Source organism: Mesorhizobium sp. M2E.F.Ca.ET.209.01.1.1, from assembly GCF_004010375.2.
GTDB lineage: Bacteria > Pseudomonadota > Alphaproteobacteria > Rhizobiales > Rhizobiaceae > Mesorhizobium.
Genome location: NZ_SADP02000012.1, coordinates 55439 through 222131 on the forward strand (window position 1 = coordinate 55439; position 166693 = coordinate 222131).

160 protein-coding genes, 2 tRNA genes, 2 pseudogenes and 1 riboswitch (1 of these 165 only partly in view) are annotated in these 166693 nt (G+C 64.2%); of the genes and pseudogenes, 85 read left to right on the forward strand and 79 right to left on the reverse strand.

Features of this window, described 5'->3' with window-relative positions; all coding sequences use genetic code 11:
• Together EN852_RS21575 and EN852_RS21580 are read right to left on the reverse strand one after the other, a co-directional pair.
• Nucleotides 1–1276, reverse strand: partial view of an NAD(P)/FAD-dependent oxidoreductase gene (locus EN852_RS21575; protein ID WP_127876871.1) — the 5' portion only. Its footprint begins 299 nt before the window's first position; 1276 of the gene's 1575 nt are visible here — the first part of the coding sequence; the start codon lies at nucleotides 1274–1276; its stop codon lies beyond the left edge, outside the window.
• Nucleotides 1263–2882, reverse strand: a complete 1620-nt coding sequence (locus EN852_RS21580; protein ID WP_127876873.1) for an NAD(P)/FAD-dependent oxidoreductase — start codon at nucleotides 2880–2882, stop codon at nucleotides 1263–1265. The genes EN852_RS21575 and EN852_RS21580 overlap by 14 nt, the downstream gene beginning before the upstream one ends.
• A 256-nt stretch (nucleotides 2883–3138) precedes the next feature.
• On the opposite strand from EN852_RS21580, the pseudogene EN852_RS21585 reads away from it, so the two are divergent.
• The 5 genes and pseudogenes from EN852_RS21585 (at nucleotide 3139) to EN852_RS21605 (ending at nucleotide 8270) form a co-directional block, all read left to right on the forward strand.
• Nucleotides 3139–3929: pseudogene (locus EN852_RS21585) on the forward strand (methyltransferase domain-containing protein).
• A gap of 6 nt (nucleotides 3930–3935) precedes the next feature.
• Nucleotides 3936–4619: a transcriptional regulator BetI gene (betI, locus tag EN852_RS21590; protein ID WP_127876875.1), complete on the forward strand. Its 684-nt coding sequence runs from the start codon at nucleotides 3936–3938 to the stop codon at nucleotides 4617–4619.
• A gap of 80 nt (nucleotides 4620–4699) precedes the next feature.
• Nucleotides 4700–5782 (forward strand): ABC transporter substrate-binding protein, encoded by a 1083-nt coding sequence (locus EN852_RS21595; protein WP_127876877.1) that lies wholly within the window; start codon nucleotides 4700–4702, stop codon nucleotides 5780–5782.
• Nucleotides 5783–5898: 116 nt separating this feature from the next.
• A complete protein-coding gene (locus tag EN852_RS21600) occupies nucleotides 5899–6975 on the forward strand; it encodes an extracellular solute-binding protein (RefSeq protein ID WP_127876879.1) in 1077 nt (358 codons plus the stop codon).
• Nucleotides 6972–8270: a flavin monoamine oxidase family protein gene (locus EN852_RS21605; protein WP_127876881.1), complete on the forward strand. Its 1299-nt coding sequence runs from the start codon at nucleotides 6972–6974 to the stop codon at nucleotides 8268–8270. Before EN852_RS21600 ends, EN852_RS21605 begins: the two co-directional genes overlap by 4 nt.
• Here EN852_RS21605 and EN852_RS21610 read toward each other — a convergent pair.
• Genes EN852_RS21610 through EN852_RS21620 form a run of 3 tightly spaced genes read right to left on the reverse strand, consistent with a single transcriptional unit; the run spans nucleotide 8234 to nucleotide 11080 of the window.
• Nucleotides 8234–9307, reverse strand: coding sequence for an ABC transporter ATP-binding protein (locus tag EN852_RS21610; protein WP_127877099.1), 1074 nt, complete (start codon nucleotides 9305–9307; stop codon nucleotides 8234–8236). The genes EN852_RS21605 and EN852_RS21610 overlap by 37 nt on opposite strands.
• A gap of 37 nt (nucleotides 9308–9344) precedes the next feature.
• The gene (locus EN852_RS21615; RefSeq protein ID WP_127876883.1) at nucleotides 9345–10166 is read right to left on the reverse strand and encodes an ABC transporter permease; all 822 of its coding nucleotides are present in this window, start codon (nucleotides 10164–10166) and stop codon (nucleotides 9345–9347) included.
• Nucleotides 10163–11080 (reverse strand): ABC transporter permease, encoded by a 918-nt coding sequence (locus tag EN852_RS21620; protein WP_127876885.1) that lies wholly within the window; start codon nucleotides 11078–11080, stop codon nucleotides 10163–10165. Before EN852_RS21620 ends, EN852_RS21615 begins: the two co-directional genes overlap by 4 nt.
• A gap of 291 nt (nucleotides 11081–11371) precedes the next feature.
• Between EN852_RS21620 and EN852_RS21625 the strand changes: the two genes are divergently transcribed.
• Nucleotides 11372–12790, forward strand: coding sequence for an aminotransferase (locus EN852_RS21625; protein WP_127876887.1), 1419 nt, complete (start codon nucleotides 11372–11374; stop codon nucleotides 12788–12790).
• 47 nt (nucleotides 12791–12837) lie between these two features.
• Here EN852_RS21625 and EN852_RS21630 read toward each other — a convergent pair whose 3' ends face one another.
• The gene (locus tag EN852_RS21630) at nucleotides 12838–14040 is read right to left on the reverse strand and encodes an aromatic ring-hydroxylating dioxygenase subunit alpha (RefSeq protein WP_127876889.1); all 1203 of its coding nucleotides are present in this window, start codon (nucleotides 14038–14040) and stop codon (nucleotides 12838–12840) included.
• A 468-nt stretch (nucleotides 14041–14508) separates the two neighbouring features.
• Between EN852_RS21630 and EN852_RS21635 the strand changes: the two genes are divergently transcribed.
• Nucleotides 14509–14919 (forward strand): hypothetical protein, encoded by a 411-nt coding sequence (locus EN852_RS21635; protein ID WP_127876891.1) that lies wholly within the window; start codon nucleotides 14509–14511, stop codon nucleotides 14917–14919.
• Nucleotides 14920–15197: 278 nt separating this feature from the next.
• Here EN852_RS21635 and EN852_RS21640 read toward each other — a convergent pair whose 3' ends face one another.
• Together EN852_RS21640 and EN852_RS21645 are read right to left on the reverse strand one after the other, a co-directional pair.
• Nucleotides 15198–17300, reverse strand: a complete 2103-nt coding sequence (locus EN852_RS21640) for an ATP-binding protein (protein WP_189546095.1) — start codon at nucleotides 17298–17300, stop codon at nucleotides 15198–15200.
• Nucleotides 17301–17451: 151 nt separating this feature from the next.
• Nucleotides 17452–18180 carry a response regulator transcription factor gene (locus EN852_RS21645; RefSeq protein WP_245519637.1) on the reverse strand — a complete coding sequence of 243 codons (729 nt, stop codon included), beginning with the start codon at nucleotides 18178–18180 and terminating at the stop codon, nucleotides 17452–17454.
• A 93-nt stretch (nucleotides 18181–18273) separates the two neighbouring features.
• Between EN852_RS21645 and EN852_RS21650 the strand changes: the two genes are divergently transcribed.
• Nucleotides 18274–18975: a response regulator transcription factor gene (locus EN852_RS21650; protein ID WP_127865707.1), complete on the forward strand. Its 702-nt coding sequence runs from the start codon at nucleotides 18274–18276 to the stop codon at nucleotides 18973–18975.
• A 72-nt stretch (nucleotides 18976–19047) separates the two neighbouring features.
• Here the strand turns inward: EN852_RS21650 and EN852_RS21655 are convergent, their stop codons facing one another.
• The gene (locus EN852_RS21655) at nucleotides 19048–19212 is read right to left on the reverse strand and encodes a hypothetical protein (protein ID WP_127865708.1); all 165 of its coding nucleotides are present in this window, start codon (nucleotides 19210–19212) and stop codon (nucleotides 19048–19050) included.
• 34 nt (nucleotides 19213–19246) lie between these two features.
• A complete protein-coding gene (locus EN852_RS21660) occupies nucleotides 19247–19579 on the reverse strand; it encodes a hypothetical protein (RefSeq protein ID WP_127876893.1) in 333 nt (110 codons plus the stop codon).
• A 352-nt stretch (nucleotides 19580–19931) separates the two neighbouring features.
• Between EN852_RS21660 and EN852_RS21665 the strand changes: the two genes are divergently transcribed.
• Nucleotides 19932–20387, forward strand: coding sequence for a L,D-transpeptidase (locus tag EN852_RS21665; RefSeq protein ID WP_127876895.1), 456 nt, complete (start codon nucleotides 19932–19934; stop codon nucleotides 20385–20387).
• A gap of 109 nt (nucleotides 20388–20496) precedes the next feature.
• On the opposite strand, the gene EN852_RS21670 is transcribed toward EN852_RS21665, so the two are convergent.
• Nucleotides 20497–23580, reverse strand: coding sequence for an efflux RND transporter permease subunit (locus tag EN852_RS21670; protein ID WP_127876897.1), 3084 nt, complete (start codon nucleotides 23578–23580; stop codon nucleotides 20497–20499).
• Nucleotides 23577–24902, reverse strand: coding sequence for an efflux RND transporter periplasmic adaptor subunit (locus EN852_RS21675; protein ID WP_127877101.1), 1326 nt, complete (start codon nucleotides 24900–24902; stop codon nucleotides 23577–23579). The genes EN852_RS21670 and EN852_RS21675 overlap by 4 nt, the downstream gene beginning before the upstream one ends.
• A 96-nt stretch (nucleotides 24903–24998) precedes the next feature.
• Between EN852_RS21675 and EN852_RS21680 the strand changes: the two genes are divergently transcribed.
• Nucleotides 24999–25532: a TetR/AcrR family transcriptional regulator gene (locus EN852_RS21680; RefSeq protein WP_127865712.1), complete on the forward strand. Its 534-nt coding sequence runs from the start codon at nucleotides 24999–25001 to the stop codon at nucleotides 25530–25532.
• Nucleotides 25533–25663: 131 nt separating this feature from the next.
• The gene (locus EN852_RS21685; protein ID WP_127876899.1) at nucleotides 25664–27274 is read left to right on the forward strand and encodes an inorganic phosphate transporter; all 1611 of its coding nucleotides are present in this window, start codon (nucleotides 25664–25666) and stop codon (nucleotides 27272–27274) included.
• 58 nt (nucleotides 27275–27332) lie between these two features.
• Here the strand turns inward: EN852_RS21685 and EN852_RS21690 are convergent, their stop codons facing one another.
• The 3 genes from EN852_RS21690 to EN852_RS21700 form a co-directional block, all read right to left on the reverse strand.
• A complete protein-coding gene (locus EN852_RS21690) occupies nucleotides 27333–28163 on the reverse strand; it encodes an MFS transporter (protein WP_127876901.1) in 831 nt (276 codons plus the stop codon).
• 189 nt (nucleotides 28164–28352) lie between these two features.
• Nucleotides 28353–29513 carry a patatin-like phospholipase family protein gene (locus EN852_RS21695; protein WP_127865715.1) on the reverse strand — a complete coding sequence of 387 codons (1161 nt, stop codon included), beginning with the start codon at nucleotides 29511–29513 and terminating at the stop codon, nucleotides 28353–28355.
• Nucleotides 29506–30294 (reverse strand): acetoacetate decarboxylase, encoded by a 789-nt coding sequence (locus tag EN852_RS21700; protein WP_127876903.1) that lies wholly within the window; start codon nucleotides 30292–30294, stop codon nucleotides 29506–29508. The genes EN852_RS21695 and EN852_RS21700 overlap by 8 nt, the downstream gene beginning before the upstream one ends.
• Nucleotides 30295–30519: 225 nt before the next feature.
• Here EN852_RS21700 and EN852_RS21705 point away from each other — a divergent pair, with 225 nt between their 5' ends.
• The 6 genes from EN852_RS21705 (at nucleotide 30520) to EN852_RS21730 (ending at nucleotide 36752) form a co-directional block, all read left to right on the forward strand.
• The gene (locus EN852_RS21705) at nucleotides 30520–31308 is read left to right on the forward strand and encodes a 3-hydroxybutyrate dehydrogenase (protein ID WP_127876905.1); all 789 of its coding nucleotides are present in this window, start codon (nucleotides 30520–30522) and stop codon (nucleotides 31306–31308) included.
• 178 nt (nucleotides 31309–31486) lie between these two features.
• Entirely contained in the window at nucleotides 31487–32305 is an 819-nt protein-coding gene (locus tag EN852_RS21710; RefSeq protein WP_127876907.1) for a sulfurtransferase/chromate resistance protein, read from the forward strand.
• Nucleotides 32302–33690 (forward strand): chromate efflux transporter, encoded by a 1389-nt coding sequence (gene chrA, locus EN852_RS21715; protein ID WP_127876909.1) that lies wholly within the window; start codon nucleotides 32302–32304, stop codon nucleotides 33688–33690. Before EN852_RS21710 ends, chrA begins: the two co-directional genes overlap by 4 nt.
• Before the next feature lie 504 nt (nucleotides 33691–34194).
• Nucleotides 34195–34737: a sigma-70 family RNA polymerase sigma factor gene (locus EN852_RS21720; RefSeq protein WP_246694345.1), complete on the forward strand. Its 543-nt coding sequence runs from the start codon at nucleotides 34195–34197 to the stop codon at nucleotides 34735–34737.
• A 67-nt stretch (nucleotides 34738–34804) separates the two neighbouring features.
• Nucleotides 34805–35659, forward strand: a complete 855-nt coding sequence (locus EN852_RS21725; RefSeq protein WP_246694346.1) for an anti-sigma factor — start codon at nucleotides 34805–34807, stop codon at nucleotides 35657–35659.
• Between the two features lie 199 nt (nucleotides 35660–35858).
• Nucleotides 35859–36752: an adenylate/guanylate cyclase domain-containing protein gene (locus EN852_RS21730; RefSeq protein WP_127876915.1), complete on the forward strand. Its 894-nt coding sequence runs from the start codon at nucleotides 35859–35861 to the stop codon at nucleotides 36750–36752.
• A 65-nt stretch (nucleotides 36753–36817) separates the two neighbouring features.
• Here EN852_RS21730 and EN852_RS21735 read toward each other — a convergent pair.
• Both EN852_RS21735 and EN852_RS21740 read right to left on the reverse strand, forming a co-directional pair.
• Nucleotides 36818–36894 (reverse strand) — tRNA-Arg (locus tag EN852_RS21735).
• Nucleotides 36895–37005: 111 nt separating this feature from the next.
• Nucleotides 37006–38169, reverse strand: coding sequence for a M20 aminoacylase family protein (locus EN852_RS21740; protein WP_127876917.1), 1164 nt, complete (start codon nucleotides 38167–38169; stop codon nucleotides 37006–37008).
• A gap of 217 nt (nucleotides 38170–38386) precedes the next feature.
• On the opposite strand from EN852_RS21740, the gene EN852_RS21745 reads away from it, so the two are divergent.
• Both EN852_RS21745 and EN852_RS21750 read left to right on the forward strand, forming a co-directional pair.
• Nucleotides 38387–39553 carry a D-alanyl-D-alanine carboxypeptidase family protein gene (locus tag EN852_RS21745; RefSeq protein WP_127876919.1) on the forward strand — a complete coding sequence of 389 codons (1167 nt, stop codon included), beginning with the start codon at nucleotides 38387–38389 and terminating at the stop codon, nucleotides 39551–39553.
• Between the two features lie 8 nt (nucleotides 39554–39561).
• Nucleotides 39562–40698: a GTP-binding protein gene (locus EN852_RS21750; protein WP_189546101.1), complete on the forward strand. Its 1137-nt coding sequence runs from the start codon at nucleotides 39562–39564 to the stop codon at nucleotides 40696–40698.
• 18 nt (nucleotides 40699–40716) lie between these two features.
• Here EN852_RS21750 and EN852_RS21755 read toward each other — a convergent pair whose 3' ends face one another.
• The 5 genes from EN852_RS21755 to EN852_RS21775 all read right to left on the reverse strand — a co-directional run bounded on the left by EN852_RS21755 (nucleotide 40717) and on the right by EN852_RS21775 (nucleotide 44621).
• The gene (locus tag EN852_RS21755) at nucleotides 40717–40956 is read right to left on the reverse strand and encodes a sulfurtransferase TusA family protein (protein ID WP_127876923.1); all 240 of its coding nucleotides are present in this window, start codon (nucleotides 40954–40956) and stop codon (nucleotides 40717–40719) included.
• Nucleotides 40957–40967: 11 nt separating this feature from the next.
• Nucleotides 40968–42257 (reverse strand): murein L,D-transpeptidase family protein, encoded by a 1290-nt coding sequence (locus EN852_RS21760; RefSeq protein ID WP_127876925.1) that lies wholly within the window; start codon nucleotides 42255–42257, stop codon nucleotides 40968–40970.
• Between the two features lie 232 nt (nucleotides 42258–42489).
• Nucleotides 42490–43440 (reverse strand): acetyl-CoA carboxylase carboxyltransferase subunit alpha, encoded by a 951-nt coding sequence (locus tag EN852_RS21765; protein ID WP_127865730.1) that lies wholly within the window; start codon nucleotides 43438–43440, stop codon nucleotides 42490–42492.
• 100 nt (nucleotides 43441–43540) lie between these two features.
• The gene (locus EN852_RS21770) at nucleotides 43541–44455 is read right to left on the reverse strand and encodes a site-specific tyrosine recombinase XerD (protein WP_127876927.1); all 915 of its coding nucleotides are present in this window, start codon (nucleotides 44453–44455) and stop codon (nucleotides 43541–43543) included.
• A gap of 13 nt (nucleotides 44456–44468) precedes the next feature.
• Entirely contained in the window at nucleotides 44469–44621 is a 153-nt protein-coding gene (locus EN852_RS21775) for a hypothetical protein (protein ID WP_042643428.1), read from the reverse strand.
• A gap of 289 nt (nucleotides 44622–44910) precedes the next feature.
• Here EN852_RS21775 and EN852_RS21780 point away from each other — a divergent pair, with 289 nt between their 5' ends.
• From EN852_RS21780 to EN852_RS21790, 3 genes are read left to right on the forward strand one after another with little or no spacing between them, the layout of a single operon-like run.
• On the forward strand, nucleotides 44911–45540 hold the full coding sequence (locus EN852_RS21780; RefSeq protein WP_127876929.1) for a shikimate kinase: 630 nt from the start codon (nucleotides 44911–44913) through the stop codon (nucleotides 45538–45540).
• Nucleotides 45537–46706, forward strand: a complete 1170-nt coding sequence (gene aroB, locus EN852_RS21785; RefSeq protein WP_127876931.1) for a 3-dehydroquinate synthase — start codon at nucleotides 45537–45539, stop codon at nucleotides 46704–46706. The genes EN852_RS21780 and aroB overlap by 4 nt, the downstream gene beginning before the upstream one ends.
• The gene (locus EN852_RS21790; RefSeq protein WP_127865734.1) at nucleotides 46703–47599 is read left to right on the forward strand and encodes a transporter associated domain-containing protein; all 897 of its coding nucleotides are present in this window, start codon (nucleotides 46703–46705) and stop codon (nucleotides 47597–47599) included. The genes aroB and EN852_RS21790 overlap by 4 nt, the downstream gene beginning before the upstream one ends.
• A gap of 262 nt (nucleotides 47600–47861) precedes the next feature.
• Here the strand turns inward: EN852_RS21790 and EN852_RS21795 are convergent, their stop codons facing one another.
• The 3 genes from EN852_RS21795 to EN852_RS21805 are packed head-to-tail and all read right to left on the reverse strand — an operon-like array spanning nucleotide 47862 to nucleotide 52698.
• Nucleotides 47862–49406, reverse strand: a complete 1545-nt coding sequence (locus EN852_RS21795) for a SpoVR family protein (protein WP_127876933.1) — start codon at nucleotides 49404–49406, stop codon at nucleotides 47862–47864.
• Nucleotides 49407–49418: 12 nt separating this feature from the next.
• Nucleotides 49419–50729, reverse strand: coding sequence for a YeaH/YhbH family protein (locus EN852_RS21800; protein WP_127876934.1), 1311 nt, complete (start codon nucleotides 50727–50729; stop codon nucleotides 49419–49421).
• Nucleotides 50730–50748: 19 nt separating this feature from the next.
• On the reverse strand, nucleotides 50749–52698 hold the full coding sequence (locus EN852_RS21805) for a PrkA family serine protein kinase (protein ID WP_127865737.1): 1950 nt from the start codon (nucleotides 52696–52698) through the stop codon (nucleotides 50749–50751).
• 293 nt (nucleotides 52699–52991) lie between these two features.
• On the opposite strand from EN852_RS21805, the gene EN852_RS21810 reads away from it, so the two are divergent.
• Nucleotides 52992–53798, forward strand: a complete 807-nt coding sequence (locus EN852_RS21810) for an alpha/beta hydrolase (RefSeq protein ID WP_127876936.1) — start codon at nucleotides 52992–52994, stop codon at nucleotides 53796–53798.
• On the opposite strand, the gene EN852_RS21815 is transcribed toward EN852_RS21810, so the two are convergent.
• Nucleotides 53799–54101, reverse strand: coding sequence for a BolA family protein (locus EN852_RS21815; RefSeq protein WP_127876938.1), 303 nt, complete (start codon nucleotides 54099–54101; stop codon nucleotides 53799–53801). It lies immediately after the preceding gene.
• Between the two features lie 136 nt (nucleotides 54102–54237).
• Between EN852_RS21815 and EN852_RS21820 the strand changes: the two genes are divergently transcribed.
• The 4 genes from EN852_RS21820 (at nucleotide 54238) to EN852_RS21835 (ending at nucleotide 58940) form a co-directional block, all read left to right on the forward strand.
• Nucleotides 54238–54861 carry a J domain-containing protein gene (locus EN852_RS21820; RefSeq protein ID WP_042643766.1) on the forward strand — a complete coding sequence of 208 codons (624 nt, stop codon included), beginning with the start codon at nucleotides 54238–54240 and terminating at the stop codon, nucleotides 54859–54861.
• Nucleotides 54862–54985: 124 nt separating this feature from the next.
• Nucleotides 54986–55972, forward strand: a complete 987-nt coding sequence (gene cobS, locus EN852_RS21825; RefSeq protein ID WP_095816850.1) for a cobaltochelatase subunit CobS — start codon at nucleotides 54986–54988, stop codon at nucleotides 55970–55972.
• A 56-nt stretch (nucleotides 55973–56028) separates the two neighbouring features.
• On the forward strand, nucleotides 56029–57927 hold the full coding sequence (gene cobT / locus EN852_RS21830) for a cobaltochelatase subunit CobT (RefSeq protein ID WP_127876940.1): 1899 nt from the start codon (nucleotides 56029–56031) through the stop codon (nucleotides 57925–57927).
• Nucleotides 57924–58940 (forward strand): esterase-like activity of phytase family protein, encoded by a 1017-nt coding sequence (locus EN852_RS21835; protein ID WP_127876942.1) that lies wholly within the window; start codon nucleotides 57924–57926, stop codon nucleotides 58938–58940. Before cobT ends, EN852_RS21835 begins: the two co-directional genes overlap by 4 nt.
• Before the next feature lie 36 nt (nucleotides 58941–58976).
• Here EN852_RS21835 and EN852_RS21840 read toward each other — a convergent pair whose 3' ends face one another.
• From EN852_RS21840 to rpmB, 5 genes are all read right to left on the reverse strand, one after another.
• On the reverse strand, nucleotides 58977–59789 hold the full coding sequence (locus EN852_RS21840; protein ID WP_127876944.1) for a hypothetical protein: 813 nt from the start codon (nucleotides 59787–59789) through the stop codon (nucleotides 58977–58979).
• Between the two features lie 220 nt (nucleotides 59790–60009).
• Complete coding sequence (locus tag EN852_RS21845) at nucleotides 60010–61785, reverse strand: GtrA family protein (protein ID WP_127876946.1); 1776 nt, start codon at nucleotides 61783–61785, stop codon at nucleotides 60010–60012.
• An 85-nt stretch (nucleotides 61786–61870) separates the two neighbouring features.
• The gene (locus tag EN852_RS21850; protein WP_127876948.1) at nucleotides 61871–62545 is read right to left on the reverse strand and encodes a hypothetical protein; all 675 of its coding nucleotides are present in this window, start codon (nucleotides 62543–62545) and stop codon (nucleotides 61871–61873) included.
• Nucleotides 62546–62666: 121 nt separating this feature from the next.
• Nucleotides 62667–63353 (reverse strand): queuosine precursor transporter, encoded by a 687-nt coding sequence (locus EN852_RS21855; protein ID WP_127876950.1) that lies wholly within the window; start codon nucleotides 63351–63353, stop codon nucleotides 62667–62669.
• A gap of 111 nt (nucleotides 63354–63464) precedes the next feature.
• The gene (rpmB, locus tag EN852_RS21860; protein ID WP_040989302.1) at nucleotides 63465–63761 is read right to left on the reverse strand and encodes a 50S ribosomal protein L28; all 297 of its coding nucleotides are present in this window, start codon (nucleotides 63759–63761) and stop codon (nucleotides 63465–63467) included.
• Nucleotides 63762–64019: 258 nt separating this feature from the next.
• On the opposite strand from rpmB, the gene EN852_RS21865 reads away from it, so the two are divergent.
• From EN852_RS21865 to EN852_RS21875, 3 genes are read left to right on the forward strand one after another with little or no spacing between them, the layout of a single operon-like run.
• Nucleotides 64020–64811, forward strand: a complete 792-nt coding sequence (locus EN852_RS21865; RefSeq protein ID WP_127876952.1) for a DUF3108 domain-containing protein — start codon at nucleotides 64020–64022, stop codon at nucleotides 64809–64811.
• A gap of 32 nt (nucleotides 64812–64843) precedes the next feature.
• Nucleotides 64844–65731: an EamA family transporter gene (locus EN852_RS21870; protein WP_127876954.1), complete on the forward strand. Its 888-nt coding sequence runs from the start codon at nucleotides 64844–64846 to the stop codon at nucleotides 65729–65731.
• Nucleotides 65728–66399, forward strand: a complete 672-nt coding sequence (locus tag EN852_RS21875) for a lysoplasmalogenase family protein (protein WP_127876956.1) — start codon at nucleotides 65728–65730, stop codon at nucleotides 66397–66399. Before EN852_RS21870 ends, EN852_RS21875 begins: the two co-directional genes overlap by 4 nt.
• 97 nt (nucleotides 66400–66496) lie before the next feature.
• Here EN852_RS21875 and EN852_RS21880 read toward each other — a convergent pair whose 3' ends face one another.
• Together EN852_RS21880 and gloB are read right to left on the reverse strand one after the other, a co-directional pair.
• Nucleotides 66497–66928: a cupin domain-containing protein gene (locus tag EN852_RS21880; RefSeq protein WP_127876958.1), complete on the reverse strand. Its 432-nt coding sequence runs from the start codon at nucleotides 66926–66928 to the stop codon at nucleotides 66497–66499.
• A gap of 6 nt (nucleotides 66929–66934) precedes the next feature.
• Nucleotides 66935–67702, reverse strand: coding sequence for a hydroxyacylglutathione hydrolase (gene gloB, locus EN852_RS21885; protein WP_127876960.1), 768 nt, complete (start codon nucleotides 67700–67702; stop codon nucleotides 66935–66937).
• A 136-nt stretch (nucleotides 67703–67838) separates the two neighbouring features.
• On the opposite strand from gloB, the gene EN852_RS21890 reads away from it, so the two are divergent.
• From EN852_RS21890 to EN852_RS21900, 3 genes are all read left to right on the forward strand, one after another.
• The gene (locus EN852_RS21890) at nucleotides 67839–68615 is read left to right on the forward strand and encodes a methyltransferase domain-containing protein (RefSeq protein ID WP_127877102.1); all 777 of its coding nucleotides are present in this window, start codon (nucleotides 67839–67841) and stop codon (nucleotides 68613–68615) included.
• Nucleotides 68616–68731: 116 nt separating this feature from the next.
• A complete protein-coding gene (locus EN852_RS21895; protein ID WP_127876962.1) occupies nucleotides 68732–70561 on the forward strand; it encodes an ABC transporter ATP-binding protein/permease in 1830 nt (609 codons plus the stop codon).
• A 53-nt stretch (nucleotides 70562–70614) separates the two neighbouring features.
• Nucleotides 70615–71415, forward strand: coding sequence for a DUF1194 domain-containing protein (locus tag EN852_RS21900; RefSeq protein ID WP_127876964.1), 801 nt, complete (start codon nucleotides 70615–70617; stop codon nucleotides 71413–71415).
• A 133-nt stretch (nucleotides 71416–71548) separates the two neighbouring features.
• Here the strand turns inward: EN852_RS21900 and EN852_RS21905 are convergent, their stop codons facing one another.
• The 3 genes from EN852_RS21905 to EN852_RS21915 all read right to left on the reverse strand — a co-directional run bounded on the left by EN852_RS21905 (nucleotide 71549) and on the right by EN852_RS21915 (nucleotide 74527).
• Nucleotides 71549–72478 carry a glycosyltransferase family A protein gene (locus tag EN852_RS21905; RefSeq protein ID WP_127876966.1) on the reverse strand — a complete coding sequence of 310 codons (930 nt, stop codon included), beginning with the start codon at nucleotides 72476–72478 and terminating at the stop codon, nucleotides 71549–71551.
• A 265-nt stretch (nucleotides 72479–72743) separates the two neighbouring features.
• A complete protein-coding gene (gene metW, locus EN852_RS21910; RefSeq protein ID WP_127876968.1) occupies nucleotides 72744–73361 on the reverse strand; it encodes a methionine biosynthesis protein MetW in 618 nt (205 codons plus the stop codon).
• Nucleotides 73358–74527 (reverse strand): homoserine O-acetyltransferase, encoded by a 1170-nt coding sequence (locus EN852_RS21915; RefSeq protein ID WP_127876970.1) that lies wholly within the window; start codon nucleotides 74525–74527, stop codon nucleotides 73358–73360. The genes metW and EN852_RS21915 overlap by 4 nt, the downstream gene beginning before the upstream one ends.
• Before the next feature lie 95 nt (nucleotides 74528–74622).
• Nucleotides 74623–74700, reverse strand: a riboswitch (SAM riboswitch).
• 153 nt (nucleotides 74701–74853) lie between these two features.
• On the opposite strand from EN852_RS21915, the gene EN852_RS21920 reads away from it, so the two are divergent.
• The 4 genes from EN852_RS21920 (at nucleotide 74854) to EN852_RS21935 (ending at nucleotide 77774) form a co-directional block, all read left to right on the forward strand.
• On the forward strand, nucleotides 74854–75108 hold the full coding sequence (locus tag EN852_RS21920) for a hypothetical protein (protein ID WP_127876972.1): 255 nt from the start codon (nucleotides 74854–74856) through the stop codon (nucleotides 75106–75108).
• Nucleotides 75105–75536, forward strand: a complete 432-nt coding sequence (locus EN852_RS21925; protein ID WP_127876974.1) for a hypothetical protein — start codon at nucleotides 75105–75107, stop codon at nucleotides 75534–75536. The genes EN852_RS21920 and EN852_RS21925 overlap by 4 nt, the downstream gene beginning before the upstream one ends.
• 192 nt (nucleotides 75537–75728) lie before the next feature.
• Nucleotides 75729–76832 (forward strand): histidinol-phosphate transaminase, encoded by a 1104-nt coding sequence (gene hisC / locus EN852_RS21930; RefSeq protein WP_127865755.1) that lies wholly within the window; start codon nucleotides 75729–75731, stop codon nucleotides 76830–76832.
• Nucleotides 76833–76838: 6 nt separating this feature from the next.
• Nucleotides 76839–77774, forward strand: coding sequence for a prephenate/arogenate dehydrogenase family protein (locus EN852_RS21935; RefSeq protein WP_189546097.1), 936 nt, complete (start codon nucleotides 76839–76841; stop codon nucleotides 77772–77774).
• Nucleotides 77775–77922: 148 nt separating this feature from the next.
• On the opposite strand, the gene EN852_RS21940 is transcribed toward EN852_RS21935, so the two are convergent.
• Together EN852_RS21940 and EN852_RS21945 are read right to left on the reverse strand one after the other, a co-directional pair.
• Complete coding sequence (locus EN852_RS21940; protein ID WP_127876978.1) at nucleotides 77923–78867, reverse strand: sugar kinase; 945 nt, start codon at nucleotides 78865–78867, stop codon at nucleotides 77923–77925.
• 7 nt (nucleotides 78868–78874) lie between these two features.
• A complete protein-coding gene (locus EN852_RS21945; RefSeq protein ID WP_127876980.1) occupies nucleotides 78875–79873 on the reverse strand; it encodes a DUF2125 domain-containing protein in 999 nt (332 codons plus the stop codon).
• A 118-nt stretch (nucleotides 79874–79991) separates the two neighbouring features.
• On the opposite strand from EN852_RS21945, the gene EN852_RS21950 reads away from it, so the two are divergent.
• The 3 genes from EN852_RS21950 (at nucleotide 79992) to EN852_RS21960 (ending at nucleotide 82360) form a co-directional block, all read left to right on the forward strand.
• On the forward strand, nucleotides 79992–80513 hold the full coding sequence (locus EN852_RS21950) for a gamma-glutamylcyclotransferase (RefSeq protein WP_127876982.1): 522 nt from the start codon (nucleotides 79992–79994) through the stop codon (nucleotides 80511–80513).
• Between the two features lie 194 nt (nucleotides 80514–80707).
• A complete protein-coding gene (locus tag EN852_RS21955; RefSeq protein ID WP_127876984.1) occupies nucleotides 80708–81655 on the forward strand; it encodes an aldo/keto reductase in 948 nt (315 codons plus the stop codon).
• Nucleotides 81656–81739: 84 nt separating this feature from the next.
• On the forward strand, nucleotides 81740–82360 hold the full coding sequence (locus tag EN852_RS21960) for a LysE family transporter (protein ID WP_127876986.1): 621 nt from the start codon (nucleotides 81740–81742) through the stop codon (nucleotides 82358–82360).
• A 4-nt stretch (nucleotides 82361–82364) separates the two neighbouring features.
• Here the strand turns inward: EN852_RS21960 and EN852_RS21965 are convergent, their stop codons facing one another.
• Nucleotides 82365–83159 carry a 1-acyl-sn-glycerol-3-phosphate acyltransferase gene (locus tag EN852_RS21965; protein WP_127876988.1) on the reverse strand — a complete coding sequence of 265 codons (795 nt, stop codon included), beginning with the start codon at nucleotides 83157–83159 and terminating at the stop codon, nucleotides 82365–82367.
• 80 nt (nucleotides 83160–83239) lie between these two features.
• A complete protein-coding gene (locus EN852_RS21970) occupies nucleotides 83240–84142 on the reverse strand; it encodes a LysR family transcriptional regulator (protein WP_127876990.1) in 903 nt (300 codons plus the stop codon).
• 96 nt (nucleotides 84143–84238) lie between these two features.
• Between EN852_RS21970 and EN852_RS21975 the strand changes: the two genes are divergently transcribed.
• Entirely contained in the window at nucleotides 84239–84859 is a 621-nt protein-coding gene (locus tag EN852_RS21975; RefSeq protein ID WP_127876992.1) for a pyridoxamine 5'-phosphate oxidase family protein, read from the forward strand.
• On the opposite strand, the gene EN852_RS21980 is transcribed toward EN852_RS21975, so the two are convergent.
• From EN852_RS21980 to ftsE, 3 genes are all read right to left on the reverse strand, one after another.
• Nucleotides 84856–85584 (reverse strand): YdcF family protein, encoded by a 729-nt coding sequence (locus EN852_RS21980; RefSeq protein WP_127876994.1) that lies wholly within the window; start codon nucleotides 85582–85584, stop codon nucleotides 84856–84858. The genes EN852_RS21975 and EN852_RS21980 overlap by 4 nt on opposite strands.
• Nucleotides 85585–85741: 157 nt before the next feature.
• A complete protein-coding gene (locus tag EN852_RS21985) occupies nucleotides 85742–86728 on the reverse strand; it encodes an ABC transporter permease (RefSeq protein ID WP_127876996.1) in 987 nt (328 codons plus the stop codon).
• Complete coding sequence (gene ftsE / locus EN852_RS21990) at nucleotides 86721–87380, reverse strand: cell division ATP-binding protein FtsE (RefSeq protein ID WP_040998894.1); 660 nt, start codon at nucleotides 87378–87380, stop codon at nucleotides 86721–86723. Before ftsE ends, EN852_RS21985 begins: the two co-directional genes overlap by 8 nt.
• A 180-nt stretch (nucleotides 87381–87560) precedes the next feature.
• On the opposite strand from ftsE, the gene EN852_RS21995 reads away from it, so the two are divergent.
• The 3 genes from EN852_RS21995 to EN852_RS22005 all read left to right on the forward strand — a co-directional run bounded on the left by EN852_RS21995 (nucleotide 87561) and on the right by EN852_RS22005 (nucleotide 89372).
• Nucleotides 87561–88196, forward strand: coding sequence for a hypothetical protein (locus EN852_RS21995; protein ID WP_127876998.1), 636 nt, complete (start codon nucleotides 87561–87563; stop codon nucleotides 88194–88196).
• A gap of 178 nt (nucleotides 88197–88374) precedes the next feature.
• Nucleotides 88375–88917, forward strand: a complete 543-nt coding sequence (gene hpt, locus EN852_RS22000) for a hypoxanthine phosphoribosyltransferase (protein ID WP_095816886.1) — start codon at nucleotides 88375–88377, stop codon at nucleotides 88915–88917.
• A gap of 83 nt (nucleotides 88918–89000) precedes the next feature.
• On the forward strand, nucleotides 89001–89372 hold the full coding sequence (locus EN852_RS22005; RefSeq protein WP_127865768.1) for a response regulator: 372 nt from the start codon (nucleotides 89001–89003) through the stop codon (nucleotides 89370–89372).
• Here EN852_RS22005 and EN852_RS22010 read toward each other — a convergent pair.
• A complete protein-coding gene (locus EN852_RS22010) occupies nucleotides 89355–90308 on the reverse strand; it encodes a DMT family transporter (protein WP_127877000.1) in 954 nt (317 codons plus the stop codon). The genes EN852_RS22005 and EN852_RS22010 overlap by 18 nt on opposite strands.
• A gap of 210 nt (nucleotides 90309–90518) precedes the next feature.
• On the opposite strand from EN852_RS22010, the gene EN852_RS22015 reads away from it, so the two are divergent.
• Complete coding sequence (locus EN852_RS22015; protein WP_127865770.1) at nucleotides 90519–91397, forward strand: LysR substrate-binding domain-containing protein; 879 nt, start codon at nucleotides 90519–90521, stop codon at nucleotides 91395–91397.
• Between the two features lie 86 nt (nucleotides 91398–91483).
• On the opposite strand, the gene EN852_RS22020 is transcribed toward EN852_RS22015, so the two are convergent.
• The 5 genes from EN852_RS22020 to argH all read right to left on the reverse strand — a co-directional run bounded on the left by EN852_RS22020 (nucleotide 91484) and on the right by argH (nucleotide 98181).
• Nucleotides 91484–94069, reverse strand: coding sequence for a TIGR02302 family protein (locus EN852_RS22020; RefSeq protein ID WP_127865771.1), 2586 nt, complete (start codon nucleotides 94067–94069; stop codon nucleotides 91484–91486).
• Nucleotides 94070–94183: 114 nt separating this feature from the next.
• Nucleotides 94184–95125, reverse strand: a complete 942-nt coding sequence (locus EN852_RS22025; protein WP_127877002.1) for a threonine/serine dehydratase — start codon at nucleotides 95123–95125, stop codon at nucleotides 94184–94186.
• Nucleotides 95126–95155: 30 nt separating this feature from the next.
• The gene (lysA, locus tag EN852_RS22030) at nucleotides 95156–96424 is read right to left on the reverse strand and encodes a diaminopimelate decarboxylase (protein ID WP_127865773.1); all 1269 of its coding nucleotides are present in this window, start codon (nucleotides 96422–96424) and stop codon (nucleotides 95156–95158) included.
• A 21-nt stretch (nucleotides 96425–96445) separates the two neighbouring features.
• A complete protein-coding gene (locus EN852_RS22035) occupies nucleotides 96446–96652 on the reverse strand; it encodes a lipoprotein (RefSeq protein WP_095767477.1) in 207 nt (68 codons plus the stop codon).
• 128 nt (nucleotides 96653–96780) lie between these two features.
• A complete protein-coding gene (gene argH / locus EN852_RS22040; protein WP_127865774.1) occupies nucleotides 96781–98181 on the reverse strand; it encodes an argininosuccinate lyase in 1401 nt (466 codons plus the stop codon).
• Nucleotides 98182–98214: 33 nt separating this feature from the next.
• Between argH and EN852_RS22045 the strand changes: the two genes are divergently transcribed.
• Entirely contained in the window at nucleotides 98215–98895 is a 681-nt protein-coding gene (locus EN852_RS22045; RefSeq protein ID WP_127865775.1) for a TlpA disulfide reductase family protein, read from the forward strand.
• A gap of 67 nt (nucleotides 98896–98962) precedes the next feature.
• Here EN852_RS22045 and EN852_RS22050 read toward each other — a convergent pair whose 3' ends face one another.
• Both EN852_RS22050 and EN852_RS22055 read right to left on the reverse strand, forming a co-directional pair.
• Entirely contained in the window at nucleotides 98963–101440 is a 2478-nt protein-coding gene (locus EN852_RS22050; RefSeq protein WP_127877004.1) for an EAL domain-containing protein, read from the reverse strand.
• Nucleotides 101441–101620: 180 nt separating this feature from the next.
• On the reverse strand, nucleotides 101621–102661 hold the full coding sequence (locus EN852_RS22055) for an endonuclease/exonuclease/phosphatase family protein (protein WP_127877006.1): 1041 nt from the start codon (nucleotides 102659–102661) through the stop codon (nucleotides 101621–101623).
• Between the two features lie 351 nt (nucleotides 102662–103012).
• Here EN852_RS22055 and EN852_RS22060 point away from each other — a divergent pair, with 351 nt between their 5' ends.
• The 9 genes and pseudogenes from EN852_RS22060 (at nucleotide 103013) to EN852_RS22095 (ending at nucleotide 109811) form a co-directional block, all read left to right on the forward strand.
• Nucleotides 103013–104365 (forward strand): extracellular solute-binding protein, encoded by a 1353-nt coding sequence (locus EN852_RS22060; protein WP_127877008.1) that lies wholly within the window; start codon nucleotides 103013–103015, stop codon nucleotides 104363–104365.
• 104 nt (nucleotides 104366–104469) lie between these two features.
• Complete coding sequence (locus EN852_RS22065; protein ID WP_127877010.1) at nucleotides 104470–105354, forward strand: sugar ABC transporter permease; 885 nt, start codon at nucleotides 104470–104472, stop codon at nucleotides 105352–105354.
• Nucleotides 105355–105362: 8 nt separating this feature from the next.
• Nucleotides 105363–106277 (forward strand): ABC transporter permease subunit, encoded by a 915-nt coding sequence (locus tag EN852_RS22070; protein WP_127877012.1) that lies wholly within the window; start codon nucleotides 105363–105365, stop codon nucleotides 106275–106277.
• 11 nt (nucleotides 106278–106288) lie between these two features.
• Nucleotides 106289–107395: a sn-glycerol-3-phosphate ABC transporter ATP-binding protein UgpC gene (ugpC, locus tag EN852_RS22075; RefSeq protein ID WP_127877014.1), complete on the forward strand. Its 1107-nt coding sequence runs from the start codon at nucleotides 106289–106291 to the stop codon at nucleotides 107393–107395.
• 43 nt (nucleotides 107396–107438) lie between these two features.
• Nucleotides 107439–107666, forward strand: a pseudogene (locus EN852_RS42445) (metallophosphoesterase); the annotation flags it as partial.
• 10 nt (nucleotides 107667–107676) lie between these two features.
• Nucleotides 107677–108237 carry a hypothetical protein gene (locus EN852_RS22080; RefSeq protein ID WP_246694351.1) on the forward strand — a complete coding sequence of 187 codons (561 nt, stop codon included), beginning with the start codon at nucleotides 107677–107679 and terminating at the stop codon, nucleotides 108235–108237.
• Nucleotides 108238–108607: 370 nt separating this feature from the next.
• Nucleotides 108608–109096, forward strand: coding sequence for a hypothetical protein (locus tag EN852_RS22085; RefSeq protein WP_127877016.1), 489 nt, complete (start codon nucleotides 108608–108610; stop codon nucleotides 109094–109096).
• Between the two features lie 12 nt (nucleotides 109097–109108).
• A complete protein-coding gene (locus EN852_RS22090; protein ID WP_127877018.1) occupies nucleotides 109109–109543 on the forward strand; it encodes a hypothetical protein in 435 nt (144 codons plus the stop codon).
• 52 nt (nucleotides 109544–109595) lie between these two features.
• Nucleotides 109596–109811, forward strand: a complete 216-nt coding sequence (locus EN852_RS22095) for a hypothetical protein (RefSeq protein WP_189546099.1) — start codon at nucleotides 109596–109598, stop codon at nucleotides 109809–109811.
• 20 nt (nucleotides 109812–109831) lie between these two features.
• On the opposite strand, the gene EN852_RS22100 is transcribed toward EN852_RS22095, so the two are convergent.
• The 5 genes from EN852_RS22100 to EN852_RS22120 all read right to left on the reverse strand — a co-directional run bounded on the left by EN852_RS22100 (nucleotide 109832) and on the right by EN852_RS22120 (nucleotide 115675).
• The gene (locus EN852_RS22100; protein ID WP_127877020.1) at nucleotides 109832–110914 is read right to left on the reverse strand and encodes an ABC transporter ATP-binding protein; all 1083 of its coding nucleotides are present in this window, start codon (nucleotides 110912–110914) and stop codon (nucleotides 109832–109834) included.
• Nucleotides 110911–112485: an iron ABC transporter permease gene (locus EN852_RS22105; protein WP_127877022.1), complete on the reverse strand. Its 1575-nt coding sequence runs from the start codon at nucleotides 112483–112485 to the stop codon at nucleotides 110911–110913. The genes EN852_RS22100 and EN852_RS22105 overlap by 4 nt, the downstream gene beginning before the upstream one ends.
• A gap of 160 nt (nucleotides 112486–112645) precedes the next feature.
• Nucleotides 112646–113650 (reverse strand): iron ABC transporter substrate-binding protein, encoded by a 1005-nt coding sequence (locus EN852_RS22110; protein WP_127877024.1) that lies wholly within the window; start codon nucleotides 113648–113650, stop codon nucleotides 112646–112648.
• 157 nt (nucleotides 113651–113807) lie between these two features.
• Complete coding sequence (locus EN852_RS22115) at nucleotides 113808–115025, reverse strand: cytochrome P450 (protein WP_127877026.1); 1218 nt, start codon at nucleotides 115023–115025, stop codon at nucleotides 113808–113810.
• Complete coding sequence (locus tag EN852_RS22120; RefSeq protein WP_127877028.1) at nucleotides 115022–115675, reverse strand: GNAT family N-acetyltransferase; 654 nt, start codon at nucleotides 115673–115675, stop codon at nucleotides 115022–115024. The genes EN852_RS22115 and EN852_RS22120 overlap by 4 nt, the downstream gene beginning before the upstream one ends.
• 93 nt (nucleotides 115676–115768) lie before the next feature.
• Between EN852_RS22120 and EN852_RS22125 the strand changes: the two genes are divergently transcribed.
• The 4 genes from EN852_RS22125 (at nucleotide 115769) to EN852_RS22140 (ending at nucleotide 120199) form a co-directional block, all read left to right on the forward strand.
• Complete coding sequence (locus EN852_RS22125) at nucleotides 115769–116788, forward strand: hypothetical protein (protein ID WP_127877030.1); 1020 nt, start codon at nucleotides 115769–115771, stop codon at nucleotides 116786–116788.
• A gap of 123 nt (nucleotides 116789–116911) precedes the next feature.
• On the forward strand, nucleotides 116912–117448 hold the full coding sequence (locus EN852_RS22130) for a sigma-70 family RNA polymerase sigma factor (RefSeq protein WP_127877032.1): 537 nt from the start codon (nucleotides 116912–116914) through the stop codon (nucleotides 117446–117448).
• 1 nt (nucleotide 117449) lies between these two features.
• Nucleotides 117450–118088 (forward strand): NrsF family protein, encoded by a 639-nt coding sequence (locus EN852_RS22135; protein WP_127877034.1) that lies wholly within the window; start codon nucleotides 117450–117452, stop codon nucleotides 118086–118088.
• Nucleotides 118089–118240: 152 nt separating this feature from the next.
• Nucleotides 118241–120199 carry a PAS domain S-box protein gene (locus tag EN852_RS22140; RefSeq protein ID WP_246694347.1) on the forward strand — a complete coding sequence of 653 codons (1959 nt, stop codon included), beginning with the start codon at nucleotides 118241–118243 and terminating at the stop codon, nucleotides 120197–120199.
• Between the two features lie 30 nt (nucleotides 120200–120229).
• Here EN852_RS22140 and EN852_RS22145 read toward each other — a convergent pair whose 3' ends face one another.
• From EN852_RS22145 to EN852_RS22175, 7 genes are all read right to left on the reverse strand, one after another.
• The gene (locus EN852_RS22145; RefSeq protein ID WP_127877038.1) at nucleotides 120230–121108 is read right to left on the reverse strand and encodes a 3-hydroxybutyryl-CoA dehydrogenase; all 879 of its coding nucleotides are present in this window, start codon (nucleotides 121106–121108) and stop codon (nucleotides 120230–120232) included.
• Nucleotides 121109–121307: 199 nt separating this feature from the next.
• Nucleotides 121308–122237, reverse strand: a complete 930-nt coding sequence (locus tag EN852_RS22150; RefSeq protein ID WP_127877040.1) for an electron transfer flavoprotein subunit alpha/FixB family protein — start codon at nucleotides 122235–122237, stop codon at nucleotides 121308–121310.
• A 24-nt stretch (nucleotides 122238–122261) separates the two neighbouring features.
• On the reverse strand, nucleotides 122262–123011 hold the full coding sequence (locus tag EN852_RS22155) for an electron transfer flavoprotein subunit beta/FixA family protein (RefSeq protein WP_127877042.1): 750 nt from the start codon (nucleotides 123009–123011) through the stop codon (nucleotides 122262–122264).
• A gap of 162 nt (nucleotides 123012–123173) precedes the next feature.
• Nucleotides 123174–123974, reverse strand: a complete 801-nt coding sequence (locus EN852_RS22160; protein WP_246694348.1) for a rhomboid family intramembrane serine protease — start codon at nucleotides 123972–123974, stop codon at nucleotides 123174–123176.
• Between the two features lie 33 nt (nucleotides 123975–124007).
• Nucleotides 124008–124589: a cob(I)yrinic acid a,c-diamide adenosyltransferase gene (locus EN852_RS22165; RefSeq protein ID WP_127865795.1), complete on the reverse strand. Its 582-nt coding sequence runs from the start codon at nucleotides 124587–124589 to the stop codon at nucleotides 124008–124010.
• 18 nt (nucleotides 124590–124607) lie between these two features.
• Nucleotides 124608–124799: a twin transmembrane helix small protein gene (locus tag EN852_RS22170; RefSeq protein WP_042641360.1), complete on the reverse strand. Its 192-nt coding sequence runs from the start codon at nucleotides 124797–124799 to the stop codon at nucleotides 124608–124610.
• Between the two features lie 25 nt (nucleotides 124800–124824).
• Nucleotides 124825–125691 carry an SDR family oxidoreductase gene (locus EN852_RS22175; protein WP_127877044.1) on the reverse strand — a complete coding sequence of 289 codons (867 nt, stop codon included), beginning with the start codon at nucleotides 125689–125691 and terminating at the stop codon, nucleotides 124825–124827.
• A 58-nt stretch (nucleotides 125692–125749) separates the two neighbouring features.
• Between EN852_RS22175 and EN852_RS22180 the strand changes: the two genes are divergently transcribed.
• Nucleotides 125750–126601, forward strand: a complete 852-nt coding sequence (locus EN852_RS22180) for a YihY/virulence factor BrkB family protein (protein WP_095816917.1) — start codon at nucleotides 125750–125752, stop codon at nucleotides 126599–126601.
• Nucleotides 126602–126709: 108 nt separating this feature from the next.
• Here the strand turns inward: EN852_RS22180 and EN852_RS22185 are convergent, their stop codons facing one another.
• A complete protein-coding gene (locus EN852_RS22185; protein WP_127877046.1) occupies nucleotides 126710–127600 on the reverse strand; it encodes a DMT family transporter in 891 nt (296 codons plus the stop codon).
• Between the two features lie 155 nt (nucleotides 127601–127755).
• Here EN852_RS22185 and EN852_RS22190 point away from each other — a divergent pair, with 155 nt between their 5' ends.
• Nucleotides 127756–128043 carry a hypothetical protein gene (locus EN852_RS22190; protein WP_127877048.1) on the forward strand — a complete coding sequence of 96 codons (288 nt, stop codon included), beginning with the start codon at nucleotides 127756–127758 and terminating at the stop codon, nucleotides 128041–128043.
• Here EN852_RS22190 and gluQRS read toward each other — a convergent pair.
• A complete protein-coding gene (gluQRS, locus tag EN852_RS22195) occupies nucleotides 128040–128912 on the reverse strand; it encodes a tRNA glutamyl-Q(34) synthetase GluQRS (RefSeq protein WP_127877103.1) in 873 nt (290 codons plus the stop codon). The two genes, EN852_RS22190 and gluQRS, sit on opposite strands and share 4 nt — an antisense overlap.
• A gap of 89 nt (nucleotides 128913–129001) precedes the next feature.
• Here gluQRS and EN852_RS22200 point away from each other — a divergent pair, with 89 nt between their 5' ends.
• Both EN852_RS22200 and EN852_RS22205 read left to right on the forward strand, forming a co-directional pair.
• Nucleotides 129002–129661, forward strand: coding sequence for a DNA-3-methyladenine glycosylase (locus EN852_RS22200; RefSeq protein ID WP_127877050.1), 660 nt, complete (start codon nucleotides 129002–129004; stop codon nucleotides 129659–129661).
• A 110-nt stretch (nucleotides 129662–129771) separates the two neighbouring features.
• Entirely contained in the window at nucleotides 129772–130329 is a 558-nt protein-coding gene (locus EN852_RS22205; protein ID WP_027167440.1) for an HNH endonuclease, read from the forward strand.
• Between the two features lie 161 nt (nucleotides 130330–130490).
• Here EN852_RS22205 and EN852_RS22210 read toward each other — a convergent pair whose 3' ends face one another.
• Both EN852_RS22210 and EN852_RS22215 read right to left on the reverse strand, forming a co-directional pair.
• A complete protein-coding gene (locus EN852_RS22210) occupies nucleotides 130491–131009 on the reverse strand; it encodes a disulfide bond formation protein B (protein WP_127877052.1) in 519 nt (172 codons plus the stop codon).
• 25 nt (nucleotides 131010–131034) lie between these two features.
• Nucleotides 131035–131622, reverse strand: a complete 588-nt coding sequence (locus EN852_RS22215) for a YqaA family protein (RefSeq protein ID WP_127877054.1) — start codon at nucleotides 131620–131622, stop codon at nucleotides 131035–131037.
• Between the two features lie 336 nt (nucleotides 131623–131958).
• On the opposite strand from EN852_RS22215, the gene EN852_RS22220 reads away from it, so the two are divergent.
• The 3 genes from EN852_RS22220 to EN852_RS22230 all read left to right on the forward strand — a co-directional run bounded on the left by EN852_RS22220 (nucleotide 131959) and on the right by EN852_RS22230 (nucleotide 133409).
• A tRNA-Leu gene (locus EN852_RS22220) sits at nucleotides 131959–132043 on the forward strand.
• A gap of 202 nt (nucleotides 132044–132245) precedes the next feature.
• Nucleotides 132246–132527 (forward strand): hypothetical protein, encoded by a 282-nt coding sequence (locus EN852_RS22225; RefSeq protein ID WP_127865802.1) that lies wholly within the window; start codon nucleotides 132246–132248, stop codon nucleotides 132525–132527.
• A gap of 186 nt (nucleotides 132528–132713) precedes the next feature.
• Nucleotides 132714–133409: a Crp/Fnr family transcriptional regulator gene (locus tag EN852_RS22230; RefSeq protein WP_246693127.1), complete on the forward strand. Its 696-nt coding sequence runs from the start codon at nucleotides 132714–132716 to the stop codon at nucleotides 133407–133409.
• A 49-nt stretch (nucleotides 133410–133458) separates the two neighbouring features.
• On the opposite strand, the gene EN852_RS22235 is transcribed toward EN852_RS22230, so the two are convergent.
• The 5 genes from EN852_RS22235 to EN852_RS22255 form a co-directional block, all read right to left on the reverse strand.
• Complete coding sequence (locus EN852_RS22235) at nucleotides 133459–134619, reverse strand: YncE family protein (RefSeq protein WP_127877056.1); 1161 nt, start codon at nucleotides 134617–134619, stop codon at nucleotides 133459–133461.
• 69 nt (nucleotides 134620–134688) lie between these two features.
• The gene (locus EN852_RS22240; protein WP_127877058.1) at nucleotides 134689–135969 is read right to left on the reverse strand and encodes a GNAT family N-acetyltransferase; all 1281 of its coding nucleotides are present in this window, start codon (nucleotides 135967–135969) and stop codon (nucleotides 134689–134691) included.
• Nucleotides 135969–137372 carry a lipopolysaccharide biosynthesis protein gene (locus EN852_RS22245; RefSeq protein ID WP_127877060.1) on the reverse strand — a complete coding sequence of 468 codons (1404 nt, stop codon included), beginning with the start codon at nucleotides 137370–137372 and terminating at the stop codon, nucleotides 135969–135971. The genes EN852_RS22240 and EN852_RS22245 overlap by 1 nt, the downstream gene beginning before the upstream one ends.
• A 318-nt stretch (nucleotides 137373–137690) precedes the next feature.
• A complete protein-coding gene (locus EN852_RS22250) occupies nucleotides 137691–138137 on the reverse strand; it encodes a hypothetical protein (protein WP_246694350.1) in 447 nt (148 codons plus the stop codon).
• Nucleotides 138138–138573: 436 nt separating this feature from the next.
• Entirely contained in the window at nucleotides 138574–138846 is a 273-nt protein-coding gene (locus EN852_RS22255) for a DUF4242 domain-containing protein (RefSeq protein WP_095817014.1), read from the reverse strand.
• Nucleotides 138847–139086: 240 nt separating this feature from the next.
• Here EN852_RS22255 and EN852_RS22260 point away from each other — a divergent pair, with 240 nt between their 5' ends.
• The gene (locus EN852_RS22260) at nucleotides 139087–141672 is read left to right on the forward strand and encodes a LuxR family transcriptional regulator (protein WP_127877064.1); all 2586 of its coding nucleotides are present in this window, start codon (nucleotides 139087–139089) and stop codon (nucleotides 141670–141672) included.
• Between the two features lie 199 nt (nucleotides 141673–141871).
• Here the strand turns inward: EN852_RS22260 and secA are convergent, their stop codons facing one another.
• Nucleotides 141872–144604 carry a preprotein translocase subunit SecA gene (gene secA / locus EN852_RS22265; protein ID WP_127877066.1) on the reverse strand — a complete coding sequence of 911 codons (2733 nt, stop codon included), beginning with the start codon at nucleotides 144602–144604 and terminating at the stop codon, nucleotides 141872–141874.
• A 262-nt stretch (nucleotides 144605–144866) separates the two neighbouring features.
• Here secA and EN852_RS22270 point away from each other — a divergent pair, with 262 nt between their 5' ends.
• Entirely contained in the window at nucleotides 144867–145787 is a 921-nt protein-coding gene (locus EN852_RS22270; RefSeq protein WP_127877068.1) for a peptidylprolyl isomerase, read from the forward strand.
• A 49-nt stretch (nucleotides 145788–145836) separates the two neighbouring features.
• Here the strand turns inward: EN852_RS22270 and EN852_RS22275 are convergent, their stop codons facing one another.
• A complete protein-coding gene (locus tag EN852_RS22275; RefSeq protein WP_127877070.1) occupies nucleotides 145837–146433 on the reverse strand; it encodes a TetR/AcrR family transcriptional regulator in 597 nt (198 codons plus the stop codon).
• 188 nt (nucleotides 146434–146621) lie between these two features.
• Between EN852_RS22275 and argJ the strand changes: the two genes are divergently transcribed.
• From argJ to EN852_RS22300, 5 genes are all read left to right on the forward strand, one after another.
• Nucleotides 146622–147863 (forward strand): bifunctional glutamate N-acetyltransferase/amino-acid acetyltransferase ArgJ, encoded by a 1242-nt coding sequence (gene argJ, locus EN852_RS22280; RefSeq protein WP_127877072.1) that lies wholly within the window; start codon nucleotides 146622–146624, stop codon nucleotides 147861–147863.
• On the forward strand, nucleotides 147863–148642 hold the full coding sequence (locus tag EN852_RS22285; RefSeq protein WP_176480057.1) for a GNAT family N-acetyltransferase: 780 nt from the start codon (nucleotides 147863–147865) through the stop codon (nucleotides 148640–148642). Before argJ ends, EN852_RS22285 begins: the two co-directional genes overlap by 1 nt.
• The gene (locus tag EN852_RS22290) at nucleotides 148639–149061 is read left to right on the forward strand and encodes a (deoxy)nucleoside triphosphate pyrophosphohydrolase (protein WP_127877074.1); all 423 of its coding nucleotides are present in this window, start codon (nucleotides 148639–148641) and stop codon (nucleotides 149059–149061) included. Before EN852_RS22285 ends, EN852_RS22290 begins: the two co-directional genes overlap by 4 nt.
• A gap of 156 nt (nucleotides 149062–149217) precedes the next feature.
• Nucleotides 149218–149538: a hypothetical protein gene (locus EN852_RS22295; protein WP_127865814.1), complete on the forward strand. Its 321-nt coding sequence runs from the start codon at nucleotides 149218–149220 to the stop codon at nucleotides 149536–149538.
• Nucleotides 149539–149643: 105 nt separating this feature from the next.
• Nucleotides 149644–149829: a Flp family type IVb pilin gene (locus EN852_RS22300; protein ID WP_095816931.1), complete on the forward strand. Its 186-nt coding sequence runs from the start codon at nucleotides 149644–149646 to the stop codon at nucleotides 149827–149829.
• A 29-nt stretch (nucleotides 149830–149858) separates the two neighbouring features.
• Here the strand turns inward: EN852_RS22300 and EN852_RS22305 are convergent, their stop codons facing one another.
• Nucleotides 149859–150731 carry a methyltransferase domain-containing protein gene (locus EN852_RS22305; RefSeq protein WP_127877076.1) on the reverse strand — a complete coding sequence of 291 codons (873 nt, stop codon included), beginning with the start codon at nucleotides 150729–150731 and terminating at the stop codon, nucleotides 149859–149861.
• 67 nt (nucleotides 150732–150798) lie between these two features.
• Here EN852_RS22305 and EN852_RS22310 point away from each other — a divergent pair, with 67 nt between their 5' ends.
• From EN852_RS22310 to EN852_RS22325, 4 genes are all read left to right on the forward strand, one after another.
• Nucleotides 150799–151599 carry a ComF family protein gene (locus EN852_RS22310; RefSeq protein ID WP_127877105.1) on the forward strand — a complete coding sequence of 267 codons (801 nt, stop codon included), beginning with the start codon at nucleotides 150799–150801 and terminating at the stop codon, nucleotides 151597–151599.
• A gap of 76 nt (nucleotides 151600–151675) precedes the next feature.
• On the forward strand, nucleotides 151676–151939 hold the full coding sequence (gene grxC, locus EN852_RS22315; RefSeq protein WP_127865817.1) for a glutaredoxin 3: 264 nt from the start codon (nucleotides 151676–151678) through the stop codon (nucleotides 151937–151939).
• A gap of 2 nt (nucleotides 151940–151941) precedes the next feature.
• Nucleotides 151942–152808, forward strand: a complete 867-nt coding sequence (locus EN852_RS22320) for a carbon-nitrogen hydrolase family protein (RefSeq protein WP_127877078.1) — start codon at nucleotides 151942–151944, stop codon at nucleotides 152806–152808.
• Nucleotides 152805–153230, forward strand: coding sequence for a DUF1178 family protein (locus EN852_RS22325; RefSeq protein ID WP_127877080.1), 426 nt, complete (start codon nucleotides 152805–152807; stop codon nucleotides 153228–153230). The genes EN852_RS22320 and EN852_RS22325 overlap by 4 nt, the downstream gene beginning before the upstream one ends.
• On the opposite strand, the gene EN852_RS22330 is transcribed toward EN852_RS22325, so the two are convergent.
• A complete protein-coding gene (locus EN852_RS22330; protein WP_127877107.1) occupies nucleotides 153227–153721 on the reverse strand; it encodes a MarR family transcriptional regulator in 495 nt (164 codons plus the stop codon). The two genes, EN852_RS22325 and EN852_RS22330, sit on opposite strands and share 4 nt — an antisense overlap.
• A gap of 99 nt (nucleotides 153722–153820) precedes the next feature.
• On the opposite strand from EN852_RS22330, the gene EN852_RS22335 reads away from it, so the two are divergent.
• Nucleotides 153821–154753 (forward strand): DMT family transporter, encoded by a 933-nt coding sequence (locus EN852_RS22335; protein WP_127877081.1) that lies wholly within the window; start codon nucleotides 153821–153823, stop codon nucleotides 154751–154753.
• Between the two features lie 164 nt (nucleotides 154754–154917).
• A complete protein-coding gene (locus EN852_RS22340; protein ID WP_127877083.1) occupies nucleotides 154918–155421 on the forward strand; it encodes a flavin reductase family protein in 504 nt (167 codons plus the stop codon).
• Nucleotides 155422–155433: 12 nt separating this feature from the next.
• On the opposite strand, the gene ubiG is transcribed toward EN852_RS22340, so the two are convergent.
• Complete coding sequence (gene ubiG, locus EN852_RS22345; RefSeq protein WP_127877085.1) at nucleotides 155434–156183, reverse strand: bifunctional 2-polyprenyl-6-hydroxyphenol methylase/3-demethylubiquinol 3-O-methyltransferase UbiG; 750 nt, start codon at nucleotides 156181–156183, stop codon at nucleotides 155434–155436.
• 479 nt (nucleotides 156184–156662) lie between these two features.
• On the opposite strand from ubiG, the gene EN852_RS22350 reads away from it, so the two are divergent.
• Complete coding sequence (locus EN852_RS22350) at nucleotides 156663–158900, forward strand: diguanylate cyclase (RefSeq protein ID WP_127877087.1); 2238 nt, start codon at nucleotides 156663–156665, stop codon at nucleotides 158898–158900.
• Between the two features lie 31 nt (nucleotides 158901–158931).
• Here EN852_RS22350 and EN852_RS22355 read toward each other — a convergent pair whose 3' ends face one another.
• Entirely contained in the window at nucleotides 158932–159228 is a 297-nt protein-coding gene (locus EN852_RS22355) for a hypothetical protein (protein ID WP_127877089.1), read from the reverse strand.
• A 215-nt stretch (nucleotides 159229–159443) separates the two neighbouring features.
• On the opposite strand from EN852_RS22355, the gene EN852_RS22360 reads away from it, so the two are divergent.
• From EN852_RS22360 to EN852_RS22380, 5 genes are all read left to right on the forward strand, one after another.
• A complete protein-coding gene (locus tag EN852_RS22360; protein WP_127865825.1) occupies nucleotides 159444–160697 on the forward strand; it encodes an aspartate kinase in 1254 nt (417 codons plus the stop codon).
• 83 nt (nucleotides 160698–160780) lie between these two features.
• The gene (gene ptsP, locus EN852_RS22365; RefSeq protein ID WP_127877091.1) at nucleotides 160781–163051 is read left to right on the forward strand and encodes a phosphoenolpyruvate--protein phosphotransferase; all 2271 of its coding nucleotides are present in this window, start codon (nucleotides 160781–160783) and stop codon (nucleotides 163049–163051) included.
• 10 nt (nucleotides 163052–163061) lie between these two features.
• Nucleotides 163062–164141, forward strand: a complete 1080-nt coding sequence (gene prfA / locus EN852_RS22370) for a peptide chain release factor 1 (protein WP_127877093.1) — start codon at nucleotides 163062–163064, stop codon at nucleotides 164139–164141.
• Nucleotides 164134–165003: a peptide chain release factor N(5)-glutamine methyltransferase gene (gene prmC / locus EN852_RS22375; protein ID WP_127877095.1), complete on the forward strand. Its 870-nt coding sequence runs from the start codon at nucleotides 164134–164136 to the stop codon at nucleotides 165001–165003. Before prfA ends, prmC begins: the two co-directional genes overlap by 8 nt.
• 340 nt (nucleotides 165004–165343) lie before the next feature.
• A complete protein-coding gene (locus EN852_RS22380) occupies nucleotides 165344–166354 on the forward strand; it encodes a DUF4167 domain-containing protein (RefSeq protein ID WP_246694349.1) in 1011 nt (336 codons plus the stop codon).
• Nucleotides 166355–166459: 105 nt separating this feature from the next.
• Here EN852_RS22380 and EN852_RS41710 read toward each other — a convergent pair.
• Nucleotides 166460–166693: hypothetical protein (locus tag EN852_RS41710; RefSeq protein WP_210238252.1), on the reverse strand; the 234-nt coding region annotated here is incomplete at its 5' end.

Below are 166693 nucleotides of genomic sequence, written 5' to 3' on the forward strand. Positions count from 1 at the left end.
TGAGGAATTTCGGCTTGCCGGCGGTCCAGCCCTCTTTCAACGCATAGGGCGCGTATTGCACCACCGCTGAGAGCACGCAGGCGCCGGGCGGAGCGAGCGATGGATCGACGAGGCTGGGCAGCGTGATCTCCATCACCGGCTCCGGAGAAAACTCGCCATATTTCGATGGGTTGAAGGCGCGCTCGACATGGTCGGGCGAAGGCGCGATGACGAGGCGGCCCTTGTGACCGGCGGCATCGACACCGACGAATTGCGGCGGGCGATCGAGCGCCAGGTGGAGCTTCGCCGCATCGCCCTTCATGCGGATGTTCTTCACCTTGCGCACGAAGCCGGTGTCGACCTCGCGCGGGCCGACCAGATCGAGGATCGTCGTCACCGGATTGACGGCGGAAACGACGGTCTTGGCGCGCAGCGTCTCGCCGGTCTGCGTGACGACACCGACGGCGCGGCCCTTTTTAACGATCACCCTGGCGACCGGCGAAGCGTGGCGGATGGAAACGCCGGCCATTTCCGCCGCGGCGCGGATGGCGGCGACGACGGCGCCCATGCCGCCTTTCGGCTGGACTTGCGCGCCGGCAAGGCCGCCTATCTCGCCGGCAAGCCTGTAGTAGAGGCTGAGCAGTGAGGTCGGCGAGCGCGGCCCGAGATGCGAGCCGAGCGTCGCGTCGAAAGCAAGCAGGCCCTTCAGCCGGTCGTCCGAAAGCTGCTCATCGAGAAGGTCGTAGACATTCATCAGAAGCACGCGCAGGAAGTCGCGCATATCTTCCTTGCCGAGCCGCTTCAGCGCCAGCGCCGTCTGGCCAAGCCCGGCCATTTCCGCAAGCGACATGTTGCCGAGGTCCGGCGGCCGGCGCGATAGGAACGGCTTCAGCACGCCGGCATAGCACAGCAGCTGCGCGCGCAGTTCCTTCCAGGCGGATTCTTCCGCAGGGCTCGCGCCGGTCAGCACCTCGCCATAGGCGCCGTGCAGCGTAAGCGGGCCGTCCTTCGACAGTGCCACCGACGGCACGAAGTTTGAGCGCTCAACCTTCAGCCCATGGCGCTCCAGCTCCAGGGTCTTCACCACATCGGGATGCAGCCGATTGAGCAGATGGGCGACGGCGGAGACGCGAAAGCCCGGCGCGAATTCCTCGGTGCGCGCGGCGCCGCCGATTTCGCTGCCGGCCTCCAGCAGCAGCACCGTGCGGCCGGATTTGGCGAGCGTGGCGGCGGCGACGAGGCCGTTATGGCCGCCGCCGATGACGATGGCATCCCAGTTCGAATCAGATGACGTCATGAGCCGGGCTCATATGCAGGGTTGGCTTGGCGAGGTCGCGTAGGATCTCGGCGGCGGCGTTGCGTCCTGGCGCGCCCATGACGCCGCCGCCCGGATGGGTGGAGGAGCCGCACATATAGAGGCCGCCGACCGGCGAGCGGTATTGCGCGTAGCCCGGCACCGGGCGGTTGAAGAGCAACTGGTCGAAGGTGAGCTCGCCCTGGAAGATGTTGCCCTCGGTCAGGCCTACCTCGGCCTCGATCTCGCGCGGCGTGCGCACCTCCATATGGACGATGCGGTCGCGGAAGCCGGGCGAATATTGAGCGATCTGGGAAATCACGCTTTCGGCGAAGCCGTCGCGGTCGGCATCTGTCCAGTCACGCCCGTTTATCTTCGGCGGCGCGTATTGCACGAAGCAGCTCATGAAGTGCTTGCCCGGCGACGCCATGGTCGGGTCGAGCGTGGTCGGGATCATCATGTCGAGGAAGGGATCGGCAGACCAGCGCCCGGCCTTCCAGTCGTCATAGGCGCGCTCCATGCGCTCGATGGAATCGGTGAAGTGCATGTCGGCGAGATAGACCGGCGAGTCCTTCGGCAGAGCCGGGAATTCGGGCAGCGAATCCAGCGCGATGTTGACCTTGCCGGAGGAGCCGCGGATCTTGAAGTTCCTGACACGGCGCAGGAAGACGTCTGGCAGTTCCTTCTCCTCGACCAGCTTCAGGAAGGTGCGTTTGACGTCGGCGTTGGAGATGACGAGCTTACCGTAGATCTCCTCGCCGCCGGCGAGCACCACGCCCTTCGCCTTGCCATTCTTGATCAGCACATGGTCGACCTCGGCGCCGGTGCGGATGGTGCCGCCGGTGGCCTTGAAGGAGGCGGCCAGCGCCTTGGTGACGGCGCCCATGCCGCCGCGCGCATAGCCCCAGGCGCCGACCGAGCCGTCGACCTCGCCCATATAGTGGTGCAGCAGCACATAGGCGGTGCCGGGCGACATCGGCCCGAGCGCCGTGCCGATGATGCCGGAGAGCGCGAAGTTCGCCTTGATGACGTCGGTCTCGAAATACTCATCGAGGAAGTCGGAGATCGACATCGTCCAGAAGCGCAGGGTCAGCGCCATCTCCTCGGCCGAGAGACCTGCGAACTTTTTCCCCAGATAGAGCAGTTCACCCAGGTCGCGCGGCCTAAAACTGGTCGGGTCGGGGGCGGTGCGCATCAAAAGCGGCTGGATGAAGCGGCACTGCCTGGTGACGTCGCACGAATAGCGGTCATAGGCCTCGGCGTCTCGCTTCGAGAAACGGGCGAACTCGCGGCGATGCGCATCGTGGTCGCGGTAGTTGGCAAGATAGTCGCCGTCGCGCGTGAACACGGCGCCGCCTTCATAGGAGATCACCTGCAGGCCGAAGCGCGGCAGCTCCAGGTCGCGCATGATCTCGGGTCGGAACAGCGAACAGACATAGGAGCAGTTGGAATAGAGGAAGCCCGGCGTCAGCTCGCGGCTGGTCGCCGCGCCGCCGACCCAGTCGTTCTTCTCGACCACCAGCACATCCAGTCCGGCGCGCTGCAGATAGCAGGCGTTGACCAGTCCGTTGTGGCCGCCGCCGATGACGATCGCGTCCCAGCCCTTCATGTGCGCAGAACCTCCATCCGGTCGCCCTATCTTCTTGTTTTTGCGCAATCCCAGACGGAAACCGCTTCACGCTTTTTCCTGGGATTGCTCGGTGCGTTTGTTCCCTGATTGCGAGAATTTGGCACGGATCACGGTTTTTTGTCCAGCCATTTTGAATGAATGTTCAACAAATTATGTTGCGTTTTCGCGTTGATGCGCTAGGCTTTGGCAACATTCTGGGGACTGATCCACATCGGCATTTTGGGTTGAGGATCCGATGATCGAGACGGCTGACGCCGAGCCGGAATATGACGAGACCGCCATCCGCTTCTTGGAGGCGTTGTGGGGCGAGGGCTACCTGTCGCCGGGCGGTCCTGAAGAGGTCGACCGCGTGGTCGAACGCCTATCGCTCAGGGGCAAGACGATCCTGGATATCGGCTGCGGCGCCGGCGGCATCACGCTGCATCTGGTGGCAACGCATGGTGCGGCCCGAGCCACCGGCTTCGACGTCGAAAAGCCGGTGATCGAGGCGGCGAGGCGAGGGGCGATCAGGCAGGGCCTCGCCGCGTCGGCTTCGTCCAAGCGCCGCCGGGGCCGCTGCCCTTCGCCGATGCTTCCTTCGACGTCGTCTTCTCCAAGGATGCGCTTTTGCATGTGCCGGACAAGGACGCGCTGTTCGCCGAGATTTTTCGGGTGATGAAGCCGGGCGGAGTCTTTGCCGCGTCGAACTGGATGATCTCGCATGACGGAGAACCGTCGCCTGAGATGAAGGCCTATGTCGCGGCCGAGGGGCTCTCCTTCGCCATGGCCTCGCCGGCGCGCTACGCCGAGGCGATGCGGCGCGCCGGCTTCACCGACATCACGGTGCGCGACCGCAATCCATGGTACCGCGAGGTCGCCCGCGAAGAGCTTTTGCGGCTCAAAGGGCCGCTCTACGCGCAGGCCGCGGCAGCGGTCGGCGCGGCCTATGTCGACAAGAACATCAGGACCTGGGAGGCGATGCAGAAGGTGCTTGACAGTGGCGAGCACCGCCCCACTCATCTGCGCGGTTGGAAGCCGGTTGGATAGCCGGCCATGCTGGAGACCGTCACACCCATGAACACCGAGGCGAGCGATGCTCTCTCCGAAACGTCGCAAAAAGGCGATGCCGAAAAGCGCGGCCGCAAGGCCTCGAAAGAGGTCCGGCGGTTGCAACTGATCGAGGCCACGATCGATTCACTGGCCAAGCGTGGCTATGCCGAAACGACGATGGCTGACGTGGCCGACGGCGCGGGCCTGTCGCGCGGCATCGTCAACTTCCATTTCGAGAGCAAGGAAAAGCTGCTCATCGCCACGCTGCAGCACATGTATGACGAGTATTCGGCGCATTGGCGCATGGCCTTGCAGAAAGCGGGCGACGATCCGGCGCGACAATTGCAGCATCTGGTGTGGGCCGATTTCGATCGATCGATCTGCAACAAGCGAAAGCTCGCGGCCTGGCTTGCCTTCTGGGGCGAAGCCAAGTCGCGGCCGACTTACCAGGCGCTGAGCAGCTCGCGCGACGCCTATTACCAGCAGGTCTTCATCGATCTCTGCACGACGCTCAAAGAAAGCGGCGGTTACGCCTATGACCCCCAGGCCATCGCGCTCGCGCTCAGCGCCATGCTCGAGGGCCTGTGGCTGCGGCTGATGATGGGGACGGAGGACACCACGCGAGAGACCGCGCTGCAGGCGGCGAACGCGTTCTTGGCCGCCGCCTTCCCGAAGCACTATGGCTAGCGAGAACTGGGGCTAGCAAAATCGGGGTTAGCAACAGCCGGCCAAACAAGACCGGCAAACCAAAAAGAGGATGGAACAGCATGAAGAAACTCAGCCGTCGCCTGACACTGACATTGGCGATTGGGAGCGCGATCGCGGCTTCGGCGGCAGCCTTCGCCGTTGCCGCCGACAAGGACCTGATCGTGTTCGACTGGTCCGGTTACGAGGATCCGAGCTTCCACGGCAAATATGTCGAAAAGAACGGCGACTCGCCGACCTTCGCTTTCTTCGGCGACGAGGACGAGGCCTTCGAAAAGATCCGCTCCGGCTTCAAATCCGATCTCGGCCATCCCTGCTCGCAAAGCGTGGTGAAATGGCGTGAGGCAGGACTCCTGCAGCCGCTCGACACCTCGAAGATCACCGGCTGGAAGGATCTCAATCCCGGCATCATGGCGATGAAGGATCTCGCCACCACGCCCGACGGCAAGGCCTGGTTCATGCCCTGGGACTGGGGCGATACCCAGCTCACCTACAATTCCGATAAGATCGCCGAAAAGGACGTGCAGTCGCTGAAGGTGTTCGCCGATCCGAAATACAAGGGCCGTGTCTCGATCGGCGACAATGTCGACGACGCCTATGCGCTGGCCAGCCTCGCCATCGGGCTCAAGGACTGGACCAAGATGACGGACGATCAGTTCAAGCAGGCATCCGACTTCCTGCGCCAAGTGCACAAGAATGTGCGCTCCTACTGGACCGACACCACCGACATCGTGCAGCTGCTTTCCGGCGGCGAGGTCGATCTCGCCTGGGCCTGGAACGACGCGACTGTGCAGTCGGCCGCAGCGGGCGTGCCGATCAAGTCCAAGAAGGACACCGACGAAGGCATCTCGACCTGGGTATGCGGCTACGTGCTGTTCAAGGACGCGCCCGGCAACATCGACAAAGCCTATGACTATCTCAATGCCGTCAACGATCCGGAAGTCGCCAAGACGCTGGTCAAGGACTGGGGCTACGGCCAGGCCAATGCCAAGGGCATGGCCGGCGTCGACCCGACGATCCTGAAGGAAAAGGGCTACGACAATGTGGAAAAGTGGGTCGACAAGACCTTGTTCCAGCAGCCGCTGCCGTCGGAACTCAAGCTCAAGATGATCGCCGAGTTCGAGAAGATCAAAGCCGGCTATTGAGCTGGATTTTAGTGGCCCGCTTGCTTGCCAAGCAGAGCAAAGTGAGCGGGCTCGCCAAAGCTTCTGAATTCTCCTAACTTCCTTCCGTCATCCGCGATGGGGGAGTTTCTCGCGCCATGAAAACCATGCTTCGCCGCCTTGCCCTGGCTGCCCTCGTCACCGTCGGCGCGGGCACAGCCTATGCGCTTGCGGAAGGCGGCGGCGACCTCGTCGTCTTCGACTGGTCCGGTTACGAGGATCCGCTGCTGCATCCGGCCTACACCGCCAAACACGGCGCCGAGCCGACCTTCTCCTTCTTCGGCGACGAGGACGAGGCCTTCGAGAAGATGCGTGCCGGCTTCAAGGCCGATATCGCGCATCCCTGCTCGCAAAGCGTGGTGAAGTGGCGCGAGGCCGGGTTGCTGCAGCCGCTCGACACTTCGAAGATCGCCGGCTGGAAGGACCTTAATCCCGGCATCATGGCGATGAAGGACCTCGCCACCACCGCCGACGGCAAGGCTTGGTTCATGCCTTTCGACTGGGGCAATACCTCGCTGCTCTACCGCACCGACAAGGTGACGGCGGATGAGGCGCAGTCGCTGAAGATCTTCGCCGACCCGAAGTTCAAGGGCCGCGTCACCATCGGCGACAATGTCGACGACGCCTATGCGCTGGCGAGCCTGGTCATCGGCCTGAAGGACTGGACCAAGATGACCGACGAGCAGTTCAGCCAAGCCTCCGCCTTCCTGCGCGATGTGCACAAGAATGTACGCTTCTACTGGACCGACGACACCGATCTCAACCAGGCCTTCACCGGCAATGAAGTCGATCTGGTCTGGGGCTGGAACGAGACCTATGTGACGCTGAAGGGGCAGGGCTTGCCGATCGCCATGAACCGCGACACCAAGGAAGGCATCTCGACCTGGGTGTGCGGCTATGTGCTGCTCAAGGATGCGCCGGGCAAGCTCGACCAGGCCTATGATTTCCTGAGCGCCGTCAACGCGCCGGGTGTTTCGGAGTATATGGTGAAGACCTTTGGCTACGGTCACGGCAACAGCGCGGGCATGGCGGCGATGGACCAGAAACTGCTCTCCGAGCGCGGCTTCGACAATCTCGACAAGTTCCTCGACAAGACGCTGTTCCAGCAGCCGGTTGCGCCGGACCTCAAGCAGCGCATGGTCGCCGAGTTCGAGAAGATCAAGGCCGGCTATTGAGCAGCATCATTGAAAGAACCGACGTCGTCATCGTCGGCGCCGGCTTCACCGGCCTCTCCGCCGCGCTCGAATTGAAGCGCGCCGGTATCGATTTCCTAGTGCTCGAAGCGCGTGACCGCGTCGGCGGCAGGGTGGAGGCCGTCCGCAACGGGCTCGGCGAGCTGATCGACAGCGGCGGGCAGTTCCTATGCCAGGACATGCCCGAGCTGATGGCGCTGGCCAAGGCGCGGGGCAAGAGCTTCGTCGAGACCTATATCGAAGGCGAGTTCATCACTCATCCGTCGATGACAGCGGCGCGGGCGGAGCGGACCTATCATGTCTCGATGGCGATCCGCGAGCGCATGAACCGGATCGATCCCGACGATCCGACGATTGCCGGGCTGACCGTCGCCGATTGGCTGGAACGCCAGCATGATGAAACCGATGCCAAAGCTGCTTTCCGCTCGCTGGTCGAGGGCCTGTGGTGCCTGGCGGCGGATAAGGTGCCGCTCTGGTACCTGATCGACAATGATCGCCGCATCACCAACGAGGTGTTCGAGCTGCAGTATTTTCTGGGCGACACGATGCAATCGCTGGCCGAGGATCTGGCCGCCGAGCTCGGCGACCGGCTGCGCCTGAACCAGGCGGCGACGCGTGTCGAGCGCGCCCCGCAAGGCATTCGCATCAGCACCGGCGCGGCCACGATCGAAGCGCGCGAGGTTCTGATCGCGCTGCCGCCGGCGACGGCCGCGAAGCTCGACTTCGCGCCTGCCCTGCCTGCCGAGCTTACAAGCGCGCTCGGCGTCTGGGAAAGCGGCGCGGTGATCAAGATCCTGGTGCGCTACGCAAAGCCCTTCTGGCGCGAGCGGGGCCTGTGCGGCATGGTGATGTGGCGTGACCAGCCCGGGCTTTTTGCCTGCGACGCCAGCAGGGATGCCGATCACGCCGCGCTTATCGTCTTTGTCGGCGGGCCGCTCGCGCTGGGCTGGCATCCGCTCGGCGAGGCGGCGCTGCAGGCGGAAATCAGCGCGAGGCTTGTCCAGGCGCTCGGCCCGCAGGCCGCCGACATCGTCGATTTCAGCGCGCGTGACTGGACGCATGACCGCTGGAGCGGCGGCGCCTATAGCGACCTCATCATCGATGTGACGGCGCGCGATGCCGAACGCGTCATCCTCGCCGGCGCGCCGCCGACCCATTTCGCCGCTTCTGAGGTCTCGCCGTCTTTCCCGGGTTATGTCGAGGGCGCGATCGTCGCCGGGCGCATCGCTGCCGCAAAGATTCAGTCGGCCATCGCCACCAAGGCCTCGGGGTCGTAGGCGAGGCGGATCGGGGCTCCGACCGGAATATCGTCGGCGCCGAAATCGTTGGTCTCGGTGACCGAGAGCGGTTTTTCGAGCCCCGGTATCTCGACGATCAGATGGGTGATCTCGCCGAAATAGTGGCGCTCCACCACCTTGCCGGCCACCTCGAATTTCGCCGTCGCATTGTCCCACAGAACGCGCAGCCGCTCCGGCCGGATGCCAAGCGTCGCCGCGCCGCCATTGCGCACGAAGGCCTTCGGCTTGTCGGTCCTGACGCGGCCGAAGCCCAGCGTGTCGAGCACCAGCGAAGCACCGTTCTCCTCGACGATCTCGGCCTTGACGAAGTTCATGCCGCCGAGGAAGTCGGCCACCTGGCGATTGACCGGGCGCTGGTAGATCTCCTTCGGCGAGGCGACCTGCGCGATGCGGCCGCCGAACATCACGGCGATGCGGTCGGACATCGCCAAGGCCTCGTATTGGTCGTGCGTGACCAGCACGAAGGTGATGCCGACCGCCTGCTGCAGGCGGCGCAGTTCGACCTGCATCTGCTCGCGCAGCTTCTTGTCGAGCGCCGAGAGCGGCTCGTCCAGGAGCAGAACCTTGGGACGCATGACCAGGGCGCGGGCCAAAGCCACGCGCTGGCGCTGGCCGCCGGAAAGCTCGGTGGCCCGGCGCTTGCCGAGGCCGGTGAGCGAGACCTGCGCCAGCGCCTCCTCGACGCGGCGCTTCTCCTCGCCGGCATCGAGCTTAAGCCGCTTCAGCCCATAAGCGACATTCTGCTCGACATCGAGATGCGGGAAGATCGCATAGCTCTGGAAAACCATGTTTGTCGGCCGCCGGTTAGCGGGGATGCCGTCCATCGGCTGGCCGTCGACGGCGATGGAACCGCTGGTCGGCGTGTCGAAGCCGGCGATCATGCGCAACAGCGTAGTCTTGCCGCAGCCTGAGGGTCCGAGCAGCGAGAAGAATTCGCCTTCGCGGATCGCCAGCGAGGCATTGTCTAGCGCCTTGAACGATCCGTAGCTGCGGGTCACGTCGCGGATCTCGATCATGGTTCGGTCGGATTGGGTACGCTCCGTTTGAACCCGCTCAAGCATAGAGGCCTCCCTCGCTTTGGGTGCGTCTCGCCGCGCGGCGGCGCAGGATTTCGGCAATCGTCATCAGCACGAAGGACGCGACGAGCAGCAAGGTGCCGAGCGCCAGCACGCCGGGAAGCTTGGCCGCGAAGCGCAGCTGGCCCCAGATGTAGATCGGCAGTGTCGCCTCGGTGCCGGTGAGGAAGAAGGCGATGATGAATTCGTCCAGCGAGATGGTGAAGCACACCAGTAGGCTGGAGATGATCGCCGGCGCGACCATCGGCAGCGTCACGCGCCGGAAGGTGCCGAAGGCGCTTTCGCCGAGATCGGCGGAAGCCTCCTCCAGGCTGCGATCGAAGCCCTCGAAGCCGGAGGTCAGCACGGTCATCGAATAGGGGATGCAGACCAGCACATGGCCCAGCACAACGGTGAACAGCGACAGGCTGAGGCCCAGCTGCAGCATGACCAGCAGCATCGAGATGGCGACGATCACTTCGGGCAGCACCAGCGGCGCCATGATCAGGCCGTTGATGGCGCGGCGGCCGGGATACCGGTAACGCGTGATCGAGCGTGCCGCGAGGATGCCGAGCACCGTCGACAGGATCGAAGCCGATATGCCGACCAAAAGGCTGTTCCAGGTGGCGTCGATCAGCGCCGGCGTTTTCGGCAGGTCCTCGTACCAGTGCAGCGTGATGCCGGAGAGTGGGAATTTCGGCGTCGCTGCCGTGTTGATCGAGAAGATCGGCAGGAAGATCACCGGCAGATAAAGGAACAGGATGTAGAGCGTGGCGTAGCTCGACAGCCATCCAGGCAGGAAACGTCTCATCGCCGTCATCGTGCCAGCCTCTGCAGGGCGCGGATGACCAGCACGGTGGCGCCGGCCATCAGCGAGACGATGATCATGGTGGTGACCGAGAGCGCCGCACCCAGCGGCCAGTTCGACGCCTTGCCGAACTGCGCCTGAATGGCGTTGGCGATCATGACGCCGTCCTTGCCGCCGACGAGCTTCGGCGTGACATAGTCGCCGACGGTCGGGATCATGACGATCAGCGCGGCCGAGATGACGCCGGGCGCCGACAGCGGCAGGGTCACGCGCAGGAAGGAGCGCAGCGGCCCGTCGCCGAGATCGGTCGCCGCCTCGACCAGGGTGCGGTCGACCTTCTCCAGCGAAACGAAGATCGGCAGGATGGCGAAGGTCGCCCAGGCATGGGTGAGCGTGATGATGACGGCGGTGGAATTGTAGAGCAGCGCGTCCGACGGCTCGCTGATGATGCCAAGGCCCATCAGACCGGAATTCAAGACGCCATTATAGCCGAGGATCACCTTCCACGACATCACGCGCAGCAGGTAGCTCGTCCAGAACGGGATGGTGATGAGGAACAGCCACAGGCTCTTGTGGCGACCGCCATGGAAGGAAATGAAATAGGCGATCGGGTAGGCGAGCAGCACGGTGAGCAGGCTGACCGTTAGCGAGATGTAAAGCGAGCGCCAGAGCAGGTCGCGGTAGATCGGCTCGGTCAGCGCGATCCGGTAGTTCTCCAGCGTGAAGGTGTGGTCGATGGTGAGGTAGTTCTGCGTCCAGAAGGAATGGGCGATGACGACCAGGATCGGCAGGACGAGAAGAATAAGGGCGTAGACGAAGGTGGGACTGATCAGGGCAAAGCCCTGGACGGCTTCCGATTGCAGAAGGGGATTTCGTCTGGCCCCCGCCATGCGCAACGGGGGCGACCCTTCCGCGGCAACCGTCATTGCAGCGCTCCAGGCGTGATTTCGGTAGCTGGCTCGGACTGTCCCGCCATGCGGCCTTCCCATTCGTAGCGCCGGCCGCCTGTTCCCGATTTATGCCTGGAGCGCGATGGCTCCCTGGCTTGCCGACATTCTTTCATCATGAGCGCATCCGCCGATTGAAATCAAGCGCTATTTCTGCAATATTGATTGAACGAACATTCAATATGAAGTGCTGAAAAGCCTAATTTCCTTGGTTTTCCGCGCTGTTTGATGTGCGACAGAATTTCTGCAACCCGATGGTGTGAGGCGAAGATGGCGGCTCAAAGCAAGATCAAGGCAAGCGAACTTATCGGGCCTGAAGACGACGATGCGGTCGAGCTCGCCAAGCGCCATCTCGTCCAGCCCTGGCCCTATGCCGGCTCGGTCGGCGCCGAGGCGCGCACGCTGATCGGCGAGGGCGACGGCATCTATATCACCGATGCCTCGGGCAAGCGGCTGATCGACGGCCCGGCCGGCATGTGGTGCATCAATGTCGGCCATCGCCGCGAGGAGCTGGCCAAGGTCATGTACGACCAGGCGATGGCGCTCTCCTACAACACGCCCTGGTACACGATGAACGCGCCATCGGCCGAGCTTGCACGCCGCATCGCAGACGCGGCGCCGGGCGACCTCAGCCACACCTTCTTCACCACCGGCGGATCATCGGCGGTGGAGACGGCGCTGCGCTTCATGCAGTTCTACAACAATGTGCGCGGACGGCCGGAGAAGAAGCTGATCCTCAGCCGCGGCGGCGCCTATCACGGCTCGACCTATCTATCGGCCTCGCTCAACGGCCGTCCGCGCGATCACGACTGGATGGACGGCGCCAGCGATCTGGTGATCAAGCTTTCCTCGCCCGATCCGTTCCGGCGGCCGAAGGGCATGGATGTCGCAGCCTTCACCGATTTCCTGGTCGACCAGTTCCGCGACACGATCGCGCGCGTCGGCGCGGAGCGCATCGGCGCCTTCGTCGGCGAGCCGGTGCAGGCCTCGGGCGGCGTCATCGTGCCGCCGGACGGGTATCTGAAGCGCATCCGCGAGATCTGCCGCGACAACGACATCCTCTATGTTTCGGACGAGGTGGTGACAGGCTTCGGACGGCTCGGCCATGTCTTCGCCTCCGCCGACGTGTTCGGCATCGATCCGGACATGATCACCTTCGCCAAAGGCGTCACCTCAGGCTATTTTCCGCTCGGCGGCGTCATCATCTCCGAGCGGCTGCTGGAAGAGTTGCGCCGCTCCAACCATCCGGACGCGATGTTCGGCCATGGCCTCACCTACACCAGCCATCCGATCGGCTGCGCGGTGGCGCTGAGGAACCTCGACCTGCTGGAAGAGAGCGTGCTTCAACACACCCGCGAGATCGCGCCCTATTTCCAGGCGCGACTGAAGACGCTGGAAGAGCTGCCGCTGGTCGGCGAGGTGCGCGGCGTCGGCCTGATGGCTTGCGTCGAATGCGTGGCTGATCGCGAAAGCAAGGATCCGCTGCAGCTCGACAAGAATGTCGGCAAACGCATCGACGCGCATTGCTACGAGCTCGGCCTTCTGGTGCGGCCGCTGATCAACATGTGCGTGATGTCGCCGCCGCTGATCATCACCAAAGAGCAGGTCGACGACATGGTGGCGATCCTGCGCGAAGGGATTTCGCGCACGATGGATGATTTGAGAAAGGAAGGGGTGTGGCGGGGGTGATTAGCCTCTTTCCTTCTCCCCGTGGAACGGGGAGAAGGAAGAGAGGGCTACCCCCTCGACCTTAGCGCGTCGTTCAGCCCCCACATGTCCTTTTCTTCCGGCGCCGTCTCCAGGTTCAGCACCGGGACCTGCCTGCGCAAATGGTCGTGATGGGTGCGCACGCCGTACTCCAGATCCGACAAGTAGAAGCCTTCAAAAGCCTCCGACAGCATGGACTCGTTCGACCACACCGAAAGCTGCACGTCCTCGTTCATCGTGTCGCGGTCGATGCGGTAGGCGAGGTAGCGCGCCGCTGCCTGCTCCCTGGTCTCGTCCTTGTAGCGGTAGATCGCGCCGCGCAGCAGCGTCTCGCCGGTCGACAGCGGAAACTCCTGATAGAACTGCACCGATTCCGGCATGATCGACAGCGCGTTGTTGGGAAAGATGCCGTAGTAGATCCAGGCCTTGCGCAGATGCTCCGGCAGATGCGTGGCCTCAGGCGCAAGCTTGATGTATTCGCGCACGCTCCAGCGCCGGCCGGCATGCGGATTGTAGGTGGCGAAGGACCGCGACACGCCATTGATGAAGGGCTCGTCGAAATAGGTGGCGCCATAGAGGTCCTGCAGCGCCGGATGCGCCATGGCGACGTGGTAGCCTTCATTGTCGACGTCGCGCACCGACTTCCAGTTGACTGGCGATCTCTGCGTCCAGATGCCCCAGGACGGCACCATGTCGGCGATGTTGTAATGCGCCATCTCGGCTTCGATGGGCTTCAAGAGCTCTGCCACCGAAGGCTGCGGGCCGCCCTTGCGGAAGCGGATGAAGATGAAGCCCATCCAGATTTCGAGGTCGAGCGGCATCAGACCGAACTCGGTCTTGTCGAGCTCGGGGAAGGAGCGCGGACGGGCGGCGCCGCGCAGCGTGCCGTCGAGATTGTAGACCCAGCCGTGGAACGGGCAGACCAGCGCGTTCTTGCAGCTGCCCTGGCTGTCGGCGACGACGCGGCTGCCGCGGTGGCGGCACATGTTGTTGAAGGCGCGCACGACGCCGTCCTTGCCGCGCACGATCAGCGCGCGCTCGCCGATGACGTCCATGGTCAGATAGTCACCCGGATTCGGCACGTCGGAGACATGGCCGGCGATCTGCCAGTGATTGCGGAAGACGTATTCCTTCTCGAGCTCGAGAAGGGCGTTGGAGTGATAACTCCACCCCGGCAAACCCCGCCGGTCCCAACCATTGGGGATCGCCACGTCAGGCAGGTGCGGGTTCATCGGAATGCTCTTCTTTTGTTGAATAGTCATTCAATATAGGCATATTTTTCATTGAAATGCAATGGCTTGTGGAAATATGAAAATTCCATGGCGGAAAATTCAAACTCGACTGAACCGGAAAAATCCCGGAAAATCCGGGCCTTAATCAAGGAAGCGCAACGGCGAAATCGCGCGCCGACAGCTGCCCCGGAGAAGCTCCGTTTCGATGGATTGCGAGGCGGACGGCAACGCCGCCGAGGTGGCCGATCCCGGCAGGCTTGTGTGAGGTCGTTTACAGTCGGCCGGCCGCGACAGGTGGCATTATCTGCGTCGACCAGCTTCGAACCAAGGAATGGTTGCGGCAGGGCGAGAATGCCGAGCGCTGTTTCAATCCTGTTACAGAGTCGGCCGCCGCCAATATCCTGTTGTTACCGGGTGCGATTAAGTTCGTTTCATAGCCAAAAAGAAAGATAATGAAGGGAACGACCGATGTTTGCGAAAGTTCATGCCGCCGATACCAATCGCCGCCTGCATGGCCCGGAGCGCAATGACCGCCGGCCGAAGCTTGCGCTGCGTCAGCGCGCCAGCGACCATCCGATGGCGATGTTCATGCTGATTGGCGCCTGCGCCTTTGTCGGCATGCTGGCCGCGCCTGCTTCCGGTCCGGCTTTCGCGTCGATCAACCCGCCGGCCAATGTCGTGGAAGGCGCGCAGACCACGCTCAAGACCGCCCGCCTGCCAGAAAGCGCAATCGACTTTGCCTGCAAGGGCCAGAACTGGGGCGCCGAGAGCATCGATTGCCTGCGCGCCATCGCCGAGCAGTCCGGCCAGCACCGCGAGCGCGCTGTGCGCATGATCGCCAACGCCGCGCCGCTCACCAACACGCCGAACATTTTTTAAGACCTCCCCAGAGCGCTCCCTCCTGCGCTCAAGTCAGGCTCCCGCCGCGAAAATCGGTCGGGAGCCTCTTTTTTCGGATCTACCGGTATTCAGGTGAAGCCGGCCTGCGAATGACGGTTCCCTGCGCTTCCGGTGCTCACGTACGACAAGTACGCTCCGCTCCGGTTCTCGCGAACCGCCACTCTCGGCTCGGCTTGACCTGAATCTCGGCAGATCCTGCGGCTGCGTAAGCTCAGGCCCGATCACTTATCCGTTGCAGGCCATACCACCTGCCCCGCTCAGATGTGCGCGCCGTTGTCGGCTGCGGCTTCGTCGGCGACGGCCGACAGGATGCCGCGGACGTCGAGCGTCGAGAAGGGCTTTTCCAGAATGTGCGGGCGTTGCGGCGGCGGCAGCGCTTCGATCTCCGCCTTGGCGCCGATCAGATCGCCGGTCACCAGCACGAAGCGCTTTGCCAGCGCCGGCTTCTCAGCAAGCAGTTGGCGGTAGATCGCGATGCCGCTGGTGCCCGGCATGCGCAGGTCGGAAAAGACGATGTCCGGCGGCATATGGCCGGTGAGCACATCGGCGGCAGAGGTCCAGCTTGCCACCACGCGAGACTTCAGCCCCATCAACTCCAGTATATCCGAAAGCGAGCCCGCGACGTCGGGCTCGTCGTCGATGATCAAGGCATGGCGCAACCCGCTCGAGCGCGCCGGCCCTTCACCGGCGCTCGTCACGCCGCCGGCAATCGCCGGCAATTGGACGACGAAGCGCGCGCCCTGCGGCACGACCTCCTCGAACCAGATGTTGCCGTTGTGGCGCTCGACGATCGACTTCGAGATCGACAGGCCGATGCCGGTGCCAACCCCGACCGGCTTGGTGGTGAAATAGGATTCGAAGATGCGCGAGCGAATCGCCTCGGGAATGCCCGGGCCGTTGTCCTCGACGGAGAAGCCTGGATTGCCGCGCTCGTTGCGGAATGTCCGCACCTTGATGCGCCGCTCGCCGGTGACGCCGGCCAGCGCATGTTGGCTGTTGATGAGGAAGTTCGCCGCCACCTGCGTGATATGGTCGGCGTCGGCCATGGCAAGCAGCGGCCCGTCGGCGAAATCGGTGTCGATGATGATGCCGCTGGAGCGGGCACCATAGGCGGTGACTTCGAGCGCCGAGCGAATCACCTGGTTGAGATCGGTCTCGGCCTGCTCGGTCGGATGCAGCCGCACCATAGACAGGAAGCTCTTGACGATGCGGCCGCAGCGCTCGGCGGCGGCGCGCACCTTCTCGGCCCGCACCTTGGTCTGCGGGTCGCCGGCGAATTCGTGCAGCAGCGTCGACTGCGCCACCACCACCGCCAGCGGGTTGTTGAGCTCGTGCGAGACCCCGGCGAGCAGCGAGCCCATCGCCGCCATTTTCTCGTTCTGATGCAGCTTCTCGCGCTGGCGGTTGATCTCTTCCTCGGCCTGCAGCTTTTCGCGCAGGTCGCGGATCGAGCCGAAGATCAGGCGGCGGTCGGCAACGCGCATCTCCGTCGCCGTCAGCTCGATCGGGAAAATCTCGCCGGCGGCATTCTGGGTGACGGTCTCGAGGCGCTGGCCGACCATCGGGGCGCCGCGGCCGGCCATGTAGTCGGCACCCGAGGCATAGCCCTTGCGGTAATATATCGGAACGATGGTATCGAGCAGGTCCTTGCCGAGGATGGCGCTGCGCTGGAAGCCGAACATCTTCTCGGCGGCCGGATTGAACTCGATGATCGAACCCGTCTCGTCGATGACGATGATGGCGTCGAGCGAGGCCTGCAGCATGGTGCGGCGGATCACTTCACTGGCATGCGCCTCGGATGGCGAGCGCTCGATGGCGTCGCCGATGGCCAAAGCGATGATGTGCAGCGTCGCCTCTTCCTCATCCGTCCATTCGCGCTCGGCGACGCAGTCGTTGACGGCCAGCGTGCCCCAGAGGTGGCCATGCGCGAAAACCGAGACGGACAGGAACGACTTGATGCTCTGCTTCTCGAAATCGGCCCGCAGGAAGCCGTCGAGGTCGCGCGTGTGGCCGGAGAAGATCTTGCCTTGCCGCTCGTCTTCCTGCAGGCGCTCCAGCAAGGAATCCGAGTTGATGATCGACTGCATGATCACCGTGGGCGACGCCAGCTCGCCGCCGAAATCCGGGTCGATCCAATACGCGGCGACGGACTGGGCGAAGCCTTCGCCCGGCAATTCACGCAGCCGGAAGAGGATGCCGCGCTGGCAATCCATCTTGCGGCACATCGTGCCCAATATGTCGTCCATCTCGCGCTGCCAGTCGCCGGCCTCGCGCAGGCGGCGCACGACATGGACGGCCGCCATCGCGGCGCCGCCCGGGCGCGAGCCATGCGTATCGGTGCGAGCTGCATCAGCAGTCATGGTCATTCCAGGCCTGGACGTAGTCGTTCAGAGCATCCCTCCGTACTGACGGAAACGGCGAACCGCTCTATCGCTTTGTTTTGACGCAATTCCGGACGGAAGGCTACGGCGAAACCGCCGAGCCAACCGCTCGCACTTCCCCGGACCTGCCCTAGTTGGCGTCACCGCTCGGCAGCGAAAAGATATAGCCTTCGCCGCGCACCGTGCGCAGGAATTTCGGATTGGCGGGGTCGGCCTCGATCTTCTTTCGCAGCCGCATGATGCGGATGTCGACCGCGCGCGAGGATTCCGGATCCTCGACGAAGCCGATGGCTTCCGAAATCGCCGCCCGCGTCAGGAGCCGGTTGGCGCGGGTGAGGAAAACCTCGAGCACGTCGAACTCGCTCTTGGCCATCTCGATCACCGCGCCATTGGCGGCAGTGACCAGCCTGCCGTCGAAATCGGCCTGGAAGCCGCCGAAATTCATGAAGCGACGATTGCCGGCTTCGGCCTTCGCGGCTTGCGGCTCGGCCGGCTGCGGCACGCGGCGCAAAACGCTGCGTACCCGCGCCAGCACCTCGCGCAATTCGTATGGCTTGACGATGTAATCGTCGGCGCCGAGTTCCAGCCCGACAATGCGGTCGAGCGCGGTGCCGGCGGCGGTCGCATAGATGATGCCGATCTGCGTTTTCGAGCGCAGCCAGCGGCCGAGCGACAGTCCGTCCTCGCCGGGCATGGCGATGTCGAGGATGGCAAGGTGAAAGGGCTGCGTTTCGAACAGCGCGCGCGCCGCCACGGCATTCTCGGCCGTCACGACATCATAGCCGCTGGCGCCGAGATACTCGGCCACGGCCTCCCTCAGATCCGGTTCGTCCTCGACGACGATGATGCGTGCCTTCACGACGCGCTCGCTCCCGCTTTCAGCGGAAAGTAGATTGGGTATAAACATGATGTCCAGCACTCATCTCGAGTTGTCTGTGGCGGGTGGAGAAAAATGGCCGCACGATCCGTCATTGCGCTTGTATCCGTCGCCGAGGTGGTGGCGGGCGATCTGGCCGCCCATCTCGATCGGCGCGGGCACGATGTGCGCCAGGCGCGCCAGCCCTGGGAGGCGGAGACGCTGCTTTCGGCCGGCGGCATCGATGTCGTGGTGGTCGGCGACGAGGTCACCCAGGCCGAGAGCCGCGAACTGCTCAAGCGGTACAGCAGCCAGGGCGGGGGCGGCGAAGGCGGTCCCGACTTCATCCTGATCTGCCGGCCGCGCGACCTTGTCGACAAGGTGCTGGCGCTCGAGCTGGGTGCTGCCGACGTGATCGAAAGCCCGCTCAACGTGCGCGAGCTTGCCGCGCGCATCGGCGGCCTGCTGATGAGGCGCGGCAGGGCCCCCGGAGAACTGATCGTGCTGGAGAACGCCACCGTCGACCTGCGATCGGCTATGGTCATGCATCGCTCGGGGGCGGAGGATCAGCTTTCCCCGGGACAGGTGGCGTTGCTGAAGCTGTTCCTGGCCAGCCCGCGCAAGGTGCTGACGCGCGACGACATCATTGCCGCGGCCCCGGCTGAGAATGCGGACGCCTTCGACCGTTCGATCGATTCGCGCATCGTGCGGCTGCGCCGCAAGCTCGACACCGATACCATCACCACCATCAGGGGCGCCGGCTATCGTTTCGATCCGCCGGCGTCGCGCAATGAATGAATTCAAGTGAGCGAGGCTTCCGCGCATCGGATTCCCCAAAGCGGTGGTCATTTTGGGGCCGGCGCCTGGCGCTCAGCGCACCACGATGATCGAGGGGCCGGATAGAATGTCGGCGCCGGCGGTTGTCTCGGCGTGGGCGCGCTCCTTGAGCAGCACCGTCGCCAGCGCGGCAAAGCCGAGCAAGCCTTGAGCGTAGAGCAGTGCCGAAAGCACCGAGGCAGCAAATGTCGTCTTCATCTCTTTAAATCCCAATCGCGAAATCGTCGGTGCTTCAGGAAACTCCCGAAGCGCCCGCGCCGCTGACGGAGCCCCCCGCTGCGGCGCGGGCCTTCGGTCCTCTCGGCAGCAAGTAGCCGGAGGGGCCGCGCGTCCTCATCAGCCGGAGGCCGACCCGCCAGAGGGCCTTCAGCCGGTGGACGCGCAGGCTGGAGACAATCCAGACCGTGGCGATGAACAGAGCCATGTGCAGTGTCGAAACCTCGCCGGACGTCATCGCCGCCAGCGCCGTCACCGGGCTGCCGGCCACCGAGCCGGCGCCGCCGAGCGCGATTGCCGCGATGCTGATCCTGAGAAGCCAGGAGCGGAGTTTCGATTTCCTGCCCATTTTCGTTTGCAGATGTCTGTTCCCGTTGCGTCAAATCTGCCGCCGGCCTGTATCCAGATCATGCCGCCGTGGCTGCACTTTGTTGCAGTTTGGTTTCGAAGGTGGGCGTAAATGTTTCATATACAAATGAAATGAACTTTCGTTTCCGAACCAAGCCCATTGTGTAGCCGTCCGCCCACCGCGTCTCAGAAGAGGTCCGATGTAACAGCTGGGCGGAGCTTTTGTTAACTTATGGAAACGAATTCGAAACAGAAACGAGCATCAAGCGAAATAGCTCGGAAACGGACGAGCACGATAAGAGCCCATCGAAATTGAAGCCGGACACAACGGCAAAAACAGAGAGGGATCCGTCATGCATACCGCCATTTCCGCCAAGCTCATCAATATCGCCGCCGCCGCGCTCACCGGCGCCGCGCTGCTCTTTGGCGCCGGCAATGCCGCTCACGCCAACCAGATCGTAGCCAAGGTCTCGCTGTCGCAGCAGATCATGGAAGTCACGGTCGACGGCCGCCCGACCTACACGTGGAAGGTGTCGACCGGCGACAGAAGGCACATCACGCCGACCGGTTCGTTCAAGCCGACGCGTATGCATGAGATGTGGTATTCAAAAAAATACGACAACGCGCCGATGCCGCATTCGGTGTTCTTCAGCGGCGGCTATGCCGTCCACGCCACCTATGCCATCAGCCGTCTCGGCAGCCCGGCCTCGCATGGCTGCGTGCGGCTGCATCCGGATGCGGCGGCCGACTTCTATCAGCTCGTCGAGGCCTTCGGCCCCGGCAACACCAGCATCGTGATCGTCAAGTAGCAAAAGAGGCCGGGAACCCCGGCCTCTTTTGAGAATAGCGAATAGCGTCTTCCGGCGCGAACGCCTTTTCTTTCCCTATTCGCTACTCCCTATTCGCTATTGCCTCCGCTCAGCTCGGCAACGCCGGCATCAGCTTCGGATCAGGCTTCTCGGCGAGATGCGGCAGGTCCTTGCTGGCGATGAAGGTGTAGAACATCGGCACGACGAAGAGCGTGAACATGGTGCCGACCAGGATGCCGGTGAAGATGACCAGGCCCATCGAATAGCGGGCGGCCGCGCCCGCGCCGCTGGAGATGATCAGCGGCACGACGCCCAGCGCCATGGCCGCCGTCGTCATCAGGATCGGCCGCAGGCGCACCTTGGCCGAAGCGATGATGGCGTCGCGGCGGCGCATGCCGTGGATCTCACGCTGCTGGTTGGCGAACTCCACCAGCAGAATGCCGTGCTTGGTGATCAGGCCGATCAGCGTGATCAGGCCGACCTGGGTGTAGATGTTGAGCGTCCCCAGCCCGATGTTTAGCGGCACGATGGCGCCGAAGATCGACAGCGGCACCGCCATCATGATGATCAGCGGGTCGCGGAAGCTCTCGAACTGGGCCGCCAGCACTAGATAGATCACGACCACCGCCGCGGCGAAGGCGATCAGGATGGTGTTGCCCTGTTCCTTCTCTTGCCGCGACTGACCGGAATAGTCGACGAAGAAGGTGTCCGGCAGGGTCTCCTTGGCGAGATCCTCCAGCACCTTCAAGCCGTCGCCGGTGGTCACGCCGGGCAGTGGCAAGGCCGAGATCGTCGAGGAGTTCAGCTGGTTGAACTGCTCGATGGCGGCCGGCGAGGCATTGGTCGAGATCTTCACCACAGCCGACAGCGGCACCATCTTGCCGTCGACACTGCGAACGAAATATTCGCCGAGCTTCTCGGGGTTGTCGCGGAATTCCTGCGGCACCTGCGGGATGATGTCGTAGCTGTTGGAATCGCGGTCGAACTGGGCCACCTCGGCGCCGCCGACAAGCAGCGTCAACGTGTTGCCGATATCGGCGATCGGCAGGTTCAACGCCGCCGCGCGCTCGCGGTCGATGGTGACGGTCACCTGCGGCGCGTCGTAGGCCATGGAGTTCTGGACGACGATGAAGCGGCCGGAAGCCTGCGCCTTGTTCTTGATCTTCTCCGCCTGGTCGAAGACCTCGGAAGGATCGCCGATCGAGCGAACCACCATGGAGATGGGCAGACCGCCGCCGGAGCCGGGCAGCGTCGGCGGCGCGAAGACGAAGGCCTGAACGCCGGCGACCTTGGCGAGCCGTGCGGTGATGTCGGCCTGCAGTTCCTTCGAACTGCGCTTGCGGTCGGCCCAATCCTTGAAGGCGAAGCCGACGAAAGCACCGTTGGTCGCGCCGCCGAAGGCGACGGCCGAGAATTGCGCCCTGGTCTCCGGGATATCCCTCACCAGGCCGAGCATCTGGTTGACGTAGGTCTCCGTGTAGTCCGACGTCGCGTAGCGCGGCGCAGTCACGATCGAGAGCAGGAAGCCCTGATCTTCCTCCGGCGCAAGCTCGGTCGAGGTCTTGGTGAACATGAAGCCGGTAAGCGCAACAAGCGCCACGACGATGATCAACGTCACCGGCCGGTTTCTCAAGGAGGCGGTGACCGCGCGCTCGTAGACATGCTCGACTCGGCCGAAGATACCATCGACGATGCGCTGGAAGCGGCCATGCGCGCCGGCCTTCAGCAGGCGCGCCGACATCATCGGCGTGATGGTCACCGCGATCAGGCCGGACAGCACCACGGAGCCGGCTAGCGTGACCGCGAATTCGCGGAACAGCGCGCCGGTCAGACCGCCGGTGAAGGCAAGCGGCGCGAACACCGCGGCCAGCGTGATGGTCATGGCGACGATGGCCGAGAAGATCTCGCGCATGCCGTTGAAGGCCGCCTGCATCGGCGACATGTGGTCCTCTTCCATGTGGCGATGGATGTTTTCCACCACCACGATGGCATCGTCGACGACGAGGCCGATCGCCAGCACCATGGCAAGCAGCGACAGAAGGTTGATCGAGTAGCCGACTGCAAACAGGATGAAGCAGACGCCGATCAGCGACAGCGGGATCGTCACGATCGGCATCATCACCGAGCGGAACGAGCCCAGGAACAGAAGGATCACCACGATGACGATGGCAACCGCCTCGCCGATGGTCTTGAACACTTCCTCGATCGAGGCGCTGATCTGGCCGGTGGCGTCGTAGACGACCTCGATCGTCATGCCTTTCGGCAGCGTTTCCTGAATCACCGGCACGAGCTTGGTGACCGCGGCCGCGGTCGTCAGCGGGTTGGCGGCAGGCGTCGGGAAGATGGCAAGGAAAGTGCCGGGCTTGCCGTTGAAGCTCACCCTGGTGTCGGTGTTCTCTGCGCCGAGCTCGACACGCGCGACATCGCGCAGGCGCACAACCTCGCCGTTCGTCGAGCGGATCGGGAGCTGGGCGAACGCCTCCGGCGTCTGCAGGGTCGAATGCACGGTGATCGAGGAGACCACATACTCGTTCTGGGTGTTGCCGGGCGCCGACAGGAAGTTCGAGTTGTTGATCGCGGTCAGCACGTCCACGGCCGTGGCGCCACGCGCGGCGAGGCGGATCGGATCGATCCAGATGCGCATGGAATATTCCTGGGCGCCGAAGATCTGGACATTGGCGACACCTTCCACGGTCGAGATGCGCGGACGAATGACGCGCTCGATATACTCGGTGAGCTGCTCCTTCGTCATGTTCGGGTTCTGCATCGAGATGTACATCATCGCGAACTGCTGCCCGGTGCCCTTGACGATGACCGGATCCTTGGAGGCATCCGGCAAGGTGCCGCGCACGCCCTGAACCTTGGACAGCACCTCGGTGAGCGCGACGTCCGGATTGGAGCCAAGTTTCATCTGCACCGTCACCGTGCTTGACGACGGACGGCTGGACGAGGTGACGTAGTCGATATTTTCGGTGGAGGCGACGGCGCGCGCTATCGGCGCCGATATGAAGCCCTGGATCAGATCGGCGCTGGCGCCCGGATAGGCCGTGGTGATCGTGATCGCGGTCTCGTCGACCTTGGGATACTGGCGGATCGACAGGCTGAAGATGCCCTGGAATCCCAGAAGCAGGATCATGCAGGCAAGTACCGTCGAAAGAACGGGCCGGCGAATGAAGAGGTCGGAAAAGTTCATTGCTGAACCTCTTTGTTCGCCGATTTGCTGGGATCGATGGTGTTGTCGACGGCAACCGACATGCCGTTGAAGAGCCGGTTCTGCCCGGCCGTGACGACCTGGTCGCCATCCTTGAGGCCCTCGGTGATCTCGACCATACCGTTGTTGCGGCGGCCGAGCTTCACGAACACCTGCGAGATGGCGAGCGCAGGCTGCTGCGCGGCATCGGCCGGCTTCGCGTCAGCCGGCTTCGCCGCGTTGTCGGCGGGCTTGGACGTGTCCGACTGCGGCTTGGCGGCGTCGGCAGCCGGCTTGTCGGTGGCGGCCTTCTGATCGTCCGGCTTTGCCGGCGTGGCAGCGGCACCCTCCGCGGGTTTTGCCGGCACGACCACGAAGACATAATCGCCGTAGAGGCTCGTCGTCACCGCTGTCTGGGGCACGGAGATGACATTGTTTTCCTGCGGCAGCTCGACACGGATCTGGACGAACTGGCCAGGCGTCAGCTTGCCTTCCGGATTGGCGACCTCGCCGCGGATCGAGACCAGCCGGCTTGCCGGGTCGATCTTGGGGTCGATGCCGCGGATGGAGCCGGCAAAGGACATGTCGGCGAGGCTGCTGCCGAGCTTGACGGTCTGGCCGATCTTGAGCAGCGGCAACTGCTGTTCCGGAACCGTGAAGTCGACCCGCATCGTGTCCAGATCCTGGATCGTCACCACCGAGTTGCCGGGGGCTAGATATTGGCCGATATCGATCTTCGGGATGCCGACCGTGCCGCCGAAGGGCGCGGACAATTGCTTCTGATCGAGCACGGCCTGCAGCTTGTTCACCTGCGCGGCCGAGGCATCCGCGGCAGCACGCGCGGCGTCGAGCGTCGCGTCGGTACCCACGCCGCGCCGCTGCAATTCGATCGCGCGGGTCAGCGCCGCCTGGTCCGAGGCGGCCTGCGCCTTCTGCGCCACCAGATCGGCCTTCTCGACCGCGTCGTCCAACTGCAGGAGCACGGCGTCGGTGGCGACCTTCTGGTTGGCATGGAAGAGGATGTTCTTGACGATGCCGCTCGTTTCGACGGTAAGGTCGACGCCGCGCACGGCATTGACGGTGCCGATCGCCTCAACGCCCGGCGTCCATTCCGAAGGCTTGACGATCACTGTCGAGACCGTGGCGGCCGGCGGCTTCATGGTGGCGAAATACTGCTTGATGCCGGCATCGCGCATGAAGTTGAAGCCGACGATACCGACGCACACCAAAGCGAGCAGGATCAGGAACACGGTGATGATGATAAAGCGCTTCACGAACAGTCCCCTCGAGCCGGCAACCGGCAAACGATCGATGCCGGGACACATACCGACGATGAATCCCGATTTCAAATGGCGGGCGCTTTACTGTACCGTCTGGACGGTCTTGTCAATTCCGCATATGCTAATGTAAGGGGATGCGTGATGAAGGCTCGCAGGGCAAATTCGCGCAACAAAATATTGGCCGCCGCCGCAGACGTGGCGCGCGAGGCGGGTCCGGGAAGCCTGTCGCTCGACGCCGTCGCCAACCGCGCCGGCGTCTCCAAGGGCGGCCTGCTCTACAATTTCCCGACCAAGGCCAAGCTGATGCAGGGCTTGGTCGAGAATTATCTCAAGGAGTTCGAGCAGGCGCTGGAAGCACGCATGGCCGAGGCCGACGGTGAAAGCGCGCTCGCGGCTTACATCCAGCTTTCGGCCGATGACTGCGAGAAGCCGAAACCTTCGGCTTCCTGGATGTTCTCCGCGATTGCGGAGGATCCCGATTTCCTGGCGCCGATAAAGGCGTTCAAGCGGCAGCTCTTAGAAAGGCTGAAGGGGGAAACGGACGACCTCGGCTCGCTGCTGATCTGCTTCCTCGCCATCGAAGGCCTGCGCAGCATGAATCTCTTCGATTCGGACGTGCTCTCGGCGGAAGAACACAAGCTTCTGGTTTCCTCGCTTCTAAAGATAGCCGGATAGAGAGGAGCGCAAGCTCCTCGTCTCTCTGCCTCTGAGAATAACCGGATAGGTTGTAGAGCGTCACACCAGCTTCATCCTGGGGACATAGCGTCCTTCCCGGTTCTTTGCTGCGATGCAAATGGAGTGGGACAATGGTGGACGTAGTTTCAAGTGAGGCGGGGATCCCGAGACCGGATCATCCCCTGGAGCAATCGGGCGGCGCCAAGTGGTTCCTGCCGGCTTTCGGCGTGCTGGTACTCGTCGGCATCATCTATGTCGGCTACGCGCTGAGCCAGGATCTGGCGATTGCCAAGACGGTTCCCTGGATCCTGCTCGGCATAGCCCTTCTGATTGCGCTGGGCTTCGAGTTCGTCAACGGCTTCCACGATACCGCCAACGCGGTCGCCACCGTCATCTATACGCGGTCGCTGCCGGCCGAATTCGCCGTCATGTGGTCCGGCGTCTTCAACTTCCTCGGCGTCCTGACCTCGAGCGGCGCGGTGGCGTTCGGCATCCTGTCGCTGCTGCCGGTCGAGCTCATCCTGCAGGTCGGCTCGTCATCCGGCTTCGCCATGGTGTTCGCCCTTCTGGTTGCCGCCATCCTGTGGAACCTGGGTACGTGGTTCCTCGGCCTGCCGGCTTCGAGCTCGCACACCATGGTCGGTTCGATCATCGGCGTCGGCCTCGCCAACCAGTTCATGGCTCCGGCCGGCAGCGCCACGAGTGGCGTCGATTGGGGCCAGGCGACCAATGTCGGCACCACCTTGCTGGTCTCTCCGATCATCGGCTTCTTCGCCGCCGCCGTACTGCTCTATGCGATGAAGCTCCTGGTGCGTAATCCTGCCCTCTACGAAGCGCCGAAGGGCAAAACGCCGCCGCCGTGGTGGATCCGCGCGCTGCTGATCTTCACCTGCACGGGCGTCAGCTTCGCGCATGGCTCCAATGACGGCCAGAAGGGCATGGGCCTGATCATGCTGATCTTGATCGGCGTGGTGCCGACCGCCTATGCGCTCAACCGCACGCCCGACATCAACTATCTCGATGCCTACAAGTCGGCTTCCGTCGCCGTCGAGCAGGCGCTGGGCAAATACGTCAAGCCGGGCGTCGCGATCGCGGATGCCAATGCCGCAAAGGCTGCCGTGCAGGAAGCCGTGCGCAGCAAGTCGTGGAGCGATCAGACGACGCTCGCGCTGCAGAGCTACATCCACAACACGACCGCCGGGCTGCAGCCTTACGCCTCGGTCGACAATGTTCCGACCGACCTGGTCAGCAACGCGCGCAACGACATCTACCTGATCGGCGAGGCGCTGAAGCTGATCGACAAGAAGAAGCTGCTGCCGATGCAGGACGCCGACCTGAAGGCGGTCACCGACTATCACAAGGCGGTCGACAACGCGACGAAGTTCATCCCGCTGTGGGTGAAGATCGCCGTGGCGCTGGCGCTCGGGCTCGGCACCATGGTCGGCTGGAAGCGTATCGTCGTCACCGTCGGCGAGAAGATCGGCAAGAGCCACCTGACCTATGGCCAGGGCGCCGCCGCCGAGCTGGTCGCGATGATCACCATCGGCATGGCCGACCGCCTCGGCCTGCCGGTGTCGACCACTCATGTGCTGTCGTCCGGCGTCGCCGGCACGATGGCGGCCAACGGCTCCGGCCTGCAGTGGTCGACGGTGCGCAACCTTCTGCTGGCCTGGGTGCTAACGCTGCCCTGCTCGATCGCGCTGGCCTTCGTGCTCTTCGTGATCTTCCGCCAGGTGTTCTGAGCGGAAAGACACTCAAGGAAACGGCGCGGCTCGCGGCGCCGTTTCCGTCAGCGCAGCCTCAGCCCCTGTTGCGGCGGCGCAACTGGCGCAGCGACAACATGTGCAACAGGATCGAGCTTGGCACCACGAAAGCAGGGGTCAGCACACCCGGATAGGCGCCGGCGCCGATGCTCTGCACATCCGGAACGATCAGTTGTGCCGGACCGGGAGAGGTGATCACGCCCATGGTAACCGCGACCGCTAAATCGGTAAGGCCGAGGATGTTCCAGAGAGTCGCTGCTCTTCGGCCTCCGACTGTGCCGGTCGCCACCGCCAACGCCGCGGGCAAGGCGAGCAGCCCAGTCAGCACATCGCCGATGCCTGCGGGCACCGCGAAGGCGCCGGGCAGTGCGCCATGCAGCCAGGCCGCGAGAGCCCAGCCGCCGAATATGCGGTAGAGCTGAAGCGCCACGAGCCAGCCTGCCGGCATCGCATCGAGAACCTGGTCGATCCGCTTCGATAACAGCAGCGGCGGCGCGCCTATGATCAGCGGCAGGAAGATCGCCGCTGGCAACGCTGGTAAAGACGAGGCGTCCGTGTCGAAGACACCATTGATCGCGGCGCTCCAGGCGGTAACGAGCCACAGCGTATCCGGGATCATGACCACCAGCCAGGTCACACGGCGTTGGCCTGGCGTCAGAGTCGTCTTTTCGAGACCAAGCCACAATCCCAGCGCGATAAGCCCGTGGGCCGCGAGCTGGTGGGCCGTGGTCGGAACGCCGCTGGCCTGGATCGCCGGGAAGGTGAAGATCAGCAGTAGCCAGAGCGCCGTGAGCGGCGCAAGCCAAAGCAGGCCGCGCCACGCGTCACCGGATGGAACGACAGTCGAAGGAACAGTGTCGGTGGTCACCGGCGGTACTCCGTTGAGCCCAGCGCTTTTGCGCTGCAGTCAGGATGTACGCCTGCTTTAAGCGAGCGGCTATTCGCGACAATGTTGATAGGCTATGAAGAACAGCTTCATAGTCAGGCGAGCGTTTCCAAGCGCGCCGCACCGCAATTCTCGCGGCCTTTCTTACCCCGCCTGTGCTGGACGCAAGGCTCAGGTCGGGTCTTCGCGGTGCAGGTCGTGGATGGTGACGCCTTCGGCATTGTCGGGCAGCATCAGCCATTTCTTGTGGCGTAGCGTGCGCTCGGTGTCTTCCAGCCCCATCTCCCAGTGCTCGCGCATCGAGGTGCCGGAGAACTCATAGTCCTTGGCGTGGCCTTCATAGCCTTTGTGCTGGTAGATCAGGTGGACGATGTTGACCACGCCGGCGTCGGAGTAGTCGGCGATCAGCTCCTTCTCGCCGTCCTTCAGCTGGTCCGACGGCACACGCTTCAGCGCATCGAGCAGCTTCATCTTGAGCGCATGGATGCGCTGGAAATTGTCGGTGTTCTGGCGTGTGCGGCTGGAATACATGATGTCCTTGTGGCGCGACAGGACGTCGGCCATGCCGCGCGGCAGCACGCCGCGCGCGCTGAACAGGTCGACCTGGAACACCAGCGAGGAGCGGTCCTCCTCCTGGTCGAGCAGATATTGCAGCGGCGTGTTGGAGACGATGCCGCCGTCCCAGTAATACTCGCCCTCGATGCGGATCGACGGAAAGGCCGGCGGCAGCGCGCCGCTCGCCATGATGTGCTCCGGCCCGATGCGCACCTTGTCGGTGTCGAAATAGACGAAATTGCCGGTCCGGACATTGACCGCGCCGACGCTCAGCCGCTTCTTGCCGTCGTTCAGCACGTCGAAATCGATCAGGCTTTCCAGCGTGTCCTTGAGCTCGGCGGTGTCGTAGAAGCTGGTGGCGCCTTCGGCGCCCGAGAGCTGGAACCAGGGGTTGGGGCTGCGCGGCTTGAAGAAGCCGGGCTGGCCCATGGCCATGGTCATGAATGACGAGGTCTGGTTGCGGATGTCGCGATAGATGTCGCCTTCCGGCGTATAGGCCCAGATCTTGCGGCCCGAGACCGTCTGCCAGAACTGTTCCAGCCGCTGCAGGCGGCGGCTCGGCTCGTTGCCGGCGATGATCGAGGCGTTGATGGCGCCGATCGAGACGCCGGAGAGCCAGGTCGGCTCGCAGCCGGCGTCGGCAAGCGCCTGATAGACGCCGGCCTGATAGGCGCCGAGCGCGCCGCCGCCCTGGAAGACCAGGGCGATGCGGTCATATTGCGCGGTGATTTCAGCGATGGTGGCGGCGGCCGCCTTGTTGCGGGTACGCTCAAGCACCAGCTTTCTCCAGCTTGTTCGCGACGGCAGCCGATCGGCCGCGGTCCGCGAGATAATCATGCACGACTTCGCCGAGGCCGAGCGTCAGATCGGCCTTGAAGTGCACGGCCGAAACGATGTCGAGCACCGGCAGCTTGGCCACATCGGCCATGACGTGCGGGCGCAGGTCGAGCGCGGCGGGCGCCGTCCAGGCTTCCTTCAGCGTGATGTCGGTGAGGTAATAGCGGACGAGCTCGCAAATGCGCGGGCTGCCGTCGACATGCGGGATGATCTTGATCAGAAAATTGGGCGCGGCGAGCGAAGCGAGCACCTGATCATGATCGGCCTCGCGGTGTTTGTAGCCCATCGTGCCGGTGGCACACAGCACGCTGCCATAATGCAGCGTGCCGACCACCACCTCGCCCTCATGCACGATCTTGGGGCTGGCGAGCTTCTTGGGGAAACCCCAGAGCTCGCGGCCGCCGGCGATCGGCGCGTCGTCGTCGAGATACATGGAATGCACATAGCCGCCGTGCTGGCCCTTGTAGCGCACCGGGATGACCTGGCCGGTCTCGGTGTAATCGCCGAAGCCGGTCGAGTCCGGCATGCGGATGAACTCGTACTTGACCAGCGGCTCGTCGATCTCGAGCGGCGCCGGCACGACGGCTTCCAGCGCCTCACGCGTGGTGCGGTAGGTGATGATGATGTATTCGCGGTCGAAGAAGCGATAAGGGCCGGGCGGGAAGGACGGGTTGGTGAGCGGCATCGCATAGGCGCGCTTCACGACATCGGCGATTTCCATACTGTTCACCCGTCGGTTCAGGAAATGATACGCGCGAAAAGCGCAGGAGGTTTATGTTGCACGGCACCATGACAGTGCCATGTCATCGTCTTCGAGCACCAGCTTCACGGCTCTCACACCGCATCACAACATTGTAATCGCAACGACATATGACCATGGCATTGTCATGCTGCGGCGCACAAACTATGTGCCTTAGATTCCTTCCCTCCTGTCGCGAGATCTCCCATGGGTTCCCTGTCTTCGAAGAACGCGCTCGTCACCGGCTCGACCAGCGGCATCGGCCTTGCAATCGCCCGCGCCTTCGCCGCGGAGGGCGCCAACGTCACCATCAACGGCCTGGGCGATGCCGCGGCGATCGAGCAGGAGCGGGCCGGCATCGAGAAGGATTTTGGCGTCAAGTGCCGTTACTCGGACGCCAACATGATGGACGGCGCCGCCGTCACGGCCATGATCCATGAGGCCGAGGAAGCGTTCGGCAGCCTGGACATCCTGGTCAACAATGCCGGCATCCAGCACGTGGCGCCGATCGAGGAGTTTCCCGACGACAAGTGGGAGGCCATCATCCGCATCAACCTCCTGGCCGCCTTCTACGCCATCAAGGCGGCGGTGCCGGGCATGAAGCAGCGTAAGTGGGGCCGCATCATCAACACGGCTTCGGCGCATGCGCTGGTCGCCTCGCCGTTCAAGTCGGCCTATGTCTCGGCCAAGCACGGCATTGCCGGCTTGACCAAGACGGTGGCGCTGGAGGTCGCGCAGGACGGCATCACGGTGAATGCGATCGCGCCCGGTTATGTGTGGACGCCGCTGGTCGAGAAGCAGATACCGGACACGATGAAGGCGCGCGGCATGACCGAGGAGCAGGTCAAGCACGATGTGCTGCTAGCCGCTCAGCCGACCAAGGAATTCGTCACCGTCGAGGAGCTTGCCGCGCTTGCGCTGTTCCTGTGCACCGACGCGGCCAGGCAGATCACCGGCACCACCCTGCCGATGGATGGCGGCTGGACGGCACAGTAGGGACAAAGGCCGTTTCAGGAAAGGGCGGAGCGGAGCTCGCGTCCTCCTTGGCAATTTGATTTCTTGACAATCGCAGGGGACCGTTCCAGCATTTCCACAAGGGGTTCCCCGCGACGACCCCGTGAGGCGTCAGCCCAACGATCGCGTCCAAACTCTCTCTGTTCAGGAGGTGGACGCCATGCCGTCAACAACCGCAATCACCGTTCCGCAGCTTTCCCGTCTCGTCGGCCTGCCCGATGCGCCAGTTCTCATCGACGTGCGCGTCGATGACGACTACCAGGCCGACCCACGCCTTTTGCCGGCTTCGTACCGGCGCGACTTCAGAACCGTCTCGACCTGGGCGGCCGAGTTCTCCGGAGCAAAAGTCGTCGTGATCTGCCAGAGGGGGCAGAAGCTGTCGCAAGGCGTGGCCGCATGGCTGCGCCATGAGGGCATCCCGGCGGAGTCGCTGGAAGGCGGCTTCGAGGCCTGGGTCGCCGCCAAGGCGCCATTGGTCAGCGCAGGCGCGATCCCGCCGCGCGACGAGAAGGGACGCACCGTGTGGGTCACCCGTTCCCGGCCTAAGGTCGACCGCATCGCCTGCCCCTGGCTGATCCGCCGCTTCGTCGATCCTGATGCGGTGTTCCTGTTCGTCGATCCGGCCGAGGTGCCTCTGGTGGCGGACCGCTTCGCGGCGGTTCCCTTCGATATCGAAGGCGTCTTCTGGAGCCACCGGGGCGATCGCTGCAGCTTCGACACGATGATCGAGGAATTCGGCCTGCGCACCGAGCCGCTCGACCGCCTGGCGCTGATCGTGCGCGGGGCGGACACGGCGCGGCTCGACCTCGTGCCGCAGGCGGCCGGGTTCCTTGCTGCCTCGCTCGGCCTGTCGCGCATGTTCCGCGACGATCTCGAGCAGCTGGAAGCCGGCATGCTGCTCTATGACGCCTTCTTCCGCTGGTGCCGCGACGCAGCGGACGAGACGCATAATTGGCCGGCCGGAGGCAAGGCGCCATGACTGTCCTTGCCAAGGATGGAGCCGCGCGTCCGGCCGAAGCTCCGGCCATGCCGAGTTTTCGCGAGGCGACGCGGCTCTGGGCCAAGATCGGCCTGCTTTCCTTCGGCGGGCCGGCCGGGCAGATCGCGCTGATGCACAAGGAGCTGGTCGAGGAGCGCCGCTGGATCGGCGAGGAGCGTTTCCTGCACGCGCTCAACTATTGCATGCTTCTGCCTGGGCCGGAGGCGCAGCAGCTTGCCGTCTATATCGGCTGGCTGCTGCACCGCACGGCGGGCGGGCTGGTCGCCGGCACGCTGTTCGTGCTGCCCGGCGCGCTGGTGATGCTTTGCCTGAGCAGCTTCTACATGCTCTACAACGACGCGCCGGTCGTCGAGGCGCTGTTCTTCGGCGTCAAGGCGGCGGTGCTGGCCGTCGTCGTCGAGGCGGTGATCCGCATCGGCAAGCGGGCGCTGAAGAACCGTGCCATGGTGGCGATCGCGGTGGCGGCGTTCCTCGCCATCTACATCGCCAAGCTGCCGTTCCCGCTGATCGTGCTTGCGGCAGGCCTCATCGGCTGGGTCGGCAGCCGCTTCGCGCCAGGCCTGTTTTCCGGCTCGGCGCATGGCAAGGGCGGGGCCACCGTCGACAGAATCGGCGTGGTCGACCTGATGTTCGAGCGCGGCGAGCTGGCCCACACCGTGCCCACCAGATGGCACGCGGCCCGCACCATTGCCATCTGGCTGCCGCTCTGGCTCGGACCGGTGGCGCTGATCGCCTTGCTGGCGGGGCCAGGCAGCGTGTGGGCGCAGATCGGCGGCTTCTTCAGCCTGATGGCCGTCGTCACTTTCGGCGGCGCCTATGCGGTTCTGGCCTATGTCGCGCAGGCGGCGGTCACCTCCTTCGGATGGCTGTCGCCCGGCGAGATGGTCGACGGGCTCGGCCTTGCCGAGACGACGCCCGGGCCGCTGATCCTGGTGCTACAATTCGTCGGCTTCGCCGCCGCCTATCGCCATGCCGGCTTTGTCAGCCCGTTGCTGGCCGGATCGCTCGGATCGCTGCTGACGCTCTGGGTCACCTTCGTTCCCTGCTTCTTCTGGATATTCTTGGGCGCGCCCTACATCGAGCAGCTGAGGCAGAACAAGGCGCTGACGGCGGCGCTCGGCGCGATCACGGCGGCGGTGGTCGGCGTGATCATGAACCTTGCGCTGTGGTTCGCGCTGCATGTCGTCTTCGGCAAGGTCGCAAGCGTCGGATGGGGCGTCGAGGTGCCGGTCCTGTCCTCGCTCGACTGGCGCGCCGCACTGCTGTCGGCGGCGGCGATGGTCGCCATGTTCAGGTTGAAGGCCGGCATGCTGCCGACGCTGGCCGGATCGGCGCTGGTGGGGCTCGTTCTGCAGGCGCTGTGAGAGGGCTCAACAAACCGATCATGCCAGGCTTGAACAAAAAAGCCGGTCGCCGGGAATAAACGACTGGGTCCGCCGGTCTTCTGGGTATGCGCCACGTGCGCAACAGCAGGAGACTGCCCATGAAGCGGCATGAAAATACCAGCGCGAGGACCGAAGACGGCGAAGGCGCCTGCCACCGCCACCCTTTGGAGCGTTGGCGCTGGGCGCATCTGTTCCGGGCGATGCCGCCCCGACGCCGGCCCTGATCCGTGCCGATCGCAACCATTGAGATCCACGACCATGACGGCGAGCACCTCATTGCAGCCAGCGGTGCGCCGTCCCCTCCCGAGGCGCGCCGCTCCTTTGAGATACTTGACTCCGGTGACACCAATGCCTTCTCCTCCCCCGAAGCAGGCGCCGGCGCCTGCAGTCGCGATCTTCACCCGCACGAGCAGGGACAGGTCCGCGCCATCTGCCGAAGGTGGCCGCAAGCCCCTGACGGAAGCGGCTGACGGTGGAACGGTGTTGAGCGAAAAGATACTGGCCGCGCGTTTTGCCGAAGTGGTGCTGCCGCATCTCGGCGACGCGCTGTCGCTTGCCCGCTGGCTCACCGGCAATCACGCCGACGCCGAGGATGTGGTGCAGGAGGCCTGTCTCAAAGCGCATGCGGGCATTGCCGGCTTCGCTGGGGGAAACCCCCGCGCGTGGCTGCTCACCATCGTGCGCAACGCCTCCTATACATGGATGGCGAAGAACCGTCCGCGCAGCGTGGTGGCGGTCGGCGACCTCGCCGATCTCGACGACGTGTCGCCGCCGCCCGACAATGATGCCGACAGCCCAGAGGCGGCGCTGATCGCCAAGGCGAATTCGGCGGCGGTGGAAGCGGCGATCGCAAGGCTGCCGCAAGCCTTCCGCGAAACGCTGGTGCTGCGTGACGTAAACGGTCTCAGCTACCGCGAGATCGCCGCCATGCTCGGCGTGCCGCAAGGCACCGTGATGTCGCGGCTGGCACGGGCACGCGGCCTGTTGATGACGGAACTTGGAGGGCGCCACCATGAGCCCGCATGAAAATCGCCCGCATGAAAATCGCACGCGTGAGGACGGATTGCCGGAAGACCCCCAGGATATGAAACTGATGATCCACGCCCTTGTCGATGGTGAGCTCGATGCCGCGGCCGCACTGGCCGTCGAGCGGCGCATGGCCGCTGACCCGGAATTGGCCGCCGAGCATGCACGCCTTGTGGCGCTGCGCGGCGCTGTCGCCAGCGTGCCGCGCCCGGCCGTCAGCGACGATTTCCTGGCGCGCATCGCCGCCATTGCCCAGGTGAAAAGCCCGGAAGAAGCGGAGGCGCCGCAAGCAGCTTCCGCAAAGGCGGAGCAGCAGCCGCAACTGCAACAGGGCAAAGTCATAGAGATGCGGCCACGCGCGTCGCGCTGGTTCAACTCCTTCGACTGGCGCCAGATGGCGGCCTCGATCGTGCTCACGGCGTTTCTCGCCAGCGGGGCGACGCAGTGGCTCGCCACGGCGGATAACGGGGCCGAAAGTTTTGCGGTCGCCGTCGCCAACGGCCATCGCCGCAGCCTGCTCGCGGCGACGCCGGTCGACATCGTCTCGTCCGACCGCCATACGGTGAAACCATGGCTCGACGGCCGGATCGGCGTGTCGCCGCCGGCGCCCGACATGGCCAAGGACGGCTACGCGCTGCTTGGCGGACGCGTCGAGGTGATCGGCGACAGGCCGATGCCGGCGCTGGTTTATCGCCATCACGAGCATCTGATCACCCTGGTTGCGGCGCCCCGGCAGAACGAGGCCAAGTCGGTGCCGGTGGCGGACGACCTCGAGGCAGGCGGCTTCCTCCTGGTCCACTGGACCGACGACGCCTTCTCCTACTGGGCGATCTCGGATGCCGAACGCCCGGCGCTCGACGATTTCGTCGCCCGCTTCCGGGCGGCGACCATCGCCCATCCGGCAGCGGGCAGTCCGGGTTAGGGAAACGAACTTTTGTCGCCGCTATTTTTTGAGGCCGATAGTCCGTTTGGCTGGATGAGCGAAGGCAGGTGCCTGTCCGTCCAAGATGATCGCCCCAAAGCACTTGCCCGTTTCGCCGGCCCCAAGGCGCGCAAGTAGATAGGTCGAGGTCGACTTTGGTATGTTATAAACGCTGCGTTCTCGTGGCGGATGCGGGGCAATGGATCAGGAAAGACTTCTAGCCGCAGTCCTGTTAGCTGATGTCGTGGGCAGCACGCCGCTCTATGAGCGCATCGGCGACGATGCCGCTCTGCGGCAGGTCTCGGACTGCCTCGACGCGATACGCGCGATCGTCGCCCAGCATGGCGGTGACTTCATTTACTCGAAGGGCGATGACGTGCTCAGTCTGTTCGAAAGCTCGGAGGCGGCGCTGAGGGCCGTCTGCCAGATCAACAGCCAACTGACGAGAGGGCCGTTGAGCGCCCGGATCGGATTGCATTTCGGGGCGGTCATTCGCGCGCGCGGCGCGGTGTTCGGCGATGTTGTCAATGTCACAGCAAGGCTGTCCACCACGGCCAATCCGGGGGAGGTGCTGATCAGCCAGAGCTTCTTCGAAGCGCTTTCGGCGAGCAGCCGCAGTGCCTTGCGGCTCCTCGACAAAATGGCCTTCAAGGGCAAGCAGGAACTCTTCGATGTCTATACGCTGAGAAGCGACGATGGGGTCCCCAGCACGAACGTCGCCAGCCGGGGCACCATTATCGAAAGGCGCTCCGCGCCGCCGCGGCAGATCAATCTGGTCATCCGCTATGGAGATCAGTTGGGATCCTGCCGAAACAACGAATCGGTGACGATCGGCCGATCTTCGGAATGCGATATCGTCGTCCAGCGGCCCTGGGTCTCAAGGCACCACGCGACCTTCACCATTTCGAATGGCAAGGCACGGCTTGTCGAGCGGAGCTCGTCGGGCACATTCGTGTCGATGGGACCCGGCCAGGAAGAAGTCTTCGTACGCCGCGAAGATATCCTCCTCTTCGGCTCCGGCGTCATCTCGCCTGGACGCAGATCGTCCCTCGGCGACGCCCAGATCCTGCACTATGAGATTATCTCCGGCTGAGTTGGCCGGTTGCGGGAGGAGCGCGGCACCGCGGGCCTGCATTTTTCACCGGTCGGTTGAAGAGATGGTGATCCCGACAGGAATCGAACCTGTGACCTACAGATTAGGAATCTGCCGCTCTATCCTACTGAGCTACGGGACCACGCGGCCCGACACATAAACGCTTCGGGCCGGTTCGCCAAGGGGAGTCTGAAAGCCGATCAGGCGGCCGTCTTGCGATGGGCGGCCGCCTCCTGTTGCCAAGCCTGTGCCGTCAGGCCGCCAGCGCCGTCTCGGCGAGCTTCACCCAATAGCTCATGCCGTGCGGGATGACCTCGTCGTTGAAGTCGTAGGCAGGGTGATGCAGGCCGGCGGTGTCGCCGTTGCCGATGAAGATGAAGGCGCCAGGGCGGGCTTCCAGCATATAGGAGAAATCCTCGCCGCCCATCACCGGCTGTATGGCGCGATGGACATGCGCGTCGCCGGCGACATCGGCGGCGACATCGCTGGCGAAGACCGTCTCTTCCGCATGGTTGAAGGTGACGGGGTAGTTGGCGTCGTAGCCGACCTCGATCGTGGCGCCGAAGGCGGTCGCGATGCCGGCGCAGATGGCGCGGATGCGCTCTTCCGATTTCTTGGCCACTTCCTTCTTCAGCGTGCGAACGGTGCCGGCGATCTCGGCGCTTTCGGGGATGACGTTATAGGCATCGCCGGCGTGGAACTTCGTCACCGACACCACCACGGCCTCGACCGGGTCGGTGCTGCGCGAGGCGATGGTCTGCAGCGCGCCCACCAGCTGACTGGCGATGACGATCGGATCGATCGTGCCGTGCGGCATCGCGGCATGGCCGCCGCGGCCCTTGACGGTGATGGTGAATTCCGCGGTCGCGGCCATGATCGGGCCGGGCTTGATGGCGAACTGGCCGACCGGCAGGCCCGGCATATTGTGCATGCCAAACACCTTCTCGATGTCGAAGCGTTCCATCATGCCGTCCTTGACCATCTCGTTGCCACCGCCGCCGCCTTCCTCGGCCGGCTGGAAGATCACCGCCACGGTGCCGGCGAAATTGCGCGTCTCGGCAAGATATTTGGCGGCTCCCAGCAGCATCGCGGTATGGCCGTCATGGCCGCAGGCATGCATCTTGCCGGGCACGGTCGAGGCCCATGGCTTGCCGGTGATCTCCTCGATCGGCAGCGCGTCCATGTCGGCGCGCAGCCCGATCGTCGGGCCATCGCCCTTGCGGCCGCGGATGATGCCGACGACGCCGGTCTTGCCCAGCCCCGTCGCCACCTCATCGCAACCGAAGGCCTTCAGCTTCTCGGTGACGAAGCCAGCGGTCTGGAAGACGTCGAAATTCAGCTCCGGTGTCTGGTGCAGATGTCGTCGCCAGCCGGCGACTTCTTCCTGCATTTGCGCGGCGCGGTTCAGAATCGGCATGATCGGTCCATCTCTTGGTTGACGGCAGGCGGTTCAGAGCCGCTGCCCAGCAATTGTGATTGTCTTGAACTCTGCCATTTTGGCGTCACATAGGGTAAATAGCACCGCAACAAAGGGGTCCGGGTCGAGGGATCGGGCCGCATTTATGCTGGCGATGGGTAACGAAATCTTACGGACCCAGCGGCGATCACGGCAAGAGGCGATTTCGGATTTGATCATGCGGCAGAGGCATTTCCTCAACCTATTGCTGGCGGGCGCGTTGGCGCTTCCGGTGTTTGCTGGCGTTGCGCGCGCCAATCCGGTGGTCCTGTTCGATCTCAAGAGCGGCTCCATTCTGGAGCATCAGGACGCGTTCAAGCGCTGGTATCCGGCCTCGCTCAGCAAGCTGATGACGGCCTATGTCGCCTTCCGCGCCATCCAGGCCGGCGAAGTGGCGCTCGATTCGCCGATCAAGGTGACGAAGCATTCGGCCGGCGAGCCGCCGAGCAAGATGGGCTTCAAGCCGGGCTCGGTGATGCGCCTCGACAATGCGCTGAAGATGATGCTGGTCAAATCGGCCAACGACATCGCCATGGCTGTGGGCGAGAATATCGGCGGATCGCAGGCAGCCTTCGCGGACCGCATGAACGCCGAGGCGGCCCGGCTCGGCATGGTCGGAACGCATTTCGTCAATCCGAACGGGCTCTATTCGCCGGACCAGTACACGACCGCGCGCGACCTCGCCGTGCTGGTGACGGCGATCCGCAACGACTTCCCGCAATATGCGCCGTGGTTCTCGATCGAGGGCCTTGCCGTCGGCAAGAAGGCGCTCCCGAACTACAATCTCCTGATCGGCCGCTATCCCGGCGCCGACGGCATGAAGACCGGCTTCGTCTGCTCTTCCGGCTTCAACATGATCGGTTCCGCGACGCGCAACGGCCGCACGCTGGTCGCGGTGGTGCTTGGCGAGAAATCGGCGGTCAGCCGCGCCGAGGCGGCGGCAAAGCTGCTCGACCAGGGTTTCGATACGCCGGCGGCGGGTTCGACCACGCTGGCCGCGCTCAAGCCCTATGGCGACACGCTGTCGCCCAACGACATGCATGACGAGATCTGCAAGAAGAAGCCGAAGGAGGAGCAATCCGAGGCGGCCCCCGAGGTCGCTGCCAAGGATAAGCCGAAGTCGCCCTATCAGGTGAAGCTCGATCATCCGACGCTGATCGCGGTTGGCCTGGGCGGCGCCACCGGGCCGGCGCCGAAGGCATTCGTCGACCAGACCGACCAGAACTATGCCGACGTGCCGCTGCCGAGCTGGCGGCCCGACAGGCCGGCACCGGCCGGCGCCGAGCCGGCGGCGACCGCCGCAGCAGGGGCGCAGGGCGACCAGCCCGCCAAGGCGGCGAACTAGCCATCATGATGGGCGGCTTTCCCATTCCCGTTTCCGTGATCACCGGCTTTCTCGGCGCCGGCAAGACGACGCTGCTCAACCGGCTGCTCAAGGATCCCGGGCTTGCTGACACGGCGGTGATCATCAACGAGTTCGGCGAGGTGGCGATCGACCATCTTTTGGTCGAGCAGGCGTCCGACGGCATCATCCAGCTTTCCGACGGGTGCCTGTGCTGCACGGTGCGCGGCGACCTTGTCGACACGCTTGCCGATCTCGTCGACCGGCTGCAGACCGGCCGCATAGCGAAACTCGCCCGCGTTGTTGTCGAGACGACGGGACTGGCCGATCCTGCGCCGGTGCTGCAGTCGATCATGGCGCATCCTGCGCTGGTGCAGGCCTTCCGGCTCGACGGCGTCATCACGCTGGTCGACGCCGTCAATGGCGAGGCAACGCTCGACGCGCATGTTGAGGCGGTGAAACAGGCGGCGGTGGCCGATCGCATCGTGCTGACCAAGACCGACCTTGCCGACGCAGCCGAGGTCGAGGTGTTGCGGGCGAGGCTGAAGCAGGTCAATCCGGGCGCCCTCGTGCTCGACGTCAACGAGGCCGGCGCCGCGGCGCTGTTCAATTGCGGTCTCTATGATCCTGAGACCAAGTCCGCCGACGTGCGGCGCTGGCTTGGCGAAGAGGCGGCGCATGATCAAGATCATCACCATGATCAGGATCATCACCAAGATCATGGCCATCATCACCATGACGGCGATCATGATCACAACCACCATCATGAGCATCGCCACGATACGCGCGTGCGCACGCACTCGCTCGTGCATGAAGGCCCGGTGCCGTTCTCGTCAATCGAGATGTTCCTCGACCTTCTGCGCTCGACGCATGGCGAGAAGCTGCTGCGGATGAAGGGCGTGATCGAGCTTGCGGAGGATCCGTCGCGGCCACTGGTCATTCATGGCGTGCAGAAGATCCTGCATCCGCCGGCAAGGCTGCCGGCATGGCCGGACGGCCAGCGCGGCACCAGGCTGGTGCTGATCACGCTGGACATGCCTCAGGATTATATCCAGCGCCTGTTCGCGGCGTTCACCAACAAGCCGTCGATCGACACGCCGGATCGGGCGGCGCTGGAAGCCAATCCGCTGGCGATTGCAGGGTTATAGGCCGAAAGCGACGCCGGCTCAGGCCGCGTTGCCACGTTCGACCAGGAAGCGGTGGCCGCCGGTGATCGCGGCCGTCTCGACCAACTGATGGCCGGCGTCAGCGCAGAAGGCCGGGATGTCGATCACGGCCAGCGGATCGGTGGTTTCCAGCCAAAGTCGGCTGCCCGGCCGCATGGCGGCCAGCCGCTTGCGGGCTTTCAGCACCGGCAAAGGACAGTTCAGTCCCTTGAGATCGTAGATGGCGGGCGGCTTTGCCAAGCTGGAGGCTCTCAGCCGCCGAACATGCCGAGCAGCTTCTTCTTCAGCTTCGACACGGTGCCCTGGTCGGCGTCGGCCGCCTGCTGGGTTTCCTGCGCGGGCGCCGCCTCGACGCCGGCGGTGACGACCGGCTGCTGCGCCGCCTGCTTGGCGGCTTCCTTTTCGGCCAGCGCTTGCGCCTTGGCTTGTTCCTTGGCGGCCTTGGCCGCCTCGATCGCGGCCAGCCGCTGCTCCTCGGCCTTGCGCTTGGCTTCCTTCTCCGCGTCGAGCGCGGCCATCTTGCGGCCAGCCGGGGAATCGATACGGCCCATGCGGGTCGTTTCCGTCACCGAGCCGTCCGCATTCATCGACGGCGGCTCGATCGGCACGCGCTCGCCGCGGGCGCGGCGCTTCGACCAGTCGGAAACGATGCTGGCTTCCTTGATGCCGGCAATCGTCGGCTTCGGTGGCGGGTTGCTGGAATTCACGGCCGAATTGAAGGCCGCGTCGTAGCTTTTCTCGTAATTCGTGAAGGCGGTCTTCAGCGAATCCGGCTGCGTCGTCTCGGGGCAGGGGCCGGTTGGGTTGAAAGTCGTGCCTTCAGGCGCGACCTGGTTGAAGACGTAGCGCTTCTCGCAGACGTCGACCTTCGGCGGCACCTTGGTGATCTCGAAATTGTCGTAGCCGACCTTCAACATCTTCCAGAACTCGTAGTTCGGGTCGTTGCGGTAGCGCGCCATGTTGGCGGCGGTCATGCGAAACGGAAAGGCCTGGATCTGGAATTCGGTCTGGCCGCCCTGGAAGGCGTCGCGGCCGAAGGCATAGATCTGCTCGATCTGAGCGTCGGTCATCGAATAGCAGCCGGACGACGAGCAGGCGCCGTGCACCATCAGGTTCTGGCCGGTGCGGCCATTGGCGCGGTCATAGGCGTTTGGGAAGCCGATGTTGAACGACAGATGGTAATTCGAGCGCGGGTTCATCTGCGACGGACGGACGGTGTAGAAGCCTTCCGGCGCCTGGCGGTCGCCCTCGGTGTATTTGGGGCCGAGCTTTCCCGACCATTTGCAGATGTCGTAGCTGGCGACGAGATCGTAGCGGCCGTTGGTCTTGGCCTTCCAGATCTCCAGCTTGCCTTCCTCCTTGAAGATGCGCGCCATCACCGAGGAGGTGCGAACCATGCCCTTGGCCTTCATGTCGGCGAGGATCTTGTCCGGCAGCGGCTTGTTGGCTTCCGGCGCGAAATCCTTCATCGACGAATCATTGCAGCCGGCGACGCCGATGGCGGCGATCAGGACTCCGGTGCGGGCAAGCTTGGCAAACATGGGTACGGCTATGCTTTTCTCTCGGGTCTCGGGCCAACGGCTCTCGGCACGGCCGGGCCCGCAGGCTGAACACCAGTGGACCGTAAGCCCGTTAACCTTGAAAATTCCTTACCGCAAGCCTTCGCACGAATCTGGGCAAACCCCTCACGGCAAGTTTCATTGAGCCGAATGCGGCGGCATTTTTGTGGCGAAATTGCTCGTGGCCGCCACAGTTTACCGCCAGATGCCCGATTTAGAGGCTGCGGCCCATCGCGAGATACTTCTCGCGGCGTTGCTCGCGGAAATCGGTGTTGGCGCCGGCAAAGTCCTTCATCGTCCTGGCGATGAGGTCGCCGGTGGAAGCGATCACCGTCTCCGGCGCGCGCTGGGCGCCGCCCATCGGCTCGGGAATGATGGCGTCGATGATCTTCATCTCGAGAAGATCCTGCGCGGTGATCTTCATGTTGGTCGCCGCGTCTTTGGAGCGGGTAGTGTCGCGCCACAGGATCGAGGCCGCGCCTTCGGGCGAGATCACCGAATAGATGGCGTGCTCCAGCATGTAGACCCGGTTGGCGGTGGCGATCGCGATGGCGCCGCCGGAACCGCCTTCGCCGATGACCACCGAGATCGACGGCACTTTCAGCGAAAGACAGGCCGAGGTCGAACGCGCGATCGCCTCGGCCTGGCCGCGCTCCTCGGCGCCGACGCCGGGATAGGCGCCGGCGGTGTCGACCAGCGTCAGAAGCGGGATCTTGAAACGGTCGGCCAGTTCCATTAGGCGGACCGCCTTGCGGTAGCCTTCCGGCCGCACCGAGCCGAAATTGTGCTTGATGCGGCTTGCCGTGTCCGAACCCTTTTCCTGGCCGATCACCGCCACCGGCTCGCCGCGGAAGCGGGCGAAGCCGCCGACGATCGCCTGGTCATCCCCGAAATTGCGGTCGCCGGCCAGGGGCGTGAAATCGGTGAACAGCGCCTTGATGTAGTCGACGCAATGCGGGCGGTCGGGGTGGCGCGCGACCTGCACCTTCTGCCAGGGCGTGAGCGCCTTATAGAGGTCGCGCAAGGCGTCGCGCGAACGCTTTTCCAGCCGGCTGATCTCTTCGGCGACATCGACCGCCTCGCCGTTCTCGGCAAGCTTCTTCAGCTCAAGGATCTTGAGCTCCAGATCCTGCACCGGCTTTTCAAAGTCGAGGTAGTTGTACATGCTTGAGCGGACCGATCCGTCGGAAGGCAAATGGCTGGCGGAACCGCTGAAATGCCGGCTCCGGGCGGTGGAACGTCGCCCTCACATAGCGATATGAGGCCTAGTCGGCAAGCGGATGATGATCGTTGACCAGCCGCACCAGCCGCTCCTCCAGCACATGGGTGTAGATCTGCGTGGTCGAGATGTCGGCATGGCCAAGGAGTTGCTGAACGGCTCTGAGATCGGCGCCGTTTTGCAGGAGATGGCTGGCAAAGGCATGGCGAAGCACATGCGGCGAGATTTTCGCCGCCGCAATGCCGGATCGCGCGGCCAAGCCCTTGAGATCGCGGGCGAAAACCTGCCGGGAAAGATGGCCGCTGTCGGAGGAGGCCGGAAACAGGAACGGGCTCTCGGCAAAGGCCGGCCGCTCGGCCCTGGCGGCAAGCCAGGCGCGCATGGCCGCGCGCGACTTGGTCGAGAGCGGCACCATGCGCTCCTTGTCGCCCTTGCCGCGCACCATGAAGAAGCGGTCGTCGCGCAGCGCCACCGTCACCGGCAGGCCGACCAGCTCGGACACGCGCAGGCCCGTGGCGTAGAGCACCTCGACCAGCGCGTGCAGGCGCAACGCCGCCATCCGGTCGCCATCCGGACCAGCTTCGCCGGCTTCCTGCGCCGCCCGGTCGAGCAGGCGGCCGGTCTCGGCCTCGCTCATCGTCTTCGGCAGCGGCCGGCCCTTGCGCGGGCTGTCCAGCGTGCCGGTCGGATCGTCGCCGCGCAGTCCCTCGGCGTAGAGGAATTTGAAGAACTGGCGGATTGCCGACAATTTGCGTGCTTGCGAGGTCGGCGCGAAGCCGCGCGCGGCAACGTCGTCGAGATAGGCGCGGATGTCGGCCGATCCCGCGCCCGCAAGTCCGCCCTTGATCGCCTCGGAAGCGTCCTTGAGGTCGCGGCGGTAGGAGGCAAGCGTGTTTTCAGCCGCCCCCCGTTCGGCGCTCATCATTTCGAGGAAGGCTTCGATGCGGGCGGCGCTGTTCATCGGGCCGGGTTTGTCAGTTCTTCTTGGGGTTGAGCTTCTCGGCGGGAATGCGGATGCTCATCTCCGCCTTTTTCGGCTCCACGAACATCGCCAGCGCGAACATCGCGCCATAGGCAATGCCTGCAAGAACCGCCAGCGTCACGACGAAGCGAAACAAAGTCGGCATTAAATTTCGCCCGTCTTGTTGTTCTGCTTTTCCAAAGCCCTGTGCCCTTATGGGACGCCAAACGGGGCAATTCAAGGACGAAGGATTCCGGTCGCCGCAGGTTTTGCCGGAAAAGCTCCTAAGCAGGCATTCGCGGGCAAGCCCACGAATGCCTGCTTAGGGATTGGTGTTTTTCGCAGGTACCCTTTGCAAAACCGTGGGCCACTTTTGCGGAACTGCCTGGGACGTTTGTCCGGCCGTGCTTGACGCAAACAGGCTTTTGATGTCGATACGGCGCAAAGAGGCCCTGATGAACGCTCTGCCCGCAAATCCAACGGACGAAGGCCATGCCGCGCTGGTCGAACGGCTCGGCGGCCGCTCGATCGTCTTCGTCGGACTGATGGGCGCCGGCAAGACGGCGATCGGCCGCAAGGTGGCTACCATGCTTTCGCTGCCCTTCATGGACAGCGACCAGGAGATCGAGAGCGTCTCGCGCATGACGGTGCCGGAACTGTTCGAGCGCTATGGCGAGCCGGAATTCCGCGCGCTGGAGCAGCGCGTGATCCTGCGCCTGTTGGAGAACGGACCGCAGGTGCTGTCGACTGGCGGCGGCGCCTTCATGAACGCGCACACGCGCGAGGCGATTTCGGCGCATGGCGTGTCGGTCTGGCTGAAGGCCGATCTGGACCTGTTGATGGAGCGCGTCTCCAAGAAGCAGAACCGGCCGCTGCTTAAGAATCCCGATCCGCGCGGCGTGCTGGAGAAGCTGATGGCTGAGCGCTACCCGGTCTACGCCACCGCCGACCTGACCGTGCCGACGCGCGACGACCGCAAGGAGATCATCGCGGGCGAAGTCGTCGGGGCGCTCTGCGCCCATCTTGGTGTCGAGGCGATCGCGACGGGCGCTACAAGCGCCACAACGGACGAGGTGCAGTCGTGAGCCATGCCGAACCGGTGAAGGTCGAGGTCGGGCTGGGCGACCGGGCCTATGACATATTGATCGGCTCGGGGCTGCTTGCGCGCTCCGGCGAGGAGATTGCGCGCCGGCTTCCCGGCACCCGCGCGGCCATCGTCACCGACGAGAACGTCGCCGCCGCGCATCTCGACACGCTGAAGGCGGGATTGGAGAAGGGCGGCATCCAATCCGCCGTCATCACGCTGCCGGCCGGCGAGAAGACCAAGAGCTTCGCCCATCTCGAGGAGGTGGTCGACGGCGTGCTCGCCGCAAAGCTCGAACGTCGCGACGTGGTGATCGCGCTCGGCGGCGGCGTCATCGGCGACCTGGCCGGCTTTGCGTCCGGCATCGTGCGGCGCGGCATGAATTTCGTGCAGATCCCGACCTCGCTCCTGGCGCAGGTCGATTCCTCCGTCGGCGGCAAGACCGGCATCAACAGCCCGCGCGGCAAGAACCTCGTCGGCGTCTTCCACCAGCCCAGGCTGGTGCTCGCCGACACTCAAGTGCTCGACACGCTGCCGATCCGCGAGTTCCGCGCCGGCTATGCCGAGCTCGCCAAATACGGGCTGATCGACCGCCCGGCCTTCTTCGCCTGGCTGGAACAGAACTGGCGTGACGTCTTTGCCGGCGGCGCGGCGCGGGTCGAGGCGATCGCCGAGGCCTGCCGCACCAAGGCCGACGTCGTCGCCCGCGACGAGTTCGAGACCGGCGACCGCGCGCTGCTCAATCTCGGCCACACATTCGGTCATGCGCTGGAAGCCGCCACGCACTATGACGGCGCGCGCCTGGTGCATGGCGAGGGCGTCGCCATCGGCATGGCGCTGGCGCATCGTTTTTCGGCGCGGCTCAACCTGGCGAGTCCGGACGACGCGGAACGCGTCGAAGCGCATCTGCGCGCCGTCGGCCTGCCCTGGCGGATGGCCGATATTCCGGGCGAACTGCCGGATGCCGAGGCGCTGCTCGGCTTCATCACCCAGGACAAGAAGGTCTCGCGCGGTGCGCTGACCTTCATCCTCACACACGGCATCGGCCAGTCGTTCATCGCCAAGGACGTGCCGCCCTCGGAAGTGCTCTCCTTCCTCAAGATGAGCCATCCCGCAGCGCTCAAGCTGAGCCATCCCGAACGGTCCAAGAGGAGCCGTTCCGGATGACCGACGCCGGCTGGATCGTCGCCGCCGTCCTCGCCGTCATCCTGCTTTCGGCGCTTCTGTTCCGCGCCCGCTTGCTTGCCGCTTTTGGCTACGCGCTGCGGCCGATCGAGCCGCCGCAGCGATCCGAGCGCAACGGCAAGGATCATGACAGCGACGATTCCCGTCGCGACGGCGAAGCCGGCCGCGAGGAGCGTAACCGGCTCGAGGGCCTCTTCGACCTCGAAGAGCTCGAAGTGTCGGATATCATGGTCCATCGCACCAATATGCGCTCGGTCAATGCCGACAATGCGCCGGAGGCGGTGGTGCGCGAGATCCTCACGAGTCCGCACACCCGCATGCCGCTGTGGAAGGGTTCGCTCGACAACATCGTCGGCGTGCTGCACGCGAAAGACCTGCTGAGGGCCCTCAACGAGGTCGGCAACGACTTTTCACAGATCGACGTCATGAAGATCGCGGCGAAGCCCTGGTTCGTGCCGGACACCACCACCTTGCAGGAACAGCTCAACGCCTTCCTGCGGCGCAAGACGCATTTCGCCATCGTCGTCGACGAGTATGGCGAGGTCGAAGGGCTGGTGACGCTGGAAGACATCATCGAGGAGATCGTCGGCGAGATCGCCGACGAGCACGATGTCGACATGCAGGGCGTCAAGAAAGAAGCCGATGGTTCGGTCGTCGTCGACGGCACCGTGCCGATCCGCGACTTGAACCGCGCGCTCGACTGGGACCTGCCTGACGAGGAAGCCACGACGATCGCCGGCCTCGTCATCCATGAGACGCAGTCGATCCCCGAGGAAAAGCAGGCTTTCACCTTTCACGGCAAGCGTTTCGTCGTCATGAAGCGCGACAAGAACCGCATTTCGAGGCTGAGGATCAGGCCCGCCAGCGAAAGCTAGGTGTGTCGATATTCAGGTGATGCCGGCCTGCGAATGGCAGCTTCCTGCGCTTCCGGTGCTCACGTACTTTCAGTACGCTCCGCTCCGGTTCTCGGAAGCCACCATTCTCGGCTCGGCCTGACCTGAATCTCAACACACCTAGAGCGTTTCACCGTTTCACGGAAACGGCGAACCGCTCTATCTCTTTGTTTTTGAAGCAATTCCGGACGGAAAACCGCTCACACTTTTCCTGGAATTGCTCTAGGCGGAGCGGCTTGCGATCTCACAATTCCTTCGTCCAGCGCTCGCTGAGCGTCGCGCCGGTCCCGGCGTCGATTGCCGCCAGGCTGACCTCGTAGCCCCAAAGGTTGCGGATATGGCGCAGGGTTGCGTCGCGGCTCTGGCCCTCGAGCATGATGCCATCCTTGACCTTGTGCTGCAGCCGCAGATGCCGGTCCCCAAGCAAGTCAACGTCGACCACCTGGATGTCGGGGCGGCTGGCACCGATATCGTAGCTTTGCGCCAGCGCCGACCTTATCCTGGCGTAGCCGCGCTCATTGTGGATCGAGGCCACCTCGTAATGCGGCTCGTCGGCGCCGTCGGCCAGCATGAATAGCCGCCATTTGCGGATCAGCGCCGGGCTCAGATACTGGCGGATGAAGGACTCGTCGCGGTGGTTGGCCCAGGCGTCGAGCAAGGTGTCGCGCCAGTCGCCGCGGCCGGCGATGTCCGGGAACCAGTCGCGGTCCTCGGCGGTGGGCGCGGTCGAGATGCGCTGGATATCCTGCATCATGTCGAGGCCCAGCGCATAGGGATTGATGCCGGAGTAGCGCGGATCGTCATAGGTCGGCTGGAAGACCACGTTCGAGTGGTTGCGCAGGATCTCGAGCATGGCGCCTTCGCTGATGCGGCCACGATCGAACAGCGTGTTCATGATCGTGTAGTGAACGAAGGTGGCGCAGCCCTCGTTCATCACCTGGGTTTGCCGCTGCGGGTAGAAATATTGCGCGATGACGCGCACGATCCTGACGATCTCGCGCTGCCAGGGCTCGAGGACGAGGCTGTTCTTCTCCAGGAAATAGAGCAGGTTCTCCTCCGGCAGCTTGAGCGATTTCTTCCGCTCGGCAAGGATTTCGTCCCCCGCTTCCGGCTTGGTCTTTCCCTGCGAGGGCGGCAGCGTTCGCCACAGATCGCTGAAGGAGCGCTCCTCGTATTCGAGGCGCTCGCGCAGCCCCTCGCGCTGCTGCTCGGACGACAGTTTCGGCGGCCGATGGTAGCGAAACACGCCCTGCTCCATCAGCGCGTGGGCCGAATCCAGGATCGCTTCCACGGCCGCGAGGCCATGCCGTTCCTCGCATCGGGCGATGTAGCCCTTGGCAAAATCCAGATAGCTCAGAATGCCGCCGGCATCGGTCCATTGCCGGAAGAGATGATTGTTCTTGAAGAAATGGTTGTGGCCGAGCGCGGCATGCGCGGTCACCAGGGCCTGCAGGGCCATCGTGTTCTCTTCCATCAGATAGACGATGCAGGGGTTGGAGTTGATGACCAGCTCATAGGCCAGGCCGCGCGCGCCCTTGCGGTAGAGAAACTCGTCGTAGAGGAAACGCTTGCCGAAAGACCAATGCCGGTACATCAGCGGCATGCCGACCGAGGAATAGGCGTCGAGCATCTGCTCGGAAGAGATCACCTCCATCTGCACAGGATAGATGTCTAGGCCCAACTCCTCGGTCCCGAGCGCCTCGATCTCGTCATAGACGCGAGACAGCTTTGCAAAATTCCAGTCCGAGCCGGAAAACAGCAGTTCGGATTTGCGCGCCTGGCTGACCATTGCCGAAACCCCTCAAGCGCTCTTGCGCAGAGCGGGCTGCCGGGCGAAGAGCTCGCGGAAGACCGGGTAAATATCGGCCGGCGCGGCAATGCGCCTCATCTGGAAGTTCGGCCATTTGCCGTCGACGGCGTTGTAGGCGCGCCAGAGCGACGTGCCGTTCTCGGTCGAGCCGAAGATATGGCTTTCCCGCTCGTCGATGATCTCCACATAGGCGAAATACTGGCAAAGCCGCATGAGCTTACGGTCAAGCAGTTCTATGCAGCGCTCGGAGTCGGTGGCGAAGTTGTCACCGTCGGAGGCCTGGGCGGCGTAGATGTTCCATTCGGCGGCCGGATAGCGTTCCTGGATGATGCGATGCATTTCCTCGAGCGCGGTGGAGACGACCGTGCCACCACTTTCGGTGTGATAGAAGAATGTCTGCTCGTCCACCTCCTTGGCCTGGTGGGTGTGGCGAATGAAGACGACCTCGATGCGTTCATAGCGGCGCGTCAGGAAGAGATGCAGCAGCACGAAGAAGCGTTTGGCCAGATCCTTCTCGCGCTCTCCCATCGAACCCGAGACATCCATCAGGCAGAACATGACCGCGTTCGCATTGGGCACGGGCTGGGGATCGAAGCGGTTGAAACGGATGTCGACCGGATCGACATAGGCAATCCGCCTGCGTCGACGCTCGATCCGCTCAAGCTCTTCGCGCAGCGCCGTGATGCGTTCGCGCACAGCGGCGCTTGTCTGCTTCGCTTCCAACTCGGCGATCTGCCGGGCGATTTCGTCCACCTCTGCCTGCTTGGGACGCCTCAGCGCGATGCGCCGCCCGTGGCTGTTGCGCATCGTGCGTCCGACATTGATGTTGGTCGGCGCTCCGCTTGCAGCGAAGCCTGCCCGCCTCGGCTTGAAGCTCAGTATCTGCTTGAGGTTGAGCTTGACCAGATCCGGCAGTTCGAGGTCCTCGAAGAAAAGGTCGAGCACTTCCTCGCGCGACAGCACGAAGCGGAAGTCGTCTTCGGATTCCGTGGTCCCCGGAGCCGATCCGTAACCGCCGCCGCCGCCAGGCTTGTCGATAAGATCGCCAGGGCTGAACGTCCTGTTGCCGGGCAGGACGTGCTGGCGCCGGCCGCTTTGCCTGTCGTCGCCGAAGCTCGGTTCGTCCGTGCCCTTGCGCGGCATCGGCACGGCGTGTTCGCGGTCGAGATCGGCGATGCCGCCGGTACGGACCTTGTCGCGGATGCTGCGCTTGAGATCCTCGCGGGCACGCCTGAGGAAGCGCTGGCGATTGCCAAGGCTCTTGTCTTTCGGGTTCAGACGGCGGTCGATGAAGATCGGCATGGCACCGTTCGGGCGTCCCTCAACCCGCCTTGTTCACGCGCATGTACCAGTCGACCAATCGGCGCACCTGCCGCTGGGTATAGCCGCGCTCCACCATGCGCTGCACGAATTCATTGTGCCGCTTCTCCGTGACGCTGTCCTGCTTGGAGCCGAAGCTGATCACCGGCAACAGGTCCTCGACCTGGCCGAACATGCGCTTCTCGATAACCTCGCGAAGCTTTTCATAACTCGTCCAGGAAGGATTGCGGCCATGGTTGCGCGCCCGGGCGCGCAAGGTGAATTTGACCACTTCGTTGCGGAAGTCCTTGGGGTTGGCGATGCCGGCCGGCTTTTCGACCTGCGACAACTCCTTCTCCAGAACCTCGCGGTTGAGGATCTGGCCGGTGTCGGGGTCCTTGTAGTCCTGATCCTCGATCCAGGCATCGGCATAAGCGATGTAGCGGTCGAAGAGGTTCTGGCCGTACTCGCTGTAGGATTCCAGATAGGCCTTCTGGATCTCGTGGCCGATGAACTCGGCATAGCGGCTAGCGAGTTCCGACTTGATGAACTCGAGATAGGCGGCCTCCGTTTCCTTCGGGAATTGCTCGCGCTTGATCGCCTCTTCGAGGATGTACATCAGGTGCACGGGATCGGCAGCCACCTCCTTGGTGTCGTAGTTGAAGGTCTGCGACAGGATCTTGAACGCGAAACGCGTGCTGACGCCGGTCATGCCCTCGTCGACGCCGGCGGCATCGCGATATTCCTGGACCGACTTCGCCTTCGGGTCGATCTCCTTGAGGTTCTCGCCGTCATAGGCGCGCATCTTGGTGTAGAGCGGCGAGTTCTCGTGCTCGGCAAGACGGGTCGAGACGGTGAAGCGGCTGAGGATGTCCAGCACCTCGGGCGCGCAAGGACTGTTCGCCAGCTCGCTTTCGCGCAGCAGCTTCTCGTAGATTTGCCGCTCCTCGGTGATGCGCAGACAATAGGGAACCTTGACCACGAGGATGCGGTCGAGGAAGGCCTCATTGTTCTTGTTGTTCTTGAACTGCTGCCATTCCGATTCGTTGGAATGGGCGACGACGATGCCCTGATAGGGGAAGGCGCCGAAATTCTCGGTGCCGTTGTAGCTGCCTTCCTGGGTCGCGGTCAGCAACGGATGCAGGACCTTGATCGGCGCCTTGAACATCTCGACGAATTCGAGCAGGCCTTGCGTGGTCCGGTTGAGGCCGCCGCTGTAGGAATAGGCGTCCGGGTCGGACTGGCTGAAATGCTCCAACTGCCTGATGTCGACCTTGCCGACCAGGGCAGAGACGTCCTGGTTGTTCTCGTCCCCGGGCTCGGTCTTGGCGATGGAGATCTGGCGCAGCCGTGACGGCATCAGCTTGACGACGCTGAATTTGGAGATGTCTCCGGACAGTTCGTCGAGGCGTTTGGCTGCCCAGGGCGAGATCAGTCCGTTCAGGCGGCGGCGGGCGATGCCGTATTTATCCTCCAGCAGATCGCCCATCCGGTCGGGATGGAAGAGGCCGAGCGGCGATTCGAAGATCGGGCTGATCTGGTTGCCGACCTTGAGCGTGTAGATGGGCCGCTCCTCCATCAGCTTCTTCAGCCGTTCGGCGAGCGAGGATTTGCCGCCGCCGACCGGGCCTAAGAGATAGAGGATCTGCTTGCGCTCCTCGAGGCCTTGCGAGGCGTAGCGGAAATATCCGGCGATGCGCTCGATCGTATCCTCCATTCCGTAGAAGTCGGAAAAGGAAGGATAGATCTTGATGGTGCGGTTGGAGAAAATGCGGCCGAGCCGCTCGTCCTTGCTGGTATCGACCAGATTCGGCTCGCCGATCGCCTCGACCATGCGTTCGGGCGCCGAGGCGTACATGGATTTGTCCTCGCGGCATGCCAGCAGATATTGCTGGAGGCTGATCTCTTCCTGGGCCGCGTTGGAATAGATCTCCGAAAACAGATCGAAGACGTCGGATTGGTTCTCGCGCATGATGCTTTGCCTCGGAGCCGATAGGCTGCCAATCGGCTCATCGCTTCATCAACCGCCGGAAAGCATTGTGGTTCCCTTCACTTGAAGGAAGTGTGCACAATGCACTCCGGTATTGGCCTTCGGGCCACCCCGATTCGGCCGTAAATGCTCGCCTATGAACATACGTGGTGATTGCCAGCGGACGGTCAAGGAGCGGATTTGGTTTCGCACCGAAAGTTGTCATTTTTGCTTCCTAAAGGAGACGCTTGGCGAGCACCCGTGCCCGCCGGGACACAGCCTGGCCGGAGATGGCGATGATTAATCGACGCAGTTTCATCGTGGCAACCCTGGCGGCGCTGTTGCCGGCGGGGGCGTCAGCCGCCGAGCGTCCGGGCCAGCCGGAACCGCAAACCCTCGATTACGGCCCGGCCAAGCTCGACATCTACGCGCCGGCCGGCGCGAAAAACCTGCCGGTGGTGTTCTTCGTCCATGGCGGCGCCTGGCGGTTCGGCAAGCGGAGCCAGGTCGGCTCAAAGCCGGACTTCCTGCTTGCCAATGGCTTCGTGTTCGTCTCGATCGACTATCGAATGTTGCCGGAAGCGGACGTCGCTACCCAGGCCGGCGATGTCGAAAAGGCCTACGCCTATGTGCGCGCCAACATCGCCCGGCATGGCGGCGATCCGGACCGCATCGTCGGGATGGGCCATTCGGCCGGCTGCCATCTGGTTGCGCTGACCGGCATGCGCGGAGGGTTGCCGGGTGTCGCCGCGCTGATCCTGGACGACACCAGGGCCTATGATCTTGCCGCGCTTTCGAGAAATGGCGGCATGGTGCGCGCCTATGCGCGTGTCTTCTCCGACCCGAAACAATGGGCGGCGCTGTCGCCGTCGAGCTATGTCGACGGCAAAAAACATCCGCCAACCTTCATCGCCTATTCGCGCGCGCCAGGGCGAAGCGAAGAGTCAAAGGCTTTCGCGGAACGCCTGCGCGCCACCGGCACCAAGGTCACGCTGTTCGACGGAAGCGCCTATACGCATATGTCGATCAATGGCGATTTCGGCGAGGAAGGTGACGCGCTCACCGCCGCGGCGTTGGCGTTCCTGAAGGCGACGGTGGCCTGACTACCAGCGCGTCTTCTCGCCGGGTGCCGCCGGCTCGATCGCCAGCGCGTGCACGCCTGCCTTCAGTTCGTCGGCAAGCAGTTCGTTGACGGCGCGGTGGCGGTCGATGCGGCTCATGCCGGCAAAACTCGGCGAGACAATGCGGACGCGGAAATGCGTCTCGCCCGTGCCGTCGAACGTCGCATGATGGCCGGACTCGACATGGTGATGGCCTGCATGAAGGTTGCTTTCGTTGATGACGGCGAGCCGTTCGGGCGAAAATGCCGCTTTCAGCTTGTCTTCCATCTTGGCCTGTATGGACATCCGGGCTTCCCTTCACCACATTTACGGCACAGCCGCAAAATCTTGAATTTCGACCGCTTTTAAGCCGCGATTCAGCGGTTAGAGCGATCATCGGCGAAATGTCAATTCTTGTTTCGCATATGCGAACAGCCCATAAATGGGTGAGATGAAAGCGTATCCCAAATATTTCGAAAAGATCCGGATCCGGCCGGAGAAGGACGCCGAGCTGAAGTCGCGCGCGCCGGTCTGCCAGTGGGACGGCTGCAACGAGGCCGGCACGCACCGGGCGCCGGTCGGACGGCTCAAGGAGGGCGAGTATTTCCGCTTCTGCTTCGACCATGTGCGCGAATACAACAAGGGCTTCAACTACTTCTCCGGCGTGTCGGACAGCGAGATCGCACGCTTCCAGAAGGAGGCGCTGACCGGCCACAGGCCGACCTGGCGCATGGGCGCCAATGGCGGCGGGACGCGCTCGGCGCCGGATTTCGCGCAGCAACGCTCGGGGCGCGCCGGCTACTACAACCGCATGCGCGACCCGTTCAACCTGTTCGGCTCAGGGGCGCGCGAGCCGCGCGAGCGCAAGGCAAAGCCGCTTGAGGCCAAGGCGCTGGAAACGCTTGGCCTTGACACAAAGGCGACTGGTCAGGACATCAAGGCGCGTTATAAGGAACTGGTTAAGCGTCACCATCCGGATGCGAATGGCGGCGACAGAGGTTCGGAAGACCGGTTCCGCGATGTGCTGCAGGCCTATCGCGTGCTCAAGCAAGCAGGATTGTGCTGAGCGGCCCCACGGTCCCAAGTCGTTTTCCAACTTTCATAAGGTTGGAAAAGGCTCTAAGACCGCCCCCGGACAAAATCGATTGCCGGCGAAACGCGGCGTTTCGCCCGTGGAGACGTTGATAGAGATGAACAAGGTCGATCGCGACATCGCCAACCTGCCCGACACGACGGTGTCGGTGAAGGAGAAATTCGGTTTCGACTCCAAGATGATCGTTCCCGCCTATTCGGCGGCGACCGAGCATGTCCCGGACATCGACCCGGATTATCTGTTCGACAAGGCGACGACATTGGCGATCCTCGCCGGCTTTGCCTACAACCGCCGCGTGATGGTGTCGGGTTATCACGGCACCGGCAAGTCGACGCATATCGAGCAGGTCGCGGCGCGGCTCAACTGGCCCTGCGTGCGCGTCAACCTCGACAGCCATGTCAGCCGTATCGACCTCGTCGGCAAGGACGCCATCGTCGTCAAGGAAGGCCTGCAGGTCACCGAATTCCGCGACGGCATCCTGCCCTGGGCCTATCAGCATAATGTGGCGCTGTGCTTCGACGAGTATGACGCCGGCCGGCCGGACGTGATGTTCGTCATCCAGCGCGTGCTGGAATCGTCGGGACGGCTCACGCTGCTCGACCAGAGCCGTGTCATCCGCCCGCATCCGGCCTTCCGGCTGTTCGCCACCGCCAACACGGTCGGTCTCGGCGACACCACCGGCCTCTATCACGGCACGCAGCAGATCAACCAGGCCCAGATGGACCGCTGGTCGATCGTCACCACGCTCAACTACCTGCCGCACGACAATGAGGTGAACATCGTGCTGGCCAAGGCCAAGCACTATCGCGACAACAAGGGCAGGGACATCGTCAACAAGATGGTGCGCGTCGCCGACATGACGCGCTCGGCCTTCATCAATGGCGACCTGTCGACCGTGATGAGCCCGCGTACCGTCATCACCTGGGCCGAAAACGCCGAGATCTTCGGCGACATCGGCATGGCGTTTCGGCTGACCTTCCTCAACAAGTGCGACGAACTGGAGCGTTCGGTGGTGGCTGAGTTCTACCAGCGCGCCTTTGGCGAGGATCTGCCGGAGAGCGCCGCCAACGTGGTGCTGGGCTAGGCGCGCAGCTGAAAGGCCTCCGGCCTTTCAGCATGAAAACGCGCAGGGAATGATCAATGGCGGGTCCGGGCGACAACACGCGCAACAAGCCGAAGAACGGGTCTGAAGCGGACAGCTTCAAGCGCGCCGTCACCGTGTGCATGCGCGCCGTCGCCGGCGACAAGGATCTCGAGGTCGGCTTCGCCAAGGACCGGCCGGCGCTGGCCGGAAATCGGGCGCGCCTGCCTGAACTGCCCAAGAAAGCGTCGCGCAACGACATCGCGATCACGCGCGGCCTAGGCGACTCAATGGCTCTGAAGCGGGCCTGCCACGATCAGCGCATCCACAATAAGCTGGCGCCGGAAGGCAAGCTCGCGCGATCCATCTTCGATGCCGTCGAGCAGGCCCGCGTCGAGGCGATCGGCAGCCGCGCCATGCAGGGCGTGGCCGACAATATCGGCTCGATGCTCGAGGACAAATACGCCAAGGCGAATCTCGTCGACGTCAGGGACAAGGCTGACGCGCCGCTCGAGGAAGCGATCGCGCTGATCGTGCGCGAAAAACTCACCGGACGCGCAGTGCCGAAGAGCGGCGAGCGGCTGGTCGATCTCTGGCGTCCCTGGGTCGAGGAAAAGGCCCGCGGCGACCTCGAAGGCCTCTCGGCCAAGCTTGAGGACCAGCAGGCCTTTGCCCGCGTCGTGCGCGACATGCTGGTTTCCATGGAGATGGCCGAGGAACTCGGCGACGACCAGGAAACTGAAGATTCGGAAGAAAACGAAGAGAACGAGCAGCAGGGCGAGGAACAGAGCGAGGAAGGCGGCGAGGAGGATTCAGGCTCCGAGCAGTCGCAGTCGGAAGATGCCGAAGCCTCCGCCGACGAGGAAGAGTCGGCCGAGACGGAAGCGACGGACGCCACCTCCGACGACCTCTCCGAAGAGGACGATTCCGACGCCGAGACGCCCGGCGAGGCCAAGCGCAACGACAACCTGTTCCTCAACCTGCCGAAAGAGATCGACTACAAGGTCTTCACCACCGCCTTCGACGAGACGGTGGGCGCCGAGGATCTTTGCGAGGAAGAGGAGCTCGACCGGCTGCGCGCCTTCCTCGACAAGCAGCTCGCCAACCTGTCCGGCGTCGTCGGGCGATTGGCCAACCGGCTGCAGCGCCGGCTGATGGCGCAGCAGAACCGCTCCTGGGATTTCGACCTGGAGGAAGGCTATCTCGATCCGGCCCGCCTGGTGCGTGTCGTCATCGATCCGATGCAGCCGCTGTCCTTCAAGCAGGAGCGCGACACCAAGTTCCGTGACACCGTCGTGTCCCTCGTGCTCGACAATTCGGGCTCGATGCGCGGCCGGCCAATCACCGTCGCTGCGACCTGCGCCGACATCCTGGCGCGCACGCTGGAGCGCTGCGGCGTTTCGGTCGAGATCCTCGGCTTCACCACCCGCGCCTGGAAAGGCGGGCAGGCGCGCGAGAAATGGCTGAAGGACGGCAAGCCGCCCAATCCCGGCCGGCTCAACGACCTGCGCCACATCATCTACAAGTCCGCCGACCACCCATGGCGGCGCGCGCGGCGCAATCTCGGGCTGATGATGCGCGAGGGTCTGCTCAAGGAAAACATCGACGGCGAGGCGCTGCTTTGGGCGCATAACCGGCTGATCGGCCGGCCCGAGCAGCGCAAGATCCTGATGATGATCTCGGACGGCGCGCCGGTCGACGATTCGACGCTCTCGGTCAATCCGGGCAACTATCTGGAGCGGCATCTGCGGGCAGTCATCGAGCTGATCGAGACGCGTTCGCCGGTCGAGCTTTTGGCCATCGGCATCGGCCACGACGTCACCCGCTACTACCGCCGCGCCGTCACCATCGTCGACGCCGAGGAACTGGCCGGGGCCATGACCGAGCAGCTCGCCTCGCTGTTTGGCGAGGAAAGCGCGCGCGACACCCGCCGCGGCGGGCTGCGGCGCGTCGGATGATCTTTTCGGGGCGGCGCGCGCGGCGGACGCTCTTCGCCTGCGTGCTGACCTGCGCTTTGCCGGCCATTGCCGCCCAAAGAGCTTCCGTCGAGACCGTCGAAATTTCAGCGCGGCCGATCACCCAGTTCCATACCGGCCATGACGAGACGCGGTTCGGGCCGTTCGAATTCGTCGGCGGGCTGGAGATGACCTCGCCGGCGCGCGATTTCGGCGCGCTGTCGGCGTTTCGTTTCTTGAAGCCGGGCAGCGACTTCATCGGGGTCGCCGACACCGGCTTCTGGTTCTTCGGCACGATCGCGCATGACGCCGGCAAGCGCCCCTCGGGTGTCAAGAATTTCCGCATGCAGCAGATGGTTGACGTCTCGGGCCGGCCGATCCACAGGAAATGGGAGGTCGACGCGGAGGGGCTCGCTGTCAAGGACGGCATCGCCACCGTCGGCTTCGAGCGCGACCAGCGCGTCGCCCAGTTCAAGATCGATCCCGACAATATGAAAGCGCCGGTCCGGCAGCTCGGCTATCTGGTTCCTGCGAGGGAACTGCGCCAGAACCGCGGCTTCGAGACCGTCACCCACGCCAACCCTTACGGGCAGCACGCGGGCGGGCTGGTCGTGGTCTCGGAAAGGAGCCTCGACAATGCGGGCAACGTCTATGCCGCCATTATCGAAGGGCCGCACAAGGGCGTCTTCACCATCAAGCGGAACGGCGATTTCGACATCACCGACGGCGCCTTCCTGCCGGATGGCGACCTGCTGCTTCTGGAGCGCAGCTTCTCGATCGCGCGCGGGGTGAAGATGCGGCTGCGGCGCATCTATGGCGAGAGCGTCGAGAAGGGCGCGGTCGCCGACGGGCCGGTACTGATGGAGGCCGACATGGGCTACCAGATCGACAATATGGAAGGGCTCGACGTCTGGACACGCGACGACGGCGCGCTGATGGTGTCGCTGGTATCCGACGACAACCATTCGATCCTGCAGCGCAATCTCTATCTGGAATTCATCCTGCACCAGGACTGAGCCGGCATGGAGCCCGGCTTTGCCAGCGCCGCGAGGTTACCGGCCGACGTGACGGACCTCGTTCATCAGGAAATTGGCCGCGCGCTTGCTGCGGTTGCGGATCTTGAGCGTCGCGGTGTTGTCGACGAAATAGGTGTGAAGGATGCTGTCGCGGGTGCGGACTTCGGGTCCGACGATGTCGACCGCGTGCCAGGTGTCGGTGCCGACCGCAAAGGCGTAGCCCGTGTTGGGCGAAAACGACATCCGGTGTGAATTCTCGAAACCGCCGCCGCCCGGCTTGCGCTGGGCGAAGCGCGTGCCGATGTGGTTGATGCTTTCGTCCTCCGGCAGGTAGAACTGTACCGTGATGCCCTTCCATTTCGTGTCGGTGTGGAAATTGATCTTGTAGCCCGGCACGTCGCGCGTCAGCATCGGCACCGGATACATGCCGACCTTCATGAAGTCCGAGCCGAACCGGCGCTCCAGGCCGGGGGCAAGGCGGCGCATGAATGCCTCCTTCAGTTCCGGCGCATGCAACGCCTTGCCGACAAGGGCCCAGACGGCTCGTTTCTCAGCCGGCAGATGGCGGATATATTCGGGGTAGAGGTCGATCTTGACCCGCGTCGCGGTCCCGTCGGCCTTGATGTTCACATTGTTGCGGCCCTTGAGCGCGCGATATTCGCGCGCCTCGGGCATGGCTGCGCGCATGCGCAGGTAAAGATCCGCCGGGAAGACATCGGTCATTTCCAGGTGCCAGAACGGCATTTCCACAAACCTGGCGCGGTTCACGGCCTCCACCATGTGGGAGACAACATGCTGCAGCGTTTGTGTGGCTGATGCTGGCGCCGCCGCGCCGTCTATAACCGACATGGATGTTCTTTCCCCAACTGGAACCCCGAATCCAAATTCCCTGCTCACATATATCGCTGCTCGGGCGAAATGCTAACCAAAGCACAGGCTGGATTGCAATGATCCACCGGACTGATCTTAGTCGCGGTTTGCCGCCTCACAAAGTGAAGATGGTTCAGCACAAGAGTAGTGCGGTGCAAAGCGTGATGCCGACGATGCTGATATGGCTCCAGGCCGATATTCAACGAACCTTATAGATCTCGATCGGCTTGCCCGCGGTCGAGGGCTCCAGCTCGAGCCAATCCGGCACGTCGTCTCGCAGCAGTGCCGCGGCAAGGCCCTTGGGTGCGTCCAAGCCCAGCGATATCTCTTCCGTGTTGCCGCGACAGATCGCGATCAATCCCACTCGCTCGCGCTGGATGACGGCGCGGGCTGCTTCCGGCGTTCCCATGAAAGCGTCGAGCATGGCGAGATTGCCGGCGACATTGCGGTGGTAGGGGCCGGCCAGCGCCCGGTGGCCGGTGAACATCAATATCCCCGAGCCGAGATTGGACGAGGCAAGCACCGTCGTCGCCGGCAAGGCGGCCAGATCGCGGAAGTCGTCCGGCTTGCCGCAGGTCACGGCATGATCGGGATCGGAATTGATCTGCTGCGGCGCCTTCTGGACCACGGATTGCGCCGCCACCGCTACCCCGGCCCAGGTCGCATTGAGCGAGACCAGCCACGCCATGACAATGCCGGTGGAAAGGCGCCATGAGGGCGCGGCGCTCGCCTTGAGGCGGATTTTCGCGATCCAGGCCGAGAGCGGCAGCACGGCGAAGGCGACGGAGAAGGTCGAGCCGCGCACCTGCCAGAGGCTGACGCCGAAGGCGACGAAAAGCAGGATGGCGGCAAGCATCTCGTCGCGGCGCAGGCGACGGCTTCGCAGCTGAAAGCCGATCAGCAGCATGGCGATGATGGGCGTCACGTAGCGCGCCGCCATCAGCTTCGGCTGGTGGATGGCAACGCTCCAGAAGGGCTGCGCTTCGACCACGTCGGCCAGCCAATAGGTGCGGATGCGTTCGTCCATGCCCGCGTAGGGCGATGCCAGGCATTGCGGGAAGAACACGATCGCCACGGCCGCGACTACCGCCGCGAGCGCCAGCATCGAGACAAGCCTGGCCCGCGCCGTCGACGCGGTCAACGCGCTGGCGGTCGCCAGGCCGAAACCGGAAAGCGCGGCAACCGCGAACTGGAAGGACGAGAAGGCGTCGCACTGGGCGACGTCCCAGTCGGCCGGCCGGATGGTCGCCACGAAGACCAGGAAGGCGACGCCGGCAAATCCAAGGCCGAAGCCGCGCGCTGGGAGGCGCTCCTTGTCGTCGAGGACGAACAGGACCGCGGCGCAGACGCCGAGCGTCGCCACATAGGGAGCAGTCTCCATGCCGACAGCGAGCGTCAGGCCGGCGCAAATGCCTGACAGAAGGGCTGCAACTCGCCAGGAGGGCGCTTCCATCAGAAGCCAGAGGCTGGCCGCCGTCAGCAGCAGCTGGAGATTGTGGTGATCGATCACGCCCGGGCTGTAGATCACCAGATAGAACAGCGCGGCCGTCGACAGGATGAGCGACGGCATCGCGACGTTGGCGCCGGCGAAGCGCCGCGAGGCGCGCATGAGCACGAATATGGTCAGTCCATAGAGCGCGGTCGGCCAGATGATCTGCGCGGCGCGTTCGGCGGTGGCGGTGCTGGCGCCGAGCGCATCGAGGGCCATGATAAGCAATGCGAGCGGCGCATCCACCAGCCGCGACCAGTGCATGACGAAGCCGCCGGCCGTGCCCATCCTGTATTGATGAAGATCGAACCAGCCCTGGCCGGCGAGCAGGTCGCGGACCTCGACCAGCCGCAGCATGCTGTCATTGTCCGCGCCATAATCGCGAAGGGTCTGGAAACCGGAGACCGCGTTGATCGTCAGCACCACCAGCGTGGCGCACAACGCGAGCAGGAGATCATTTTTCCAACCGGTGCCTGGCACGGTCATGCTGGTCGCGATGCCCTGGAAAGTTTTCGCGATCCTGCATCATCGGCCGTAACAAAGCGTAAAGCCGCCGTGCCGATCCTGTGGCTCAAGGCTCCCTGGCTGCAATCCAGATCACGTGGCGGGCGCCGCGCTTGCCGTGGGCGCGCGTGTTGACTTCCTCGACGGCGAAGCCTGCCTGCTTCAGCCGCCGGGTGAAGCCGCTGTCCGGTCCCTGCGACCAGACTGCCAGCACACCGCCTGGCTTCAGCGCGGCGCGCGCGGCGGCCAGCCCAGCCGCGTCATAAAGTGAGTCATTGCCCTTGTAGACGATGCCCTCGGGACCATTGTCGACGTCGAGCAGGATGGCGTCCCAAACGGCTTTCTGCGCCCTTATCAGCTGACCGACATCAGCCTCGCGAATGCTGACGCGAGGATCGTCGAGGCAACCATCAAAGATCTTCGCCATCGGGCCACGCGCCCAGCCAACGACCGCGGGGACAAGCTCGGCGACGGTGACGGCGGCTTCGCTACCGAGGGCGGCGAGGGCGGCGCGCAAGGTGAAGCCCATGCCCAGCCCGCCGATGAGGATCCCCGGCTGCTTGCGGCTAGCGATCCGCTCGCAGGAAAGCCTGGCGAGCGCCTCCTCCGAGCCGCTGAGGCGACTGTTCATCAGCTCGTTGGTACCGAGCATGATCGAAAATTCAGTGCCGCGCTGCTTCAGGCGCAGTTCTTGGCCGCCATCGGGCGTGCGGGCGGAATCAAGCTGGACCCAGGGGATCATGCTTTTCCTTTTCGTTCGGGCATGATCTTTTCCAAAAACCGGGCCCCACTTTTTGGGATCATGCTCTCTCCTTCTGTTTGGAGCATGATCTTTTCCAAAAACCGGATCCCACTTTTTGGGATCATGCTCCGACAGCGACCGCCGGCTGGCTCCAGCGGGCGGCGAGCAGCCGGTAGGGGATCAGCGCCACGACAGCGATGATCAGCTTGACCGAAAGGTCGCCAAGCGCCCAGGAGACCCAGCGCATCGTCTCGACCGGCAGCACGCCCATCAGCGGCGCGGCCTCCAGCGCGAAGCTGTCGTTGGGGCCGGCAAAGGCGAAGGCGGCGGAAAAGGCGACGCCGAAGAAGACGATCGTGTCGAACACCGAGCCGACCAGCGTGCCGACGATCGGCGCGCGCCACCAGCTCTGCCGGCGCAGCCGGTTGAACACGGTGACGTCGAGCAATTGCGCGGTGAGGAAGGCGGCACCGGAAGCGGCCGCGATGCGCACCAGCCGGTCGGCGGCGGTCTCGAACTCGATCAGGCCATGACGGAAGAGGAAGGGCGGGACCAGGATCGAGCAGGTCACCGCGGCCATAAAGCCGACGAACACCACCTGGCGCGCCACGGCCGGGCCGTAGCGGCGGTTGGCAAGGTCGGTGACCAGGAAGGAGAAAGGATAGGTGAAGGCGCCCCAGGTCAGCAGGTCGGCGAGCGACAGGCCGCCGACCTGGCCCTGCATCGGGAACTGCACAAGGATGTTCGACGCCACAACGACAAGCGCCATGGCGGCCACGAAGGGCAGGTATCGCATCAGGAAATTCATTTTTTTATCCTGGGTAATGGAACCAGCCGAGCGTCGTGCCGACGCTCGCTCTTATTCGGACAACGGATATGGCCGGTGCCCGAGGCGGTCGTCCCTCGCCCGAAAGCTGCTTTAAGCGGCGGACTGCTCGGCAAGCTTCTTGGCGATCTGCTTCTTCAGCAGACGAGCGCGCTGCGACAATTCCTTGACGTCGGCCTTGACCAGGAAGGCGTCGAGGCCGCCGCGATGCTCGACCGAACGCAGCGCGTTGGCCGAAATGCGCAGCCGAACGTTCTGGTTCAGCGCTTCGGAAATCAGCGTCACATTGACCAGGTTCGGCAGGAAGCGACGCTTGGTCTTGTTGTTGGCGTGGCTCACATTGTTGCCGGTCTGAACTGCCTTGGCAGTGAGTTCGCAGGTGCGGGACATCTTGACTAACCTTCAGTTTCTAAACCTGCCAAACCATTCTGCCCGCGCCAGGCGGCGCGCGGTCTCGGTCAGGCGGCCTTTGGAAAAGTTGGCGTTCCATAGTGGCATTTCACCACTGCGTCAAGCTCCGGCACGTGGCCTGCGGTGCGGCGCGCTCCATATAAAGGCCGGATTTCGTATTATAAGCCCTTCGCGAAGGGATATGCCAGGCTGGAGCCTTAGCGTTTCGGCCGAACTGCCAGGGATTCGCCAGCCGCCATGCTCCGTCCTGCTCATGCACTTGCCAGCCTGCTTGCCCTTGCCGTGCCGGCAACCGGTTTCGCCGCCCCCTCGCCGCAATCCTTCAAGGGCGAATACACGGTCTCGTTTCTCGGGCTTTCGATCGCCAGGGCGACTTTCTCCAGCCGCTACGAGGGCAATACCTACGCCATCGACGGCACCGTCTCGGCCGCCGGGCTCGGCAGGCTGTTCGACGACACCAAAGGCACGATTTCGTCGAAAGGCACCATTTCCGACAAGCGTATGACGCCGCAGGTGTTCAGGGCCGATTATACGTCCGGCAAGAAGGCCTCGATGGTCGACATCCGCTTCAGCAACGGGTCGGTCACCTCCACGCAAGTCGTTCCCGCGCCGGGCAAGCGCGATCCGAAGAGCTGGGTGCCGATCGGCGACGGAGACCTGAAATCGGTGCTCGATCCGATGGCCGCGACGGTCATCCATGCCGACAGTCTGGACAAGGTCTGCGGACGCACGGTCAAGTTCTACGATGGCGAAATGCGCGCCGACTTGAGCTTGACCTATGCCTCCAAGGGCTCGATCTCGGTGCCGGGCTACAAGGGCGACACGGTGACCTGCAAGATGGGCTTCGAGCCGGTGGCAGGCTACCGCAAGGGCCGCAAGGCGCTGAACTTCCTCCAGAACAGGAGCCGCATGCTGGTGACGTTTGCGCCGGTTGGCCAATCCGGCGTATATGCGCCGATCCGCGCCACGGTCGGCACCCAGATCGGTCCGTTGACCATCAGCGCTAGACGGTTCGAAGCGGTAAATTAGGTCAGGCGCCGCCACGCGCCGGCGGGGGAGATATGGGGCGCGCAACACTGATCGGTTTTTCGGCGGTCGCCATGTGGGCGCTGCTGGCGTTGCTCACCGACGCTTCCGGGCAGGTGCCGCCCTTCCTGCTGTCGGCCATCACCTTCGCCATCGGCACATGCGTCGGGCTGGCGGCGCGTCTGGTGATGCCGGCCGCCGACAGAAACCAGAAGATTCCGCCACAGGTCTGGGTGATCGGCATAGCTGGGCTGTTCGGCTACCATTTCTTCTACTTCACGGCGCTGCGCAACGCGCCAGCGGTCGAGGCAAGCCTCATCGCCTATCTGTGGCCGTTGCTGATCGTGCTGGGTTCCGCGCTGATGCCGGGCGAGCGGCTGGCCTGGAACCATGTCGTCGGCGCGCTGCTCGGCCTTGCCGGGACCTTCCTGATCGTCACCAAGGGCGGCGGGCTGGCCTTCGACGCGCGCTATGCCTTCGGCTACGCGATGGCCGCCGTCTGTGCGCTTTTGTGGTCGTCCTACTCGCTCTTGTCGCGGCGCTTCCCCTCGGTGCCGACCTCCATCGTCACCTGGTTCTGCGCGGCGACGTCGGTGCTTTCGCTGGCCTGTCATCTTCTGCTTGAGAAAACGGTGCTGCCGGAGGGTCCTGGACAGTGGCTGGCCGTCATCGGGCTCGGCCTGATGCCGGTTGGCGCGGCGTTTTACGCCTGGGATATTGGCGTCAAGCGCGGCAACATCCAGGTGCTGGGCGCCGCGAGCTATGCGGCGCCGCTTCTGTCGACGCTGGTGCTGATCGCTGCCGGCGTCGCCGAGCCGTCGCTGCGCATCCTCGCGGCCTGCGTGCTCATCACCGGGGGTGCTGCGCTGGCCGCGAAGTCTCTGCTGATGCGCAAGCCGACGGCCAAAGAGGTGAACGCATGATGCCGTTTCCCGGCGGCATCGAGGCCAATGCCAACGCGACGCTTCTGTTCTCGTTCGCCGCGGCGGTGATCTACGCCTTTGCGCTCGACATGCCGCCGAAATGGACGCGCACGGCGGCAAAGACGCTTGCCGTCGCCTTGCTGGCCGTGCTTGCCGCCATGCAGGGCGGTCCGCTGCTGCTTGTCGCGGCGCTGGGCTTGAGCGCCATCGGCGACGCCTTCCTGTCGCGCGACGGCGAAAAGACCTTTCTCGGCGGGCTGGCGAGCTTCCTCGCCGGCCACGTCGCCTATGTCGCCCTGTTCGCGCGGTCAGGCGGCGGACTCGGCCTTTTGAACGCCGAATCCTGGCGGGGTGCGATCGCGCTCGCCATGGCCGCATTCAGCATCGTCATGCTTGCCGCGCTCTGGTGCCGCGTCGGTCCGCAACTGCGCATTCCGATCGCCGTCTATGTCGCGGCGATCCTCGCCATGGGCATTTCGGCGCTCACCACCGGCAGCGCATGGGTCATCGCCGGCGCGGTGCTGTTCATCGCCTCGGACGGGTTGCTGGCGACCGAGCGCTTCCTGCTCGCGGCGATCTCGCCGCAGCGCCTTTGGATGCGCTACGCGGTCTGGGTGCTGTATTATGCGGCCCAGCTGGCCATCACGCTGGGATTTCTAATCAGCTAGAGCGTTTCACTGTTTTTCGGAAACAGTGAAACGCTCCAGCTCTTTGTTTTGTCGCAATTCCGGACGGAAAACCGCTCACACTTTTCCTGGAATTGCTCTAGCCGATCCTCGGCTGCCAGCCCGGCTCAGCCAGCTCGAAAGCGGCGAAGTCGAAGCCCGGCGCCACGGTGCAGCCGACCAGCGTCCACTCGCCAAGGCTGCGCGCCGACTGCCACCAGCCGGCCGGTACGACGAGCTGCGGCCGCTCGCCCGCGGCAAGGGCCGTGCCCAGAACCTGCTCGATGACCACGCCTGCGCCTTCCTCATGCATCGACAGCGCCAGCGGCGCACCGGCATAGTAATGCCAGACCTCGGCCGCGTCCTTCACCCGGTGCCATGCCGAAAGCTGGCCTTGCTCGAGCAGGAAGTAGATCGCGGTCGAATGACCGCGCGGGCCGCCCGCGGCGTCGCGAAACGTCTCGGCATACCAGCCGCCCTCGGGGTGCGGCTCGAGGCCAAGCGTTGCAATGATCTCGGCGGCGCTTTTCATCGATATTCAGAAATTATCCTTGCGCTTGCGGATCTCGGCAAACACCTCGGCGTCACCGGCTTTCTCCATGCCGAGATGCTTGCGGATCGCCGGGTCGTGCCAGCGCAGGAACGGGTTGGTCGACAGTTCCTCGCCGATGGTCGTTGGCAGCGTCGGCTTGTTGTCGGCGCGCAGCGCCTCGATCCTGGCCGCGCGCTGCCTCAGAAGCGGGTTGCCCGGATCGACCGTTACCGCGAAGCGGGCGTTGGCCAGAGTGTATTCGTGGCCGCAATAGATGGCGGTTTCCGCCGGCAGCGCCGCCAGCTTCTTCAGCGATTCATACATCACCGGCGGCTTGCATTCGAACAGGCGGCCGCAACCCAGCGCGAACAAAGTGTCGGCGGTGAACGCCACCTTCGAGGCCGGCAGGTGGTAGGAGACATGGCCGGCGGTGTGGCCGGGCGTCTCGATGACCTCGATCCGTTCATCGCCAAGGCGCACGACCGAGCCTTGGCTGACCGTCTCATCGATGCCGGGGATCTTTGCCTTTTCGGCTTCCGGGCCGACGACGCGCAATTTGAAGCGCTCCTTCAGCGCCAGATTGGCTTCGACATGGTCGGCATGATGGTGCGTGGTGAGAATCAATGTCGGCGTCCAGCCGGTGCGCTTGATCGCCGCCAGGATCGGCGCTTCTTCCGGCGCGTCGATGATCGCCGTCTCGCCGCTTTTCGGATCGTGGACCAGCACGCCGAAATTGTCGGTGCGGCACATGAACTGCTCGATTTCGACCGCCATCGGCATCTTTCTCCGTTATCGCCGCAGACATAGGGCGACCGGCCGCCGATGTCATCCGGGTTTATCGAACTTGGCGCGTTTATCGAATTTGGCGCCTTTGTTGAACTTGGCATTTATCGCGGCTACCGTCCCGCGCATGCATTCGGACATCGTCGACCTGCGCTCCTTCTACTCGTCCACGCTCGGCCGCCTAGCCGAGCATTCGATCACCATGGCGCTGTCGTCCATTTGGACGACCGTGCCCAACGAGCGGCTGGTCGGCCTCGGCTATACACTGCCGTGGCTGGAACGCTTCGGCACCGATGCCGAGCGCGTCTTCGCTTTCATGCCAGCGACGCAGGGGGCGGTGGTGTGGCCGGCGATCGGGCCGGCGGCGACGGCGCTGGTGTTCGACGAGGAATTGCCGCTGGTCGATTCCTGCATCGATCGCGTTCTGATGGTGCATTCGCTCGAACACGCCGAAAACCCGCGCGAGACGCTGAACGAGATCTGGCGCGTGCTGTCGCCGGCGGGCAGAGTTGTCATCGTCGTGCCCAACCGGCGCGGTGTGTGGGCGCGCTTCGAGCACACGCCCTTCGGCAACGGCCGGCCGTTCTCGCGCGGCCAGCTGACCGAGTTGCTGCGCGAGGCGAACTTCACCCCGGCGACGTGGAGCGATGCGCTGTTCTTTCCGCCGTCGCCACGGCGTTTCATGATGCGGTTCCACAATGTGCTGGAGCGGGCCGGCCATCGGTTCTGGCCGATCTTTTCCGGCGTCATCGTCGTCGAGGCGCAGAAACGGCTCTACCAAGGGGTGCCGGTCGCCCAGCGCGCCTCACGCCGCGTCTTCGTGCCGGTCTTCTCGCCACAGGGCGCTACGAGGCTCGGACGCAAGGCGACGGACGCCACCGCCCGACAGGTGACGCGTTCGTGATCGGGACCGCGCCTTGCATCGCGCGGCGATCGTTACCCTATCTGAGGCATGCTCGATCTGAGCATGCTCGTTTGGCGCGGCGTTCATGACCGCCGCGGGATTTAGGAATACCCTTTATGGACGACCAGACCAATAAAAAGCCGGCGGCGCAAAAAGCCACTGTCTCGGTCGAGGCAAGCAGCCTCGCCGACCAGGTGGCGACCATCAGGCAGGGGCTCAAGTCCTCACCGGTGCGCCGGCAGCTTGCCTGGGTCTCGATTGGGATCGTCGCGGTCATCGTCGCAACGTCGATCGGCCAGGTTCTGCTCAACCGCTGGAACCAGCCCTTCTACGATGCGCTGGCGCGGCGCGACATGGCGGACTTCCTGGACCAGCTTCTCGTCTTCGCGATGATCGCTGGCGGGCTTCTGGTGCTCAATATCGGCCAGACCTGGCTCAACCAGATGATCCGTCTGCGGTTGCGCGAGGCGCTGACGCTCGACCTCATCGATCAATGGATGCGTCCGGCGCGAGCCTTCCGGCTCGCCAATGCCGGCGCCATCGGCGTCAATCCCGACCAGCGCATGCAGCAGGACGCCGCCCATTTGTCGGACCTGTCGACCGATCTCGGCGTCGGCCTGTTGCAGTCCTTCATCCTGCTCGTCTCCTTCATCGGGGTGCTGTGGGAGCTGTCCTCGGGCTTCGTCTTCCACATCGGCGGCTATTCATTGGCGATACCGGGCTACATGGTGTGGGCGGCGTTCCTCTACGCCGGCATAGCCTCCTGGCTAAGCTGGCTGGTCGGGCGTCCGCTGATCAGCCTCAACAGCGAGCGCTATACCCGCGAAGCGGAGCTGCGCTCCTCGATGGTAAGGGTCAACGAGAATGTCGACGCCATCGCGCTCTACCATGGCGAGCCCGATGCCCGGCGCCGGCTCGAGCTTGACCTGGGCACGGTGCTGGTCGCCATGCGGCGCATCTTTACCGCGCAGATCAATCTGTCCTGGGTGACCGACACCTATGGCTGGATAACGGTGGTTGCGCCCATCCTGGTGGCTTCGCCGGTCTATTTTTCCGGGGACATCTCGTTCGGCGGGCTGATGATGGCGGTCGGCGCCTTCAACCAGGTCCATTCGTCGCTGCGCTGGTTCATCAACAATATCGGCAGCATCGCCGACTGGCGCGCGACGCTGATGCGCGTGGCGGACTTCCGCATCGCGCTTACCGAAACCGACGCGCTGCATGGTACCGAAAAACGCATCCAGTTCGGTGAAAACGCCAATGGCCTACTGACGTTCGACAAGCTTCAGGTGTCCTCGCCGGAAGGCTGCACCAAGCTTGCCGAGGCGGAGGTCGAAATCCATGCCGGCGAGCGCGTCATGATCACCGGCGAGCCGGGCGCCGGCAAGACATTGTTCTTCCGCGCCATTGCCGGCCTGTGGCCATGGGGAAGCGGGCGGATCGGCTTGCCGGCCGGCGAGGCTCCGATCTTTGTGCCGCGCGTGCCGTATTTCCCGGCAGGCCCCTTGCGCGAGGTTCTCGATCATCCGTACGGGAAGGACCCAGCCAGCGATGCCGAAATAGCGGCGGTGCTTGCCGAGGTTGGTCTTGATCGGCTGTCTGTCGATCTGGACCATCCCGGGCGATGGGAGCGCGAGCTCAGCGATGACGAACAGCGGGCGCTGGCCTTTGCCAGGCTGGCCTTGCGCAAACCGAACTGGGTGATCATCGACGAAGCCCTGGATGCGTTCGACGGCCCCACGCTGCGGCGGGTGCTGGCGATGATGGAAAAGCGCCTGCCGGGGACCGCCATCCTCAACATCGGACGCGGCCTGCACAACACCCAGTTCTTCCCGCGCGCGCTGAGCATCGTGAAGGATACCGGGGCTCAGGCCTTGAAGCCGGCCCGCGTCCGCGCCGGAGCAATCGAGCCACCACCCATTCTTGCCCGCCGCAAGAAGAAGTAGCTTTATTTTCGCCGCGATCGCCGGGAAGATTCGCTGGGTCGTCCGAGGCTGCCATGCTTGCGAAACTTGGCCTGCTTGCCTGCCTTGCCTGCGCCGCGGCGGTGCCGATGCCAGCGCCAGGCGACGGCTCGGCGATGGATGTCGAACTCGTGCTTGCCGTCGACATCTCACAGTCGATGGATGAGGAGGAGTTCGCGCTGCAGCGCGCCGGCTATGTCGAGGCGCTGCGCCATCCCGACTTCATCAATGCCGTGCGCTCGGGTCGAAATGGCCGCATCGCGCTCGCTTATTTCGAATGGGCGGGCGTGGTGCGCGACGACGGGGTCATCGCCTGGCAGATCATCGATGGGGAGGCCAGCGCCAACGCTTTTGCCGACAGGCTAGAAGCGCGGCCGTTCCGCAGCTTCCGCGGCACCTCGATTTCAGGCGCCCTCGGCTTCGGCGCCGGGCTCCTGGAGAGAACCGGCTTTTCGGCGCCGCGCCGCGTCATCGACATATCGGGCGACGGACCCAACAATATCGGGCTGCCCGTCGCCGAGATCCGCGATGCCACCATCGCCAAGGGTATCGTCATCAACGGCCTGCCCATACTCATCAGGCCGTCGCCGAGCGTCAGCCGCCTCGACCGCTATTACGCCGACTGCGTGACCGGAGGTGCCGGTTCCTTCGTGCTGCCAATCTACGCGGCGTCCGAATTCTCGACAGCCATCCGCCGTAAACTCATCCAGGAGGTGAGCGGCCTCACCGACGCCAGGCCTATGCACATCGCCGATACGGCACCCGTCGATTGTCTGCTGGGCGAGCGCCTTCGGCGGCGGTTCTCAGATCCCTATTTTCCGGAACTCGACAGATAGTGCGTTTCACCGTTTCACGGAAACGGTTAAACGCACTATCTCCTTGTTTTTACGCAATTCCGGACGGAAGGTTACGGCGAAGGGCCGAACTTAACCGCTCACACTTTTCCTGGAATTGCTCTAGCAGTCCGTCTCAAGCCGCGCGGGCGCCGTATTTGGCGCGGAACTCGTCATAGCAGTCGCGGCGCCAGCGCCGGCCGACGACATAACCACGCAGCAGTTGCGGCAGCGAATAGCCGAGCGCCTTGGACGAGCGGTTGGCGAGATAGCCGGAAAATGCTTGGTGCAGCCGGCCCCTCAAGATATCGGCGATGATCTGGCGCGCGATCATGTAAGGCGGAACATCGGGATAGCGGTCGGCGATATAGGGGTGCTTGTCGATCAGATTGGCATAGGCCTCGACATAGCCGTCGCGGCGGCCGGAGATCGAATTCTCCGAATTGTACTTCTTCCAGTCGATGTCCTCGGACAGCAGAGCACCGCCGCGCCGGGCAAAGCGCAGCAGCAATTCGCGGTCCTGCATGCGCGTGATGTCGCTATCGTAGCCGCCGATCGCGAGCAGCGATTCGTGCCTGGCGGTAATCGCCGAGCCGGCAATGAAGATGGTCTGCGAGACCAGGGCGCGCTGCAGCTTGCTCTTGTCGAGAAAGGCGCCGCGATTGATGCATTTGGTGCTGCGGCTCCCCTTCAGCGACAGGAACGAACTGATCAGCACCTCCAGCGAAGGATTCTCGTCGAAGTGCGCCAGCGTCCGCTCCAGCCGGTCCGGCAGATAGACATCGTCCGAATCGAGGAAAGTCACCACCGGCGCCCGGGCGCGCTCAATACCCGCATTGCGCGCGGCATTGGCGCCGCGCCATTTGGCGCCGACATAGATGAGCCTGGGGTCGCGGATTTCAGCAAGCGCGGCGGCTGTTCCGTCCGTCGAGCCATCGTCGACCACAATGTGCTCGAAGCGGGTAAGCGTCTGCGCCAGAACGCTTTCCACCGCGCGCACGACCTGGCTGCGCCGATTGTGCGTCGGCGTGATCACTGTAATCAGCGGAACGTCTTCGCTCGACATCGGGCCGCCACTGCCGGTCGGTTCTGATGTTTGTCGGATGGGTCTGACGACTATGTTCTTGTCCCACCTCTGAATTGTGGCCGACGCTACAAAAAAGCCATCTTTCTGTCACGTCGCGCTCACCACGGAATGCCGATATTGGCGGCTTTTCCGCAGCATTGCGGCTTGATGGCAACACAATTGGCTTTCCGGTTTGGGCAGACAGGTCCGCTCGCCCGGGCCAAAGGGCGAGAGCCGTGCGCTGGTCGAGTACCTCCGTAGGAGGTCAGGCCCTCTTCAACAAAAACACCGCCTGCTGGCCGAAGAAATTCCAGAACCACCAGGGCATCGACAGGCCGATCTTCTGGCCGTTGGCGTCGAGCGCGGTCGCCTTCTCGACCGTCGCGCCGAGCTCCTCGCACAGGTTGACGAAATCGCGGATGGTGCAGAAGTGGATGTTGGGCGTGTCGTACCAGGAGTAGGGCAGGTCCTTGGTGACCGGCATCCTGCCCTTGATCAACAGCGAGAAGCGCACGCGCCAGTGGCCGAAATTGGGGAAGGAGACGATGGCGCGGTTGCCGATCCTGAGCAGTTCATCGAGCACCACCTTCGGGTTGCGCGTCGCCTGCAGCGTCTGCGACAGCACGACGAAGTCGAAGCCCTTGTCGGCGTAGAATTTCAGATCCGTGTCGGCGTCGCCCTGGATGACCGATAGCCCGCGCGCCACGCATTCGTTGACGCCGCGCTGCGACAGTTCCAGCCCGCGGCCGTCGACCTGCTTGGTCTCCTGCAGCAGTTCCAGAAGCACACCGTCACCCGAACCGACATCGAGCACGCGCGACTTGGCTGGGATGAGGTCGGTGACGACTTCGAGGTCGACACGCTGGGCGCGGTTGACGCTCATAGGCTGAGCCCCCTTGCGCGTGCTGCCGAACCGATGAAGCCGTTGATAGCCGCGAACAGCTCCGGCTCGTCGAGCAGGAAGGCGTCGTGGCCGCGATCTGTCTCGATCTCGACGAAGGAGACGGAAGCGCCCGCTGCGTTCAAGGCGTGCACGATCGAGCGGCTCTCCTCGGTCGGGAACAGCCAGTCGCTGGTGAAGGAGACCAGGCAAAAGCGCGTCCTTGTGCCGGCGAAGGCGTCGGCGAGGCGTCCGCCGTGATCGGCGGCAAGGTCGAAATAGTCCATCGCGCGGGTCAGATAGAGATAGGAATTGGCGTCGAAGCGGTCGACGAAGGTCATGCCCTGGTGGCGCAGATAGCTCTCGATCTGGAAATCGGCGTCGAAGCCGAAGGTGAGCGCCTCGCGGTCCTGCAGATTGCGGCCGAACTTGCGGTGGAGCGCCGCTTCCGAAAGATAGGTGATGTGGGCGGCCATGCGCGCGACGGCGAGCCCCTTTTCCGGGCGCTTGCCAAACTCGATATATTTGCCGCCATGCCAGTCCGGGTCGGCCATGACCGCTTGCCGTCCGACCTCGTGGAAGGCGATGTTCTGTGAGGAATGGCGGGCGCCGGTGGCGATCGGCAGGGCCGAGAAGACCCGCTCCGGATAGCTCGCCGCCCATTCCAGCACCTGCATGCCGCCCATCGAGCCGCCAAGCACGCAAAACAGCTTTTCGATGCCGAAATGGTCCACAAGCATCGCCTGCGCGCGCACCATGTCGCGTATGGTGATGATCGGCAGGTCGAGGCCGTAGGGCTTGCCGGTCGCAGGATTGGTCGAGGCAGGTCCGGTCGAGCCGAGGCAGCCGCCGATGACGTTTGCGCAGATGACGAAGAAGCGGTTGGTGTCGATGATCTTGCCGGGGCCGATCAGCACCTCCCACCAGCCCGGCTTGCCGGTCACCGGATTGGTGTTGGCGACGTGCTGGTCGCCGGTCAGCGCATGGCAGACGAGGATGGCGTTGGAGCGCGCGTCGTTCAGCGTGCCATAGGTCTGGTAGGCGATCTGGAAAGGCGAAAGCAAGGTGCCGGCATCGAGCTTCAGCGGCATGTCGGAGCCGAATTGCAGCACCGGGCTCGACGGATGGTCGGCCTCGTCGTTGGTTCTTGCAGCGCGCTGAGCGGCCATGTCCGTCCCCATCCTGTCCCGCATCTGACCCGTCGCGATGCGGTGTCCGGCCAGCGGCGGACAACAAAAAACCGGCTTGCCGTCGCAAAGCCGGTTACAGGTTGCAAACGGCCCTTTAGCGAGTTGTTTAACGTGGCTGCAAGCCGACCGGCCAAATCACCACGAAGTTCATAGCTCTTCTACGTCTGCGTTATGCGAACGTCAACGGCGGCGTTCCGGTGAGCCTATCTTGCGTAATTTACGTAGGTTACGCATATTGCGTGACAGATGCCGGTTCGATCTGTTTCACCCACTTCACCGGTTCTTTTTATCGGATGGAGGCAGATATGCCACGCAACACCGCGGTTCCGGCGAGTGACTTCGCCCGAAATTTTGCGAAATATCAGGACGAAGCCATCGCCAAGAAGGTCATCAACGTGACCAGTCATGGCCGGATTGTCGGAGCGTATCTCTCTGCCGCCGAGTTCGCGCACTACGAATTGCTGAAGCGCCGGGAGCGCGAAATCCTGATCGTGGGCGACCTCGATGAGGATACGATCGCCTCCATCGAAGCTGCCGAATATGGCGTGGAACCGAAGTGACGCTGCCGGTTCCAAAGCCAGGTCTTGTCATTCGCTATAGTTTTCTTTGGAGTACCGAACATGACCGTGGCGGTATCGAAGGTACGAAGGATCGCCCCTGCGCGATCGTTGTCGCTACGCCACGCGATACGGATGGTCACATCCACACCATAGTCGCACCGATTACCCATAGCCCGCCACCGGACAATTCCGCGTCGATCGAGATTCCGCCGGCAGTATGCCGGGCCCTTGACCTCGATGGCGGCCGGCATTGGCTGCGCCTTGATGAATTGAACCGGTTCCTTTGGCCCGGCTTCGATGTTCGGCCGCGTTCCGACGGCAGTTACGCTTATGGAATGCTGCCGCCGGCTTTGTTCGAGCAACTGCGCCGAGGGATTTTGCAGCTTCAGCAGACGCGCAAGACCCGGGTTGTCAATCGCGACGATTAACGCCGTGCCCGGCTGAAGCGCGGCGCCGAAACAGATCCGGGCCACGCGCTTCAAGCCCTTGTTTTAATGCGTGTCGTTGTCCCAGGAACCGCCGCACACTTCTCGGCGATATGCAGTAGACCTCTCGACATTGCCGGTCACGGCTTGTATTTCCGCTGCGGCCTTTAAAGGCCCTCTCGATGGATTTGTGACATGAAGCAGGATCAGCCCCGTCCGACGCCCCGCGCGGGGATCATGGACATCGAGGCCTATGTGCCGGGAAAAAGCACCGCCCCGGCCGGCGTGACGAAAGTCTACAAGCTGTCGTCGAACGAAAACCCGCTCGGGCCCTCGCCGAAGGCGATCGAGGCCGCGCGCGAGGTGGCGGCGAAGCTCGACGTCTATCCCGACGGCACGGCGCGGCGGCTGCGCGAGGCGATCGCCGAGGTGCATGGGCTGAACCCGGCGAACATCATCTGCTCCAACGGCTCGGACGAGATCCTGGGGCTCTTGGCGCAGACCTACCTCGCGCCGGGCGACGAGGCAGTATTCACCGAACACGCTTTCATGGTCTACAAGATCTACATCCAGGCGGCGGGCGCCAAGCCAGTCGCGGTGAAGGAAACCGACGAGCGCGCCGATGTCGATGCGATCCTCGCCGCGGTCACGCCTGCGACGCGGATCGTGTTCCTCGCCAATCCGAACAATCCGACCGGCACCTACGTGCCGTTTCAGGAGGTGCGCCGGCTGCACGCGGCATTGCCCAAGAACGTGCTCCTGGTGCTCGACGCGGCCTATGCCGAATATGTCCGGCGCAACGACTACGAAGCCGGCATCGAGCTTGCCGGCAGCTCGGAGAACGTGGTGATGACGCGCACCTTCTCCAAGCTCGGCCTTGGCGGCGCGCGCATCGGCTGGATGTACGGGCCGGCGCATATCGTCGATGCGATCAACCGCATCCGCGGCCCCTTCAACGTCAACGCCACCGCGATCGAGGCCGGCATCGCCGCCATCCGCGACCGCGCCCATATCGAGCGCAGCGCGGCGCATAACGAGAAATGGCTGGCCTGGCTCAGCGCGGAGCTGACCGAGCTCGGCCTGCGCGTCACGCCCAGCGTCGGCAATTTCGTGCTGATCCATTTCCCCGACGACAAGAAACATTCGGCGGCGGCCGCGGACGATTACCTGAGCGCGCGCGGCTATATCCTGCGCCGCGTCACCGGCTACGGTTTTCCTAACGCGCTGCGCATGAGCGTCGGCACCGAGGAAGCCAATCGCGGCGTCATCGATGCGCTCAAGACCTTCCTGAAAAGCTAGAACGCCATGACATCACTGATGTTCGAGAAAATAGCACTGGTCGGCATCGGCCTGATCGGCTCGTCGCTCGCCCGCGTCATCCGCCGTGAAGGCCTGGCGCGTCATATCGCCATCGCGACGCGCAGCGCCTCGACGCTGAAGCGGGCCGAGGAGTTGGGCCTTGGCGATTCCTACACGACGGATGCCAAGGAAGCGGTGCGTGATGCGGACCTCGTCATCGTCTCGGTGCCGGTCGGTTCATCCGGCGAGGTCGCGGCCGAGATCGCGCCGGCGCTGAAGAAAGGCGTCATCCTCACCGATGTCGGCTCGACCAAGGCTTCCGTCATCGCGCAGATTGAGCCGCATGTGCCGGAGGGCGTGCATTTCATCCCCGGACATCCGCTGGCGGGCACGGAAAAGTCCGGGCCCGATGCCGGTTTTGCCGATCTCTTCGAGAACCGCTGGTGCATCTTCACGCCGCTGCCGGGCACCGATCCCGCCGCGCTCGAGACGCTTTCGGAATTCTGGCGCCGCTGCGGCTCCAACATCGACACGATGGACCCGCAGCATCACGACATGACGCTCGCGATCGTTTCGCATCTGCCGCATATCATCGCCTACAACATCGTCGGCACGGCGGATGATCTGGAAGCGGTGACCAAGAGCGAAGTCATCAAATATTCCGCTTCCGGTTTTCGCGATTTCACCCGCCTCGCCGCCTCCGACCCGACCATGTGGCGGGACGTGTGCCTGCACAACAAGGACGCGATCCTGGAGATGCTGGCGCGCTTCTCGGAGGATCTCGCCTCGCTGCAGCGGGCGATCCGCTGGGGCGACGGTGAGAAGCTGTTCGACCTCTTCACCCGCACGCGCGCCATCCGCCGCTCGATCATCGAGGCAGGGCAGGACATCGATGTGCCGGATTTCGGCCGGCAGGCCGTCGAACACCCCAAAGGGAACTGATATTCAGGTGAGGCCGGCCTGCAAATGACGGCTTTCTGCGCTTCCGGTGCTCACGTACGAAAAGTACGCTGCGCTCCGGTTCTAGGGACCCCACCCAGTTTGGTCGCTTCGCGCCCGTCTTCGACTCCGACTCGGCCTGACCTGAATCTCAGCTCCCTTCGCCTTCTCGCGATGACGACCAGTGCGCCGCCATCATGGCCAGCGTCTCGGCCCTGTTTGGCGCGCCGAGGCGGCCGCCGAAGCGCAGGCATTTGAGCGCGGCGGCGGCGCTGGCAAAGCGCAGGGCCTCTTCCATCGGCATGGCCTCGGCGAGGCCGACGGCAAAGGCGCCGTGGAAGACGTCGCCGGCGGCAAGCGTGTCGACCGCCTTGACCTTCGGTGCCTCGACATGGCGCACGCGTCCGGTCGCCCGGTCGTGCCACCAGGTTCCAGCGGCGCCGCCGGTCACCGCGACGAAGGCATCGGTGCGCGAGGCGAGGTCGGCGCAGGCGCTTTCAGGGTCCAGCGCATGGCCGCAGACGATGCGCGCCGCAGGCTCCGAGGCGATGATGTGCGAGGCCAATGGCAAGAGCCGCTCCAGCACCTCGACGGGTGCTGTATCTGCATCCAGGATCGCCGGGCGGCCGGTCGATCTGGCCGCGCTCAAAGCGAGAGCCGCGGCGCCTGGCCAGCGGACATCCACCAGCACGGCATCGAAGCTGGAAAGATCGGCGAGCGGCAACGCTTCGGGATCGACCTGCGCCTTTTTGTCATAGAAGGGGACGATGATGCGCTCGCCATGCGCGTCGACCAGGATGGCGGCCAGCGCCGAACGCGCGCCGGGAACGCGGCGGATCAGGCTGCAGTCGACGCCTTCGGCCTCGATGTCGGCGATCAACTGGTCGCCGACCGGATCGTCGCCCGCGCTTGCCCAAAGCGAGACCTCGGCGCCGAGGCGATGCGCCGCGCAGGCGGCGCTCGTCGCCATGCCGGAGGCGATCTGGACGCCGTCGCTGGCTATGAACTTGCCCTGATGCGCTGGCAGCGTCTCGACGCGGAGAATGGTGTCGAGGGTGAAGGCGCCGACGCTGAGCAGTCTGACCGTTTTTGCCATCGTCGTGCTATTCGAGCGGCTTGATCTTGCCGAGCGGGATGAAGCCGAGCGAGGCCTTGCCCTTGACGATCTTCAGCGGCATCGATGGTTCTTTTCCGAGCATCGCCAGGGCGGCAAAACCCTGCTCGATTTCGCTTTTGTGCTCGGGAATCGCGCTGGCAAGGATAGCCGCCACCGCCTTGGGATCCTTGACCTTGATCATCAGGCTTGCGTCGACCAGGCCTTCCGCGTCGACGGAGACAGGTCCGGACACGGTGATGCGCGCCGTGCCGGACGACAGGTCGAGACTGGCGATCTGGATCGACTGGCCGCGCAGGCTCTTCGGGAGTGCCACGATCAACGCCACGCCGTTCTTCAGCGTTATGTCGCCGCTGCCGTCCAGCGCCGGCAGCACGCGTCCGTCGATGGCGTCCGCGTTGATCTCCAGATCGCCGAAGCTGCCGACATAGTTGATGTCCTGGCCGGCCGGCTGCAATTGCCCGGCAGCCTTGCCGGCGCTGAACAACTGCATTGGATCGGTGTCATCCTGCGGATCGGTCTGACCGTTCAGGCCTTCAGCCTGCAGCGATACACTGCGCGGCAGCGGCCACCAAACTTTGACATTGGCCTGCAGCTGGTCCCAGTCGATCCAGAGCGGCGGCATGCCGGGCGCCATCGTCCGCAGCGGCCCGCGCAGGTCGGCGACCGGCGACAAAGGCCCGGTGATCCCGGCGACGGCATTGAAGCTTCCGGTGGAGGCGGCGACCTTCCGGGCGTCGTCCTCATAGGCGATGTTGTCGCAGGAGACCGTGAAGCTCATCGGATAGCCGCTGACGGTGAGGTTGGCGCAGCCGGCGGCGATGCCCTTGCTGCCCAGCCGCGCCACCGCCTGGTCGGCCTCGGTCTTGAGCCTGTCGGCGAGATAGAACCAGCCAGCGCTGTAGATGGCGAACAGCAAGACAAGAAATGCGGCAAGCCACAACAGCCGGCGGCGAGGTTTGGGCGGTCGCTCGTCACTTGACGTCATGCTGCTGCTCTCGTTACCCCGGCGCACCGGCATTCACTCTCACGCAAACAAGCGGGGGACAGAAGAAGCACCTTGTCGGTGCGGCGTCGTTCACTCGAATGCGATCAGGCTTGGCGATATGGGCGATTTTTGGGTTTTTGGCTACGGGTCGCTGATCTGGCGGCCTGGATTTGCCCATGTCGAGACGCGTCGCGCCCGGCTTTACGGCTATCGCCGCTCGCTTTGCGTCTATTCCTTCGTGCATCGTGGCACGCGCGGGCGGCCCGGCCTTGTGCTCGGTCTCGACCGAGGCGGCTCCTGCATCGGCCTGGCTTTTCGTGTCCCCGGCAATCTGCGCGACGAGGTGCTTTCCTATCTGCGCGAGCGTGAACTGGTGACCAGCGTCTATCTCGAACGCACGCTGGATATCCGGCTGAATGGCGGCGATTCGGTTGAGGCGGTCGCCTACATCGTCGACCGGCAGCATGAGCAATATGCCGGCGCGCTCGATGCCGATCACGCGGCAAGGATCGTTCGCGGCGCCGTCGGCCAATCCGGGCGGAACGAGGACTATGTCTTGAGCACGCTCGAGCATCTCGAGGCGCTCGGCATCCGCGATCACTGGCTGGAGGAGGTGGGCCGCCAGGTCGCCCCTTCGTGAGGAGCTTTTTGTTTACGCAATTCCGGACGCAAGGCTACGGCGAAGCCGCCGAGCCTGACCGCGCCGCACTTTTGCTGGAATTGCCCTGGTCCGATCAAAAAGCAAAACCACGCCTTTGACCTCGGCCGACCACGACCTAGCTTAGCGGCATCCCATCCCTGGGCGTCAGGCCCGTTCCAGCACGGAGATCCGTCTTGCAGAAACGTCGTCTCGGTCGCACCGACCTTTCCATCGCGCCCCTGGTTCTGGGCGGCAACGTCTTCGGCTGGACCGCCGACGAGAAGACTTCCTTCGATCTGCTCGACCGGTTCGTCGGAGCGGGCCTGAACGCTATCGATACGGCCGATGCCTATTCGCGCTGGGTGCCCGGCAACAAGGGCGGCGAATCGGAAACCATCATGGGCAATTGGATGAAAAGCCGCGGCAATCGCGACAAGGTGGTCGTCATCACCAAGGTCGGTTCCGACATGGGCCAGGGCAAGAAGGACCTCTCCGCCGCCTATATCGAAAAGGCGGTCGACGCGTCGCTGAAGCGGCTGCAGGTCGATGTCATCGACCTCTATCTGTCGCATTGGCCTGATCCGGCCACGCCTTACGAAGAAACGCTCGGCGCCTATCAGCGCCTGCTCGAAAAGGGCAAGATCCGCTATCCCGGCTGCTCCAATCTCGATGCCGGCCAGTTGCGCGCGGCGCTCGACGTGGCCAGCCTGCGCAGCCTGCCGCGTTACGAGGTGCTGCAGCCTGAATACAATTTGTACGACCGCTCGTCGCTCGATGGGCCGCTGCTCGACCTCTGCAAGGCCGAGGATCTCGGCGTCATCACCTATTTCAGCCTGGCCAAGGGATTCTTGAGCGGCAAATACCGCAGCAAGGCCGATCTCGGGCAGAGCGCGCGCGGCGAGGGCGTGGCCGGCTACCTCAACGAGCGCGGCATGCGCATCCTTTCCGCGCTCGATGCCGTGGCGGAGCGCCATTCGGCCAAGCAGGCGGAAGTGGCGCTGGCCTGGATCATCGCACGGCCGGGCATCACCGCGCCGATCGCCAGCGCCACCACGCCGGCTCAGATGGACAGCCTGATCCGCGCCGCATCGCTCAAGCTTTCGGCGGATGATGTCGGAGCGCTCGACAGCGCCAGCGCCTGACATGATCGCCGCGCACGATCGTCCAAGACGGCGATGACAAAACCTTCGTAAATCCTGTCGTATGGCGGCAGGAGGAGGTTTGGCATGGCTGGCGGCATCTTGAGCGGAGCGCTGCCCTGGCAGCAATTGCTGGCGCTGGTCCTGGCGGCAACCGTCGTCATGGGCAGCCCAGGGCCATCGACCGTCAGCGTCACCGCCGTCGGCGCGGCGTTCGGCCTGCGGTCCTCGCTGGGTTACGCGTCTGGGCTTGTGCTCGGAACGATCACCGTGCTTCTGGTCGTGGCCGCCGGGATTGTTGGCATGCTCGCCTCGATTCCTGGGCTGGCGACGCTGCTCGCGATCCTTTCCGCCGCCTACATCCTTTATCTCGCCTTCAAAATAGCGACCGCGCCGCCACTGGCCGAGCGCGGGAGCACGGCGACGAAGCCCGATTTCCTCGGCGGCTTCATGCTCGCCGTCGCCAACCCGAAGGCCTATGTGGCGATTGCCGCGGTTTTCGCCGGCGCCGCGTCGCAGGCCGATCCGCTCGGCGTTTCCGCCAGGCTGCTGGTGCTTGCCGCGATGATCGTCGCCATCCACGTCGTGTGGCTGCTGGCAGGAACGGCTTTCGCGCGCTTCCTGCGCCATCCGCTGGCGTCGCGGATCATCAATCTGGTGTTTGCCGCAACGCTGGTGCTGACGACGCTGCTCGCGGCGCTGCGGTAGCGGATCAGGTCTTTGCGGCCGCGCCGAGCTCCGCCAGCCGCTTCAGCGCAGTCGGCGGCATGGGCGGCGGGTTCGGCGCCTGCGCGGCCTCGATGAGCATCTGATCGCAGGCGGCCTCGGTCTCGCCGATCAGCCGCCGCATGAATTCCTCCTTGTCGAGCCCTGGCGGGATCGGCGGCAGGAAGCGCGCCTTGATGGTGCCGGGATAGCGCAGGAACTTTCGGCGCGGCCAGTAGAGGCCGGCGACATGGGCGACCGGCACCACTGGGACGCCGAGCTGGGTGTAGATCTCGACGATGCCGTATTTGTAGGACGGCTCGGCGCCCGGCGGGCGGCGCGTGCCTTCAGGGTAGATGATGAGCTGGCGCGGATTGCGATTCATCTCTTGTCTGGTTGCGACGACGACGGCCTTCAGTGCTTTCGAACGACTGCCGCGGTCGACCGGGATCATGCGCATCTTCATGATGTACCAGCCGAAGAAGGGGATCCAGGTCAGCTCACGCTTCAGGATGTAGAGCGCGTCGTCGAGATAGGGGAAGAAGGCGATCGCGTCCCAGAACGACTGGTGCTTCGGCGCCAGGATGAAGGATCCTTCCGGCAGGTTCTCGACGCCTGAGATCTCGCTCTTCGTCGCGGCGATCTTCTCATAGAGCCACATCGAGGTGCGCGACCAGAATTTCGGCACGAACCAGGCGCGGTGGCGCGGCGAGAGGAAATAGAAAGGCGTCCAGAAGATCATCTGGATGATCAGGCTGAGATAGAAGACGAAGTTGAACGCCAGCGAGCGGATGATGAGCATGCAAGGGGCCCGAGAGGAAGTGTGCGTTGGTTACACCAAGCGGCGGCAAAAAGGAAACGGCGCGGTGGTCGAATCTGCTTCTACAACGACCGCGCCAGCCGCTCTTTGAGGCGCGGCGCCGCAAAATCGAGGAAGGCGCGCAGTTTCACCGGCAGCCGGCCCTGGCCGGCATGAACCAGGCTCACCGGCCAGGGCGGGGGCTCGAACGGCTCCAACACGACCCGCAGCGCGCCCGCGCGCACCGCAACATCCGCCTGGTAGGAGAGCACCTTTGTCAGGCCGAGCCCGGCAATCGCCGCATCGATCGCCGCCTCGGCGGTGTTGACCTGCAGGCGTGAGCGGACCGGGACCGTGGTTTCCGCCTTGCCCGCTCCGAAACTCCATGCCGCGGGAGCGGCAAGACCTTCGAAGGTGATGCAGCTGTGGCCCGCCAGCTCCGACGGTTCCTCCGGCGTGCCATGCATGGCGAGATAAGCGGGGCTTGCGCAGACGATGCGGCGGATCGAGCCGACGCGGATCGCAACCATGGCCGAATCCGGCAGATCGCCGATGCGCAAGGCCAAATCGATATGCTCCTCGACCAGTTGGGTGATCCGGTCCGACAAGGTCAGGCGGATGTCGACCTGCGGGTACAAGGCGAGAAAGTCGGTGATCACCGGCAGCACATGCAGGCGGCCGAATACGACCGGCGCCGTGATGACCAGTTCGCCGGTCGGGCTCGAATATTCGCCGGCAGCGGTGCGCTCGGCCTCGTTCACCTCGTCGAGAATGCGGCGGCAGGCGATGACATAGGACTGGCCGGCATCGGTCAGCGTCAGGCGCCGCGTCGAGCGGTTGAGCAGGCGCGTCCCCAAATGCTTCTCCAGCTCGGAGAGTTTTCTGCTGACGGTCGCCAGCGGCACGCCGGCGCGCCTGGCGGCGGCGGAAAGGCTGCCGGCCTCCACCGTGGCGACGAACAGGGACATGGCGTCAAGGCGATCCATCACTCTTCTGAAATCTGGAAGGATGGGTTGCAGATATGCCATCTACATCCAATTTTCGGAAGGGGCTATTTAACATGCTGTGCGAGGAGCGCCAACATGAATGATTTCACCAGCGACGTCGCCTTCACGCCGACCGTGAAGGCCATCCAGTCCCGCAAAGGCTCGCGCGAATCCTATGCGCGCGTCGAGCAGCGCGGCGGTTGGCGGGCGACTATCACGCCGGACCTTGCCGCCTTCGTCGAGGCGCAGACCAGCGTGTTTCTTGCGACGGCCAATGCCGAAGGCCAGCCCTACATACAGCATCGCGGCGGGCCGGCCGGCTTTCTCAAGGTTCTCGACGAGCACACGATCGGCTTTGCCGACTTCTCCGGAAACCGGCAGTTCATCACCCAGGGCAATCTGCAGGACAACGACCAGGCCTTCCTGTTCCTCATCGATTACATGCTGCGGCAGCGGATCAAGGTCTGGGGCAGGGCGCGGGTCGTCGAAAATGATCCGGAGCTGATAGCGAAGCTGATGCCGGCGGATTACAAGGCACGGCCCGAGCAGGCGATCCTGTTCACGGTCACAGCCTGGGATGCCAATTGCCCGCAGCACATACCGCAGCGTTTCGAGGCGGCGGATGTCGCGGCCGCACTTGCCGAGCGTGACCGGCGCATCGCCGGCCTGGAGCAGGAGATTGCCTGCTTGCGCGAGAGTGCGGCAGCTAAGCTCTAGTTCTTCACCACAGTCGATGCTTCCGCCAGCGTGACGCCCTCGGGCGCTGCGCGAAGCGGCAGGAAGCCGCGCGCCAGCGACAGCACATATTTGCTGTATTCGGTAAGCAGGACGCGCAGCGCTTCCGGCTTGGTCAGCCAGCCGCCATTGCCGAGATTGGTGTTGACCACCGGATAGGGCTCAAGGCGCGCGCCATGCAGGAGCCGGCCCATCTCGAGCAGGCTGCGCGGCATGTGATAATTGTTGGTGACGATGATGATGCTGCCATAGGCGTGGTTCTCCACCCATTTGGCGCTTTCCTCGGCGTTGCCGATGGTGTCGAGCGCGGCACGGTCGATATCGACGCAGCAGGAGAAGAGCCGCTTGTCCCCTCCCATCGCCGCCTGCAGCTGACGTTTGGTGGCCGACGGATGGACGCCGCTGATCAGCAGCCGTTCGCCCTTGCCGGACGCCAGCAGGTCCATGGCGGCGTCGAGCCGCGACTGCCCGCCGGTGAGCACGATGATGGCATCGGCCCTGGCTGGATCGGTCGGGGTCGTCATATGGCTGACCTTGTCGGCGAACCAGCCGAAGCCGCCCGCAAAAAGCACCAGCGCGGCGAGAGCGACGAAACCGCAGATGCGCAGGGCGAGCCGCAGACGACCAAGCCCGGCGGGGGCAGCGGCGCGGGCACGCACCGCCGGCATCCGTCCAGCCGTCTCGATCGAATCCCGCGCTTCCATCATCCCCAGGTTAATCCTGAAAGCTTCTAATGGTTAACTCCGAAATGCGGCCTTTGATAGGTAGGGCGGCGCACTTTGCGTTACGGCACCTGCCCAACCCGTGATCGTTGTCTTGTTCGTATTCAACGCCTTGCGCGGGCTTTCGGCTGGAGTTCATTGGTCAGCCCGCATCCGGCTGGCGAACGTCGATGTCGCTGAGATAGGCGACAACGGTCGCGTGCGAAGTCGCCGCGGTCAGCACGCCGATCACCAGCACCATCAGGCCGACGCCGAAATAGCCGGCGGAGCCGATGGCGAAATTGCCGAACAAAGCGGTCGCCTGGTCGGCCTCGGGCGTCGCCATGTTGCGCGACGACCACCAGGAGAAGATGATGAAGACGACGATCGCGAGCGCACCGCCGGCGGCCGCGCCCTTCATACCGGTGACCAGGAAATGCCAGCGGAATTCGCGCGCGATGAAGCGTGCCTCGGCGCCGACGAAATGCAGCACCTCGATGATATGGCCGTTGCCGGCCATGGCGCCGCGCGTGGCGAACACCACCGTCAGTACCGTTGCCGAGAGCATAAGCGCCAGGACGGCGATGCCGATCGTCACCGTGGTGTGCGCCATGGCGACGAGGCGGTCGACCCAGGTGCGGTGGTCGTCGAGTGCCGCGGTCGGGATCTTGGGCGTGATGGCCGCGCGCATGGCGGCAAAGTCAGGCGGGCTGGCCTCGTCGATGGTGACGATGATGAGGCGCGGCACCGGCAATTCGTCGATATTGAGGCCGCTGCCCAGCCATGGCTCCAGAAGACGCGCCGTTGCGTCGCGGTCGATGATCTTGGTGCCCTTCACGCCGGGGAACTCGCTGGCGATCTGCGAGGCCTGCGCAAGCGCCGCCTCCATGTCGAGGCCGTCGGCCGGCTTGATCTGGATCGTCGCCTCGCGCGAGATCTGATTCTCCCAGACCGAGGCGGTGTCGCGCACCAGCGTCACCGCGCCGAAGGTGAGGCAGGACAGGAAGGTCATGATGGCGATGACCAGCACCAGCGCCCGCCCGGCGATGTTCTGCGCCGGCACGATCGGCGCCGTCTTGCGCTGGACGCGCCGGACCGTCACCGGCGCCTCGGCTTCATCCTGCAGGTGATCGGCCGGGAAGTCAGTCATAGACGTCCAACCTTCCACCGGCCAAAATCATGCGGCGCGCATCGACCTGCTCCATGAGGCCGAGGTCGTGGGTGGCGATGACGACGGCGGTGCCCAGTCGGTTGAGCTCGATAAAGAGTCTCAGCAGCCGGCGCGCCAGCGGCGGGTCGACATTGCCGGTCGGCTCGTCGGCCAACAGGATCTCCGGCTGCTCGATCAGCGCCCGCGCGATCGCAGCGCGCTGCTTCTCGCCGCCCGACAGCACCGGCGGCAGCACATGCATGCGGTCGCCGAGGCCGACCCATTTCAGAAGCTCGGTGACGTCGGTGCGGTAGCTCGCCTCCTCGCGCCCGCGCACGCGCAGCGGCAGCGCGACATTCTCGTAGGTCGTCATGTGGTCGAGCAGGCGGAAATCCTGGAACACCACGCCGATGCGTCGGCGCAGCAGCGGCAGTTCGCTGCGCGAAATGCGCGAGCGGTCCTTGCCGAAAATGGTGATCAGGCCGCGTGTCGGCTTCAGCGACATGAACAAAAGGCGCAGCAACGTCGTCTTGCCGGCGCCCGAGGGGCCGCTCAGGAACTGAAAGGAGCGCTCCGGAATGTGCAGGGAGATGTCGCGGAGGATTTCCGGACCCATGCCATAGCGGAGGCCGACATTTTCGAAGCGGATCACGTTCGGCGACCTGAAACTCTCGGCGGCGACGCGCCACAATCTACATTAACAGACCATCGGCCGGCATGGTTAACCGGCGGTTAATTTTTCAACGATCGGTACTCGTCAAGGCCATTCCGGTGGGGAAGCGTTAACCAATTCCGTTTACGCAAAAGAAACGAAGACTGCACTGGTGCCGTAATGGCTGAGAATAGAACCGCGCGCCCCGTTTCCGGCGAAATCATGACCGGGCCGGCAACAAATGCCGCGCCGGAGCGCGTCGTGTCCAATGCGGCCGACATCGTCGATGCCGACTATGTGGTGCTGCCGCGTTTTGCCGCGCATCCGGAGCGGTCGCCACCCCAGCCGCAGATCCCGCCGACGCCGTCGATCGAGGGCATGGGCATGCTGCGCAAGCCGGATGCCACGCCGTCGCGGCCTTCACGCGGCGGCCCGCTGTTCTGGATCGCCGGCGTCGGCATAGCGCTGATCTCCTTCTGGGTGTCGGGCGGTCACGCGCTGGTCGGGCAAGGCCCGTTCCGAGTGGCCGCGGCGCCGGCGAGCGCGCTGACCATCTCCGGCGTGACGTCGCGCATCGATGCGTCAGGCCTGAAGCCGGTGCTGTTCGTCGACGGCGAGGCGGCCAATGACGGGGCGAGAGCGGAAACGCTGCCGCCGCTCGAAATCCGCGTCACCGACAACGACAGCAATATCATCCGCTACAGGCTGGGGACATCCAATCGCGTACTGGCGCCCGGCGAAAGATTCGGCTTTTCCAGCCGCCTCGATGTCCCTAAAGACGGGGTAAGAACAGTCTCGGTAATCTTCGCCGGCTAGGTGTATCGATATTCAGGTGAGGCCGGCCTGCAAACGACGGCTTTCTGCGCTTCCGGTGCTCACGTACTGAATGTACGCTCCGCTCCGGTTCTCGAAAGCCATCATTTTCGGCTCGGCCTGACCTGAATCTCGACACACCTAGCGCTTGGCATCCCAGGTGGTTTTGAAGGACAAAAGAATGCCAGTTGTGCGCGGCAAGGACATCGAGGTCCTGTTTTCGGCGTCGGCGATCGCACGCCGCAATCTCGAGCTCGCCAAGGAAATCGCCGGGCGCGACTATCACGACCTCTTGGTGATCTCGATCCTCAAAGGCTCGTTCGTCTTCGCCGCCGATCTCATCCGCGCCATGCATGATGTCGGGCTGTCGCCGGAAGTCGAGTTCATCTTCATCTCGAGCTACGGCGCAGGCACCACGAGCGGCGAGGTAAGGGTGCTGCGCGACATCGACAACGAGGTTGCCGGCCGCGACGTGCTTCTGATCGACGACATACTGGAATCCGGCAAGACGCTTTCCTATACCCGCGACCTGATGCTTTCGCGCGGCGCCAAGAGCTGCGCCATCGCGGTGCTGCTCGACAAGCGCATGCGCCGCCAGACCGCGCTCAATGCCGACTATGTCGGCTTCGACTGCCCGGACTATTTCGTCGTCGGCTATGGCATGGACGTCGCCCATGCGTTCCGCGAGCTGCCGTTTGTCGGGGTGGTGAAGGGCGACGCCTGAGGGGGCGACGAAGTCATCCCGAAAAGCCGCCGATCGTTAGAATTTTCAGAAAACGTCAACGTTTCGGCGGCATCTATCTCGGCATGGCAAAGCTTCTGATCGTCGAGGACGATGAGTCCGTCCGCACCCTCGCCGCCCGCGCGCTCGAGCGCGACGGCCATCATGTCACCATCGCCACCGACGGCGCGCAGGGGCTGGATACGATCCGGCAGGCCCACGGGGGCTACGATCTGGTGGTGTCCGATATCCGCATGCCGGAGATGGACGGCATCGAGATGGCGACTGCCGCCGCAAGAGAGTTCCCGACGATGAAGATCATGCTGATGACCGGCTATGCCGACCAGCGCGAGCGCGCCGAGGAACTGAACGGCATCATCCTCGATGTCGTGCAGAAGCCGTTCACGCTGGCCGAGATCCGCGCCCGCGTCGGCAAGGCATTAAGCTGCTTCGCTTGAGACCGCACCGGTCGCCGGCGCGGCGCTTCGCCGCCGTTCACCGTTGAGCGCAAGCAGGCCGGCGCCGATGATCAGCACAGCGCCGAGCACGGTCGTCTCGCGCGGCACTTCGGCGAAGAACAGGAAACCCCACAGCGGCGACCACAGGATGCCGGTATATTCGAAGGTGGCGACGCGGTTGGCCGGCGCCATCCGGTAGGCCTGCGACAACAGGATCATGCCGGCGGAAGCGACGAAGCCGCAGGCGGCCATCTTCAGGAAATCCGGCATCGTCGGCCATACCCATGGCCGCACCAGGAATTCGAGGCTCGGATGCGTCGCATGGGTGATGCCGGCAAGATGGAAGATGGTCGCAACCGCGACGGCGCCGCTGAGATAGGCGCCGTTCTGGTAGAAGGCCATCACCGTCGATGATTCCGTGTCGCCGATGCGGCGCGCCATCAGCTGCGAAAAGCCATACAGGGAGGCCGAGCCGAGCGACAGCAGCGCCGCCCAATCGAACACGCCGGCGCCCGGACGCACCATCACAAGCACGCCGACAAGGCCGATCAGCACCGTCGCCAGCGTTTTCCAGGAGACGCGCTCGCCGAGATACGGGCCGGCCATCGCCATGATGAACAGCGGCGCCATGAAATAGAGCGCCACCGCGTCGGCTAGCGGCAAGGCGGCGATCGCCAGATAGTAGACCGTGTAGGAGGAGAACTGGATGAAGGCACGCAGCGTCAGCAGGCCGAAGCGCTTCGACAGCACCGCCTTCAGGCCGACATCGGCCTGGACGATGACGATCAGGATCGGCAGCGCGACGATGGCGCGGATCGCCATCACCTCGGTCACCGGATAGCCGCCCGACACCGCCTTCACCAGCGGATCCTGCAGCGAAAAGACCAGCACGCCCAGGCAGAGGCTCAGAATGCCTAGCACCATCCGGTTCTGCATCAGTCTCGGCCCCCCGCGAGCCGCAATCTACCAGCAAAAAGAACCCGCTACCGTTTTCAGGCAGCGGGTACGAGTGAGGACTCTTCGATTGGTCCGCGGCCGATTTCGCGACCGCATATCCAATGGGTATGGTGACTATCCTGCGCCGTTTGACATGTTGCAAACGAATTGGAATGATGCCAGCAATCAGATTTTCTTATGGCGAATTCGATGAAACCAGTCCTCGACAGCGACCTCCTGCGCACCTTCGTGGCGGTGGCCGAAACCGGTAATTTCACCCGCGCGGCGGAGAAGGCCGGGCGCACGCAATCGGCCGTCTCCATGCAGATGAAGAAGCTGGAGGACATGGTCGGCGACAACCTGTTCGAGCGCGGCTCGCGCGGCGTGGCACTGACGCGCCGCGGCGGCGAGCTAATCGCCAACGCGCGCCGGATCGTCTCGCTGCTCGACGAGACCGCGGCCTCGCTTGTGGCGCCGCCGCTTGGAGGGCTGGTGCGCATCGGCATCCCGGCCGAATACGGTCGCTCGATCCTGTCGAGGGCGCTGGGCGAGTTCGCCAAGCGCCATCCGCGCGTCGAGGTCACGGTGCGCTACGCGCATTCGGATTCGCAGGTGAGGGCGCTGGCGGCCGGCGAGCTCGATCTCGCGGTGGTGTTCGAATGGGAGGGCTCTTCCGGCGGCGAGGTGCTGATGCACGACCCGACGGTTTGGGTGACCTCGACGCTGCACCACATGCATGAGGAACGGCCGGTGCCGATCGCGCTTTACAGCCGCAACGGCTGGTGCCGCGACTTCGCCATCAAGTCGCTGCAGCAGCGCAGCCTCGATTACCGCGTCGCCTACACCAGCGACACCAATGGCGGCCTGACGCTCGCGGTGACTTCCGGTCTGGCGATCGCGCCGATCTCGCGCAGCAACATCCCGCCCGATTGCCGCGAGCTGACGGCCGCCGACGGGTTCGGCGACATCGATTCCTCCAACGTCGTCCTGCATCGCAATCCGCTCGCGACCGGCGAAGCGATCGACGGCATGGAAAACGCCATCCGCGAGGCCTTCATGCTGACCCGGCAGGTCGCGCCTGCGGCATAAATACCGGCGCATAGCGATCCTTCGCGCCAGAATCCCAAAAGTGAGCAAGGGCCGTCACATCCAGTCTAAGAGCTGTGAGGCAGAAGCTACTTCAGCTCCAGCAGCCGTTCGAGATAGCTGCGCTCGATGTCGGGGCTCAGCGCGTTGCCGAGCCGCTTGCGGATCGCGTCGAGGATCTGGCGGGCGCGCTGAACGTCGATCTCGTCGGGAACCTTGACCGAGGTGCCGTCATCAGGGCCATTGGTGGCGCGCGGCCGACCGAGGGGATCGCGGTCGGCACCCTGCTGGCGCCCACCCTGCTCGCTGCCCCCCTGGTCGCCCTGCATGGCCTGCATCTGCTTCATCATGTCCTTGGCGCCGCGGCGCAGCGCTTCCAGCGCGCGGCCCTGGTGGCCGACTGCCTGGTCGCCATCGCCCTGGCCGAGCGAATGCTCGGCGTCGCCCATCGACTTGCCGGCCTCACCAAAACCCTCGTTGGGCTCCATGCCCATGCCTTCCAGGCCCTTCTTCAACTGGTCTAGCTCGCTCTGCAGCTGGCCCTGTCCTTCCTGCAGCTGCTTCAGCGCATCGGCGAGGTCTTTCGGCGACATTTTCGGCCGCCCCAGCGGATCGCGGTCCTCGCCGGGGCCGGGCCGCTGCTCGTCCTGGCCCTGTTGCGGCTCGCCATCCTCGCCCATCTGTTGATCGCCGTCCTGGCCGCGCTGCCCGCGCTGCATCTGGTCGAGGCGGAAGGTGTCGTTCATCATCTCCTGCTGGCGTCGCATGATGTCGCCGAGCTTGTCCATCTGCTGGCGCAGCTCGCTGTCCTGCTCGGCGCCCTGCTGCTGGCGGCCGGCCTGCAGGTTGTTCATCATGTCCTGCAGCTCGGAGAGAAGCTGCTGGGCCTTGTCGCGATCGCCGGATTTGGCCAGGTTCTCGATCTGGTCCATCATGCGGTCGATGTCGCTCTGGCGCAGCTCGCGGCCGTTCTGCTGCATCTGCGGCGCATTTGGATTCTGCTGCGCGCGCTGGGCGAATTCCTGCAGGAACTGGTTCATCGCCTCGCGCAGTTCCTTCATCGCCTTCTCGATCTCCTGATCGCTGGCGCCGTTCTTGATGGCGTCCTGCAGCGCCTGCTGCGCCTGGCGCAGCCGCCGCTCGGCGGCCGACAGATTGCCCTCCTCGATGCCGAGCGCGATCTCCCAAAGATAGGCTACGACGTTGCGCAGCTGGTCGTCGCTCTCGGAGAGCTTCAGCCGGCTCCTGGCGCTCATGATGGCGAGATAATTCGACATGTTGTCGAACGTGTCCTCGGGCCGCAGCGTGATCGCGTCCATCAGATCCAGAACGCGGGGCTTGGCGTTGGTGTCGAGCGCCAGCAGCCGGCGCTGCTCGATCACCGCGCGGGCCAACGGGTTGGCGAAGGGCCGTTCGGGCATCACAAGCGTCTTGGTTTCGCTGGTCGCGGTGTGGCCGGCATCGTCGGTGACGCTCAGCGTCAACTTGATGCCGCTGCCGGCCCAGACATGCTCGGTCAGGTCCTTGGTCGTCTTGGCCGCGTTCGTCTTGCCGCCGCGGCGCGGCAGGGTCAGCGGCAGGTCCGGCGGGCCGTAGAGCGGATGCGCATGGGCGGCCGGCGGGTCCGACAGCTCGAAAACGGCCTTGGCGGAGGCGGCGCCGTAATCGTCATCGATCTCGTAGTTCAGCTCGATGGCGCCGTTGACGGCGCGCTTCGGCTCGCCGACGAAGCGGATCGCCGGCGGCTTGTCGGGAATGACGGCAAAGGCCCAGTGGCCGAGATCGCTTTCGGCGGATCTAAGCGTCAGCGTGCCGTTCGAATCCAGTTTGCCGGAGAACTGGCGCACTTTGGGCGCGGCCTGGCTGGCGGGCGCGGGGCCTTTGGGCGCCGCGGGCTCGATGGCGCGCGCATTGCCGCCTTGATCGGCGTAGCTCAGCGTCTCCTCGCCGGAACCGCCGGTGACGCGCAGCGAAACGTCGCTGCCTTGCGGCACCGAGAAGGTCTGGACCGCCTGGTTGGCATCGGCGGTCAGGAACAGCGGCGCCTTGCCGGTATAGGCGGGCGGCGTCACCCAGGCGTCGATGCGCGGCGGCACGGTATCGTGCGCGGCGCGGGCAACGAAGCCGTCGCTGACCCTGCCGCCGAAAGGTCCGAAGGAGAAGGCCAAAGCGGTGACGAACAGCAGCCCCGCCACGGCGCGCAGGCCCCAGCGGTCGTAGTCCGGCACGCGGCTGCGCGGCCGGTCGGCGCCGAGGCTCGACAGCCGCTCGGCCATCCGCTTCTGGTGCTCGCGCCACAACGCCTGCGAGAAGATGCTCTCGGCGCCGCTCGGCCGGTCGGTCTGCACCTGCACCGGGCTGTGCAGCAATCGGTTCGCCGCCTCGATGCGCCTGTCGACCTCGGCGGCCGATGGCACACGGAAGAAACGCAGCGGATAGAGCGCCGCGACCCCGGACAGGGCGAACAGGATCAAGAGGCCGATGCGCGCCACGTCGGGCAGACGCGGGAACAGGCCGAACCACGAAAAGCTGAGAAACAGGCTGATGATGATCAACAGCGGCAGCACGAGCGGCCAGCCGCGCTCGAAGACCATCGAGGCCCGCGTCGCCAACCGGCTGAGCGCCAGGCGCAAGGCCAGGCCGCGTTCGCCGCTGGAAATGGGTCGTTCCGTCATCGGCCCTTCCTGCCCGGGCACAACAGCCCGGACGTCATCGCGAGAAGGATACCAGCAAACACGGCAAAGGCGAGGCGGGTTCCAAAAACGTGAAGCGGTTTGGCCGGGTTATGATCAGAAATTGGCGGGATTCGTGTTGGAACCGCAGACCAGAATCGCCACGCGCTCGCCCTCCGAGGGCACATAGCGCCCGGAAAGCATGGCGGCGAAGGCCGCGGCGCCGCCCGGCTCGGCGATGATTCGCACGCGGTCCCACAGCGCCTTCTGCGCAGCTATGATGTCGTCGTCGCTGACCAGGATAGAGCGCTCGACGAAGGCTTCGGCGATCGGGAACATCATCGCGCCGACGCGCTTCGGCGCCAGCGAATCGGCGGCGATGCCTTCGGCGGGCGCATCGACCGGCTCTCCGGCCTCCAAGGCGCGGTAAAGCGTTGGCGCGCCCTCGGGCTCGATGGCGACGATGCGGATGCGGCCAGCGAACCAGGCGGCGATGCCGCCGATCAGGCCGCCGCCGCCGACGGCAACCAGCAGCGTGTCGATTTCGGGCAGATCGGCCTCGATCTCCAGGCCCAGCGTGCCCTGGCCGAGCAACGTTTCTTCTTGGTTGAAGGCGTGGATCTGCAGGGCGCCGGTCCTGGCCGCGAAGTCCTCGCTGGCGGCTAGCGCCTCGGCATAGCGGGCGCCGCCGACGACCAGATCCGCGCCATAGCCGCGAATGCGCGCGAGTTTGGCCGGCGGGCTGACCTCCGGCACGAAAATCGACGCCTTGTGGCCGAGCTTCATGGCGGCATATGCGACCGCCGCGCCGTGGTTGCCGCCCGACGCCGCGACGACGCCAGCTTCCGGCACCGGCCGCGTCAGCAGGTTGGTGAAGGCGCCGCGCGCCTTGAAGGAGCCTGAATGCTGCAGGCATTCGAGCTTCAGATCAACCGGAAAGGCGGGGAGGCCGAAATCCGCCATGTCGACGCGCATGACCGGCGTGTGGCGGACATAGGGGCGGATGCGCGGCTCCACGGCGGCGATGCGCTCGCGCGTGATCGTCTTGTTTTCCAGCATAGGCTTGCTCCTTGAGGCGTCGCCGTTCTGCTATTTCAGCCAGTCGGGGACCGAATCCAGCCCGATCAGGTCGTCATAGGTCTGGCGCGGCCGCACGACATGGAAGCGGTCGCCGTCGACCAGCACTTCCGGCACCAGAAGCCTGGTGTTGTAGGTGCCGGCCTGGACCGCACCATAGGCGCCGGCGGTGGAAACGGCGATCAGGTCGCCGGCCTTCAGCCTCGGCAGGTCGCGGTCGAGGCCGATGAAATCGCCGGTTTCGCAGACCGGGCCGACGACGTCGACCTTGATGCGCGGCGTCGAGGCGGGCGGCTGTACCACCGGCCTGATGTCGTGGAAGGCGTCATAGAGCGTCGGCCGGATCAGGTCGTTCATGGCGGCGTCGACGACGAGGAAGTTCTTGGCGTCGCCTTCCTTCACATAGATAACCTCGGACACCAGGATGCCGGCATTGCCGACGATCAGGCGGCCTGGCTCGAACATCACCTTGAGGCCAAGCCTAGTGACATGCTTCCTGACGATCTCGGCATAGGCGTCGGGCAAAGGCGGCGGGCTGTTGTCGACACGGTAGGGAATGCCGAGGCCGCCGCCGAGATCGACATGCTCGATCGAATGCCCGTCGGCGCGCAGCACGCCGACCAGCTCGACAAGCAGCGCGAAGGCGTCGTCGAAGGGTTGCAATTCGGTGATCTGGCTGCCGATATGGGTGTCGATGCCGGTCACCTTGATGCCGGGCAATTCGGCCGCGCGGGTGTAGACCTGTCGCGCGCGCTGCCACGGGATGCCGAACTTGTTCTCGGCCTTGCCGGTCGAGATCTTCTTGTGCGTCTTCGCGTCGACATCCGGATTGATGCGCAGCGAGACCGGCGCCACCTTGCCGAGCGCCACGGCGCGCGCCGACAGAAGTTCAAGTTCAGGCTCGGATTCTACGTTGAAGCAAAGGATGCCGGCGTTGAGCGCGAAGTCGATCTCGCGCGCGGTCTTGCCGACGCCGGAAAACAGGATCTTGCTGGCCGGAATGCCGGCGGCCAAGGCGCGGCGCAATTCGCCTTCCGAGACGACGTCGGCGCCCGCGCCTTGTCTTGCCAGCGTCCTCAGCACGGCCTGGTTGGAGTTCGCCTTCATGGCGTAGCAGACCAGCGCGTCGAGGCCGGCGAAGGCCTCTCTGAAGACGCGGAAATGCCGGGTCAGCGTCGCCGTCGAATAGCAGTAGAAGGGCGTGCCGACCTCGGCCGCTATTTCGGGGATGGCGACATCCTCGGCATGGAGCACGCCGTCGCGGTAATCGAAATGGTTCACTGGTATTGGTTCCGGAAAAGATCAGAGCAATGGATCGAGGATGAACTTCCTGTCCTTGACCGGTTTTTCCGGCTCGGGCGGCACCGGCTGCTTGGCGCGTTCTGCATCCTTGCGCGCCTGCTCCGCCGCCTCATAAGGCGTGTCGAGCCCGGTCTTCCTGCCGCAGGCCGTGACGGTGACAACCGCCGCCAGCAGTGCCAGCGTCACCAAAATCCTGCTACGGGTCATCGATCCATCCGTTCGAAGCTGTTTCCTGTGCCGCCGCTTTTAGCCGAGTTTTCGGCGCTTTGCATCCGGGCAATTTTTTGATGCATGTCGTTGTCCCGGAACCGCCGCACATGTCCGGGCGACAGGCATCAAGCCTTGGAAAGCCGCTTTTTCCAGTAGCGGATCTGCTTCCGCACTTCCGACGGCGCCGTGCCGCCGAAGCTGGTGCGGCTCTTCACCGAATTCTGCACGGCAAGCACCGAGAAGATATCGTCGGTGATGCCGGGATGGATGGAGCGCAGGTCCTCCAGCGATAGCTTCTCCAGCGAGACCTTCTTCTCCTCGGCCAGCGCCACGGCGCGGCCGGTGACATGATGCGCCTCGCGGAAAGGCAGGCCCAGATTGCGCACCAGCCAGTCGGCAAGGTCGGTCGCGGTGGCGTGACCGGCGCCGGCGGCCTTCTTCATGGCGGCGGCGTTGACGGTCATGTCGCGCACCATGCCGACGGTCGCCGCCAGCATCAGGTCGAGCGTCTCGGCGGCGTCGAAGACCGCTTCCTTGTCTTCCTGCATGTCCTTGCCGTAGGTCAGCGGCATGCCCTTCATCACGGTCAGCAGCCCGACGAGATGGCCGTTGACGCGGCCGGTCTTGCCGCGCACCAGTTCGGCGGCGTCCGGGTTCTTCTTCTGCGGCATGATCGAGGAGCCGGTGGAGAAGGAATCCGACAGGCGGATGAAGCCGAATTGCGGCGTCGACCAGATGATGATCTCCTCGGCGAGCCTGGACAAATGCGTCGCGCAGATCGCGGCGAGGCTCAGGAATTCGAGCGCGAAGTCGCGGTCCGAGACGCTGTCCAGCGAATTGCGCGTTGGTTCGCGGAAACCGAGCGCCTTGGCCGTCATGTGGCGGTCGATGGAAAAGCTGGTGCCGGCCAGCGCCGCCGCTCCCAGCGGGCTTTCGTCCATGCGCTCGATGGCGTCGTGGACGCGCGACAGGTCGCGGCCGAACATCTCGACATAGGCCATGCAATGGTGGCCGAAGGTCACCGGCTGCGCGGCCTGCATATGGGTGAAGCCGGGCATGACGGTCGCCGCATGCTCCTCGGCGCGTTCCAGGAACGCGGCGATCAAGTCCTTCAATGCCCCGGCGACGCGCTGGCATTCCTGCTTGACCCAGAGCCTCAGATCGACCGCCACCTGGTCGTTGCGCGAGCGTGCGGTGTGCAGGCGTCCGGCCGCAGGGCCGATCAGGTCGGCAAGGCGGGCCTCGACATTCATGTGGATGTCTTCGAGCCTGGTCGAGAATTCGAACGTGCCGGCCTCGATCTCTTTCAGAATCGTGTTCAGCCCGTGAGCGATTTTTTCTTGATCGGCCGCCGAAATAATGCCCGTTTCAGCCAACATCTCGCTATGGGCGATCGATCCGCTTATGTCCTGCGCATAGAGCTTGCGGTCGAAGCCGATCGACGCGTTGATCGCTTCCATGATCGCGGCCGGACCCGAGGCAAAACGTCCGCCCCACATCTGGTTGCTGGCCTTCTTGTCGCTCATCGCTATAACCCGTGCTCCGGAGCAGTTTTGAAAATGGCAGACGGCAGTAGATTCTTCCCGGCCCCGCGCCTCATCCTCGCCGCCTTGGTGGCGGGCGTGCTGGCCGGCGCGGTCGCGGTATATGTCAGCGAGAGCGGTTCTGGCAACAATGCTCCGGAGAAGGTCGCCGCGGCCGCCGGCAAGGACGATACCGCCTGCGCGACCAAGGCCGCACGGGCCAAGCAGGTCGCCGCGAAAGCCATCGGCCAGGTCGCGGCGCTGCAGCCGGCCGATCCGCCGCAATCGCTGAAAGCGCTTGCCTTCAACGGGCCAGACGGCAAACCGATGACGATCGCCGACCATGCCGGCAAGACGGTGCTCCTCAATCTGTGGGCGACATGGTGCGCGCCGTGCCGGGCCGAGATGCCGGCGCTCGACGCGCTGCAGAAGGAGAAGGGCAGCAACGCCTTCGAGGTCGTCGCGGTCAATGTCGACACCGGCGACGATGCGAAGCCGAAGAAGTTCCTCAAGGAGATCGGCGTCGAGACGCTCGGCTTCTACCGGGATCCGACGATTGCGCTGTTCAACGAAGCCAAGACGCGCGGCCTGGCGCTCGGGCTTCCGGTCACCATGCTGATCGACGCGGACGGCTGCCTGATCGCCCATATGAACGGCCCGGCCGAATGGTCGAGCCCGGACGCCAAGCGGCTGGTGGAAGCGGCGCTCGCACCGTGATCGTGTAGTCTTTTTGTATTGACGCAATTCCGGACGGAAAACCGCTACGCACTTTTCCTGGAATTGCTTAGACTGAACGCGCGGCTGCGGCCGGCTGCAGCATCAGGATGCTGCCGCCGCGGACAGTTTCGACCTTGGCCGTTGCCTCATCGTCTTGCTGGACGCCGTCATCGGCCAGCGAAACGCCGGTGAGCTCGCCGAACGCCTCGATCGGGCCGGGTCTGCCAAGAAAATATCCCTGGCCGATGTCGCAATCCTCGGCGTCGAGGAAGCGCAGCTCGTCCAGCGTCTCGACGCCTTCGGCCAGAACCGGCAGGCCGAGGCCGCGCCCCAGGCCGAGCACGGCGCGCACGATGGTCGCGACCTGATCGTTCCTGTCGACCGACTTGATGAAGGACCCGTCGATCTTGATCTTATCGAAGGGGAAGGCGCGCAGGTTGGACAGCGACGAATAGCCGGTGCCGAAATCGTCCATCGCCACGCGCACGCCGAGCGCCTTGATCTGGCGCAAGGTGGCCAGCGCCCGCGGCATGTCCTTTACCAGCGCCGTCTCGGTGATCTCGAGCTCAAGCCTGCCCGCCGCCAGGCCGGTGCGCAGCAGCACCTCGTGCACCTTGCGGCTGAAATCGGGATTGTGGAGCTGCACCGCCGAGACGTTGACGGCGACCGTTAGCGGGTTCTTCCACGTCGCGGCTTCCTTGCAGGCGGTCGCCAGCACCCACTCGCCGATCTGGGCGATCGAACCGCTGTCCTCGGCCACCGGGATGAACACCGAAGGCGGAACCTCGCCGCGTTCGGGATGCTGCCAGCGCAGCAAGGCTTCGAAGCCGATCATCCTGCCGCTGCTGATTTCCTTCTGCGGCTGGTAGACGAGCCGGAATTCGCCGCGCGCCACGGCTTGGCGCAGGTCCTGTTCCAGGATGCGCCGGTCGCGCGCCTCGGCACCCATCGAGGCTTCGAAATAGCGGAACGTATCCTTGCCTTCGGCCTTGGCGCGATAGAGCGCGGTGTCGGCATGGCTGACCAGAGCCGCCTGTTCGTCGGCGTCGAGCGGGTAGAGCGCGATGCCGATGCTGGCCGATACCATACCCCCGGGCGACAGCCGGTTTTCCTGGCGCAGCGCCGAAAGCACCGCTTCGGCAATGCGGCCGGCCGCCTGCGGGTCAGGAAGGTTGGGGGCGATGATGGCGAATTCGTCGCCGCCGAGCCGGGCCAGCATCTGGCCATGGCGCAGCACGCCGGAGGCGCAATGCGCCACCTTCTGCAGCACGGTGTCGCCGGCGGCGTGACCGAAGAGGTCGTTCACTTCCTTGAACCTGTCGAGGTCGAGCAGCATGAGCGCCAACTGGCCACCCTTGCCCCCGCCTTTGCCACCAGGAGCGGCCGAGGCGATCTCGGCTTCCAGGCGACTGGTGAAGGAGCGCCGGTTGGCAAGCCCGGTGAGCGGGTCGTAATGGGCAAGCCGCATGATCTCCTGCTCGGCCTTCCTGCGCTCGCGGATATCGCGGACGGCCACGACCAGGTGCGGCTTGCCGCAATAATCGATGCTTCTGGCGATCAGCTCCACCGGGATCGGGCTGTCGCCCTGGCCGCGGAGGTCGGCTTCCTGCGCCTGTCCGTTGCCGGGGGCGACGGCGGTGGCAATCCGTTGGCCAAACAGGTCGCTCAGCGTCATCGTGTTCAACGTGGCGGAGGCGATGCCGCTCAGCGCCGCGATACTGTCATTGGCGCTGACGATGCGGTTGCCGTCGCAGACGATGAGGCCCTCGACGGCGGCGTTGGCGAGGCCATGCATGCGCTCGGCCTCGATCTTGTGCCGGCGGAAGCGCAGATCGATCCACAGCGCAGTGGCGGCCAGCACAAGGATGACCAGGCTTGCCGTAGCGGCGGCGAAGGCCTGCGACATCGGCGCGATCGTGAATTTCGAGATCTCGATCGAGGAGTCCGGATAGATCGAGACGGCGGCCATGGCGATGAAATGCAGCGTGCAGATCGCCAGCGTCAGCAGGACAGCGCCGGCGACCGTCGCCAGGGTCGACGGCCGGCGAAGCACGACAAGCATCGAGAGCGCTGCAAGAATTATACCCGAGGCCAATGAGGCGGCGACGAAAAGCTGGTTCCAGACGATCCGGCCTTCGACCTCGAAGGCTGCCATGCCGGTATAGTGCATCGCGGCGATGCCGATGCCGAGCACGGCGCCGCCGACGAGATAGTGGTCGACGCCGCTGCGTACGGTCGCGATCCACATCCCGGCGGCCGTCAGAAGAACGGAAACCGCCAGCGAAGCGACCGAAAGCTCCGCGTTGTAGGCGTTGGGTATTCCTGGCGTGAAGGCGATCATGGCGATGAAATGCGTCGCCCAGATGCCAAATCCGGTCGAAGCGGCGGCAATCAGCAGCCACGCGTAACGGTTCCGGCTGGTCGATTGCACGACATGGCGCAGAAGGTTGACGGCGGAGAAACAGGAAATTCCGCAAATGAGCGCGGCCAGCGCAACCAGTCTCAGATCGTGCTCGTTCACGATACAATTATAGACGGTCAACATCTCGTCTCACCTGATCTACCCGCATCAATCAAGGCAACGGGATTGATTAGGGCCGGACGCCTGAAGAAACGATTATGTCGCCTGCAACCTCCGCGTGCTTTCCAGGTTGTGCTTCCTGAGGAGGTTATGCGCCGGAACGGATTCCAGGATTGAGTTGAGCCGTATCGATCCTGAGGGCCATCACTTCACCCGGACCGTCACCACCAGCGTCTCATGGTCGGCGCTCGGGCTGCCATCCGGCAACACGGCCGGCAGCGTCGCTGGCGCGCTTGCCACAAGGCCGCGGGTGAAAAACCAGTCGATGTGGCCGGCAGGCGTCAGGTCGCCGGCCATGCGCCGCTGGGTGGGCTTGTCGAACGCATTGGCTGTCTTCCAGTCGTAGCCACGCTCGGCAAAAACCGAGAACAAAGGCTCGTGACGCTCCGGATACATCAGCCGGTCCGGCTCGGCGGCAATGCGTGCCCGCCAGGCGACCGGGTCGTCATTCCGTTCCGGATATGTGGCGGTCAGCGTGTTGAAGTCGCCGCCGATCAGGACAGGCGCTTCCGCATCATATTTGTCGATGGCGTCGAGCAGATGGCGGGTCTGGTCGGCGCGGCCTGCCGGCGTGGTGCGGTTCTCGAGATGCACCGAAACGACGGTGACACGGCGCTCGCCGGTCATCACCTGGCCTCCGAGCGCCATGCGGCCGCCGACACGCGGCTGGCCGTGCTCAGGCAGGAACCAGGCGCCGGCGGCGTCGAAGCGAAGGAGAAAAGGCCGTAGCAGCGGAACGGCGCTTGTGATAGCATTGCCATGGAAGCCCTCCACATTCTCAGCGCCGCCATTTGCCGCCTGCTCCGACTCGTTGCCGGTGCCGAGTTCGAGGAACTCGAGGCCATAGGCGTAAGAATGGCCTAGGCGACCGGCAAGCCGGCTCAAAAGATGGCCGTTGCCGGAGCGCGCCATGCCCTTGTCGACCTCGGACAGCAGCACGACATGGGGCGCCTGGCCGGCGATCGTTGCGGCGATGGCATCGACGTGACGCAGCCGCTCGACGTTCCAGGCCATCACGGTCAGGCTCTCGCCGGCGCTCTCAAGCGAGGCCTTGCCGCCGATCTCGATCTCGCCGAGAGCGGGAATGGCGGCGGCGTGGCGCAGATGGGTGGCGCTGTCGCGCGGCCCGTCCCGCATGGCGTTGCGGACGGCGACGGGCACGTGCGTAAGCTGCGGAACCAGCATGTCTCTTCTCATCCAGTTAGCCGGTTAATCAAAGAGGTCTTTTCACTGCCTGGCGGCACGCTAGCTTCCTGGATCAGGATGACGTTTCGTTGAATCGTACCCTGATCCAATTCTTTGTTGGAGCATGATCTTGTCCGAAAACCGGTTCCCACTTTTCGGGATCATGCTCTAGAGCGCCGATGTGACGTTTTCATGCCGGCGCGGCCGCTGCCAGGAGAGGAGAGACTGGCTGTCCACAGGGGCCGCCTGCCGATCCAAGGCCCACAACAGAACTGTCACATACCTTCTCTATGAGAGCGGGCAAGGACTTGCGCAAAACCCTTGTCACACTGCCACTCAAGAGGGAAAACCATGACGATCATCAAGCGGGGCCTCGCTGCCCTTGCCGCCGGCGCGCTCAGCACCGCGCTTGCGGTTCCTGCTTTTGCAGAGCCGGTCAAATTCGATTTCTGGTTCGGCCTGTCGGGCGACCTCGCCCGCGTCGTCGACACGCTGTGCAAGAACTTCAACGCCTCCCAGAAGGACTACGAGGTCGTCTGCACCAGCCAGGGCAATTACGACGCCACGCTGCAGAACACGATCGCCGCCTTCCGCGCCGGCAAGCAGCCCACCGTCGTCCAGGTCTATGACGTCGGCACCGCCACCATGATGCTGTCGGGCGCCTACAAGCCCGCCGACAAGCTGATGGAAGAGAACGGCTACAAGATCGACTACAGCGATTATTTCCCCGGCATCGCCCGCTATTACGCGACGTCGAAGGGCGAGATGCTGTCCTTCCCGTTCAACTCGTCGACGGCGCTGATGTACTGGAACAAGGACGCCTTCGCCAAGATCGGCAAGACCGAGGCGCCGAAGACCTGGGAAGATGTCGGCGCCGATCTCAAGGCGCTGAAGGACGCCGGTTATGATTGCCCGATGGCGATCAACATTTCGGCCAATGAAAGCTGGCAGCTGATGGAGCAGTTCTCGGCTATCCACAACCAGCCGATCGCCACCAAGAACAACGGCTATGATGGTCTCGACGCCCGTCTGGAAGTCAACAAGACCAAGTTCGTCCAGTACGTCACCGATCTAAAGAAGTGGTATGACGCGGGTCTCATCAAGATCAAGTCGAAGGATCTCGGCCAGGACATGGTGCAGGCCTTCGCCACCGGCACCTGCCAGGTCATCCTGACCTCGGTCGGCGACCACGGCACGGTGGGCCGCACCCAGAAGGAAGGCATGAACTGGGATGTCGCCGAACTGCCGGTCTATGCCGGCACCGAGCGCAAGAACTCCCTGGTCGGCGGCGCCTCGCTGTGGGTGCTGTCCGGCAAGTCGGACGCCGAATACAAGGGCGCGGCCGCTTTCCTCAACTTCATCCACGATCCCAAGACCGCTTTGTTCTGGTCGACCAACACCGGCTATATCCCGGTGGCGAAGTCGGGCTTCGATTTCATGAAGTCCAACGGCTTCTACGACAAGGCGCCCTACAAGGGCCGTGAGGTGGCCATCGCCAGCCTGACCGCTTCGGAGCCGACCGAGATCACCCGCGGTGTCCGCCTCGGCAACTTCACCCAGATCCGCGCCGAGTTCGGCACGCAGATGCAGGCGATCTTCGCCAACAAGGTCAGCGTGCAGGAAGGCCTCGACGCGCTGGTGAAGAATGGCGACGCGATCCTCGAGCGTTTCCAGCAGACCTATCCGAGTAAGACCCTGCCCTGATCCGGATAGGGGAACGGCCGCCCGCGAGGATTCGACGGGCGGCTATTTCCTATCTAGTTTGCGCCAAGAAAGCGCGCTGGCGGTTTAACGACATCGGCGGATCAATGGAAAAGCGCGTCACTTTCGGCAGATGGACGATCGGTATCCTGTTCGCGGTGCCGCAGCTCCTTCTGATCTTCACCTTCTTCTACTGGCCTGCCGGCCAGGCGGTCTACTGGTCGCTGACGCTGCAGCAGCCCTGGGGCGGCGGCAACATCTGGGTCGGCCTCGACAATTTCCGCTCGATCCTGTCCAACGCCGACTACTGGAACTCCATCACCGCCAGCATGATCTTCGCCGGCATCAGCACGGGCCTGGCGATGGTCATCGCGCTGGTCCTCGCCGCCCTGACCGACCGGCAGCTTGCCGGCTCCCGGCTCTATCGGGTCGTGCTGATCTGGCCCTACGGCATCGCCGCGCCCGCGCTGGCGATGGCCTTCCGCTTCATCCTGGCGCCGGAGGCCGGCTTCATGGCCGTCGTCAACAAGTTCTTGCCGGGCTTTTGGGACCCGGGCCTCGACGGCGCCGACGCGATGGCGTCCGTCATCATCGCCTTCTCGTGGAAATATGTCGGCTACAACTTCATCTTCTTCCTCGCCGCCTTCCAGGCGATCCCGCGTTCGCTGATCGAGGCGGCGGCGATGGACGGGTCCGGCGTCATCAGGCGCTTCCGGGACATCCAGTTCCCGCTGATCACGCCGACGATCTTCTTCCTGCTGGTCATCAACATCACCGAAAGTTTCCAGGACTCCTTCGGCATCGTTGACATCATGACCGCTGGCGGCCCGGCAAACGCCACCAATCTGATGGTCTACAAGATCTATTCCGACGGCTTCAAAGGCCTGGATTACTCCGGCGCCGCCGCGCAGAGCATCATCCTGATGCTCTTGATCATCGCGCTGACAATCGTTCAGTTCCGCTTCATCGAGCGGCGCGTGCATTATCGTTGAGGCGGGCCATGGTCGAGCGCACCCCGTTCCTCAACTTCTTCACGCATCTGATCCTGTTTGCCGGCTTCATTTTCTGCGTGGCGCCGTTCGTCATCGTGGCGATCGCCGCCTCGCACAATCTGAAGGACGTCAACGATGTGCCGATGTCGCTGCTGCCGGGCAGCGATTTCTGGGTCAACATCAAGACTGCGTGGACGACGGCGGATCTCGGCCCGAAGCTCTTCAACTCCTTCATCATGGCGTTCGGTGTCGCCGCCGGCAAAGTTATCATCTCGGCGCTCACCGCCTTCTCGATCGTCTATTTCCGCTATCCCGGCCGCATGCTGATCTTCTGGCTGATCTTCATCACGCTGATGCTGCCGCTCGAAGTGCGCATCGTGCCGACCTATGCGGTGGTCGCCAACGTGCTCGATCCCTATCAGACGATCATGGATCTAACCGGTCTCTCCTGGCTGATCGAGAAGATATCCGGGGTTCAGGTCCAGCTCAGCCTGGGACTGCTCAATTCCTACAGCGGTCTGATCCTGCCGCTGGTCGCCACCGCTACCGGCACCTTCCTCTACCGGCAGTTCTTCCTGACCGTGCCGGACGAATTGACCGAGGCCGCGCGCATGGACGGCGCCGGCGCCTTAAGCTTCTTCTTCGACATCCTTCTTCCGCTGTCGCGCAACAACATGGCGGCGCTGGGCACCATCATGTTCCTGTGGGCCTGGAACCAGTATCTGTGGCCGTTGCTCATCACCACCGACCAGTCGCATGCCATGGCGGTGACCGAGCTGAAGCAGCTCATCCCCAATGTCGGCGGCGCCCCCGAGTGGCATATCGCCATGGCCGGCACGCTTATCGTCATGCTGCCGCCGCTGATCGTCGTGGTGCTGATGCAGCGCTGGTTCGTGCGCGGCCTGATCGCCACCGAAAAATAAGGAGACAAAAAATGGCCTCCATCACCATTCGCGGCGTCAAGAAGAACTACGCCAAGACGCAGGTCGTGCACGGCGTCGACCTCAACTTCGCCTCGGGCGAATTCGTCGTCATCCTCGGACCGTCCGGCTGCGGCAAGTCCACATTGCTCAGGATGATCGCGGGGCTGGAAGAGATCTCCGACGGCACGATCGCGATCGACGGCACGGTGGTCAACAAGCTCGAGCCGCGCGAGCGCGGCTGCGCCATGGTGTTCCAGAACTACGCGCTCTACCCGCATATGAGCGTGGCGCAGAACATCGGCTATTCGCTGAAAGTGGCCGGCGTTCCGGCGGCAGAGAGGACGCAGCGCATCCAGGCGGTGGCGCGCGTCCTGGAACTGGAGCACCTGCTCGACCGCAAGCCGATGGCGCTCTCCGGCGGCCAGCGCCAGCGCGTCGCCATGGGCCGCGCCATGATCCGGGAGCCCAAGGTGTTCCTCTTCGACGAGCCGCTTTCCAATCTCGACGCCAAGCTGCGCGTGCAGATGCGCTCGGAAATCCGCAAGCTGCACCGGCGGCTCAACGCGACGTCGGTCTTCGTCACGCATGACCAGGTCGAGGCAATGACGCTGGCCGACCGGCTGGTGGTGATGAATGGCGGCCGCGTCGAGCAGGTCGGCACCCCGGCGGAGGTCTACAGCCGGCCGGCAAGCCGCTTCGTCGCCACCTTCGTCGGCGCGCCGGCGATGAACATGCTCGAAGGCGAAGTGACGCTCGACGGCATTTCGCTGCTCGGCGGCAGCCGAAAGCTCAACGTGTCGCGCACCGGCCTTGCCGTGGGCTCGAAAGTCGCGGTCGGCATCCGGCCGGAGGCAGTGCGCATGGCGGCACCGGGCACGCCGGGCGCGCTCGCGGCGACCGTCGACCTCATCGAGGAACTGGGCGCCGGCCGCGTCATCTATGTCGATCTCGATGGCGCGCCGTTCTCCGTCGTGACGTCGGAGGCCGTCCATCCCGAACCGGGCAGCACGATTGGCCTGCAGTTCGCAGAGTCGGACCTGCACTTCTTCTCCTCCGAGACCGGCGGCAGGCTCGACGTGTTCAAGGCCTCGGTGCCGGAGCCGGCGCTCCAAGGGTGATCCTTCCCGTCGGTCTTGCGAAATTTGATTGAGGGTTCAGGGCATGAGGATCATCCAGGTTACCGACGTCCATCTCGGCCGGCTGCGCGAGATACGATATGGCGCGAACCTGAATGAGCGGCTCGATCATTGCATCGATCATATCAATCAGCGCCACGGCAATGCGACGCTTTGCGTCTTTACCGGCGACCTGACCGACGACGGCGAGGACGACAGCTATGCCGACCCGAAGGCGGCGCTGAGCCGGCTCACCGTGCCTTACCGGCTGCTGCCTGGAAACCATGACCGGCGCGCCAACCTCATCGCCGCCTTCCCGGAAAACGGGATCGACGGCAACGGCTTCGTGCAGTCGATTTTCGACACGCCGGAAGGGCGGCTGGTCTTTCTCGACAGCCCTGGCGGAGGGCCGCGTTACCGGCGAGCTGTGCGACGACCGGCTCGGCTGGCTGGACGCTCGGCTCGGCGAGGCAGAGGGCAAGGCGGCCTATATCTTCCTGCATCACCCGCCGGTCGAGCTCGGCCTGACAATTCTCGACCCGCTCGGCCTCGAGCAGCCGCAGCGGCTCATCGATGTGCTGAGCCGTCACGGCAATGTCCGCTACATCTTCTTCGGCCATGTCCACCGCGACATCGCCGGCACCGTCGCCGGTATTCCGTTCTCGGTTCAGCGTGGCCTGCATGCGCGCTTCATGCTCGACCTGGCCGGCGAAGAGGTGATCGAGCAGGCGCCGCCCGTCTATTCGATCATCCTGATCGACGGTGCCCGCGTCGTCATCCACAGCTGCGATTTCCTGGAGCAATGGCCGCTCTGGTCGCCGGCCACGGGTCAGCGCGTACGGTAGCAGGTCAGGCGTCAATATCGGAAGCATAAGTCGCTGACGTCGATTTGGTGCTCTGAGAAATATCGGTTGTCGACGGTCCTGGGTGATATAACTTACAATTTAGCGATTACACTTCACAATCGTGCATATCTTCGACCAAATGCGACTTGGCGCCGGCCAACGAGATTACACCATCGACTGCAGCCGCCCAGCGGACAATCTGGAATGGCGAGCGGATCGGGATCGTTCGTCCCCACAGGGGCCAATAATTTCCTTCGATCTCCTTTCGGACGGCTTCCTCACATGGTAATTCTAGCTCTCCATTATGATCAGCAAGCAGGTAACTTGTGTAAAAAAGTACACTTCAACGCCCATGTGGAAGGGTTCTCAAATGACTTCTAATTTCCTGAAAGCGGCGTGCATTCTAATTAGCTCACTCGCGTGCGCAGCAGTTTTGCATCCGAGTTCGGCTTTTGCTGAAGAGGCCTGCACAGGATCCATGGCCGCTCCCCCGAAAATTTCTGGCATGTATATCGACAATTTTGATGGTTGGCAGGCGGTGGGCAAACAAGCATGGGTGAGCTATGCCGCAGGCAATCAGATGATTTTTGATATCTGCAGCGTCGACAATACTAAGAATTTTTTGATCGCTCGGAATAGCGCTGATAATCAGTATAATCCGGGAAAATATAGTCGATTTGAATGGTATGGATCTAACGGTCAGTTATTTTACTGTCAGCAAGTATTTGATGCGGCATCCGCCGCTGATGCCGCCGATTTTTCCAAAACAACGGCTGCTGACTCATCAGATGCAAACGACAAAGGCTGTGGCAAGGCCGGCCAGTTTCCTTGGTCGCAGCTTATACTTATCGCGCGTTGACAGGGGACGTCAGTGGAACCTCGATATGATGTTTTTTTCGACGAAAAAGTTCAACTCGGTGACACACCGTCGGCGACCTTTTTCCCCGATGCACAATATGCCGGTCTTGAATTGCACCTCCCCATCCGGCCCTCTCGTAACGAAACCGACACCGGTGACGTGCAGCTAAGGCTGGAGACCTCCTTAATTGAAACTTGGGAGGATTGGCAAAAACACACGGTCAATATCAATGGCCAATTGGTGGGTTACATAGGTGACCCAAATGACAGACAGGGCGGGTCAGAGACATTCATTCTGACTATTGGCAAGCAGACCTTCGACGCCATCGCCGGAGGTTACCATACGCTTTCAATTATATGCGGCTCCGCCAAACCGGGTTTAATTGACGATTTTGAACTCAAAAAAATTGCTGTGGCTGGCGCGAACATTAAGCTTGGATGGGGCTGAATTCTTTAGAGCGCTTCACTGTTTCACGGAAGCGGCGAGACGCTCTAGCTCTTTGATCGAACTCAGCGTTGCCGGCATCCCGTTCTCGGTGCAGCGTGGCCTGCATGCCCGCTTCATGCTCGACGTGGTCGGCGACGAGGTGGTCGAGCAGGCGCCGCCCGCCTATTCGATCATCCTGATCGACGGCCAGCGTGTCGTCATCCACAGCTGCGATTTCCTGGAGCAATGGTCGCTCTGGTCGCCGGCCACGGGTGAACGAGTCCGTTAAAGGCCGCTTTAGTCTTGCAGTCAGGCAAAGACATGCGCCTTGCCAGTGACGGTGAGGCGCACGATCTCGCCGACCGCCGGCGCATCCATGCCTGTCCTGCGCAAGATGAGCGGCGTGTTGCCGATCGCTGCCGCGTCCGGCGGATCTGGGCTGTTGAGCAGCCGTACCGCCACGGTGCAGACGGCGCCCGCGAATTCGCAGTCCGTCACCTCGCCGAACAGCATGTCCGGTGTGCCCGACATGCCTTCGCGCGAGGTCAGCTTGAGCAAAATCTGCTCGGGCCGCAGCATGATGCGCGCGACATCGCGCCGTTCCTTCGTGTCGACGGCGATGCGGCCGAGCCGCGACACGGCGAAGCCGTCCGCGATCCTGGCGGGCACGATGATGGCGTCGCCGAGGAATTCGGCGACCATCCTGTCCCTGGGCTGGAAATAGAGCTCACGCGGCGTGCCGACCTGCGAGAACAGGCCGTCGCGCATCACCGCCACCTGGCTGGCGAAAGATAGCGCCTCGGCCTGGTCGTGCGTGACCAGGATGGTGGTGATGCCCGCCTCTTCCAGAAGCTCGGCAACGGCCTTGCGCATCGAGGCGCGCAGGCCCGTGTCGAGGGCCGAGAAGGGCTCGTCGAGCAACATCAGCCTCGGCTTCATCGCCATGGCGCGTGCCAGCGCCACGCGCTGCTGCTGGCCCCCGGAGAGCTCGTGCGGCCGGCGCTTCAGGATCGCCTTGTCCAGCCCGACGATATAGGCGAGCTCGACGATATGCTCGGCCCGTTTGTCGGCATTCCGCGCAATGCCGAAGCCGATATTGTCGGCGATGCTGAGATGCGGGAACAGGGCGCCATCCTGGGCCACCACGCCGATGCCGCGGCGATGCGCCGGCACGGCCACGCCGCCATTGGCGAGCACCTTGCCGTCAAGCGCGATGCGGCCGCGATCGGGCGCCTCGAAGCCGGCAATCAGCCTGAGCAAGGTGGTCTTGCCGCAGCCGGACGGCCCGACGATCGCGGTGCGGCTGCCGCTTTCGACCTGAAGGTCGACGCCGGCCAGCGCCGCCACCGGGCCGTAGTTTTTCGCAACGCCACTGAGTTCGAGAAAGCTCATCGTCCGGCCATCCGCTTCGACTGGACGTAGAGCCACCAGGTCATCGGCAACGACATCGCCACCATGATCAGCGCGTAAGGAGCGGCGGAGGCATAGTCGATCTCACCGCTGTAGGACCAGAAGGCCATCGCCAGGGTGCGGGTGCCGTTGGGCGCCAGCATCTGGGTGGCGGTAAGCTCGTTGGTGATGCCGAGCGCCACCATGGCCATGCCGGCCGCCGCGCCCGGCGCCGACAGGCGGATGGTTGTCGCCCACAGCGCCTTGACCGGCGGCCGGCCGAGGCTGGAAGCGGCGCGTTCCAGCTCCACCGGAGCCTGCGCGATCGAAGCGCGCAGGCTTATCAGCGCGCGCGGCAGGAACATCAGCGCATAGCCGAACAGGATGGTGAACAGCGTCTGGTAGAGCGGCAGCGCGACGCGCACGGTGATCGTCACCAGCGCCAGCGCAATGACCACGCCCGGCAAGGCGCCGACGATGTAGTTGCAGCCTTCGAGCAGGCGCTGCAGCCGTCCCGGCGCGCGGATCGAGATCCAGGCCATCGGCATGGCGGCAAGTGTTGCAAGCACCGCTCCGACGATGGCCAGGAACAGCGTCTGGCCGAGCGCCAGGCTGATCTCGTCCCAGCGCCAGACATCCGCGCCTCCCGCCAGCAGCCAGCGGCCGACAGTGACGAAGGGCACGCCCAGCGACAGCAGCGCCACGCCCGCCGGCAACAGCAGGCAAGGCAGGGTGGCGCGGCCGAGGCGGGCGCGCTGCTGCTTGCGCGCGGCGCCGGAGCCGACGCGGGCGTAGCGTTCCTCGCCGCGGATGATCACCTCGAGCGCGAGCAGAAAGAGGCAGCAGGCCACAAGCACCGCCGCCAGCATGTTGGCGGCGGGGCCGTTGAAGGTCGACTGGAACTGGTCGACGATCGCGGTGGTGAAGGTGTCGAAACGGATGAAGACGTAGAGGCCGTATTCGGCGAGCAGATGCAGGCCGACCAGCAGCGAGCCGCCGCAGATGGCGAGTCTCAACTGCGGCAGCACGACGCGCGCGAAGACCCGCCAGGGCCCGAGGCCAAGCGCCGCCGCCGCATCCTCCAGCGCCGGGTCGAGACGGCGCAATGCCGCGGAGATCGGCAGATAGAGGAACGGGAAATAGGCGATGACGGAGACCAGCACGCCGGCCCAGAGCCCGTGCAGACCCGGGACTAAGCTGATCCAGGCATAGGAGTGCACGAAAGCGGGGATGGCGAGCGGCGCCACCGACAGCCACGACCACAGCCGATTGCCCGGCAGGTCGCTGCGTTCGGTCAGCCAGGCCAGCGCCACCGACAGAGTGATGGCGATCGGCACGGTGACGATGACGAGGAGCACGGTGTTGATCAGCAGCTCGCCGACGCGCGGGCGAAAGACCAGCGCCACCACCGTATCCCAGCCGGTCTGGATCGCGATCCAGACGATGAAGGCGAGAGGCAGCAGCGCGATGAGCGAGATCAGAGCCGCGGCGAGCGTGATCCACGACATGGCCCGGCGCTTCTTCATTCCGGCCGCCGGCAGCGCGGAAGGCGTGAGGTGGATCGCGGACCCCATCAGTCGGAATAGGCCGCCCGGAAGCGACGTGATGAACCGCGGCCGCGGCCGCAAACGCAGATGATCGTCATCGACGAGGCCATCTCCAAAACAAAAGCGCTCCCACGGAAGCGAGTTCCCGCGGGAGCACGGTCGTTTGCCCTTTTAGGACGAACGCGAACTAAAGCAAGCCGGCTTGCGTCATCAGGTCGATGACCTTCTTGGAATTCAGCGTCGCCGGATCGATTTTCGGCGCCTGCAGGTCGGCCAGCGGCACCAGCTTAGGGTTGGACTGGGCATCCTTGCCGACCGCATATTCATACGACGTGCCCGTCTTCAGCACGTCCTGGCCGCCCTTGCCGGTCACCCACTTCAGGAACGCCTGGGCTTCCTTCTGATGCTTGCTGGTAGCCAGCACGCCGCCGCCCGACACCGAAACGAAGGCGCCCGGGTCCTGGTTCTTGAAATAGTGCAGGCCGACATTCTTGCTGTTCTCGCCGGTCTTGGCCTGATCGCCGAACCAGTAATAGTGGTAGATCACGCCGCCATCGATCTCGCCGGCATTAACGGCCTTCATGACAGTGCTGTTGCCCTTGTAGGCGGTGAAATTCTCCTTCATGGCCTTCAGCCAGTCGGTGGTCGCGGCCTCGCCCTTGAGTTGGAGCAGGGCGCTGACGATGGCCTGGAAGTCGGCCCCTGAGGGCGAGGCGGCCCAGCGGCCTTTCCAGCTCGCATCGGCGAGATCGAGCAGCGACTTGGGGAGCTGGTCTTCCTTCAGCTTGTCCTTGTTGTAGGCAAAGACGGTGCTGCGGGCGGCGACGCCGACCCATTTGCGGCTAGACGGCTGGTATTCCTGGGGAACCTGGGCGAGGGTGCCGGCGTCGACCGGGGCAAACAGGCCGGCCGCCTCGACCAGCGCCATGGCCGGCGAATTCTCGGTGAGGAACACGTCGGCCGGAGAGGCCGCCCCCTCGGCGACGATCTGGTTGGAGAAGTCGCTGTCGCCGCCGTTGCGCAGCGTGACCTTGATGCCGGTCTCCTTGGTGAAGCCTTTTGCCCATTCCTTGGCGAGGCTCTCATGCTGGGCATTGTAGACGACGATGCCTTGATCCTCCGCCATGGCCGGGCCGGCGATCAGGCCAAGCGCCAGCGCGGCGCCGGCGAGCGTGGAAAGGGCAGTCTTCATGGGGCATCGTCCTCAAATCTGGAGACAGGGGGTCAATCGGATCGCACCTATCAATACCTGATTGAGAAAGTCAACATTGCGGCGGCGCTTCAATTGGTCGCTCGCGGCTTCCGGTGGAGGCGCCCCGTGTCGGTTTCGGTGAGACATCCGGACACAGTCATGGATCCGATCGAGCCGACATCGGCGCGCTTTTCAAGCCGAACAGGAGAACCGATGGTCTTCTGACGCAGGCCTCAAGGTCCAGTCGCCAGCCCTTGGCGGCCGTGAACAGGGCTTCAAGTAGGGCAGCCAATTCCAGCCTCGCGACATGTTGCCCCAAGCAAATATGCAGGCCCGTGCCGAATGTGAGAGTGGACGGCACTCGCGACCTCAAATCCAAGCTGTCGCCGGCAAGGAAGACTGCTTCATCCCGGTTGGCGCTGGCCAATACGGGTACGACAGCTTGCCCGGCCTCGATGAATTGGCCAGCAAATTGCAGTCCCTCGGCGGCTATGCGTGCTCCTGCGTAGTGCACGGGAGCGCAGTACCGCAGCAGTTCCTCGGCAGCGGCTTGCCAAGACACGGTCTGGCTCTCCAACAGCTCCAGCTGCTCCCGGAATGCGGACAGTGCGAGGAGGGCATTTCCAAACGTGTCCACTACTGTTGCCTGACCGGCGAAAAGAAGGAACACCACATTGGCCACGACATCATCCCTCTCCCATTTGCCCAACTCTGCCTCTGAAAGCATGCGAGCAACCAGGCCGCCGGAGCTGATCCTGCCGGTCTGAAGGATGTGATTTACCCATTCCGACAACTCGCGGCAGGCCTCATTCGCATCCTCGCTGACCTGGGCCGTTCTGATGTCCAGCGCATCGGCCATGCGTTGCGCGAGGTCAGCCACGCGTGAGGGGTCCTCGATGTCGATCCCAAGTATATTGGCGAGCACGCCTACCGAAAACGGTATGGCGAGCTCCCGGATTGCGTCGAACCTTCGGCCGGTTGCGGCGGCGCGAGCCAGCGCCAATGCATCTCGCCGAAGATCCGCGATCATGCCATGGCTGGCAGAACCGGTCATCTGGCCCGACAACGGCCGGCGCAGTTGCAGGTGACGGGGTGGATCCGACAGCAGCATCGATCGGGTTAGAAGACCGAGCGCATCACTCGACGTGATCTTCTGCCGTACCTGCTGGTATGCGCCTGGTGGGGCCTGCAGGAGCAGAGGATGTTTCAGCGCTTCGGAAACGAGTTTGTGACTGAACACATACAAAGCCCCGTTCAGCTCGGGGTATGGCGGCCTCCCCCAAGCGCTGCCGCCCGCCTTGCGTCGGCTGGCGAACGCCGGAAATGGATCGTTGCCGATTGCCAACGGATCGAACAGGTCTCGATGCTCAGTCATTTACAGAGATCAACTGCAAAAATGACGCGATACCCGCCGGAGCTAAGGTCTTCGGGAAGAAAGGCCGGCGCAAGATGAAGAAACTCGCATTTCAAAAGCCGGTGATAGAAGTTGAGCAAAGGATCCTGGGTCAAATCGCCGACAGACGGTATGATTCCGGTGCGGTGCCATTCGTCAATCGTTCTTCGGAAGCCGGCATTTATCGCTACCTTGTCCGGAGAATCTTGTTGAGCTCCGCCATAAGAAGGACAGCGACCGTCGCCGACTATCCAGCGCGTCCCTGCCTCGCGGCCATAATCAACAAGACGTGCCAATAGCCGTCGCGAGAGGGGTGTTCCCCGAAACTCCGGGCGTACGCCCAGATTGTAGACATAGAGAGATTTTGGAGGAGCGGAGCGCGCGAGGGAAGAATAAGCGGTAAAGGTTGCCGGGAAGGTCGCCTTGTCGCGCGGGTCCTGAATGGTCTCCACGAAGCAGACGGCCCCGGCGATGACCGTGTCTCGAACGGCTGCGATCATGGTGTGACCAAGCGACAGACGCCGGCGGATCGTCGTCTCGTCTGCGCCCAAAGAGCCCCATGAGGCCACTTCCATCGCCGCCATACGCGGAATGTCGCTCTCTTCAATCCTATGAAACGTGATTTTTGTCATTTTCGAAAAGTAGGTTGCCTGAGCGCAATCTTATAAGAGGAAGACCTTGATTTTGTCACCCATCCAGGCAGTTTGAGGGGGGTGGGTGAAATCATGATTTTTTATATTTGTCAGCGATCGCATTCGTATACGCAGGCCTGTCTGCTTCTTTATTACCGGACAGACCTTCAGCGCATTTTTCGTCTGGTCAGGTATGACGAAATCGATCTGCTCCTGAGGGTGGAGCGGGGAACCATCATCTGGTCGGACATGGACCGGCTAAATTCGACCGAAGTCGCCAAAGCGGGCCGAATTCGGGACCAGATTGAGCGGGATTGCCCTGAGGTCGCTCAACTCAACCATCCTCGCGACAGCTTCCGGCGATACGATCTCCTGCGCATGCTGTTCGATGAGGGGATCAATGATTTCCGCGTGTTCAGACCCCATTCGTTACCGGACTCGTTGCGGTATCCGGTGTTTTTGCGCGACGAGGTCGGCGCTGCTTACAAGGCCCCGCGCCTCCTGCGATCTCTGACGGAGGTGGAACCAGCCCTTGTCGAGCTGCAGACCCTGAATTGGGCTAGCCCCATGCTCGTCGAGTTTGGGTCCAAGCCCGAGGCAGATGGATACTACCGAAAATATTCAGCCTATCGGGTCGGCGACAACAGCTACGCCCAGCACTGTTTCGCGAGCACCGACTGGTTCATAAAGGACCCAGGACGTGGTCTGTCGGGCCGACATTTGGATGAGCATCGTCTGTTCGTCCGTACGCACCCGCATGCGGTCGAACTTCAGAAGGTCTTTGAGATGGCCCGAATTTCTTACGGCCGCATCGACTACGCCTTCGTGGAAGGCCGCATCCAAGTGTTCGAGATCAACACCAACCCGACGATACTGAGCTACCCGCCCACGCCCTTCGATACCTATGATTCCTCGCCTTACGCCAACATGCATGCTGACGCCCTGCTCGCGCTCCCGGCTGCCCGCGACGCGGCTTCTGTCCCTCAGATCGACAAGAGCCATTTGGAGATGTTGGCGGAGCTGGGACAGAGGTACCGAAAGAGGCGCCGAAAGTTGACCGCGCGCAAAGGGTTAAAGTTCCTGAAAAACTTCCTGTCGATCGGGAAGGCATAACCCGACCTTGCGGTAGGCATGCTCCGCAAACTTTCGTGATTTTGCGGCAGTTTGGCTTGGACATTATTTCGCCGGCCACGTAACAAACCAGGGCCGAGATGCGAACTTCGGGGGTAAACTCTTGTGACCGGCAAGGACGAGGCAGAGCTCTCCGGGCTGTTCAGGGCCGCGATCGCGGGAGATGAAAGGGCTTATGCCGACTTTCTGCACCGCATCGCCGCCCTCGTTCGCGGCTTTGTCCGGCGCAAGATCGTTCAGGGCGGAGTCGACGCCGAGGATGTCGTGCAGGAAACCTTGCTGGCCATTCATGTGAAACGCCACACCTGGCGGCCGGACGCGCCGGTGCTGCCCTGGGTCTACGCGATCGCCCGCTTCAAGCTTATCGACGCGTTCCGCCGGCGAGGGCGCCGCATCGAGGTCGAGATCGACGAGATCGCCGAGACCTTCGCCGAGCCGGAGACGGAGACGGTCAGCGAGCGCGACATAAACCGGGCGCTCGAGGGACTGCCGCCGACGCAGCGTTCGGTGGTCTCGTCAATCTCGGTCGATGGCCATTCGATCGGCGAGACCGCCGCCAAGCTCGGCGTCAGCGAGACGGCGGTGCGCGTGTCGCTGCATCGCGGCCTCGCCGCGATTGCCAAAAGATTCGGACGACAGTGACATGAGGACAGAGGATCTGATCAAAGCGCTCGACGCGGATGCCGGCAAGAAGGCCATGCCGATGGGCAAGGCCTGGTGGCTGGCGGCCGGCGTTGCCGTGGCGATCGCGGCAGCCGTGTTCTTTACGACTATCGGGCCGCGTCCCGACATCATGCCGGCCATGCACACGATGCGCTTCATGTCGAAATTCGTGTTCACGCTGGTGCTTGCGGCCAGCGCCTTCGCGCTGATCCGCTTGCTGTCGATGCCGGGTGCCTCGACAAGGCGGGCGATGGCCTGGATGGTTGCCGCGCCGCTTCTGGTCGTGCTGGCGGTGGTTCTGGAGCTTTTCGCCATACCCCAGGCCGAGTGGGGCAAGCGGCTCGTCGGCTCGAACATGATGATCTGCATGACTTTCATCCCGCTGATCGGCGTTGGTCCGCTAGCGGTCTTTCTCGGCATGCTGCGCTACGGCGCGCCGACGCGGCCGGTGCTCGCAGGCGCCGCCGCCGGGCTGCTCGCGGGCGGGCTCGCGGCAACCTTCTACGCCGCGCATTGCTTCGACGATTCGCCGCTTTTCGTCGCCACCTGGTATACGATCGCCATCGCCTTCCTGACGCTGCTCGGGGCCATCGGCGGGCGGCTTTTCGTGCGCTGGTAGTCCGCCGGGGCGGTTTCGAAACAGTCCTTTAATCATGCCGGAAATTGTTTGCCGGTTAGCGGAGCGACCGCTTTCATCTGCGCAACGATTCCTTAAAACCGATCCGCCAGGGTTGTGGCAACGTGCAGTTGCGGATTGGGGTGGATCGCATCGTGGCGTGGTTGAACTGGAAAGGGCTTCATGCCGACAGGCATGCTGCGCAGGGTTTGCTGGCAATCGGCATCGTTGCCACCGCCGCGTCGGTCCTGTCGCCACGCTTTGAATTTGGTGCGGACGCGCTAAAGCTCTGCCTGCAGATTTCAATCGCCATCACCGCCGCGACGCTGTTCTTGTCGGCGCTGTTCATCAACCGTATCGTAGATGACCGCCGGCAGATCGCCGAGAGCGAGCAGCGCTTCCGTCGCGCCATGGAGGATTCGGCGATCGGGGTCGCCATCGTCGGCCTCGACGGGCGCATCCAGCAGGCCAACCCGGCCTTTGCCGCGATGCTGGGCTACAGCCGCGCGGAGATCGAGGCACTGACCTTCCCGCAGATCACGCATCCGGACGACCTGTCGGTCGGCCGCGAGACGATGCTGAACGTGAAGGAAGGCAGGATCAGCTCCTACCATTTCGAAAAGCGCTACCTCAGGAAGGACGGGACCCCGGTCTGGGCACAGCTCGCCGGGTCGGTCATCCTCGACGAGGACACCGGCAAACCGCTTTATCTGGTGTCGCAGATCGAGGACATCGACGCGCGCAAGCAGGCGGAGGCGCGCATCGCCGAGGCCGAGACCCGGTGGAATTTCGCGCTCACCAGCACCGGACAGGGCGTCTGGAGCCTCGATATGCGCAAGGGCGGCACGACCTATTCCGAAACCTGGGTGAAGATGCTGGGCTATGCCGATGGCGAGCTCGACGGCGACCCTGATCGCTGGCTGACCATGATCCATCCCGACGATCGCGGCCGTGTCGCCGAGGCGGATCGCGCGCACCTTGCCGGCGAGACGCCCTTTTTCGAAGCCGAGTTCCGGATGCGGCACAAGAACGGCCACTGGGTCTGGATCCTCGACCGCGGCAAGACGATCGAGCGCGACGCCGAGGGCCGGGTGATCCGTGCCATCGGCAGCCTGACCGATATCACGCAGCGCAAGGAGGCCGAAGCGCGGCTGATGGTTTCGGCCGCGATGCTGGCCGACGAGAAGGAGCGCCTAAGGGTGACGCTGCAGTCGATCGGCGACGCGGTGATCTGCACCGATGCCGCCAACCGCATCACCTTCATGAACCCGGTCGCGGAAAAGCTCACCGGCGTTGACGTCGGCGAAGCCCTTGGAAAGGTGCTCGGCCACGTCTATTGGGCGGTCGACGAGGAAAGCGGGCAGAGAATCGGCTTGACTCGCCCTTCGGCGAGCGAACGGCCCCGTTGCGACCAGAACACACGCGCGGTCCTGGTGCGGCGCGACGATACGCGCTGCAGCATCCGCCAGGTGGTGTCGCCGATCATGAACGACCGCGAGCAGTTCTGCGGCCTGGTCATCGTCTTCCAGGACTTCACCGACGCGCGCGCCCTGCAGCGCCAGCTGGCCTATGCCGCCGCCCACGACGCGCTAACCGGGCTCGCAAACCGTTCGAGCTTCATGCGCACCATGGAGGAACTGGTCGACCAATGCCGGCTCAATGGCGGCGAGCACCAGTTCATGTTCGTCGACCTCGACCACTTCAAGGCGGTCAACGACACCGGCGGCCACGCCGCGGGCGATGCGCTGCTCAGGCGCGTGGCCGACACTTTGCGCGATGTGCTGGGCCCGGGAGACATCGTCGCGCGGCTCGGCGGCGACGAGTTCGCCGTCATCCTTCAATCGGGCGGCGCGACGCGCGGGCCGATCGCGGCGCGCTCTATCATCGATGCCATCCGCAACCTCAATTTCAGCTGGGACGGTCGCCCGCATTCGATCGGCGCCAGCATCGGGCTTGCGCCGATCCGCGCCGGCTGCGGCGAGGTGGACGAGATCATCGCGCGTGCCGACGCCGCCTGCTACGCCGCCAAGGCGGCCGGCCGCGGTTGCGTTTCCGCCGCGCCGGACGAAGCTTCGAGAGATGTGCCGCCTATGCCGCTCGCCGCAGCGTCCTGAGCCGCGTCGAAAGGGTTCAGCCGCGGACAATCAGCGTGTCGGCACCGGATGGTCGCCGCGATAGTCGTAGAAACCGCGACCGGTCTTGCGGCCGAGCCAGCCGGCCTCGACATATTTCACCAGCAGCGGGCAGGGGCGGTATTTCGAGTCCGACAGGCCCTCATGCAGCACCTGCATGATCGAAAGACAGGTGTCGAGGCCGATGAAGTCGGCGAGCTGCAATGGTCCCATCGGATGGTTGGCGCCGAGCCGCATGGCGGTGTCGATGGCGTCGACCGTGCCGACGCCCTCATAGAGCGTGTAGATCGCCTCGTTGATCATCGGCAAAAGGATGCGGTTGACGATGAAGGCGGGGAAATCCTCCGAGACGGTGACGGTCTTGTCGAGGTGCTTCACGTAATTCTTGGCCGCCTCGAAGGTCTGGTCCTCAGTGGCGATGCCGCGCACCAGCTCGACCAGCTTCATCACCGGCACCGGGTTCATGAAATGTATGCCGATGAAGCGCTCGGGACGATCGGTCTGGGCGGCGAGCCGGGTGATCGAGATGGACGAGGTGTTGGTGGCCAGAATCGCTTCCGGATTGAGCTGCGGGCAGAGCTGCGCGTAGATCTTGCGCTTGACCGTCTCGTCCTCGGTCGCCGCTTCGATCACGAGGTCGGCGGCGGCGAGGTCGGCCATGGCCGGGGCGGCGCAGATGCGCGCCATCGCTTCGTTGCGCGCCTTTTCCTCGAGCTTGCCGGAACCGACCTGGCGGGCCATGTTGCCGCTGATGGTGGCGATGCCCTTCTCGATCCGGTCGGCCGATATGTCGTGGATCAGGACCTTGTAGCCACCCAGCGCCGAGACATGGGCAATACCGCCACCCATCTGACCCGCGCCGACAATGCCGATCGTCTCGATCTTGCTCATGACCCCGATCCCGTCCGGAACGCCTGCACTTCCTTGAAGTACAAAGACGCTCCTGCTTGTTTGTTTCCCGCAATCCGGATGCGAACGCCGGATTGGCTTCGGGCCTTGATGGCCCGCTTTTTGTGCAGTGCAAACTAAAAGGGCGGGGCGACTTCGTCTACCCCACCCTTTGGATTTTAATATGCCGGAACGGACGGCGTCAAAGTGCCTTTTGCAGCTCCGGCAGGATGACGAAGAGATCGCCGACCAGGCCGTAGTCGGCAACCTGGAAGATCGGCGCCTCCTCGTCCTTGTTGATGGCGACGATGACCTTCGAGTCCTTCATGCCGGCGAGGTGCTGGATGGCGCCGGAAATGCCGACGGCGATGTAGAGGTCGGGCGCGACCACCTTGCCGGTTTGGCCGACCTGCCAGTCGTTCGGCGCGTAGCCGGCGTCGACAGCGGCGCGCGAGGCGCCCACGGCCGCGCCGAGCTTGTCGGCAACCGGCAGGATGACTTCCTGGAACTTCTCCGAGGAGCCGAGTGCGCGGCCGCCCGAGATGATGATCTTGGCCGAAGTCAGCTCCGGACGGTCGTTCTCGGACAGCTTGTTCTCGATGAAAGACGACAGGCCGGGGTTGGCAGCGGCGCCGACTGTCTCGACCGGGGCCGAGCCGCCTTCGGGTGCTGCCGCGAAAGAGGCTGTGCGCACCGTGATGACCTTCTTGGCGTCGGTCGACTGCACGGTCTGGATGGCGTTGCCGGCATATATCGGGCGCTTGAACGTGTCGGGCGAGACCACCTCGATGATCTCCGACACCTGGGCGACGTCGAGGAGGGCTGCGACGCGCGGCGCGATGTTCTTGCCGGCAGAGGTCGCCGGCGCAATGATCGTGTCGTAACCGCCCGCGAGCGACACCACGAGAGCCGCCGTCGGCTCGGCGAGGCGTTCCGAAAGCTCGTCTGCTTCGGCGAGCAGCACCTTGCGCACGCCCTTCAGCTTGGCGGCGGCGTCGGCAGCGCCCTTGGCACCCTTGCCGGCCACCAGCACGTCGACATCCGCGCCGATCTGGAGAGCCGCCGACAGCGCCTTGGCGGTCTGGTCGGAAAGGCTCGCATTGTCGTGTTCGGCGATGAGGAGAATTGCCATTTTCTTTGTCCTTTCCCGATCGCTTTACAGAACGCCGGCTTCGTTCTTGAGCTTCTCGACCAACTCGGCCACCGACTTCACCTTGACGCCCGCCTTGCGGCCGCCGGGCTCCTCGGTCTTGATCACCTTGAGGCGCGGCTTGACGTCGGCGCCGAAGTCGGCCGGGCTCTTCTCGTCGAGCGGCTTCTTCTTGGCCTTCATGATGTTGGGCAGCGAGGCGTAGCGCGGCTGGTTGAGGCGAAGGTCGGCGGTGACGATCGCCGGCATCTTCAGCTCGACCGTCTGCAAGCCGCCGTCGACTTCGCGCGTCACCTTGGCGTTGTCGCCGGCAAGCTCGACCTTGGAGGCGAAGGTGCCCTGCGACCAGCCGAGGAGCGCGGCCAGCATCTGGCCGGTCTGGTTGGAATCGTCGTCGATCGCCTGCTTGCCGAGGATGACGAGGCCGGGCTTCTCCGCCTCGACCACGCCCTTCAGCACCTTGGCGACGCCCAGCGGCTCGGTCTGCTCGTCGGTCTTGACCAGGATGGCCCGGTCGGCGCCCATGGCGAGCGCGGTGCGCAGCGTCTCCTGCGCCTGCTGCGGGCCGACCGAGACGACGATGATTTCTTCCGCCTTGCCGGCTTCCTTGATGCGGATCGCTTCCTCGACCGCGATCTCGTCGAACGGGTTCATCGCCATCTTGACGTTGGCAAGCTCGACGCCCAGCCCGTCGGCTTTCACCCGGACCTTGACGTTGGCGTCCACAACCCGCTTCACGGGCACAAGGATCTTCATTTTCCTGTCACCTCTCCTGAGATAGTCGGGGCGCTATAGCAGCGTACGCCCTGTCAGAGTTGTCGAAAGCCGACATTCCGGGCGGAATATCCGCCCAACGGTGCCGTTTCCGTAGTGGCGGCAAATCCGCGCGTCAATATCCCACGACGCACCCAAATCGGTTCAGTCGCGAGGCGTCGCTGCTCCACGGCCCCATTGCTGCGCCGGGGCGCGGTCGCTCGGGGTGGGCTCAACGGGGACAGGCGGCTGCTGGATGTTCGGCGTCGGGTCCGGCTCGCCGTCGGCGCCGGCCAGCAGCGGCACGCCGCGGCTGCGCAGCACCAGCACCAGCACGAATCCGGCGATGATGCCGCCGATGTGGCAGGCCCAGGAAATCTGGTCCTCGCCGCCGGCGGCAAACATCACGATCTGGAACAGGATCCAGAGGATCAGCGGGATGAAGGCCGGAATGCGCAAGGGGATGCGGGCAAAGGCCAGAACCCAGACTTTCACGCGAGGGTAGAGAATCAAATAGGCGGTGACGACGCCGGCAATGGCGCCGGAGGCACCGATCAGCGGCACCTCAGAATCCCAGGCCACCAGCCCCTGGAAGAAAGCGCCGGCGACGGCGCAGGCGAGGTAGAAGATCAGGTAGCGTATGTGGCCGAGCGCATCCTCGACATTGTCGCCGAATACCCACAGGAACAGCATGTTGCCGCCGAGATGGAAAATGTCGGCGTGCAGGAAGGAATAGGTGAGGTAGCTGAGGCTTTCGGGGATGACGACGAATTCTGGCGACAGCTCGACCTTGTCGTGCACCACCGAAGGGATGAAGCCGAGACCGAGAACCGCGGCATTGGTGAAGTTCTCACCGCCAAGCGTGGTCGCCAGATAGACCAGCGCATTCGCCACGATCAGGCCGATCGTCACATATTGCAGGCGGATGTGGCGCAGCCTGTTGGTGTCATAAAGCGGGATGAACATCGGACCCTCCCGCCCCCGAATTCAGCGGTTCATTCAGCGGTTCTTGCCGGGAACCCATAGCACGTCGGCCTTTCCATTGTCATTGACGGCACGCGCGGCGACGAACAGGAAATCCGAGACGCGGTTGATGTATTTGAGCGCCTCGCGGTTGACATGCTCGGTCGGATCCTGCGCCAGCGCCACCATCAGGCGCTCGGCCCGGCGCGCCACGGTGCGGGCCAGATGGAGCGCGGCGGCTGCCGGCGTGCCGCCGTTCAGCACGAAGGATTTCAGCGGCTGCAGTTCCTTGTTGAGGAGGTCGATGTCCTGTTCGACGCGGCCGGTCTGGGCGGCGACGACACGCAGCGGCTCGTAGTCCAGCGGCTTGCCGTCGTCGGGTACGGCGAGGTCGGCTCCGAGATCGAAAAGGTCGTTCTGGATGCGCGACAGCATGGCGTCGATCAAGGGATGTTCGCCGGCGGTATGGATGCGGGCCATGCCGATGCAGGCATTGGCCTCGTCGATGGTGCCATAGGCATCGACGCGCAAGTCGGATTTCAGCCGCCGCTCGCCGGTGCCTAGCCCGGTGGTGCCGTCATCGCCGGTGCGGGTGTAGATCTTATTGAGCTTGACCATAACGTCCCCCAAAAGACCCTATTTGCGCGTGAAATAGACCACCAGCAACAGCAGCGCCAAGGCTACGGCCTGCAGCATCACACGGGCTTGCATCAGCTTGTTCGAGGTGACGCCGGAGCCGCCGCGCATCATGTTGATCAGGCCGCGGACCAGCACGATCAGCACGGCCGCCATCGCGATGACGGCGAGAATCTTCAAGACGATGACCATCTGGCTGGCTCCGGTTCAGTTTCGGTCAGGCGCGCCCGGCGAGCATGCGGTACAGCATTGACGCCGGCAGGATGCGTTTGAGTACCGCGCCGATCCTGGCCGGCACCGTTACCACATAGTGGGGGCGCGGGCGCTGTGACAGAAGCGCGTGGCGGAGCGCCTTGTGCACGATCTCCGGCCCGGGCTTGAACTTCGACACGCTGCCGCCGGCCTGAAGCCGGGCGAGCTGGGCTTGATAGTCGGCGCGGTGGACGGAATTCTCGACGTCGATGTTCTTCAAAAACCAGGGCAGGCCATTGCTGGCGATCTTCGAGGTTACCGGTCCCGGTTCGATGAGCGAAAGGTGGATGCCGCTGCCTTCGAGTTCCTGGCGCATGCACAGCATCAGACCTTCGATGGCGTGCTTGGAGGCCGAATAGGCGCCGCGGAAGCGGACAGGCGCCAGTCCGAGGATCGAGGAGCAATGGACGAGACGGCCGTGCCCCTGGCGGCGCATGACCGGCATGACGCGCCGGGTAAGATCGTGCCAGCCGAAGAAATTGGCCTCGAACTGCTCGCGAAGCGCTGCGACCGGCAGGTCCTCGACGGCTCCGGGCTGGGCGTAGGCGCCATTGTTGAACAGCGCGTCAAGCGTGCCGCCGGTGCGCTCCAGCACCCTCTCGACCAGCGCGGCGATGGATTCGGGCTCGCGATAATCGAGATAGAAGGCCTCCAGGCCGTCGGCCTCGAGCGCGGCGATATCGTCCGGCTTGCGCGCCGTCGCGAAGACCCGCCAGCCCTCAGCCTTCAAGGCCCGCGCGCAATAGGCGCCGATGCCGGAGGACGCCCCGGTGACGATGACGGTGCGCAACTCTTTCGCGACGGTGGACGTTGTCTGACCTGGGGTTGCCATTTGCCGCAATCACTTCCCATATTCGCGGCGTCGACACAATCGAGCGGAGCGCGGGTCCTTGCTCAGGAATATCGTCGCCGTCAAGCGCGTGCTCTACGATGCGATCGGCCATTTCACCAATGACGACGGCTGGGCGATGGCCAGCCATCTCGCCATCACCTCGCTGATGGCGCTGTTTCCGTTCCTGATCTTCGCCACGACACTGGCCAGCTTCCTCGGCGCGCAGGCGTTCTCGGATACGGCGGTGCATCTCGTTTTCGACACCTGGCCGGAGCAGATCGCCAAGCCGATCGCGCGCGAGGTGCAGAACGTTCTCACCGTCAGGCGAACCGACCTTTTGACCTACGGCGTCGTGCTTGCCGCCTATTTCGCGTCGAACGGCATCGAGGCGTTGCGCACCTCGCTCAACCGGGCCTATCGTGTCACCGAAACGCGCGGCATCATCCACCGCAGGGTGCAGAGCATCATTTTCGTGCTAATCGCCACGGCCTGCTTCCTGGCCGTCAGCGTGCTTCTGGTGTTCGCCCCCCTGCTGGCTAGGCTGGCGGAGGCGCATCTCGAATGGATCAAGCCTTATATGGGCACCATCACGCTGTGGCGTTACGTCGTCGCCTCCACCGTCATCGTCATCGGGCTGTTCTCGGTGCATATCTGGCTGCCGGCGGGCAAGCGCCGCTTTGTCTCGATCATACCGGGCATCGTCTTCACGCTGATCGCCTGGCTCGCCGGCTCGACGATCTTCGCCAGCTATCTCGATCATTTCTCGTCCTACGTGACGACCTATGCGGGGCTCGCCTCGATCATGATCGCGGTGGTTTTCCTCTACATCATCTCGGCGATCTTCATCCTCGGCGGCGAGCTCAACGCCGCGATCAGCCGGTATCTGGAGGCGCGGGCGCGAGTTGGCTGAGCTGGCGCGGGGAGAAGGGGAACTGAGGAACTGAAGAACTTGGGAATTGAAGAAATGAAGAATTGAAGAAATGAAGAAAAACACAGCGCCAGTTGTTGTCGCGTTTCTTCAGTTCTTCAGTTCTCCTCTTCCTTCCCTCCCCGCCGTCGCCAGGCCTACGCCAAGGGTCGCGATCGCCATGCCGGCGATCTGCAGCAGGTTGAGCTGCTCGTCGAAAAGCATCCAGGCGATGACCGCGGTTACGGCCGGCACCAGGTAGAACAACGAGGCGACCTTCGACATCTCGCCGTCCCTGATCATCACCATCAACAGGAAGATGGCGCCGACCGACAGCACCAGGACCAGCCAGGCCATGGCAAAGATCAACTCGCCATTGACGGTGATGGCGCGCGTCTCGAAGGCAAGCGAGCCCAGGATCGTCACGATGGAGCCGCCGACATACTGCCACATCGTCGCCGACACCAGATCGCCGCCGGAGGCGTAGCGCTTCTGCCAGATGGTGCCGGCGCTCATGCCGAACACCGAGACGAGCGATGCAGTCAATGTCGCCGCGGTCACGCCGCCGCCGACCGCTCCGAGCTTCGGCCACAGCACGATGACGACGCCCACAAGCCCGACAGCGAGCCCGGCCCAATGGCGGGGCAGGATCGCCTCGCCGAGGAACCTGCCTGCCAGAACGGCCGTGATCAATGGCTGCAGGCCGACGATCAATGCCGAAAACCCGGCCGGCATGCCCCGGTGGATCGCCCAGAAGACGGCGCCGAGATAGACGCCATGCATGAGGACGCCGGCCCCCGTCGCGTGCAACGCCTCGTCGCGCGTGGCCTTGGCCGAGCCAAGCAGCACGGCGAGGCCGGCAAATAGGATCGCCGCTATCACGAAGCGGATGGCAAGGAAGGTGAAGGGCTCGGCCCAGGGCATGGCGTAGCGCGCGCCGATGAAGCCCGTCGCCCACAAAACGACGAAGGAGGCGGGAATGAACCGCTTGATGCTCTGCATGGATGGGAGGCTGCCGGGGTGAACGATTGATGACGGCAATTGCTCTAATGCCGTTCAATCCGGCAAGCAAAACGAAACGGTTGATCCATAAGCTAAGTCGAATTCAACAAACCGTGCCAAGAGGGGCATGGCGCGTCGCCGCGCCATGGGTGGGCATGTTTTTGCATCTCGACACGACCTGGCTGTTGTTCGCCTTCTTGATCATCGCCGGCTTCGGCTTCTTCTTCGGCACGGCGCTCGACGCGATCATGAAGGAGAGCGGATTCGGCCCGACCGGCAACACGCTGCTGTTCATCATGGGTTTTTTTGCCGCGATGGTGATCGCCCACAAGCATGGCATCAGCCTGAGCGATCTCAGGCTGGCGGTTGCCTGTGGGCTCGGCGGCGCCTTTGCCTTCATCAGCGTGCTGGCGCTGATCAAGGCCGGGATGGCGCGACTTTAATCAAACTCGACAAGCCGCCTGACGTCCTGCGGCGACATGCCTGCCTCGCGAAGCGCGGCAAGACCGGTGTCCTTGAAGCTTTTGGACAGTTTACGGCCGTCAGGGCCGAGAATCAGGCGGTGGTGGAAATAGCGCGGCTGCGGCAGGCCGAGCAGTTCCTGCAGCAGGCGCTGCACGCCGGTCGCCGCATAGAGATCCTGGCCGCGCACGACATGACTGATGTTCTGCAGCGCGTCGTCAACGACGACGGCGAGATGGTAGCTGGTCGGGGTGTCGCGGCGGGCGACGATGACGTCGCCCCAGGCCTGCGGTTGCGCTTCGACGGTTCGGGTCGCCGACATCGTCTCATCGGCGAATTCGATCCATGACAGGTCGGCCCTGACGCGCATTCTCGCCGCCTCGACGTCGAGCCGCCAGGCGAAGGGCATGTTCTCGGCGATCCGCCGCTTGCGCTCGCTGGCCGGCAAAGCCTTGTCGAGCGGTGGGTAGAGCGGCACGCCGTCGGGATCGCGCGGCCAGTCGCGGCCGCCGGCCTCGGCGATGAAGGCGCGGATCTCGCCCCGGCTCATGAAAGCCGGATAGACCAGTTCCTCGGCGATCAGCCGGTCGAGCACCGCCCGGTATTCGGCAAAATGCTCGGACTGGCGGCGCACCGGTTCTTCCCAGCGCAATCCCAGCAAGTCGAGGTCGCGGAAGATGCCGGCCTCGAATTGCGGCGTGCAGCGGGTGATGTCGATGTCCTCGATGCGCAGCAGCAGCCGCCCGCCTACTTGCGCTGCCATCTGTTGGTTCAGCAGGGCGGAATAGGCATGGCCGAGATGCAGTTCACCATTCGGGCTCGGCGCGAAGCGGAATGTCAGGAGCGTCATCTTCGAGACGGCATTCGGGTTGAAAGGTGCTTTCGCGGGTTGATAGTTAGCCATCCATTGCAATTCACAGGCGCCCTGGGAACAAGAACGTGCAACGCATCGCCTCGCTCGACGACATTGCGGCAGGGCTCGACGCCCTCTGCCGGATCGATCCGCGGCTGGAGCCGGTGCGCGGTAAGGCGGGCGAGGTGCCGCTTCGGCTGTCGGAGCCGGGGTTCCAAAGCCTGGCCTCGATCATCGTTTCGCAGCAGGTTTCCCGCGCGAGCGCCGACGCCATCTTCGGGCGGCTGGTCAAGCTGGTCGATCCGCTCACGCCGCAGGCGATCCTGGCCGCGGGCGAAGACGTGTTTCGCGAGGCCGGGTTGTCGCGGCCGAAGCAGCGCGGGCTGCTCGCCGTCGCCGAAGCGGTGTCCGGCGGGCTCGACCTCGATCACCTGTGCACGCTGGACGCCGGCGAGGCGATCGCGGCGATGACGGCCGTGCCCGGCATCGGCCCTTGGACGGCCGAATGCTACCTTTTGTTTGCCGCCGGCCATCCGGATGTGTTCCCAGCGCGCGACGTCGCGCTGCAGACGGCGGTCGGCCATGCGCTCGGCATAGACCCGCGTCCGCCGGAGAAAATGCTTATCCGGCTGGCCGAATCATGGAGCCCCTGGCGGGGTGTCGCGTCGCGGCTTTTTTGGGCCTATTATCGTGAACTGAAGGGCAGGGACGCGGCACCTCCCGTCGAAATGGCCAAAAAAGCATGAAAATCATGCATTTTTGAGAGTTTCGGCGAGAGACAATCCGCTTCACATCCCTGTCATGTCGGGCTTACAGTATCCGCGCCGTTCGGTTTGGAATGTAGGAGGCGAAGGACGTGACGGTTGCCGTATCTCCGGATGGGCTTCCCGCGCTGGTGCTGAATGCGGACTACCGTCCGCTCAGCTATTACCCCCTGTCGCTCTGGTCGTGGCAGGACGCCATCAAGGCTGTGTTCCTCGACCGGGTCAACATCGTCGCCGAATACGAGCACGCGGTCTCCTCTCCGACCTTCTCGATGAAGCTGCCGAGCGTGGTCAGCCTCAAGGCCTATGTGAAGCCGTCGCGGCATCCCGCCTTCACCCGCTTCAACGTGTTCCTTCGCGACCGTTTCCAGTGCCAGTATTGCGGCACGCCGGAGGATCTGACGTTCGACCACGTCATCCCGCGCCATCGCGGCGGGGCGACGACCTGGGAGAATGTCGTCGCCGCCTGCTCGCCCTGCAATCTTCGCAAGGGCGGCATGATGCCGGCGCAGGCCAAGATGTGGCCGCTGCAGAAGCCCTACCAGCCGACGGTGCACGACCTGCACAACAACGGCCGCCTGTTCCCGCCCAACCATCTGCACGAAAGCTGGATGGATTATCTGTACTGGGATGTCGAACTGGAACCGTAAAGTTCGGCACAAATCCGCCATGCTGGCCGACTGCCGCGGTTTTCTGCGCTTCCGGTGCTCACGTACTTAAGTACGCTCCGCTCCGGTTCTCGACGCTCACTTCATACGACTCATCCTGCCGAATTCTGTGAACGATCTCGCGTCGGCGCTTTGGTGCCGGCTCAGTCGCGCGCGAGGGCGCTGCGGAAGGCGACAGCGGCAAGCACGAGGCTGGCAATGGCGTTCCAGCCGGCGAGCGACAGGCCGAGGATGCGGAGCGCCGCCTTGTCGCAGGACGGCGGCACGAACTTGTCGAGCGCGTCGAGCACGCCCTTGCCGCCGGTGTCGACCGGACCGGCGCCGGCCGTGCAGTCGGTCGGGCCGGCCCACCAATGCCATTCGACGCCGGAATGGTAGACGCCGAGGTAGAGGCCGTAGAGCATCAGCAAGCCGCCGATCGCCAGCAGCCCGCGCGTCACCCAGGCCGGCGCATGAAGCATCGAGGCGATCACCGCCAGCAGCATCAGCGGCGCGCCGATATAATAGGGCGTGCGCTGTTCCAGGCAGAGATGGCAGGGGATGTAGCCGCCGATATATTGGAAGGCAAGCGCCGAGCCGACGGTCGCCGCCATGGCGACGGCAAGAAACAGCGAAGCGCGCGTGCGCTGGCGTCCGGTGTCGGCATTCATGGTCGCTGTCATCGATCGGGTCCGTTTCGTTGCGTCGCTATCCGTGGGCGTATCTGACGAGGATATAGAGCAAAATCAGGGCAGCCGCGCCCGCGCCGACAATCAATCCCAAGCGCTTTTCGATGAACTCCCTGATCTCTTCGCCATAGCGGCGCAGCAGCCAGGCCAGCAGCAGGAAACGGGCGCCGCGCGCCACGATGGCGGAGACGATGAAGACAAGAATGTTGACGTGAAGCGCGCCCGCCAGAATGGTGACCACCTTGATCGGCGGCAGGTGCGCCGCGCCGGATGTGACGAGCAGCACCAGCATCAACTCGGCGCCCGACGACTGCCACCTGTCGAACGTGTCCAGGCCGCCGAAATGCTCCAGGATCGGCCGCGCTATCGTGTCGTAGGCATAGTAGCCGATCAGCCAGCCGGCAATGCCGCCCAGCACAGAGGCAACAGTGGCGGTCAGCGCGTAGCGGTAGCTGCGCTCGGGCCGCGCCAGCGCCATGGGCAGGAACAGCACGTCGGCCGGGATGAAGAACACCGAGCTTTCGACGAAGGCGATGAAGGCCAGCCACCATTCGGCGGATTTGCGCGCCGCCAGCGAGAGCGTCCAGTCGTATAGTCCGCGAAGCATCGGCTCTCCTAATGCAGTCGACGCAATTCCGGACGGAAAACCGCGGCGCACTTTTCCTGGAATTGCTCTGATCAATGTCGCCCGAGACGCTTTGCGGTTTTGGGCAACGACAGGCAGGAAGACAAGGACCCAAAGCGCCGCATCCAGCTTGCGGATGCGAGGCGCTCAACGCTTCGCCTGTCTAGAAAGATTTTCCGCGCCGCACAATGTCCTGCGTTGCCACGAGGCCGGAGGGTGGGGCAATGCCGGCGGTCGAGTGGGCAAATCCGCAACAGCCCAGTTGACGAACACCCATCCGCCCGTATAGTCCGCGCCCATCCAGGCCGCCCGGCCTGAGCCCCTATGGCGGAATTGGTAGACGCGCTCGACTCAAAATCGAGTTCCGCAAGGAGTGCTGGTTCGATCCCGGCTAGGGGCACCACCGCCGTCGTTCACGCCGGATTGCTCCGCCGCGATTCCCAAGACGGTAGTAGGCCGGAGCTACTGCGAATTCGGTATCCGTTGCCTCTGGGTCGGCCCTGCAAAGCGGGATAGAATGGTTAACGATGGCGTCTCCGAACCGCGGAAATGCGTCGAAGCAATGTAATTCTGAGCCCTTCTTGTCCGACGGTTGGGACGCAACCATGGCAAAGAGAAAATCGCGTGCCAAGCCCGACGGCGATCTCGTAAAGCTGCTGGCGACTAGGCCGCGAGCGATTGCCCTAGCGGCGCTGCATGTGAGCGAATCAGTGCTGCTTGAACTTGAAGCATCCGAACTCCTATCAGCCGCGGAGATCAGAGGCTTGCTCAAGGACGCGTCGACGACGTTGCGCAATGCCGCCGGTGAGGTGGACAACCGCAGTTGTCTCGCTGCCAGCAAAATAGTCGATTCGATGCGAGAAAATTTCAAGAGGAACAAAAGCTGATCGGTCTGCACATCAAAACGAATTCAGATCTGATGCTGGTATTCGGCGGGGCGCGCGCCGTTCAAAGAAAAAGAAGTGTTGTACTGATCGCGTCAAATTTGATGTACCTTCAATTCAAGGAGGAAGGTAGCCGGGGGAGGAAGATATTGGGCGGGGCAATAGATGACGTACTCTTCACATCCTTTTTTGCGCGCAAACGAGAATGGTCCGGTACGCGCCGGACTTGACGACGGTGATACGGCACTGATCGAGACGCTTGGGTTCACGCCCAAGCGCTATGCGGCGGGGACGGTCATCGTCAGGCAAGGCGAGCACAAAGATCGGATGTTCGTGATCGAGTCAGGCTGGGGCTGCATTGCTCATGAACTCGAGGGCGGGCAACGACAGATCCTGGATTTCACCCTGAAGGGCGATATCGTCCTGCCTCAGGTCAATGGCGGCGGCGCGCTTGAGACGTTCACGGCCCTGACCGACCTTTCGGCGCTGGTTGCGTCGACCAAGACATTTGCCCTTGCTGCCATGAAATCGCCTCCGCTCTTTTCCGTCGTCCTTGAGGCGCTCGTGCAAAACGGAGCGGTGATCGCTCAGCATCTCACCGATGTTGGACGACGGAGCGCGCTGGGACGGTCGGCGCATCTGTTCCTCGAGCTAACCGCGCGTCTGGAACGGGTGGGCGCGGTCACCCGCAACAGTTTCGAATGTCCTCTCACCCAGTACGATCTCGCGGACGCGCTCGGCCTCACGCCGATCCATGTCAATCGCATGCTGCGGGAATTGCGCGAGCGCAAGTTTCTGGAATTCCGGCATGGCCATGTTCGCATTCTCGACCGCGCGGGGCTGATAAAATTTGCCGGGTTCGCGGGCGAATATGTCGAAAGTTGAAGCGCCTGAAGGGCGCTCCAAGGTCTGGGACTCCGCAGGAGGAAGCGCCTTACCGCATATTTCCCGTATGCCCCTGCGAGTACCGCCCCGGCTGCGGCCACACCGTCAGCCCATGCGGCTCGACGCCGACGCGGATCTTCGTCACCGCGCCGCTCGTCGTGTCGATCATATAGGCTTCGCTGTCGAAGCGGCCGGAGAGCCATAGCTGCCTGCCGTCGGCGCTGACATTGCCCATGTCGGGGCTGCCGCCGCCGGGGATCGGCCATTGCGCGACCACGGCGCGGGTGGCGAAGTCGATCACCGTCACGCTGCCCGGACCCTTGGCCTTGCCCTGCTCCATCTTGTGCGATCCGCGGTTCGAGACATAGAGCCGCTTGCCGTCGCGGCTGACGACGAAGCCATGCGTGCCGATGCCGGTCGGGATGAAGCCGATCTCCCTGAAACTGTCGCCGTCGATCAGGAACACGCCGTCATTCATCATGTCGGCGACGTAGAAGACCTTGCCGTCGGGCGACAGGCGGATGTCCTGCGGCATGCCCATCTTGGACAGGTCGAGGTGGCCCAGCACTTTCTGATTCTTCAGGTCGATCTTGGCCAGTCCGCCATCGCCATATTCGCAGGTGAAGATCGCATAGGAGCCGTCGACCGAAAAATCGGCATGGTTGATGCCGGGGCAGGTCGGCGTCGGCAGGCTCGATATCAGCGCCATGGTGTGCGGGTCGCGGAAATCGAGCTGCTGCATTGCTTCGTCGACGACGATGGCGGCGCTGCCGTCGGGCATGAAATAGAGATTGTAGGGGTCGTCGACCGGGACCTGCTGGCCGGGCTTGGCCGTCATCGGGTCGATCGGCGTCAGGCTGCCATTTTTGCCGGTACCGTTGTTGGCGACCCAGAGCGTCTTCAAATCCCAGGACGGCACGACGTGCTGCGGCTTGCTGCCGACATTGAAGCGGTCGACTTCCTTGAGCGTCACGCTGTCGATCACCGAGACGCTGTTGGAGGAGCGGTTGGGCACATAGACGCGCGGCAGCGACCCGGTGGTCACGGGGCTCAGATGACCGACGGCGGTGTGTTTGTAGATGTTGACGGCGGGCGGCGGGGGCTCGCTGCAGTCTTCGGGGCAGGAGCCGGCCAAGGCGCGCATGGGCATCAGCGCAAGCAGCAGCAGGGCCGCACGGAAACTGGTGTGACGCAAAAGACTTCTGATCATCTGGATGGTTTCGTGAAGGCCCGCCCGATATTCCCCGCCCGGACCCATAGCTTGTGTCCCGCCGTTGATCTAGCGCCTTTTCAACAGGCTCCGCATGCGGTTGCGCAGGATGCGCGCCATGTTGCGGGTCTCGCGGTAGAGGTGCAGCTGCGAGGCCGCCTGGCGGGCCAGCCGGTCGGCGTCCGGCGTCAGCCCGACCACCAGCGTGCCCATCGGCTTGCGCTCGCTCCACAGACGGCTCATCACGGGATGGTCCGGAACCGCGCAGGAATCGGTCATGACGATGTTGGGATCGTCGAGATGCTGCTTGGTCACCTCGATCATCAGCAGCGTGCCCGGCGAATAGGCCGAGAGCGCCTCGTCATAGGCCGTCTTCCAGGTGTAGGCGACGCCGGCCTCGACGAAAACCACCAGGCAGGCGATGTTGCGGCCGTCGAGCGTCAGCATGTGGATGCGGCACATGTCCTGCTCGGCCAGCCGGTGCACGGCCTCGCGGGCGAAGGCGGCGCGGTAGCGGTCGATCGCCATGGCGGTGCGCTCGCGGCCTTTCCAGCCGGCCGCTTCCAGCGTCAGGAAGCTTTCGATGGCGTGGCGGATCTCGTCCGGTCCACGCGCCACGATGTGCTCCAGCTTGCCGTGGTCGGCGAGGCGCCGCTTCAGCCGGCGGAATTCGCGATAGTGATGCGAACGCAGCGACGCCTTGAGGTAATCCTCGCCGTCGGCCTCGCTCTCCAGAACCGGACGCTCGACCTTGCCGGTGGTCACCAGGGTCAGGCCGCGGCTGTCAGCGAAGGAGGTGAGCAGGCTCGCCACCGGACCGTCGAGGCGCATGTCGGGCAGCACAAAGACCCTAGGCAGCTTGAGATGCGGCCGCGACAGCATCGAGAAGAAATCCTCGATGACGCCGATGGGATCGTCGCGGTCGACCAGCGGCGTGCCGAGCGGGCCGAACGGGCTCGACCATGTGCGCATCACCGGAATGCCGAGCGGGATCGCCGGCCGCTCGACCGAGAACGGCACCAGAAGGCGCAGCCGGTTGCGGTATTCGTCGCCGTCGCGGATGACGGCCAGCCGCACCTCGCGGTCCTCCAGCCGGGGCATCGCCGGCGCCAGGAAACGCGGGTTGAAGAAGACGTTGGGCTCGGCTGTGCGGGCGCTGAGATAGTCGAGTTCCTCGACGAGGTCGAAGCCGGCCGAGGCCGGGTAGATGGCGAGCTTGCGCTCCGGCCTGTTGCTGGCGAAGAGCTCGATATGGGCCGGGTCGACCTCGCGCGCCAGGCCGGCAAGGTTGGAGACCATGGCGCCGGCGGGGCCGCCGCTGGTCTCTTCGAGCAACGGGACGGCGGCCATCAGGCAATTTCCTTCTTTGAAGGCACGAAGATCGCCATCACGATGCCGAGCTTGCGCCAGACGGTGAAGGAGAGCGCGCTGGCCTCGAAGACCATGGCGAGGCTCGTTGCCATCGCCGCGCCCCAGAGGCCGAACAGCGGGATCAGCAGCACGTTGAGGCCGATGTTGAGGGCGAGCGTCATGGCGTAGACGGCGGCGCAGATGTTCTGGTTGCCGCTCATGGTGAGCAGGCTTTCGCAGGGGCCGACCGCGGCGCGCGCCACGACGCCCAGCACCAGCAGGAAGAGCAGCGGATAGCCGGCGGTGAATTCGGGACCGAACAGCACCAGCATCGGCTCGCCCAGCGCCAGCACCAGCAGCGCCATCAAAAGCGAAGGCCAGAAGGTCCAGGAGACAGTTTCGCGGGCGAAGGCGGCGAGCCTGTCCGGCTCACCATGGGTGAACTGCGCGTAGCGCTGGGCAACGCCGGCCTTGACCGCGAAATAGACGAAATGCACCAGCGCCAGCGTCTTCACCGTCGCGAAATAGACGGCGACATCGTTGGGCGGGAGGTAGGCGCCCACCATCAGCACGTCGGCATTGGTGAGCAGGAAGAAGAAGCTCTCGACCAGGAAGATCGGCAGCGAGACGAGGATCCACTGGCCGAAATGCACCGTCATCGGCCCGGCCGGGACTTTCTTGTCCATGCGCGAGGTGACGGCCATCAGCTGGCCGAGCGTGGTGACATAAGTGGCGGCGATCGAGGCGAAGATCGCAGTCTTTGCGTCGGGCACATAGTGCATGCCAAGCATCAGCGCCATGAACGCCAGGATCAGCACCGGGCGCACCAGATAGGTCGGCGACAGCGCCAGCAGCGCCCAGGAATTGGCGCGCGCCAGCCCTTGCAGGAGATCGCCGAGCGCGATCATCGGCAGGCAGATGACGCCGAGGATGAAAGGGATGACGTAGTAGTTCTCGATCCAGTCTGAGGCTAGCCACACGCCAAGGGCGCCGAAGCCGGCGATCAGCGTCGAGGCGACGAGCACGAACAGGCGGCTGGCAAGCACGATGCCGCGCAGCTCGGCAAGCATGCCGCGCTCACGATACTCCGGAATGAAACGGATGACGGAGGTGTGGAAGCCAAGGCAGGCGAGGTTGCCGACGATGACCATCGTCACCCAGACCAGCACCGAGATGCCGTATTCGAACGACCCCATCCAGCGCGCCATCAGCACCTGGCTGACAAAGGCGATGAAGGCGCTGATGATGCGGATGGAAAAGGCGATCAGCGACATGCGCCCGGCTTCGCCGCGCGCATCGGCGGTGAAGAGGACGGCATCGATGCGGCCAAGCAGCGGCATGATGCGCAGCGCCCAGCGCTGCGGCAAGAGCCGCCCGGCAGTCGTTGCCGCGGAAAAGCGCACCCACAACTCTCCGTTTTCCGCCTTTTTCCAGCGCTCGGGTCTATCCGAAACACCTTAAGAAAGGGTGGGTGGGGTGCTTCCTTCTCCCCGTCACTAAACGGGGAGAAGGTGCCGGCAGGCGGATGAGGGGCAGCGCCGGCCTTGGAAATTTGGGGTGAATCGCGTCTCGAAGAGCCTCTTTGCGGGAGGGGGCTCCTAAACTGAAGTGGCCATCCTCTGTCAGATTACGAGGGGCGGCAAGTCGCAATCGCCGGCGCCGCCCCTCATCCGGCCCTTCGGGCCACCTTCTCCCCGTGAAACGGGGAGAAGGAAAAGGCGTCACATCGCCTTCATCGCGTCGCACGAGACGTTCGGGTTCATGTCGGCGAAGGCGCCGGTCGGGTTCTGCTTCCAGGCCCAGACATGCAGCTCGTAGAACGGGCCGAGGCCGTAGCGGTTGGGCGCGGTGTTGAAGTTGAAGAGATGGCCTTCGAGCGAGGCCGGGCCTTTCGACGTGATGTATTCGACCGCGATCAACTTCAGCGTGCCGTCCGCCATCGGCTCGTACATGACGGCTTCCGGCTTGGCGACGTCGACGGCTTCGTCCTTCAGATAGGTGGCGTTGACGTAGTGTATGCCCATGGCGCCGCCGGTGAGGCCGCTGGCGCAGGGGATCGGCGCGTAGCCTTCGGCCTTCGCCACCGCGATGTCCTCGAAGCGGCTGTCGAGCGCCCGCACCTTTTCGGCGAGCGGGTTGACGGTTTCCGCCGTGGCGGCGCCCGCCATCAGCAGGATGATCGAGGCGGAGGCGCCGATGGCGCATCGAGTCAGGATGTGAATGCTCATTTGTCTCTCCAGTTGAGGCGCGCGAGCGGCGGGAGTCGGCCGGTCAAAGCCAACTCCGCATGCCGGCGGCGCCTGTCGGTAAAAGGGATGGTCGCCGGTCCCGACGCTTCGGGATCAGCGGTGAAGCCACCAATATTCCCAGTATTCGCGCGGCATTTCCCGCTCATCGAGGCCGATATCGCGTCTCAGGTAATCATCCCGAGGCGGCAGAAGCCGGCGCCGGTTTCGCAACGGCGAAAGCAGCGCCGACAAGGCCCGTCGCATGTAGCCGCGCCGTGGCGGGAGGTAATCCGCCGCGGCGGATAGACTCTCGCTGTCCGGCACGGCATCAGGTCCGCCGGCGGCGGGACTGATCTGCCCGACACGGTCCGCCCAATCAGCGATAAAAGTAGGGGTCGAGGACCCGCACCTCCGTGATCTTGTCGACGGGAAGCGAATTCTTCTGCGCGGTGCTGCGGATCGCCTCCGGCGAGGGCGCGTCGTAGATGCAGAAACTCTTACCCTTGTCGGGCGAGACGAAGGATTGCACCCAGGTCACGCCTTTTTCGGCATTACGGGCGATGACGCCGCCCATCGCGGTGGCGCCGGCATCGTTCATCGGTACGTTCAGGCCTTCCGGGAAAGTGCGTTCAACGAGATAGCGAGGCACGATCGTCGTTCCTTTCGTGATTGGGTTAGGTTCGTTTCGAGCAAGGCCATCCCACCATTTCGGCAAAGACCGCGCATCGGAGCCATTCCCCATATTGGCCGGGACGATTCCCTATCTTTGGAACGTTTTATGTGGAAGATGGCACTGGAATGTGTGGGAAGTCACATTTCGGTGCCGTTTCCCACGCTATCGCGGCGGCGACCCGCCGTGATGGAATTCCGATTTCGCGAGAGTGCGATCATGCTTCTGGAACGGCAGCCGCAGCTGCAGCAGATGGATGCCTTGTTGGCGGATGCAACAGGAGGCCGTGGCCGCGTCGTGGTCGTCTCGGGCGAGGCCGGCGCCGGCAAGACGGCGCTGGTCGAGGCGTTCGCGAGCCGACTGGATGATGGCCCATCCGTGCTGCGCAGCGCCTGCGAGGACCTGTCCATTCCGGACCCGCTGGGGCCGCTTCACGACCTGGCCCGCAACGCGCAGTGGGAACTGCCGCGAGCGATCGACGACCGCCAGGTGCAGCGGCTGCCCTTGTTTTCCGAGGCGCTCGACGTCTTCGAGGCAAAGGGCCCGAGCGTGCTCGTCATCGAAGACCTGCACTGGGCCGATGACGCGACGCTCGATTTCGTGCGCTTCCTCGGCCGGCGCATCGCAAACACCCACATCCTGCTTCTGATCACGGCGCGGACCGACCGCAGCGAAGGGCAGATGCGCGTGCGCCGGGCGCTCGGCGAGATCCCGGCCGGCAATGCCGTGCGTATCGACGTGCCGCTGCTCAGCGAAAGCGCCGTGCTCTCGCTCGCCGCAACCGCCAAGCGCGACGGCAACGCAATTTACCGGGCGAGCGCCGGCAACGCCTTCTTCGTCACCGAGCTGCTCGCCGCCGAAGGCGATGGCGCATTGCCGGCGAGCGTGCGTGACGCCGTGCTGGCGCGCGCCGAAAAACTGTCGCCTGGCGCGCGCTCGATGCTCGACGCCGTCTCGGTGTTTCCGCGCCGCGCCGACGCTTGGGCGCTGAGTGGCCTTTGCGGGATTGCCGCCGCCGGTCAGCTCGCTGAATGCGTCGCCAGCGGGTTGCTCGAGGATTTCGGCGACGGCTATGCCTTCCGGCACGAGATCGCCCGCACGGCGATCGAGATGGCGCTGACGCCGAGCAAACGGCGCGAATACAATGAACGCGCCCTGGCGGCCTTGCGCCAAAACCCGCAAGTGGCCACCGCAAGACTGGTGCACCATGCCGTGGAAGCGCAGAACCTGGACGTGGTGCGGGAGCTCGCGCCGGACGCGGCGCGCGAGGCTTCGCGGGTCGGCGCGCATCGCGACGCGGTGGGCTATTACGAAGTTGCCCTGCGCTACGCGGATATGCTGCCGGTCGAGAAGCGAGCCGAGCTCTATGAAGGCCACGCCTTCGAGTGCCACTTGATCGGCCGCGTCGACGCGGCAATGGAGGCGCAGGGCCGGGCGCGCCAGTTGCGCCAGGCGTTGGGCGACCGTGTCAAGGAAGGCGACAGCCTCAGGTGCCTGTCGCGCTTCGCCTACCTGCTTGGCGATCGCGCGGCCGCGGACCGTTTCGGCGAGAAGGCGGTGGAGCTTCTGGAGACCGCTCCCGACAGCGCCGAGCTGGCGATGGCCTACTCGAACCTCTCGCAGCTGGCGATGCTCGCCGAGCGGCTCGAGGACACGCTTTCGCTCGGCGGCAGGGCGGTCGAGCTGGCGGAGCGGCTCAACCGGCCGGATATTCTGTGTCATGCGCTGAACAATGTCGGCGCCGCCGGACAATGGCTGGATTTCACCAAAGGGCGGCGCGATCTCGCCCGCAGCCTGGGAATCGCATTGTCGGGAAACTTCCAGGAACACGCTGCGCGCGCCTTCACCAACTGCGCCTGCGTCGAGATGAACAGGCTCAACTTCAAGGAGGCGGCGTCGTTCCTGGATCGCGGCATTGCCTATTGCGTCGAGAACGATCTCGCGACATGGCGCGATTACATGCGCGGCGTGCAGGCGCAGCTTCTGCTGAGGCTCGGCCTCTGGGACGATGCCGCGGCGACGGCGCATGAGGTTGTCGACGATGAAGCAACGACGCCGCTGGTACGCTATCCATCGCTGGTGGCCCTGGCGAGATTGCGCATCCGCCGCGGCGATCCGTCGGCCGAGCCGATCGTGGAAGAGATGAGGCGGTTCCTGCACAAGGGCATGGAGCTGCAACGGCTTGTGCCTTTTGCCGGGGTGATGGCCGAGCTGGCGTGGCTGGGCGACGGCGACAGGGATGAAGCGCTGCGTCTGATCGCCCTTGCCGAAGGCCTCGCGCCGACGCGGGCGGTGTTGGGCGAGCTGGCGACCTGGCGGCGGCTTTTGTCGCCTGAAAGCGATCCCGGCGAGACCGAGGGCATGGCCGAGCCGCACCGCCTGCAACTGGTTGGCGACTGGCGCGCCGCCGCTGCGCTTTGGACAAGTATGGGCGCCCCTTTCGAACGAGCGCTTGCCTTGCTGCAGGGCGACGAGGCCGCGCGGCGTGAAGCACTGGACATTTTCGAGGCGCTGGGCGCAAGACCGGTGGCGCAGCACGTGCGCGGCCTGCTGCGGCAGAGCGGGGTGAGTCGCATTGCCAGAGGTCCGAGGCAGGCGACGCGCGCCAACCAGGCCGGCCTCACGCAGCGCCAGATGGAGGTCCTGCAGTTGATCGAGCGAGGCTTCTCAAACAAGAAGATCGCCGCGCATCTGACCATCTCGCCGAAGACGGTCGACCACCATGTTTCAGCGGTGCTCGGGAAACTTGAAGCCGTCTCGCGCGGCGAAGCGGCGGCCGCGGCGCGCGCGTCGGGGCTGGTGTAAGGTTCAGCTGACAGGAAGCCCGAACCAGACGATCTGCGGTAATCGCCAGCGCTGGCGCTGCCCCTCATCCGCCCTTCGGGCACCAACCGGCCCTTCGCTATCGCTCCGGGCGTTCGTCGTTCGAAAAGCCAAGCAATTGGCTTTTCGTTCCGCTGCGCGGACCCCTCCTCACCCCCGCAAGGGGGAGAAGGAAGAGGGGTCAGGCGAAGGCGCCGTGGCAGTGCTTGTATTTCTTGCCGGAGCCGCAGGGGCACGCTTCGTTGCGGCCGATCTTGCCCCAGGTCGCCGGGTTCTTCGGGTCGCGGTTTTCCGGCGCGACGACGGCGGTGGTGTCCTGACGCATGAGAAGCGCGGTCTCGCCGCCCTGGAAATCGTCCTCGCCGGTGGAGCCGTCGATGTGGCTGCCGAACATCTCGGGCGTTTCGGGCGGCGGCGCGTCGGCCGCCTGGCGCACCAGCTCGACGCGCATCAGCTGCGCGGTGACAGCCTGGCGCAAATTGCCGAGCATGCCCTGGAACAGCTCGAAGGCCTCGCTCTTGTATTCCTGCAGCGGGTCGCGCTGGGCGTAGCCGCGGAAGCCGACGACCGAGCGCAGATGGTCGAGATTGACGATATGCTCGCGCCACAGATGATCGAGCGTCTGCAGGACCACTGAACGCTCGACGTAATTCATCACGTCGGGGCCGAAGCGGTCGGCGCGCTCCTTGGCGGCGGCGTCGGCCGCGGCCGCGATGCGCTCCCGGATATCGTCCTCGGCGATGCCCTCTTCCTTGACCCATTCCTCGATCGGCAGGTCGAGATTGAGGTACTGCGCCACTTCCTCCTTGAGGCCGGCGACGTTCCATTGCTCGGCATAGGCGTTTTCGGGGATGTTCTTGGCGACGATCTCGTCGATCACGCCTTCACGCATCTCGGTGATCGTCTCCGAGAGGCCTTCGCCGTCCATCAGCTCGATGCGCTGCTCGAACACCACCTTGCGCTGGTCGTTCGAGACGTCGTCATATTTCAAAAGGTTCTTGCGGATGTCGAAGTTGCGCGCCTCGACCTTCTTCTGCGCTTTTTCGAGCGCCTTGTTGATCCAGGGATGGATGATCGCCTCGTCTTCCTTGAGGCCGAGCTTCTGCAGCATGCCGTCCATGCGCTCGGAGCCGAAGATGCGCATAAGGTCGTCCTGCAGCGACAGGAAGAATTTCGAGCGGCCGGGGTCGCCCTGACGGCCGGAGCGGCCACGCAGCTGGTTGTCGATGCGGCGCGATTCGTGGCGCTCGGTGGCCAGAACGTAAAGGCCGCCGGCGGCCAGCGCCTTTTCCTTCAGGCGCTCGACATCGTCGATGATGGCCTTCTCCCGCGCCTCGCGCTCGGGGCCGGCCGGCATGTCGCCAAGCTCCTCGGCGATGCGCATCTCGGCATTGCCGCCGAGCTTGATGTCGGTGCCGCGGCCGGCCATGTTGGTGGCGATGGTGATGGCGCCGGGCTTGCCGGCCTGGGCGACGATGGACGCCTCGCGCTCATGGTGGCGGGCGTTCAGCACTTCGAAGTCCTTGATGCCTTCCTTGCGCAAGCGCTCGGCCAGCTGCTCGGATTTCTCGATCGAGGTGGTGCCGACCAGGATCGGCTGGCCACGCTCGCGCGCGTCTTTGATTTCCTTGACGATCGCCTTGTATTTCTCGTCGACCGTCCGGTAGACCTCGTCGTCCTCGTCCTTGCGGGCGACCGGCAGGTTGGTCGGGATCTCGGTGACCTCGAGATTGTAGATGTTGGCGAATTCCTCGGCCTCGGTCAGCGCCGTGCCGGTCATGCCGGCGAGCTTCTTGTAGAGGCGGAAATAGTTCTGGAAGGTGACGGAGGCCAGCGTCTGGTTCTCCGGCTGGATCTGCACATGCTCCTTGGCCTCGAGCGCCTGGTGCAGGCCTTCCGAATAGCGGCGGCCGGGCATCATGCGGCCGGTGAACTCGTCGATGATGACGATCTCGCCGTTGCGCACGATGTAATCGCGGTCCTTCTGGAACAACAGATGCGCCTTCAGCGCATTGTTGACGTGATGGACGATGGCGACGTTCTCGACGTCGTAGAGCGACTCGCCCTTCAACAAGCCGGCCGCGGTCAGCATGTTTTCCAGCTTCTCGGTGCCTTCCTCGGTGAAGATCGTCGTCTTCTGCTTCTCGTCGACCTCGTAGTCGGCCGGGCCGAGCTTCAGCATGAAGGCGTCGATGGTGTTGTACATTTCCGAGCGGTCCTCGAGCGGACCGGAAATGATCAGCGGCGTGCGGGCTTCGTCGACCAGGATGGAATCGACCTCGTCGACGATGGCGTAGGAATGGCCGCGCTGCACCATCTGCGAGCGCTCATACTTCATGTTGTCGCGCAGATAGTCGAAGCCGAGCTCGTTGTTGGTGGCGTAGGTGACGTCGCAGGCATAGGCCTCGCGGCGCTCGTCGTCGGAAAGGCCGTGGACGATGATGCCGACGGTCAGGCCGAGGAATTTGTAGACGCGGCCCATCCATTCGGCGTCGCGCTTGGCGAGGTAGTCGTTGACGGTAACGACATGCACGCCCTTGCCGGCGAGCGCATTGAGATAGACGGGCAAGGTGGCGACCAGGGTCTTGCCCTCGCCGGTGCGCATCTCGGCGATGCCGCCATTGTGCAGCACCATGCCGCCGATCAACTGGACGTCGAAAGGCCGCATGCCAAGCACGCGGCGGGCGGCTTCGCGCACCGTGGCGAAGGCTGGGACCAGCAGGTCGTCGAGCGAAGCGCCGTTGGCGATATCCTGGCGGAATTTCTGCGTGCGTCCGGCGAGCTCGGCGTCGGAAAGCGCTCGCATCTCGTTTTCCATGGCGTTGATGGCTTCCACCCTGGGCCGGGTCGACTTGACGCGCCGGTCGTTGGAGGAACCGAAAACCTTACGGGCGAGACCGCCGAGACTGACCATCCAATGGTCCTTTCGATAGCAATTTTGGCCGTTTGCGACAGGCGCCTGGCGGGCCCATCAAATCCGCGTGAATGCGGACAAACGCAAAAAGCGCCCGGAAAACGGTTCTGGACGCCAAGTCGTTGGACAGATAAGAGGGGGCTCAATCGATGTCAACGCCGCGTTAGCCCTATGGGCAGCGCCAAATTCCGCCACAATTCGACTGATCTGGAACCCTTCCGCTCACGCGATCCTCATTGGCAATCCCATTGGAGTTATCTTGATGTCCCTGTCGTTCCGCCGCGCCTCGCTCGCCAGCCTCGGTCTGGCCTTCGGGCTCTCGGCTCTCTGCCTGTCGCCGCTGATGGCGCAGGAGACCAAGCCCGCGGATGCCGCCGCGCCTGCCGCCGCTCCCGCCGCGCCGGTCGATCCCAATGCCGTGGTCGCCACCATCAATGGCGAGAAGCTGACCGAGGCCGATCTGCAGCTCGCCGAAGGCGAACTTTCGCAGCAATTCGCGCAATTGCCGCCCGATCAGCGCCGCGCGGCCGCCCTTTCGGCGGCGATCGAAATCCGCGTCATGGCCAAGAAGGCGGTCGACAGCGGCCTTGACAAGGATCCCGACTTCCAGCGCCGCATGGCTTTCCTGCAGGCGCGCGCGCTGCATGGCGAGGTCGTCGAGAAGGAAGTGGTCGACAAGGTCACGGACGCCGAAGTGCGTGCCCGCTACGACCAGGAGATCGCCAACACGCCGCCGGTCAATGAAGTGCATGCGCGTCACATCCTCGTGAAGACGAAGGAAGAGGCCGAGGCGATCATCAAGCAGCTCGACGGCGGCGCCGACTTCCAGAAGCTCGCCAACGAACACACCAACGACCCCTCGGGCAAAACCAGTGGCGGCGATCTGGGCTGGTTCGGACCGGGGCAGATGGTGCCGGAATTCGACAAGGCGGCCTTCGCGCTCGACGTCGGCAAGTACACCAAGGAGCCGGTGCAGACGCAGTTCGGCTGGCACGTCATCAAGCTCGAGGACAAGCGCGCCAAGCAGCCGCCGGCCTTCGACGACGTCAAGGACCAGGCCAAGCAGGCGGTGATCCGCGACAAGTATTTCGCCATGGTCAAGGAGCTGCGCGCGTCAGCCAAGGTCGAGATTCCGGACGAGAAGCTCAAGAAGGACATCGATACGCTGGAAGCCGGCAAGTAATCCGCCGCCGGCCGACAGTTTGCAAAGGGCGCCTTCGGGCGCCCTTTCGTTATCGGGCGGGGGCTATCCCTCGCACCACATAGCGCACGGCCGCGCGGATCGCCGCCTCGTCTTCGCCGAGGCGGTTGCTCAACAGATGCCGCCAGGCGTAGGACGCGATCAGGTCGGCGACGATCCCGGCATCGACATCGGCCGCCACCTCGCCGCGCGCCTTGGCGCGCTCGATCATCAGGCCCGTGTGGCTGCGGCGCCCTTTCGAGTACTCGGCAAGCGCGGCCGCGGCCGTCTCGTCCGACTGTGCCTCGGCAATCAGTGAGCGGTAGATGTTGCCGGACGGGGTGTCGCGCCAATGCGCGAACAGATTCTCGAGGAAGCCGGCAAGATCATCCTCGACGTTTCCCGTGTCCGGCGTCTCGACATGCTTCTGGCGCTGGTAGACCTCGATCAGCAGCGCCGCCTTGCTCGGCCACCAGCGATAGATGGTCGGCTTTCCCGCCCGCGCCCGCCGGGCGACGGCCTCGATCGAGAAGCCTGCGTAACCCGCCTCGCGCAGCACCGCCTCGGCCGCCTCGACAATGGCGTCGGCGCTCTCGGGATTGCGCTTTGCGCCGATCGACTTGCGCCCGCGAGCGGCGGCCTCGCCCATTCCAGTCTTCCTTAGCCGGTGAATTTGCCGCCGATCATATTGGCTTCGCGGGTGAAACGAAACGATCCGTTTCAGACCGCGAGCCCTTCAGCCGGGGCGATCAGGCGTGGCCAGAACGCCCCTTGCGCCGGGACGCGCTATCGGGCAAACCGGCCTTCCTTTCGCTTTATTGCCGTTCCGGGGTTCCGATGTCCGCTACGATCTCGCCGCTCGCACCGAAGAAATATCCCAAGATGCCGGTCATCGAGGGTGTGCGCATCGCGACTGCCGAAGCGGGCATCAAATACCGGAACAGAACCGACCTGCTCGCCATGGTCTTCGATCCGGGCACGGCTGTCGCCGGCGTGTTTACCAGGTCGAAATGCCCGTCGGCGCCGGTCGACTTCTGCCGCCAGAACCTGCCCGCCGGCAAGGCGCGCGTGCTGGTGGTCAATTCCGGCAATGCCAACGCCTTCACCGGCAAGAAGGGCAAGGCCTCGACCGCGCTGACCGGCGAGGCGGCGGCCAAGGCCGCGGGATGTTCCGAGAGCGAGGTGTTCCTGGCCTCGACCGGCGTTATCGGCGAGCCGCTCGACACCACCAAATTCAGCCATCTGCTCACCGGCCTGGTCAAGGACGGAAAGCCCGATCTGTGGACCGAGGCGGCAAAGGCTATCATGACCACCGACACCTATCCGAAGGTGGCGACGGCGACGGTCAAGCTCGGCGATACCGACGTGACCATCAACGGCATCGCCAAGGGCGCCGGCATGATCGCGCCCGACATGGCGACAATGCTTTCCTTCATCGCCACCGACGCGCCGATCGCGGCGCCCGTGCTGCAGGATCTGTTGTCGCGCGGCACGGCCAAGACCTTCAACGCGGTGACCGTCGACAGCGATACCTCGACCAGCGACACGCTGCTCATCTTCGCCACCGGCAAGGCCGCCGCGCGCGGCGCGCCGGCGATCAGCGATGCCAAGGACGCGCGGCTCGGCGCGTTCCGACGGGCGCTCGGCAAGGTGTTGAAGTCGCTGGCGCTGCAAGTCGTGCGCGACGGCGAGGGCGCGCGCAAGCAGGTCGAGGTCACGGTGACCGGCGCCAAGTCGGCGCGTTCGGCCAAGCGGATCGCGCTGTCGATCGCCAATTCGCCGCTGGTCAAGACAGCCGTCGCCGGCGAGGACGCCAATTGGGGCCGCGTCGTCATGGCCGTCGGCAAGGCCGGCGAGCCGGCAGACCGCGACCGGCTGTCGATCTGGTTCGGCGACAACCGCCTGGCGCATGAGGGCGAGCGCGATCCGGCCTATTCGGAGGAAGCGACGTCTGCCTACATGAAGCGCGACGACATCCGCATCCGCGCCGATATCGGCATCGGCCGGGGCAAGGCGACGGTGTGGACCTGCGACCTCACCAAGGAATATGTCGCCATCAACGGCGACTACCGGAGCTGATGGCGCCGGTGTCCAGGCATCCGGCAAGCGTGCTGGCAGTCGTTCGCCGCTACGAGGCGGCGGGCTTTCGCGCCTGGCCGGCGGCGGCCGTCCACTATGACGGCACCTGGGTGGTGCGGCTGACCGCCGGGCACCCCGCCAAGCGGCTCAACTCGGTCAATCCGCTCGATCCGGGCGACACGCACGCCATCGAGGAGCGCATCGGCCGCGCCGCGCGCCGCTTCGATGCCTATGGCAGGCCGCTGACCTTTCGCATGTCGCCGCTGTCGGGGCAGGTGCTGTCCACGCATCTCGACAAGGCCGGCTGGAACAGGTTCGACGAATCCATGGTCATGCGGCTGCCGTTGAAGGACCTCGAGCTCGGCGCGGCCATGGACCAGATACCGCTCAAGGACATCAGCCGCTTCATCGGCGCGTCGTTGAGAACCAGCGGCTCGGATGCCTCGCTGCGGCCCGGCCTGTCCGAGGTTATCGGCGCCATCCAGCCCGAAGCTGGGTTGTTCGCGCTGGAGGACGGCAATGAGCCGCTGGCGACGCTGATCTGTGTCCATGATGGCGATCTCGCCGGCCTGTTCGAGGTCGCCACCGAAAAATCGGCGCGCAAACAGGGCCATGGCAGCAATCTCATCCTGTCGGCGCTGAAATGGGCGCGGCTGCGCGGCGCGCGCGAGGCCTGGCTGCAGGTCGAGGCCGGCAATGCGCCGGCGCTCTCGCTCTACCGGTCGCTCGGCTTCGAGGAAGTCTACCGCTACCACTATCGACGGCCGCCGGGCGCATGAGCGAGATCAAGCCAGCCGGAAAGCGCCTGCTGCTGGTCGCCGCCTGCGCGCTGGTCGATACCGACCGGCGCGTGCTCCTGGCGCAGCGCCCCGAAGGCAAGCAGCTTGCAGGCCTGTGGGAGTTCCCGGGCGGCAAGGTCGAGCCCGGCGAGACGCCTGAGGAGTGCCTGGTCCGCGAGCTGCATGAGGAGCTCGGCATCGAGACCGAGATTCCGTGCCTGGCGCCCCTCACCTTCGCCAGCCATTCCTATGACGACTTCCATCTGCTGATGCCGCTTTATGTCTGCCGCCGCTTTCGCGGGATCGCGCAGCCCAGGGAAGGGCAGGGGTTGAAATGGGTGAGGCCGCGGCAGATGCGCGACTACCCGATGCCGCCGGCCGACGCACCGCTGATCCAGTTCCTCATCGACCTGCTGTAATTTCGCGACCTATTTTCGCGGTCGTTCACCATTTGCCGGAAGCGTCATTTTCCGGGGCTGCTTTAGCCAGCGTTAATGGAAGATTTATCTCGACGTGAAAAATTGCCCGAGGCCGTTTCGCGCGGCGAGATCGTCGATGACTGTGGGAAACACGGCATGAGCCTTGAAAGAGAGTGGGACTCGATCCGGCCCGACCGCGGCTTCCGCGCTGCGGATGCCGGCATGGGCATCCTGCGAATCACGCTTCTCTTCGGCTCGGCAGCCGTGGCGCTGGCGCTGATCGCAACGCCTTTGCTGGACAGCCAGACGCGATCGCAGGGCGCTCGCGACGGCTTGGCCGTCGGGCTCGACATGACAGCGACCGGATCGATCGGCCATCGCACCAATACATATACGGTGCGCCGCAGTGTGCTGCAGCCGATGCCCAGTTCAATCTGCGTCATCCGCAATGACGGCAGCCGCAGCGGCGAGTGCTGACATGGTTAATGATTTTTTGGGACACCGGCATTTCACTCGCTGTTAAGCTTTTGCCGTTAACCTTTCTTAACGGGTAGGACATTAGAATTTCTGCATAAGGGATGGATGACCATGAAAAACCTGCTGCAGCAATTCGTAAGAGATGAGACGGGCGCCACGGCCATCGAATATGGCCTGATCGTTGCTGTGCTCTCGCTTACAATCATCGGCGGCGTGGGCAGGGCCGCGGACGCGCTCCAGTGGTTGTTCAGCGACAACAACAGCAGGTTGGTGCAGGCCTTCTCCCACTGACGAAGCCGAGCCGGCAATCAGAGACGCGGTCAACCCTTGGGCGGGTTCTCCAGGATCGCCTTCAGCGATACTTTGGCTGACCCCGGCTTGAGCGGCTTTTGCTGGGAGGCGTCAGGCGCCCAACCGGACATCCAGACAATCGGAAAGCTTGCGCGGATGCGGCCATCCGGGTCCGAAAACCGTTCAGCGTAGATTTCGGCGGCACGGGCAAACAGGCGTCTGCTGCCCGGCCGCCGGCTGCGGTCGATGAGCGGGCTGGTCTCGCCCATGGCGCGCAGGTCGCTAGCCAGATCGAACAGCGTGTCGTAGCGCACCGTCACCGTCTCGACATCGGCCACCGGCAGTGCCAGGCCGGCGCGCTGCAACAGCGCACCCGCATCGCGCACGTCGGTGAAAGGAAGGATGCGCGGGCTCGCGCCGCCGTAAAGCTCCGTCTCGGCCGTCAGCATGCTTTCGCGCAACTCCGCGAGCGTACCCGCGCCGGCGAGAGCGCCAAGGAAAAGCCCGTCCGGTTTCAGCGCGCGGCGGATTTGCGCCAGCACGCCGGGAATGTCGTTCATCGCGTGCAGCGAGAGCAGAGAGACGACGAGATCGAGGCTGCCGTCCTCGAACGGCACGGTCTCGGGCGGCGCTACCAGGCCCGGCCCGCCGGCGAGAAGCGCTTCATCCATCTCGACACGCACAATCTCGCCGACCTTGCCGCTGGCTGCGAGCACCTCGACCGCCGCTGACGTCTGGCAGAACAGCGCGGCCGCCTTGCCGAAGCGGCGCTCGACGGCACCCAGCCGGTCGGCAAGGTCTTCGGCCGCCCGCCGCATCAGGAAATCGGCACCCTCGACGGGGCGGGCGAGAGCCCGGCGCTTGCGCGCGAGCCAGAGCTCAGTGTCGATCAACGGCTGCAATGAAAAGCTTCCTGTTGTCCGCGCCCGCCGGAGTGGTGTTAAGGTGGCGCGGGGCTCTCCCTTTCACGTGGCCGATCCGGTGCACAAGATCAAGACCAGCGCGGTTCAGGACATGACGCGGCAGGCACTGGCCTGGCCGGCGCGTCTGTTGTTTCCGCCGGTTTGCGCCGGCTGCCGTCGCCATGTGTCGCAGCCCGGCGTTTTGTGCGGCGCCTGCTGGCCGAAGCTCAGGATGCTGGAAAAACCCTGGTGCCCGGTGATGGGAACGCCCTTCACCCACGACATGGGCGAGGGGTTTCTGTCGGCGGAAGCGATCGCCGATCCGCCGCCCTTCGAACGGGCGCGGGCCGCCGTCATCTATTCGGGCGTCGCACGGCAGATGGTTCAGGGGCTGAAATACCAGGACCGGACGGACCTGGCGCCCTGGATGGCGAACTGGATGGTCCGCGCCGGCGCGGAGCTGATTGGCGAGGCCGATCTGGTCGTGCCGGTTCCGTTGCACTGGCGGCGCTTCTTCCGGCGCCAGTTCAACCAGTCTGCGGAGCTTGGACGCGCCGTTGCAAAGCTCAGCGGGCTGCCATTCTCGCCATCCGCGGTCAAACGCGTGAAGCTGACGCGCCAGCAGGTCGGGCTCGAACGGCATGAGCGCGAAGAGAATGTGCGCGCCGCCTTCCGCGTTCTACCGGACGCCGAGATCCAAATCTCGGGCCGCCGGGTGCTGGTCGTCGACGATGTCTACACTACCGGCGCCACGGTGAGGGCGGTCGCCAAGGCGCTGAAGAGGGGCGGCGCCGGAGCGGTCGACGTGCTGACCTTCGCCCGGGTCTTGCCAGGGGACTTTCGGGCCGATGAGTCCGCGACTATATAGAAACCCAAGTGTTGTTTTTGGTGCGGGTCGCTGTCATGCAACCATTGGGCGATATGCGCTGGCAGGATTGTGACTGATGGTCGATGTGACGATCTATACAAGGATGATGTGCGGCTACTGCAGCGCCGCCAAGCGGCTGCTCGACCGCAAGGGTGTGAGCTATACGGAGCACGATGCCTCGTTCTCGCCGGAACTGCGCCAGGAAATGATTTCCAAGGCGCATGGGCGAACCACCTTTCCGCAGATTTTCATCGGCGACACGCATGTCGGCGGCTGCGACGATCTCCATGAGCTGGAGTCGCAGGGCCGGCTGGATGTGATGCTCGCCAACGGGAGATGATCATGGGTGTTTTCAAGGCCGCCGCCGTACAGATGCGTTCGGGCACGAGCCCCGAGCGCAATGCCGCCGACATGGAAATCCTGGTCCGCCAGGCTGCCGGCCAGGGCGCGACCTATGTCCAGACGCCGGAAATGACCGGCGCGCTGGTGCGCGACAAGGAAGCGGGTGCTGCCGCTTTCACCACCGAGGACAAGGATATTGTCGTCGCCACCGCGCGCAGGTTGGCGAAGGAGCTCGGCATCCACCTGCATATCGGCTCGACGGCGATTCGCCGCGCCGACGGCAAGCTCGCTAACCGGGCGTTCCTGTTTTCGCCCGACGGCACGCTGATTGCCGGCTACGACAAGATCCACATGTTCGATGTCGACCTCGACAATGGCGAGAGCTGGCGCGAATCCGCTTCCTATGAGCCGGGAACGGAAGCGGTCGTTGCCGACATCAATGGAACGAAGCTAGGCTTTGCGGTCTGCTACGACCTGCGCTTCCCGCAACTGTTCCGCGCCGAGGCGATGGCCGGAGCCGAGGTGCTGACGGTCCCGGCCGCCTTCACGCGCCAGACCGGCGAGGCGCATTGGCATGTGCTGCTGCGCGCCCGCGCCATCGAGAACGGCGCCTATCTCATCGCCGCCGCGCAAGGCGGCCTGCATGAGGACGGACGCGAGACCTATGGCCATTCGCTGATCGTCGACCCTTGGGGACGCATCGTCGCCGAGGCCGCGCATAACGAGCCGGGCGTGATCGTCGCCGAGATCGATCCGGCGCAGTCGCTTGCCGCGCGCCGCAAGATCCCCAATCTCAGGAATGCGCGGGACTTCACCGTCAATGCCGGCGCAGGCGAAGCGCCGCGTCTCAGGGGTGCTGCCTCTTGATCCGCTTTTCCCTGATCTGCGAGCACGAGCACGAGTTCGAAGCCTGGTTTCGCAGCAATGACGACTTCGATACCCAGAAGAAGCGCGGTTTCGTCGATTGCCCGAATTGCGGCTCGCATAAGATAGAGAAGGCGCTGATGGCGCCGGCCGTCTCGACCTCGCGCAAGCAGGAAAAGATGGCTTTGGCCATGGGCGAAGCGCAGAAACAGGCGCTGGTGCAGTTGAAGGCGCTGGCCGAGAAGGTGCGCGAGAATGCCGACTATGTCGGCGACAAGTTCGCTGAGGAAGCGCGCAAGATCCACTTTGGCGAGACCGATCCGCGCGGCATCTATGGCGAGGCGACGCCGGAAGAAGCGGAAAGCCTGATCGAGGACGGCGTCGAGTTCATGCCGATACCGAGCTTTCCCGACGACCGGAATTAGGACGGCGAACTCAAGCTTCCGATCAGTTTCTCAAGCAGTTTCGCCAGCATTTCCCTGTCCTCTTGCGTCAGGCCGGCGAGGATTTCATGTTCGTTGGCGACGTGGGCGGTGAGTGCGGTGTCGGTGAGCCCGAGGCCTTTTTCGGTGAGCTGCACGACTACCCCGCGCCGGTCGCTCGGGTGTGGCGCGCGTTGGGTCAGACCGGCCTTTTCCAGACGATCGAGGCGGGCGGTCATGGCGCCTGATGTCACCATCGTCGCCTCGTAGAGTTCGGTCGGCGTCAGCGCGTAGGGGGCACCCGACCGGCGCAGCGTCGCCAGCACGTCGAACTCGCCGGCTTGCAATCCGAACCGGGCGAAGACCGGCGCGAGCCGGTCGCGCGCGATGAGCGCCGAGGCCTCGTTCAGCCGTCCGATCACCCCCATCGGCGACACGTCGAGATCCGGCCGCTCCCGCTGCCATTGTTCCATGGCCCTGCTCGCTCGATCCATATCGCTCACCGCAAAGTATCTTGACATAAAGAATCTTTACGTTATCTTATCGCAAGAAGAACCGGCCGCCAAGCGGTCACGCAGCGACAGGACAGCCCGATGAAATTTCTCTGGGATTCGGCGATCGGCCTTCTGGTCGTGACCGGCGGCCTGCTCGGCATGACGCTGCCGTTCGGCAAGCTCGCCACCGCCGCTGGCGTGCCGGCCATGGTCTGGGCTTTCATTATCTCGTTCGGCGCCGGCGGCGTGCTGCTCCTGGCGCTTCTGCTGCGCGGCGAGCGCATCCGGCTGACGCCGCACAAGCTGCGCTATTTCTTCGTCACCGCGGCGATTTCCTATGCCATCCCCAATCTTTTGATGTTTTCCGCCATCCCGCATCTCGGCGCCGGCTACACTGGCATCATGTTCACGCTGTCGCCGGTGATCACCCTGGTGTTCTCGATCCTGCTCGGCGTCAGGCGTCCGAACCTGCTCGGCGCCGTCGGCATCGCCGTCGGCTTCGTCGGCGCGGTGATGGTCGCGCTGACGCGCGGCGAGGCCGGCCAGGCGGCCGATTATTTCTGGGTGGCGGTCGGTCTGCTCATCCCGGTCAGCCTCGCCGCCGGCAACATCTATCGCACCGTCGACTGGCCGGAGGGCACCGGCCCGATCGAGCTTGCCGTCGGCAGCCATCTGGCCTCGGCCATGCTGCTCCTCGTCGGCATTTTGACGCTTTTGGGCTGGCAGGCCTTCGCACCGCTCGCCGGCGTGCCGCTGGTGGTCGTCGGACAGGTCGCCTCGGCCTCGGCAATGTTCGTCTTCTTTTTCCGCCTGCAGGCCGTCGGCGGCCCGGTCTATCTCAGCCAGATCGGCTATGTGGCGGCGGCCGTCGGCCTGTTCGCCGGGACGATCCTCCTCGGCGAGCACTACCAGCTTCTGACCTGGCTGGGTGCGGCCATCATCACCGTCGGTGTGTTCATCACGACCAGGGCGCAAAGCCAAAACGGCGCGCCTGCGCCGCTTCGGATCGAGCCGGCATCATCCCGTAGCTAATCCTCGTTGCTGTCGGCGGGTTCCGGCTGCGGATGCCGGCGGCGATAGGGGTGGCGGCGCCTTGGCTCGCTGTCCCAGTCCTAAGTTCGTCTTGACGCTGTTCCAGACAGAGAACAACTGCGCATCTTTCCTGAGATTGCTTTCGGCGAAAAAAGGAGAAAGCCATGGCCAACCCGGAAGGTCCCGTCAGCGTCGCGGATTTCCGCGCCGCCATGCGGCTCATCGTCGGCAATGTCAGCGTCATCACCGCCGGCGTCGGCGACGCCCGCACCGGCCTCGTTGTCATTTCCGTGGTGTCGCTGTCGGCGGAGCCGCCGAAGGTGATTGCCTGCGTCAACCGCTCCTCGTCGACCTGGCCGATTATCGAGCGCTACCGGCATTTCGGCGTCAACTCGCTCGGGCCCCAGCACCAGCGGGTGGCCGAGCGCTTCTCCGGCTTCGGCGGCATCAAAGGCAAGGAGCGTTATGAGGGCGTCGAGTGGACGACGCTGAAGACCGGCGCATCGTTGCTCGCCGATGCGGTGGCCGCGTTCGACTGCAGCCTGGACCAGATGATCGACCGTGGCCCGCATTCGATCGTCATCGGCTCGGTCGAGGCGGTGAGGACGCAGGATTCCGGCCAGGCCCTGATCTACTGGCGGGGCGGCTATCGGCCGTTGGAAGCCTGAGGTCTGACGCGATCAGACCGAGGCTTTCTCCGCCAGCACCATGTAGTTGACGTCCATATCCTTCGAGCGCTGCCAGCGGTCGGCCAGCGGGTGGTAGACGACGCCGGTGCGGTCGATCACCGTGAGGCCTGCGGCGCCTAGCGCCTTTTCCAGTTCGTCCGGCCGCACCAGCTTGCCGAACTGATGCGTGCCGCGCGGCAGCCAACGCAGCACATATTCGGCGCCGATGATGGCAAGGCCGAGCGCTTTCAGCGTGCGGTTGATGGTGGCGACGAACATGATGCCGCCGGGGCGCACCATCTGGCCGCACTTGGCGATGAACAAATCGACATCGGCGACATGCTCGACCACTTCCATATTGAGGATGACGTCGAAGGTCTCGCCGGCATCGGCCAGTTCCTCGGCGGTCGTGGCCCGATAATCGATGCTGACGCCGACCTCCGCCGCGTGCAGCTTGGCCACTTCGATGTTGGTCGCCGAAGCGTCGGCGCCGACCACTTCAGCGCCCAACCTGGCCATCGGCTCGCACAGCAAGCCGCCGCCACAGCCGATATCGAGGAAACGCAGGCCTTCGAAGGGCCGCGCGGCGCGCGGATCGCGGCCAAAACGCGCCGCCACCTGGTCGCGAATATAGGCGAGCCGCACCGGATTGAACTTGTGCAGCGGACGAAATTTGCCGTTCGGGTTCCACCATTCGGCGGCAAGGGCGGAGAAGCGCTCGACTTCTCCGGCATCGATGGTCGATCGGCGGGGTTCTGGCATAGGCGGGTCTCCGGCGCATGACCCCGAAAATCGGCCTCGATTTTCGGAAAGGATCATGCGCAAAATCAAAATGCTACAGTGTCCTTTGCGCGTCAGAGAGGACGCGCGGCGCTGCAGAGCGTTAGGAAGTCGGGTCCTTGGCGCCAAAAGTCAAGGCAGGGTTTTTCGGCTGCTGCCACACGCGTTGCCGGCAAGCATCCCCGCCGGTTGGTGTCCGATGTCAGCACATGGCAGCTTGATCCGGCTACGCGGAAACGCGATCGCCATATCGGGCGAATGGAAGGCATCATGTCTAGAAGGAGGCCCGATCATGAAACCTCACTTTGTTGAACCTCTGGCGCCGAAGCGCGGCGCGATCGGACTGAGGGTTGCCACGGCTCGCTCCGCTTAACGTCAAATTTACTGGCCTGACGATTTCCCCGCGCACGATCGGAATTTGGCATGTACATTTGCCGCCATCGCGAGTCTTGAGAGGCTTGGTGCGCATCAGGACCCAGATCACTGCCACGCTGTTAAGCGCCGCGGCCCTGATCGGCGTGGTGGGCGCTGTTGCGATCCTGTCCCAGATGTCGTTGACCAGATCAGCCGCGCTGGCGGAGGCGACAAGCGTCGCGCGCCAATTGGCGGGCTCCATCGCCTTCAAGACTGCCGACGCGCCACGACCATTGTTCGAAAGACCCGAGGCGCTGCGCGAGTTCGTGCGGTTGCAGCACAACGACTCAAAGCGCGATCTGGTCGTCGTCGATCGCGACAAGACCATCCTCGCCGACGTCCCGGGCGAGGAAGAGAATGTCGGCAAGTCGTTCGGTCACGACCACGGCAATGAAGTCGGCCGCGTGATCGAGGACAGTCAGCCGCTTGCGTTCGTCGAGGACAGCGCCGACGTGCCGGAGCCGATCAATCTGGTCGCGGTGCCGATCGAGAGCGCGCCGGGCAAAATCGTGGGCGCGCTGCTGTTCGAATACACGCCGCTGCTGCGCGCCGCGCAGGACCGCACCAACGCGATGCTCTGGCTGGTCGGCTTGTCCACCGCCGCCGCCATGCTGATTGCGGCATTTTCCGCCTTTCTGCTGCTTAACCGGTTTGGCGCCGGTCTTTCCAGCCTCAATCGCGGCATCGAAGCGCTGGCGCGCGGCGATAGCGGCGCCCGCATCGGCCACGCCTCCGGGGACGAATTCGGACAGCTGGCGAAAGGCTTCGACACGATGGCGGCGGAGCTCGAATCGTCGCGACGGCAACTCGTCGATCAGAAAGCTTACATCGAGGATATCGTGCGCACGGTGGCCGAGGGCATCGCCGTCATCGACGGCGACGGCCGGGTCATGTCGGTCAATCCGGCCGCCGCCGACATCGCCGGGCGACACGCGAGCAAGATCGAGGGGCAGGACTGGCGATCGGTCCTGGAAATGCGGGGACCGACCGGGGACCGGCTCGGGACGGGAGCATCCCCGGTGGAATTGGCGCTTGCCACGGGCCGGCGGCATCAAAGCGAGGTGCGTCTGGTAAAGCCCGACGGCTCGCAGCTGCCGGTGATCGCCAGCTGCAATCCGCTCAACCGGGCCGATGGCGGCATCGTGCTGACGCTCAGCGACATAAGCGAACTGCGCAGCGCCGAGCGGGCGGTCAATGACCGCGCCGAGGAGTTGGCGGTGCTCAACCGCGAGCTGAGAGAGACATCGGAAGCCACAAACCGGTTGGTCAAGCTGGGTGAGCTGCTGCAGGCCTGCGTCACCTTCCAAGAGGCATTCTCGGTCGTCGGCTCGGCGATGCCGGATTTTTTCGGCGGCCTGAGCGGAACGGTCCATCTGACCAGCGCCTCGCGCAACCTGGTCGAGGAGATGGCGCATTGGGGCGATGTCCGCTCGAGCGTGGGCCAATTTGCCCCGGAAGATTGCTGGGCGCTGCGCCGCGGCCAGGAACATGTCGCCGGCCCGGGCATGCTGACGCCTCGCTGCAATCACATCACCGAAAATGGCGGGCGCGGCTATGTCTGCATGCCGCTGGCGGCACAAGGCGAGACGCTCGGCATCGTCCATCTCACCGAGCCCAATGCCGCCGACAGGCCGGACTGGCTGGCCGAGCGGAAGCAGGTGCTGCGCGGCGTCGTCGATACGCTGGCGCTGGCCCTGGCCAATTTGCGGCTGCGCGAAACGCTGCGACAGCAATCGATCCGTGATCCCAATACAGGGCTCTACAACCGCCGCTATCTCGAGGAAACGAGCAGCCGCGAACTGCGGCGCCTGGAGCGCTCAGGGCAGCCGATGGCGGTGATCATGCTCGATGTCGACCATTTCAAGCAGTTCAACGACACATTCGGTCACGAGGCCGGCGATCTCGTGCTCAAGCAGGTGGCCAGCACGCTGCTGGACCATGCCCGGGAAAGCGACGTGGTGTCGCGCTATGGCGGCGAGGAGTTCGCGGTGATGATGCCCGGAACGTCACTTGTCGATGCCGCCGAGCGCGCCGAGGCGCTGCGAAAGGCGGTCAAGCAGCTGCATCTGACGCATCGCGGGCGCACATTGGGCACCATCACCGCCTCGTTCGGTGTGTCCGCCTTCCCAGAACTCGGCGCCTCATGGGCCGAAATCGTCAACGCGGCGGATCGTTCGCTCTATCAGGCAAAGGCGGACGGGCGCGACCGGGTCGTCGCGGGATTGCGCAAGACCGATCCCGACTGGGACCTTTCCACCCCTGGCAGAAGCGCGGCTGAGGGCTGAGCTTCGGCGCCCGCGCTTCGGGCGAGATGCATCAGCGCGACAGGGCAATCTCGGCATGGCTCATGACAACGCTGGCTGGTTCGATCGCCTGCATGGCCTCGCTGTCGCCGATCTCGGCCATGATGCGGTCGGCCGCCGCCTGTGCCTGATCCAGGCCCTGCCAGCGCACGACGTCAACCCAGGTGCCATCCTTACGCTTCCCGAGGTGACGGGCAAGAAAGCCCGGCTGCCGGGCAAGCCAGTCGGTCACGATCCCGTTATTGGCGACAAAGCCGTCTTCGGTGCCGGGCTTGAGGCGGAAGGTGACGATTTCCAGAGTCTCGGTCATGAAGAATCTCCTAAGGCCGGTTTCAGCAGTCTTATGGCATGATCGGCGACAGGAATCCGTCAGGATGAGCGTTGCCGGGCCGGCTATAGGCGCGCTCGCTTGCGAAGCGTTGCTGTTTTGGCTAAGGAGGCCGCGCATTTCCGCGCCCGGCTTAACCCTGGCGTTTCCTCCAGTTCCGGCCTTGCGCCGGCTTCAGTCAAAGGCATTTCGCTTCCATGGCGCGTATCGTGATGAAATTCGGCGGAACCTCGGTCGCCGACATCGCCCGCATCCGCAATGTGGCGCGCCATGTCAAACGCGAGGTCGATGCCGGCCATGAAGTGGCGGTCGTGGTGTCGGCGATGGCCGGCAAGACCAACGAACTGGTCGCCTGGACGCGCGAGGCCTCGCCGATGCATGACGCGCGCGAATATGACGCGGTCGTCGCCTCGGGCGAACAGGTCACCGCCGGCCTGTTGGCGATCACGCTGCAGAGCATGGGGGTGCACGCCCGCTCTTGGCAGGGCTGGCAGATCCCGATCAAGACCGACAATGCGCATGGCGCGGCGCGCATCCTCGACATCGACGGCGCCTTCCTGATCAAGCGCTTCGGCGAGGGCCAGGTGGCGGTCATCGCCGGTTTCCAGGGCATCGGGCCGGACAACCGCATCGCGACGCTCGGCCGCGGCGGCTCCGATACAAGTGCCGTGGCGATCGCGGCGGCGGTCAAGGCCGACCGCTGCGACATCTACACCGATGTCGACGGCGTCTACACCACCGATCCGCGCATCGAGCCGAAAGCCCGGCGTCTCGCCAAGATTTCCTTCGAGGAAATGCTCGAAATGGCTTCGCTCGGCGCCAAGGTGCTGCAGGTGCGCTCGGTCGAGCTTGCCATGGTACACAGGGTGCGTACCTTCGTGCGGTCGTCCTTCGACGATCCCGATGCGCCCGGAATGGGGGATTTGCTCAATCCGCCCGGAACGCTTATTTGCGACGAGGAAGAGATCGTGGAACAGCAGGTCGTCACCGGAATTGCCTACGCCAAGGACGAAGCGCAGATTTCGCTGCGCCGCGTCGGCGACCGTCCAGGCGTCGCCGCCGGCATCTTCGGCCCGCTGGCCGAGGCCAACATCAATGTCGACATGATCGTCCAGAACATCTCCGAGGACGGCAAGTTCACCGACATGACCTTCACCGTGCCGTCCGGCGACGTCGACAAGGCGCTTGCCGTGCTGGAGAAGCTGAAGCCGGAAGTCGGCTACGATGTCGTGCAGTCGGAAGCCGGCATGTCGAAGGTCTCGGTCATCGGCATCGGCATGAGGAGTCACGCCGGCGTCGCCGCTACCGCTTTCAAGGCGCTGGCCGACAAGGCGATCAACATCCGTGCCATCACCACTTCCGAGATCAAAATCTCGATACTGATCGACGGTCCATATACGGAACTTGCAGTTCGTACTTTGCATTCCGTCTACGGTCTCGATAAGCAATAGCAAGAACTGAGTCAGTTGTTGCGTGAACGCCGGCCGCGGGAGAAACTGCGGCGGGCGAAATGCCCGTTGGAGAACAAGCCGCGATGCGTGATACGGCCAGTGGCCCGCGCGTTCTGCTCAAACGGCTTCGCGAGCTCATGCAGGAGCCGCTGGAGCCGCAGGAGCGGCTCGACCGCATCGTGCGCGACATCGCCTCCAACATGGTGGCCGAAGTCTGCTCGCTCTACGTGCTGCGCGCCGACTCGGTGCTCGAGCTCTACGCCACCGAGGGTCTGAATCCCAACGCCGTCCACCTGTCGCAGCTCCGGCTCGGACAGGGCCTGGTCGGCACGATCGCCGCCAGCGCGCGGCCGCTCAACCTGTCCAACGCGCAGGAGCACCCGGCCTTCGCCTACCTGCCGGAGACGGGCGAAGAGATCTACCATTCCTTCCTCGGTGTGCCGGTGCTGAGGGCCGGGCGCACGCTCGGCGTCCTGGTCGTCCAGAACAAGACCATGCGGCAGTACCGCGAAGACGAGATCGAGGCGCTGGAAACGACGGCGATGGTGATCGCCGAGATGATCGCCACCGGCGATCTCGCCCGCCTGACCAAGCCGGGACTGGAGCTCGACCTGCGCCGCCCGGTGAGCTTCACCGGCCTTTCCTTCAATGAGGGCGTCGGCCTTGGCCATGTCGTGCTGCACGAGCCGCGCATCGTCGTCACCAACCTCTTCAACGAGGATAGCGAGGAGGAGGTGCGCCGGCTGCAGTCCTCGCTCGGTTCGCTTCGGCTCTCCATCGACGACATGCTGGAGCGGCGCGAGGTCGCCTTCGAGGGCGAGCACCGCGAGGTGCTCGAGGCCTATCGCATGTTCGCCAATGACAGCGGTTGGGTGCGCCGGCTGGAAGAGGCGATCCGCAACGGCCTGACCGCGGAAGCCGCGGTCGAGAAGGTGCAGAGCGACATGCGCGCGCGCATGCTGCACATGACCGACCCTTATCTGCGTGAGCGGATGAGCGATTTCGACGATCTTGCCAACCGGCTCCTGCGCCAGCTGATGGGGCGCGGCCCGGAGGACGTCGCGGCTGCGTTGCCCAAGGACGCTATCATCGTCGCCCGTTCGATGGGCGCGGCCGAACTGCTCGACTATCCGCGCGACAAGCTGCGCGGCCTGGTGCTGGAGGATGGCGCCGCCACCAGCCACGTCGTCATCGTCGCGCGCGCCATGGGCATTCCCGTCGCCGGTCAGATGAAGGGCGCCGTTTCCATGGCGGAAAACGGCGATGCCATCATTGTCGACGGCGAGGAAGGCACGATCCATCTGCGGCCGCAGTCCGACCTGGAAGCCGCCTATGCCGAAAAGGTCCGTTTCCGGGCCCGACGGCAGGAGGTCTACCGCGAGCTGCGCAAGAAGCCGTCGCTCACCAAGGACGGTGTGCCGGTCGATCTCCTGATGAATGCCGGTCTGGCCGTCGACCTGCCGCAACTGACCGAGTCGGGCGCCGCCGGCATTGGGCTCTTCCGCACAGAGCTGCAGTTCATGGTCGCCTCGACCTTCCCGCGCGCCGAGGCGCAGGAGCGGCTTTACCGCGACGTGCTTGATGCCGCGCGCGGCAAGCCGGTCACCTTCCGCACCATCGATATCGGCGGCGACAAGGTGCTGCCTTACTTCAAGGGGGCGATCCAGGAGGAAAACCCGGCGCTCGGCTGGCGTGCGATCCGGCTAACGCTCGATCGTCCCGGCCTGCTCAGAACGCAGATCCGGGCGCTGCTGAAGGCCAGCGGCGGCCGCGAGCTGAAGCTGATGCTGCCGATGGTGACCGAGCTGTCGGAGATATCGCAGGCGCGCGAGATCATCGACCGCGAGGTCCGGCATCTGTCGCGCTTTGCCCATCACCTGCCCACCAGCCTCAAGCTCGGCGCGATGCTGGAAGTGCCCTCGCTCTTGTTCCAGCTCGACGAGCTGATGAAGGCGGTCGACTTCGTTTCGGTAGGTTCCAACGACCTCTTCCAGTTCATCATGGCGGTCGATCGCGGCAACACGCAGCTTGCCGACCGTTTCGACACGCTTTCGGCGCCATTCCTGCGGGTGCTGAAGACGATCGCCGATGCCGGCGCCCGCAACAACACGCCGGTGACGCTGTGCGGCGAGCTTGCAGGCAAGCCGATCTCGGCGATGGCGCTGATCGGCCTGGGCTTCCGCTCGATCTCGATGTCGCCGGCCTCGATCGGCCCGGTCAAGGCGATGCTGACCGAGCTGCCGCTGCAGGAGCTGAAAGACTTCTTCAAGGACAATCTGATGGCGCCCAGCCAGGGAACGCCGATGCGGGCGCTGCTGCAGGCGTTTGCCGACGACCGCTCCATACCGCTATAGCCATCCCACCATGATCAACCTGCCCCGCGACCGTATGGATCAAGTCGTCAAGCGTTTCGACATGCTCGAAGCGCAGATGGCGGCCGGACCCGCCGCCGATCAATATGTCAAGATGGCTTCCGAATATGCCGACATCCAGGAGATGGTGGGCAAGATCCGGGCGTTGCGCGCCGCCGAGCAGGAGCAGGCGGATCTCGAGGCGATGCTCGCCGACAAGGCGACCGACGCCGAGATGCGGGCCCTGGCCGAGGCGGACCTGCCTGAAGTGGAGACCCGCATCGAGGCGCTGCAGAAGGATATCCAGATCCTGCTCCTGCCCAAGGACGCGGCCGATGAGAGGAACGCGATCCTGGAAATCCGCGCAGGCACCGGCGGCGACGAGGCGGCGTTGTTCGCCGGCGATCTCTTCCGCATGTATGAGCGCTATGCCGCCTCGCGCGGCTGGCGCTTCGAGGTCGTTTCGGCCAGCGAGGGCGAGGTCGGCGGCTACAAGGAAATCATCGCCTCGGTGTCGGGCAAGGGCGTGTTCGCGCATCTGAAGTTCGAATCCGGTGTTCACCGCGTCCAGCGCGTGCCGGAGACCGAAGCGGGCGGGCGCATCCATACCTCGGCGGCGACGGTCGCCGTGCTGCCCGAGGCCGAAGAGGTCGATATCGAAATCCGGCCGGAGGATATCCGCATTGACACGATGCGCGCCTCGGGTTCCGGCGGCCAGCACGTCAACACCACCGACTCGGCGGTTCGCATCACCCATCTGCCGACCGGCATCATGGTGGTGCAGGCGGAGAAGTCGCAGCACCAGAACCGGGCGCGCGCCATGCAGATCCTGCGCGCGCGGCTTTACGACCTGGAGCGCAGCCGTGCCGATGAGGAGCGCTCGTCGTCGCGCAAATCGCAGGTCGGCTCGGGCGACCGGTCGGAGCGCATCCGCACCTACAACTTCCCGCAAGGGCGCGTCACCGACCACCGCATCAACCTCACGCTCTACAAGCTCGACCGGGTGATGATGGGCGAGCTCGACGAGGTCATCGACGCGTTGATCGCCGACCATCAGTCGAAGCTGTTAGCCGATATGAGCCTCGATGGCTGATCGATTGCCTGCCGCGCTCGGGCCGTTGTTGAAGGCGGCGCGCGAGCGTCTGGCCGCCGCCGGCATCGACGATCCGGCGCTCGATTCCCGGCTGATCGTCGAGCAGTTCTCCGGTACGACCCGCACCCAGGCCATTGCCGAACCGGGGCAAAAGGTGGGTTCGGCGGCGCTTTCGGCCATCGAAACGGCCCTGAGGCGTCGCGTCGCAGGCGAGCCGGTGCACCGCATCCTCGGTTATCGCGAATTCTACGGCTTGCGACTGTCGCTCTCACCGGAGACGCTCGAGCCGCGGCCGGACACCGAGACGCTGGTCGACGCCATTCTGCCTTTCGCCAGGACAACTGCCGAACGGCTGGGCGAATGCCGCATTCTCGACCTCGGCACCGGAACCGGCGCCATCGCGCTGGCCCTGCTCAACGCCGTTCCGGCCGCGATCGCGACCGGCGTCGATATTTCCGAGGGGGCGTTGGCAAAAGCGGCCGGAAATGCCCGGGATCTGGGGCTCGGCGGGCGCTTCAAAGCCTTGCATTCCAACTGGTTCGAAAAAGTTTCGGGCTCCTACCATGTAATTGCCTCGAACCCTCCCTATATACCCAGTCGAGAGATTGGAAATCTGCAGGACGAGGTCCGCGATTTCGACCCGCACCGAGCGCTGGACGGTGGTGCGGATGGTTTGGACCCCTACAGGGTCATCGCCGCTGAAGCGGCAGGATTTCTGGAAGCGCAAGGCAGAGTAGCGGTCGAGATCGGCCACACGCAGAAAAACGACGTAACCGGAATATTCGTGGCGGCAGGCTATGTGTTAACCGGGACACATCGCGACCTTGGCGGCAATGACAGAGTTCTGGTGTTCGAGCGGTGAAAGCCCTGATACAGCGCGAAAAAACCGCTTGGCAATATAAGGGAATGCAGTTAGGGTCCGGCTCAACCGGATGAGACGAAGCAGGCAGTGCTCCCAGCGATTCGGTTTTCCTTGGAAATAGCTGCCTTCTTGCGCAAACGACGCCCAAGCTTCGTGCGGGAATCGTCCGGCAAGTGATGTAACCGGAACAGGATGGCACGTGGCGCCAACGCAATTGATGCGGGCGAACGCCGGTGAAGAAACGAAACGGCTGGCTGCATGAGCGCCTCCGTTCGTGAAGAGTTTTTCGAAAATTCACTATGAAGAGAGTCTAATGAGGCCACAACAGCAGAACAGGCGCATGCGCGGTCGCAACAACAATGGCGGCGGTGGCAACAACAACAACCGCAAGGGGCCAAATCCCCTGACTCGCACCTACGAGAGCAACGGCCCGGACGTGAAGATCCGCGGGTCGGCTCAACAGATCGCCGAAAAATACGCCACACTCGCCCGTGACGCGCAGAGCTCCGGCGACAGGGTGATGGCGGAGAACTACCTCCAGCACGCCGAGCACTACAATCGCATCATTGCCGCCGCCCAGGCGCAGATGCCGATCCAGAACGCCCAGCAAAACCGCGACGACTTCGACGACGATCTCGATGAGGATCGTGACGAGTTCGATTCTGTCGGAAACACCAGCGGCAATGGAGCCGAGGCGCCGGCCCCGGCGAACGGCTCGGGGCCGCAGCCTGTGATTGAAGGCACGCCAGCGGAACTCGCCTACAACCAGGAAAACGGCCGCGACAACAACCGGCGCGACAATAACCAGCGCGACAACCGCGACAACAATGGCCGCGACCGGCATCGTGACCGCCGCAACGGCGGCTACGGCCAGTATGGCCAGAACGGTCAGCGTGGCGACAACGGCCAGCGCGGCGAGCATGGCGGCGGCCAGCAGTTCGACCAGAACCGGCGCAACGAGACCCCGGCGCAGCCCGAGGCCGCTGGAGAGGCCGGAACCCAGGCCGAACAGGCGCCGCAGTTCGACAGTTTCTCGCCGGCCGCGCTCGCCGCACAGGCCGAGCTCAACGAAGCCGCCATAGACAATGGTGGCGGTCGCCGGCCGCGGCGTCCGCGCCGCCCGCGTGGCAACTATGCCGACCAGGCCGGCAATGGCGAGCAGGGCGACCAGCCGCAGAGCGCAAGCCCCGAAAATGCGGGCGAAGCACACAACGCGACGAACAATGGCGGCGAGGCCGGCGCCAAGCCCGCCGAAGAGGCAAGACCGGCAACCGGGCCTGTCGCCAGCGAGCCGGCGCCGGTCGCCGGCGAAGCTCCCGGCGAGCCTGTGACCGCCGACGCCAACAACTGACACAAACGGCATTTCAGGCATTGCAGACGGCGGGGACATTTCCCCGCCGTTTTCGTTCGTGCGTAGCTAGGGCATTTCACCGTTTCACGGAAACGGTGAAATGCCCTAGCTCTTTGTTTTTACGCAATTCCGGACGGAAAACCGCTCACACTTTTCCTGGAATTGCTCTAACAGGCTGCGGAAAAACTCTTTCGTCTGGGGCCAGTCCGTGATTCGATTCCGCCGGAGAGATTGGAGGATGAGATGCGCGGTGGAGATGATGGGACGGAAGGGCTTTTTTCCTATGTGAGCTGCGAGGCTCGGGTTCCATCGGATCATCCGCTTCGAGCCATCCGGGCA

Excerpts from the sequence above, each read along its gene's own strand:
- EN852_RS21580 (WP_127876873.1), bottom strand. The coding sequence starts at position 2,882 with ATGAAGGGCTGGGACGCGATCGTCATCGGCGGCGGCCACAACGGACTG.
- betI (WP_127876875.1), top strand. The coding sequence starts at position 3,936 with ATGCTGGAGACCGTCACACCCATGAACACCGAGGCGAGCGATGCTCTC.
- EN852_RS21595 (WP_127876877.1), top strand. The coding sequence starts at position 4,700 with ATGAAGAAACTCAGCCGTCGCCTGACACTGACATTGGCGATTGGGAGC.
- EN852_RS21600 (WP_127876879.1), top strand. The coding sequence starts at position 5,899 with ATGAAAACCATGCTTCGCCGCCTTGCCCTGGCTGCCCTCGTCACCGTC.
- EN852_RS21610 (WP_127877099.1), bottom strand. The coding sequence starts at position 9,307 with ATGATCGAGATCCGCGACGTGACCCGCAGCTACGGATCGTTCAAGGCG.
- EN852_RS21615 (WP_127876883.1), bottom strand. The coding sequence starts at position 10,166 with ATGACGGCGATGAGACGTTTCCTGCCTGGATGGCTGTCGAGCTACGCC.
- EN852_RS21620 (WP_127876885.1), bottom strand. The coding sequence starts at position 11,080 with ATGACGGTTGCCGCGGAAGGGTCGCCCCCGTTGCGCATGGCGGGGGCC.
- EN852_RS21625 (WP_127876887.1), top strand. The coding sequence starts at position 11,372 with ATGGCGGCTCAAAGCAAGATCAAGGCAAGCGAACTTATCGGGCCTGAA.
- EN852_RS21630 (WP_127876889.1), bottom strand. The coding sequence starts at position 14,040 with ATGAACCCGCACCTGCCTGACGTGGCGATCCCCAATGGTTGGGACCGG.
- EN852_RS21635 (WP_127876891.1), top strand. The coding sequence starts at position 14,509 with ATGTTTGCGAAAGTTCATGCCGCCGATACCAATCGCCGCCTGCATGGC.
- EN852_RS21640 (WP_189546095.1), bottom strand. The coding sequence starts at position 17,300 with ATGACTGCTGATGCAGCTCGCACCGATACGCATGGCTCGCGCCCGGGC.
- EN852_RS21650 (WP_127865707.1), top strand. The coding sequence starts at position 18,274 with ATGGCCGCACGATCCGTCATTGCGCTTGTATCCGTCGCCGAGGTGGTG.
- EN852_RS21655 (WP_127865708.1), bottom strand. The coding sequence starts at position 19,212 with ATGAAGACGACATTTGCTGCCTCGGTGCTTTCGGCACTGCTCTACGCT.
- EN852_RS21660 (WP_127876893.1), bottom strand. The coding sequence starts at position 19,579 with ATGGGCAGGAAATCGAAACTCCGCTCCTGGCTTCTCAGGATCAGCATC.
- EN852_RS21665 (WP_127876895.1), top strand. The coding sequence starts at position 19,932 with ATGCATACCGCCATTTCCGCCAAGCTCATCAATATCGCCGCCGCCGCG.
- EN852_RS21670 (WP_127876897.1), bottom strand. The coding sequence starts at position 23,580 with ATGAACTTTTCCGACCTCTTCATTCGCCGGCCCGTTCTTTCGACGGTA.
- EN852_RS21675 (WP_127877101.1), bottom strand. The coding sequence starts at position 24,902 with ATGTGTCCCGGCATCGATCGTTTGCCGGTTGCCGGCTCGAGGGGACTG.
- EN852_RS21680 (WP_127865712.1), top strand. The coding sequence starts at position 24,999 with ATGAAGGCTCGCAGGGCAAATTCGCGCAACAAAATATTGGCCGCCGCC.
- EN852_RS21685 (WP_127876899.1), top strand. The coding sequence starts at position 25,664 with ATGGTGGACGTAGTTTCAAGTGAGGCGGGGATCCCGAGACCGGATCAT.
- EN852_RS21700 (WP_127876903.1), bottom strand. The coding sequence starts at position 30,294 with ATGGAAATCGCCGATGTCGTGAAGCGCGCCTATGCGATGCCGCTCACC.
- EN852_RS21705 (WP_127876905.1), top strand. The coding sequence starts at position 30,520 with ATGGGTTCCCTGTCTTCGAAGAACGCGCTCGTCACCGGCTCGACCAGC.
- EN852_RS21710 (WP_127876907.1), top strand. The coding sequence starts at position 31,487 with ATGCCGTCAACAACCGCAATCACCGTTCCGCAGCTTTCCCGTCTCGTC.
- chrA (WP_127876909.1), top strand. The coding sequence starts at position 32,302 with ATGACTGTCCTTGCCAAGGATGGAGCCGCGCGTCCGGCCGAAGCTCCG.
- EN852_RS21725 (WP_246694346.1), top strand. The coding sequence starts at position 34,805 with ATGATCCACGCCCTTGTCGATGGTGAGCTCGATGCCGCGGCCGCACTG.
- EN852_RS21730 (WP_127876915.1), top strand. The coding sequence starts at position 35,859 with ATGGATCAGGAAAGACTTCTAGCCGCAGTCCTGTTAGCTGATGTCGTG.
- EN852_RS21740 (WP_127876917.1), bottom strand. The coding sequence starts at position 38,169 with ATGCCGATTCTGAACCGCGCCGCGCAAATGCAGGAAGAAGTCGCCGGC.
- EN852_RS21745 (WP_127876919.1), top strand. The coding sequence starts at position 38,387 with ATGCGGCAGAGGCATTTCCTCAACCTATTGCTGGCGGGCGCGTTGGCG.
- EN852_RS21750 (WP_189546101.1), top strand. The coding sequence starts at position 39,562 with ATGGGCGGCTTTCCCATTCCCGTTTCCGTGATCACCGGCTTTCTCGGC.
- EN852_RS21760 (WP_127876925.1), bottom strand. The coding sequence starts at position 42,257 with ATGTTTGCCAAGCTTGCCCGCACCGGAGTCCTGATCGCCGCCATCGGC.
- EN852_RS21765 (WP_127865730.1), bottom strand. The coding sequence starts at position 43,440 with ATGTACAACTACCTCGACTTTGAAAAGCCGGTGCAGGATCTGGAGCTC.
- EN852_RS21770 (WP_127876927.1), bottom strand. The coding sequence starts at position 44,455 with ATGAACAGCGCCGCCCGCATCGAAGCCTTCCTCGAAATGATGAGCGCC.
- EN852_RS21775 (WP_042643428.1), bottom strand. The coding sequence starts at position 44,621 with ATGCCGACTTTGTTTCGCTTCGTCGTGACGCTGGCGGTTCTTGCAGGC.
- EN852_RS21780 (WP_127876929.1), top strand. The coding sequence starts at position 44,911 with ATGAACGCTCTGCCCGCAAATCCAACGGACGAAGGCCATGCCGCGCTG.
- EN852_RS21790 (WP_127865734.1), top strand. The coding sequence starts at position 46,703 with ATGACCGACGCCGGCTGGATCGTCGCCGCCGTCCTCGCCGTCATCCTG.
- EN852_RS21795 (WP_127876933.1), bottom strand. The coding sequence starts at position 49,406 with ATGGTCAGCCAGGCGCGCAAATCCGAACTGCTGTTTTCCGGCTCGGAC.
- EN852_RS21800 (WP_127876934.1), bottom strand. The coding sequence starts at position 50,729 with ATGCCGATCTTCATCGACCGCCGTCTGAACCCGAAAGACAAGAGCCTT.
- EN852_RS21805 (WP_127865737.1), bottom strand. The coding sequence starts at position 52,698 with ATGCGCGAGAACCAATCCGACGTCTTCGATCTGTTTTCGGAGATCTAT.
- EN852_RS21810 (WP_127876936.1), top strand. The coding sequence starts at position 52,992 with ATGATTAATCGACGCAGTTTCATCGTGGCAACCCTGGCGGCGCTGTTG.
- EN852_RS21815 (WP_127876938.1), bottom strand. The coding sequence starts at position 54,101 with ATGTCCATACAGGCCAAGATGGAAGACAAGCTGAAAGCGGCATTTTCG.
- EN852_RS21820 (WP_042643766.1), top strand. The coding sequence starts at position 54,238 with ATGGGTGAGATGAAAGCGTATCCCAAATATTTCGAAAAGATCCGGATC.
- cobS (WP_095816850.1), top strand. The coding sequence starts at position 54,986 with ATGAACAAGGTCGATCGCGACATCGCCAACCTGCCCGACACGACGGTG.
- cobT (WP_127876940.1), top strand. The coding sequence starts at position 56,029 with ATGGCGGGTCCGGGCGACAACACGCGCAACAAGCCGAAGAACGGGTCT.
- EN852_RS21835 (WP_127876942.1), top strand. The coding sequence starts at position 57,924 with ATGATCTTTTCGGGGCGGCGCGCGCGGCGGACGCTCTTCGCCTGCGTG.
- EN852_RS21840 (WP_127876944.1), bottom strand. The coding sequence starts at position 59,789 with ATGTCGGTTATAGACGGCGCGGCGGCGCCAGCATCAGCCACACAAACG.
- EN852_RS21845 (WP_127876946.1), bottom strand. The coding sequence starts at position 61,785 with ATGACCGTGCCAGGCACCGGTTGGAAAAATGATCTCCTGCTCGCGTTG.
- EN852_RS21850 (WP_127876948.1), bottom strand. The coding sequence starts at position 62,545 with ATGATCCCCTGGGTCCAGCTTGATTCCGCCCGCACGCCCGATGGCGGC.
- EN852_RS21855 (WP_127876950.1), bottom strand. The coding sequence starts at position 63,353 with ATGAATTTCCTGATGCGATACCTGCCCTTCGTGGCCGCCATGGCGCTT.
- rpmB (WP_040989302.1), bottom strand. The coding sequence starts at position 63,761 with ATGTCCCGCACCTGCGAACTCACTGCCAAGGCAGTTCAGACCGGCAAC.
- EN852_RS21865 (WP_127876952.1), top strand. The coding sequence starts at position 64,020 with ATGCTCCGTCCTGCTCATGCACTTGCCAGCCTGCTTGCCCTTGCCGTG.
- EN852_RS21870 (WP_127876954.1), top strand. The coding sequence starts at position 64,844 with ATGGGGCGCGCAACACTGATCGGTTTTTCGGCGGTCGCCATGTGGGCG.
- EN852_RS21875 (WP_127876956.1), top strand. The coding sequence starts at position 65,728 with ATGATGCCGTTTCCCGGCGGCATCGAGGCCAATGCCAACGCGACGCTT.
- EN852_RS21880 (WP_127876958.1), bottom strand. The coding sequence starts at position 66,928 with ATGAAAAGCGCCGCCGAGATCATTGCAACGCTTGGCCTCGAGCCGCAC.
- gloB (WP_127876960.1), bottom strand. The coding sequence starts at position 67,702 with ATGGCGGTCGAAATCGAGCAGTTCATGTGCCGCACCGACAATTTCGGC.
- EN852_RS21890 (WP_127877102.1), top strand. The coding sequence starts at position 67,839 with ATGCATTCGGACATCGTCGACCTGCGCTCCTTCTACTCGTCCACGCTC.
- EN852_RS21895 (WP_127876962.1), top strand. The coding sequence starts at position 68,732 with ATGGACGACCAGACCAATAAAAAGCCGGCGGCGCAAAAAGCCACTGTC.
- EN852_RS21900 (WP_127876964.1), top strand. The coding sequence starts at position 70,615 with ATGCTTGCGAAACTTGGCCTGCTTGCCTGCCTTGCCTGCGCCGCGGCG.
- EN852_RS21905 (WP_127876966.1), bottom strand. The coding sequence starts at position 72,478 with ATGTCGAGCGAAGACGTTCCGCTGATTACAGTGATCACGCCGACGCAC.
- metW (WP_127876968.1), bottom strand. The coding sequence starts at position 73,361 with ATGAGCGTCAACCGCGCCCAGCGTGTCGACCTCGAAGTCGTCACCGAC.
- EN852_RS21915 (WP_127876970.1), bottom strand. The coding sequence starts at position 74,527 with ATGGCCGCTCAGCGCGCTGCAAGAACCAACGACGAGGCCGACCATCCG.
- EN852_RS21920 (WP_127876972.1), top strand. The coding sequence starts at position 74,854 with ATGCCACGCAACACCGCGGTTCCGGCGAGTGACTTCGCCCGAAATTTT.
- hisC (WP_127865755.1), top strand. The coding sequence starts at position 75,729 with ATGAAGCAGGATCAGCCCCGTCCGACGCCCCGCGCGGGGATCATGGAC.
- EN852_RS21935 (WP_189546097.1), top strand. The coding sequence starts at position 76,839 with ATGACATCACTGATGTTCGAGAAAATAGCACTGGTCGGCATCGGCCTG.
- EN852_RS21940 (WP_127876978.1), bottom strand. The coding sequence starts at position 78,867 with ATGGCAAAAACGGTCAGACTGCTCAGCGTCGGCGCCTTCACCCTCGAC.
- EN852_RS21945 (WP_127876980.1), bottom strand. The coding sequence starts at position 79,873 with ATGACGTCAAGTGACGAGCGACCGCCCAAACCTCGCCGCCGGCTGTTG.
- EN852_RS21950 (WP_127876982.1), top strand. The coding sequence starts at position 79,992 with ATGGGCGATTTTTGGGTTTTTGGCTACGGGTCGCTGATCTGGCGGCCT.
- EN852_RS21960 (WP_127876986.1), top strand. The coding sequence starts at position 81,740 with ATGGCTGGCGGCATCTTGAGCGGAGCGCTGCCCTGGCAGCAATTGCTG.
- EN852_RS21965 (WP_127876988.1), bottom strand. The coding sequence starts at position 83,159 with ATGCTCATCATCCGCTCGCTGGCGTTCAACTTCGTCTTCTATCTCAGC.
- EN852_RS21970 (WP_127876990.1), bottom strand. The coding sequence starts at position 84,142 with ATGGATCGCCTTGACGCCATGTCCCTGTTCGTCGCCACGGTGGAGGCC.
- EN852_RS21975 (WP_127876992.1), top strand. The coding sequence starts at position 84,239 with ATGAATGATTTCACCAGCGACGTCGCCTTCACGCCGACCGTGAAGGCC.
- EN852_RS21980 (WP_127876994.1), bottom strand. The coding sequence starts at position 85,584 with ATGATGGAAGCGCGGGATTCGATCGAGACGGCTGGACGGATGCCGGCG.
- EN852_RS21985 (WP_127876996.1), bottom strand. The coding sequence starts at position 86,728 with ATGACTGACTTCCCGGCCGATCACCTGCAGGATGAAGCCGAGGCGCCG.
- EN852_RS21995 (WP_127876998.1), top strand. The coding sequence starts at position 87,561 with ATGGCTGAGAATAGAACCGCGCGCCCCGTTTCCGGCGAAATCATGACC.
- hpt (WP_095816886.1), top strand. The coding sequence starts at position 88,375 with ATGCCAGTTGTGCGCGGCAAGGACATCGAGGTCCTGTTTTCGGCGTCG.
- EN852_RS22005 (WP_127865768.1), top strand. The coding sequence starts at position 89,001 with ATGGCAAAGCTTCTGATCGTCGAGGACGATGAGTCCGTCCGCACCCTC.
- EN852_RS22010 (WP_127877000.1), bottom strand. The coding sequence starts at position 90,308 with ATGCAGAACCGGATGGTGCTAGGCATTCTGAGCCTCTGCCTGGGCGTG.
- EN852_RS22015 (WP_127865770.1), top strand. The coding sequence starts at position 90,519 with ATGAAACCAGTCCTCGACAGCGACCTCCTGCGCACCTTCGTGGCGGTG.
- EN852_RS22020 (WP_127865771.1), bottom strand. The coding sequence starts at position 94,069 with ATGACGGAACGACCCATTTCCAGCGGCGAACGCGGCCTGGCCTTGCGC.
- EN852_RS22025 (WP_127877002.1), bottom strand. The coding sequence starts at position 95,125 with ATGCTGGAAAACAAGACGATCACGCGCGAGCGCATCGCCGCCGTGGAG.
- EN852_RS22035 (WP_095767477.1), bottom strand. The coding sequence starts at position 96,652 with ATGACCCGTAGCAGGATTTTGGTGACGCTGGCACTGCTGGCGGCGGTT.
- argH (WP_127865774.1), bottom strand. The coding sequence starts at position 98,181 with ATGAGCGACAAGAAGGCCAGCAACCAGATGTGGGGCGGACGTTTTGCC.
- EN852_RS22045 (WP_127865775.1), top strand. The coding sequence starts at position 98,215 with ATGGCAGACGGCAGTAGATTCTTCCCGGCCCCGCGCCTCATCCTCGCC.
- EN852_RS22050 (WP_127877004.1), bottom strand. The coding sequence starts at position 101,440 with ATGTTGACCGTCTATAATTGTATCGTGAACGAGCACGATCTGAGACTG.
- EN852_RS22055 (WP_127877006.1), bottom strand. The coding sequence starts at position 102,661 with ATGCTGGTTCCGCAGCTTACGCACGTGCCCGTCGCCGTCCGCAACGCC.
- EN852_RS22060 (WP_127877008.1), top strand. The coding sequence starts at position 103,013 with ATGACGATCATCAAGCGGGGCCTCGCTGCCCTTGCCGCCGGCGCGCTC.
- EN852_RS22065 (WP_127877010.1), top strand. The coding sequence starts at position 104,470 with ATGGAAAAGCGCGTCACTTTCGGCAGATGGACGATCGGTATCCTGTTC.
- EN852_RS22070 (WP_127877012.1), top strand. The coding sequence starts at position 105,363 with ATGGTCGAGCGCACCCCGTTCCTCAACTTCTTCACGCATCTGATCCTG.
- ugpC (WP_127877014.1), top strand. The coding sequence starts at position 106,289 with ATGGCCTCCATCACCATTCGCGGCGTCAAGAAGAACTACGCCAAGACG.
- EN852_RS22080 (WP_246694351.1), top strand. The coding sequence starts at position 107,677 with ATGACCGGCGCGCCAACCTCATCGCCGCCTTCCCGGAAAACGGGATCG.
- EN852_RS22085 (WP_127877016.1), top strand. The coding sequence starts at position 108,608 with ATGACTTCTAATTTCCTGAAAGCGGCGTGCATTCTAATTAGCTCACTC.
- EN852_RS22100 (WP_127877020.1), bottom strand. The coding sequence starts at position 110,914 with ATGAGCTTTCTCGAACTCAGTGGCGTTGCGAAAAACTACGGCCCGGTG.
- EN852_RS22105 (WP_127877022.1), bottom strand. The coding sequence starts at position 112,485 with ATGGGGTCCGCGATCCACCTCACGCCTTCCGCGCTGCCGGCGGCCGGA.
- EN852_RS22110 (WP_127877024.1), bottom strand. The coding sequence starts at position 113,650 with ATGAAGACTGCCCTTTCCACGCTCGCCGGCGCCGCGCTGGCGCTTGGC.
- EN852_RS22115 (WP_127877026.1), bottom strand. The coding sequence starts at position 115,025 with ATGACTGAGCATCGAGACCTGTTCGATCCGTTGGCAATCGGCAACGAT.
- EN852_RS22120 (WP_127877028.1), bottom strand. The coding sequence starts at position 115,675 with ATGACAAAAATCACGTTTCATAGGATTGAAGAGAGCGACATTCCGCGT.
- EN852_RS22125 (WP_127877030.1), top strand. The coding sequence starts at position 115,769 with ATGATTTTTTATATTTGTCAGCGATCGCATTCGTATACGCAGGCCTGT.
- EN852_RS22135 (WP_127877034.1), top strand. The coding sequence starts at position 117,450 with ATGAGGACAGAGGATCTGATCAAAGCGCTCGACGCGGATGCCGGCAAG.
- EN852_RS22145 (WP_127877038.1), bottom strand. The coding sequence starts at position 121,108 with ATGAGCAAGATCGAGACGATCGGCATTGTCGGCGCGGGTCAGATGGGT.
- EN852_RS22150 (WP_127877040.1), bottom strand. The coding sequence starts at position 122,237 with ATGGCAATTCTCCTCATCGCCGAACACGACAATGCGAGCCTTTCCGAC.
- EN852_RS22155 (WP_127877042.1), bottom strand. The coding sequence starts at position 123,011 with ATGAAGATCCTTGTGCCCGTGAAGCGGGTTGTGGACGCCAACGTCAAG.
- EN852_RS22160 (WP_246694348.1), bottom strand. The coding sequence starts at position 123,974 with ATGTTCATCCCGCTTTATGACACCAACAGGCTGCGCCACATCCGCCTG.
- EN852_RS22165 (WP_127865795.1), bottom strand. The coding sequence starts at position 124,589 with ATGGTCAAGCTCAATAAGATCTACACCCGCACCGGCGATGACGGCACC.
- EN852_RS22170 (WP_042641360.1), bottom strand. The coding sequence starts at position 124,799 with ATGGTCATCGTCTTGAAGATTCTCGCCGTCATCGCGATGGCGGCCGTG.
- EN852_RS22175 (WP_127877044.1), bottom strand. The coding sequence starts at position 125,691 with ATGGCAACCCCAGGTCAGACAACGTCCACCGTCGCGAAAGAGTTGCGC.
- EN852_RS22185 (WP_127877046.1), bottom strand. The coding sequence starts at position 127,600 with ATGCAGAGCATCAAGCGGTTCATTCCCGCCTCCTTCGTCGTTTTGTGG.
- EN852_RS22190 (WP_127877048.1), top strand. The coding sequence starts at position 127,756 with ATGTTTTTGCATCTCGACACGACCTGGCTGTTGTTCGCCTTCTTGATC.
- gluQRS (WP_127877103.1), bottom strand. The coding sequence starts at position 128,912 with ATGACGCTCCTGACATTCCGCTTCGCGCCGAGCCCGAATGGTGAACTG.
- EN852_RS22210 (WP_127877052.1), bottom strand. The coding sequence starts at position 131,009 with ATGACAGCGACCATGAATGCCGACACCGGACGCCAGCGCACGCGCGCT.
- EN852_RS22215 (WP_127877054.1), bottom strand. The coding sequence starts at position 131,622 with ATGCTTCGCGGACTATACGACTGGACGCTCTCGCTGGCGGCGCGCAAA.
- EN852_RS22225 (WP_127865802.1), top strand. The coding sequence starts at position 132,246 with ATGGCAAAGAGAAAATCGCGTGCCAAGCCCGACGGCGATCTCGTAAAG.
- EN852_RS22235 (WP_127877056.1), bottom strand. The coding sequence starts at position 134,619 with ATGATCAGAAGTCTTTTGCGTCACACCAGTTTCCGTGCGGCCCTGCTG.
- EN852_RS22240 (WP_127877058.1), bottom strand. The coding sequence starts at position 135,969 with ATGGCCGCCGTCCCGTTGCTCGAAGAGACCAGCGGCGGCCCCGCCGGC.
- EN852_RS22250 (WP_246694350.1), bottom strand. The coding sequence starts at position 138,137 with ATGGCGGGCGCCGCCACGGCGGAAACCGTCAACCCGCTCGCCGAAAAG.
- EN852_RS22260 (WP_127877064.1), top strand. The coding sequence starts at position 139,087 with ATGCTTCTGGAACGGCAGCCGCAGCTGCAGCAGATGGATGCCTTGTTG.
- secA (WP_127877066.1), bottom strand. The coding sequence starts at position 144,604 with ATGGTCAGTCTCGGCGGTCTCGCCCGTAAGGTTTTCGGTTCCTCCAAC.
- EN852_RS22270 (WP_127877068.1), top strand. The coding sequence starts at position 144,867 with ATGTCCCTGTCGTTCCGCCGCGCCTCGCTCGCCAGCCTCGGTCTGGCC.
- EN852_RS22275 (WP_127877070.1), bottom strand. The coding sequence starts at position 146,433 with ATGGGCGAGGCCGCCGCTCGCGGGCGCAAGTCGATCGGCGCAAAGCGC.
- argJ (WP_127877072.1), top strand. The coding sequence starts at position 146,622 with ATGTCCGCTACGATCTCGCCGCTCGCACCGAAGAAATATCCCAAGATG.
- EN852_RS22285 (WP_176480057.1), top strand. The coding sequence starts at position 147,863 with ATGGCGCCGGTGTCCAGGCATCCGGCAAGCGTGCTGGCAGTCGTTCGC.
- EN852_RS22290 (WP_127877074.1), top strand. The coding sequence starts at position 148,639 with ATGAGCGAGATCAAGCCAGCCGGAAAGCGCCTGCTGCTGGTCGCCGCC.
- EN852_RS22295 (WP_127865814.1), top strand. The coding sequence starts at position 149,218 with ATGAGCCTTGAAAGAGAGTGGGACTCGATCCGGCCCGACCGCGGCTTC.
- EN852_RS22300 (WP_095816931.1), top strand. The coding sequence starts at position 149,644 with ATGACCATGAAAAACCTGCTGCAGCAATTCGTAAGAGATGAGACGGGC.
- grxC (WP_127865817.1), top strand. The coding sequence starts at position 151,676 with ATGGTCGATGTGACGATCTATACAAGGATGATGTGCGGCTACTGCAGC.
- EN852_RS22320 (WP_127877078.1), top strand. The coding sequence starts at position 151,942 with ATGGGTGTTTTCAAGGCCGCCGCCGTACAGATGCGTTCGGGCACGAGC.
- EN852_RS22330 (WP_127877107.1), bottom strand. The coding sequence starts at position 153,721 with ATGGATCGAGCGAGCAGGGCCATGGAACAATGGCAGCGGGAGCGGCCG.
- EN852_RS22335 (WP_127877081.1), top strand. The coding sequence starts at position 153,821 with ATGAAATTTCTCTGGGATTCGGCGATCGGCCTTCTGGTCGTGACCGGC.
- EN852_RS22340 (WP_127877083.1), top strand. The coding sequence starts at position 154,918 with ATGGCCAACCCGGAAGGTCCCGTCAGCGTCGCGGATTTCCGCGCCGCC.
- ubiG (WP_127877085.1), bottom strand. The coding sequence starts at position 156,183 with ATGCCAGAACCCCGCCGATCGACCATCGATGCCGGAGAAGTCGAGCGC.
- EN852_RS22355 (WP_127877089.1), bottom strand. The coding sequence starts at position 159,228 with ATGACCGAGACTCTGGAAATCGTCACCTTCCGCCTCAAGCCCGGCACC.
- EN852_RS22360 (WP_127865825.1), top strand. The coding sequence starts at position 159,444 with ATGGCGCGTATCGTGATGAAATTCGGCGGAACCTCGGTCGCCGACATC.
- ptsP (WP_127877091.1), top strand. The coding sequence starts at position 160,781 with ATGCGTGATACGGCCAGTGGCCCGCGCGTTCTGCTCAAACGGCTTCGC.
- prfA (WP_127877093.1), top strand. The coding sequence starts at position 163,062 with ATGATCAACCTGCCCCGCGACCGTATGGATCAAGTCGTCAAGCGTTTC.
- prmC (WP_127877095.1), top strand. The coding sequence starts at position 164,134 with ATGGCTGATCGATTGCCTGCCGCGCTCGGGCCGTTGTTGAAGGCGGCG.
- EN852_RS22380 (WP_246694349.1), top strand. The coding sequence starts at position 165,344 with ATGCGCGGTCGCAACAACAATGGCGGCGGTGGCAACAACAACAACCGC.